Genomic DNA, 230,686 nt, shown 5'->3' with positions numbered 1-230,686 from the left:
GACTGAAAGAGATCGGCGAGGTCGATATCGGCAACATCGACGTGCGTGCCGTTGATGGTGTTGTCACGCTGGAAGGCCGCGTCGAGACAATGTCGCAGCTACGCCACCTGGAAGCTATCGTTTTGTCGGTACCCGACGTCGTCGGCGTGCGAAACAATCTCGAGACGATCGCCATCGATTCTCATATTCCCGATGAGGATTAAATTGAAACGGCTCAATCTAAGCGAGACTGAAGCTGGATACGACCGCATGAAAACACTGCCCCGTACCTCTTCGATACTTTGATCATTGCATCGCTCCCGAGAACAAGGCAGCATATTCTTCCCTGGCGCAGCATTTCTCCGAATTGCTCCTATTGCCTGGGGATGCGGGCAAAGGAACCGACACCGCAATGGTGACGCGTGCGCAGCAAATTGGCGTCGTTATCGGCCTGGCGATCGTCACAGCGCTGACGACCCTTAGGGCAAGCGATCCCCAGTTGCTGAGGCTCGCCCGCGATTTGACATTCGACCAGTATCAGCGCCTGGTGCCCCGGACTTTCGAGAACCAGCCCGTCCGGGTGATCGACATAGACGAAACGTCGCTGCGCGAATTCGGTCAATGGCCATGGCCGCGAAACCGGATTGCCGCCCTTGTGGACAGGCTTTCCGATATGGGCGCGTCCGCCATCGCCTTCGATGTCCTCTTTGCCGAGCCCGACCGACTGTCGCCTCGCAATGTGGTTCGCGATGTCACCGGCATCGATCCCGCACTATTGGGCAAGCTGCCGGACAATGATGAGATTTTCTCCCAATCGCTATCGGGAAGACCGGTCGTTCTGGGCTTCGGTCTCTCTAACGAGGGAAACTATCTGCCGCCGGTCAAGGCGGGGTTTGCCTATACCGGCGAAACTCCTTTCGGTGCACCGCCGGCGATCAAGGCCGCGACGCCGCTGCAGCCGCAATTGCAAGCCAATGCCGCGGGCCTCGGCCATATCAGCCTCAATCCGGGCGCATCATCGGCGGTGGTGCGCGCGGTTCCACTTTTCCTCAGCGACGGCAAGCAGCTTTACCCCAATCTCGCGCTCGAAGCGCTTCGCGTCGCACAGGGAGCCTCCACCTACGTGCTCGACGCAGCGCCGAACACGCCGAATACACTGACCCGGGTGAAAATCGGGAATTTCGTCGTGCCGGTAACGGCGGCAGGAGAGCTCTGGCTCTATGTCAGTCCCGACACCGCGGAGCGATATATTTCGGCAGCGAAGGTACTTTCGCCAGGAGACGCCTCCGCCGATATAAGAACCGCCATCGAAGGCAGTATCGTTTTCGTCGGAACATCCGCTTCCGGCCTCCAGGATGTCCGCACGACGGCGCTTGGTGAAAACGTGCCGGGTGTCTCCATCCATGCACAGATCGTCGAACAGATCCTTTCGGGCCGTTTCCTGTCCCGGCCGGATTGGGCGGACGGGCTGGAAATCCTGTTCATCGCCGTCTTGGGCAGCCTTCTGGTAATCCTCACCACCTTCGTCAATCCGGCCGTAGCCCTTGCCTGCGGCCTGCAGATTACCTTACTTGCCCTTGTGGCCTCCTGGTTTGCCTTCCTTTATGGGGGTTTCCTCTTCGATCCGCTGGCACCGATCGTCGCCGGATCGATCACGCATTTCGCCGCGACTGCATTCCGTTTTCTCGTAACCGATCGGGAACATCGCGACGTACGGCGGGCTTTCGGCCACTATCTCTCGCCATCGCTGCTCCATCGCATCGAGCATACGCGCAATGCCCTGCGCCTCGGAGGCGATGAGCGCGAGCTGACGGTCATGTTCGTCGATGTGCGAAACTTCACGCAGATCAGCGAGGAGATGACCCCAAGCGCCGTCGTCGCGTTTCTGAACACGCTGCTCGATGCGCTGAGCTATCATGTCATCGCCAATGACGGCACGCTCGACAAGTTCATCGGCGACTCTATCATGGCATTCTGGAACGCTCCCGTCGATGTTTCCGACCATGCCGGCAAGGCGATCCGTGCGGCTCTCGGCATGCGGGAAACGCTCGCCCGCCTCAACAAAGGCGATGCTTTCGGTTTCGGAGACGAGCGGCGGGTCGGGATAGGGATCGGCATACATACCGGGCTTGCCTGCGTCGGCAATATGGGCGCCGAGACACGTTTCAATTACTCCGCGGTCGGCGACGCCGTAAATATTGCCGCGCGCATCGAATCCGCCTGCAAGGACGTCAATTTCGACATTCTGGTATCCGAGCCGACAGCGAGCCTGCTGCCCGATTGCGCTCTGCTCGAAGCCGGAGCGCTGACGCTGAAGGGTAAGAGTATGCGAACCAAACTCTTTGCGGTGGTCGGCGACGCGCGCCTGGCAAGATCCACCGAATTTGCCGAACTTCAGTCCATGCACACGCAGCTTATAGCCGCTCTCCGAACACGGTCGACGAGCAGCCGCAAACTCGTCAGCGCGGCGAAACTCAAGGCGCAAGCCGTAGCAACAGGACTATTGCAGGGTTTTTACAGCCAGATTTCGCGCCGGGCCGGACACTTCGCCGACGAAACCGCAGACAAGGCGGCCGACGTCTAGCTGATTTGACAGCCAGTGCCCCCAACCCTTGTGCTATCGATGGTGATGCCCGCCGCCGTGATTGCCATGATTGCCGTCGTCGCCTTGGCCGTCCTGGTCGCCCTCGTCATGATCACCCCATCCGTGGTCACCTCTGCCATGATGGTCGCGATGCTCGTGGTGATCGTGATGCTTGCCTTCGTCGTCATCGTGCTTATCCGGTTTGCCCGGTATGTCGGGCGTACTTGGCGGATTTGAAACATCCGGCGTGCTGGGCGTTTCGTGCGGTGTGGCAGGCGTCTCGGCACGTGGCGTCGCCTGGGGGCTGGGGGCGCTCGGCGTATCGTGCGGCGCCGGAGCAGGAGCAGGACTATTCGCCGGAGCGCTGCGCGGAGAGACCCCGTTGGGCCGATCTTTCATCGCCGTCGACATGCCGCATCCGCCGCCGCCGGCAAAACCCATTCGTCCCGAAAGCTGCTGATCCCCGGATAGAAACGGCAGAGCTCGCTGGTTGCCGAGGGTTTTGAGGATATCGCGGTTGACCCGGCGCGGATCGCTGACCTGGCCGTTGCGTTTTGCAACGATGCAGTCGCATTGCTGCTTCAACTGCTTGCAGCCGCCGGCACCGCAGAATTGCGCGGCGCCACTCAACAGAACGACCGCCGTGGTGCCATTGGCCCCGACATAGAAATCAAATACCGTCCCGCGCACGCCGATCGTTCCGGCCGGCGTGACGATCTGATAGGCGGAGTGGTTCGAATTTCCGCTCATCCAACGAAAAGTGCCCTTTGCCGCATTTACGGTAAGCTTTTTGACGGAGCCCGAGTCGTCGAAGACGAATTTATCGATGACAACAGAGGAGCCGGCTCCGACAGCCAGCTTCGTGCCATCTCGAAAGGTGAACTGCCCAAGACCCGAAAGGGAGGTACGAATTCGCTCGTCCCGATGTACGGGATCATCGACCGTAAGCGGACCGCCTTCGCCCGTAACTTCGGTTTTGATCAGCACTGCCTGACCGACCTTCTCGGCGGCTCTCGAAGACAATGGCGCGAGCAGCATGACGCTCAGCGCAATGGTTGCGGCGTGACGTAGATACGACATCCCACCCTCCAGCGTATCTATGTTTTACCATAGAATACCCGCGGATGTCGCATCATCCTTTCTGAGTATAAACGGCGTAGACTGATTTATTGTCCGGATTTTATCCAGACGAACCGGATGCATTCTGCCATTAGTAACATCACGGAAACTTCAATGCCGGTTGCATCTTCCATCTTGCTTGACAGCAAGCTTACCTCGGGACCACGCAGATATTTCGGCGAAGTTACCGCGCTCGAAAACTGACGGCAATGGAACAATTTCGGACGCGTTACGTTTGAGGCAAATGAAAACGCTGCACGTCATCGCCCGCACCGGTAAAATTCTTCAATTCAACTCCGCTCAAGTCCACATCTTGGAAAGTGGCAATGTCACGGGGCGTCCCGTCGTCGTTTTGCATGGATGTGGCAGTCTCGCCCAGGAAGTTCTTCTCCCTTTCGAGAACAGTGCGCACCCGCTGATTGCGGTCGACCGCCCTGGTTATGGCCATAGCACCCCCTTACCAGAGGGCCAGCGCGGAGGTTTCGGGCAATCGGTCTGGCTTGAGCGTCTCTTCGAGTTCCTCGACCTTAGAAACGTCATCATAGTGGCGCATTCGATAGGATGCGCACCTGCTCTCCATCTTGCCGCGCGAAGGCCGGACCTATTGAGCGGCCTGCTGCTGCTCTCTCCCTGCTGCCGGCCGGTACCGTTTAAGCCGCTCATCATGCTCAGAGCCGCCGCAGCTCCGATGATTGGCACTGTATTTTACCAGCAGGTGATCAGTCGCTGGCCCGGATACTTTGTCGAGCGCGGACTTCGAGCCTCGTCGTATCCGAACCCCGTCCCGGCCACGCTTGCAAATTTGCCCGCGCATCATCTGCTCAACCCAACTTCGATCCAGTCCATGGCGGACGAGCTTCGAGCATTCAATACCGATATGCAGGGTCTGACGACACTCCCCGCGGACCTGCCGATATCGGTCCTGTTCGGGCTCGCCGATAAGATTATCGATCCCTCCTGGCATCTGGAATGGATCCGGGGAAAGCATCCCGCTCCGACTATCAAGCTGCTGAATGATGTTGGCCACATGCCGCATCACATTGCGCCCGACTTCGCGCGGACAATGTTGAGCGACTTGGCCGGTATTGCAGACACAGGTTCTGGCATTGGGTCGCTCGACATCGTCTCAATCGGCAGGAAGCGCGCTCATGCCGGCTTCCGTCAGCAGCTCACGGCTGGTTGAACCTTGCTGCATCCGGCACATCTGCCCGATGAGCCGGCAGGTCTCGCCGTATTGGCGAATGCCCTTTCGTGGCTCCGGTCCCCCCAACGATGTGGGATTGCGACGGCCGCAAAGGATCATGGAAAATTCGGCTGCCGCCCAAGCCGGCGAAAGGCGAAAGCATAAGAGAAAATGGACAACATCAAACCTCCTCGTTCGACCCGCTTGATCTGGCGCCGACTGACCGCTAGGTTGCCGTCGCAATCAAACTGTATAGATACGGGGGACTGGCATGCCGACTGGTAAAGTTAAGTTTTTCAACAGCGACAAGGGCTTCGGCTTCATCGAGCCGGAATCGGGAGGAGCCGACGTGTTCGTGCATGTCTCCGCCTTGCAATATGGCGATGTGCTCAAAGAAGGGCAGTCCGTTTCCTATGATCTCGGTCAGGATCGAAAGACCGGCAAGTCGAAGGCGGAAAACGTCAGACCGCTCTGACGAAGACAGATACGGCTTCGCCGCAACGCATTGAGATCGTGTTGCGGCGATGCCGGCTGGCTATGTCAATCGGACGTGAATTGCGCGTGCGTGGCGTATGACCGAGCAGAAGCGTATGGAACGCTGCTGCCCTTCGGAAATCCCACGCGGATTTATGAGGTCATTGGCGATGATCTCCGAACGCATCGTGGCATTCTCACCATGTTCGAAATTGACGACAATTGCCGCAGTTTCCGAGCCTCCCTTATAGGCTTATATCCTGATCCATCTTGCGCGTTTGTTGGATGCTCGCTTTATGCGGCTCCCTCGCCGATTTCCATGTAGCGCGCCAATGCCAGGGCGGCATTCAGCATGTGCTCGCGCATGATCAAAGCCGCTTGCGTTGCATCGCCGCGCATCATTGCGCGCAAGATCGCCTCGTGTTCACGAAATGAAGCCGCCAATCGCTGCGGTTGACGCAGCTGAGTTCTGCGGAACGGCAGGAGCCTTGCGCGAAGCCGCATCAATTCATCGAACAGAAACTCATTGTGCGCGCTGCGATACAAAGCTTCGTGGAAGGACAAATTGAGCTTGTCATACTGTTCGAAGTCGTCCGCTTTCGCCGCGAGTTCGGAACGTTCGTGAATTTCAGCCAGAACCGCGCGTTCCATGCCCGTTATGCGATGAGTGGCCAGACGGACGCACATGCATTCCATCTCTGCAGTCACTTCGAACATCTCCATAAGCCGCGGCAATGTCAGCGGCAGGACGGTTGCTCCGCGTCGCGGGCGAATTTCAACTAGACCGATCGCCTCCAGCTGACGCAGAGCCTCCCTCACCGGGGTGCGCGAAGCACCAAAGCGGCTGCTCAGCGTTGCTTCGTCCAAACTCGTGCCAGGCCTTATGGCACCGGAGGAAATCTCATCCATCAGCACCAGTTTAATGCGCTGGCCGATCGATCCAGCTTCGTCAAATTCCGTCATTTCAAACCTTGCTTCCGATCTGGCGGCAACCATTCAATTTTACAGCATCCAATTCGATAGATAGCAATCGATATGAACCCCCGGGGCTGATTTGCCTGTTGGCGACGAGATCGTCGACGACGATTGGGTCAGTAAGCACAGGGAAATTGCCAACGGCGATCAACATCTCCCGCGCCGATTCGACCGGCATAATCAACTCCCGGCAATCCCTCGTACGGCAAAGTAAAGGATCGAAGGTGCAACAAGGCAGCCCAGCCCCGTATGAAACGTCGCCGTAAGTGCGCCATAAGGGACGAGACGACGATCGGTCGCCGCCAAGCCGCCCGATACGCCGCTGACGGTTCCCATCAGGCCGCCGAACACCATGGCGCTACGGGGATTGTCGAGACCGATCGCCTTGGCCACGATCGGTGTTCCGACCATGACAAGGACGGCCTTGAAAACACCGGTCGCGATGGACAGTGCGATCACAGCCGAGTTTGCGCCCAAAGCCGCGCCCGTCACAGGTCCTACGATGTAAGTTATGGCACCGGCGCCGATCGTGGTGATGGATATGGCATCCGTATAGCCGAAGGCAACGGCTAGCAAGGAGCCGACGATGAACGGGAGAACCGTGCCGAGGCCCAGGGCAAGCGCGCCGACCGCACCAGCCTTGCGCGCCTGGGCGACATCAACTTCAAAGGCCGTGGCGACGATGGCGAAATCGCGCAGCATGGCTCCGCCCATCAGGCCGATGCCACTAAGGATTGGAATATCCACCACCCCTTTTTCGCCTCCGGTCCACAGACCGGCAGCAAAGGCGGCGGCGAGCCCCAGGACGATTGCGATAGCCGAGCCGTGGATGCGGCCGAACAGGACATATTTCGAAATCGCGTTCGACAGCCACATGACCAAGCCGACGATCGCAAACGCGGTGAGCAGGCTGTTGGCGGTCAAGCCGTGTTTCAAGATCTCCATGAAAGCCTCCTCAAACCGCGTTGCCGGAGGCAGCAAGCTCGCCTCTGGCCTTCGCTTCGATTTCATCCATCGTTTCGCCTCTCTTGCCGACGCGGCTCATCAGTGCGACGGTCGCGAAGCAAACGAAAACAGTCAGGATCCCAGCAATCAGCACCAGCGGGCCGCTGCGTGCTGCCACCAGCACGTTCTGCTGAGCCGCCATGGCGACGACGATCGGAATGTAGAGAGCTCCCCAGAACTCGACGCCGAGTTTGAGCGGAAGCGTCAATAAGCCCCGCTTGCTCAGCCATAGCCGCGTGGCGATGAGCAGGATCATGGCAATGCCGACGCCGCCGACATTCGCCTTCACGCCAAGCGCCACTCCCAAGAGATCGCCGAGGACGCTCCCCAGGAGAGTGCAAATGGCAAGCATTGCGACACCGGAGATCATCATGGACGATCCTCCCCGCATGCGCGCCCGAAGAAATACAAGATCGACATTTGTTCTCCTCCCATGAATACAAAGATGCCTTGTAGCGCATTTAAAATACACATTATTGCGTTTCTGGCAATTGTATATATAGTGAACCCTCGAAAGCGCTCTCTTGCGCATACAAAGGGCAATTGAAATGCGAGATTGGAACACAAAGGGTCGCGACAGGCTGGCTCGTCTCGAAGCCGGCCAGCGTTTCTCCGCCGGCAAGCTTGTCGACCCGCAGCACCTCGTCGCTTTCCTGGAAGCGATCCTGAAGCCTGGCGATCGAGTTTGCCTTGAGGGCGACAACCAGAAGCAGGCCGACCTGCTGGCCAAGGCGCTATCCAAAGTCGATGTCGCCAGGATACACGACCTGCATATGGTGCAGTCGGGCGTGGTCCTGCCGGAGCATCTCGATATTTTCGAAAGCGGCGTCGCCCGGCGGCTCGATTTTTCCTATTCCGGCCCGCAGTCGGCCCGCATCGCGCGCATGATGTTCGGCGGCCAGATCGAACTGGGCGCCGTTCACACCTATCTGGAACTCTTCGCCCGTTACTTTATCGACCTGACGCCGCAAGTGGCGCTCATCGCGGCGGTCAGCGCGGACAAGGCGGGAAACCTCTACACCGGACCGAACACGGAAGACACGCCAACGGTCGTCGAGGCGACGAGTTTCGGCAAGGGACTGGTCGTCGCCCAGGTGGGCGAGATCGTCGATCGCGTGCCCCGCGTCGACATTCCCGCCGATCAGGTTCATTTCGTGGTGGACGCCAAGCGCCCCTTCTATGTGGAGCCGCTGTTCACGCGCGACCCCGCGGCCATTACCGAAACGCAAATCCTGACGGCAATGCTGGCTATCAAGGGACTGTACGTACCCTACGGTGTGCGGCGCCTGAACAATGGTATCGGCTTCAATACAGCAGCCATCGAACTGCTGCTGCCGACCTACGGCGAACGACTGGGATTGAAGGGCAAGGTCTGCACGCATTGGGCGCTGAACCCTCATCCCACCCTGATCCCCGCCATCGAAGCCGGATGGGTGGAGCAAATCCATTGCTTCGGGTCCGAAGTGGGCATGGAAAACTATATGCAGGCCCGCCCCGACATTTTTTTCACCGGGCCTGACGGCTCGCTGCGCTCCAATCGCGCCTTTTGCCAGACCGCGGGACTTTATGCCTGCGACATGTTCATCGGCTCGACCTTGCAGATCGACCTTTCCGGCAACAGTTCGACCGTGACCGGCAGCAGGGTTGCCGGTTTCGGCGGCGCCCCCAATATGGGATCGGACGCGCGAGGCCGGCGCCATCCGAGCGAACCCTGGCTGCGTGCCGGCAGGGAAGCCGATCCCACCGGAGCCCCTGCCCTGCGCCGCGGACGCAAACTGGTCGTCCAGATCGGCGAAACCTTTGGCGATGGCATGGTGCCGATGTTCGTCGAGCGCCTGGCCGCCTTGGATCTCGCCGACAAGCTGCAGCTCGATCTGGCTCCTGTCATGATTTACGGTGATGACGTGACCCATATCGTGACGGAAGAGGGGATCGCCAACCTGCTGCTGTGCCGTGACATGCACGAGCGGGAGCAGGCGATCCGGGGGGTCGCCGGCTACACCGAGGTCGGTCGCGCCCGGGACCGCAAGATGGTGGAGCATCTACGTCAGCGCAAAGTCATCCAGCGTCCCGAAGACCTTGGAATAGATCCATTGGATGCCGATCGCAGCCTGCTGGCTGCGCATTCCATCAAGGATCTGATGCTTGCCTCCGGCGGCTTGTACAGGCCGCCTTCCCGGTTCCGCAATTGGTAAGGCCGACGCCATGGAAAATCTACTCTATGAACTGAAATCGACGCAGACCGGCGGAACCCGCGCCGTCGCTCTGGTGGGCGTCGTCGCTTCGGGTAACCTCGAAATATTGCTTGAACGGCGGGAGGCGCCCGACCGTTGCGTCATCGAGATTGCAACGCCAGCCCATGGTTTCAGCGAGCTGTGGGCGGCGGTTACCGAGGATTTTGCGGCGCGCTCCGCCGCCGGCGGTCTGCGCATCACGATCAATGACGGCGGCGCACGGCCGGATATGGTGGCGCTGCGCCTGGCCCAGGGCGTGCGGCTGATGGAGAAGCCAGAATGAACAGTTCTCACACGCTGCGCCGAAGCTGGTATGAAGAGTCGGCCCGCGGCCGGTTGCTGCATCTGCTCGACGCTGACAGCTTCACCGAATTCCTCGGCCCGGAGCGGCGGGAGACGAGCCCTCATCTTGCGCTTTTCGATCTGCCTCGGCAGTTCGACGATGGGATCATCGTCGGCTCCGGCAGCATCGACGGCCGCCCGCTATTGGTGGCTGCCCAGGAGGGGCGCTTCATGGGCGGCGCCATCGGCGAGGTGCACGGCGCCAAGCTGACAGGCCTGCTGCATGCCGCAGCTAAGATGCAGCGGGATATCGTCATTCTCTTCGATACGGGCGGCGTGCGCCTGCAGGAGGCCAATGCCGGTGAGCTGGCGATCTCAGAGATCATCCGCGCCGTGCTGGAGGCGCGATCCGAGGGCGTGCGCGTCATCGGCCTTCTTGGCGGCCGGGCGGGCTGCTATGGCGGCGGCAGCCTGATTGCCGGCTGCTGTTCGACGCTCGTCATCTCCGAGCAGGGGCGCCTGTCCGTGTCCGGGCCAGAGGTTATCGAGACGAACAAAGGCGTCGAAGAATTCGACTCCCGCGACCGGGCACTGGTCTGGCGAACCATGGGCGGCAAGCATCGCTACCTGATTGGCGGGACTGATGTCTTCGTCGAAGACGATATCGCCGCTTTCCGAACCGGCGCGATTGCCGCGCTGCAACGGCCGGCCACTTTGGACCAGTCGGTGCTGGAAGCGGAACAGACGCGGCTCGAACATCGCTTGCGCCATTTTGGCGATGCGCATGATGCTACCGAAATATGGGCGCGACTGCGCATCGAGGACCCCGGGCAAATACCGGAGCGGGACATCGAGACTTTCCTCGCCACAGCCAATATCCATCGGGAGAACGCCGATGCAGCTCGCTGATATCCTATCCTCCCTCTTTCCCGCCGGCCATGAGATAACCCAAGCGGACGGGCTTGTTACCGGCTGGGGCCGGTTGGACCAGCAAAACCGGATCGATGTGATCGGCATTGCCGACAAGACCTATCCCGGCATCGATGAGGCGGTGGCGCTGGCCGCGCATATCCTTTCGGTCGCGCGGCGCCCGGATAGCTCTCCCCTGTTGTTCCTGGTCGACTCCGGGAGCCAAAGGATGAGCCGGCGTGACGAACTCCTCGGTCTCAGCGAGGCGTTGGCGCATCTAGCGAAAGCCCTATGGCAAGCGGAGCGTGCGGGGCACCGGACGGTCGGCCTTCTCTATGGGGGTAGCGCCGCCGGTGCCTTCATTGCCACCGCACTGGCATGCGGGTCGCTGGTAGCCCTGCCCACCGCCTGGCCCGAAGTCATGGACCTGCCATCCATGGCCCGAGTGACCAAGCTGCCGCTCGCGACGCTGAAGGAAAAGGCCGGGACAACGCCCGTCTTCGCGCCCGGCCTCGATAATCTTCTTGCCACCGGCGCCATAGCGGAAGTTTGGGACCCAGTTGCCTCTTTGAACACTCAACTCGTAGCACTACTTGCCAAGCCTGTATCGAGTGATCTGCGTGCAAGATTGGGAGCCGATCGGGGCGGCCGGCCGAAGGCTGCCACGATTGCGGCCGAAGTAGAACGGCTGGCTTTGCTCCATGGTTGATGTCGCTGCCCTCCGCCGCCACGATCTCGCCTATGTGTGTTCGGAAGCATGGCCGGGTCTGCTGCACAGCCAAATCGAAGCGCAAATAGAACCCGATCTGCTGGCATGGGCGGCATTGGGGCGACCGGCAATTTTTCGCCGTCGGACCTGCAGCGATCCAAAAGACACCCTACCGTTGGGGCTGCCCCTTCCGCCGGACATGGGACGCAAACGGCTTGCTCTCGCCTGCCCGCCAGCCGCCGTAATACGGGCGGCGCCTCCTCCCCTGCTGAGGGATGTACTGTTTGCGGCACCGGCACGATGGCGTCCGACCATTGGCGCGCTTTTGGAGGCAGATGCCTCCTGTCGTTGTTTCGGAAGTCTGGCTTGGCAATACCTGACCGGCCTTTCCTATCTGACCGGCACGTCCGACCTTGATCTTTTGGTCGCTTGTCGCTCGAGCATGGATGCGACGCGGATGACGGCTTTACTGAACGATATCGCCGTACACGCGCCGATGCGGATCGACGCAGAATTGATCACGCCCTCAGGCACTGCCGTGCAGTGGCGGGAATGGCTGTCGGGAAATCCGGAAATCTTGATCAAATCCCATACCGGATCGGCCTTGATTGCGCGGGAGGCGCTGTTCGCATGACGTTTCCGTTGCTGGCCGAACCACGCTCCCTCGCCATCAGGCATCGCAATCCCGCGCTGATCGGGCAGCATGCCGCACGAGCGCTCATTCTGGAGGTGGAAACCTGGCCCAAGCCCGGCTTGGTCAGCCACATCGACAACGGCGCTCACGCCGACATGGATGCCGATCTCCTGCGCCTCAGTGCCCGGACGCTGGAGCCGTTCTTCATCGCGCTTGCCGAGGCAGGCGCCATGGACGCCGGCATGGATCGCCTGCGCCAAATCGGCATGGAAGCGGAAAAAGCAATGCGGGATGCGACTGGCGGGGTGAACACCCATCGCGGCGCCATCTTCGGCATGGGCCTTTTGGCGGCGGCGGCCGGCCTGGCGGCGGCGTGCGATTGGCGGGTACCGCTCGGCACCCTTGTCGCATGGCGTTGGGGACGTGACATCATCAACACGGCGCCGGAGCATGACAGTCACGGCAGCGTGGTGGCGCGACGCTATAGTGTCGGAGGCGCTCGGGCCGAGGCTGCCGCCGGCATGCCGTCCGTCTACGATATCGCCCGCCCAGCGCTTGACGAAGGGCGGCGCCTGGCCATGGGTGACGAGGAAGCCGCAAGGGTCCATGCCTGCATGGCGCTGATCGCGGTGGTCGACGACAGCAATCTGCTTTATCGTGCCGGCCCCGAAGGGTTGAACTTCGCGCGTGACAAGGCCCGCGCCTTCCTGGTGGACGGTGGGGTCGGACGGGCGAATTGGCGGTGGGATGCCAAAGCCATTCACGAGGCATTCGTCGCGCGTAACCTCAGCCCAGGCGGTTGCGCCGATCTGCTTGCCATGGCGCTGTTTACAGAGGTGATGGAATTGTGACCCTCGCGCTGCTCTGTTCGGGCCAAGGTCATCAGAATCGGGAGATGTTCGGGCTCCTGGCGGCCGAACCCGCTGCGCATCCCGTTTTCGAGGCCGCGACTGCCGTGCTTGGGACCCACCCGACGGACTTCTGCCGGACTGCATCCGAAACCGCCTTGCATGCGAACCGCGAGGGCCAGATCCTGTGCGTGACGCGTGCGCTTGCCATTGCCCGCGCCCTTTTCCCGGTGGGCGCGCCCAGCGAGACGATGGTGGCCGGCTACAGCGTCGGGGAAATGGCAGCTTGGGGGGTGGCCGGCGTCTGGTCGCCCATGGATACTCTGAGGCTGGTCGATCAACGGGCACGGGCAATGGACGCCGTGGGCGGGCCGGATGACGGGCTCGGCTATGTGCGCGGTTTGCCACGGGCGACCGTGGAACAGCTCGCCGGCCGGTTCGGTTGCGCAATTGCCATTGTGAACCCGGATCTTCTGTTCATCGTCGGCGGTGATAGACGATCGATCGATGCGCTCTGCACGGCTGCGTTGGAAGAAGGTGCGGCGCGTGCCGCCCCGATGATGGTGCACGTCGCCTCCCATACGCCGCGGCTGGCGGGTGCGGTGGCGCCGTTTGACAATGCCCTCGCCTCGGCGGTCATGAGCCGCCCGACCCTGCGTCTCATGACCGCCAGTGGCGCCACTCTCGTTGCCGATCCGCATCGCGCTCGGAAGGGTCTGGCGCGGCAAGTGGCCGAGAGGATCGATTGGGCAGACGTGATCGAGGCCTTGGGCGAACGTGGCATGACCGCGATCCTCGAACTCGGGCCTGGCCGTGCGCTGGCGGAAATGGCGGCCGCCGCCCTGCCTTCAGTCAAGGTACGCGCAGTCGATGATTTCCACAGCCTCGCGGGCGTCAAGGTCTGGCTGGCTGCCCTCTGAAATCACAGTCTTATCACAGCCGGCGGTACGAGTTTCATCGGTCCCGGATGGCCACGCGCGGCACTTGGTTGCCGATCCCAGGCTTCAAGAGGATTTTCCGTGCCTTCAACGAGTGAGCGCGTTCGCGAACCAGTTTGCCGCATGCTCGGCCGCAGGCTTGCGGCGTGTTCTGACTGGGAGCAGAACGTGATACCGGTCCTCGGTGGGCATCTCGGCCATTTCCAAGGCGACGAGCGTGCCGTCGTCCAGAAAGGTCTGGACGAGAAGACGCCAGCCCAGCGCGATCCCCTGCCCGGCGCGCGCGGCCGCGATCGCCTCGGTATAGTGGTTGAAGCGAAGATGCGGCTTTATCCGCAAGGCACGACCCATCTTCTCAGCCCATTGTGGCCAGGACAGCCATGATCTGTCATGCACGTCTGTCTCGATGAATTCGTCGGTTTCGCTGAGATCGCCGGACAGACGCCGCCGGAAATAGTCGGGCGAACATACGGGCACGACAAAGTCCTCCTGGGAGGCAACAACCGTCGCATCGGCGAACGGCGGTCTTCCATAGCGAATGGCGATGTCGATACCGCCTGCGTCGAGATCGATCCTGGCATCCTGCGAGACGACCCTGATCTGCACGCCCGAATTCTCGCGCCGGAACTCCGCCAGGCGGGGAAGAAGCCAGAACGAGGAGAAGGCGACCGTCGCGCCGATCGTCACGACGTCCTGCTGCGAAGATCTGACCGCGTCGACGGTGTCCGCGATATTCGCGAAGCTCTGAGCAAGCGTCGTTCCCAGGGTGAGGCATTCCGCGGTCGGTTCGATGGTGCGGTGTCTGCGCACGAACATCGGCAATCCCAGTTCTTCCTCCAATGCCGCGATCTGGCGGCTGACTGCTGCCTGCGTGACGCCCAGCTCGATTGCGGCTGCGGTGAAGCTTCGGTGCCGCAGAACGGCTTCAAGCGTCATCAATGCCGTCAGGGATGGGATACGACGCCGAAAGTTCATCAAGCATCCTTCGCATTACATAAAGTTATGGATCGCTGAAAATTAATGCCGTTGAAGCCTATGAGATGCAAGAGCAAACTGCCTCTCATCGAACCATGAGAGGTTATCATGCTAAACAGGCTTCCCTCTGACATCTCAGCACTTCTTGAAGCCCGCGCCGATGGTCATTCCCTGCCGGCCGGCCTTTACACGCGCGAGGACGTCTTCGAGGCCGACATCGATGTCTTCTTCCATAAGCACTGGATCTGCGTCGGCCTTGACTGCGACGTTCCGGAGCCGGGCGATGCGACCGTCGCCGACATCGGCAAGACCAGCCTGATCCTCCTTCGCGACGACGACGGCGAGCTCCGCGTGCTTCACAACGTCTGTCGCCACCGCGGGTCGCGCCTGCTCGACGCCGGAAAGACCATCGTCTCGAAACTCGTCTGTCCCTATCATACCTGGACCTACGAGCTGACAGGCGAACTGGCCTACGCGCCCCACATGGGCAAGGACTTCGACAAGCAGTGTCACAGCCTGAAACCGGTGAATTTCAAGTCGATCGCCGGCCTCATCTATGTCTGCCTTTCCGACAATCCTCCGGAGGACATTGCAAACCTCGAGCAGACCATGATCGAGCGCCTCGCGCCATATGACATACGCAACGCCAAGGTGGCGCATCAGACCGATGTCATCGAGGACGGCAACTGGAAGCTCACGATGGAGAACAATCGCGAGTGCTATCACTGTTCCGCCAACCATCCGGAGCTCTGTGTTTCTTTCGTCGATCTCGACTTCGGTTTCGACCCGGAGACGCTGAACCCGGAGGATCGCGAACAGGCAGCGGAGCACTTTCGGCTCTACGACGAGCGCACGAAGGCCTGGGAAGCCGATGGCTTTCCGTCAGCCGCGGTCGAGCAGCTCGTCGACTGCGCGACGAACTTCCGGACCCAGCGCCTGATCATCGCCGGTGCCGGCGAATCCCAGACGCATGATGCGACGGCGGCATCGTCGAAGCTCCTCGGTCAAATGACCCGCAAGGACCTCGGCGATACGCATCTTTGGGGTCACAACAGCTGGAACCACTTCATGGGCGACCATGCCGTCGTCGCGATCGTCATTCCGCTCTCGGCAGGAAAAACGCTGGTCAGAACCAAGTGGCTCGTCCACAAGGACGCCGTCGAAGGCAAGGACTACGATTTCGACAAGCTGACCGACGTCTGGATCGCAACGACCGACCAGGACGCGGATCTCGTCGCCCGCTCGCACGCCGGTGCACTCGACCCGGCCTATCAGCCAGGTCCCTATTCCCGGTTCTCGGAAACCAACCTGGACAAGTTCGCGGCCTGGTACATCGATCGGATGCGCGCTCATGGGTATTGAGTTCACACAGATGCAGCGGGCTCACGCCGACATTTGGGATCCGGAACGGGACGAGACCCTCGTTTGTGTCGACGTGCATCAGGAAACGCATGACGTGAGGAGCTTCACGTTTGCATCTCCCGAAGGCAAGCGTTTCAACTTCGATGCCGGACAGTATTTCCTGTTCGATTTCCCCACAGGCTCGGACGGCGAGGCTCGCTGTTACAGCATCTCGTCGTCGCCCTATCGCGGTAATGCGTTCACCGTAACGGTCAAGCGCGTGCCGGGTGGTAAGGTCTCGAACTGGCTGCATGACAACATGGTTCCCGGCATGACGGTCAAGGGTCAGGGGCCGCTCGGGCACTTCATCCGCCCGAAAGTGGCGGGAACGAAGCTCCTGCTGCTTTCAGGCGGTTCGGGCATCACCCCCGTCATGTCGATCACCCGTGACCTGGCGGATAGCTGCGAGCCGGCGGACATCGTGTTCCTTCATGCAGCCCGTACGCCACTCGACCTCATCTTCCGCAGCGAACTGTCCTGTCTTGCAGCCCGCATGAAAGGCCTGCGACTGCAGTTCCTGCCGGAAACGGTCATTGGCGAGCGCGCCTGGCCGGGTTTAACGGGTCGAATCTCGTCCGAGTTCCTGAAGCTTGCCGTTCCTGACATCGCCGAGCGGATCGTCATGTGTTGCGGTCCGGCGCCGTTCATGGCGGCGGCCCGCTCGATCACAGCAGCGCTTGGCGTCCCTGCGTCCCATTACATCGAAGAGAGCTTCGATGCAGCTGTCATCGACGAGCCGGGCCTCGATGTCGAGGCACAGCCGGCAGGGAAGATCTACCGGGTCGAGTTCTCGAAGCAGAAGCGGACGCTCGAAGTCTCCGTCGATCAGACCGTGCTGGCAGCGGCGAAGAAGGGCAGCATCCGGCTCCCATCATCCTGCTCCAACGGCATGTGCGGAACCTGCAAGTCCAAGCTCGTCTCGGGTTCGGTGGAGATGAACCATAATGGTGGCATCAGGCAGCGAGAAATCGACGCCGGTATGTTCCTGCCCTGCTGTTCGAAACCTCTGAGCGATCTGGTCATCGATCGCTGACCAGCAAGTACCAAACCGACGGGACCGCCGAGAATCAATCGAATGTCGCGCAGCGAAGAGAATTCGGCGCCGTCCGCTTACTCGCCCCAATATCGTGCTAATCACCTGGCCGTCCGGGGAGATCCCCTATGGTGTCGATCCAGGGCAGCCGAGACGAGCACCAGCTCTGCGATCGGGGCCGAAGCTTTTGTCGCTGGTTTATCGTCCCTAGACGAATGCCCACCTCGTCAGCATCTTCAAGCTCCCCGGTCGTGTAGATCGGCGACCCGCAATTCGGGCAGAAGTACTGCAACCGGCGGCGGCCGTTATCGCCGAATTTTGCGTAGAGTTTCGGCTCTCCTCCTGTGATCTCAAATGCCTTGCGTAGCGCGCTCACGGTGACCCTATAAGCCGTCCCCGTCAGCCGCTGGCAGTCTGTGCAGTGGCAGATCGACACCTGCTCGGGGTCGATATCCGCCTTGTATGAAACAAACCCACAATGACATCTTCCGTCTATGTGCATCTGCCCCACCCCATTTTCTCGCTACATACAGCCCATGGAACTAGGGCAGCGTCAGAGCGGTTTCCACCGAAATGGCGCCGGCTTCGACTTTTTACGCAGGCAGGGCGCCGCTCTCTTCGCAACCCAGGTCGCGACGTAAAGGCTCGTCCTTCTGGAAGATCGGCCGAGACGTCAAAGATCCTTCGCGATCCTAAGGCCGTCGTAGATCGCGGCGTGCGTGTTTCGCGCGGCGACCGCGTCGCCGATCCGGAAGAGCTGGAACTGGCCTTCCTCATTGCGGACGACGGATTGCGGCTCACCTGCAAGAAGCTGGTCGTACGAGGTCTCGCCCAGGTTTCGGGAGTGCGGCTTGAGTTCGAAATACAGTTCGTCGAGCGGGATCGTGCCATGATTGACCACGATCTGGTCAACAACCCTTTCCTTGGCGACGCCGCCATAATCGCTCCCGACCTTCGCGATGATCTGGTTGCCGCTCTTTTCCGCCGCTTCCAGCCGGAACGTCACCGTGAACGTGACATCCAATGTCTGTAGCGAGCGCATGTAAGGAACAAGGTTCATCGCCATGACCTCCGGAGCGAAGGACCGGTCCGGCGTCATGATCTCGACCTTTGCACCCGCTTTCGCGAGGAATTCGGCTGCCTGCAGACCGGCATGATCGCCGGCGTCGTCGAATACGAGTACGTTGGTGCCCGGCTTTACATCGCCTGAGATGATATCCCAGGACGAAACCACGAGTTCGTTGCCCTTCGACAGCACATCGGTATGCGGCAAACCGCCGGTCGCGATGATGACGACATCGGGTTTTTCGGCGGTAATAGCCTCGGCTTCCGCCCAGGTATTGAAATGGAAGATGACGCCAAGCTTCTCGCATTGGCTCATCCGCCAGTCGATGATGCTGATCATCTCGCGGCGGCGCTCGCTCTGCGCCGTCAGACGGATCTGGCCGCCGGCATTATTCGCGGCCTCGAAGACAACGACGTCGTGACCGCGCTCGGCGGACACGCGCGCCGCCTCGAGCCCCGCCGGTCCCGCGCCCACGATGACGACCTTCTTGCGGACTTCGGCCTTCTGCACGATGTGCGGCATCGTCTGCTCGCGCCCGGTCGCGGCGTTGTGAATACAGAAGGCAAGGCCGCCCTGATAGATGCGGTCGAGGCAGTAGTTGGCGCCGACGCAGGGGCGGATATCGTCCTCGCGCTTCTCGATGATCTTGCGGACGATATGCGGGTCCGTCATGTGGGCGCGCGTCATACCGACCATGTCGACCTTGCCTGCCGCGATGGCGTGGCGGGCGGTCGCCACGTCCGGGATCTTGGCTGCGTGGAACGTCGGAAAGTTCGTCGCGGCCCGGATATCGCCGGCAAAGTCGAGATGCGGAGAGTTCGCCATGCCCTGGATGGGAATGACATCGGTGAGACCAGGATCGGTGTCGATATGGCCGCGGATGACGTTGAGATAGTCGATCAGACCGCTGTCGCGCAGCCGTTTCGAAATCTCTATACCCTCCTCTTTGCCGGTACCGCCGGGAAGACGTTCGTCCGCGGTGTATCGAACGCCGAGAATAAAATCGTCTCCAACCCGCGTCCGTATCGCCTTGAAGACGTCAAGACAGAAGCGCAGGCGGTTCTCAAGCGAGCCGCCATACGGCCCATCGAGTTCGTTGGTCAGCGGCGAGACGAACTGGTCGATCAGATGTCCGTAGGCCTCCAGTTCGATACCGTCCATACCGCCGGCCTTCATGCGCTCGGCGGCGTCGGCAAAGTCTTTGATGATGCGCTCGATATCCCAGTCTTCGATCTTCTTTGGAAACGCCCTGTGCGCGGCTTCGCGGTGGTGGGAAGGCGACACGATGGGCAGCCAATCACCCTTGTCCCAGCGCGTGCGGCGACCGAGATGCGTCAGCTGGATCATGATGGCGGAACCGTGTTCGTGAACCGCGTCGGTCATCTCGCGGATCCACGGAACGATCTCGTCCTTATAGGCGAGCAGGTTGTTGAAAACCGGAGGACTGTCCCGCGAGACGGCAGCCGACCCGGCCGTCATCGTCAGCGCAACACCGCCCTTGGCCCGTTCCACCGTATAGGCGCGATAGCGCTCCTTCGGCATGCCATCTTCGGGATACGCCGGTTCGTGAGACGTCACGATGATGCGGTTGCGCAGCGTCAGGTGCTTTAGTTTAAAGGGCTGAAGAAGAGGATCGCTCGACATGCCTCGTGCTCCGGATTGGAAACATCGCATGACGCTAAATGGAAATGTACACATATGTCAATCTAGAAAACATATACGTCTTCTGTTTAGACACTAATGTACATTTTACTTGTTGAGACCGTCGCAATTTGATAGGAAATGGCTCATGGACCAGGGTGGAAACGACAACGGATGGCGGGGGTCTCAGGAAGGTTGGCTGGAAGCAGCCTACTCCTCCCTGATCGATTCCGGAGTGGAGTCCGTAAAGATCCAGCCGCTGGCGAAGAAACTCAAGCTCTCGCGCACGAGCTTCTATTGGTTTTTCAAGGATCGCGAAGAACTTCTAGGCGCCTTGGTCAGCAAGTGGCGGGACAAGAATACCGGGAATTTGGTCAAGCAGTCCGAGGCATATGCGGAATCGCTCGTAGAGGCGATGTTCAATGTCTTCGACTGCTGGCTCAACAAGGACTTGTTCGATTCTCAGTTCGAGTTCGCCGTGCGCAGCTGGGCCTTGCAGTCGACGGACATTCTCGAAGAGGTTCGCCGCGCTGACCAGACACGCATGGAAGCGCTGTCGCGAATGTTCACCCGCTTCGGCTATGACGCCGTTTCCGCCGACGTCCGCGCGCGGACGACCTACCTCGTCCAGATCGGCTACATCTCGATGCAGTCCAGGGAAGACATTACCGTGCGCATGAAGCGAATTCCGGAATATATCGCGATCTATACCGGACAGAATCCGCAGCAGCGGGAGCTTGACCGCTTCTTTTCGCGTCATGGCTACAAGCCAAGCTAGGAACGACAAGAGGAGCGGATGATTTCTCAGCTGGTCGCGAGTAATTTTTCATTGCTATGAGGTTTCTCGAAACAATCGAGCTCATGAAGAGGAATCGGCTTGGAGAACAGATAGCCTTGGAGGTCGGTGCAGCCCAAGGCCGCCAAGAAGTCGCGCTGATATTCTGTTTCGACCCCTTCCGCCGTTGTCGAAATACCGAGACTGTTGCTCAGCGAGATAATGGCACCGACAATGGCTGCCCCATTGGCTTTTGTGCCGAGGAGCGAGACGAACGAGCGATCGATTTTGATCCGATCGATGTCAAAGCGCGTCAAATGGCTGAGACAGGAATAGCCGGTTCCGAAGTCATCGAGGGAAATTTGAACGCCTTGGCTGCGAAGGGATTTCAGCACCGCATAGATATCCGCGTAATCCTCGATGAGTGAGGTCTCGGTGAGCTCGAGCTCAAGCCGGGATGGGGATAGCCCGGTCTCCTGAAGAACAGCGCTTACTTCTTCGACAAAATTGGGTCTCCTTAGCTGAGAAGGAGACACGTTGACGGCAACAAACGTGTTTTCGGGCCAGCTGCAGGCGGCTTTGCAGGCCTCGCGCAATACCCAGAATCCAAGTGCGTCGATAAGGCCGCCTTCTTCCGCCGCAGGGATGAAACTGGCCGGCGTCAGCAGCCCACGCTGGCTGTGGCTCCACCGCACGAGGGCCTCGGCGCCCGACACGGAGTATCCCTTGCCCGCCCGGTACACCGGTTGGTAATAAACTTCCAGCGACCCGAAGTCCGGTCGGTCGGAAAACAGCTCGCCCGGTTCACTGCCGCCAGATGAGACGCGGAGTTTGGCCAAAACCTCACGCAATTCGTTTTTAAGAATGTCGCGCGCATTTCTGCCTCCGTCCATGGAGGGCGAATAAACCAGCCATCGTCCCCTGCCGCTTACCTTTGCTTCGTACAGCGCGGCATCGGCATAACGCATGATATCATCCGCATTGCGTCCGGCATCGGGCACGATCGCCACGCCGATCGAGCAGCCAACCCGGGCAACGGCCTCGCCCTTCAACAGGGGGAACGGCTTACTAAGCTCCGCAACGATCGCTTCGCAAATTCGCGGCAGCGTTTGATCGTGATCTTTGATGTCACGCAGAAGCAGGGCGAATTCATCCCCTCCGAGCCGGGCGAGAGTATCTCGTGAACGAAGGAGCGAACGGATCCGACCCGCAGCCATCCTGATGAGTTCGTCGCCGGCGGCGTGACCGAATGTGTCGTTCACGGTTTTGAACCGGTCGAGGTCAAGAAGTGCGATTGCCGATCGCTCGGAAGAGTTTTCCAATTCAGCCAGGCACTCGTCGAACCTGATCGCAAACATGGCGCGATTGGGGAGATCCGTCAGCACATCGTGGAGGGCAAGTTGCCTTGCGTGGAACTCGCTTTTCTTCAATTCACCTAGGCTGCTTCGCAGGCGGAGAAGCAGGATCGTGAAAAGAAGCGCCATCATCAAGGCAGCAATCGAAAGTGCAGGCATCAGCCTGCCGATCACCCTTGATCCCGGAAGGTCGGGTCGCCAGACGATAAAGCCGATCGGCTCGCCGTTTGTCGTATCGTCAATCTGAAATGCAACTTCGTCACCGTCTGCGTCGGCGGTTCGTGCAAAGCGCGCGCCATTCAGTCCTTGTTCCCGGCTCAATTCGTCCAGGGCAGCTCCATCGAGGAACCGCACGACGATCAGGAATTGCCACAACGACTGCCCTTGTCTCTCGTGTGGTTCCTTGACGGCCGCGATGCCGACGATCGTCGGTCGACCTTCCAGGCGCAACAAACTGGCCAACCCGCGATGAACGGGCACCGTGCTTCCGGCGGGATTGCCCGGTGATCCCGGTAGGTGTGCGGTGAACGTCGTGTCTTGGCGTAGGGCAGCGCCAGCTTCTCGAAGCAGCGGCAAAAGAAGAGGTTTCATCCACCGATAGCGTTTTTCCGTTTCGCCATCCGCCATCATGACCAGCTCGCCATGCTCGTCCACGACGAAAGCCTGGTCGTAGCCGAAGACGGATGTCGCAGTCTGGCTGACCGCACTTCCCGCTGCCGTCGTCAAAACAGTATTGAAGGCAGGTGAAGCCGACGAGGAGCCGGAGGCCGGGTAAGCGCGGTTTGCGGCAATATAACCATTCCCGACTTGCCCGATGACGCGTGCTACCTGATCGACCTGTTCTCGCAGGCGCGCATTGACGAGCAGCCGTTGTCGATCAAGAGCAGCGGCATCGCTTTCAGTTCCCGCCCACAGCGCCGAAAGCACGACAAGTCCAATCGCTCCCAGGCCACTGGCAGCGATCAGAAACAGAATTCTCCCAGAAGCTATCCAGGACTGTTGAAACGACTTCGGGTTGGAGGAACGGATAATGTGCAAGCGCAGATCCCCGAACACCACTAGACTAGGGCGTCATCATCAAATCAAAACTACGGCTGGATCAGTTCTAACAAAGAAGCGTTCACGTAGAATTAAAAGCAACTACGTACTATGTGCGCGATCAACCACTTATTGAGGATCCTCTACTATGTCGCGCCCATCGGTTCAGACTATATTGCGTAGAACGTTAGTAGCAGGCGGCATAGGTCTCCTTTTGACCGCAACACTGCCTTTTCAAGTGGCTGCACAAGAGCGCACGCCGATGCGAATTGCCGTCGAAGGCGCGTTTCCACCTTTTAATTACCTCGATGCAAATAATAAGCTTCAAGGCTTCGACATCGATATTGCCAACGCCGTCTGCGAGATTGGTAAGTTCGAATGCCAATTTATCATCGAGAAGTGGGATGACATGATTCCCGATCTTGTTGCCGGGAAATACGACGCGATCATCTCATCCATGTCGATGAGCGCCGAGCGGCGCCAAAAGGTTGCCTTCACCGAAAGATACTACAACAGCCCGACGGTGTTCATCGTGCGAAAAGATTCGCCGATCAAAGAGGTGAGCCCCGCCGCCCTTGGTGACAAGAACCTTGGGGTAACATCGTCAACCGCCCAGGAATCCTTTGCCAACCATCTCTATCCGCAAACGCGCAAGACGGTCTTTCGGTCTTCACCCGAATTGTACAAAGGACTGGCGGATGGAAGTGTCGACGTTATCTTGGAAGATAAACTTGCCATCTACGACTGGATTGCGAACACAAAGGCGGGAAGCTGCTGCGAGTTCAGGGGACCTGATCTGGTTGACGTCACATTCTTTGGTGACGGTTCTGGAATCGCGGTGCGGTTGGATGATCGTGAGCGGCTGGCACGCTTGAACGCGGCGCTGAAGTCCATCAAGGCTGATGGAACCTATGACATGATCAACGCCAAATATTTTCCCTTCAGCATTCAGTAGCATCGCCAGTGAATTGCGCTGTTGGCCTCGAACACCGTCGAGGGCGGTGCCTCACGTGCGCGGTTTATGCCGCCTGATTCACCGCGTTAATTAATAAATTTCCGCGTGCCATTTTTATTGTGACACGAAGGCGGAAAGAATTTGCCCGGAATTTGCGTCCCCAGTTGTACTTCTTTCCATGGAGACGCATAACGATCACTAGAGCAATTCCAGGAAAAGTGCGCAGCGGTTTTCCGTCCGGAATTGCGAGACAAAAAAGGAGCGGTTCAGAGGTTCCGTGAAAGGCCGACCCGCTCTGCTAGATCGAGATGATTGAAAAATGATCGGCTTTTGATGGAAAAATTGACGCACAAGACGATGGAGGACTTCGCGAAGTCCTGCGGCGTCTCCCGGCCGACCCTTTCCAAGTACTTTGACGATCCGACCAGTGTGAAACCGACGACACGGGCGCTGATCGAGGCGGCACTTCGCTCGTCGGATTACCAGCCGAATCTTTATGCGCGGAACCTCAATCGCAAAAGGACACGCAATATCGGCATCCTGGTTCCTGCCCTCACCGACCCCTTTTATGCCGAAATGGTCAATCGTCTGGAATTGCGGCTGCGCAACGAGGGCTATTGGCCGATCGTGTTCTCGTCGCATGGATTGCCGGAACTGGAAGCCGAAGCAGTCAACACAATGTTGTCGTTGAAGGTTGCCGGGGCGCTTGTCGCACCATTGGGGCAGAAATCCGATCCGCGTACCTTTGAAAAGCTCGCGCAGAACCTGCCTATCGTTTACTTCGATACTTATATCGAAGGGAACACGCCGTTCATCGGCAACAACAATTACCAGAGCGTGGCAACGATCGTGGAATATCTCTGCCGATCCGGAGAAACGCCTGCCTATTTCGACATTCCGCATGTCAATCATAACTCACCGGAGAGGCTGGCAAGCTATATCGCCACGATGGAAGCCGCAGGCTACGAGCCAATGGTGATCGAGACCAACGCCGCCTACACATGGGAGTTCGAACGCATCGGATATGAGCAGATGGACAGCCTGCTCCAGGCAAAGGCTCTTCCCCGCAAAACCATCCTGTGCGCAAATGATCGTCTCGCCTTCGGGGTTATGTCGGCAGCCTTCGCGCATCGGCTGAGAGTTGGGCGAAAAAAGGGAGACGATCTGCGTGTCGCTGCCCATGACGACCATCCCTTGAGCCGCTATACCTGCCCGCCATTGACGACGATGGCACAGGATTTCGCCGCGATGACCGCAAGCAGTGTCGAAGCGTTGCTGACGCTGCTGGGGGACATGGATGCGCCGGTGCGGTCGATTACACACAGGATCACCCTGGATGGGACATTGGTCATGCGACAATCCGCTTGAAGCGGAGCCACTGATCCCGTCTAGTTCGAGCGTTCCTCGAAGGAACGCCAGGTCGCCACGGCTTCTTCTATTGTCTGCCGAGCCTCGGCCACATATTTTCCCATCGAGACGAAGCCGTGGATCTGTCCTTGCCGGTGACGATGCACAGAGCGCACCCTATCTTGCCGCAGCCGCTCGGCATAGGCGATGCCTTCGTCGGCCAGAATGTCGTGTCCGGCGGTCACCACGAAGGCTGGAGCTACCCCCGCGACGGTCTCGGCCCGTAACGGAGAGACCCTCCAGTCGGCAATATCGGCTGCGGTGCGGACATAGTGATCGCGAAACCATCTCATCGTCGAGGCGGTCAAGCCGAAGCCCTCGGCATAGCGGCGATAGCTGTCGGCCATCTGCGCGGCGTCGGTGTTGGGATAGATGAGCAGCTGCGCCGCAATTGGCGGGGCGTCGCCCGCACGCGACATCAACGCCAGCACGGCGGCAAGATTGCCGCCGGCGCTGTCGCCGGCGACAGCAATTCGACCCGGATCGATGCCGAGATCTGCAGCCGTTTCGGCCACGAATGCCAATGTCGCGGCGCAATCGGTCACTCCGGCGGGAAACTTATGTTCCGGCGCCAGCCGGTAGTCCGGGCAAATCACGGTGCATTCGGCGAGATTGGCGAACCATCGGCAGATTTCGTCGTGAGATTCGAGGTTGCCGATCACCCAGCCACCGCCATGCAGATAAACAAGACCGGGACCATTCCTCAAAGGCGCGCCGATGCCGCGATAGACGCGCAACGTGATCGGACCATTCGGACCGACGATCTGGCGATCCTCCACCATGGCGACCGCCTCCCTTGCACCCTGGAGCGTCGGGCAATTCGCATCGTAGTCAATGCGGGCCCGCTGAACCGTACCGGTTTCAAATGGTCGGCCATTCGATCGATCGGTCATGGCGAGAACGTGCCGGGCACTCTCATCCAGCTGTTCCATGAGATTAACTCCCCTCTGCGGCAATCAGGCCAAAAGACTGCGTGCTTCGTCCTCGCCAAGACGCGGCGGCGGTATCAGCTCCGCGCCGATGCCGACAGACTGCCTGTTTTCGCCGGATTGGAGAATAGCCTCCATGATTTCGAGGACATGAAGCGCCAACTCCCCCGAGGCTCGGGGCTGCCTGCCCTCATTAAGCGCGCGCGCCAGGTCTGCGACGCCGAGCATGCGGTAATTGGCCCGGTCCGGTGCATTGAATGGCCAGTTCCTCGCGCCGTAAAGTTCGTCGTCGCTTTCGAAATCACGCCAGTCGGCGCCACGCTCGGACAGCGACACGGTTCCGCCGAACGTGTCCGGGTCGGGCAGCCGCAACGAGCCTTCGGTACCGTGCAGCTCGATAGGGCGATTGGAATGGCGAAAGACATCCCAGGACGCGCCGAAATTCACGGTCGCACCGGATGCAAATTCCAGAAGCGACAGAACGTTGGTCGGCGTGCCGACCTTGAAGCTGGTATTTTTGAACGGGCCGTCGGCGGTGATCAGGCGATCTTCCTGGCCCTTCGTCGCCATTGCCATGACCCGCACGACCGGGCCGAGCAGGTTTACCATCATCGTCAGATAATAGGGACCCATGTCGAGGACCGGGCCGCCGCCCGGCTGGTAATAGAATTGCGGGTTGGGGTGCCAATGCTCCATGCCACGCCCCATCATGAAGGCCGAACCGCTGACCGGCCGGCCGATCGCGCCCTCCTCCATCAGACGCCGCGCCCGACGGCCTGCCGCGCCGAGGAATGTATCGGGCGCAGAACCCAGCAGCAGCCCGTGGCGCTTGGCTTCCGCCACAAGAATGCGGCCGTCCGCCGCCGATGTTGCGAGCGGCTTCTCCGTGAAGACATGCTTGCCGGCCGATAGGGCCGACATGGTGACATCGAAATGGACGGCTGGAACCGTGAGGTTGAGCACGAGGTCGACTTCTGGATCGGCAAGCAATTGGTCGACACTCAGGGCGCGAATGCCATATTCACGGGCACGCAGCGCGGCCGCGTCAGGAGATATATCGGCGCAGGCGCGCAGTTCGAGACCGGCAAACAGCGCCGCATTGCGCAGATACGTCATCGAGATATTCCCGCAGCCGACTACGCCGATGCCAAGTTTAGCTTTTGAATTATCAGACATATTTCCCAATCCTCCCTGATGCTCCTCATTCGCCCGCCGCGCTTCGACGCGTCCGAGCGATGCCTCCTGGATCGAGTTAAAGCATCTTATTTCTTGACGCGCGACAATTTTTTATGAAACATGTGCGAATACTGGCGCGGAGGTATGGAGGTCGCCAGTCTTCCTGGGAGGGAAACATGACAGATTTCAAGAAGACGCCGGCTGTCTCCAAGATTGCTGGACAATCGATAATGCTTGATCGTCGTCAACTGCTTTTGGGCGCGGCCGGCGCCGCCATCGGTACGGCAACGCTCGGCGTTGCTTCAGGTCTCGGCATCCGCCCGGCACGTGCCGCCGATCGGACGGAAATCAGCTTTGCCAGCGCCAGCTTCTTCGGCAAGGAAGGGCTTGGCGATCTCGTCAAGGCTTTCAACGAGTCGCAGAGCCGTATCACCGTCAAGTTCATCGAGCTGCCGCCGCCCAGTTCGTCGACGGAGGTCTATCAGGGCCTCGTCCAGCAGCTCGCCCGCCGCAACGGAACACCCGACGTTTTCAGCCAGGATGTGATCTGGATTGCAGGTTTTGCCTCTGCCGGCTGGGCCTTGCCGCTTGACGAATATTTCCCGAAGGACAAGCGCGCCGATTATTTCCCCGGCACGGTGGCGGCCTGCACCTATGGCGACAAGCTGACCGCGCTGCCGTGGTTCGTCGATTCCGGCATGTTCTATTATCGCAAGGACCTGGTGGAAAAGCACGGCGGCAAGGTGCCGGAAACCTGGGCCGACATGGCGACGATGGCGGCAGAGGCGCAGAAAGCCGGCGATGCCAAGTTCGGCTATCTCTGGCAAGGCAAGCAGGCCGAGGTTCTGGTCTGTGATGCCGTGGAAATCATTGCCTCCAACGGTGGTTCCATCCTTTCCGCCGACGGAAAATCATCCGTCATCGGCGACGATGCCGCCGTTGCCGCAATCCAATTCCTGTACGATACCATCAACAAGACGAAGATCAGCCCTCAGAACGTGCTCTCCTGGGACGAGGAGCCCTCTCGCCAGCCGTTTACGTCCGGTGAGGCCATGTTCATGCGCAACTGGTCTTATGTCTACCCGATCGCGCAGGACCCGAAGGCCTCGCATGTCGTCGACAAGGTCGCCGTCGCGCCGTTGCCGCATTTTGCCGGCGGCAAGAGCGCCGCGTGCCTTGGCGGCTACCAGCTGGGCGTCAACGCCAACTCCAAGAAGCGGGAAGCGGCGATCGAGTTCCTGACCTGGATGTCCTCGCCGGAAACCCAGACCCGGCTTGCGCTCAATTTCGGTCTCGCGCCTTCGCGTCCCGCCATCTTCCAGGATGCGAAGCTGAAGGCGGAGCAGCCGTTCATGGCGAGCCTTCAGAGCGTCTTCACCGGGGCCACGCCGCGGCCGATTACGCCGCAATATGCCAAGGTGACACTGGCATTGCAGTCCAGCATCTCGAAGGCGCTGGTCAGCGGCAACGTCAAGGCGGAGCTGCAGGCAGCAGCGGCCCAGATCAACAAGATCGTTGGCTGAAATGGCCGTAACGATGACGGTTGCCGCTTCCGAGCAAACCCCAGGCAAGTCGAGGGCGCTATCAAGCGCCCTCTGGCCCTGGCTGCTGCTGTTGCCTGCGTTCCTCTCGCTCGCATCGGTTTCCTTCTACCCGATCGTCAACGGCGTCTATCTGTCTTTCACCAACCGCTCGCTGATCACCCAGGACAATGATTTCATCGGCATCGCCAACTATGTGCAGCTGCTGGCCGATCCGCCGTTCTGGAATGCCTGGTGGCACACGATCTGGTTTACCCTGATCTCGACTTTGCTCGAGACGTTCATCGGCCTTGCGATGGCGCTGATCCTTTGCGAAACCTTCGCCGGCCGGGGCATGATCCGCGCCGCCATGCTAGTGCCCTGGGCCATGCCGACCGTCGTGACGTCGAAAATGTTCGGCTGGCTCTTCGACGGCCAGCACGGCATCATCAATTTCATCCTTCTGCATGCAGGGCTGATCGATCAGAACGTCAACTGGTACGGCTCGCCCGATACGGCGCTGACGACGATCATCCTTGCCGATGTGTGGAAGACGACGCCATTCATGGCGCTTCTGTTGCTGACGGGGCTGCAGACCGTTCCGAAATCGCTGATCGAGGCCGCCCGCATGGATGGGGCAAGAGCCTGGACGATCTTCTGGCATATCCGCCTGCCGCTCCTGATGCCGACGCTGCTGATCGCAGGCCTCTTCCGAGCGCTCGATGCATTCCGCGTCTTCGACCTGGTCTATGTGCTGACGGGCGGCGGGCCGGCCGATTCCACCGAGACGCTTTCGACGCTGTCCTACAAGGTGCTCTTTTCGACGCTTCAGTTCGGCTACGGCTCGGCTGTAACGACCGCCATGTTCATCACGGAAGGGCTGATTGCCATCGGCTTCTGTGTCTTCCTCGTGCGCCAGATCAGGAGGACGACATGAACGAAGGCCGCTCAATCTTCCAAAATCTCCTCATCTACCTCGGCGCCCTGTTTATCCTCATCTGGTCCGCCGGCCCGTTCATCTGGCAGTTTTCGACATCGCTTCAGCTCGACAAGGCGCTGACAGAGGGAACGCCCTCGCTCATACCGAACCCGTTCACGCTGGAGCATTACTATAACGCCTTCGTCGAAAAGGGCCTGCATCACTATGTGCTGAATTCACTCGTCGTTTCGCTGGCGACCACCGCGCTTTGCCTGATCGTCGGCTCACTGGCCGCCTTTTCGCTGTCGCGCCTCGATGTGAAAGGGCGCTTCGGCATCCTGACGGTCATCCTTTCGGTATCGATGTTTCCGCAGATCGCGCTCGTCGGGCCGCTCTATCTCATCGCCTCCGATCTCGGACTGCTCGATACCTATACGGCGCTGATCATCACGTATCTTGCGCTGGGACTGCCGCTGGTGACCTGGGTGTTGTTCGGCTATTTCGAGACGCTGCCGCGCGAAATCGACGAGGCGGCCCGCATGGACGGCGTCGGCCCGGTCGGCCTGCTCTGGCATATCATCCTGCCAATGTCATTGCCGAGCCTGGTCACGACAGGCCTGCTTGCCTTCATCACCGCCTGGAACGAATTCCTGTTCGCGCTCGCATTCACATCGGATAGCGGCACCCAGACCATCCCGGTCGGCATCGCCAATTTCACCAACCAATATTATGTGCCCTGGGGGGACATCGCCGCCGCATCGGCTGTGGTCACCGTGCCGCTCATCATTTTGGTGCTCTTCTTCCAACGACACATCATCGAAGGCCTGACCCAAGGCGGAATCAAGGAATAGCGGGAATGCGCAAGGACATAAAAGTCGGCTGCCAGACATTTACATGGGAAATGCTCGGCAATGCTTGGACGGGAACGGCAGACGACCTGCTGTCGGCAATTTCCGCCGGCGGCTATTCCGGCATCGAAATCACCGACACCATGATCGGCCGCTATGCTGCAGACCCGCATGCCTTCGCAAATGCATTAAGGGATTGCGGCCTGACGCTCGTCTCCTTCGCCTTCGGTTCGAAGAGCGGCTTCACGGTGGCCGACGCGATGAAGGACGACCTGACGACGGCAAAGCGCTGGATCGATTACGCCGCGCATTTTCCGGGCGCACTTGTTTCCATCGGCTCGGCAACCGTCGTTTCCGACGGCCCGCGAGACGACAAGTTCGCTATTGCCGGCGAGTTCTACAATCGCGCCGGCGAGCTGGGCAAGGTCGCCGGCGTCGAGATCGCCGTGCATCCAAGCTCGCATCACAATACGCTGCTGTTCGACCGAGCCGACTACGACCGCATCTTCGCCTTGCTCGACCCGAGCCTGGTCGGCTGGGTGCCGGATACCGGCCATATCCTGCGAGGGCATGCCGACATGCTTGACACGATGCGTACCTATCAGGACCGTATCCGCTACCTGCATCTGAAGGACGTCGACGCGCATGACCGATGGGCGATGCTCGGCAAGGGTATTCTCGATACGCCGGCCGTGATCGACCTCATCTCCGCGGCCCCACGCTTCAATGGCTGGCTGGTGCTGGAGGAAGAATCCGAGACGGCCGGCGCCGATCCTGCCGGTGCGGTCAAAGCCAATCGCCAAACCATGCGCGGCTACGGCGCATAAGGAAGAGAACCATGATCGAAAAGGAAAGTCGCCGTCTTCGCGTCGGAGTACTCGGCTGCGGGCCGATCGCGCAATTCGCGCATCTGGAATCCTGCGTCAAGGCGCGGAATGCCGATCTCTACGCGATCTGCGATGCGGCACCCGATCTTCTCGCCCGCATGGGCGCGACCTATGAGCCGCAGAAGATGTTTGACAATTATGATGCCATGCTTGCCGATCCCGATCTGGAAGCCGTGATCGTTGCGACGTCCGATGCCTATCATGTGCCGATGTCCATAAAGGCGCTCGAAGCCGGAAAGCACGTACTGTGCGAAAAGCCGATCGGCGTTTCGGTCGAAGAAGGGCAGCAGCTCGCCGAGGCGGTGCACCGATCCGGAAAAATCCTGCAGGTCGGGCACATGAAGCGCTTCGATCCGGCGCTCGAGGCGGCGCGCGATTTCGTGCGCGACGACATAGGCCAGATTTTTGCGATGAAGGCGTGGTATTGCGATTCCACACACCGCTATACCAATACGGATGCGGTGCAGCCCCTGCCCGTCACCAGCAAGCTTGCGCGCAAACCATCAGGCAATCCCAAGGCCGATCTCAGGCAATATTTCATGCTGGCACACGGCTCGCATCTCGTCGACACCGCGCGTTTCTTCTGCGGTGAGATCGTCGCGGTTCGCGCCCGGCTTCTCGAACGTGCCGGTGCCTATTGCTGGTTCGTCGAGACCGAATTTGCCAATGGTGCCCTCGGCCATCTGGACCTGACGGTTGCCGTACGCATGGATTGGCATGAAGGGTTCCAGCTTTACGGCGAGAACGGCTCGGTTCTCGCAAAGACCTTCAATCCCTGGTACTTCCGCTCGAGCGAAGTGGAGATCTTCCACGAGAAGGATGCGACGAGCCGAAAGCCACTCGGCGCGGACGGCCATTTCTTCCGCAGGCAGCTCGAGGGACTTGCCGATACGGCACTGAACGGCGCGCCGATGCGCGGCGCCAATGTCGAGGACGGCCTGGCGTCCATCCGCGCGATGGTGGCGATCGCCCGATCGGTGGAACGGGGCGAACGCGTCGAACTCGCATCGGTCTCGGGAGTGGTCTGATGCAGATCGGGATCTTCGCCAAGACCTTTCCCGGAACAGAGCCGCTCGGCGTTCTCTCGGCGGTGCGCGATAGCGGTTATGCATGCGCACAGTTCAATCTCGCCTGCTGCGGTCTCCCGTCCATGCCCGATGCCGTTTCGGAAACGACGATCGCAGCGGTTCGCTCGGCCGTCGAGGCGACCGGTATCTCGCTTGCCGCCCTGTCGGGCACCTACAATATGGCTCACCCCGATATTGCCATTCGCCGGACGGGCCTCGCCCAGCTCGCAGTCGTCATCGAAACGGCGGCGGCACTCTCTATTCCGTTGGTGACGCTTTGCACCGGAACGCGTGATCCGAACGACCAATGGGCCGATCACCCCGACAATGGCGATCCGTCCGCCTGGGCCGACATGGCGGCTGAAATGTCGAAGGCTCTGGAGCTCGCCGAACGCCATGGCGTCGATCTCGGCATCGAGCCGGAACAGGCCAACATCGTCACCTCGGCAAGCGATGCCCGGCGGCTGATCGGCGAGATGGGATCGCAGCGGTTGCGCATCGTGCTTGATCCGGCCAATCTTTTCGAACAGGCGACACCGGCAGAGGCGCGGGCGATCGTCGAAGAGGCGATCGAAATCTCGGCCAGTCACATCGCCCTGGCGCATGCCAAGGATCGTCACGCCGACGGCCGCTTCGCAACCGCCGGGCAAGGCGTGGTGGATTTTGCCCACTTCATCGCGCGGCTGCGCTTCGTGAATTTCGACGGACCGCTCGTCACGCATGGCCTTTCGGCTGCCGAAGCATCCGGGGTTGCCGACTTCCTCAAGGCGTTGATTTGATGGGAAAAAAAACGTTCAAACGTGGCGATACGGAACTTGCCGTCTATGAGGACGGTCAGGGGCTTGCCGTCGTCTTCCAGCATGGTCTTGGCGGCGATGAGGCGCAGGTGGCACAGAATGTTTCCGCCGCGAATATTCGCCGGCTGACGCTGGAGTGCCGTGGACATGGCGCATCCTCGCTCGGCAATACGCGGCCATTTTCGATTCCTATGTTTGCCGAGGACGTTCTGGCCGCGGCCACCGCATACGGATTTGACCGCTTCATCGTCGGCGGCATTTCAATGGGCGCGGCCATCGCACTATATCTTGCCCATCATCACCCCCGCCGGATCGCCGGGCTCGTACTCGTACGCCCCGCGTGGACCTTCGCGGCATCGCCGGACAATCTCGCGCCGATCCGCGCCGTTGCCGCCCTGATCCGCTCGCACCCGATTGAGGAGGCCAAACGGCGTTTTATCGTCTCTGACACCGGACAACGGATTGCCTCGGAGGCGCCGGACAACTTCTCTTCCCTGCTCGGCTATTTCGACCGGCCGGATGCTCTCACCTTCGCCTCGGTTCTGGCTGACATCGCCGCAGACGGGCCGGATGTACCGCGGTCATCCGCCGACGCCCTTGCCGTACCCACGCTCATTATCGGCAACCAGCAGGACGCGATCCATCCGCTCTCCTGCGCGCGGACGCTCGCCGATGTCATTCCGGGCGCAAGCTTTGTCGAAGTCACCGCCAAGGCCATCGACAAAAACAGGCATTTTGCCGAAGTCCAAGACGCCATCACGCATTTTCTTGCATCCAAAACAATCCGGAGCTTCGTTCCATCATGACGTCCCGCCCCCTTTCCGGCCCGCAGGCCATCGCAGCGCTTCCCCGCAACCGGCTTCTGGGCGAATTCTCGCTCTGGTCGGCCGATCTTGCCAATATGGAGACGGATCTCAAGCGCATCGAAGCCTACGTCGACCTGCATCACATCGATGTCGCCGATGCGCGCTTTACGCCGGGCTTCCTGTTCTTTCCGGATTTTGTCGCGCGCATCGCCAAGTCGACCGCCAAGCCGATCCATGTCCATCTCATGGTCGAGGCTGAAATCGTCGAGGAGCAGACGCGCCAATTCATAGAGGCGGGCGCGGATTTGATAAGCGTCCATGCCGAAAACGGCGATGCCGGCTTGCGTGCAATTGCGCTTACCAAAGAGCTGGGTGCCGAAGCCGGCGTGGTATTGCGGCTGGAAACGCCCGTTTCGGCGATCGAGCCTTTCATCGATCATGTAGCCTTCGTGACGTTGCTGGGAACCTCGATCGGCGTCAAAGGACAAAGCCTTTCCGAAAAGGCATGCGACCGGCTGATCGAGGCGCGCTCCCTCCTGAAGAAGGCCGGCCGCGAGGATCGGGTCATACTCGCCGCCGATGGCGGCATTCGCGAACAAACCGTGCCGTTGCTGCGCCAAGCCGGAGCGCAGACGGTCGTTCTCGGATCGCTGGCATTCAGCGACAAGAACCTCGGCGACCGGATCGCCTGGCTGCATGGGCTGGAGAGCCGCGTTTCGTGAAAAAGGTCGCTCTCGCATTCGATCTTGGTGGAACGGAGCTTCGCGCCGCGCTTGTCGATGACAAGGGATGTCTTCTGGCGTTTTCGTCTCTGTCGACGGATGCGACCGGCGGGCCTGCCGCGGTCATCCGACAGATCGAACTGCTGGCCGAAACGGTGCTGGCGGAAACGCCCGGTCTTTCTCCGATCGGGATCGGGATCGGCGCGCCTGGTCCGCTCGATCCGGACGCCGGCGTCGTCATTGCCGCGCCGACCTTGGCCGGATGGCACGAAGTTCCGCTGGCGGACATTCTCCAAAACCACTTTCAGCTACCCGTACGGCTTGAAAACGATGCGAACGCGGCAGCGCTTGGTGAATGGCAATACGGCGCCGGTCATGGTGCGAGATCGATGGTCTTTGTCACGGTATCGACCGGTATCGGCGGCGGCGTGATCGCCGATGGCCGTATCCTGCATGGCAGACGCGGTCTGGCTGCGGAGATCGGCCACATGACGATCACGAGTGAAGGCGAGCGTTGTTTTTGTGGCGCAGTCGGCTGCTTCGAAGCCGTCGCCTCGGGAACAGCGCTCGGCAGGCGGGCCACCGCGCGCACCCGTCCGTCCGACGGGTCGATGCTGCGGAAGCTGTCGAACGACGCCGAGGTCACCGGGCGACATGTTGTCGAAGCCGGGCGAAAAGGCGACGCGGCGGCCCTGGAACTGCTCAATGCCGAGGCACGATGGCTGGGGATCGGCTTTACCAACCTGCTTCACCTCTATTCCCCCGACGTGCTCGTCATGGGCGGTGGAATTTCGCATGGCTTCGATCTTCTCCACGATCAAATGGTGGCGACGGTTCGCGAGCGTGCCATGCCCGCCTATCGCGACGTGCCGATTGTCGCCGCGCAGCTCGGACGCCATGCCGGTCTGATCGGCGCTGCCAGCCTTATCTTCGGCAGCGAAGGAAGGATCGATCCTGTGTCTGCGGGCGTGGAAAGCACGAATATACCCACCGGTAAAAAGGAGGCCAGCGATGGCTAATCTCGAGCTCCGCGACGTTCGCAAATCCTATGGCGCCATCGAGGTGATCAAGGGCATTGATCTCGAAGTGGACGACCGTGAATTCGTCGTCTTCGTCGGCCCTTCCGGCTGCGGAAAATCCACGCTTCTGCGCATGATCGCCGGTCTGGAAAAAATAACTGCCGGCGAACTGATGATCGATGGCGCCCGTTCCAACGATATCGATCCGTCGCGACGCGGTCTGGCTATGGTGTTCCAATCCTATGCGCTCTACCCGCACATGACTGTCGCCGACAATATGGGCTTTGCGCTGAGGATTGCCGGGGCCTCGGTAAGCGAGCGTGATCGGAAGGTCGGGGAGGCAGCACAAATACTGGAATTGACCCATCTGCTCGACCGTCGGCCGAAGGATCTGTCCGGTGGTCAACGCCAACGCGTGGCCATCGGCCGCGCGATCGTGCGTAACCCGAAGATCTTTCTGTTCGACGAGCCGCTTTCCAACCTCGACGCTGCGCTTCGGGTCAATATGCGGCTGGAATTGATGCGCCTGCACGACGAACTGGCCGCAACGATGATCTACGTCACCCACGATCAGATCGAGGCGATGACGATGGCCGACAAGATCGTGGTGCTGAATAGTGGCCGCGTCGAACAAGTCGGCTCGCCACTTGCGCTCTACAATCATCCCGCGAACATCTTCGTGGCCGGCTTCATCGGCTCGCCGAAGATGAATTTTCTGCCGGTAGCGGCCGAGATTATCGGTCCGGACGGCATATCCGTCGCGCTACCCGGCGGAGGCACCATGACCGTTCCGGTCTCTTCCGGCCCGGTAGAGGTGGGTTCGAAACTGACACTCGGAATCCGCCCCGAACATATCCGTATCGGCCAAGAGGGCCAGTTTGCGGGGCAGATCGTCCTTGCAGAGCGGCTGGGGGGTCTGACGATCCTTCATGTCGATACCGCCTCGGGCCAGCCCCTCGTGGTGCAGGCGGAAGGTGCCGACACCACCCCGCCTCACACGCCGATATCGCTCCAGATCGACCCGGGCACCTGTCATCTCTTCGATGAGAACGGAAAATCGCTCGCCAGGCTGAATTGACGGCCAGGCGACCTTCTCGCCGCAATCAGCCAATCAGATCTGTCTTAGGCCGGCGGAACAACTTGCACAGATGATGATTTTCAAGACATGATCAATACGTTGCGCTGTCTTACGATCTCTATCGCTTTTATATTCTCAGGCCCGGCTATTGCCACTCCAATAGCTGCTGCGGATGTAAATAGCGCCTCCATGGCGTCTATACAGATCGAAGCGCCGAGCGAGAAGCCAAAGAAGCCTGATGCAGCGGTCGTCAAGCTTCAGGTCCTGCTGGATCGAGCCGGTTCTTCTCCTGGCGCTATCGACGGTTACATCGGAGAGAACCTCAGCAAAGCAATTGCGGGATTTGAAGCTTTGCAGCGGCTTCCCGTCGATGGAAAACTCGATCCAGAGATACTTGGGCGGCTTGAGGATCAGGTTCCCGTCATCCAGGCGTATGCCATAACGGCCGATGACGGGAAGGATCTGGTGAAGAGCATTCCCAGGGACTATGCCGAGCAGGCCAAGATGGATCATCTCGGTTATACCAGCATCGCCGAGAAGTTAGCCGAACGTTTCCACATGAGCATCGCTCTTCTGAAAGCGCTCAATCCGACCGCGTCTTTCGTCCCCGGTGAAACAATCATGGTTGCGATCCCTGGCGAGGCAAAGACCGGCATAGTGAAGCGGATCGAGGTTCACAGAAAGTTGGGCCAGATATTCGCTTTTGCGGAAGACGGGGCGTTGCTGTCGGTCTACCCAGCCACTATCGGCAGCGAGGAAACGCCCTCCCCCTCAGGCACGCACAAGGTCAAGGGCGTCGCTCGATTGCCGCCATACACCTACAATCCGAAGATCAATTTTCAGCAGGGTCACAACAAGAGGATCCTGAAGCTGCCAAGCGGGCCGAACAATCCTGTCGGCACGGTCTGGATTGATTTGACCGAGCCCACTTATGGCATCCACGGAACGCCGGAACCAGAACTTATCGGCAAAGTCGGCTCTCATGGATGCGTCCGCCTGACAAACTGGGATGTGGAAGAGCTGGCAAGGATGGTAAAGCCGGGCGTGGTCGTTGAATTTGTCGATTGACCACCGGCCAGAAGCCGCATCGGGCAATTGCCGGCGGATGTCGTTACTCGCGAGGCAGAAAAATCGGATCGTTCGTCGGCCGGAACTGACCCTCGGGCGACAGGCCAAAGCCTACGTCAGCATCAGCCATCGTGCGCTCGATTTCAGAGAGGTACCCAATCTCGTACCCAGGATTTTCAATGCAAGCCGTCCGATACAACTCGGCCATATTTGCGCCGCGATCGGTGAAGAATGCTGACGCAAAGCGGATGAGGAAATTAAGGGCGGGCAAATAATCTTTCTGCTACCGCCGAGATTTCCGGTTTCCGTTAGGTCGTCGTTCAGCAAAGCAGCGCACAATTACGATTTCTGGATCCGAGCGCATGGCAGGCAGGCTTGTGGGGCGGACGGACCGCCGAAATCGCCGTTGCCGATAGCGGCACATGCGGATCCGGTATATTTTTACAGGAGATTTAATTTCGTGCGGTTGAGATATGCCCTTCGAAGCGTCGCCCAGATGCTCAGCCTTTGCTCTCTTACCATCATCATCCCTTCAACATCGCAATCTCTTGCCGCCGAGCGCCAGTCAGATCTTCCGGCGTGGCTGAACGCCTATGTCGGCGAAGGCGACGGTCAGATTGCCCGACCGATTTTGCAAAGGGCGCGCGCGCTCTACATGCAGAAGACAAGCGAAGGCAAGGTCAGCAACCCTTGCTATTTCGCGATGGATGCAACCCGCCCGAACAATCCGGCTGACGGCAAGTCGGCGGGCCGTTTCTACATCGTCTGCGAAGCGACCCAAGCGTTCCGCGTGGTTTCATCGGGCCACGGCAGCGGCCGCGATCTCAAGGGCGTCGTCGACTTCGGCAATGGCCGGATGTGCGCCAAGAACTTCGGCAACGCGATGGATTCGAACCTGACGGCAGGCGGCTCCTATATGACGGAAGAAACGAAAACGACCTTCAAGGGTTACTATCGGGTTTCCCAGACCAAGGATGCCGCTTTCCTTCGCACCTTCGTGCAGTTCGACGGCGTTGGCGAAACCGCCAATGCACGCGCCCGGGCGATCGGCGGCCATGCCGCTGCAAAGGTTGCCGGCATCTGCATGAAGAAGGATCCGCAAAGCCCCTATGCCAATCGCGACGGATACGTTCCGCTCGGAAAGCTGGTGGAATATGCCGGCGGCCGCAGCGACGGCTGCACGAGCTGGTCGGCATCGGATGCCAATCAGATCATCTCCATGGTGAAGGACAATCCGACGACGCTCTACATCTATCCGGAATCCTCGGACATCAAGGCAGTCGCCAAGGCCGTTGCAGCCGGCCGCTCTCCCGCGCAGTCCGGATTGTATTGGAACGAGTCCTGCCTGAAGGAAATCGGTACTCCGAAATTTTGGCCGAAGGAAACCCTGGAGCCGATCATCGTCCAATACAAGAACGATCATCCGGCACCGCCGTCCCGGCCGATCCCGATTTGCGATCAGCAATGAACCCGGCATAGGCGCAGGCGCGGAAATACAGAGCTCGGGATCGGTAACCACAGGCATGGCCCGGTCCCGTCCTCCTGTTTGGAGGCTATTGGGCTTGTCGACGAACAGCATATGTCCATTATGCGGCTTTGCACGGCTACATGCGTAGCGGCACAAAAGGCTGATATAGCTTCCGGCAACGAATTTATTTCAATGAAATCAATCTTCTAGCGAGCGGGGAAATTCAGTCAAAACGATCGAATTCGTGAAGGGACATACCCTTAGTGCCAGCAGACTTCTGTATTTTTATGCCCTTTTTGCCGACAAATGTCCACCCTTTCCGACTCCATAGTTATAGCTCCGGTATGCTCTCCTTCAGAGATCCCATTCGGGACAATTTATCGTTCGCTGCGGAGGCGGGAGCTGTCCGGAGCCATACGTAACGTCAGGGTTAATTTGCCGCGATACAAACGAGAACAAGCTAAGCGATCTTCCGCATGGTTGGGGCCATATTCGCCCGTAGAAGGCTCATGAGCATGGGACCGATGGCAAACTCTCCTTTCTCCGTTCGCCGCGTCAGATCACGAAGATAGCCGCCGGCGGAGTTGATGTGGGAGCCACGTTGGAGAATGCAGGCGATGACGGTCGCGGCGTTTTCTGCACCCATCGCCAGGCAGGCCTCCCCGTAGGCTCCCGGACTGATATCGAGCATCGATTTGACGACGAGCGAAGCCGTAAGCAGATCGCGCCAGCTCTTGATCTGTCCGGTTGGGCCATAGGCGGCAATTTCCGGGCATGCTCGCAGAACGAGGTCAAGCGGGAAGGACTTCAATTCTATTCCTGTGCCAGTTTCGGAGCGGCTGTTGTCGGGTATGCAGGACACTGGCTTCCGGGCTTTAGCGGCTACGGAGACGTTTACGGTAGCCGGAGTTGTCCTCGGAATGGAGACATGTGGGGTGGCGTTTCCCGTTGATGCGGCTTCAGATTCAATTTGGGATTCGGAGTCTGAATTCTGTATGTGCCGCTCATTTTGATAGGGATTGGCGCTTAGTTTCGCAGTTTCTGCATGTGTTTCTAATCGGTTGACGATTTCGCCACGCAGACGTCCGAGCTTCTCCAGCAGCGTTTCCAGCTGTACGGTGTTTGGCGAACGCGGAAGGTCATCGATGAGCGCGCGGAAGCCTGCATGGACCGCTTCCCAGGGAGCCTCTATGTTCTCTGCGATGGCGGTTTCGATGAGCTTGGCGATGTCACGCCGGTGGAGGCTGATGCGTTCCCGCAGACCCTGCATGTGCAATCGCTCGGCTACGACCTGGGCCGCAAGATGCTCGATCTCCTCGGCGCGGGAGAGGAGAGGCACCAAGGAGAAGCCATAGACGTCATTGAGGTCCCCTGCCCTGCTCCGCCGAGCATAGCGCTTGCCGTTGGGGCTATCCTTGCGGATAAGCAGCCCGGCGGCGATCAGCACGGCGAGGTGACGGCGGATTGTCTGTTCCGCCATGCCATGCGCGCGCAGCGACAATTGCGCGTTTGAGGGAAACACGATCAGGTTGGCGTCATCCGAGAGTTCGTTCTTCGGATAGAAGCTCAAGAGTGCATTCAGTACGGCCAGCGCTCGATCCGTCACGCCCAACAGGGGCTTGGCTTCGCAGAGCGCACGATAAATCTTCCATTTGTCGACGGACCTGACGGACTTTCCATGTTCGGCTCTTCTTTGAGCTATCAACATGGCAAGCGTCATTGGCCGCCGCCCAAAAGGCGTCGTCACATGTTCGGCTTCCATTTTCTTTCACCTACGTTGTGGCAAAAGAAATCTGCTCACCAAAACGATGCCAAAGACTCTTGACTGTGATTCGGGGAAATGCGATTCTCGATTTGCTTAAGATCAGAGAAGGGCTTCCACGACGGCGTCGTTTGGGGGCCTTTTTCTTTTGCGGGTTACGTATCCTTTCCTTCCTGGAACTCGTTGAAGAGAGATTGCAGCCTCTCCTGTACGAATTGATCGAAACCGGGTGCGACCTTGCTATCGAAAACAAAGGTTGCACGTGCCGGCGTTCGCTTAAATGTTACCGGAACCCCGGCTATTGATGATGGCGCAACCGCCGCCTTGCTGGATGCGGGCTTGCCGATTGCAAGAGCCATTGCCTGCTGGAAACGCTCGTCACTGGAGAGCCGACGATAGTTGTCCGCGGACAACTCCGTGACGATCGATTCCGCGGCAGCGCTTTCGAGACGGTCTCCCAGCTCCAGCCAGCGCCTGCGGCCGATCTCTGGAGCAGGGCCGATCGCGCTGATGAGAGCGAGAGGCACTTGTCTGGTAACGATGAGCATCTTCGAGAGAGCAGCCTTGTCCACGCCGAGCGCCGCCATGATGACATCGCGACCGAAACCCCGCTGCTCGAGGCGCAACGCGAACAGCGCTCGCTCGATATAGGACAGGTTCGTGCGGGCACTGTTTTCCTGACCCTGGCTGACCACCAGCTGATCGTCGGTGAGCTCACGCACGACGGCGCGCACCTTGATGCCGAGCTCTTTTGTCGCCGCCAGTCGACGATGGCCGTAGGCGACCTGAAAACGCCCGCGGGATTCGGGATGCGGACGCACGAGGATCGGTACTTGCTGACCATGTTCGCGTATCTGCTCGACAAGCTGAGCAAGCTCGACCGGATCTATTTCGAGACGATCGGTAACGAACGACCCATCGATAAGCTCGGGATCGATATCGACGACCGTCTGACCTTCCGCCAGCTGCCGTTCGAGATCGCTGGCTCGCTCCATCTTCTCCGTGATATTTCCGAGCGTCCTGGTGATGCCGCCCACTGGAGCCGAGCCTCTTGCCTGTGGCAGAAAGCCGGCGATCGGACGATGGTCCTTCGCGGCCGGCGCCTCCGGACGGCTTGTGTTCGGCGCTGAGATTTCAAGAAGGTTTTTGCGCGCCATCTATTTATTTCCTTCCCCAGGTTAGGCGGACATGCGTCTCGATCTCGCCGTTGACGAGATTGAGCGAATCCAGAGCGCGGTCGTAGGTGCCCCTGGTGAACTGGGCACGCTCGACCTCGTAGAGGGTCTGCTTGGTGACGCCGGCATCGGCAACGGCCGTCGACTTGACCATCGCGTTGTGGAGCATGCGGTTGCCGAAGATCGCCTTCATGAAACCGGTCATCTGGCTTTGCGGTCCGTCGTTTGGCTCGAAGCGTGTGACGAGGTAGCGCATCCAGTCATAACTGGTGCGTCCCCCTGCTTTCTCGACAACGGACATGAGCTCGCTGGTCATCGTCAGAAACTGCGACATGGACATAACGTCGAGCATCTGCGGATGCACCGTGATGAGGATCGATGTCGCGGCGCAGAGCGCCGACATGGTCAGAAAGCCGAGTTGCGGCGGGCAATCGATGACCACCACATCGTAGAAACTTTCGATCTCGGTCAGGACTTCGCCGATGCGGGCAAAGAACATCGTCTCGGCCCTGCCCGCCGCCATTGCGCGCGGCGTCTCGTGCTCGAATTCCATGAGCTCGAGATTTCCGGGGATCAGATGCAGATTTGGCGTATAGGTCGAACGAACGATATCGGTAATCGGGCGAGGGCCTTCATAACGGATGGCGCCGTAGAGCGTTTCGTTTTCACCGACGTCGATCTCGGGCTGGTGCCCGAACAATGCGGATAGGGATGCCTGCGGATCGAGGTCGATGGCAAGTACGCGGTAGCCTCTCAGCGCCAGATATTGCGCGAGGTGGGCCGCGGTGGTCGTCTTGCCGGAACCGCCCTTGAAATTCATCACCGAGATGATCTGCAGCTTTTCGGTCCCTCGGCGCCAGGGCACATATTTCGGCGTTCCGTTTCGTTCGTCGAGAACCCTGCGGATCCGATCCATGTCTTCGGCCGTGTAAAGCCGCCGCCCGTTGGCAAGCGGATCCGGCCCATGGCCTTCGGCTGCTATCTGGCGGAGATAACCTTCCCCAATGCCGATAAATGCTGCGGCCTCAGCCGGCGAAAACATCCGCATCGTTTTCTGTGACTGAGGCGGAAAGAGCTTTGCCTGATGTTGCTGGAGCTGGTAAGACAGCTCTTGCGCATCTGTTGCCAGAAGCGTTGGTAGATGCTCTTGATCGTCTTGGAGCACGAGACTCGGCTGCATAGTTGTTTTCCCAATTAACTGCGCAATTGTGACGGAATGCCGCTGAACTACGCAGTTATAATATGCTCCGATTCGTGTCCGTTTTACAAATGCTTAAACAAAAGGCAGGTTTTGGCGGCTTTTTGCGCATCGACAGGGCGCCGTTCAGTTTGAGCGCCGAGGTTTGCTCCCTTAATATTCTTGCCGTTTGCGCTCTTGTTGGAATGGGCGGGGCTTTTACGCAGCCTTCGGCGAAGGTGTAGTCCGCGGACTACTGACGCCATACGGTCTATTGCGCCAGCATGGCAATTGGGACTGAGGAGAGGGGAGGGTCTCTTGAAAGATCGGTAGTCCGCGGACTACATCGATCGACCCTCGCGGTGAACAACTATTCGACGCTCATCCAGGCTGATGGCATTCGAAGCGGCAGCGCGCGGTAGGTTCACAGGGACGTAAATGGGACTGCCGGGATGTGGCGCACCACTCGGCGCCTCAACGGGCGACGCGATCCGAGCGCTTGCTGCCGCCGAGAAGGGATGCCCTAATTAGCTCTGCCTTGCTCAAGGCTGGCGGTGACGACGGATTTGGTTCGTCATGATGGGGGCTCGTCTTGGCCTGTGTCTGGCGAAGCGCGATCAGGCGCTGCTGTGCGGCAAGCCTGTCTTCGGCCGAAAGTGGCTCAGCCGGATTGCCGGCGAGATCGTGTCGCATTGACTCCGGCTGCGCGCAGGCCTGGTAATATCGCTTCGAATGGAGAAATGCGCTGGTGGCGCGACGAAGCGACATGACCGGCACGTCGGGCTTCAGCAGAGGGCGGATTTCATTCCAAAGGCCGAGCGCGAAAGGACGGATCGTGTCGCCGGCTTTGATGGGCAGGATATCGATGGGGCGAAGCAAGAGCGCATTGATTGCGGCCGCCTTTTTAACATCGAGGTCGGTCGCAATGATCGGCTCGCGATCGGTCGTCCAGGGTTCTTCCATGAAATCGTTCCTCTGCGTGCAAATCCATTACGGATTGATTGTGAAGCGATTTTGACGAGACGGCAAAGAAATCCGCCTGCGTCTTCTCGCCTCATGCCAACCTGCCGACCATATATGAGGTGGTGTCTCTCACAGCAAGTTTTGGTTAACGGGATTTTTATGATTGAGAGGATAGCTTGCGTCGAGCCGCGAGAAGTACCGGGTACGCGGCGCACCTTTCTCTTGAAATCGGCAGTCCATAAGAACCGAGCTTCGCTTGCGCGGGTGCGCGTCAGTCCTTGTCTTTCGCTCCTTTTTAATATGACGGCTGGCCTGCGACAGGAATACGGAAGATCCGATACCGCGGTTGGCGGTCACGATTGATCGACTGCTGGAGGCTTCTTCGCCGCTTCACCCGATCTTGATGCGAAGTGCATCTTCGACCAGCTCCATCGACTTTCAGGCATGCTATCTCTCGGAAACGGCATCGGCCAATGCGCAGACTATCACGCTGTTTCCGCCGTCACCCTTGCTGCAGAGGCTCGTCCTTGAGGAATGCCGACGATCCGTGCTCGAAGGCGTTCTGATAGGTCTTCCATGGACCTGAGTTGGGAAGGAATATCCGGTGGCGGCCACTATTTGGGCTGGATCTATCATGGAGCAGCAATGCACCGATCGGTAGGGTAGGGGCGCTAATGGCTTCTCCGGCTACAGCAGTGTCGAGGCTCCGAAGGCAAGCAAGGATGAAGTCACGCGGGACGCGCGTGCAGGATCAAGCTGCTTTATGCCAAGGCGCCGTCGCTGCGCAGGGGCAATGTCGAAAAATCTGAAGATAGCGACAATAGCCGACTTGGCGGCGGGTCATCGTCGCGATACACATAGCAGCGCAGTCGCGAGAAATATCCGTCCGCGATATCCATGGGAGCTGCAGTCAAGCGCGCAGTAATGGCGGAAGCGAAGTGCGAGATAGCTTCAATTAAATGAAGCATTAACCATGATCTCAAGCTATTGCTCAGCTCGATATTTGGCTGCTTAGGGTCAACTACGCGCGTGCGCGGCGCAAGAGGCGATAGAGCCTGTCTTCACGGCCCATGGAGCGGGCGGCCTCCGGCTCATCCCCCGGTTGGAATGCTGAGGCCGACCTTGATCCTATCCCTGGCGACAAAGGTTCGGAAGCGCTTGACGTTGTTGTTGCCGAAGAAGAGGCGCCGTGGCAGCGCTTCGTAATCGGCCATCGACGGCACGACGATGACGAGAATGAAATCCGCTTCTCCGGTCACATAATAGCATTGCTGTATTTCAGGCGCCGCGGAGAATGCCTTCTTGGCCTCTTCGATTTGCTCCGCCGTCTCGCTGATGACCTCGACCTCGACGAAGATGGTGATCGCCTGGCCGGCCGCTGCGGGATCGATGACCGCGACATTCGCGCGGATGCTTCTTCCGTCATGCGCTTGATGCGCCTTTGCACGGCCGGTGCCGACAGATTGACCATCTCGCCACGTTCCGGGATGTTTCGTTTTCCTCGGCAACGGGAAGGATTCGGCGCCGTTGCACAATCCGAATTACGATTTCGACGACGAGGGCCTGATCCATGGCGCGGGCTTCCACGCGGCCATCGTCCGCAGGCAGCTTGCGGAAATGACCAGGGCGGTCCCGACGGTTCGCGGAAAGGATAGCGCCGGCTTGACTTCAGGCTGGCAAAGCGCCGTTGATTTACCTGGCAGGCCCCTTTATTTCTCACGCTGAAAGAAGAGGTCAGCTAGCCATGGATAATGAAACAAGCCTCCGAAACGAGCGCAAGCGCGGCTCCGGCGTGAAGGTGGTCTATGATATCCTGCGGGACGAGATTCTGGATCTTGAATTACCGCCTGGCAGCCCCATCGACGAAGTGCAACTTTCCGAACGTTTCGGCATGTCGCGCACGCCAATCCGTGAAGCGCTGGTGCGGCTTGCGGGCGAGGGGCTGATCGATACGCTGCCCAATCGTTCGACCATGGTGTCCCAGATCGATTTTCTCAACATGCACAGCTATTTCGATGCGCTGGTGCTCATGTATCGGGTCACGACGCAACTTGCGGCGAAGTATCATCGGCCGGAGGATCTGGAAATAGTGCGCGCGCTCCAGACTGATTTCGCCGATGCCGTCGAGGCGCAGGATGCGCTCGCTATGATCTCCACCAACGCCGCGCTGCATCTTGCGATTGCCGAGTCCGGCCGCAATTCCTATTTCACCAGCCTTTTCTCGCGTCTGTTGAACGAGGGCCGGCGCATCCTTCGCCTCTACTATCAATCCTACAATGACCGCCTGCCGCGCCGCTTCGTCGAGGAGCACGATGAAATCATTGACGCCGTCGCAGCGCGCGATATCGAGCTTGCCGAGCGGCTGGCGCGCGAACACGCGGAACAGATCGTCGCCCAGATCCAGAAATTGCTGGTGCGCGGAGATCGCCTCGACGTACGGCTCTAGTTGCATATTTCTTGTCGACAAAATAAATACAAAGATATATCAATGCTGCAAAGACGGTAAGGCGCGGCGGCGGATGCGGCTGGGCTGGTTGCCGATCCACCCTAAAGCCAAAAGGATAGACAGATGAAATCCAGCGTTTTCTCCGGCGTGATCCCGGCGCTCATGACCCCGTGCAAGCCCGATCGCAGCCCTGATTTCGATGCGCTCGTGCGCAAGGGCAAGCAGCTCATCGCCGAAGGCATGTCGGCGGTCGTCTATTGCGGCTCGATGGGCGATTGGCCGCTTCTGACGGACGCGCTACGCATGGAGGGCGTCGAGCGGCTGGTCAAGGCGGGCGTGCCAGTCATCGTCGGCACCGGCGCCGTCAATACGGCATCGGCCGTGGCCCACGCCGCCCATGCCCAGAAGGTCGGCGCAAAGGGGTTGATGGTCATCCCCCGCGTGCTGTCGCGCGGCTCGGTGATCGCTGCCCAGAAGGCGCATTTCAAGGCCATCCTGTCGGCCGCCCCCGATCTTCCGGCCGTCATCTACAACAGCCCCTATTATGGCTTTGCCACGCGCGCCGACCTGTTCTTCGCACTGCGCGCCGAACATGCCAATCTCGTCGGCTTCAAGGAGTTCGGCGGTCCGGCCGACATGCGCTATGCCGCCGAGAATATCACCAGCCGCGACGATGACGTGTCGCTGATGATCGGTGTCGACACGGCCGTGTTCCACGGCTTCGTCAACTGCGGCGCGACGGGCGCCATCACCGGCATCGGCAATGTTCTGCCCAGGCAAGTCATTCATCTCTGCAATCTCGCCCAGGCGGCGGCTGCCGGCGATGCCGATGCACGTCAGCGCGCGCTTGAGCTCGAGCAGGCGCTCGCCGTCCTGTCGTCCTTCGATGAAGGTCCGGATCTCGTTCTCTTCTTCAAGCACATGATGGTGCTGAAGGGAGACAAGGAATACGAGCTGCATTTCAACGAAACCGACGTCTTGAACGACAGCCAGCGCGGATATGTCGAGGCGCAGTTCACGCTGTTCAACACCTGGTACGCGGAGTGGAGCAAGCTTCCGGGCGCCGTGGAAAAGTACAAGGCCTGAGGCCGCCGCCACAGCTTAGGCTTGAAATGCGAGAGGCCCTTTGCGGGCCTCTTTTTGTTATCTTATGCGGGATTTCATCCGCGTCTCGACGTGTCACTCAACCCACGGCATCGAGGCCGAGTTCCTGCAGGTGGTCGAGCTGGCGGATTTCCTCGGTGGTCAGCGGGATGCCATCCTTTTCCGCACGGGCGCGGGCGGCGAAGCGACGCTGCGAGGGTAGACGCGCACCCTGGCCGGCGATCGCCTCGAACAGCATTTCGGCGCGGACGAGCGGATTTCCAGGCCGGCCTGCCGCGAAAGCCTCCGGCGAGAAGGCGACAATAAGTTCGCCGTGCCGCGGGGCAAAGGCCGTCGAACCGAGATAGTCGAGCGCTTCGCGGCTGGTGAAATCGCCGATCATGACACCGGCCAGAAGCTCGATCATGGTGCCGATCGCCGAACCCTTGTGACCTCCGAACGGCAGCATTGCGCCGGCCAGCGCCGCTTCCGGATCCGTGGTCGGTTGGCCATCAGCATCGATCGCCCAGCCCTCCGGAAGAGACTTGCCAGCGCGCCGATGCAGTTCAATCTCGCCGCGCGCGGCAACCGAAGTCGCAAAGTCGAAGACATAAGGCGGATTGTCGATGCGTGGCCAGCCGAAGGCGAAGGGGTTGGTTCCGAGGAGCGGCGCGGTGCCGCCGGCCGGCGCCACCGTGGAATAGCTCGGGCACATGGCGAAGGCGGCAAGGCCTCGATCCGTCAGCGCCTCCACCTCCGGCCATAGGGCGGCGAAGTGCGTGCAGTCGTTGATGGCGAGCGCGGCAATACCGAAGCGGCGAGCCTGATCGGCAAGCACCGACATGCCGAGCTCGAAGGCCGCGTTGGAAAAGCCGCTCTTGGCGTCCACCCGTACGATGGCGGAGTGATCGTGTTGTTCCAGCACCGGCACCGCATCCGGCCGCGCCTTGCCGGCTTTCACCGCGCGCAACACGCCTTCAATGCGGTAGATGCCGTGGGATTTGCAGGCATCGCGCTCGCCGGCGACGATGACCCGCGCGATCGCGCCGGCCTGCTGCGCATTGAAGCCGGCCTTCGAAAGGATTGCCACGACGCGGCTTTGCAGCGCATCAGGCGTCAGGGTGGTGACGTCGGTCAATTTCGGTTCTCCCATGTTATGCTCGCTTGCATCATAGACTTGGAAAGTATAAATACAAAAAGAATACAAAAAATCGACATACAAGCCATGTCGAGCCGTCGGGCATGTTGGTGCTATCTGCGCTTGATCCATACCGGGAGGAGGGATGACCGTGAACTGCGTGACGCATGAAATGGCGTTTGCCCGCGATATCTTGGATCGCGCCGCCTATTTCCATCAAGGCGTCATGGCCGAGATCGGCAAGCCGGAGCAGATTTTTGGCGCACCGCAGCATTTCGGAGCGCAGAAATTTCTCGCGAGCGTCCATTGATGACGAGACCGGATGTTATCGTCATCGGGGCCGGGGTGGTCGGCCTTTCCGCCGCGATTGCGGCCCAGTCACGTGGCCTTTCCGTCGTCGTGGTGGACCGTGAGGGACCAGCCGCAGGCGCCTCCGCCGGGAATGCCGGCGCCTTCGCCTTCACGGATATCCTGCCGTTGGCGTCACCCGGCATTTTGAGGAAGGCGCCGAAATGGCTCCTCGATCCCCTTGGGCCGCTGTCGGTGCCGCCTGCCTATGCGCTGCAGATTGCGCCCTGGATGTTCCGGTTCTGGCGTGCATGCCAGCCGTCGCGCGTTGCCCATTCCACGGCAGCGCAGACAAGCCTGATGGATCTTTCCAAGGCGGAGCTCGAGCCTTTCCTTGCCGCGACCGATACACTCTCGATGCTACGCAAGGAGGGCAATCTCCAAGTCTATGAAAGCGAGGCGGAATTCCGCGCTTCCTTGCCCGGTTGGGAGGTGCGTCGCAATCACGGTATCGAATTCCAGCATCTGAAAGCCGACGGGATAGGGGCGATCCAGCCGGGGCTTGCGTCACGCTTCATCCTCGGGACATTCACGCCCGGTTGGTATTCCATTGCGGATCCCAAGCTCTACACATTGGCGCTGGCCGGACATTTTCGCAGCCGCGGCGGCGTTATCGACACGGCGGAGATTGCGGCGCTCCGTGCAATCCCGAGCGGTGTCGACGTGGTGGCGACGGATGGAAGGCTGCGCCAGGCCGGCAAGGTCGTTCTGGCCGCCGGCGCCTTCTCACATCGCATAGCCAAAACGCTCGGCGAGCATATCCCGCTCGAAACCGAACGCGGTTACAATACCACGCTTCCCGCCGATGCCTTCGATCTGCGCACGCAAATAACCTTTGGCGGCCATGGCTTCGTCGTCAGCAAGCTCTCGACCGGTATCCGTGTCGGGGGTGCGGTGGAGCTCGGCGGGCTGGCGCTGCCGCCGAATTTTCGCCGGTCCGAAGCCATGCTGCAGAAGGCCCGCACCTTCCTTTCCGGTCTCAAGCCGGAGGGTGGCATGCAATGGATGGGTTTCCGGCCGTCACTGCCCGACAGCCTGCCCGCCATCGGCCGTGCCAAGGCGACACGGGATGTGATCTATGCCTTCGGCCATGGCCATCTCGGCTTGACACAGTCGGCAGGCACGGCACGCCTCGTCGCCGACCTCCTGACGGAGCGGACCACGGCGATCGATCTCACGCCATTCTCGCCGCAGCGCTTCTGACGCAAACAGGCACTCCGACGCGGATTTTCGCATCGGCGTCCATGTCCCATTCGCGTGCAGGCATGCGATACCGCCGCTTCACCGCCTCCTCGCCAAGCAAAGCCTCTGGCCGAATTTCCTGCGCCGATATTAGTCGGCTCGCGGGGTTGGCTGCAGGAAAAAGCGCTCATAGCTGGTAAACGGCGGGCTAGACGACGGTTTCGCCGCCGTCGACGACAAGAATCTGTCCTGTCATATAGGATGATCGGTCCGAGACGAGGAAAAGGATCGGCTCGGCAATTTCCGAAACATCGGCCCAGCGTCCGAGCGGTACCTTTTCGGCAATATAGTCTTCGATGGCACCGCGTCCGCCCATCTGCGCAATGAACGGTGCGTTGAACGGCGTGTCGACCCAGCCGGGGCAAAGCGCGTTGACTCGGATGCCGAACCGCGCATAATCGCCAGCCATCTGCCTGGTCATGGCAATGACCGCGTGCTTGGAGGTGGTATAGGCGATCATCTCGCGGTCATAGAGCACGCCCGAAGACGACGAGGTGTTGAGGATGACGCCCTTGCCCGCTTTCTTCATGACCGGCATGACGAAACGCGAAGCCATAAAGTGCGCCCGGACGTTCAGGCTCCAGGACGTGTCGAAACCGGAAACTGCGACCTCCTCCAGATTGCCTGCGACCTGCGCGCCTGCATGATTGTGCAGGATATCGATGCGGCCATGCCGTGCTGCGATTGCGGCGATGCCGGCCCCGAGCGCCTGGTCGTCCATGACGTCGACGACGAGGCTTTCGGCGCTGTTGCCCGCTTCTACAATCCGGCTCACGGTCTCCTCGGCATTCGCCAAATCGATATCTGCGACGATCACATGCGCGCCTTCGCGCGCCATGATCTGCGCGCCGGCGCGGCCGATGCCGGAGCCGGCTCCGGTGACGATTGCGACCCGATCCTTGAGTATCATAATTTTTCCCTGGTCAGTTTGTCGTTGTCTTTTCGCGCATCAGGAAACGCGCGATGAGAATGAGGCAGAGCGATGCGATCAGCACCATGGTCGCAATCGCATTGATTTCCGGCGTGACGCCGCGGCGGATCGAGGCAAACACATAGATCGGCAGCGTCGTATTCGATCCCGCGACGAAGAAAGCGATGATGAAATCGTCGAAGGAAAAGGTGAAGGCGAGCAAAAAGCCGGCCAGGATCGATGGCATGATCTGCGGCAGCACGATCTGCCGGAAGGTGGTCAGAGGCGTGGCATAGAGATCGCTTGATGCCTCGACGATATCGCGGCCGAGGCTGGCAATGCGCGCCTTTACGATCATCGTCACCAGCGCCATGGTGAAAAGGCCGTGCGCCGCGATGATCGAGCCGTAGCCGAGCGCGAATTTCGGCGGCTGATCGCCTGGCCAGACGGCGGCGATCAGCGGGTTGATGACACCGAAGACCTCGACCAGCGCCACCAGCGTTGCAATGCCGATGACGACACCCGGCACGACGATCGCGGCGGCAAAGAGCCCGTCGAAAACGGCGCGGACGCGAGGACCGAGCCGCTCCAGGCCGATCGCCGCCATCGTGCCGAAGATTGCGGCGAGCGCTGCACTGGTAAAGGCGATGATAAGGCTGTTCTGCAACGCTTCCATCAGGAATGTGTTGGACAGCGCCCGCCCATACCACTGCGTCGAAAAGCCGGTGAACTCGCTCGCATTGCGGCCGGCATTGAAGGAGAACAAGACGACGAGCGCGATCGGTGCATACAGGAACACGTAGACGAAAGTGACGAGCGCGCGCATCAGACGAGATCCACCTGGCGGGTGCCGGCAACGCGCCAGGCGATGCGCATGGCAACTAGCAACACGATAACGACGACGGCAACGAGCGTCACGGCAATTGCCGATCCGAACGGCCAGTTGCGTGACTGCAGGAAGAGATCGACCAGCGCATTGCCGATGAAGAAGACCTTGCCGCCGCCAAGCAGCTGCGGGATCAGATATTCCCCGAGCAGCAGGATCGTCACCAGGGCCACGCCGGTCATAACGCCGGGCAAGGACAATGGCAGCGTAATGCCGAAGAAGGTCGAGACGGGTTTGGCGCCGAGATCGGCGGATGCCTCCAGCAGACGCCTGTCGAGCTTTTCGAGGCTGACATAGATCGGCATGATCATCAGCGGCAGGTAACCATAGACGATGCCGAGCAGCACGGCACCGGGTGTGTTGATGAACCTGACGTTCTCAATGCCGAGGAATTCGAGCAGATGCGGAATGCCGCGTGCGCCAAGCAGATACATCCAGGCATAGGTACGCACGAGCAGGCTGGTCCAGAAGGGAACGACAACGAGCGAAACCAGTAGCAGCCGGCGCTGCGGGCTTGCCTTGACCGCCAGATAGTAGGCGACCGGATAGGCAGCGAGCAAGCAGGCGGCCGCGCCGATCGGTGCAAGGATCAGCGTATTGATGAATGCAGCCGAGCGCGAGCCGAGATTGGCGAACTGCGCAAAAGTGAAGGCCGCCTGATAGCCGCCCTCCGGCGCGCGTTCGCCAAAGGCAAAGACGATGATGGCGATGAAGGGCAGCACCAGGAAGACGAACAGCCAGACGCTTGCCGGGCCGACAAGGGCAGCGGTGACGAGGCGCCGTTTGGTGGCAGGGGTAAGGGGCATCGAGAGGTTTTTATCCGCCGGTTCTAAACGCGAGGCCGGCCCCTCGCCGCCGAAGCGGCGGGGACCGGAGTGAGGCGAGGGCGATCAGGCCGACTTGAAACGTGCCATCAGTTCGGCGCGGCTCGGATCGGTAAGCGTGACGGCGGCGCCGAATTCCAGCGGCGTCAGTGCAGCCTCGTCCGGATAGACGATCTTGTTCGAGGTGATCTCCTTCGGCAGCAGCGCGATAACGCGGCTGTCGGTGGTCGGCGCGCCGTTGGCGATATGTTCCTTCACCGCGTTCTTCGGATCCATGAGATAGTTGAGAAGCGCGTAGCCGGCCGCCTTGTTCGGCGCATCCTTCGGGATGGCATAATAGTCGGTCCAGATCTCGCCGCCGTCCTTGCCGAGCACATAGTCAAGCTCGGGCATGTCGCGATTGAGCTGTGCGCCGTCATTGGTCCAGCACATCGTCAGCCAGGCGTCTGTCGAGCGCATGGACGGCTGGTAGTCGGAATTGATGGCGAAGAGATGCGGCTTGACCTTGATCAGCAATTCCTCGGCTTTGGCGAGCTCTTCCGGCTTGATCGAATTGAAGTCGTAGCCGAGGGAAACGAGCGCGCTGCCGATGGTCGTCAGCTGATAGTCATGGACCATGGCGCGGCCGTCGGCCTCCGTCTGCGCGATCTCGAAGAAATCCTTCCAGCTTGAAAGCTTGGTCTTGATCTTCTTCGTGTTGACGGAAAAGCCGGTCGTGCCCCAGTTTTTCGGCACGGCATAGGTTTTCCCGTCGATCTGGCCTTCTTTGGTAAAGCGTGGGCTTTCCGTCGTCTGGCGGAAGTTCGGGAGCTTCGAAAGGTCGAGTTCCTCGATGAGACCAAGCTTGTGATGGGTCGAAATCGTGTAATTCGTCGGCACGAAGAGCGACCAGCCGGAGGCACCTGCCTGCAGCTTCGCCAGCATTTCCTCGTTCGAGCCGAAGACGTTGACTTCGACGGCGACGCCGGTTGCCGCCTTGAAGTTCTCGAAGGTCGCGGGGTCGTGATAATTCGGCCAGGTTGCGATCGACATCTGCGTGCCGAGTTCGCCCGCGGCATAGGCCGGCGTCGACAGCGCGCCCGGGAAGCGCGACAGGACCACCGTCGCAAGACCGAGGCCGGTAATGTTGAGGAAATGACGACGGCTGACGGAGCCGCGCTTCAGGCGCATGAACTCGTCCATGAAGCCTTCGGCTGAAATCGGGAGATTGTCCTTATAATCCTTGCTCATGATGCTGTTCCCTTGTTTTGGCTTATGCATTCGATGCTGGAAAGACATGTAAGGCGGTGGGGTCGAAGCCGAGGAAGACCTCTTCGCCCGGACCGACGAGATCGCTTTCGTTCATACCGCGGCGATCCGAAGTGATCAGGAAATCGCCGAGCCCGGGGACGGTGACCGCGTATTCCGCGGAGGAGCCCAGGAAGATGCGGTGGGTCACCGTGCCCTTGAAGGACATGCCCGCTACGGCCATGTCGCGGCTCAGACGGATCGCTTCAGGGCGCAACGCTGCGATCGCAGCCCCAGGCATCAGCCGCTTGCCGGCCGAAAGTGCTGAACCATCCGCAAGGCGAAGCGTTTCGCCATCGGCTTCCATCGTCGCCTCTATGCGGTTCGTCTTACCGACGAAATCGGCGACGAAGAGATCGGCGGGCCGGTCATAGACCTCCTGAGGCGTGCCGAGCTGGCGGATGCGGCCGGCGCTCATGACGCAGACGACATCCGCCATCGACAGCGCTTCCTCCTGGTCATGGGTGACGAGAACGAAGGTGATGCCGAGCTCACGTTGCAGCGTCTGAAGCTCGATCTGCATGGCCGAACGCAGCTTCTTGTCGAGCGCGGCGAGTGGCTCGTCGAGCAGAAGCACGGAAGGGCGGTTGACGATGGCGCGCGCCAGCGCGACGCGCTGCTGCTGCCCGCCAGACATTTCATGGATGCGGCGTGTGGCAAAGCCGCCGAGGCGAACCATTTCGAGCGCTTCGGCGACGCGCCGGTCGATTTCGGCAGACTTGATCCTCGGGCGCATCTGCTTCAGCCCGTAGGCGACATTCTGCGCGACGTTGAAATGCGGAAACAGCGCATAATGCTGAAACACCATGTTGACGGGGCGCCGATAGGCCGGAACGCCGTTCATCTCGCGCCCGTCGATCAGCACTGTGCCTTCGCTCGGCTGCTCGAAGCCGCCGATCATGCGCAGGCATGTCGTCTTGCCGCAGCCGGAAGGGCCGAGAAGCGCCAGGAATGCACCCTTGGGCACATTAAGATTGATGTCCGTTACGGCGGTCACGGCGCCATAGTTCTTCGTGACCGAACGGAATTCGATATCGTTCGTTGAAGCGGATGCCACGTCTGTTCCCTGCGGTTGGTCGGCAGTCTTTGATCTGCCTTATTGCCACCGTCGTTAAGGAAAGAGTAAGCCCGGGCTTCCTGCGAGGTATATACCCCGAAAGAGGTATTTTCGTACGGAATGCTTCGTGGAAGGTGTATATAGGGGCTGCGCTCAGTTGCGCAGGGCGGCAGAGGGGATCCGTCACATGAGCACCGACCTTGAAGGGCTTTTTGCCGCCTTCAACGCCACGATCGGCCGATCGGCGATGACGGATGCCGAATTCGGAGAGACCTTCCGTCAAATGATGGCGGCGCTGGTGCGGTTCGACTACGTGGTCGTTTTCGCCTATCGCGGCAAGGAGCGGCCGATCGATCTCTACAGCACCTTCGACCGCGAGGAGCATGTCGTCTTCGTCACGCTCTATCAGGCCGGCCCCTATATGCTCGACCCCTTCTATCACACGGCGCGCGAACGCCGCGAAGGCGTGCTCAGGATGCGGGAGCTGGCGCCGGATCGCTTCTTTTCCAGCGAATATTACCGGACCTATTATGTCCAGACCGGGCTTGCCGAGGAGATCGGCTTTTTCGTCAATGCCGACGAGGACATCACCATCGTCCTGTCACTGATGCGGCGCGAGAAGACCGGGGTTTTTCCGCCCGCCGAGTTCATGACGTTGAAGAAGGTCGAGCCGCTCGTCGCAAGCATGGTGAGACACTATTGGTCCGGTCTGGCTTCCCGTTTCGATGCGCAATTGGCGGCCGGCGGCCGGAGCCGGCGCAAGCAGGGCCAGAACGGGAATGTCCCGCCAGCCGAAACCGTCTGGCGGGATCTCAATCTGACGAGCCGTGAAACCGCCATCGTCGAACTCGTTTTGCAGGGGCATTCGTCGGAATCGATCGGCCTGAAGCTCAATATCTCGACAGGCACGGTGAAGGTCCATCGGCGCAACGTCTACCGCAAGCTCGGCATTTCCTCGCAGACCCAGCTGCTTTCACTCTATCTCAAGAACCTGGTCTAGCATCGCCGAGATCTAGCCCGGCACATGAGCGCCATTTCCTTCTCTTGCAAGCAACTTCAGCCAGGGGCGGCAGTGGAAGACGGTCATGAGCAGATACATCGGCACCATCCCACTGAGCATCGCGCTGCCCTGTGTGGAACAGATCATGTCGCCGCTTGCCCCATAGGCTGATAGCCCTGTCATCAGGGCAAAGCTCGGCGCGGCGGCCAAAGCCAGCAGGCGGCTGGCAATGACGGGCAGAGCAGGGGCGGCGGTACGGCCGCCGACCCTTCGATTGCTTTCGGATGAGCGGAACATCAGTTTGCTCCGTAACGATCGTGATGTCTCCACCACACGCCGGACTCGTTGCGGCCGAGCGGCGCGCGATCGAGCCATTGATACATACCCCAAAGGCCGTCGAGTCCGCGAGCATAGGACGAGTAGGTGTGATAGATCTCGCCGTCCTGTATCGCGAAGGCGCTGACGCCAGGCCGGTCGCGCGTGTAAGTCGCGACATTCGTCCCCGTCATTGACGCCATCAGATCGACCGGGCCTTCGCTGCCGCGCTGCTCCCATCGCTGCATCGTCTTGCCCACCTGAGCGTCGGGCATCGGCGGCTCGCGGCGGTAGTTGTATTCGATGCGGCCGTCGCGCTGTTCCTCGGGCGTGAACCAGACGTTGAAATCATGGTTGAAATCGCTGTTGGCCGAAGAGGCCCAATCGAAGGTCCAGCCCATCCGTCGCTTGAACTCCTGCAGCTTGGCAAGCGGCGCCCTGGATATTGCGGAAAAAGCGACGTCATGATTTTCAAGATGCACCGCGATGCCATTGAAGCCGTCGGCGATCGACGAGCAGGATGGGCAGCCGGCCGCGTAGTCCGGTCCGAACATGAAGTGATAGACGAGAAGCTGCGAGCGGCCCTTGAAGAGGCCCGAGAGCGGAACGACGCCCTTCTCGGTCTCGAGCCGATAGTCTTTCTCCACCTTCACCCAGGGCAACTCCTGACGGTGGCCAGCAATCTCGTCGCTGCGCCGCGTCAACTCCTTTTCCTGCTCCAGCAGCGAGAGCCGTGCCGAAAGCCACTCTTGGCGCGTTCCTGTTTTATGCATCGTCATGGTTCATCTCCTCTTGTCTGTCGGGTCGTTCTTGTCGGCGCTGCATCTTGCTTGCCGACATGCGATAACTTACCCCTGGAGGCCGAAGGGGTGGGAGTTACAAGTGTGACGGGATTTAAATGGACTCGCTGATCGTCGCGGCAGCTCAGGCGCTCGCTGCCGGCGATGTGCTGGGGGCGCTGAAACGTGTGGCGCTGCGCGAGGATGCGCCGGCGCTGGCGCTGCGCGGCATTGCCATGGCGCAGCTTGGAGACCTTGTCCGCGCCAAGACGCTCTTGAAGAGTGCCGCGCGCGCTTTTGGTCCGCGCGAGGCTGTCGCCCGGGCGCGGTGCACGGTGGCCGAAGCCGAAATTGCCCTCGTGTCGCGTGATCTGGGCTGGCCGGACAAAGCGCTGGAGACGGCGCGGGCCGCCCTCGAAAAACACGGCGACCACGTCAATGCCGCCCATGCCCGCAACCTGCAGATACGCCGTCTGCTGCTTGTCGGCCATCTGGACGAGGCCGAACGCCTGTTGGCCAAGCTCGATCCGTCGCCGCTGCCGCCGGCAGCAAGGGCAAGCCATGAACTGGCGGTCGCCGGCATCGCCATCCGCCGCCTGCGGATCGAGCCGGCCCGCGCCGCCCTCGCGCGCGCCGCAGAAGCAGCCGGCAAGGCCGCGATCCCCGCCCTTGTGATCGAGGTGCGCGACGCGGCAGGTGCTCTCGATGCACCGGCTGCGCGTCTTCTAGCCCAGGGCGAGGAGAAATTGCTGTCGCTCGACGAGGTCGAGGCCCTGCTGGCGTCCGGAACATTGGTCGTCGATGCCTGCCGCAATGTCGTGCGCGGCGGCGGCGAGATCGTGCCGCTTGCGCGCCGGCCGGTGCTCTTTGCCCTGGCGCGCGCGCTTGCCGAGGCCGCCCCCGCCGATGTGCCGCGCGCTGCCCTGCTTACCCGCGCGTTCCGCGCTCGCCATGCTGACGAATCCCATAGGGCGCGGCTCAGGGTCGAGATCGGGAGGCTTCGCGCTGCCTTGGAGCCGCTTGCCGATATCAGCGCGACGCCGCGCGGCTTTGCGCTGACGCCGCGCGGGGACCGCGATGTCGTGGTGCTGGCGCCGCCTGTCGAGGTCGAGAACGGCTCGCTGCTTGCCCTGTTGTCGGATGGGGAATCCTGGTCGAGCTCGGCATTGTCGATTGCACTGGCGACAAGCCCGCGCACGGTGCAGCGGTCGCTCGACGCGCTTGCAGCGGCTGGAATGGTGCAAGGCGTCGGCAATGGCAGGGCGCGCCGCTGGATGATGCCGCCGGTGATCGGCTTCCCGACAACATTGTTACTCCCTGGGCCGCTGCCGAGCGACTAAGCTCTCTCTTATCGACACTCAACCGATCCCGACCGGAGGATGGAAACATGAAAAAGTCCCAAGCGGAAATCATTCGCGAATATGGCCCCTTCGAGAACGCACCCCGCGTGAATGGGGTTACTTTCGACGGCCGGTACGTCTGGTTCGCCTCTGGCGAAAAGCTGCATGCTCTGAACCCGGAGAGCGGCGAAGAGGTGCGCACGATCGATGTCGCGTCTCATGCCGGCACCGCTTTCGACGGGCGCTATCTCTATCAGATCGCCGAGGATCGGATTCACAAGGTCGATCCCGAGACGGGGACTATAGTTTCCACCATTCCCGCGCCCGGCAACGGCGGTGATTCAGGTCTTGCCTGGAGTGACGGCAGCCTGTGGGTCGGGCAACATCGCGGCCGCAAGATTTACGAAATCGACCCCGAGACCGGTGCAATCAAGCGCACCATCGAATCCAACCGCATCGTCACCGGCGTCACTTGGGTCGACGGAGAGCTGTGGCATGGCACCTGGGAGGGCGACGAAAGCGATGTGCGTCGCGTCGATCCTGCGACGGGCGAGGTGCTGGAGCGGCTCGAAATGCCCGAAGGGACCGGCGTTTCCGGCCTCGAATCCGACGGCAAGGACCGGTTCTATGCCGGTGGTGGCGGCAGCGGCAAACTGCGGGCGATCCGCCGTCCGCGCTGAGCGGCATTCATAGAGATATCCCGCATCGGAGACCGATCGGTCTCCGATGCGTTCCGGCAGGAAGTTTATCGTCTTTCGGTCAGGCTATAAGATGACATCGACCGCGCCCGTTCATTTCGGCTTTGGAAAGAGTTGGCTTACGGGTGCGACTTGAAAAGCTCCATCCGGATCACGACCGGATAGAACGGTTTTGGAGTGTCCCAAGGACACGAGGTAAATCCCGTGAGCGGCCGCTACCGCCACATCGTGAATGGTGAGCCAGCCGCAGTGCCATGCGCCCTTAGCATGGAAGCCATGTCTTGCCGCTTGGCGCCTTCATCGCCATATCTGGCTTACCAATCGCATTTCTATCATGTCCAGTTACAAACCGCGCCGATCCGGCTGATGTCGGAAATATTCGCGCGCGGAGGAGACGTCATGAATGGCATCACCAAAAGCCTTGACGAAATGAACCTGCAGGAGCGCGCCGCGCTTATGGCGGCTGTTGCCGATGTGCTGCAAGCCGCCGCCGAAGAGGCGGAGGAGGATGGCGATACGCTCGCCGCCACCAATTCCCTCTTTCTCGCATGCAATCTTCGCGGCTGTTCGTCCGATCTCGGCCCGAACGACCTGAAGGCCGCCGAGCTTCTGCTGGAGCAGGGCATCACCTTCATTCATCTGTTGAATGGACGCAGGAAGAGCGGCACTTCGCTTCACTAGCGGCTGAGATCTCGTATTCGGCCCGCACCGGCGAGTTCATCATCGATGTTCCCGCCGGCTCATATTCTCTTAGTCCTGCGATCAGGATCCTTCTTTCCATTGGCAGGACGGATCAATCCTCGCGAATGGCGCTGTTTTTGGCCGTATCCCGCATGAAGAGATAGATGACGAGCGAGATGCCGATCATCGCGGTCACATACCAGTAGAAGCCCTGCTCCCAGCCGCTGCTCTTGAACTTCAGCGCCACGAATTCGGCTGTGCCACCGAATAGCGTGTTGGCCAGAGCATAGGGCAATGCCACGCCGAGCGCGCGGATATGCGCCGGAAACAGCTCCGCCTTCACCACTGCGTTGATCGAGGTATAGCCGGTGACGATGATCAGCGCGCCCATGACGAGCAGCCCTGCGATCAGCGGGTCCTTCGTGGTTTCGAGGGTCGAGAAAATCGGATAGGTGAACAGCACGCCGCAGAGGCCGAAGCCGATCATCAGCGGCTTGCGGCCGATCTTGTCGGAGAGCCCACCTGCAATCGGCTGCAGCAGCATGAAGATGAACAGCGTGATTGCGTTGATCTCGCTCGACGTTTCCCGGCTGAATCCAGAGGTGTTGACCAGGAATTTCTGCATGTAGATCGAATAGGCGTAGAAGGCGAGCGTGCCGCCGGCCGTCAGCAGCATCACTATCGCAGTCTCCTTCGGATGCCGGGTGATGAGCATCCAGAAGCCGGATTTCTGTGCATCGCCTGCACGCAGGTTCTTGAAGCTCTCGGTTTCGGCAAGCCCGCGGCGCAGCCAGAAGACGACGACCGCAAGCGCCGCTCCGACGAAGAAGGGAATGCGCCATCCCCAGGCATTGAGCGTCTCCGGCGTCATGAACGCCTGCAATATGATGAGGACGGCGATGGCGAGGAGCTGACCGGAGATCAGCGTGACGTACTGGAACGACGAGAAGAAACCGCGGCGCTGCCGCCCGGCCATCTCGGAAAGATAGGTCGCCGAGGCGCCGTACTCGCCGCCTACCGACAGGCCCTGCATCAGGCGGGCAAGGACCAGAAGCGCCGGTGCTGCCACGCCGATTGCCTCATATCCCGGTGTCAGCGCGATGATCAGCGAACCGGCGCACATCAGCGTCACCGAAAGCGCAAGGCCAGCCTTTCGGCCCTTGCGGTCGGCGTAAAGCCCCATGATCCAGGCGCCGATCGGCCGCATGACGAAGCCCACCGCAAAGACCGCCGCCGAATTCAGCAGCTGCGCCGTCTGATCGCCGGCGGGGAAAAAGTGCGGAGCGAAATAGAGCGCGAATGCGGCGTAGACATACCAGTCGAACCATTCGACCAGATTGCCCGTCGAGCCGCCGATAATCGATTTGAGACGGTTGCGTTTCCCGGCGGCATCCATCGCTGCCGTCGTTTCGATGGGGTCTTGCAATGTATCAAGCATTGAGCCTCTCCTCCCTTGGTCGCTTCGGCCGTCGCCATCGCGATTGATCGCTGTGGACGACGGGTTTTGAGAGAGGCCGCATGCGCGCTTGCCCGCCGGCGCATCCTCGCGAGACGGGACGCGGCAATGCCGATTGCCCGAACAGAACCGGTTTCTCAAGCCTATCGAGGATCACTCTCCCAACGCCATTGTTGCGTGTGGAAGTGTAGGATACGAGGTTCATCGGGCATTCATGATACCATATTGAAATATTTCATATTTCTTCGATTTCGCCTTGGTTCTCGCCATTGTTTGCGCAAGATTCTGCGTGGTAAATTCGAGGCTTGTGCAATATCCTGCACAAATGATCGAGCTGGGATTGAGACGGATTCTGCTTCTGGCGGTGGCTGTTGTGGCCGCTGCGGCCGGCATTTGGTTTACGGCGCTCTCACTATCGCGTCACGAGGCGCTGGCGCGGCTGGAAGCGGAGGCTTCCGGACTTGCCGTGCAGCATAGCCGTTTGGTCGACAGCGAGTTGGCGCGTTTTCGGCTCCTGCCGATCGTGCTTGGCGAATATCGCGACCTTGGCGAGGCTCTTGCTAGCCCTACCGCCGATGCCGCCCGTCGGCTCGACGAAAAGCTCGGCTTTCTCGCTCATCAGACGGGTGCCTATATCATATATCTCGTCGACCATACCGGGCTTGTCATTTCGGCATCGAATGCAGGGACCGAGGATAGCTTCGTCGGCAAGAATTTCAGTTTCCGTCCGTATTTTTCCGAGGCGATGAAAGATGGCATGGCGGAATATTATGGCGCGGGCGCAATCAGCGGCCGGCCCGGCCTGTTTATCGCGCGCAGGGTTGGCGATGCCGCCGCACCGGCCGGCGTCGTGGTCGTCAAATTCGAATTCGAGCCGGTGTCGCGGATCTGGGCGAACGATCCGGGGAAAACGCTTGTCGTCGACGAACACCAAATCATTCTTGCGGCATCCGACCCGTCACAGGTACTGACGGCGCTCGCGCCGCTTTCGCCGGAAGACCGTGCCCGCATCGTCGCGAGCGGCCAATATCGGGACGCGGCACTGGGGCCGGGGAACTACCGGGTGGAAGATGCCGGTCGCATACGCGGACCGCGAGATCAGATCATGGTCGCAGCCGAGCAGCCCGTCGCCGGCACGCGTCTGCGCCTTTTGCATCTTCTCGATACGCGCATGGCATTGCAGGAGGCCCGTGCCGAGGCCTGGCTGCTGGCCTTGCCCGCCATCCTCGGGCTGGCCGTCATCGGAACTGCGGTCTGGTGGCGAATGACCCGCGTCGCGCGGGCGGCGGCCGATCGGCGGGCGCTGGAGGCGGCCGTCGCCACCCGCACGGCCGAGCTGCGCGACGAGATGACCGAACGTGCCCGCGCCGAGGACCGCTATCGCGATGCCCGCGAGGAGCTTGCCCAGGCCAATCGGCTCGCCTCCGTCGGCTCGATCACGGCGGGGCTGATGCATGAAATCAACCAGCCGGTTGCCACCATTCGCACCCTGGCGGAGAACGCCCGCCACCATCTCGCCGCCAATCGCCTCGATCGTGTCAGGGCCAATTTGGATGCCGCGGTCGACGTGACGGCGCGCATAGGAACGATCACGCAGGAGATGCGGCGTTTCTCGCGCCGGGGACGGCATGCGGCCGGGCCGGAACCGCTCGATGCCATCATTGCCGGCGCCCTGCTGCTGGTCGGGAACCGGTTCCGCAAAGCGGGTGTAAGGCTGGATCTGCCGCCACAGGGCCAGCCGCAGGTGCTGGCCGAACGGGTGCGGCTGGAACAGGTTCTCGTCAATCTGCTGCAGAACGCCATCGATGCGGTGTCGGACGTCGCCGATCCGCATGTCGCCTTGCTCGTCGACGCGGTCGAGAAGGACACGGTGAGGCTGACCGTTGCCGACAATGGTCCGGGCATCGACCCGGCCCTGGCGAAGGAGATATTCCGTCCCTTCATGACAGGTAAGCCCGACGGGCTGGGCCTTGGGCTTGGGATCGCGCAGGACATCATGAACGATCTTGGCGGATCATTGACAATCGGCCCGTCGCCGCTCGGTGGCGCGGCCTTCATAATTACGATGAGGCGGGCATGACCTTGCAAACGCCACAGAAAGTGCTGCTGGTGGAGGATGACGGCCCCTTCAATGCCGCTCTCAGCGATTCCTTCGCCATAGCGGGCTTCGAGGTGGAGACGCATGCTGACGGGCAGTCGGCACTCGCAAGCCTTGCCGTGACGCTGCCCGGCGTGGTCGTCACCGACATCCGCCTGCCCCGCGTCGACGGGCACGACCTTCTCGAGGCGGTGCAGGCGCGCGATCCTGACCTCCCCGTCATCCTGATGACCGGTCACGGCGACGTCGCCATGGCGGTCGGTGCCTTGAAGCAGGGCGCCTATGATTTCATCGCCAAGCCTTTTGCCACGGATCATATGATCGCCTCAGTGCGCCGCGCACTGGAGACGCGGCGTCTGGTGCTGGAAAACCGGCGCCTGCGGCAGGCCGCGGCGGAAGCGGAAGATACGTCGCCGCTGCTTGGCCAGACGCCGGTCATGGCGCGATTGCGTGAAACGATACGCCAGGTCGCCGTCGCCGATGTGGACGTTCTGGTCGAAGGTGAAACGGGCACGGGCAAGGAACTCGTGGCGCGCCTCATCCACCGCTGGAGCAGGCGGCATGCACGCAGCTTCGTCGCGGTCGATTGCGCCGCCTTGCCGGATGCGATCGCCGACGAAACTCTGTTCGGAAATCGCACGCGGCGCGGACGCATCGCCGAGGCGGATCGCGGCACGCTCTTCATCGATGAAATCGACAGCATGTCGCCCATGCTCCAGGGGCGGCTTCTGCGGGTGGTCGAAGAGCGCGAACTGCCCTCGTCGACCGGCGAGCCGGCTCCCGTCAATCTCCGGCTCGTCGCGGCGACCAAGACCGACCTGCATGGTTCGGTCGCCGAGGGCCGTTTCCGCGCCGATCTGCTCTACCGGTTGGAGACTGTGCGGATCCGCATCCCGCCTCTGCGGGAGCGCCGGGCCGACATCGGCCTGTTGTTCAGTGCCTTTCTTGAGGATGCTGCGCGCCTGCATGGCGTTGCGCGTCCGCAAATCGACGTTGCGATGGAGACGCGTTTCCTGACGGACGATTGGCCGGGCAATGTCCGCCAATTGCGCAATTACGCAACCCAGGTGGTTCTGGGCCTGACGTCGGCCCCGAGCACACCTGCTTCGGAACTTGGTCTATCTGATCAAATGGATCAGTTCGAGGCCAGCGTTCTGCGGGCAGCGCTTGACCGGTTCGAAGGCGATATCGCCGAAGTCGCGCAGGCGCTGCAACTGCCGCGCCGCAGCCTCTATGCTCGCCTGCAACGCCATGGCATCAACCCCTCGACCTACCGAAAGCGAGACAGTGCACCTGGTGACGGCGGCAGGAGCTGAGCGAATGTCACTTCGTTTCGCTGGGTGGTCGAGGACATGAACAGGTAGGTGCCTCGGGCACCTAAAGGTCTCGCCACCGCGACGATTTGCTTCTTCAGCTTGCCGTTACTTTCCGCGAATCCCAGCGCGTGCACGCCAGGGCCGGGAATGAACACGTGCGTCCGAGAATGCGCCTGCGCATCGAAGCATATCTGATCGATCATCATGGTGTAGCCGCACGCCGTTCCTGCGGGTTCGCGCCGTGGCACATCACATCCGTGCCTCTGTAGGCGCGAACCCGCATGGCTCAGTGAGCGCCGCCACCACTGCCGGCCTGTGGCCGCTTGGTAAACAGCATCGTGATTGCCGCGATGGCGAGGACCACGCCGATGACTGCGAAGGTGTCGCTGAACCCCATGATCAGCGCCTGCCTTTTGATGACCTGGCCGAGCGCGATAACCGCCTTCTGCTGGGCCACTTGATGATCGGAGACGCCGTGTGACAGGAAGTAGCCGGTCATCTGGTCAATCCGCTGGCGAACCTCATCGCGAGCAAGGGTTACGGATTGGCCGATGATGTTGGAGTGAAACTGTTCGCGCTTCGTCAGGATGGTGCCGAGGGACGCCGTCCCCACCGCGCCGCCGAGATTTCTCAGCATGTTCGTCAGGCCGGACGCGGCGGCCGCATCCGCCGACGCAATGCCAGCGGTCGTGATTGCGGTCACCGGGGTGATGACGAAGGCCTGGCCGATCGCGCGGACGATGTTCGGAATGAAGAACTGATCTCCGGCATTATCGGCCGAAAGCGTGACGTTCATGAAGCAGCTGAAGGAAAAGACTGCGATGCCGAAGAAGGCAAGCCAACGCACATCCACCCGCTTCATCATCAGCGGCACCAGAGGGATCAGCAGCAGCTGCGGCAATCCCGTCCAGGCAAGGACGTTGCCGATCTGCTCGGCATTGTACCTCTGCACCTGGCCGAGATATTGCGGCAGGATGTAGACCGTTCCGAACAAAGCGACGCCGACGAGAATATTCGCGAGCACGCCAAGACCGAAATTCCTTTGTTTCAACAGGCGCAGTTTCACCAGCGGCTTCGAAACCTTGAGCTCGATGATGATGAAGAGGCTGAGGAACACAGCCGCGACAATGCTGAGTCGCACGATGAAGGGCGACGAGAACCAGTCGTCCTTGTTGCCTTCCTCAAGCACGGTTTGCAGTGCCGACAGTCCGATCGCCATCGTCACGATGCCGAGCCAGTCGCCCTCGCGCAGCAGTTTCAGCTGCATCGGCTGCTTGTCCAGCGTCAGGGCAAGCGCCGCCACCATGATGGCGCTCGGGCCGGCATTGATGAAGAAGATCGTCTGCCAGCCGTAATTCTCGGTCAGGTAGCCGCCGATGGTCGGGCCGATGGCCGGCGCAAAGGTGACGGACAATGCAAAGATCGCCAGCCCCAAGGGCTGCTGCGGCTTCGGAAGCTTCGTCAGCACCATGGTGAAGGCCATCGGGATCAGTACGCCGCCGGCAAATCCTTGCAGGCCGCGCAGGACGATCATCGTTCCAAGATCGTGCGCGAAGGCGCAGGACAGGGAAAACAGCGGAAACAGCACCGAGTTCACCAGAATGTATCGGCGAAATGAGAAGACGCTGCTGAGATAGGCTGTGAGCGGAATGACGACGATCTCGCCGATCAGATAGGAGGTCGAGATCCAAGCGCCATTATCCACACCGGTGCCGATGCCACCCTCGATGTCGAGAAGTGAGGCATTGGTGATCTGGATGTTCAGGATCGCCATGAACGCGCCGATCATGGCGGCCAGAACCGCGATCCACTCTCTTGTCGATGCACGCGGCTGTGCCGTTGCGGCCGGCATCGGACGGCCATCCATTGTAATCGTAGACATTGTGGGGCTCCCGCCGTCAATTCCGCTGTGCGGCGTCTGCTTTGGTGTTGATGCTCGGCTCGACGGACATTCCAGGGCGCAGCTCACCGCTCGTCATGGTCTGCGTGTCAAGCGCTATCCTGACTGGAATTCGCTGCACGACCTTGGTGAAGTTGCCGGTCGCATTGTCAGGCGGCAGCAGGGCAAATTCTTGTCCGCTCGCCGGCGCAAGGCTGTCGACATGGCCGTGGAATGTCTTGCCGGGGAACATGTCGACTTCGATATCGACGGGCTGACCGGCATGGACATTCGTCAGCTGCGTTTCCTTATAGTTGGCGACGACGTAGGCCTGGTCGGTCGGCACGAGCGACATCAGCTGTGTTCCCGCCTGGACATATTGGCCGATGCGCAGCGTGCGGTTGCCGATCGTGCCGTCGACGGGCGCCACGATGGTCGTATAGGAGAGATTAAGCTCGGCCTGATGCTGGACCGCCTCGCTTTTCTGCAGGGCAGCCGTCGCCTGCGCGATCTGGGCCTTCAGAAGTTCGACCTGCTTGATCGCACCTTCCAAGGTCGCGGTGTCCCTGACGATGGCAGCCTGCGCCGCGGCGATCTGCGATGCGGCCTGCTGCGCCGTTTGCACGGCCGCATAGCCGTTGGAGGCGAGGCTGGCATAGCGCTTGTTGTTCTGTTCGGCGAAGGTTTCGTTGGCCTTGTCCACATCGAGCGTCGCCCGCGCTGCGGCGATGGTCGATTGCTGGATGTCCAGCGAGGCCTGCTCGGCCTGTATGGTTGCCTGCGCTGCGGCGACATCGGCCTTCGCCTGGTCGAGCGCTGCGCGGAAATCGCGGTCGTCGATGTGGGCGAGCGGCTGGCCGGCCTTTACGGTCTCGTTGTCCTTGACCAGGACTTCCGCCAGATAGCCTGAAATCTTCGGGGCGATCGAGCTGTTGTCGGCCTGGACATAGGCGTCGTCGGTCGATACCTCGAAACGGCCGTTTTGCCAGTAGTCGTGTCCGTAATAGCCCGCGGCGGCGATAATGACGATCGCACCCACGCCATACACCAGGCGGCGCGGCATCTTGCTGCGCTTTGCTGTGGTGTTGCCGCCTGTAGGTCCCTGTGGCGCCTCCGGATGGGGTTCGGTTGTCACCCCTTCCTTGGCCTTCGCCTCCACGATCTCCTGCGCTTCGCCGGAAGCGCCCTCGGATGTCACGATATGCAGATTGTTTGCCATGTACTTGCTCCTGGCAGGGGTCGCTGCCGGGCAGGGGTAGCGGCCAAGTTCAATTTGGAAACTTGATGTTTTCCAAAATAAGCGCTATAAAATCTAAGTCAACAGTATTTTGGAAAATATCTATGATCCTAAATCCAAAAGTCACGAAACGACCGCGAGGACGACCGCAGGTTCGTTGTGATGACGATACCCGGGCAATCGTGCTCTCGTCCGCGCGAAAGCGCTTTCTGGAAGCGGGCTATGCCTCGGCATGCATCAACGACATCGCGCAGGACGCGGGTGTTTCGACGAAGACCGTCTATCGGCTGTTTGACAGCAAGGGAGAAATCTTCAATGCGGTGGTTACCGATCGCATCGCCCGTTTCAACGTCGAGGTGGACCAGGGGCTGTTGAAGCACCCGGACCTGCATCATCAACTCGAGCAGATCCTGATCGCCTACGGCCGTCTGGCGCTGGATCCGGAAACCATCGCAATCAATCGTCTGGCCGTCGCCGAGGCCGATCGCTTTCCCGAGATCGCGGCGTCCTTCTATGAGCGGGCGATCAAGGCTTCGGCCGTAGTCTTCGAGGCCTGGCTGCGCAGCCAGCGCGACAAGGGAGCGATTAGAATCTCCGATATCTCTCTTGCGGCCGGCTTCCTGCGGGGAATGATGACCATGGAGCCGCAAAGGGCCGTCATGCTGGGCCAGCGGCGAGCACCGGATGACGAAGAGATCCAGGTCCGCGCGGCGGGGTGCGCGGCGATCTTCCTGCAGGGTTGCGTTGAAAGCCCGTCGTGAGCCTTTGCAGGACGCCGAAAGATCAGACGGAACGATATCCCATTTGCCGAAAGTGAGGCCGCCCGCATGGTCGCGGACGGCTTCCGCATGCGTTATGGCGCAACGGTAAAACTATAGGTGCCGTTGGTCTTGTGCCCATCCGTGGAGAGTACATGCCATTCGACCGTGTACTTTCCGGGCGCAAGCTTGTCGGTGACCGGTACCATCAATGTCGTGTCTTTGTTCATCAGTGTGCCGTCGCCGGTCTTGACGGCTGCCTTGTCGGGGCCGGTCACCTTGATGCCGCTGAATTTCAGGTTGAGACCTTCGGAAAAGGTGAGGTCGAGTTCCGACGGCGCCGCCTTGACTATGCCGTCGGCCGCCGGAACGGCTGATTTCAGATGGGCGTGGGCCATGGCTTGGCCGGCGAGCGCGATGCTGATTGCGGCAGCGGCGAGGAGCAATTTCTTCATCGAAGGCATATCTGGTTTCCTTATCATGTTCATGGCCCGCAGGCCTGCCGGACGGAATCGTTGTTTTTCAGTGGTGATCGGGTGCCATGGAACTATTCCTGCAGCAGCAGATTTCGGATCTTTTGCAGCGCGACGTCGGTATTTTCCTGATAGGCGATCGTGCCCCTCAGATTGCCGCCGGCATCGACGAGCAATACGGATGCGGTGTGATCCATGGTATATCCGCCATCCGGACTGGGGACTTTCTTGGCATAGATGCGCCAGCCCTGGATGGCCTTCTGCATCTCATTGGGATCGCCCGTGATGCCGGTGATCCGGTCGGTGAAATTGCCGGTGTAGCTGCGCATGATCTCGGGCGTATCGCGCTCCGGATCGACGGAGAAGAAATAGGCCTTCAGTTTGTCGGCTTGCGGCCCAAGCGTCTTGAACCAGCCCGACATATCATAGAGGGTTGTCGGGCAGACATCGGGGCAATGCGTATAGCCGAAATAGACGAGCGAAGGATGACCCGACGGGGCCTTTTCGGTAATGGGCTGTCCGCGATCGCCCGTGAGCGTGAAGGCTGCACCAAAGCTGCCGGCTGCCCGGACCTGCGGCGTCATAGGGAACGTTGCGTAGCCGATAGCGCCGGCGCCGACGATAAGCGTCAGAGCGACGACCATTGCGGCGAAGCGTTGTCTATTTGACATGGGATGTCTCCTTGTTCGCCGCGATCGATCCGACCGGGAAATCCACCTCGACCGAGCCGGCCTTTTCGAAGGTGAGCCTTGTCTTTACCGTCTGGCCCTGAAGAAAGGGCTCTGCGACCTTCATGAACATCACATGATAGCCGCCGGGCTTGAGCTCGACGGTCTTGCCGGCCGGTATGGGCAGGCCATCGGCAAGCTCGCGCATCACCATAATGTCCTTGTCCATCCTCATCTCGTGGATCTGGACCGTTCCGGCACGCGGCGAGCTTGCCGCGATCAGCCGGTCGTCGGTATCGCCCGTATTGGTGATGGTCACATAGCCGCCGCCGACAGGCGCACCCGGCACCATAGCGCGAATATAGGGAGTGGAGATTGTGAGATCGCCGATCTTGATTTCGTCGGCAAAGGCCATGGAGGAAAGCAGGAATGCCAGCCCGAAGGCGGCGGGAGCAAAAGCGCGTTTCAACACGATCGATATCCTTGATGCAAAAAGGGAGCGGGCAGACGAAGCCGACGGCTCCGCCCGATCTCGTCAGGAAAGGAAGCGCCGGAGCGGCGGCACGAAACGAACCACGAGCTGGTCGATCAGCAGCATTACGGCGATAGCGGCTCCCGTCAGCGGGAAGGCTGCGCCGAAAACAATGGTGATGAACCAGAGCCTGACATAGACGGACTTTTGTGGCGGCATCGGCGGCACGCCGAGGCGGCCTGCCGGCCTGCGCTTCCACCACATGGTCGCGGCGGTCGCGCAGCACAGGATAATGGCCAGGCAAGCGGACAGCATCAGAAGCTGGTTGAAGAGGCCCCATTCCTGCCCTTGATGGACATTGTTGCTCCATTCGATCGCCTTACCGAGCGCCGGATATTGATCATAGGAGATGTCGACGAGCGCCTTTCCGGAATACTGGTCGACATGAACAGTCCTCTCCTTGCCGAGATCGCCGAAATAATGGCTGGCGGTATAGACGCCGGTTTCATCCGTCGGGATCGCAAGGTCGGAGCCGGCGACCATGCCGAGGCCGTGCATGATGGCGACGGCCTTGTTCAGGCCGATCGGCTTTGCCGACTGCGCCGCCGCGATGTCGGACAATGGAACGGGGGCATTTTCGACCACCCAGCCGGCCTGGCTGACGATGTCCTGCATGACCTTCGTCGATTTCGGAACTTCGTCCCAGACTGCTGCCGGTGTTCCGAAATTGTGAGCGGTCAGCCAAGCATTGAGATTGGCGCCCCAGTAGCCGGACCAGGACATGCCGCTGAAGGCCAGGAAGAAGATGAGAGTGCCGGCAAGCGCGCCCGTCACGGCATGCAGGTCGCGCCAGAAGACGCGCCGCGACGGGTTGCCGCGAACGGTGAGCACGCCGCCGGTCTGCTGTCGCGGCCACCACAGATAGATGCCGGTGACCACGAGAACGAGGGCGAAGCCGGCGACGATCTCGATGAGGCGATTGCTCCATTTGCCGAAATATTCGAGGCTGTGGATGCGCTTGACGACCCAGCCGAACTCCTGTTTCGAGCCGACCGACCCCAAGATGCCGCCGTCATAGGGATTGACATAGACGATGGTCGATTGGCCGTCTTTTGACAGCGTAACCCAGGCCGAGCGGTTCGGGGCCGACGCTTCGTGATAGGAGGTTGCGTGGGCGCCCGGGAAGGCTGCAAGCGCCGCATCTGCGATCTGCTGCGGCTGCAGCAGCGTGCCGGTCTCGGCGACGAGATAGCGATGCGCGTAGAAGGTATCGGCAATCTGATCCTTGAATAGGTAGAGCGATCCGGTGATCGCCAGATTGAGCATGAATGGAATGACGAGAAGACCGGCGAAAAAATGCCAGCGCCAGATCGCGCGATAGAGCGAGATATTGTGGGTTGCTGTGGCTGCAGGCTCTGCAGCGGTAAAGGCAGACATGAAATCCTCCGAAGATCGGCAGGCTGCCGCGCGCGGTCGATCCGAGGAGGAGGGCGATGGTTCGCCATTTGGAGTGAGCTTGCTTTCCGTGACCAGCCGGACCGATCGAGCCGCCTCGTTAGGCAAAGTACAGCTAGGGACACCAATCCTCGGATTTCACGACTTGACGTCGCGCATGACGGCAGCCGTTGACGGCAGGCGTCACGGTGAAAGCCGCAACGCCGGTTCAGCCAACGATGTCGAGGATGGGTGGTGCTCTTGGACCTGTGTTCGGCGGATAAAGCTGGCGGTGGAAAGCCTCAGATCTTGCGACGACCGTCTCTCCACGCGGAGAGGCAAGGCGCTCGCAAACCTCGGTGGGAGGCGCCGGCAGAAGGGCAGCCGAGGCGATCCGGCATGCCTCGCATCCCGGCGCATAGGCTTTCCCATGAACCTTGCCGTCGGCATCCTTATAGGTGACGCAGAGGATGGGCAGTGATCCATCCGGCAGCCGGTATTGGGCAAGCTCCAGCGGGGAAATCTCATCCGCCGTGGCGACGACCGGCTGATGGGCGAAGCCGACAAACAACAGCGCCACGGCGCAAAGGATGCGCGCGCTCCACTGAAATGTTCGCGAAATCGTCTTCCGCATTCCTGTCCCCACCACAGCATTTCGCGGATGAGGTTGCAGTCATAGGGCAGGCCCATCGCAAGCGCAATGCGTCAATTCGTGCCGTGCCCTCAGCTTCGCAGACTGTACGTTTGGACCGAGAGTTCATCGGCGAGGATCGTATTGTCAGCTCAGCATTCGTACGATCGGCGAGCGCCGGCTCGATGGCAAGGATTTCATTCCGCCAGTGGCAGACGATTGAAGTACGGCTATATGTGTGACCATGACTGAAAGCGGAGGAGACATCATGCCATCCATGCGCCCAGGATCGGAATCCCGGCATCTGCTGCCGGGCCAGATCAGCGAGCTCGTCGTCTTTGATTTCGCCTCATCGACTGCTCGCGTGATTTACGAAACCGGCGAACTCATCGAGGCTCCCAACTGGTCGCCGGATGGCAAATGGCTGATCTATAACGGCGACGGTCGCCTGTTCCGCATCTCTCCCGATGGACGGGACGGGCCGCACCGCATCAATACAGCCCCGATGGAAAACCTGAACAACGACCATGTCGTATCACCCGATGGTCGCTCCTTCTTCGTCAGCGCCAATGACGGTCATCTCTATCAGGTGCCGTTCGAAGGTGGCGCGCCTCAGCGTGTTTCCAACGAGCACGATCCGTCCCGAGATTTCAAATACTACCTGCATGGCATCTCCCCCGACGGCAGGACGCTCGCCTATGTCGGATTGGAGCGCCGCGTTGGCGGCGGCATTTTCACCCGCATCTGCACCATCCCCGCCGCCGGCGGCGGCGAGGATGTGTTTCTGACCGATGGTGCTTGCCCCGTCGATGGGCCTGAATTCTCGCCCGACGGGCATTGGATCTATTTCAATTCCGAGGCTGCGGCGATGCAGCCGGGGCATGCTCAGGTGTTCCGCCTGCGCCCGGACGGTTCCAAGCTGGAGCAGCTCACGCATGATGATCGGGTGAACTGGTTCCCGCATCCGGCGCCCAACGGCCGCGATCTCGTCTATCTGAGCTATCCAAAGGGAACGATCGGCCATCCCGCGGACAAGCAGGTGATCCTCCGTCTCATGCCGGCGGACGGAGGCACGGCACGAGATCTCGACGCTTTCAACGGCGGCCAGGGAACGATCAATGTGAGCTCCTGGTCACCGGATTCCAGCGCCTTTGCCTATGTTCGCTATCCGTTGGCCGCGCAGCCGCCGGCCTGAAGGAAAGCCGTCGCCACGATGGCCGAAGGGCTTCCGAAAGCAATGCCCGCAGATTGCGATCTAGCCTCGCGCAAGGTCTGGTTGCGATAGTCGGCTTTGGGGCGAATGCTGGTGAATTGCGCTGTGGGGGCGATCGATGATTTCAACGTATCTCGGCTATGTGACCGCGACAAAGGATATGGCGTCGACGCTTGCGCGCATCGCCAAGCAGACAACGGTCAAAAGCGACCAGCAATATTATGATGCGCACATCGGCAAGATCAAGAATGTCGATGAGTTCGTCAGCGACCATAAGCTCTACAGCTATGCAATGAAGGCCTATGGCCTAGAAGACATGACCTATGCCAAGGCCTTCATGAAGAAGGTTTTGACAAGCGACCTCAGCGATCCGAATAGTTTCGCAAACAAATTGACCGATAGCCGCTACCGGCAATTTGCCGCGGCTTTCAACTTCGGTGGCAAGTCAAAGAATCAGGCAGCTCAGACCGATGCCCAGAAGAGCGATACGATCGGGCTCTATGAGCAATCCTTCGCCAATGAAACAACTTTGGCAGCGAAGGAGAGCAAATTCTACGACAGCTGGATCGACAAGGTGTCGAATGTCGACGATATCGTCAACAGCAGCAGGATGAGAGACTACATCCTGCGGGCGCATGGCATCAATCCGGACAATATATCGAAGTCGTTTCTCACGTCGGTTCTGACCAGTGATGTCAGCGATCCGAACAGCTTCGTCAATCAGGCAGGCAACTTCTCTTCGGCATCGGCTCAGGCAACCTATAAGCTGATCGCATCGCAGTTCAATTTCAATGATGATGGAACGCTTTCCGCCGCGTCGGCGCAAACGACGCAGCAGAAGGAAGCGATGATCTCTCGCTATAACAATACTGTCCCGAGCCTGCTGACCCCGACCATGGCCGTCAGCAACGACGACTATTATCGCCAGGCAATCACGAAGGTGACGTCGCTGAGTGACATCACCGGCGACAACAGGCTTTTCTCCTATATCAAGGAGGCTTTCGGTCTCAGCGCCAAACTCACGCCGGCCCAATTCAATCTCGCTTTCGCCAACCCCACCTATGCCGATGTCTCCGGCATGAAGGATATGGTCGCTCATTTCAATTTCGCGTCCGACGGAACGCTGCCGGCGGGGCAATCAGCGCAATCGGCGCAAGCCATAGACGATATCTCCATCAAATATTTGACGCAGGCCAAGGGTGCCAAGCAGGCCTTGTTCAAGGATGCGGAGGACCACTACAAGTCGGCGGTCGGCAAAATCAAGACGATCGAGGATTTCTTCGCCGCCAATGACACGAAGAGCAAGGATCTGCCGACGATCGAGGACATGGCGCTCCGTGCCTTCGGGATCGGCAAGAATGAGGTCTCGCGGGACCAATTGCGCAAGATCCTGGAAAGCAATCCTTATGACAGCAAGAGCTATGTCAGCTCCCTGAAGGACGAGAGGTATGTCGAGCTTGCCAAGGCATTCAACTTCGACAGTAAGGGTAATCTCCGGGATCCGGTCACGGCCTTGTCGAAGGGCTCGATCAACAGCTTCATTTCCGCCTATTCGAAAGCGAAGACGTTCGGGCTGACGGGTGAGATGCGGGACAAGGCGATCAAGGATGCGAAGGACGCGGCGACTGAATTCAGCAAGTCGATTGCCAAGGTCGACACCGTCGATGAGCTCCTGGCGGATAAGAAGGTGACGGAATTCATTCTCGTCGCCAATAATATCGACCCCAAGACGGTCGACAAGGCGACCTTGAAGAAGGCCCTCACCGCCGATCCCGAAGATGCCAAGGGATTCCTGAACACGCCGGCAGGCCAGAAGTTCAAGGCCATGGTGAACGTCTTCAATTTCGACGCCAAGGGCAACCTGACGACCGCCAAGATCGAACCAGGGCAAAACAAGGGCGCGCGCCTCGCCACGGACGATCTCTTTCTCCATCAGACCCTGGAAACCCAGCAGGGTGCCTCCAACGATGGTGTCCGCCTTGCGCTTTATTTTCAGCGAAAGGCGCCGCAAATCAATTCCGTCTACGACATCATGTCCGATCCGGCGCTCTACAATGTGATCAAGACGACCTACTCGCTACCGGCGTCGATGTCGAACATGGATGTGAGCCGCCAGGCGAAGATGCTGGAGAAGCTTTTTCCGGTCAAGGATTTGCATGATGCCGGCAAGGTGAGCAACCTGCTGAAGCGCTTCGCCGCCGTATATGACGCGGCAAACGGCGCAAATACCGCCTCGCCTGCATCCGCCATCCTAAACCGTGGCTCCGGAGTTGGCATGAGCGCGGATCTTATGCTGTCGATCGCCCAGCTCACGTCGCGATAGCATATTGCGTGTTTGCCGTATTGGGCCGGGTCGGCGTCGGCAACGCGGGGCCAACATCATTGATGCTGCAGCACGCTCAGGCCGCCGTCCACGGTCAGGCATGTGGCATTCATGAAGGGGCATTCATCCGAGATCATGAAGACGGCGGCCAGCGCTATTTCCCGCGGCGCGGCGATACGCCCGCCTGGATGCAGCCTCAGCGTCTCCGCCTTTGCCGCCTCCGGATCGGGAAAGCCGTTCCAATAATCGATGACTTTTTGTGTCGCAACGTAGCCGGGCGCCAGGGCATTCACGCGTACATTCTTCGACGCGTATTCGATCCCCAGTGACTTGGTCATGCCGAGGAGCGCATGCTTGGCGAGCGGGTAGGGGAAGGTGTGCGGAATGATGGTGAAGGCATGGGTCGAGGCGATATTGAGGATGACGCCACCGCCCGAGGCGATCATCCCTGGCAGAACGGAGCGGCAGCAATTCCAGGCGCCCTTGAGGTTAATGTCGAAGCAGCGCTCCCAATCCTCGTCCGTCAGCTGCAGCGGTTCGGCAAAGACGTTGACGCCGGCATTGTTGACCAGCGCATTGATGCTGCCGATCTCCGCCGCTGCCTTGGCGACGGCCGCACCCATGGCGGCGGCATCGGTAATGTCGGCCGCCTGATAGCCGACGATGCCTCCTTGTTCCTTCAGCTTGGCAGCGGCCTGTTCGAGAAGGGCTTCATCGCGGTCAATGAGAAAGATATGCGCGCCTTCGGCTACAAAAGCTTCGGCGATTGCCAGACCGATCCCCTGTGCGGCTCCGGTAATGAAGACCCTTTTTCCGGAAAGGCGATTTGGCATTCGGTGTTCCTCTTTTGGCGTGGTCCGGAAATTTGAGCGATGAGCGGTCGTCGGCTATTCCGGATATTTTTGTGGCTGCAGATGGACCGACCCCGAAAGGCTTTCTCCAGGCTGCAGGATTTTCAGATCTCCCAGATCCGGAAGGTTATGACCGTTTGCAAGGTGGGACATCGGCTCGAAGCAGAAATAGTCGTGGCGAAAGGCCGGGTTGAAAATTGTGTCGGGGACGAAGATGAAGGCGTGCCTGATCGATGCGTCGGCAGTCAGACGCAGGCTTACGCCCTTTTCTGGCCAGTCAATCCGCGCTTCGCCACTCCATCCCTCGAAGCCGTTGTTGACCCAGCGGCGAGGAAGCGGCGACGGCCGGGAAAAGTCGAGATCCGCCGGAATAGCGGTACGTTCTCCCGGCAAAAAGCCCTCGGTCTCCGTCCAAAATCGCTGCGCCGGCGCGAAAAGCGTCGTTTGCGGCGTCATCGGGAAATAGGGATGCCAGCCAAGCCCGAATGGCAGCGCGACCGTGCCGGTGTTCTCCACGCTCATCTGCAGCGTCAGCCCTTCGGACGACAGCGCAATGGTCTGCTTCGCATCGTAACTATAGGGCGTATTTTCCCCTCGATGGCGAAAGCCGATCTTCAATTCGTTGCCGCTGCGAGAGAGAATGGACCATTCCCCCTGCCAGCCGTCACCGTGCAGATAATGAGGGTCCGACGCCGTGTTCGGCCGAAGCTGGTAGTCGCGTCCTTCGAATGTGAAACGGTTGTTCCGGATGCGGTTGCCGAAGGGGGCCAGCGGATAGCAGGCGGAAGAGGGTGCACTGGCATTATCCGGCGCCGGTCTGAGAAGCGCAATTTCGTCGCCATCCGCGGCCCAGGTATAGTCGAGCAATATGCCGCCCAAAGTCGATGCGCGAACCGAAAACAAGCCGTCCTGCAAATCGATGATGCTCATTGAACGGCTGCCATCCCCTCGCCATCAGGCCGATCCCGAATGGTCGGGCACCCTATATTCGCGCCTTTTAATGTCAACAGATATATAGGATTTATTTTTTCCATGTTGCCGGTTTCTCATGTGTAACCATCTTGTTTTCATCGGAAACGTGCCGTTTTCCTGGATAAGGCTCAGCCCATGTCAGCAAGACAGAATAAATAATCATACATAAATATTGACCGGTATGATGTTTTTTCCTATTCACACTTTGCTGCCGACAAGTGGCAGAGCGAGATTTTAGGGAGAGAGACCATGCGCTTTTTCAAAGCAGCCATCCTTGCGGGCGCGTTTGCCGTTCTGGCCGCCGGCTCGGCGCTTGCTAAAGACGTCAAGATCGGGTTCATCGTCAAGCAGCCGGAGGAGCCCTGGTTCCAGGATGAGTGGAAATTTGCCGATCAGGCCGCCAAGGAGAAGGGCTTCACGCTCGTCAAGATCGGCGCCGAGGATGGCGAGAAGGTTCAGTCGGCGATCGACAATCTCGGGGCGCAGGGCGCGCAGGGCTTCATCGTCTGCACGCCCGACGTCAAGCTCGGCCCCGGCATCGTCGCCAAGGCCGCCGCCAACCAGCTGAAGCTGATGACCGTCGACGACCGCCTCGTCAATGCCGAAGGCAAGCCGCTCGAGGATGTACCGCATATGGGCATCTCCGCCACCAAGATCGGCGAGACCGTGGGGCAGGCGATAATCGATGAAGTCAAGAAGCGCGGCTGGGACATGAAGAATGTCGGCGCGATCCGCGTCTCCTACGATCAGCTGCCGACGGCCGTCGACCGCGTCGAAGGCGCGATCTCTATCATGAAGGCCGCGGGCTTCCCGGCCGCGAATATCTATGACGCGCCGCAGGCAAAGACCGACACGGAAGCAGCACTCAACGCCGCGACCACGGTTCTCAACAAGCATGCCAATATTAAGTACTGGGTCGCCTTCGGCCTTAACGACGAAGCCGTGCTCGGCGCCGTCCGCGCCTCGGAATCGGTGGGCATACCGGCCACCAACATGATCGGCGTCGGGATCGGTGGTGCGGATTCGGCGATCAACGAGTTCAAGAAGCCCGCCGCGACAGGCTTCTTCGGCACGGTCATCATCTCGCCGAAGCGCCACGGCTACGAGACCGCGCTCGATATGTATGACTGGATTGCCAACGGCAAGGAGCCGCCGAAGCTGACGCTGACCTCCGGTTCCCTGGCGCTGCGCGGTGACTACGAAAAGGTTCGCAAGGATCTCGGCATCGAATGATCATCCCTCAAGGGTGATTTCCGTCCGGCGGCCCATTGCCGCCGCCGGACCTTCTCTCGATGGAGCAAGTATGGCTTTCCTTGAATTCAAGGGCATTTCCAAGGGCTATCCGGGCGTTCAGGCGCTGTCCGACGTCTCTTTCGATGTGAAAAGGGGCGCGGTGCATGGGCTGATGGGCGAAAACGGCGCCGGCAAATCGACGCTGATCCGGGTCCTTTCCGGCGATCAGGCGGCACATGCGGGCAGTATCGTCATCGATGGGGTGGAGCAGCATTACAGCTCCGTCCGCGATGCCTTTCATGCCGGCGTCGTCGTCATCCACCAGGAGCTGCAGCTGGTACCGGAGCTGACCGTCGCCGAGAACCTCTGGCTCGGTCGTTTTCCCGGCAAGGCCGGTGTGATCGACGGCAAGACGCTGGTCGAGACCGTCCGCGCCAAGCTCAAGGAAATCGGCATCGACGTCGATCCCGCAGCCAAAATTTCCTCGCTGTCGATCGGCGCCCGCCAGATGGTGGAGATTGCCAAGGCCGTCATGGTCGAGGCGCGGGTGATCGCGCTCGACGAGCCGACCTCGTCGCTATCGTCACGCGAAAGCGAAATCCTGTTTTCGCTGATCGACCGTCTAAGAGCTAACGGCACCGTCATTCTTTATGTCTCGCATCGCCTGGATGAAATCTTCCGGCTCTGCGACAGCCTCACCGTGCTGCGAGACGGTAAGCTCGCGGCGCATCATCCCAGCATCGCCGATACGACGCGGGATCAGATCATCGCGCAAATGGTCGGCCGCGAGATCAGCAATATCTGGAACTGGCGCGAACGGCCGCTCGGCGAGGTGCGCCTGGAGGCCAAGCAATTGTCCGGTTCGAAGCTGCGCAATCCTGTCAGCTTCTCGGTCCGCAAAGGAGAAATCCTGGGCTTCTTCGGCCTTATCGGCGCCGGCAGAAGCGAGATGGCCCGCCTTCTCTATGGCGCCGATCACCGTCACCAGGGCAGCGTTTCGATAGACGGAGTTGCCGTCGCGCCGAACAATCCGAAGGCTGCGATCAGTGCCGGCATGGTTCTCTGCCCCGAGGACCGCAAGTTCGACGGCATCATTCAGGGACGGTCGATCGAGGAGAACATCGCCATCTCCTCGAGGCGGCATTTCTCGCCGTTCGGCATCCTCAATCCGAAGAAGGAAGCCGCGGTCGCCGATCGGTTCATCGCCAAGCTCCGGGTGCGCACGCCCTCGCGCCGGCAGGATATCGTCAATCTGTCGGGCGGCAATCAGCAGAAGGTCATCCTTGGCCGCTGGCTTTCCGAACAAGGGGTCAAGGTGCTCGTCATCGACGAGCCGACGCGCGGCATCGATGTCGGCGCCAAGTCGGAAATCTATGAAATCCTCTATGAGCTGGCCGCCGACGGCATGGCGATCATAGTCATCTCCAGCGAGCTTCCCGAGGTCATGGGTATTTCCGATCGCATCATGGTCATGTGCCAGGGCCGCGTCGCCGCCAACGTCGCCCGCGCCGATTTCGACGAACGCGCCATTCTGACCGCGGCTCTGCCCGACAAGAATGCCGCCGGCACAATCTAATTCAGGAATGGTAACGATGAACTCGTTGAAAAAACTTCTTCTCGGCGAACAGGGCCTGGTGGTGATCTTCGCGATCGCCTTCGTGATCGTGTCGCTCTTCGTTCCGAGCTTTCTGACGGAGCGCAATATGCTCGGTCTGCTGCAGTCGGTGGTGACGATCGGTATCGTCGCCTGCACTATGATGTTCTGCCTTGCCTCGCGCGACTTCGACCTGTCGGTCGGCTCGACCGTCGCCTTCTCGGGCATGATCGCCGTCATGGTGTCGAACTCGACCGGCTCGATCCCGCTTGGCCTGCTGGCGGCGCTGATCAGCGGCGGCCTCGTCGGTGTCGTCAATGGCGTCGTCATCGCCAGGTTCCGCATCAATGCCCTGATCACGACGCTCGCCACGATGCAGATCGTTCGTGGTCTCGCATTGATCGCTTCTGACGGCCGCGCCGTCGGCATCAACGATCCCGCCTTCTATCAGCTGGCGCTGTCGCGCTTCCTGACCGTGCCGACGCCGATCTGGATCATGGTGCTGTTGTTCCTCATCTTCGGCTTCATGCTCAATCGCACCGTTTTTGGCAAGAATACCCTTGCGATCGGCGGCAATCCCGAGGCGTCGAGACTTGCCGGCGTCAATGTCGTCAACATGCGGATCTGGATCTTCGCCTTGCAGGGTCTCGTCTGCGCCATCGCCGGCATTCTGCTCGCCTCCCGTATCACGTCGGGCCAGCCGAATGCGGCAACCGGGCTCGAACTATCCGTCATCTCCGCCTGCGTGCTCGGCGGCGTGTCGCTGGCAGGTGGCCGCGCGGCGATGACGGGCGTGATCGTCGGCGTCCTCATCATGGGCATCGCCGAGAACGTGATGAATCTGCTGAATATCCAGGCCTTCTATCAATATCTCGTGCGCGGCTGCATTCTGCTGATCGCCGTTCTGCTTGACAATCTGCGCTCATCGGCGGCAGGGCATCGCGCCCGCTTGTGACGATCAAATTCCTTGGGAGAAGATTGCCGAGCTCGCAGTTGCGCATTGATGCCAGGGCGTGGCGCCGCTCATGATTGCCACCGGGCCAGCGGAAGGGAGTGCAAGTGATGAGTACGCGTTTGGGGTCTTTACGGACACGGGGTGGGGCTGCGCCTGAACAGGGAAGGCGCACCGTTCGCGAGGAACTGTTGAAGAAACTCATCGAGCAGATCGTGTCGGGCGTTCTCGCGGAAAGCTCGATCCTGCCGAACGAAGCCGAGCTTTCCGAGGCCTATGGCGTCAGCCGCACCAGCCTGCGCGAGGCCATGCAATATTTGTCGGCGCTCGGAATGGTCCGCTCGCGCACGCGAGCCGGCACGACAGTCCTTTCGCGCGAGAACTGGAACTATCTGGATCCGCTGGTTCTCGACGCCACCCTGGCGCTCAGCAATGACCGCAGCTTCTACGATTCCCTGCTCGATGCGCGGCAGGTGCTGGAGCCTGCCGCCGCCGCGCAGGCTGCCGCCAATGCCACGGCAAAGCAGCTCGCGCAGATCGCCGAGGCTTTCGAGGATATGGTCGCCGCCAATGCTCGTGACAACGAGGCATGGAGTCAGGCGGACCTGGAGTTTCACACCGCCATCATCAATGCCAGCGGCAATTGGGTCTTCCGCCAATTCGCCACCGCCATCCGGGCAGCCCTGCTTGCAAGTTTCCGCCTGACCAATAGGGCGAGCCAATCGCACGAATATGCGATCGCCCGGCATCAGGATGTTCTGGATGCGATCCGCATGCGCCGTCCCGATGCCGCCCGTTTTGCCATGGAGCAGCTGATCGGAACGGCCAGAATGGAGCTTAGCGATGCCCTGCGCGCCGCCAAGCCCAAGGATGAGCCGGAATAGATCGGTTCGTCTGGGGCGAAGAAGGCTCGCTATCTGCTATGTTCGGCGTGACGGAGCGCACTATATCGTTAATCCGGATATTGAAACCTGGCCGGATGATTGAGCATAGGCAATGCCGACTTTCTCCGTCCAATGGTTCTCGCCTCATGAATTGAAACGCAGCCGCCGCTGCAATGCGGCGCTGCCTATGGAGGAGATTTCGGAATGACGGAGGATGAAAAGGCAATCCGGAAAGTCGTGGAAACCTGGATTGCCGCGAGCAAGGCGGGCGATACGGCAACCGTTTTAGGGCTGATGACGGACGATGTCGTCTTCATGGTGCCGGGCCGAGAGCCGTTTGGCAAGCAAGCCTTCTCGGCAGCCTCCAAGGGCAAGGACGGCGTAAAGATGGAGGGCGCCAGCGAGATCGTCGAATTGCGGGTGCTCGGCGACTGGGCCTTCATTCGCAACCACATCGACATCACGACGACACCGCCAGGCGGCGATGCCATCAATCAGTCGGGCTACACACTCACGCTTCTGCGCAAGGAGGCCGATGGCGAGTGGCGCCTCGCACGGGATGCGAACCTTCTGACCGGGCATAGCTGACCGTTGCAGCGTTCATCCGCGTCGTAAATCGAAGGATCTCCATCATGCGACTTCGAGCGCGGACGCCAGATCGGCGATCAGATCGTCTGGATGCTCGATCCCGATCGACAACCGGATCGTCGATTCCAGCACGCCGATGCGGTGGCGCACATCCACCGGAACGCCGGAATGCGTTGTTGTCGCCGGATGGGAGGCAAGCGATTCCGTGCCGCCAAGGCTGACCGCGAGCTTGAAGATCTGCAGCGCATTCAGGAATTTAAACGATGCCGGCTGGCCGCCCTTGATATCGAAGGAAAAGGTCGAGCCTGCACCGCTGCACTGGGTGGCAAAGGTGCGGCCCGTGGCCGAGGACGGATCGGTATAGGGCAGGTAATGTATCTGCTCGATCTTCGGATGATCCCGCAGGAAATCGGCCACGGCCCGGGCGTTGCTGTCGGCCCGTTCCATGCGGATTTGCAGCGTTTCCAGCGAGCGGCCGAGCATCCAGCAGGAATGCGGATCGAGCTGGGTGCCGATTGCGCCGCGCAGCGCCTTGACCTGCTTGATGACGGCTTTCGACCCAAGGGCGGCGCCGGCGATCAGGTCGGAATGACCGCCGACATATTTGGTCAGGGAATAAAGGGAAATATCGGCGCCATGCTCGATCGGCCGCTGGAAGACCGGGCCTAGCAAGGTATTGTCGCAGGCGATGATCGGCGTATGGCCCTGTTTCTTGCCGATCGTGTAGGCCACGCGGCGGATCATGGCGATATCGACCAGGCTATTGGTCGGATTGGCGGGTGTCTCCACCAGAATGACAGACACTCGGCCCTTGGCCATTGCTTCCTCCGCGCGCGCCGTCACTGAAGTTTCGCTGACGCCGTCTGCGAACCCCACTGCCGAAACGCCGAGATTGAGGAATGTCTTGGCGATAAGCGTTTCCGTTCCGCCATAGAGCGGCTGGGAATGTAGGATCGCATCGCCGGGGCGGACGAAGGCCAGCAGCGTGGTGGCGATCGCCGACATGCCGGAGGAAAATAGCGCGCCGCTTTCCGTTCGCTCATAGACGGCAAGCCGATCCTCGACGATTTCGCTGTTGGGGTGGTTGAAGCGCGAATAGACAAGCCCGACGCCGGTGCCTGCCGGCGGTTCGGTGCGGCCGGATATGTAGTTGAAGAAATCGCGCCCGTCCTCGGCCGATTTGAAGACGAAGGTGGAGGTCAGGAAAACAGGTGGCTTGACCGCGCCCTCGGACAGCTCCGGGTCGTAGCCATAATTCAGCATCTGGGTTTCGGGATGCAGCGCGTGGTTGCCGATATGCGTTTTCGAGGGATGCGGCGCAGTCATAACGGTCTCCTCGGCCGATGATGTGAATTTTAGACTCACATTATACATCACTTAATGTGCCGGCTCGCTATTCGCCATTGTCTGCGACGCGGTTTCGATATTGGGGGCCGATATAGGCTGGAACTATCCAACCCGCGCATCACTATCCGAAATACGACAGAAAGGTCGTCATATTAGTTTGCGGCGCTCGTCTTGACACAGTCCCACCCCAGTTTTCGGGAGCTTGCGGCTTCGCTGTGCGCGGTCCTTGCAGAAACGGTGCATTTTTCGACCGACTGGTCCCCCTTGATGAGGGCGCTCGGCGGCGAGATGCACGAAGAAAACCAGTGAGGTTTACATTTGAAATCGGGCGTTCGAAAATTTGTGTTTCGCGATCTTCAGAAAATCGATGGTTATATCGACCCGCCGGATGCGCTTGTCTTCCTGTCGCTGATCGAAAAGCAAAGGCAGGAAAAACTACACGGCGGCCTCGCCGAAATCGGGGTCTATTATGGGCGGTCCTATTTCTTGCTGCGCAAAATCAGCGCCCCCGATGACAATGTGCTTGCGATCGACCTTTTCGACGTAGAAGCGGATGGTGCGCAATATCAACGCTTCCTCGACAACGGAAGATCACTGGGCATTCCCGTCGATGAAGACCTCGTCATAACCGGCGATAGCACCAGGCTCGATCCGCAGGAAATCATCGACAAAGTTGGGCAGGTTCGTTTTTTCAGCGTCGATGGAGGACATCTGCTTCGCCACATCGTTGCCGACAGCCGGCTGGCGAAGAGCGTGCTGGCCGATCATGGCATCATCGCTTTCGACGATACATTCAATCCAGCCTGGCCGGAGGTGACGATCGGCGTCTCGGATTTTTTGCGCAGGAACAGCGATACCTTTGCCGCCTTTTGCATGACCAAGTACAAGACCTATGTCTGCCGGCGGGATTTTCATGAAATCTATCGAGCCGCACTTGGCAGGGCACGACATCTCATGCCTTTCGAGCATGCCGAGATGGATTTTCTCGGCTCGAAAGTCCTCAGGCTGCACAATCCCATCAACCGAAGAGTTGCCTATGAGCTCCTGCGGCGGCTGGGCTTGGGCGCCATATCCGGATGGGCCTACCGCCCAGTCTGACCTTGAGCCGGCCTTGCTCGCCGGTGGCGGAGTTAGAGCGCTTTAGTTTTTCACAGAACCCCTAAACCGCTCTAACTCTTTGTTATCTAGCAATTCCGGACGGAAAACCGCTCAGCACTTTTCCTGGAATTGCTCTAGTCAGTAGACTTCGGGCACGTACATTTCCGGCGGAACCGGTGTGCGATGATAATCGACATGACGCAGGCGCTCCGGCAGGACGATTTCCGGCTTTGGTACGTTTTCGTAGGGAATCTGGTTCAGGAGATGCGCGATACAGTTGAGGCGCGCCCTCTTCTTGTCGACGGCATGGACGACCCACCATGGCGCCTCGGGAATATGCGTGCGCTCGAGCATCTCTTCCTTCGCCTTGGTGTATTCTTCCCAGTGTACGCGGCTTTGCAGGTCCATCGGCGAAAGCTTCCACTGCTTCAGCGGATCCTGAATGCGCATGTTGAAGCGGAATTCCTGTTCTTCGTCGGTGATCGAGAACCAGTATTTCAGGAGAATGATGCCGGAGCGAACCAGCATGCGCTCGAAATCCGGTACGGAACGGAAGAATTCTTCCAGCTCATCGGGCGAGCAGAAGCCCATGACGCGCTCGACGCCGGCCCGATTGTACCAGCTGCGATCGAACAACACCATTTCGCCGGCTGTCGGCAGATGCGCGGTATAGCGCTGGAAATACCACTGATGCCGCTCACGCTCGGTCGGAGCCGGCAATGCGACGACGCGGCAGACGCGCGGATTGAGGCGCTGAGTGACACGCTTGATGGCGCCGCCCTTGCCGGCGGAATCGCGGCCCTCGAACAGTACGACGACCTTGAACTTCTTGTACTGCACCCAGTCCTGCAGGCGCACGAGCTCGTGCTGAAGGCGGAAGAGTTCGCGGAAATAGATGCGGCGATCGAGCGCCTCTTCGCCTTCGCCGATAAGGCCCTCTGCGACCAACTCGTCCAGCCGGTCCTCTTCGAGCTGCATCTCCAGCTCCTCGTCAAAGCTATCGACGATCTCATCCTTGATGCGGCTGAGCGGATCGTGTGTTTCATCGGTCATTATGCGCCTCCTGCTCTGTTTTCATGTAACTGCTGCAGCCTTCGACTGCAGCAAGCCGATCCGTTCTTCGAACATGCGCCGGCTACGATCTGGGGTATTATTCGGCAGTCCAGCCGCCGTCGACGGAAAGCGTCGTACCGGTAATCTGCTTTGCGGCCTCGCTGCACATGAAGACCGCAATGGCAGCAACTTCGTCAACGGTGACGAATTCCTTCGTCGGCTGGGCGGCCAGCAGCACATCGTGCTTGACCTGCTCTTCCGTCATGTTGCGTGCCTTCATCGTCTCGGGGATCTGCTTCTCGACGAGTGGCGTCCAGACATAGCCGGGCGCGATGGAATTGACGGTAACGCCGTCCCGCGCGGCTTCGAGCGCGATGGTCTTGGTGAGGCCGGTAATGCCGTGCTTTGCCGAGACGTAGGCCGATTTGAACGGAGAGGCGACCAGCGCGTGCGCCGAAGACGTATTGATGATGCGACCCCATTTGCGGGCTTTCATGCCGGGAATGGCGGCCTTGATGGCGTAGAAGGCGGCAAGGAGATTGATGCGGATGATGGCTTCCCACTTATCGTCCGGGAATTCCTCGATCGGGGCCACGAACTGGATACCGGCATTGTTGACGAGAACATCCAGGCTGCCGAAAGCTTCTTCGGCTTCGCGTACCATTGATGTCACTTCCTCGCCATTCATCATGTTGGCGCCGGAGTAGCGGCACTTCACGCCGAAATCGGCTTCGATGGCAGCCCGTTCCTTTTCGATCGCATCGGCATCGCCAAGGCCGTTGATCGTCACATTCGCGCCTTCCGCGGCAAAGGCGCGCGCGATCGCAAGGCCGATACCGCTGGTCGAACCGGTGACCAGCGCATTCTTCGAAGTCAACGAACCCATTATGCTACTCCCGCAATCGCTATGACATGGTTGGGTAAAGGGAAATGCTCAAGATGAGCGCACACTGCCAGCCGGATATGTCGCTTTGATAACAGTGGCAGGTCCGCTCCTGCGCAACCATTCTGCGGCTGACACTTCACTGTCATGCAACCGTGCAAGTTTTCGCTCCGGCGCCCGGCGATTTCCTCCAACGACGGACAATAAGATGAAGGTCGAAGACATTCTGAAGCATGCCTATGCGATGCCGCTGACCAATCCTTCCTATCCACCTGGACCCTACCGGTTCTTCGACCGCGAATACATCATCATCACCTACCGCACCACGCGCGAAGCCTTGGAGGCGGTCGTGCCCGCGCCGCTCGAGATCTACGAGCCGCTGGTGAAATACGAATTCATCCGCATGCCCGATTCCACCGGCTTCGGCGACTATACCGAGACCGGGCAGGTCATTCCGGTTACCTATCGCGGACAAAAGGGCGGCTATGTCCATTCCATGTATCTGGATGACGATGCGCCGATCACCGGCGGCCGCGAGATCTGGGGCTTTCCCAAGAAGCTGGCCAATCCGAAAATCGTCAACGAAGGCGAGGTCATCGTCGGAACCCTGCATTACGGCAGCGTCCTCTGCGCCACGGGAACGATGGGCTACAAGCACAAGCCGGTGGATCAGGGACCGCTTCTGGCCGCTCTGTCGGAGCCCAACTTCCTGATCAAGATCGTGCCGCATGTCGACGCCACCCCGCGCATCTGCGAGCTCGTACGCTATTACCTCACCGATATCACCATCAAGGAAGCCTGGACTTCCCCCGCCGCCCTCGATCTCAGGCCGCATGTCATGGCCGATGTCGCGCGGCTGCCGGTTCTCGAAGTGGTCTCGGCCGTTCATTTCACCGCCGATCTGACGCTTGGGCTTGGCGAAGTCGTTCACGACTATCTCGCCGAGCGCAGATAACTGAAAGCTTTGTTGTTAAGACCATAGTGGAGACGGACCGTGCTCGAACGAAATACCAAGGCGGCAGCGCCGACCATCCCGGAAATAGCCGCGCAATATGACCGTGTTGCCCTGGTCTTCCAAGGCGGCGGCGCGCTCGGTGCCTATCAGGCCGGTGTCTATCAGGCGCTTGCCGAGGCGGGATGCGAGCCTACCTGGCTTTCGGGTGTCTCGATCGGCGCGGTCAATGCTGCAATCATCGCCGGCAACGAACCGAGCCGGCGCCTGCAGCGCCTCGAACAGTTCTGGCAGATCATCTCCGGCCGCAAGATCTGGGCCTATACGCCGGAAGGCGATTTCTTCCGCGATATCCGCAACCGCACCAGCTCGTGGATGACGATGACCATGGGCCAGCCCGGCTTTTTCAAGCCGCGCTTTCCCAATCCCTGGCTTGAATTGCCGGGAGCCGAAGGTGCCACCAGCTTCTACGACTCGGCGGAGCTGAAGAAGACGCTCGAAATGCTGATCGATTTCGACCTGCTGAACGATGGCAAGAAGCGCTTCAGCGTCGGCGCGGTGAATGTCCGCACCGGCAATTTCGTCTATTTCGACACCGACAAAGTCCGCATCGGTCCCGAGCATATCATGGCAAGCGGCGCCCTGCCGCCGGCCTTGCCGTCCGTCCGCATCGAAGGCGAATATTATTGGGACGGCGGCATCGTCTCCAACACGCCGCTGCAATATCTGCTCGATCAGGAAGAAGATCGCAGCTCGCTCGTGTTCCAGGTGGATCTGTTCAGCGCCCGCGGCGTGCTGCCGCGCAGCATGCCGGACGTGCTGTCGCGTCACAAGGACATCATGTATTCCAGCCGCACGCGGCAGAACACCGACAATTTCAAGCGCATTCACGGGCTGAAGATGAAGCTCCTGGGTGCGTTGAAACGTGTTCCGAGGGATCAGTTGAGCCCGGAAGAGGAAGAATTGATCGCCGATTATTCCGATGCCGGCGTCGTCAACATCGTGCATCTGATCTATCAGCACAAGAACTACGAGGGCCATGCCAAGGATTACGAGTTCTCCGGCACCTCGATGCGCGAGCATTGGGACATGGGGCTGGAGGATACCAAGCGCACGCTACGCCATAGTGAATGGCTGCTGCCGCCCTTCAGCGACGATGCCGTCGCCATCCATGATCTGCACAGGGAAGATCCGGTCTGAGCCGACAGATAGCTGTCGGCGCGATTCAGCGGTGGCTGAGCCGGAGCGAGTTATATTCAGCTCCGGCTCATCGTCGCACAAAGCCTTCAATTTTTTCGCGCGGCGGGCATCAGCTCTGTTTGAGCCGGTGCCGATGGGCTGCCTGCTTGGCGCGATTGCCGCACATCGCCATGCTGCACCAGCGTCTGCGGTGGCCGCGCGTATGGTCGACGAAAAGCAAGGTGCATGCGTGGCCCTCGCAGGCCTTCACGTCGGAGAAATCCTCCGTGCAGACAAAGCGCCCCAGCGCTTCGCCAATCGGCAATAGCAGCGCTTCGGGCGAGCGCCATTTCCGCATCGGCAGAAAACTGAATTCGCCATTTTCGTCCGCCGGATTTGCGACGATCCGGGCGTAGCCTTCGTCGCGTTCCAGCAGACGGTTCAGCGGCTCCAGTTCGTTCAAGACATCCGATGTCAGCGGCTTTCCCTTGCGGGCTAGCACGAAGGCCCTGAACCATTCACGCAGACTTCTTGCCTGATCGGCGACCTTGTCGAGTTCGCCGGGTAAGGCCTGTTCGCGCATGGCAGCGAGCGTCTCTCGCGAGACGAGGTCGGCCTGTTCCAGCCAGCGCAGCAGGCCCTCTCCGTCATCGATCCAGTCGATCGGCACATCCACAGGCGTTGCGACCGAATTGAGGAAATCCAGTCCCAGCGTGTCGCCAACGAAGATGGCGGGCGAGTGGTTGCCCATCGGCTACTCCTTTTTCCGGCCGGCAGGGATACTGAGCGGCCGCTCGAAAACATCGTGTCTATATAACCTGTCAAAAGCCTCTTGACAAGTTACGCATATCAAGCGTAACCCTATTATCTTCATTTGAGAGGTTACTATTTCCACATAAGGAGAAGCCGATGTCCTCGGAAGGGGCAGATATTGCTCTTGTCTATAATGCTCAAGCGGATGAATATGGCCGGGAAAGGCGATCGCCGTCTTAGTCGGCGGAGTCTTCGGCTATCGCCATCGTTCGCATTCGGAAGGTTGCCATCACCATCTGAATTCTGGATTGGTAACTCCAAAAATTCGAATAGGAAGGTTATGAAAGGACTTTGTCATGACTAACATCCATTATCGCACCGTCAACGTCGAAGGTGTCAAGGTCTTCTATCGCGAGGCAGGTTCGTCCGGCGCGCCCAAGCTCCTGCTGCTGCATGGCTTCCCGAGCTCCAGCCATATGTATCGCGACCTCATCCCGCTTTTGGCCGATCGCTACCATATCATTGCGCCGGACCTTCCAGGCTTCGGACAATCCGACGCGCCGAAAGGCAGCAACAGCTTCGACAGCATCGCCGAGACGATCGATCGCTTCACCGAAATCGTCGGTTTCGATCGCTATGCCGTCTATGTCTTCGACTATGGTGCGCCGACCGGATTCCGGCTGGCGGTGAAGCATCCGGAACGGATCACGGCGATCATCTCCCAGAACGGCAACGCCTATGAGGAAGGCCTCAGCGATGGCTGGAACCCGATCGAGGCCTATTGGCGCGAGGCTTCGGAGGAAAACCGCAATGCGCTGAAGGCTTTCCTGGAGCCGGAAGCGACGATGTGGCAGTACACCCACGGGGTTCCGGATGCTGCCAGGGTTTCTCCGGATGGCTATTCGCTTGACAGTTTCTATCTGGCACGCCCGGGCGCGGAGAAAGTGCAGCTCGATCTCTTCGGGGATTACAAGAGCAACGTTGCGCTCTATCCGACCTTTCAGGACTATTTCCGTACCTACAAGCCGCGTTTGCTGGCTATCTGGGGCAAGCACGATCCGTTCTTCCTGCCGCCAGGTGCCGAGGCCTACCGTCGGGACATTCCTGACGCGATCGTCAAATTCCTCGACACCGGCCATTTCGCCCTCGAAACGCATGCAGCCGAGATCGCGGCCGAGATCCGCGCTTTCCTCAGTTGACATCAGCCTTGCCGCGCCGGTCATGGATCGGCGCGGTGGGCCATTTGTGCTTTTCGGGAACCATTCGCTTGAGAGCAGCAAGAAGAAGCCGGCTCCCTCAGGCCGCGGCGCTGTCGCGCAAGTGCCGCTGTTTCGTCCTCGGCGTTAACTCCGTATTTTTCTGTTCGGCTTAGTTTTCCGGGATGGTCCTAGGCGGAGTCCCAGACAGTATGGCGTATGCAGCGACAAGCCGACAATTTACCCCTTCGACGGATAGCTTCGTCGATCGGCTGGAAAGCGCCCGATTACAGATCGAGCAACGCTTCCTGGATGGTGGCGCAGTCCTCATCACCGCCACGGAAGCTCTCGCCAAGCTGGTCAGCCTGCTGGAACACATCGGCAGTTCCCTGAAGGAGGAGACTGCGACCGAAGCGACGGCTCGCCTTCTCCAGACGGTGGATCTCCTGAACAAGCTGCCACCGGCCGAAGCGCGGCGACATGCGTGCGTGGCCTCGATCAGCCAGACCGGGCAATCGCTTGCAGAGCACGTGCTCTCGATGGAAGAAACGCTGCGCTATCTGAGAACCTTTGCCGCGACCGCCAAAATAGCAGGTGCGCGCATTCCGGATTTTTCGAGCTTCGCCAGCGAAATCGTCGAGCGCATCGAATTCGCCACCAAGGAAGTCAAGGCGCTGTCGCTGCAGATCCGCTCGCTGGAGGCGCAGATCGAAACCGCCGCCGCCAGTGAGGATGGTTCGCTGGCCCAGGATCTGAACGGCATACCGTCCATTGCACAGCGTCTCGTGTCGAATGCCGAGGAGATCCAGGTTCAGCGCCGCAATCTTTCGGAGCTGGCGGATACGGTTGCCGGACTGGCGCGCAAGATCCAGAGCAAGGTTGCCCACACGCTTTCGGCCATGCAGATCGGCGATATTACGCGGCAGAGGGTCGAGCATTGCCAGGCTGCCCATATGATGACCGAAGCCTATCTCGCTTCCGAAGCTCCGGCTGGTCTCTCCGCCTCCGACCGCCAGCGCCTCTCGCAATTGACGATGACGCTGATCTTTGAACTGCTCGGCGAGACGACGAAGGGGTTCGACCGCGAGACCACCAAGATTGTCGACAGTATCCGCAGCTTCAGCGGCGATATCGGCACGCTGCTCGACCTCTACCGGACGATGATGTCGCAGAGCGGCCAGGATGGAAAGAGCCCGCTGCGCGGCGATCTTTCCGCAGCCCGGGCGGTTGTCGATCGCATTGACGTTGCCGCGGCCGGAGCAAACCGGCTTAGCGAAAAGACGTCCGAAATGGTCAAGGAGCTGACGGCAAGCATTCAGACCATTCAGCTGGTACGGCGCGATATTCAATATATGGCGCTCAACACCAATCTGCGCTGCGGCAAACTTGGAGAGGAAGGGCGGGCAATCAACGTCGTCGCCGGCGAATTGCGGTCGTTCGCATCGCTGCTCGACGAGGATGCCGAGAAGATACTGGTCAGTCTCGGCAAGCTTGAAACGCAGGCCGCCGGCCTCAAGGACTGGCGGCAGGCCGGCGAGTCGGAAAATGCTTCCGGTCTCGGCAGCCACATCGATGCAGCTCTCGTCCATATCGGCGAAGCCGGGGCGGCGATGGATCTGAACGTACGGGAACTGCGCCAATGCGGCGAGGCCATGACGTCGCAAGTGGCCGAAATTGCCACCAGTCTGGATTTCCGCTCCGGAATCGGGGAAATCCTGGCTTCCTGCGCCGGCGAGGCGGGGCTGGCGCGCCGTGCATTTGCCGGTACGGCCGGATTGGAAGCGCCTGTGGCGGCCATTTCCGGGCGCATTTTCAGGACCTATACCATGGCCGCCGAGCGCGAGATCCACGCGCGCATCTTCGGCGTGGTAAACCCGGTGGCCGAAAGCGGGCCGGCCCCGGTCCGCGATGAGAATCTGTTCGTGGGCGCCCTTTTCTGATTGCTATGCAGCGCGCGGCGTGGTCGGCGTGACGGACGCCTGTCGCGGCCCTTCTCACCGCCTTCATAAGGCTGCCGACGTCTCGCGTCCTGCCCCGCGAAAGGCTGACGCCGCCTTGACGCTACCTTGACAATTCCGACGCAGATGGTTCGGCGAAACCAAATCTGTCGGACTTTTGCATGAATCGCGAAACATTGGTCGCCGTGACGCCCGACGGCGTCATTTCCAGAATTTCTCCTCGCATAACAGTGCCGCAGGGCGCCGATGGAGCGCGTTCACCACGATATGTCGTGCTGAGCAGGATATTGACCTTCGGGTTGCGGGTGCGCTGGAAGCGGGCGCTTCTTTTCTGGGGCCGCTTCGCGGCCAATCCGCTCCTCACCATTCGCTGGTGGCGCTTTGCCGCGACCTTCGCCGCTGAGCGGGGATTGCCGCCTCCGCATGACGAGCTGCTGCAGAAGCCGCTGTCGAAATTTCTGGTCCATGGAATGCTGGGCTCCCGGCGGCTTTCGCTCCTCATCGATCATTTTTCGATCGCGGAAAGGATTCTTTCGGCGGAGAGCATGACACGCCTCTGGTGCGGCGAGTGGCTGGAAATGGGCTTCGTCCAGGGCCGCAGCGAAACCTATGCATGTTTTATCGCACTTGCCGACCGCAGCGGCGGACGTCATGAAGGCGCCTTCGCGGTCAAACTCATGCGCATCGAGGACAAGGCCGTTCTCTGTACCGTCAGATTCACTTTTGTCAGCCAGGGGTCGCAGGATCGGTATACTTTCGTCGTCGGGAGCATGCAGGGACCGCGCAATGCGAAGCAACGGATCGTCGAGGTTACCCGCGATCTTTCCGGCCTGCGTCCGAAGGAGGCGATCCTGATCGTCCTGCAAGGCCTGGTGACGGAGGGCGGCATACAGCACTTCCTCGCCGTCTCGCAGGTCAAGCATCCGATCCAGTATCGCCGTCGCATGCGGCAGTCGATGATGCGGTCGAATGTCGATGCCTTCTGGGCCGAACGGTCCGCCCAACCAGAGGGCACCTACGGTTTCAGCGTTCCCTTTTCGAAAATCTGCGGAGCCGATAGACGCAGCCAGAGCAAAATGTGGTTCCACGGCATCGGCGAGCTCTTCCTTTGATCATCGGGGCATGCGGCGGTGCCGCCGCGCAGCCGGAAGATTCAACCGTTCCATCTCTTGGCTTTTGCGTAAATCCGGACGAAACCGCACTTTCCCGGAAGTGTTCTATTGCGAAGGTTCGTGCGCTCTTTCCTGCCCGACGCCGTCAGTCAGATGGATTGCGACCATGGCGCCGCCTTCCGGCCGGTTTGAAAATTCCAGATGTCCGCCATGGGCAACTGCTATTGCCTGCACGACGGATAGCCCCAGTCCCGTGCCGCCGCTTGCACGCGAACGCGAAGGATCGCCCCGCCAGAACGGGTTGACGGCGACGGCGTCCATATCCTGCGGAAATCCCGGGCCGCGATCGAGGACGCGGATGAGGACGCTTTCATCCGGCAAACGCTCGGTTTCGCATCGCAGCCAGCCGCCGTCGGCGGCATAGCGGCAGGCATTTTCGACAAGCGCCAGAATGGCCTGTCGTATACGGGGAGAATCCGCCGAGATCCAGGCGGGCTGCAAATCTGTTTCAATCCGCAGCTTGCTTGCGTCCAGCATCGGCATTGCGGAGGCGACAACCGTCTCGACCAATTGCGAGGCATCGATGCGCCGACGCTCGACCACGAGCTTCTGGCCGATGGCCAGGGACAAGGTGCGCAGGTCTTCGACAATCCTGCCCAGACCCTCGACCTGAAGGAGAAGGTCGGAGATGATCTTGCGGTCCATCGGGAAAATGCCGTCGATCATGCTCTGCAGCGATCCTTGCAGGATTGTCAGCGGGGTTCGCAGTTCATGCGCGATCGCCATGTTGTTGAAGCGCAGCCTCTCTTCCATCGTCTCCAGGCTTGTCGCCAGCGCATTGAAGGTTTCAACGAGGCTCGCAACCTCACGGGTGCTGCGGTAAGAGGCGGCAACGCGAACCGAGAAATCGCCCGATTTCAAGCCTTCCGCAGCCGCGGTGAGCTCTTCAAGCGGGCTTGCGAGGCGTCGGGCCAGATAGATACCGATGAGGGCGCAGATCAAGGCGGAAAGCAGGCCACCTATCAGCACGGAAAGCTGCACCTTGAAATCCGTCGGTTCGGTCAGCAAATTGAGGTGCTCGAACAAGAGCCTGAGGGAATCCCCGTCCGGAACCTTGTTTTCGCTCAGCATTTTGTAGGCCGCTGCGGCCCTTGGCGGCAGACCGTCGGTGATGGTCTTTTCAAGATAGGAGGTATACCAGTTGACCTCCAGGTATGTCAGGCCGACGCTGAGGAGCAACATGACGGCGGTAACGATGGCCGTGAGCGTGGCCAGCGGCATGCAAGGAAACCTTAGTATCTTCATCTTGGATCCGAAAAACGATAGCCAATGCCGCGCACCGCGGGAAAAAAGCCGTTCTGTCCCATGTCCTCCAGCTTCCGCCGAAGGTTGGAAATGTGCGTGTCGACAGTGCGGGTCAAGGCCTCGCTTTCGGGCAGACAGGCATCGAGAATATCGGCGCGTGAGAAAGCCTGCGTGGGGTGGCGGATCATATAGGCGAGAATCCGGAATTCGCTGAGCGTCAGAAGCAATGGAATGCGGCGCCCGTCCTTGACGACGACGACGGAATAGCTGCCGAAATCGACCTCGATGACGCCGAAGCGCCGGATGGTTTCCGCCCGGTCGCCTTGCGTCCGCCGCAGAACCGCCCTGACGCGGGCAACGACTTCCTGGGGGTTGAAGGGTTTGACGACATAGTCGTCGGCGCCGAGGCGCAGTCCGCTCAGGCGGTCTATGTCGTCCGCAACGGCTGTCACCATGATGACGGGCGTTGAGCCGGCCTGTCGCAGGCGACCAAGCACCCCGAAGCCGTCCAGTTTCGGCAGGCGTACGTCCAGGAGCACGATGTCGGGCTTCAGAAGCGCATGATGCTGGAGCGCGGTTTCGCCGTCGCCGGCGCGGACCGTGCGAAAGCCGTCCCGCGTCAGATAGCCTTCCAATATCTGTGCAATAGCCGGTTCATCCTCCACGATGAGAACGAGACTGTTGTCCACCTTAGCGCCCCATTTTATTTCGTTTCTTTTGCGGCTTTGCCGCCTCATTCGCACTATCGCGGACAAAACACGCTTCCGCAATTTCCAAACAGTCTTCCGGCCGCCTGACGATCGATTCTGAACACAGCGTTGATGCGATCTCCGTCAATTCTTGACAATCGCGATTCAGGTTGCCGCCGTTCCGCCTCAGGAGATATGGCATGTGGAAATTTGCGTTGCATTCTTGGAACTTTGCGTCCGGGCGCCCGAGCACATCGAAGACCGGCGCAGCCACGGATGGAGAGTTTGCGGTCATCGGCATGATGGTCGTCTGGACCAGTTTTGTCTTCGTGGTCTTTCCCAAACTCGATCTGGCCGTCGCGCGCCTGTTCACCCATGAGCGGCTATTCTGGCTCGCGGAAGACCCATTCCTGAAGGCGGTACGGGACATCAGTCGCCGGAGCCAGCCTTACCTTCTCGGCACCATGGCGGTGATTGTCGTTCTCCATGTCTTTCTGCCGAGGCGGCTTCGGTTCTGCCCTCCGCACAAGCCCTTGTTCGTGCTTCTGAGCTTCGTCGCCGGGCCGCTCCTGATCGTGCAGACGTTGAAAGTCGCAATCGGACGCGTGCGTCCCCGCGATCTCATCGAGTTCGGTGGCACTGCGGATTTCACCCCGGTATGGCAGTTCTCGGCCGCCTGTTCGCGCAATTGTTCTTTCCCTTCCGGCGAGGCTGCGGCCGCCGCCGCCGGGCTCTCACTGCTGGTTTTCGTGCCTCCAGGAGGCAGATGGATTGCCGCGCTGCTTCTGACGCCGTGCCTACTGTTCGTGGCGTTCAACCGCGTCATTTTCGGTGCCCATTTCCTGTCGGATGTGATGCTCGGCTGGCTTCTGACCATGTTAAGCATGGCGCTGATCTGGCGTTGGCTGGAAGCGAATTCACGGGCGATCGATCGCTTCGTAACGCGGTTCATGTTCGGGTAGGCCGCTATTTATCGCCCCTTTTGCCGTCCGGCAGGGATGGGGGGCGTTAGTGTCGCCGGAATGAGACGATACTGACCGAACGCATGTTACAAACCTTAATACAACGTTTGTTCACCTTTCCATCGATCAGGGTTTACTTATTTAGTGGTGGCCATGTCGCCGAATGCGACGGAGGTCGAGCGTCTGATGGTTCAGGGGTCCCGGCAGGGTGAGAGTGATGGGATGGGGTTGGTAGATTGGGCATTGCGTGGAATGCTCGACATGGATAGCCGAAGAAAGGCGGGCGCTCGCAGCAGCCACTTGGAGCCATGGGTCGTGCTTGCCGTGGAAAGTTTCGAGCGGGAAATGCTGGTTTTCTACAGGCGTTCGCAGTTCAAGGTCGTTTATACGGCGACATGACGGCCGCGATGCAAACGCAAATACACGGTGTGAAAGCCGTCACCCGTATCCGGCAGCGAATGCGGGACGGATGTTGCAAGCGCGCCATGGGCGCGCTTGCGCTGTGAACGGCGTCAGCCGAGCCGCATGGACAATTCGATGTCTTCCGCGAAAGCTACGGACATGTATCCGCTCGCCGGCGAGCGCACCCAGGTCAGATAATCGGGACAGAAGTCCGCATTGTCGGCAACCACGAGGGCACCCGGCCTCAGACGGCTCTCCACCAGCTTCAGAATGTCTGGATAGAGCGCCTTGGCGCCGTCGAGAAGCAACAGGTCGATGGTATCGGGCAGATCGGAACTCAACGTCTGCAGGGCATCGCCTTCCCGGATCTCGACGAGATCGATAAGGCCGGCTGCCTCTAGATTTTCCCGTGCCCGCGCCACCTTGGAGGGCTCGAATTCGGTGGTGATCAGGTGCCCGCCGCCATTGTCCCGCAGCGCGGCGGCAAGGTGGAGGGTGGAGATACCGAAGGAGGTTCCGAATTCGACGATGATGCGGGCGCCGGTGCTTCGCGCCAGCATATAGAGCAAGGTTCCGGCCTCCCGCGAGATGGCGAGCGGTATGTCCTTCAGCCGGGCGTAGAAATCGAGATAGTCGGTTTTGCTGCGCACCAGACGCGCGCGCTCCTCGCTGGAAAGGCCGCTCCAGTAAGCGGCAACCGATGGTGTTGTTGCCGGCGACGCTGCATCCGCTTCCTTAAACAGGCGATCGAGCAATGGAGCGAGTGGGGTATTCGTCAATGTGGTCATGTTTTCTCCGTTCAGGGCCAAGGTCTTTTGCCGGCGACGAAAATACGAATAATTCATCGCATTTTCTAATCGCATTGACGGAGGTTGCGTGCGAAATGCGCCTATGTTCTTGAAAATATGCTGGAAAAATAGCGCCTTGGATCATTCCCGAGCAATCCCTTCGGCGCAGCCATTCGCATTTTCAACGGTCGCACGAGATGCCGAAGCCGACGATATCGACCGGATGGTCGAAGCCCTTCAGGGCGTGGCTGCCGAAAGACTTGCATTGGACGCCGGCCGCCTTGGCGGTATCAGATGTCATCAGCATGATTGCGTCTAGCTCCTTGGCGAGGGCCTGTAATCTGGCCGAGCGGTTTACCGGCGTGCCGATGATCGTAAACGAAAACCTGCCAGGCGAACCGATATTGCCGTGAACGACTTCGCCGATGTCGATACCGATCCGCGCCCGCAACGGCGGTGCCATCTTTCGCGACGGCATCGTGTTGATAAGCTCCAGTGCCCGCAGCCCTTCCAGCGCGGCTTTCACTGCGGCGGCACAGAGCGGCCCTTCGCTTCCGGCCTGCGGAACGGGGAAGAACATGACCACGGCGTCGCCGACATGACCGGAGACCTGGCCGCCGGCGCGGGACACAGGCCGGGTGATCGTCTCGAAGAACAGATTGAGATGATCGATGAGAGACCGGGGATCCAGCCGCTCGGTCAGTGAGGTGAACTGGAACAGGTCGCAATAGATCACGATCGCTCGAATTTGCTCAACCTCGCCAAGGCCCACACGGCCATCGAGCAAGGCGGTTGCGGCATTGCGGCCGAGATAGGTCTGCAGCAGGACGCGGGCGGCAGCTGCATTCAATCGGGCTCCGAGGGCAAGGGCGAACACCGGCATCACGCGATGCAGCAGCTCTATCTCCAACCCAGAAAATCCGCCGGGGCGTTCGGTAATGAGCAGGCTCATCACGTCGTCGAAGAAACCGAGCGTGACATCGGGGGCAAGATGGTTGGCAAAGGCTATGGCGTCCGTTGCTCCGTCCTGCGGAATGGATGCGAGGCGGCCGGCATCGAGACGAAGAACCGTTGCATCCTCCTCCAGCATGTCAACGAAGATCTCGCCGGCGAGGATATTGTCTTCGGTGCCTTTGCCGTCTCGCCGCCAGCGAATGAAATGCTGGGCTCTCTCCGGATCGACGGCATCACAGGCAACCTCGATCGTCGAAACGGCGAGACCGACGGCATTCAGCGTGCGGCCGAGGAGAATAACGAGCCCGGCGTCGCTCGCGCCGGCAAGTGCTGCTTCCACCAGGGCCTGGCTCACATGCGAGAACATCTTTGCCAGGGCGTCGGCCTCGATCGGCATGGCTGCCAGTCCGCTGCTTTCATCGCCATGTTCTTTGGTTTGCATGGGGCGTAAAATACGATTAATTCGTCAGCTTTCCCATTCGCATTGGCAGGCATCGATATGACGGATCGTCCAAGAGCCCGGATTTCCTCGCGAAAGCAGCCGAAGCAGGCTCGCTCGAACGAGCTCGTTTCCGCGATCCTGGGTGCCGCGGCTCAGGTTTTGGCAAGGGAAGGCGCCCAGCGCTTCACCACGGCACGCGTCGCTGAAAAGGCCGGCGTCAGCGTCGGATCCTTGTATCAATATTTCCCCAACAAGGCGGCGATCCTCTTCCGCCTGCAGAGCGACGAATGGCGGCAGACGTCGGACCTGCTGCGCCGCATCCTTGAAGATACCGCGACACCGCCGCTGGACCGATTGCGCTGCCTCGTCCACGCCTTCATCCGCTCCGAATGCGAGGAGGCCGCCATGCGTGTTGCGCTCAACGACGCCGCGCCGCTTTATCGCGATGCACCGGAGGCGCATGAGGCGAGGTCATCCGGAGACCGTATCCTGCAGCAGTTCATGCGCGAAGCCTTGCCGGAGGTCGATGACGCGGCCCGCATCCTGGCGGCCGACCTGATCGCCACGACGCTCAGCGCGACGGGAAAGCAGCTTTCGGAAAGCCCGCAAACAGCGCAGGAGATCGAAGCCTATGGCGACGCCATGGCGGATATGTTCGGCGCCTATCTCGAAAGCCTCAAGCTTCGATGAGGGGTGGGGCAGCATGGCCTCCCGCTCCGGCGACGCTGTGTTGACACCCTTACGACAAGCGCATATTGGAAAAGCCAGCCGGTTCCGCTGGCCGTAAGCGTTTGACGTCAAGCAACGCACTCAACGATCCTCGATGGTCGGAGTGCGTTTTTTTGTGCCTTCGCCGATCGAGGAAAGCCTGGAGACCATCATGGCTTTTCAATCGACATCCGATCCGGCGCGCGGTCGCCTTCTGCTGCTGAGCGCCATTCTCTTCATCTCCTATCTTTGCGTCGGCATGACATTTCCGATCGTGCCGATCTACGTGACCGAGCAGCTGAAGCTCGGCAATGTCTGGGCCGGGCTCGGCGTCGGCATCGCCTTTCTTGCGACCATTCTGACGCGCGGCTATGCCGGTGGTCTTTCGGACCATCGAGGCGCCAAGGTTGCGGTCGTCCGCGGGCTGGCTCTCTACATGGCCGGTGCGGTGATATCGCTGGCCGCCGGTCTTGTCGTCGGTGCGGCGATACCGTCATTTCTGCTTCTTCTCGCCGGCCGTCTGCTTCTTGGCCTGGGCGAAAGCCTGGTCGCCGTCGGCGTGATTGCCTGGGGCATCGGCTTCGTCGGGCCTGCGCGTTCGGGCAGGGTACTCGCCCTGGTCGGTGCCGCGATCTACGGCGCGCTTGCCGTCGGCGGTCCCATTGGGCTGGTATTGCTCGATCGGTTCGGCTTTGCCGGCGCAATGGGGATCAGTGCTGCTCTTCCCTTCCTGGGCCTGCTGGCGATCTCCCGTATTCCCGGCGTTGCGCCACATCCCGGGGCGAAGCGAACGCCGCTTTGGAGCGTCATCAATCGGATATGGCTGCATGGATCCATCGTGTGCCTGCAGGGCATAGGCTTTGCGGCGATCGGTGCTTTTTTCACGCTCTATTTCCATGATCGCGGCTGGAGCTATGCCGGGCTGGGTCTGACTGCCTTCGGCGGCGGCTTCGTGCTGGTGCGCCTGCTCTTTGGGCATCTGCCAGATCGTCTCGGCGGCCTGCCGGTCGCGGCCATGTCGCTTGCCGTCGAAGCGATCGGCCAATTTCTGATCTGGAATGCAAACAATCCCGTTCTTGCGCTGGTTGGCGCATTCCTGACCGGGCTCGGATGTTCGATGATCTTTCCGGCCATGGGGCGGGAGGTGGTTCGGCTGGTGGAGCCGCATCTGCGTGGCACTGCCCTCGGCGGTTTCTCGGCCTTCCAGGATCTCGCTTATGGGCTGACCGGGCCGCTGGCCGGTCTGCTGGCCGACAGAGCCGGCTATGGCAGCGTCTTTTTGGCAGGGACTGTCACCGCTATCGCTGGCCTGTTGATCGCACTCGCGCTTCGCAGGACATATGCCTCCGTGTTCAACTAAGCCGCATCACGGTCCCCACCTTCCGGTGGGGACCAGCCGTTGCCGTGTAGGGCGGTTCGTCAGATTGAGGATCAGCTACAGGGCGCGGAAAACGGAGCCATAGTGATAGGGCGGCAGCTCGATCGTGGCTTGCGATATGAAGCCGCCGGCTTCGACGACGGCGGCAAGCCTTGCAGGCGGCATGCGCATCTCGCTCCTCGGCCCGCGTGGCTGCCCAAGCACCATTGTTTCCTCGCGCGGCAATGTTTTCCAGTTGACGATGCCGAACAACCCCTTTGGAGCGAGAACGGAACGGACGGCGCGAACAAGGGTCGGCTGATCGGGAACGCCGTGGAATGTGTTTGCCATGAGGACATAATCGACCTTTTCGGGAAGATGCTCCGCCATGTCCAGCGCGTCGGCGTGAATCCATTTTTGCACGGATACCCCTTGTCGCGCGGTTTCCCCTCTCGCCATCTCGATCATGTCTTCATCCAGATCGAGCGCATAGACCTTTCCCTTGACGAGTTTCGCCAGCGGCGCGGTAAAATATCCATCGCCGCAGCAGAGATCGAGGACAGTCATGCCCGGCTTGATGCCGAGCGCTTTAAGCATGGCCTGCGGATCGGGCCAGAGTGCCGACCACCAGTCGCGGTCCGGCATTGATGTCGCGGGAAATACTTCACCCATGACAGGCCTCCGCAAGGGGTTGAGTTGGCCGCAACCGGATGGCATGCAAGGCGAACTACCGCATCTGCAATATGATGGGGCTGCTGCTTGCCGGATCGGTATGCTCGCGCAAGGCTTTCACGTCAACAGGCGCGACCGCCCCGCCGTGATTTCCCCAGGATGAGCGCACGAATGTCAGGACATCGGCGATCTGCTTGTCCGAAAGCTGCTGCCTGAATGGCGGCATGCGATAGGCGTCCGGAATGCCGTTCGCCACGACACGGCTGGAGCCGTTCAGCGTCACATTGATTTGAGACGCGTTTTCCTTTGCGAGCGATGCGGCGGAGCCGGCCAGCGGCGGAATCCATTGTTCCTTTCCGCGGCCATCGATGCCATGACAGAAGCTGCATTTCGCGACGAATGTCTGCGCGCCGGGTATCTGCTGACGGGCGGGCAGGGCGACGTTCTTGGCCGTAGCTTCGTCATACTGCCAGGGGGTGCCGTCGCGGGTGGGATCGCCGGGCAGGGACTTCAGATAATGGCTGATGGCTTTGAGATCGTCATCGCTCATGAACTGGGTCGAATTGTTAAACGCATCCGCCATCGAGCCGAAGACGACGGCATGGCCGTTCCTGCCGCTCTTGAGGAAGGTGTATATGTCCTCTTCGGTCCATCGGCCGAGGCCCGTATTCGGGTCGCCACGCAGGCTCGGAGCATACCATCCGTCGAGAAGAGCGCCGGAAAGATAGAGCGGACTGTTTTCATCGAGCGCTTTTTCCGCCATGGTGATTGCACGCGGCGTGTGACAGCTGCCGCAATGGCCCAGCCCCTGGACGAGATAGGCACCCCGGTTCCACTGATCATCGCCAGCGGTTTTGGGCTGATAGGTTCCGCCTTCGGTATAGACCGCGTTCCACAGCGCAAGCGGCCAGCGCATGTTCATCGGCCATTTGATGTCGGAGGGCTTGTTTGCCTGCTGAACGGGCTCGACCCTGTTCATGAAATAGGCGTAGAGCGCGCGGATATCGTCGTCGCTCATTTTCACATAGGAGGGGTAGGGCATTGCCGGATAAAGGCGACGTCCATCGGGTGCAACGCCTTGGCGGACGGCACGGTCGAAATCGGCGAGCGTGTAGTTGCCGATGCCGTTTTCCTTGTCCGGCGTTATGTTGGTTGTGAAGATGGCGCCGAGCGGCGTCCCCATTTCCAGTCCTCCGGCAAAAGGGGCACTCTTCGGTGTGCTGTGACAGGCGACGCAGTCCCCCAGACGCGCAACATATTCGCCACGTTGGAGCAACTCCTCGGAAGGTGTTTGTGCCGCGGCGACGCTGTCGAAGGGAGATGCCGGCTTGCGGGTTACGAACCACGCGACAGCGCCGGCCACAAGCACGACAATCAAAAGAAGAACCAGAAGAAATCTCTTCAAGAATGTGCCCTCATGTCTTTGCTTCGGGATTTCGGACTCGGCGATTGAAGAAGGCAACCACGCCGGCTCTCGATCCAGAATGGACCGAGAGCCGGAATTGTGCCTGGCGCGGCTTGCCGCGCCTCAGCTTTCAAAGGTGTAGTTGGAAAGAGGCATGCTGCGTATCCGCTTGCCGGTCAGCGTCGAAACCGCATTGGCGACCGCCGGCGGGATGGCCGGCAGCCCCGGCTCGCCGATGCCGCCCATCTCGGCTCCGCTTTCGACGATACGGACATGGACCCGGGCCATGCGATCCGGCGGCAGGATCGGATAGAGGTCGTAGTTGCGCGCCACCGGCTCGCCGTTCTTGTAGACGGCTTCCTCCATCAGTACCTGCGACATTCCGAGCGCCGTCGCCGAATTGATCTGCGCTTCGATGATCGCCGGGTTGACGATGCTGCCGGGATCGATGGCTTCCCAGACATCGTGCACGACGACCTGCCCGCTGCGGATGGAGACCTCGGTGATCGCCGCCGTATGGCTGCCGAAGGGAGAGGCCATGGCCACGCCTCGCGCCCGCCGCGAGCCATCTTCCGCCGTGAAAGGCCCTCGCTTCCAGCCGCCGGAGAGATCGCCGGCGGCCTTCAGCAGATTGCTCAGCCGCTCGTTCTTCTGCAGCAGTTTGAGGCGCATCTCATAGGGATCCTGCCCGCCCTTGTCGGCCAGCTCGTCCAGGAATGTCTCATAGAAGAAGTCGTTCATGGAATTGCCGACCGATCGCCAGTAGGCGAGCATCGTCGGGTTTTTCACATAGATCTGGGCTATGCGGTAGTTCGGGATGGCGTAGGATTTTCCGGTCAGGCCTTCGAGGGCTGTCGGGTCCAGCGAGTCCTCCTTATGACCGAAGACGCCTTCCGTCGGCCCTTCGCAGGCGCTGATGGCCTCGAGTGCGACCGGCATGCCGTTGGCGTCGAGTGCGCCGCGGAAGCGCACGGCTGCCATCGGGCGCATCGGATCGCGCAGAAACTCCTCCTCGCGGCTCCAGATGAGCTTCACCGGCCGCCCGACCTCTTTTGCAAGCTGGATGGCCTGCGGATAGGGATTGGCGGACGGATACAGGAAGTGCCGTCCGAAGAAGCCGCCGAGGATGGGGCTGTGAACCGTCACCTTCGATGGTTCGAGCCCCGTCAGCTTGGCGATATCGGCCTGGAACTGTTCGGGTGCCTGATTGGGCATCCAGACTTCGAGACTGCCATCCGGATTGAATCGCGCCAGGGTGGATGGTGGCTCCAGCTGCGCATGATGCAGATACTGGCTCTTGTAGGTGGCGGAAACGACGGTCTTGGCACCGTCGAACGCTTTGGCGATATCGCCGACATTCTCCGCCTCTTTGCCGTTGCCGGGCTCGCTGGCGAGCCTATCGTTGAAGGCCGCGGTCGAAAAATCGGCGGGCATGTAACGGAAGGCGGGATTGGCGTCCGGGCCGGGTTCGCGCCAATCGACCTGGGCTGCCTCGGCCGCGCGCTTGGCATTCCACCAGCGTTCGGCGACGACGGCGACGGCGCCGGGCAGGCTGTGGACGGAATGAACGCCCGGCATCGCGTTGAGCTGGTCTTCGTTGCGGATCTTGCCGATGGCCAGGCCGAGGCGCGGGGCATGCTGGACGGCGGCATGCAGCATGCCGTCGACCTTGCAGTCTATTGCGTAAATTGCCTTGCCGGTCGACTTGTCGTGCATATCCAGCCGCTCGACCGGTTTGCCGATCCAGCGGAATTTGCTCGGATCCCTGAGCGCCACGCTCTCGGGGGCGGGAACCGGCAGGTCCAGTGCCTCGGCAGCGACGTCGCCATAGGCAAGGCTGCGTCCCGATGCGGCATGGATCACGCGGCCCGGCTCCGTCGTCAGCTCGGCAATCGGTGCATCCAGACGCTTGGCGGCGGCCTGCAGGATCATGTTGCGCGCCAGGGCGCCAAGCTTGCGCATGGTCTCATAGCTCGTGCGCACCGACATGCTGCCGCCGGTGATGCGCATCTTGCCGTATACAACAAGATAGTCGCTGCCCGTCGGCGCATTTTCGACGACGAAGGTTTTCGGATCGGCATCGAGTTCCTCGCCGACGATCTGTGCCATCGCGGTGAAGACGCCTTGTCCGCCTTCGACGAAGGGGCTCATGAACCGGATGGTGCTATCTGGGCGGATTTCAAGAAATGCGGGAACGCGCGTGCCGGGCGGCACGGCGGTTGCGGCCTGCTGGGCGCGTGCGCGGCCGACCGGAACGCCGAAGCCGAGCACGAAGGCACCCGCTGCGGCGCCGGCGGAGGTCAGGAGAAAGTGCCGGCGCGAGATGTTGACCGGAGATCCGGTCGGGAACGCATCTTCCGGGACGAGATTGCGACTGGTTTCGGTCATAGCGTTTCTCCTTCTTTGGAGGAGAGGTCTTTGACCGCCGTCTTGATCGCGTTGTAGGTTCCGCATCGACAGAGGTTGATCATCGCCGCGGCGATCTCGTCATCGGAAGGATTGGGTGTCTGTTTAAGGAGCGCGGTCGCCGCGACGACCTGCCCCGATTGACAGTAGCCACATTGCGGAACCTGATGCTTGACCCAGGCTGCGACCACTCGCTTGCCGATCGGATCTGCCTCGAGCGCCTCGATCGTCGTGATCTGGCGGCCGGCGACGCTATCGAGCGGCGTCACGCACGAGCGAACCACCTCTCCATCGACAAGGACCGAACAGGCGCCGCATTGCGCCAGCCCGCAGCCATATTTGGTGCCGGTCATGCCCAACTCGTCACGGAGGATCCAAAGGAGCGGCGTGTCTCCGTCCGAATTGACCTGGTAGGACTGGCTATTGATCTGAAGATTCATGAGGCGCCTCCTGAGGCTTTTGATCGCGAGCCTTCAATGCCAGGCGCCGTGCGACGATCTGAATGCACAACAGGCGGATAACGCATGACTCAGGCTCACAACCCGGGACTATAACACTGAATTCATTTCCCCTAAAAGATTAGTATGTGAATCGTGATAGCTGTTAGAGGCTGGGTTCATAAATCAGCCGTCGGCTCCCCGATCGCCAATAGAACGGTATCCGAACGGCGAGTCCAAATCTGCGGCATCTCTTTGTTTTTAATACATGATCGCGCAGCTATGATCCTGCACGTCTTCCCCCCCCCATGCCGGGCAAAGCCACATCCGTCAACACGATGAAGCCGGGGCCATCGGCGAAATTGGCGCCGGTCACCACGAGATTGTGATCGCCCATTTCCTTTGCCGGGTCCTTCAATGTTTTGGCGAGAGCCAGGAACGGATTGAAATCGCCCAGTGTCTCGCCCTTGACGCGGACAGCCGCGAATTTGTGGCCGGCAATGGTATCGGGAAGGGGTGCCCAGTCCGCTCCGATCTTGTCGGCATCAGTCTTCAGGGCGGCCCGCGCATCGGCGCTCAAGCAGTCGACATGGATATGCAGCTGGTTTTGCGTGCGGGCCTGCTGCGCGTTGACGGCGAGGCTCATGCCGTCGCGCGGGACGGGGCGCGGCAGACGAGAATCGACATCGCCGTGTTCGGCCCAGGCATCGGCAAAGAAGTTATGCGTCGCCGGATCGAGAAGTGCCGCACTTTCGATTCCGGTGATCTTGTCGGTCGGGATCAGGAGAAATTGCGCAACGCCCCGCAGATCCTTCAGCATCGCATAATGCTCGGCCGTGTTCACCGAAAGGCAGGGCGCGGTCTGCGCGACGCATTTGTCATGCACGATTTTCCACAGCACGTCGGAGTCCGCAAAGGCCGGGGCGGCAAGGAAGGGAAGAAAGGACACGGCAAGAGCCGTAACGCAGTGAGAGAATATCATGGCGCGAAATTTTCCTGGTTCAATCAATTCGGCATTCCTCCAGATTTCGGAGGGCTTAGCATAGGCCTATTAGGCGGATGTGACGGCTTGACGGCTGTCGTGCGTCAGATCCGGGCGGGATCGTCGCAGCGGAGGTCGCAATATCAGTTTCGCTTCATCCTCGCCTAATGCCGCCTTCGGTTTGGTCGCCTACATGGCAAGAGCCGGGGAAAACCGTGCCTCGCGTTCGTCGCAAAAACTTGCCACAGTCCCGCAGCTGCCTCATCTGACTGCGGACAGGCTGCCTGTCGGTTCGAAGTCGTGCAGGCCAAGCACATTCAGGCCCGATCTCCCGAAGGCCGATCCCGCCTCTCATTCTCATTTCAGCGTCAGGGCTTGACGAAAACAAACGAGGCAGTAATTTAAACGGAGGCGCCTCCGTTTATCGGTGTGTGTCTCACTTCCAATTCCGATGAGCCGGCTACTGTGAGGAAATGCGGGCGGTTCGTCTTCCTAATAAAATCATCCAGCAACCGATGGACCGACGAATAGACTCTACTAGATTTCGTAGGTCTCATTTTCGTGACGATAGCAGGAGCTTATCATGACACGAACCATCCATATCGCACTCGACGTCAATGGCCAGCGCCGCGAACTCGATCTCGAGCCGCGCGTGACCCTGCTCGATGCGCTGCGCGAGCATCTTTCCCTGACGGGCACCAAAAAGGGCTGCGATCAGGGCCAGTGCGGCGCCTGCACCTGTCACGTCGACGGCAAGCGCGTGCTCTCCTGCCTGACGCTGGCAGCGCAGGTCGAGGGCCGCGAGATTACGACGATCGAAGGCATCACCAGCGAAGCCGGCGATCTGCATCCCGTGCAGGCCGCCTTCATCGAACATGACGCCTTCCAATGCGGCTATTGCACGCCTGGCCAGATCATGTCGGCAGTCGCCTGTATTCGCGAGGGCCATGCCGGCTCCGATGCGGAGATCCGCGAATATATGTCCGGCAATCTCTGTCGGTGCGGGGCCTATAACAGCATCGTCGCGGCGGTGCGCCAGGCAGCGGAGGTGGCATGATGCGAAACTTTTCCTATCTGCGCGCCACATCCGCAGCCGAAGCCGGTCAGGCGGCGCAACAGGCCGGCGTGATGATCCTTGCCGGCGGCACGACGCTGCTCGATCTCGCCAAATGCGGGGTGAGCGAACCTGAGACGGTCATCGATATCACCCATCTTTCCGGCATGAGCGGCATCGCGGTCGATGCGGCCGGTGCCAGGGTCGGCGCGCTCGCCAGGATGAGCGAGGTGGCCGATCATAAGGATATCCGTGCAGCCTTCCCGGCGGTTTCGGAATCGCTGGCATTGGCCGCTTCCGCCCAGCTTCGCAACATGGCGACGATCGGCGGCAATCTCCTGCAACGGACGCGCTGTCCCTACTTCCGCGATCCCGGTGCCTTTTCGGCCTGCAACAAGCGCAATCCCGGTTCCGGCTGCGCGGCAATCGGCGGCGTCACGCGCAACCACGCCGTGCTTGGAACGAGCGGATCGTGCATCGCCTCCTATCCCGGCGACCTGGCGGTCGCTTTGGTCGCGTTCGATGCCGTGGTGGAGACGGATGGCCGGAAGGTCTCCGTCGACGATTTCTTCCTAGCGCCCAGCGATACGCCGGACAAGGAAACGGTCCTGCAGCGCGGCGAAATGATTACAGCGATCACCGTTCCTGCTTCCGCCGCGGCTCGCAACTCAACCTACATCAAGGTCCGCGATCGGCAGTCCTATGAATTCGCCGCCGCAAGCGGCGCCGTTGGCCTGGAGCTTGAAGCCGATGGCAGGACTGTGCGCGATATTCGCGTCGCAATCGGCGGCGTCGCCACCAGGCCTTGGCGGGCACGGGCTGTCGAGCAGGCGCTTGTCGGCAAGGCACTCGACGCCGAACTGGTGGATAAAGCCAGTCGGCTCGCCATGGAAGGCGCCGTCGCGCATGGCGGCAACCACTACAAGATCGAACTTGCGCCGCGCGTCGTCGCCCGCGCCATTCTGAAAATGGGAGGCCTTGCATGACCATGATGGAACCCCGCAAGCACGGCGATGCTTCCGACGGTACGGTCGGCGGCCGTCAGTCGCGCTTCGAAGGCAATATGAAGGTGACGGGCACGGCGACCTATGCGCTGGAATACCCGGTCGAAAACCTTGCCTACGCCGTCCTCGTCCAGAGCACGATCCCTGCCGGACGTGTCGTCAATGTCGACATATCGGCAGCGGTCGCCATGCCGGGCGTGCTTCTGGTGCTGACGCCGGAGGACGATCTCGGTCTCAAGCTCGGTGCCGACTGGGGCGGCAACAAGCCCGCCGAGGGACCCTACTATCCCCTGCCGCGCGAGGTGCAGTTCAACGGCCAGTCGATTGCCGCTGTCGTGGCCGAAAGCCGCGAACAGGCGACGGAAGCGGCCAGGCTGGTGCGCGTCACCTATGAAGCGAGCAAGCATGTCGCCGATCTCAACGACCCGAATGCCGGCGAAGGCAAGCTCATGGAGCCGCTCTCGGTTGCCTGGGGCGACGCCGAGGCGGCGCTTGCCGCATCCCCCGTCCGTATCGAGGCCGAATATTCGACGCCGCGCGAATATCATGTGGCGATGGAGCCGCATGGACTGACGGCGAAATGGGACGGCGACCAGCTGACGATCTGGGAGCCGAGCCAGTGGTCGCACGGCATGGCGCGCATGTATTCCGAATGGTTCGACATGCCCTACGACAATGTCCGGATCATCTCGCCCTTTATCGGTGGCGGTTTCGGATCGAAGGGCCAGCCGCTCGCCTATGGCGCCGTCGCGATCGCCGCCGCAAGAAAGCTCGGTCGGCCGGTAAAGCTCGCGGTTACCCGGCCGCAGAATTTCACCAGTTATGGCGGCCGCGCCGGGACCAGACAGAAGATCGCGCTCGGCGCAACCGAGGATGGGATTCTGCAGGCGATCGTTCATCGTGGCGCCAGCGAGACCTCGATCTATGCCGATTGGCCGGAACAGACCGGGGCGGCAACGTCGATCCTCTACAAGGTCGAGAATTTCTCCTCGCGGCATCGCGTCGTGCCGGTCAACAGCGTGACGCCCGGTGCCCTGCGTGGCCCAGGCAAGAACCCGAGCGCCTACGGCATCGAATGCGCGATCGAGGAGCTTGCCTATAAGCTTGGTATGGATCCGCTCGAACTCAGGCTGAAGAACTATGCCGATCACGACTATCAGTCCGGCAAGCCATGGTCGACGCGCCGGCTGCGCGAAGCGCTGACCGAGGGTGCGGAAGCGTTCGGCTGGTCGCGGCGCAGCCACGCGCCGCGCTCGATGCGGGACGGCAAGACCCTGATCGGCTGGGGCATCGGCTGCGGCACTTTCCCCGTCATCCGGGCGCCAAGCGAGGCGATGATCCGTATTCTCGGGAACGGCCGGGTCGAGGTCGTTAGCGGCGCCATCGACATGGGGCAGGGGACCTATACGATCCTTGCCCAGAGTGCCGCTGAGGTCTTCGGCATTCCGGTGGATCAGGTCGAAGTGCATCTCGGCGACTCTCGTCTGCCGGGTTCGGCGATCGCCGGCGGCTCGATGCTGGCCGGATCGATCATGGGTGCTGTCCACAAGGCTGCGGTCGCCGCGCGCGACGAGCTCATCGGCCTTGCGCTCAGCGATGCCAATTCGCCGTTCCGCGATACGGGGGCGAATACGCTGAATTTTGCTGGGGGTCGCATCGCGGCACCCCGCGGTGAAACACCCTCGCTGACGCTGGCGGAGCTGATGTCCGCGCTCAAGCGCGAGGAGATCGAAGTCCGGCGCAATACCTTGCCCGACGGCGCGAATGCCCAGGAGCAGCTCCAGGCCTGGACGACGATGGCTAGAGTCCAGGGGCCGACCATGGGCGATTATTCCATGCACAGCTGGTGCGCCCATTTCGCCGAAGTGCGGGTCGACGAGGACTTCGGCACGGTGCGGGTCTCCCGCATGGTTTCCGCCTTCGATTGCGGCCGCCTCTACAATCCCAGGCTGGTCGAAAGCCAGTGGCGCGGCGGCATCATCATGGGTATCGGCCAGGCGCTTCTCGAAGAAGGGCTGGTTGATGTGCGCAACGGGCGCACCGTCAACAACAATGCCGGCGACTATCTCGTGCCGACGAATTCCGACATTCCGGATATCCAGGTGATCTCCGTCGGTGTGCCGGATTTCAATGCTTCGGCGCTCGGCGGCAAGGGCGTCGGCGAAGTCGGCATCGTCGGCGTAGCGCCGGCGATTGCCAATGCCGTATTCCATGCCACGGGCAAGCGCGTTCGCGACCTGCCGATCACCTTGGAAAAGCTGCTGTAGAGCGGTTTGGTTCGAGCCGTATCGACGTGCCTCGATCTTCACTGAGCCGGCGACCGGCCGGCTCAGCGTTCTACCGGATATTCGAGCTGAAGCTTGACGATGCCCGAGGTGCAACCGCCGTAACGGGCGACCATTTAGGCGAGCGGCCGATCGAGTGCCCGGGCAGGAGCCGTCGTGTAAATCACGACTTGCCGCGGCTGATCCCATAGGTAAGTGCAAGCGCACCGACGAGAACGGCACCCTTGATGAAGTCCTGCGTGTAATAAGGTGCGTTCAACATCGTCAGCCCGTTCAGAAGCACGCCGACGAAGACGGCACCGATCGTCGTGCCGAGAACGTTGGGACGGCGCAGTCCAAGCACGGCAAAACCGATGAGCGAGGCGGCCACGGAATCCATCAGCAGCGAGGCGCCGGAGGAGACGTCGCCACGGCCGACACGCGCAGCGACGATGATGCCGCCAAGCGAGGCGAGAACGCCTGATAGCACATAGGCAAAGGTCTTCAGGCGGGCGATGTTGGCACCGGCAAGCCTGGTCGCGGCTTCATTGCCGCCGGTCGCATAGAGAAGGCGGCCCAGACGCGTGCGCTCGGTGAGGACGTAAAGCACGAAGGCGACGATCAGCATGAGAATGACGGGGAAGGGGATGGTGCCGAACAGGCTCGATCGTCCGATCGTCAGGAAGGCTGGATCGACCTTGCCCGTTGCTGTCGTGCCATCGGAGAGGATGAGGCCCACCGAGATCGAGCGCCCCGCCGTCGGGATCAGCTGCAGCCCCGTCAAAAGAAACATGGTCGCGAGCGTGGCGAGCAGATCCGGCACTTTCAGCCGGACGATCAGCAGGGCATTGACGAGCCCGACGATCGTGCCGAAGCCGAGCACCAGCGGCACGGTCTCATAAGCGTCGAGATTGAGGACGATCATGGCATAGCTCGCCACCATGACGCTCGAGGTGGCGACCGCGCCGACGGAAAGATCGAAGCCGCCGATGGCAAGCGTCACGGTAACGCCCGCGCCGATGATGGCGACGACCGAAACCGCCTGCAGGATGCTCATCAGATTGTTGATGTTGATGAAGGCCGGCTGGGCGACGCTGAAGATGATGACGAGGGCAAGGAGGAGGAAAAATACCGCCCCCCGCCGCACGAACTCCTGCGGCGACATCGTGCTGCTTGCTGCCTTCTGCTCGGGGATTTGGACGGTTCCTTCACTCATCAGGCATATTCCTCGTTCTGCCGGTCGCCGGCGGTCGCATGAGCGATTTCCTTCAGGGTATGGTGCTCCATCAGCAGCACCCGGTCGGCGACTTCGAGCGCCTCTTCCGGATCGGATGTCGCGATCAGCGTGGCGCGATCCGCATGGGCGCGTATGGCGGCGATAATATCCTGGCGAGCGCCGACATCGACACCCTGGAAGGGCTCGTCGAGCAGCAGCAGGCGGCTCGGCTCCGCCTCCCAGCGCGCGAGCACGACCTTTTGCTGGTTGCCGCCCGACAGCGACCAGACGGACGCCTCCGGGCCAGGCGCCTTGATGCCAAGGCGGCGAATGGCTTTTTCGCCTTCGCGGGTCTCTCGTCCGGAAAACAGGAAGCCCGACGGATACCATTGCTTCAGGTGCGGCAGGCTGATCGTGGCGGCGATGCTTTCGCCCGGCCAGTCCAGCGGCATGAGCGAGGAGCGATGCCGGTCGGCGGCGGCCATGACGACGCCGTGCGCGATTGCATCCGCCGGCGAGGCGGGCCGAAATGCGGTGCCGTCGAGAAGAGCGCTGCCCACGGCGAAGCGTTCGAGGCCGAAAAGGGCCGAGAGAAGCCGGCTCTTGCCTGCGCCGAGAACGCCGGTAATCGCCACGACTTCGCCGGCATGGAGCTTGAGATCGATCGGCGGGCTGTCGGCAAGCAGCTGCACGCGCTGAAGTTCCAGCACCGTCCGGTCGAACTGTTCACGGCGATGCGGGCGGGCCGCCGTCATCGATCGTCCGATCATGGTTTCGATGGCGGCGTCAAAATCGATGGGGCGTGTAAGGGCACCGACATTGCGGCCGCCCCGCAGGATATCGACACGGTCGGCGAGTGCGTCGAGATCCGCGGTTCGATGCGAAATATAGAGGATACCCAGCCCGCGCGCTTTCAGCTGACGGACGATGTCGTAGAGACGGCCTGTCTCGCGTGCGGAAAGGCTTGCCGTCGGCTCGTCTAGGATCAGCAGCTGCGCCTTGTTCGACAGGGCGCGGGCGATGGCAACCATCTGCCGGTCCGCCGTGCCGAGGTCGCCGAAATCCCGATCGAGCCGTAGGTTGAAACCGGCTTCCGAGAGGATGGCCTCAGCTTTTCGCCGCACCGAGCGCTTCGACAGGAAGAAGGGCTGGCGCCCATCGACGAATCGATTGAGCAGAAGGGCATCCGCCACCGAAAGGCCCGCCACGCCGACAACGTCAGTGGATTGGTGCACAGTGACGATACCCTGGGCTACGGCCTCGGCGGGGCTATCGGCGTGATAATCATCGCCGTTCCACAGGATCCTGCCTGAATCGGCACGGTGAATGCCCGACAGGATCTTCACCAAAGTCGATTTTCCCGCGCCGTTGGCTCCCATCAGCGCGACGACTTCGCCGCGGTCGATGGTCAGCGACGCACCTGCCAAGGCCTGTGTCGAGCCGAAGGCAAGCGAGAGATTTTGGATATCCAGCAAAGTCATGCGTGCAGGCTCGATGATTGTCTGCGACAGACCTAATCCATCGCCGCTCAATCACAAGGATCGGCCTTGCTTTGTCGATTTATTCTATAGAATAAATTTTCATTCGGTTTTTGTTTAGCTCTACTGGTGATCTCCGTTGGCTGGCATGAGGTCGATCAAACAATATGTCGCCCTGCAGCGCGTGAGTTTAATTTTGTCCGAAATGCCAAGCGTGCTGAAAAACCCTTTCTTTAGTCTACTAATTTTATAGACAATATAAAAGCTACGATATCGCGGATTTCCGTAATCGTGACGACATTCGTTTCGCCTGTTCGGTTATATGCGCCAGGAGCCTTTATGGACACAGTACTTTACCTTGCATCCCTTGCAACCCGACCGAGCCTCGCTGCAAGCCGACGCATCTGGCCGATGCTGCAACACGTCCTGGCCGCCCTCATGGTGCTCTTTTCCTTCTTATTATTATTGCACGCTCTTTGCGGTGCCTGAAGACAGGCGAAGAAAGGCCCGCCATGCGAGGTCGCAGGACGGGCCTCTCATGCGGTTACTTGATGGCGTTGAGATCGACACCCTTGGTTTCGCGAACGAAGATAAGGCCGATGACCAGCGTCATCGCAGCGATCGCGATCGGGTACCAGAGTCCATAATAGATATCGCCTGTGGCGGCACTCATCGCAAAGACCGTTGCCGGCAGCAGGCCGCCGAACCAGCCGTTGCCGATATGATAGGGCAGCGACATGCCGGTATAGCGGATGCGGGTCGGGAACATCTCCACCAGGATCGCGGCAATCGGGCCATAGACCATCGTCACATAGATGACGAGGATCGTCAGGATCAGGATGGTTAAAGGCCAATTGATTGCCGAGGGATCGGCAACCATCTTGAAGGCGCCGCCATTGGCGATGGTATAGACCGGCATCTCGGTTGCGCCGCCGGCCTGATCCGCCGTCAGCAGTTTTGCCTTCACGAGATCGGCAACGGGCGTCACCGTCTTGTCGCCAGCGCGCACGGTTGCAGCATTCAGCCCAAGCTCCGGGTTGGCGGCGACGAAGGCATCCAGCTTGGCGTCCGGAACCTTGGCAGGATCGCGGGCGAGCGGGAAGCCTGCCTTTTGCAAGGCGAGGCTCATGTCATGCGTGAAGGCGGCGCTCTTGGCCGCAGCGCCCGCACCGGCGGCCGTGGCCTCATAGGACGTCACGGTTGCGTCACCGACCTTGATGGTTGCCGGCTGCCCGGCAGGACCTTCGGCGATCGTATAGGGTACGGATGATTTCGACAGGAACGACGTCGCGATATCGCAGGAATTGTTGAACTTCGCCGTTCCCACAGGGTTGAACTGGAACGTGCAGTCGCCGGGAGCTGCCGTGACAGTGGCGCGGATGCTCTGCTCCGCCTGGGCAAGCGCCGGATTTGCCGCGTGGGTCAACGCCTTGAACAGAGGGAAATAGGTGAGGATCGCCAGAGCGAGACCCGCCATGATGATCGGCTTGCGGCCGATCTTGTCGGAAAGCCAGCCGAAGAACACGAAGAAGCCACTGCCGATCAACAGCGCGATGGCGATCATGATGTTGACCGATTGGCCGTCGACCTTCAGCACGTTTTGCAGGAAGAACAGCGAGTAGAACTGGCCGGCGTACCAGACGACCGCCTGACCGGCGGTAAGGCCGAGCAGGGCGATAAGGGCGATCTTTGCATTCTTCCATTGGCCGAAGGCTTCGGAGAGCGGCGCCTTGGAGCCCTTGCCTTCTTCCTTCATCTTCTTGAAGGCCGGCGATTCACTGAGCGACAGCCGGATCCAGACGGAGATGGCGAGCAGCAGGCAGGACAGCAGGAAGGGAATGCGCCAGCCCCAGGCGGCAAAGGCCTCCTTGCCGAGGGCGTTCTGCACGATCAGGATGACGATCAACGACAGGAACAGGCCGAGTGTCGCCGTCGTCTGAATCCAGGACGTATAGTAACCACGCCTGTTGTCGGGCGCATGCTCGGCGACATAGGTAGCGGCACCGCCATATTCACCGCCAAGCGCCAGGCCCTGCAACAGGCGCAGGATGATCAGGGTAACGGGTGCGGCGATACCCCAGCTTGCCGCGCCGGGCAGAACGCCGACCAGGAAGGTCGAAAGGCCCATGATCAGGATCGTGACGAGGAAGGTATATTTGCGCCCCACGAGGTCGCCGATGCGTCCGAAGACCAGGGCGCCGAATGGCCGGACGAGAAAGCCCGCGGCGAAGGCCAGCAAGGCGAAGATATTACGGGTCGCTTCCGGATAGTCGCTGAAGAACGCCGCGCCGATGAAAGCGGCCAGCGACCCATAGAGATAGAAGTCGTACCATTCGAACACTGTGCCGAGCGAAGAGGCGAAGATGACCTTCTTCTCTTCCCTGGTCATGCCTCGACCGTTCGTCTCGGCCGCGGACGTGGTTGCCATGAATCAATCCTCCCAATTGCACCAGGGACATGGTCAAAAGACCGGTGTCATGTCCCCCATGATGACATTACGCAGGACTTTCCTGCCGATGGGCGCGGAAAGTCGCGCCAGTGGGTGCTCTCCCGATTTCCTCCTCCGGGAGATCACGCACCTGATGCATTTGCGAGTGTTGGCTAAAAATTGAAAATTGCAATGCCTGCAACCGCTGTCGCTTATGGAAAACTGTGCGTAAAGCATCAAGAAATACGAATATGTCGCTGGCCGTCGCCATCGTGGCGGACCCATGTCAGGAGGCTGGCGCCAGGAAGATTGGCGTCAGCCTATTTGAAATGCGCCGCGCGTGCCGGAGATCGCAGCCCCATGTCTGCGCTGCTCTAGGCCTATCTCATGCCGGCTGCAGTCGCCGGCGCCGCATCGGCGGAAAGGCGAGGGCGATGCCGGCAGCCCCCAGCCCGACCATGGAAGAGCCAATGAACAGCCACGAGTAATTGGCGAAACTATCGAAGATCCAGCCGCCGATCAGCGGCCCGGCCGCCATGCCGATGCTCGACAGCATCGATACCGCGCCGAAGACGGTGCCGATGACGCGCGGCCCGAAATATTCTCGCGCAAGCACCGCATAAAGCGGCATGACGCCGCCATAGGCGCTGCCGAAGACGACCGCCAGCGCGTAGAACTCGCTGAGTTTGCTGACCAGCAGGTAGGTGGCAAGTGCTGCCGCCTGTACCAGCAGCCCGGCGATCAGCACGGGTTTGACGCCGAGCCTGTCGGCAAGCGTGCCGTAGAGCAGGCGGCCGCCGAGGCCGGCAAGTCCCTCGACGCTGTAGATGCTGACCGCAGCCATCGGGCCTACGCCGCAGATCGTGGCGTAGCTGACCATATGGAAGATCGGCCCGGAATGGGCCGCGCAGCAGGCAAAGAAGGTGGCGCCAAGGACGATGAATTGCGGCGAGCGGAAGATATGGCCGAGCGGCAGGCTCGTCTCGTCCGCCTGCCCACCCCAGCTGGAGGTCTCTGCCGGAACGGGCGCGCGCCGCACCAGCAGTGCCGCCGGGATTAGAAGGACCCACGCCATGATACCGATGAGAAGCATGGCGAAGCGCCAGTCATAGGCGGAAATAAGGTAACGGGCGAAAGGCGATACCGTCATCGGCGCGACGCCCATGCCGGCCGACACCAGCGACACCGCCGAGCCTCTTCCCTTGTCGAACCATGCGGTTGTCGCCGCGATCATCGGCGCGAAAAAGGCGCTGGCGGCAAGGCCGACGAGAATGCCGTAGGTCAGCTGGAATTGCAGAAGCGAGCCGGCTCGGCTCGCCAGGACCAGCGCAAGCCCGAGCAGCAGCGCCCCGATCATCACCACGATGCGGATGCCGAAACGGTCGCTTGCGGCACCCCAGGCAAAGGCGCCCAAGCCCATCGTCAGGAAGTTCAGCGTCATGGCGGCGGCGATACCGGCATGCGACCAGCCCGTCTCTGTGGCAATGGGCACCTGAAAGATCGCCAAGGAAAACATCGCGCCGAGTGCGACGCAAGTCATCAGCGCACCGGCACCGACGATCACCCAACGGTAGGACGAAATCATTTCGCAGCTCCTTTCAGCCAGCTCGATCAGCGCGGAGAAAGACCAGGAATTCATCTCACACGACGCGCCTGCAATAAAGACGATCGTCTGGCGTTGATTTCGACATCGCCCTCGGAAAAAATTTCCGGTACTTTGGTGGCACAGGGAAGATGCGGGAGTCCAACCTCCCGCCGACGGGCCGGGCGAAATTTAATCCTGAGCTCATATACGGCTGCTAAGACAGCGGCCTCGATGCCAAGACCGGCCTCGCCCCCGAAGGGCGGGCGCAGGCAGATGCGAATGAAATACAAGCTCAGCGCAATACCGAACCAGATCTTCAAAGTCGTGGAGCGGCATATTCAATGGCTCATATCGTCATCATCAATCCGCGCTTCGAAACCTCCTACTGGGGCATGGAGCATGCGCTGCCGCTGTTCGATGTGAAGGCCAATCTTCCGGTCGCCTGTCTGCCGCTGCTTGCGGCGCTGACGCCCGCGGAGCACACCGTTACCCTCGTGGACGAAAATATCCAACCGATAGACTACGACCTTTGCGAGAGGGCCGACATCGTCGCGCTGACGGGCATGATCGTCCAGCGCTTCCGGATGACGGAGATTCTGACCGAGCTCAAACGACGCAATTGTTTCACCGTCGTCGGCGGACCCTGGGTTACGGTCAAGGAGGATTATTTCGGCAATCTCGTCGATGTCTCCTTCATCGGCGAGGCGGAAGAAACCTGGCCGAAATTCTTGGCTGAATGGCAGCAGGGCAACCATGTGCGGCGCTACGAACAGTCAGACAAGACGGATATGAGCAAGGTGCCGGTGCCGCGCTTCGACCTCCTGAAGATGGATGAATATGCGGTCGGCAGCATCCAGTTCTCGCGCGGCTGTCCCTTCACCTGCGATTTCTGCGATATCATCGTGGTCTTCGGCCGCAAGCCGCGCATCAAGGCCAGCGCGCAGGTCATCGCCGAGATGGAGGCGCTGCTGGCCGCGGGAATGGATACGGCCTTCATCGTCGACGACAATCTGATCGGCAATAAAAAGGCGATCAAGGAGGTCTTGCGCGATGTCGTCGCTTGGCAGGAAAGACGTCATTATCCGATGACGTTTCTGACCGAGGCGTCGATCGACCTGGCTGACGATGCGGAGCTGATGCAGCTGATGGTCGACGCCAATATCCGTGTCGTCTTCATCGGCATCGAAACGCCGAACGAGGAGGCGCTGCGCGAAACCAAGAAGCTGCAGAACCTGCGCAAGGGCGGCACGATGCTGGAAAAGATCCACACGATCCAGCAGACGGGGATGGAAGTCTGGTGCGGCATGATCCTCGGCTTCGACAGCGACGATGCGACCATCTTCGATGCGCAGCGTGTCTTCATCAAGGATGCGCGCATCGTCAACGCGATGATCGGCATGCTCGCGGCTATTCCGAAGACACCGCTCTATACGCGTCTCGCCAAGGAAGGGCGGCTCGATCATGATGATCCGCCCGCCTTCGGCACCAACGTCATTCCGCTCAAGCTCTCGCGGGAAACGCTGCGGGACGGATATCTCTCCGTCCTCAGCGATCTGCATCAGCCGACGGCCTATTTCGACCGGCTGGATGCGCTCTATATCGATGCACGCATCGAACCGGAAAGCACCCGCTTACGGCATCTTCGCCGCCATCCCTTACGTTTACTGGCACTCAACGCGACATGGGCGATGGAGGCGGCCGGAATTTTCGTTCGCTTGATGCGACGCGTGAAGGAGGAGGATCTGCGCGCCGTCTATCGCCGACGGCTTCTAAATCTCCTGCGGCATCGCCGCTCCCCGATCATCTTGCAAATCTACGCGATCAAGTGTGCCATGCACTATCACGCCCACATTATGGTCCAGCAGATGCACAGCGGCGGCGGCATCGTCAACTCGTTCTAGCGACGCTACGGCGAAGAGCTTCGTTGCAAATGAGCCTGTTTTGTTGTTGCGCCGGCGCAACACCAGAATCGAGATTCCTGCAATTCGAAATTGTGGGGTTGCCGATTCTCCGATCTTGCGTATTATACGCTCATCCGCAAATCAAACAGAGGAGGCGTGACATGCATCATACACAAATGTTTACATACGTCTCCGGCGGAGTGCTCGTTACTGGATTGGTATGCACCATGCCAACCACACGACGAGCTTTTATTTAAAGCTGATAAAAGCTTTATCTACCGCCGTTTAGGCACTTTTCCCATAACCATACTATGACTTGCCGAGGGAATGAATGCGCGCATGTTTTGCGCGCTTGCTCCTGAAGCCGGTCAAGCTTCAAGAGGACCTGGCTGCGTAATCGCGCCAGGAAGGACAATGACGCATTCACAATTTTTAGTTGCCGATAGTTTGACGGCGACGATCAATGAACTGTACCAGAAATTCGGTGCTTGGAGGACCGCACGCGCCCTGCTGCTTGTCATCTGGAGGCAGCGGCAAACGCGTAAGCAGGTATGCGAACTGTCGAACTACCAGCTTCGCGATATCGGTCTGCCGGAGCGGGAGGAAATTCTGGGTCATCCCAATTTCCTGGCGCTGCAGCTGCGCCGCTTCGGTTAGGTTGGAACGATGGGCATGACGCTTCATCGTATTTCGCCGATCGAAACTGGTTCGGAAATATCCTTTGGCCGCTGGCGCCAAAGAATGGAGAGCGTGATCGGCGCACGGAATCGAGCGATTCCGTGCGCCGCCGGTTACCAATGAAACTGTTTCCGTCGCGTTCCGTGCAGGGAAGGGCAATCGATGCTCTCCCTTGCCGTGTCGCGAATGATGATCGTCGGCCATATCGATCCGCTCGACGGCTGTCGGAGTGCGACTTCTGCAGCCGCGATGCTGTCGTGCAAGATTGGGTCGCAATGTTCTCGCAATCCGCCTATGCCATGTAATTGTCTGATGACAGGGGTTGGCCATTGCGGATTTTATTGCTTGAGGACGAGCCGGAAATGGCGTCGGCACTGAGTGCTGCCTTGCAAGCCCGCGACGCCATCGTCGATCATGTATCGATGCTGGCCGATGCCGAGGAGGCCGCGAGAAGTATCCCCTATGATGTCATTCTTCTCGACCGCCAGGTTCCGGACGGCGACGGTCTCTCGATCGTTCCGAGGCTGCGTGCTGCCGGTGTCGGGACGCCGGTGATCGTGCTGACGGCGCGAGGCGACCTCGAAGACCGCATCGGTGGTCTCGATACCGGCGCCGACGACTATCTCGTCAAACCTTTTGCTGTGGAGGAGCTGCTGGCGCGATTGCGTGCCATCATGCGCCGTCCGGGTGACGTGCGAAGCGAGGTGGTGAGTTTCGGCAGGCTATCTTATGATTTCGATTGCCATGATGTGCTGATCGACGGCGAACGGCTCGAATTGCCCCGCCGGGAATTGCTTGTCTTCGAAGCGCTTGCGCGTCGCATGGGGCGCACCGTGCCGCGCCACGCATTGGAGGAGGCCGTCTATGGCTTCGCGGATGATATCCAGTCCAACACGCTGGACGCCCATGTCTCCCGGTTGCGCCGCAAGCTCGCCTCCCTGGAATCCGGCCTGGAAATTCATCCGGTTCGCGGCGTCGGCTATCTCATGAGAAAGACGTCATGAGCGCCAGCCAGCCTTCCTTGCGATGGCGCCTCGTCTTGCGCCTGTCCGTCTTGCAGGCGATTTTTCTGACTGTTCTCGCGCTCCTCATCATTGCCGCTCTCTGGATGACCGGCAGCTTCATCTCGCTTCAGCCGGAAGACGAAACCATCGACGCCATTGCGCAGTCGATCGCCCGGGATCAAGACGGCACACTGATGCTGAAGAATACGCCGGCCCTTGCAGCGCGCCGCGTCGATTTGCCGGGGCTCTGGTTCGTCGTGCGGGATCGCGGTGGCGCCTCGATAACAGATGGGAGCGTACCGCTGGCCTATGCGAATGTCGGCGGGGCGCTTGATGGCATCGGGCAGGCCCGTTTCGGCAGCAATCTCGGCGAAAGTATCGCGCCTGCCGCACGTCTGCAATGGGTAGGATCCCCGGCAGGCGAGGTGCAGGTGCTCACGGGCGTCGACGGCAGCGTATCGACGGTTCGTGTGCTTACGGCCGTTAGCATCGTGTTCTTCAGCGCTCTCCTGCCGCTTCTCATCGTAACGGCGATCGCAACGATGGTCGCTGCGCCGTTGGTCGTTCGCCGCGCCTTTTCCTCGCTCGACTCTGCCGTTTCCCGCGCCGGGCAGATCGACATCAATCGTCAGGGCACGCGGCTGCCGGTGGACGATGTCCCGCGAGAGATCCTGCCGCTTGTCGAAGCCGTCAACGATGCTCTCGGCCGGTTGGATGAAGGCTATGAACGGCAGAAGCGCCTTTTCGCTCATCTCGCGCATGAATGGCGGACCCCTGTCGCGATCCTGCAGACGCGCCTTGATGGGTTGCCGTCCGGCCCGCTAAAGGAACGGATCTTCGAAGATACGGTGCGCCTTGCGACCTTGGCCGAACAGTTCCTCGATCTTCAGCGCCTCAATCACCGCTTCGAGCCGGCTGCGATCAATCTCGTCGAAGTCGCGCAGCACGTGGTTTCCGAGCTGGCGCCGCTCGCCATTGCCGCCAACTACGAGCCATGTTTCATCAAGGATGAGGACGTGGTTGAAATTCTCGGCGATCGGGCGGCGCTTGAGCGCGCGGTTGCCAACCTCGTGCAGAATGCGATCCAGTATGGCGGCCGCAACGGCCGGATAACAGTCCATGTCGGTCGTTCTACCGGCATTACGGTTGCCGATGAAGGTCGCGGCATTCCGCCGGAGGAACGAAACCGCATCTTCGAGCCGTTTTATCGTCTTCAGGGACACGGCAAGGGGTTCGGTCTCGGGCTCAACCTCGTCCAGGAAATTGCCAGACTTCACGGTGGGCGGGTTGTCGTCCTGGAGGGACCGACTGGCGGCGCGGCTTTCCGGCTGAGCTTCCCCGTGGCGGATCGATGATGTCGCGCCATTCCGGTGCAATGTTCCCGCAATTGGCTTCTCGTAGGAAAAGCCTGCCGCGCAGGCGAATCTCTCGGGCTTTAGGTGGGAATGCATGTCGAACATGTCTTTATTTCTGCGAACTCTGCTGACAAATCCGCGGATGGTTGGTGCGATAGCGCCCTCCGGCACCATGCTCGCCGAGCTGATGACCAGCGAAGTTGATCCTTCGGCTGGACCCGTTCTGGAGCTCGGTCCGGGAACGGGCGCCTTTACGGAAGCTCTGCTTGCGCGTGGCGTATGCGAAAAGGATCTGACGCTGGTCGAGTACGCCGACAGCTTTGCCAGCATGCTTCGACGGCGGTTTCCCACCGCTCGCGTCGTCTGCGCTGATGCGGCCAGGCTCAGGGCTCACGGCCTGCCGGAAGAGGCGCCGTTCGGCTGTGCGATCAGCGGGTTGCCGTTATTGAACATGTCGCCGAAGACGGTCATTGCCATTCTGACCGGTGTCTCGTCGAGGCTACGCGAAGGCGGCGCACTTTACCAGTTCACCTATGGCATGCGCTGTCCCGTGCCGTATCGGCTGCTCGACCGGTTCGGTTTCAAGGCAACGCTGCATGGCCGAGTGCTGCGCAATTTCCCGCCCGCCAGGGTCTACAAGATTGTCCGGCGCAAGCCGCTTCATTGCGCGGTGATCGGCAGATGAGTGATTTGTCCGATCTGTTGGGTATCATGCCGGACCTGGCCTCATGGGGGTTGCTTGGCCTTGCGCTGTGTTCGACGATCGAGAAACTTCTACCCATCATACCATCCGTCGGCATGTTCATCATGCTTGGCATGCTGAGCATTACCAGCCCCGGCGATCTGCCCTTCGCAATCATCATCACGGCTGCAGGTTCAACGGCAGGCTCGTTGGTCTGGTATGGAATGGGCCGATGGTTGGGGGCTGAACGTGGAGATGCCTTCGTGATGAGGATGGGCAGGCGGCTGGATATCAGCGATGAGTGGTATTGGCGACTGAAGAGCCATTGTCATCGCCATCGGACATCGGTGGCGTTTGTCGGTCAGCTTATTCCGGTGATCAGAGCCTATATGGCATTTCCTGTGGGCGTGCTTGCCATACCTGTACCTGGATTTGCCATCGCGACATTCGTCGGTGCAGCTGTTTGGAACGCGCCGTTTCTGGCGTCGGGTTATATGCTGCGCAAGCAGGTCTTCGCGCAGGATACAGCGACGTCTGCCGCTTTCGCCGCCATCCTGGTCTATCTTCTGCTCTTTGCTTTGTTCCGTCTTCGCCGGCTAAGCCGCAACGCGGCTTAGCCGATCGCACTGCTTTCGCGGGCTACACGGTCAGGACCGCATAGATGACGCCGCCGTTTTCACCACGCGTGACCGAAACATCCGTGACCGGATGCTTGACCTTGTCGATGATCGACTGGACATCTTCGTCCGTTCGCCAGATCAACGGCCAATTCATGAAAGTTTCCATGTAGCCTTCGACGCCGATATCCTTCGCAAAATTCGCGAGAAGGAACTTGCCGCCTGGCTTCAGCATCTGCAGGCAGCGCTCCGTCAAGCGAACGGCGACGCTTTCGGCAAGATAGTCGTAAAGACCGGCTGCGTAGATGAAATCGAACGTGCCGAGCTTTTGCGCACGCCCCAGGATGGTGCGAACGGAGCCGTTGATGGCTTCGATGCAACTGCCATGGAAGGCCGAACTTACGGTGCCGACGCTGACGGGATCCTGATCGAGCGCGATCCAGCGTTTGAGCCTGCCGCTTTGCAGAGCCTGGGAACGCTCAGCTTCGCGAAGGTGCCCAGCCGCAATCGCCAGGATTTCAGCCCCGTCGTTCTTCTCGGCCACCGCATCGACATGCGCCGCCAGAAGATCGCGCCTTTCCCGCACGGCAACGGCGGAGGCGGCTTGCCGGGTGAAATCGTAAACTTCGGCGCCGAGCGCCGAGGCCTCTTCCACCTGTGCGGCAACAGATGGGTGTTCATAAATGAAGTCGAGCAGATAGGCATCGCCGCTATAGCCGCGCGGCTTTTCGAAGGACCATCGGGTCAGAGGGTCCTGAAGCAGGAAGGATGAAACTGGATGCGTCTGCGCAATCGCGGCGAGATGCGCCCAAGTCAGCGGCGCCGTCTTGTTCTTCAACGCCTGCAAGCGCTCCGTCAAGGCTTTCATGATGCCCTGAACCGGCGCATTCGCTTCAAATCCCTGCTGTGTCAATGACAGAATAAGGGCGAGTTCAGCCTCGCCCTCTTTAATTTGTTCGGTTGTAAGATCGTTACCCGATGATCTCGTATGTTCCGAGATAGATTGCGCGGTAACAAGGCTATAGCCATCAAGAGCAGTTTGAAATTGTTTCAATTTTAAACGAGTCCGTGAACACTCCGCAAACCATATCTCAGATAAAAATTGAGCGCTATGGTTTTGTTAATGTCGCTGCGGCAACGCTGTCGTTATCAAACGGATCAAATTAGCCGCCTTGGTGAAGCGAGTGATTGGTTCAGTCGAGCGACGCAAAGGTAAAAGCGGTGGACATGAAGTCTCGGCTAACTCGGGTGATGATGAGTATGCGTCGATTGTGGGGAGAAAGCGGTTTTGGCTGGGGAGAGGCTCGCTTGATGAGCAATCCTGGCGAGCTTCGTGCGCTCTACAAGGACTACGGCAACGAGGCGCGTCGTGCTCTGGCTCGCAGCGGCCTGTGGCTTGCGGTGCCCGTTTATCTTCTTTTCCTGGTAACCGACCTGATATTCACTCCCGACGTCTCCCACGTGACGATTCCGGCGCGTTTTTTCATCGGCGGCACTTCGCTCCTTATTCTGGAGATCCAGTTTGCGCGCCAGCGTCGCGCGGGAGAGCTTGAGGCTACATGTGCCGGCGCCGTGGTCTTCGGATATGTCGTGTGGCTCGTGCCGACGCTGCAGACCGCCAATGCCGAGGCCTTTTCCTATTATGCTGCCTTCGGCGCCATTTTCATGATGGGCGTCAACCTCTTCTTCAGCCTCGAATTCGCTCTGGCGCTGGCATCGTCGGGGCTGATCTTCGTCATCTTTCTGCTGTCGCTTGCGGAGTTTCACTACAGCCCGGCCTATTGCCTGGCTTTTACGACCTTTTATCTCTGCTGTTTCGTTTTCACCTCCTATGTGAACTGGAAATTGAACAAGGAGCGTTTCAACGTCTTCCTCAATGCCAGAGAAGCCGAACTGCAGCAGCGCCAGGCGACGGAACGCGGGGAGGCGCTGCTGCGCCTGTCCATTACGGACTCCCTGACCGGAATGGAAAACCGGCGGGCGGCCGATATAAGGCTGAAACAGTTCTGGGAGCGCTGGCGCGAGGATGGCGTGGCATTTGCTGTCCTGTTGGTCGACGTCGATTTCTTCAAGAAGTTCAATGACTATTATGGCCACCAGGAAGGCGACCATTGCCTCGTCACCGTGGCCAATGCCCTGTCGGATATTGTGGCCCCCTTGGGAGCGACCGTCGGACGATACGGCGGCGAAGAGTTCATCGTCATACTCGATCTGGAGCGCGGATCAGACGCACTGGCCCTGGCGGAAGCCATTTGCCAGGGGATCGAGGCGCTCGATATCGTTCATGCCCAGCGGCTCGATGGCTTCAGGCACGTCACTGTCAGCGTAGGGGCGACGGTGACGCGGGACGCGGCCGGCACGAAGCTGGAAAACGTCATCAATGAAGCCGACCGCGCCCTCTATTCCGCAAAGGCGAGCGGCCGCAACTGCGCCAGGATATTCGATCCGAACGAGCTTCCGGGTGGGGACGCGAGCGAGACCATCGCGGCCATATTGAAGATCGCCATCCAGCAGAACCTTGTCTCTTTGGTCTATCAGCCGATCCAGTATCTCGATACGGGAGAAATAGGCGCCTATGAGGCCTTGATGCGCCTGCAATTGCTCGATGGTTCGAGCTCTTCCCCCGCGATCTTTATTCCGATAGCGGAGCGAACGGGAGCCATCATCGAATTGGGCTACTGGGCGATCAGGCGGGCGTGCTGCGAACTGCTATCCCGCGACATCGTCGAAACGGTCAGCGTCAACGTCTCTCCGATCCAATTGCGCGCTCCCGGCTTTGCGGCGCAGGTGGCCGCCATACTGGCCGAAACCGGCGTTTCCGGGCACAGGATCGCGTTCGAGATCACCGAGGGCGTCGACATGGAAATACGCCCCGACGTGCTCGACAGCGTTCAGGATCTCAAGAGGCTCGGCATCAAATTCTGGCTGGACGATTTCGGCACGGGCTTTGCCGGTCTGTCCTGGCTTCGCCTGATGGATTTTGAAACCGTGAAGATCGACAAATCATTTCTTCACGACGCCGCGAATAACGAGGGTGCCAAGATCCTTCTTGAAGATATCATCGGCCTCGTGCGCAATCGCGGGCATCGCATTCTTGTCGAAGGGATCGAGAATGAAGAGCAGCTCGATCTGGTCAAATCCTTTGGAATCGATGCCGTTCAAGGATACCATATCGGCCGGCCCGCGCCGCCGCTCAAGCATCCGATTGCGGTCAGGCATGCGGGACATCGACGCTGGCAGGCATCGGCCTGAGCGCCGGTGCCGGTCTCAGCGTCACCGCAAAGGCAGCAGCGCGATGAGCGTCAACCTCTCCGACATCCACCGAAACTATATCGCCTGCCTGAACCGGCAGGACTGGCCGAACCTTGGCAGCTTCGTCGATAAGGACGTTCACTACAATGGCGCCCCCGTCGGATTATCCGGCTATCGCAACATGCTCGAGGGCAATTTTCTGGCAATCCCCGACCTTCATTTCGACATCCGCCTGCTGATTTGCGCGCCGCCACATGTCGCCAGCCGCCTGCTGTTCGATTGTACGCCAAAGGGGCTGCTGTTCGGCATGCCGGTGAACGGCAGGAGGGTTCAGTTTTCGGAAAACGTCTTCTATGAGTTCCTGGACGGCCGAATCCGGACCGTCTGGTCGATCATCGACAAGGCTGCCATTGCAGCCCAGCTATGATGCAGAACCCAGGCGCAGTCGCCTGACCCGAAAAAGCGGTTGGCGTGGAAATCGGTTTTTCCTAATTCGTCCCGATCGGGGCATTTGCGAGATCGGTTTCGATGAAAATGCATGACCTATCGGCCGTTTGCAGCAATGTGTCGGCGACACCGCCGTAGGAAAGGCTGCCGCTCGCCCGCTTGCTCACGCCGAGCACGATCAGATTGTATTTTCCGCTGCGGGCATGGCGCAGGATCGAAAGTTCGGGTGAAGGTCCCTGTTGAACGACTTTTTCGATTTTGACGCCATAGTAATCGGCAATCGCGCCAACCGTCTTTATAACGTCCCAATTATCGGGGCCGCGGTCGCTGATGCGCGGAATGGCTTTGGCTTGCCGCGGCTCTACGATCAGCAGCAGGGCACAGTGGGCGTTCGTCGCCTTGGCAACGGCAAGCCCGAATTCCGCGGCCCTGACGGAGCGCTCCGTGCCGCTGACGGGGAGTAGGATTCGCAGGTCCCGAGGCCGCTCCGGCAGCGCGCCCCGTGCCGTAACGATGACGGAGGCTCCCTTGAAGGCCGACGTCATGACCTGCAGGGCTTCACTGAAGCGACCGTCCTCTCCCATCGACGGTTCGATGCCGGTGAAGAGAAGGTCGTGGCCGGTGCTCGAGATGTCGCCGAGCATGGTTTCGAGCTTGCCGTCCCTTTCGCGAACCGTGACGTGGATGTCGCTTTCGGCGGCCATGTTCTTGTCAGGCGGCGCCGACGACAACAGATCGGTTGCGCATTGGCGCAGATCCTCGGCGACGGCTCGGGCTTGCGACGGTGATCCTGCGGCCGTCGCCATTTCCGCCTCTCTCTCGGCGTCCTTCGGCTCGCGCACGTCGAGGACGGTGACCGGCATCTTGCGCGTCACCGCGAAGAAGGCGGCGATCCAGGTTGCAAGGCGGCTGCTTTGCGAGCCGTCGACGGTGAGAAGGATGCGTTCGAAATTGGCCACGAAGCTTTCGCTCTCGAACTGTTCGCGCTCGAGCCGGTTGCGCTCCTCTTCGCGCAGCGGCAGGCGCGCCAGTGCCCAACGAAGCGTGGGCGGCATAGCCATCGTCGTGATGACGGCCATGGCGACGATGACGGAGAACAGCTTCTCGTCCAGAACGCCGACGGACAGGCCTATGGTCGCGACGATCACCTCCGTCGATCCCCTGGCATTCATGCCGCAGCCGAGCGCAAGGGCTTCCGAAACCGAATATCCACTGGTCTTGGCGGCTGCGAAGGCTCCGCCGAACTTGCCGATGCTGGCGATGACGACGACGGCGGCGGTCAGCAACAGGATGGAGGGATCGGCGAGGACGGTGAGGTCTGTCTGCAGGCCGGTCAGCCCGAAGAAGACGGGCATGAAAAGCGCCGTCGTCAATGCGCGAAGCTGCACGTCGATCTGACGGGTAAGGATTGGCGATTCACCGACGAGGACACCCGCGACGAAGGCGCCAAGCACGGTATGGACGCCGATAAGATTGGTGATGATCGCCATCGTGCCCATGATCGCGACGATGGCGCTGAGCACGGGCAGGTCACTGCGAAAATTGTCGTTGGTCCAGCGGATGATTTCGAAGACGATCCGTCTGCCGATGGTGAAGCTGACGGCCATGAAGGCCAATGTGCCGATCGCGCTGGTTGCCAGGGTCGTAAGATCGACCGTACCCTTTTCGGCAAGGCCGAATGTGATGGCGATGATTACCCAGCCGATCGTATCGTCGATGATGGCGGAGGCGACGATCAATTGACCGATATTCCGGCGCATGAAGTCCATCTCGCGCACCACGGAAGCGACGATCTTCACCGAAGAAATGGAAAGCGCGGTGCCCAGAAAGAGAGATGTGACCAGCCGCTTTTCGGGATCGGGAACCAAGGCGTCCGGAATGAACTCGCCAAGCGCGAAACCGGCAACGAAGGGAATAACGATACCCGCCAGCGAGACACCGGCGGCGGATTTGCGCAGGCGCTTTGCCAAGCCGAGATCGGTTTCCATGCCAGCTAGCAGCAGAAGGAAGAGAATGCCGAGCTGACCGATCGCGTCGGTCATGCTTTTCTGGCCTGCGTCCGAAGGAAAGAGGCTTGCCTGCACATGTGGAAAAGCCAGGCCGAAAAGGGAGGGGCCAAGGATGATGCCGGCGATGATCTGGCCCATGATCGACGGCTGGCCGATGCGCACCATCCATTCGCCGAGCAACCTGCCCGAGACGACAAGCAGAACGATCTGCACCAGAAACAGCCCTTCGGAGGCGTGGCTGGCCTTTTGCCCTTCGGCTGCGAAGGCGATTTGCGCAACCGACAGCGACAGGATGAGGGCAATGGGAAGGGTCAGGGCGCTTGAAGGAAATAATTTTGAGAATTTCTGGCGTGACGGCATGGATCGATCCCACTGAGCAGCAGGAAAACGCATCAGAGCCTTCGCCGTTCCAGATGGCATCGGTAATTGCCATCTTGGTTTGCACAGCATTTGCGGTTGTAAGCCGGTCCGCCGCCTTTGGAGCGACGGACCAAAACCGATTGGAAATCAGACGCGTTCCAGCGCGATGGCAATTCCCTGGCCGACGCCGATGCACATGGTTGACAGCGAATAGCGCCGGCCCGTTTCCTTCAGTTCCAGGGCAGCCGTGCCGGTGATGCGCGCACCCGACATGCCAAGTGGATGACCGAGCGCGATGGCGCCGCCATTGCGATTGACGCGCGCGTCGCCATCGGCAATGCTGAGTTCGCGCAATACCGCAAGTCCCTGCGAGGCGAACGCTTCGTTGAGTTCGATGACGTCGAACTGCTCTTGGCGCATGCCGAGGCGGGCCATGAGCTTACGCGAAGCCGGTACGGGGCCGATGCCCATGATACGCGGAGGGACACCGGCGGCCGCCCCGCCAAGGATGCGGGCAATCGGTGTAAGGCCATATTTTTTAGCTGCTGCTTCAGACGCAATGATGAGCGCGGCCGCGCCGTCATTGACGCCCGAGGCGTTGCCGGCCGTCACGGTGCCGCCTTCCTTCTTGAAGGGCGTGCCAAGCTTGGAAACCGCTTCGATCGAGGTTGCGCGCGGATGCTCGTCCTTGCCGACAACAACCGGATCGCCCTTGCGCTGCGGGATCGTGACTGCGGTGATTTCCTTGGCAAGCCGGCCGTTCTCCTGCGCTGCCGCAGCCTTCGCCTGCGAGCGAACGGCAAAGGCGTCCTGATCCTCGCGGCTGACCCTGTAGTCCTCAGCGACGTTCTCGCCGGTCTCTGGCATGGAGTCGACGCCATATTGCTTCTTCATGACAGGATTGATGAAGCGCCAGCCGATTGTCGTGTCGTAGATTTCGGCGTTGCGCGAAAAGGCGCTTTCGGCCTTGGGAATGACGAAGGGCGCGCGCGACATGCTTTCGACGCCGCCAGCGATCATCATATCGGCTTCGCCGGCGCGGATGGCGCGGGCGGCTGCGATGATGGCGTCCATGCCCGAGCCGCAAAGCCGGTTGATCGTCGTGCCGGGCACTGTAACAGGCAGGCCGGCCAGCAGGCTTGCCATGCGCGCGACGTTGCGATTGTCTTCGCCGGCCTGGTTGGCGCAGCCGTAGATCACATCGTCGATGGCTTCCCAGTCGACCGAGCCGTTGCGCTCGATCAGCGCCTTCAGCGGCACGGCGCCGAGATCGTCGGCGCGGACGGAAGAAAGCGACCCACCGAAACGCCCGATCGGGGTGCGGATATAGTCACAGATAAATGCGTCGATCATGGTCTTCTCCCTACGGCATGTCGCGCAAAAAAGTGCGGCGGTTTTGCGATAACGACATGCGAAATATTATAAGCTTAAAGCGTATCGCGCGAATCTGAAAGATCGCAACGTGCTTTAGAGCGTCGGCACGACGAGGTCGGCAACGGGACGGTCGGCATGGAGTGGAGCGCCGGTCATCGCCTGCAGCTCGTCCATCGTCATGGCGGCAAGCTTTTCACGCACGACGAAGCCTTCTTTGGCAATGTCGATGACCGCATGGCTCGTATAGATGCGGGTAATGCAGCCGACGCCGGTCAGAGGGAAGGTGCAGGCCTCCACCAGTTTCGGCTTGCCGTCCTTCGTTACATGTTCGGTGATGACGAAAACCTGCTTGGCGCCATGCACCAGGTCCATGGCCCCGCCAACCGCAGGCACGCCCTTGGAGCCAACGCGCCAGTTGGCGAGGTCGCCATTCTGCGCCACCTGATAGGCGCCGAGGATTGCGACATCCAGATGGCCGCCGCGCACCATGGCGAAGCTATCGGCGTGATGGAAGAAGGACGCGCCCGGCTTCAGCGTGACTGCTTTCTTACCTGCGTTGATCAGATCCCAATCTTCCTGTCCTTCCGCCGGCGGCTCGCCGAAATTCAGAATGCCGTTTTCGGTGTGGAAGATCGCCTGACGGCCCGGAGGTTGGTACCGGGCGACCATTTCCGGAAAGCCGATACCGAGATTCACATAGGCGCCATCCTGGATGTCCTGAGCCGCGCGCCAGGCGATCTGGGCGTTGGAGAGTTTGATGTCTTCGCGTGTGTCGACGGTCATGCGTATTCCACTCCGGCTCGAATGAGATTTTCTTCCTGTTGTGGATCGGCGACTTCCACCACGGCGTTGACGAAGATTCCGGGGGTGACGATGTGCTCGGGATCGAGCTCGCCGGCGGCGACGATTTTAGAGACCTGCGCGATCGTCCTGGTCGCGGCCATGCACATCAGTGGATTAAAGTTGCGGCCGGCTTTGTTGTAAATGAGATTGCCCTGCACGTCGCCGACTTCAGCTTTGACAATAGCGAAATCGGCCTTGAGCCAACGCTCCTGAACATAGTGGCGCCCATCGAATTCTGCGATGACTTTGCCGTTGGCGAGTTCGGTGCCATAGGCGGTTGGGGTGTAGAAAGCCGGAATGCCGGCACCGCCGGCACGGATGCGTTCCGCGAGAGTCCCCTGAGGCACCAATTCCAGCTCGATTTCGCCGGCCAGATAGCGGTCCGTGAAAGCGCGTGGATCGGATGAGCGCGGGAAAGAACAGATCATCTTCCTGACCATGCCGGCATCGATCATCGCAGCGATGCCGATACGTCCATTGCCGGCATTATTGTTGATGACGGTCAGGTTCTTTGGGCCTTTGTCGATCAGCGCATGGATGAGTTCGATCGGCGCGCCGGAGCCACCAAAACCGCCGATCATGACGGTTGCACCATCGCCGATGTCCGAGACGGCGGCTGCCGTACTCGCAATTGTCTTATCCATGCGGATTCTCCCATTTGCCATTGCCGGCGGATTAAGACGATCCGTCCTTCTCGTTCGAATAGATCAGCATGGGTTGGACGGCAATTGTTTTGTGCGTTATTTGATTTTTGTTCATATATCGCACAAACTATAGGAAGTTTGGAGGGCACTATGCGCGAAACGGATTTCGTCAGCGGCTTTGCCAAGGGATTGAAAGTCATCGAAGCCTTCGGCGAGACGCGGCAGCGCCTGACGATTGCCGAAGCGTCGAAGCTGACCGGGCTTGATCGTGCCACCGTGCGCCGTTCGTTGCTGACGCTCTCCGAGCTTGGCTATGCCGTCTATGACGGAAAATTCTTCACGCTGACGCCGAAGATCCTCAGGCTCGGCCACGCCTATCTGGCCGCGACACCGCTGCCGATCATCATCCAGCCGCATCTCGATCAGCTTGCCGAGCGCGCCGGGCAGAATGCGTCGGCTTCGGTGCTGGATGGAACCGAGGTCGTCTATATCGCCCGCGCCTCGCAGCGTCGGGTGATGTCGATCAACCTGACACCAGGCAGCCGCCTTCCGGCCTTCTGTGCCTCGATGGGCCGCGTTTTGCTCGCCGCTTTGCCGGAAGGCGAAGCACGTTCTGTACTCGGGCGAACCGACCTCAAGGCGAACACGCCGAATACCAAGACTGATCCGGAGGAGCTGATGGCGGAATTCCGCCGCGTAAGAGACCAGGGCTATGCCGTCATCGACCAAGAGCTGGAAATAGGCCTCTGCTCGATCGCCGTGCCGGTCGAAAACGATCGCGGCCAGACCGTGGCGGCGATCAATATCGGCGCACCGGCCGCCTATGTCGCAGCTTCCGATATGGCGGAGCGTTTTCTGCCATTGCTGAAGGAGACGCAGAAGGCGCTGAGGCTGGTGCTGCCGTAACCGTAACCGTCACATCCCAAGCCTCTCCCGCTCCTCGATCCGCCAGGCGCGCGGTGTTTGGCTCGTCTGCTTGACGAAGAAGCGGGAGAAATAGGCGGGGTCGGCAAAGCCGAGGCGATAGCTGATTTCCTGCACCGTCGCGAAGGTGAAGACCAGTTCGCGCTTGGCCTCGTCCAACAGCTTGCGCGTGATCAATTCGTGCGTGCCGTGCCCTGTCCGGCTGCGCACGATGCGGCTGAGATGCGCCGGCGAGATGCCGAGGCTTTCGGCATAGAAGGCGGCTGGCTTGTGCGAGCGGAAGTGTCGCTGGATCAGGCCCTGGAGCATCTCCATCCGGCGCTCGCCCTCATCGCCCGCACTTGATCCTTCATCGGCTTTATGGGCGATCCGCGCCGTCAGCAGCAGGGCCGAGGTCAGATACGCATCGAGCAGATCGTTGCGGCCGTTTCGGTGGCTTGCGAACTCCTCGCCCAGGCGTTTCAGTGTGCTGGCAATATGGGCGGCATCTTCATTACGGGTATCCAGCAAGGTCAAATGCGGATCGGCAAGCCATGCACCCAGCCGGCTGCGATCGCCCGGCGCCGCCTTGAGGTGCGAGATCAGCACGGTGATAACGAAGCCGTCAATATCGCGCGAAAACCGGAAGCCGTGTTTGATTTTTGGCGGCACGGTAATGACGGCGGGCGGCGTAATGGCGTGGGGAATTTCGCCAAAGATTGCGTCGCCGGATCCGGCATCTATGTACAAGATCTGAAAAAAGTTCTCATGCCGGTGCGGGCGGATCTCCCAATGATGAAGGCTGCTGCGGGAGGGAATTGTCTCGCAATGCAGCCAGAAATCCGGCTTTCGGCCGGTATTTTCGCCATAGAGCTCATAGGTCGGCACAGTCTTCGTCACGGCTCTCCTCCCTTGCCATGTTTGATTTGTGCAATTTCATGACCGAAATGTCCATTGCGGATCGGCCATGCGCCGAAGAGACTTGAAGCAAGAAATACGCATGGGAGGAGACGATGCGCACTCAAGTCGCCATTATCGGTTCGGGGCCGTCGGGGCTGCTGCTCGGCCAGCTGCTGACGGAGGCCGGCATCGACAACGTCATTCTCGATCGCGTCGGCAAGGATTACATTCTCGGCCGCGTGCGCGCCGGCGTTCTGGAGGAAGGCACCGTCCGCTTGCTGGACGAGGCGAAATCCAGTACGCGCCTGCATGCCGAGGGCTTGCCGCATGACGGCTTCTCGCTCGCCTTTGACGGCCGCGATCATCGTATCGATCTTCATGGTCTGACAGGCGGCAAGCGGGTCGTGATCTACGGCCAGACGGAGATGACACGCGACCTGATGGAACGCCGCGAGGAATGCGGTGCTCCGACCATATATGGCGCGAACAATGTGCAGCCTCACGGTTTCAATAGCGATACGCCTTATTTGACCTATGAGAAAGACGGCATTTCGCATCGCATCGATTGCGATTTCATCGCCGGTTGTGACGGCTTTCATGGCGTCAGCCGCAAGTCGGTTCCGAAAAAGGCGGTTCGCAGCTTCGAGAAGGTCTATCCCTTCGGCTGGCTTGGGGTTCTGGCCGAGGTGGTGCCGGTCAATCACGAGCTGATCTATGCCAACCATCCCCGCGGTTTCGCTCTATGCTCCATGCGATCGATGACGCGCAGCCGCTATTACATCCAGTGTCCGCTCGACGAGAAGGTCGAGGATTGGAGCGACGATCGGTTCTGGGATGAGCTGCGGCGCCGGTTGCCGGCTCATCATGCAGAGGCCCTGGTCACGGCATCGTCCTTCGAGAAATCGATCGCGCCGCTGCGCTCCTTCGTGGCCGAACCCATGCGTTTCGGCCGTCTCTTCCTCGTCGGCGATGCCGCGCATATCGTGCCGCCAACCGGTGCCAAGGGGCTCAATCTGGCGGCGAGCGACGTGCATTACCTGTTTTCGGGGCTTGCCGAGCATTATCAGGATCGCTCGAACGCCGGACTGGAAGTCTACTCCGCCCGCGCACTCGCACGGGTCTGGAAGGCGGTGCGCTTCTCCTGGTGGATGACGACGATGATGCATCGCTTTCCCGATACCAGCGATTTCGACCAGAAGATCCAGGAAGCCGAGCTCGATTATCTCATCCATTCGCGTGCAGCCTCGACGGCGCTCGCTGAGAATTATGTGGGCCTGCCGTTCTGAAGCGGGGCAATCGCCTATGGATAGGTAAGCCCCTCATCCGTCCTCTCACAGTTCGCTTCGCTCAACTGTTCGAGTCCACCTTCTCCCCGCACGCGGGGCGAAGGGGTTTGGCACTGTCGCCCCCTCTGCCCGTCAAAACGGGGAGAGGGCTGGGGTGAGGGGCATTTTCAGTTTTCTAAGCCGCCTAAAAACTTCTTGGTGACCTCGCTTGCTGACTCCCGGATCGTCTGCATCAGGATCGACAAGGGGAGGGTGGGAATGGCGTCGGTGCGAACGGTCAATCCCACCGGTCCCTTCGTCTCGCTGGTGTCGATCGGTAGCAGGGCTAACAGCCCGTCATCGACATCGCCGGCAACGACGCCGGCCGAGATAATCCAGATGGCGTCGCTCGATCGCACGAAGGCGCGGCCGAAGGAATCGGAAACGGTTTCGATCTGGTTGGGCAGTCCGCCGGCGCCGTTAGCGATCAGGAAGCTCTCGACGAAGGGGCGAATGATCGAACCGCGAGTCGGCATCAGGATTGTGTAGCGGCTGAGATCGGCAAACAGTGATTGCCTGTCGGACAGCAACGGATGGCCGGCTCGGACGGCGAAGACGACCTGTTCGGAATAGAGATGCTCGAAGGAAAAGCCGGTCATCTTGTCGGGGCTTGCCAATCGGCCGACGACGAGATCGAGATCGCCGATGCGCAATTGCTCCAGAAGCACGGCGTTTTCGCCGGTCACGATCTTGATGCGGCTCCAGGTCTCTTCCTTGAGAAATAAGTCCATCGCCCGCGGCATGATCCGTGTGGAAACCGTCGGCAGCGCGCCGACACGGATCGGTGGCGCCTCCCCGGAACGCTCCTGCGAGACGGAATCCAGCCCCTGCCTGAGGGCTGTGAGTGCCGCGCCGGCATGGCGGAGAAAGACTTCGCCGTAGCGGGTGATGCGGATGCCGCGCCCATCGCGCTCGAAGACGGCGACCCCAAGCGCCTCTTCCAGCTCGCGGATGGTTTTCGTCACCGCCGGCTGGCTGATATTCAGCAGTCCGGCCGCCTTGATCACGCTTTTCTGGCGTGCAACCTCGACAAAGGTCTGCAGATGGCGGAACTTGATGCCTGCGTCGAGCATGCTCATTCATAACCCCGGAGTTATCGTAGAGCAAAGAAATATCATTTTACCTAACCAGATTATACATCCAATCTCGCGGCCGAGGAGATTTCCAGTGCAGTTTGCCCGCATCAACGACGTTACGATCCACTATCAGATCATCGGCGGCCCCGCCGACAAGCCGGTGCTTGTCTTTGCCAATTCGCTCGGCACCGATTTCCGGATCTGGCGTGATGTGATCGTGCGGCTGGCCGGCGATTTCGGCATCGTACTTTACGACAAGCGGGGCCATGGTCTCTCCGATCTTGGCCAGATGCCCTATTCCATTGAGGATCATGCGACCGATCTAGCCGGCCTGCTCGATTTCCTTTCGGTCAAGAATGCCATTATCTGCGGCCTGTCGGTCGGCGGGCTGGTCGCGCAGTCGCTCTATCAGCGTCGCCCGGATCTGGTGCGGGCGCTGGTCCTCTGCGACACCGCCCACAAGATCGGCACGGCCGAGAGCTGGAATACCCGCATCGCGCAGGTCGAGGCTGACGGCATCGAATCCATCGTCGATGCCATCATGGAACGCTGGTTCACGCCCGCCTTCCGCCGTCCGGAAAACATCGCGTTTGCCGGCTATTGCAACATGCTGATCCGCCAGCCGGTCGCAGGATATGTTGCCACCTGTGCCGCGCTTCGCGATGCCGACCTGACCGAAGCTGCGGCCAAGATCGCCGTGCCCACCATCTGCATCGTCGGCGATCAGGATGGCTCCACTCCGCCGGAGCTGGTGCTTTCGACGGCAAAGCTCATTCCGAATGCGCGCTATGAAGTGATCAAGGACGCCGGCCATATCCCCTGCGTCGAACAACCCGAGGCGTTGACCGAAGTCATCCGTGCCTTCATCGACGTCGTCCTGCGTGGAGAACAAGCCTGATGAATGACCTGACCGCGCCGTCCGAGCGCTATCTGCAGGGCATGGCGACACGCCGCGCCGTGCTCGGCGATAGCCATGTCGATCGCGCCCAGCAGGGGTCGACCGAGTTCGATCAACCCTTCCAGGAGCTGATCACCGAAGCGGCCTGGGGACATGTCTGGTCGCGCCCGACGCTGAGCCTGCGCGAACGGTCCATCGTGACCATTGCCCTGCTCGCCGCGCTCGGTCAGGATGACGAGGTGGCCATGCATGTGCGCGCCACGCGCAACACAGGCGCGACGCGCGATGACATTTGCGAGGCGCTTTTGCATGTGGCGATCTATGCCGGCGTGCCGGCCGCCAACCACGCGATCAAGATCGCCAAGCAGGTTTTCGAACAGATGGACGCCGAGCAGGCGGCATGAAGCGAGGCAGACATGTCCGATAGAAGCAACAGCAAGCCCGAGACGGGCGCCTTTTTCGCAAGAGACCGCGCCTGGCATCCGCCGGCCTTTGCGCCGGGATACAAGACCTCCGTGCTGCGGTCGCCGCAGCGCGCATTGCTTTCGCTCGATGGCACGATCTCCGAGATCACCGGGCCGGTCTTTGGCCACTCCATATTGAACGAGCTGGACAACGATCTCATCCATAATTTCGCCAGGCCGGGCGAGAGCGCTATCGGCGAGCGGATCATTGTCCATGGCCGCGTGCTCGATGAGCGCGGCCGGCCGGTACCGAGCGTGCTGCTCGAATTCTGGCAGGCCAATGCCGGCGGGCGTTATCGCCACAAGAAGGAAACCTATCTCGCCGCCATCGACCCGAATTTCGGCGGCTGCGGCCGCGCGATCACGGATGATGAAGGACACTACGCTTTCCGGACTATTCGTCCCGGCGCCTATCCCTGGCCGAACGGCGTCAACGACTGGCGTCCGGCGCATATTCACTTTTCCGTCTTTGGCCACGGCTTTGCGCAGCGGCTGATCACGCAAATGTATTTCGAGGGCGACCCGATGATCTGGAAATGTCCGATCGTCGGCACGATCCCCGACAAACAGGCGATCGAACAGCTGATTGCGCCGCTCGACTGGGGCAACACGATCCCGATGGATGCCCGCGCCTATAAATTCGATATCGTGCTGCGCGGTCGCCGTTCGACTCTGTTCGAAAACCGGCCGGAGGGCAATTGATGGTACAGGATCTCGGCTACCTGAAGGAAACGCCGTCGCAGACGGCAGGCCCTTACGTGCATATCGGCCTGACGCCGAACTACAGCGAGATCGGCGGCGTCTATGAAACAGATCTCGGCTCCGTGATGATCAACGACAAGACGCTCGGCGAGCGCATCACGCTGACGGGCAGGGTTCTCGATGGGGCAGGAGCGCCGGTCAAGGATGCGGTGCTCGAGATCTGGCAGGCCGATAGCGCTGGGCTTTACAACAGCCCGTCGGAACTGCGCGGTGCGGCCGATCCGAATTTCACCGGCTGGGGGCGTTGCCCGACCAGCTCGACCGACGGTGTTTTCCGTTTCGGGACGATCAAGCCGGGCCGCGTTCCCTTCAAGGACGGCCGCAAGATGGCGCCGCACGTTACTTTCTGGATCGTGGCGCGGGGCATCAATATCGGCCTGCACACGCGTATGTATTTTCCGGAAGAGACCGAGGCCAACGCCGAGGACCCCTTGCTTGCGCGTATCGAGCACAGGGATCGCCTCGCAACGCTGATTGCCGCAAAGGAGGGCTCCGTCTACACCTTCGATATCCATTTGCAGGGCGACAAAGAAACGGTTTTCCTCGATATATAGGCCATGAGCGTTTCTCCCTTCGATCATCCCTTTCTGTCAGGCCTTCTCGGTGACGAGGAGATCGCGGCTTATTTCTCGGCCAAGGCCGATATCCGCGCCATGCTCTCTTTCGAAGCGGCGCTTGCCAAGGTCGAGGCGCAGCATGGGCTGATCCCGCAGGATGCGGCCGGGCATATCGCCGAGGTCTGCGCAGGGTTCGAGCCCGATCTGCAGAGCCTGAAGACGGCAACTGCATCGGATGGCGTCGTCGTGCCGGATCTTGTTCGCCAGCTGCGCAAGGCAGTCGGCGAGGACGCGGGCAAACATGTCCATTTCGGTGCCACCAGTCAGGACGTCATCGACACCAGCCTAATGCTGCGGCTGAAGGCCGTAGCCTTTATCCTTGGCGGACGTCTCTTCGCGGTTTCAGCCGCTCTCTCCAAGCTCGATGAGCGTTTCGGCTCGAACCGGCTCATGGGCCGCACCCGGATGCAGGCTGCGATCGCGATTATCCTGTCCGACCGGCTACGGGCATGGCGTCACCCACTCGATCAGTATGGTGACCGGCTGACGCAGGAGAGCTTCCCATTACAGTTTGGCGGTGCCGCCGGCACGCTGGAAAAGTTCGGGCCGAAGGCGGCCGAAATCAGAAGTTCGCTGGCACAGGCGCTTGGTCTGACGGATGAGCCGCAGTGGCAAAGCCAGCGGGGGCGTATTGCCGAGCTGGCTGGATTGCTGTCCATGATTTCGGGCAGCCTCGGCAAGTTCGGCCAGGATGTCGCGCTTCTGGCACAGGCGGGCGACGAGATCGAGCTTGCCGGCGGCGGCGGCTCCTCAGCGATGCCGCACAAGCAGAATCCGGTGTCGGCCGAAACGCTGGTCACGCTCGCCCGGTTCAATGCAGTGCAGCTTTCGGGCATTCATCAGTCCCTCGTGCACGAGCAGGAGCGCTCCGGTGCCGCCTGGACATTGGAATGGCTGCTGCTGCCGCCCATGGTGGTGGCGACGGCAGCATCGCTGCGCCATGCCCTGCAATTGATCGGTATGATCAAGCGTCTGGGAGCTGCAGGAGAGTAGGATATTTACCGCTAATCATAACCATATAAATATGGATGGAAGGTTTTATTTCATTTTACATCACCTTTTCCTATGAGAAATTGGCGATGATCAGAATTTAAACGATCAAGGACGGCCCAAAAAAGCGGCTGTCGGGAGGAGAAAAAATGAAACGGTTTGTCTTGGCCGCCATCGCGGCCGTTGCTCTTGGCGGCGCTGCCTATGCCGACACCATCAAGGTCGGGGTCATCGGTCCGTTTTCCGGCCCGTTCGCGCTGCAGGGAAAGAATTTCAAGGCCGGCATCGACGCCTATATGGCTGTCAATGGCAAGAAGGTCGGCAATGACGAGGTGGAGGTGATCTACCGCGATCTGCCTGCGGCCGATCCGGCCCAGTCGAAGTCGCTCGCTCAGGAACTTGTCGTCAAGGAGAAGGTCCAGTATCTCGCCGGCTTCTACTTCACGCCGGACGCGATGGCGGTGACGCCGATCCTCAAGCAGGCCAATGTGCCGATGGTGATCTTCAACGCCGCCACTTCGGCGATCGTCACCAAGAGCCCGCTCGTCGTGCGCACCTCCTTCACCACCTGGCAGACCTCGACGCCGATCGCCAAGGTCGCCTTTGACGCCGGCGTGAAGAAGGTTATCTCCGTCGTCAGCGATTACGGTCCGGGCGTCGATGCCGAAAACGCCTTCAAGGCCGGTTTCGAGAAGCAGGGTGGCGAAGTGGTCCAGGCGATCCGCATGCCGCTTTCGACCAATGATTTCAGCCCGATCATGCAACGTATCAAGGATTCCGGCGCGCAGGGCGTCTTCGCCTTCCTGCCGTCCGGCCCGACGACGCTCGGTTTCGTCAAGGCCTATAATGAGAATGGCCTAAAAACAGCCGGCATCAAGCTCTTTGCACCCGGCGACCTGACGCAGGAGTCCGATCTGCCGGCGCTCGGCGACGCGGCACTCGGCATGCAAACGACCTTCCATTATGCGATTTCGCATGACTCGCCCGAAAACAAGGCCTTCGTCGCAGCTGCCGGCAAGGCGATCGGCAATCCAGCTGAACTGACCTTCCCGGCCGTCGGCGCTTTCGACGGCATGCATGTCATCTACAAGATGATCGAGGCGACCGGCGGCAAGCAGGATGCGCAGAAGGCCGTCGATGCCGTGAAGGGCTTGTCTTGGGTCAGCCCACGCGGCCCGGTCACCATCGATGCGGAAAGCCGGCACATCACGCAGAACATCTATTTGCGCGAAGTCGCCAAGGGCGATGACGGCAAGTACTACAACAAGGAAATCCAGACCTTCGAGAAGCAGGGCGATCCAGGCCTTGCTGCCGCGAAGTAAGCGCTCCTGAAGCTCCAACCCTTGATCGGAAGCCTCCGGTCAGGGGTGTGACGACAGCGGCCGCGCAACAACAACCGGACCAGCAATTTCAATGCAAACCGTGCTCAGCATAGCAGTCGATGCCCTCGCTTACGGCATGGTGCTGTTCGTCATCTCCATCGGTCTCTCGGTCACGATGGGGCTGATGCGCGTCGTCAATCTGGCCCATGGCGCCTTTGCGATGATCGGCGGCTATATCGCCTCCTACGCCGCGCACGATCTTGGTCTAGGCTATGCTGCCGCCGTATTGCTGGCGGTGGTGGGCACCGTCATCATCTCCATCCCGATCGAACGGCTGCTCTATCGGCGCATTTATGGTGCGCCCGAGTTGACGCAGGTGCTGATGACGATCGGCATCACTTTCTGCATCATCGGCATTGCCAACTACGTCTTCGGCCCGACCTTGAAAACCATTCCCTTACCGGGCGGTCTGCAGGGCTCCGTCGATCTTGGTTTCCGCACCATAGGCACCCATCGCATCTTCGCGATCGTCTGCGGCCTCATCGTCGCTCTCGTCTTATGGTACACGATCGAGAAGACCTCCTTCGGGGTCAAGCTGCGGGCCTCCGTCGACAATGCCGCGATGGCCGCCGCGCTCGGGGTCCGCACGGAAATCGTCTATGCGGTCAGCTTCGCCATTGCCGTCGGGCTTGCCGCCTTCGGCGGTGTCGTCGGTGCTGAACTTCTGCCCGTCGAGCCCTATTATGCCCTGCGCTATATGGTGACCTTCCTGGTCGTCGTTTCCGTCGGCGGCGCCGGTTCGATCTCGGGCGCGTTGCTTGCCTGTCTCATTCTTGGCTGCGTCGATACGACTGGCCGCTATCTCATGCCGGAATACGGGGAATTCTTCTTCTATCTGGCCGTCATTGCCATCGTCTGCGTCTTCCCGCGCGGCTTTGCCGGGAGAATGAAGTAACATGGCTTTGACCCTTGAAAGAGAGGCCGCACCGATCGTGACCAGACATCGTACATTCGGGCAGGATCTGATCGCGGTAGCGGCCATCGTCGTCGTGGCCGCCGCCGGCTACCTGCTGTTTCCGGATAATCTCGCTCTTCTCACCCGGCTGATCGCGATCGCGCTCCTCGTCCTGTCGCTCGATCTCGTCACCGGCTATTGCGGCGTGGCGACCCTCGGCCACGCGGCGCTGTTCGGCGCCGGTGCCTATGCCGCCGGCATCGCATCCGCCCATTACGGCATCAACGATCCCTTGCTGATGACGCTTGCCGGCATTATCGGCGGCGCTGTCGCCGGCCTGATCTGTGGCGTCGTCATATTGCGAGCGCATGGACTGCCGCAGCTCGTGCTGTCGATCGCGCTGGTCTATCTCTTTCACGAATTCGCCAACAAGGCATCCAGCTGGACGGGCGGCAGCGACGGCTTGTCGGGCATATCAGCCGATCCGCTGTTCGGCGCTTTCGAGTTCGATCTCTACGGGCATACGGCTTACTTCTATGGCGTGGCACTGCTGCTGATCGCGCTGGTGCTTTTGCGCTTTCTCGTCCGGTCCCCCTTCGGCATGCTCTGCCGCGGTATCCGTCAGGACCCGTTGCGCATCCGTGCCATGGGCGCCTCGCCGAAAGTGGCGTTGATCAGGATGTATATGATTTCCGGCGCTGTTGCCGGCATCGGCGGCGCGTTGAATGCGATCTCGACGCAGGTCGTCGGCCTTGACAGCCTGTCCTTCACGCAATCGGCCGAGGCGCTTGTCATGCTTGTCCTCGGCGGCACCGGATCGCTGTTTGGCGCGCTCGTCGGCACGCTGATCTTCATGCTGTTCGAGGACTACGTCTCCGCCGCCAATCCCTTCCATTGGCTGACGATCGTCGGCGCTTTGCTGATCCTCGTTGTTCTCTTCGCGCCCAAGGGCATTTACGGCACGGCCGCTGCCTATGTCGCCCGCCGCAGAGAGGAGATGCGGACATGAGCGCGATTTTTGAGGTCGTCAATCTGAAGAAGGCGTTCGGCGGCCTGACGGTGACCAACAATGTCAGCCTGTCGATGGCGCCGGGAGATCGCGTCGCGCTGATCGGCCCGAACGGCGCCGGCAAGACCAGCTTCGTCAACCTCGTGACAGGCAATCTGCCTGCCGATTCCGGCGAGGTCCGTATCGCCGGCCAAAACGTCAACAAGGTCGACGCCATCGGCCGGGTTCGACGCGGCTTGGTGCGCTCGTTCCAGGTGACTAGGCTATTTCAGGACATGACGCCGGCCGAGCACATCGGCATGGCGGTGCTGCAGCGGGCAGGCCGCTCCGGCCGCATGTTCGGCAACTTTCTCGCCATGCGCGACGTCATGGCCGAGATCGAGGAACTGCTCGGCACGCTCGGCCTTGCCAATCTCATGCATCGCAAGGTCAGCGAGATCGCCTATGGCCAGCAGCGCCTTTTGGAGATCGCTGTCGCCATGGCCCTGAAGCCGAAAGTGCTTCTGCTCGACGAGCCCGCCGCCGGCGTGCCGCAGAGCGATACCGGCCGCATCGAACAGGCGCTGGCCGATCTGCCCGCCGATCTCGCCGTGCTGATGATCGAGCACGACATGGATCTCGTCTTCCGCTTCGCCAAGCGCGTGGTGGTGCTGGCGGCCGGCACGATCATATTCGACGGGTCGCCGAAAGACGTGACACAGGATGCGCGTGTGCGCGAAGCCTATCTTGGGAGCTACGCCAATGCCGGCCACGCCGCTTGAAGTCGAAAATCTGTCGGCCGGCTACGGGCCGACGCGGGTATTGGAAGGTGTTTCCTTTTCCGTGCCGGCCGGCGGTCGGCTTGCCGTGCTCGGTCGCAACGGCATGGGCAAGAGTACGCTGCTTGCCACCCTTGCCGGCCAGACCCGGCGCTATGATGGCCACATCCGGCTGGGCTCGGCCGATATTGCCGGCCTGCCGAGCGCCCGGCGCGCCCATCAGGGCCTCGGCTACGTGCCGCAAACGCGCGATGTCTTCCCGACGCTGACGGTGGAGGAAAATCTCTCTGTCGGGCTGAAGGGACGGCCGAAAAGCGCCTTGCAGGAGGCCTATGATATGTTTCCGCGTCTGAAGGAGCGGCGCAAAAACCTCGGCAGTCAGCTTTCCGGCGGCGAGCAGCAGATGCTGTCGACCGCCCGAACGATCCTCGGCCGTCCCTCTGTCCTTCTTCTCGACGAGCCGTTGGAAGGGCTCGCACCCGTCATCTGCGAGGAGTTGATGGCGGCCTTCGCCAAGCTTGCCAAGTCAGGCGATATGACGATCCTGCTCGTGGAACAGCGCATCCAGAGCGCGCTGGATTTCGCAAGCGATGTCATTATTCTGGAGCGCGGCCGGCTTGCCTGGAAGGGGACGCCCAAGGCGCTTGCTCGGGATCATCATGCGGTCGAACGTTTGCTTGGTGTCGGTGGCCTGCACTAGCGATCTTGCTTCAGGCCGTGCCCAATAGCGGTGCGGCTTTGCATCGAACGGCTCGCCATGGTCCCGATCAGGCAATTGCGATGACTGCTTCATTTGGCGTAAACTTTCCGCCTGCTTGATTTTTGAGGAGGTGTGAGATGGACCGTTTCACCGGCGGCTGCTTGTGCGGCAAGGTGCGGATTGTCGCGGCGGGGCGCCCCTATCGGGTCGGCATTTGTCATTGTCTCGACTGCCGCAAGCACCATGGCGCGCTTTTCCATGCCTCCGCGATCTTTCCCGAGGATGCGGTGACGATCGAAGGCGAAACACGCGACTACGCCGGCCGGTTTTTCTGCCCGTACTGCGGCTCGCCCGTTTTCTCGCGAAGCGCGGACGAGATCGAAGTGAACCTGGGGTCTCTGGATGCCCCCGATCAATTGACGCCGACCTACGAGCTCTGGACCGTCCGCCGCGAATCCTGGCTGCCGCCGTTTCCGCTCGCGAGACGATATGATCACGATCGCGAGGGAACGAGCCGCTTCGAGGATTAGGTCGTGCTCGCCGCAAGCTTTATGATGACAAAAATTGAGGACGACAGCCGGTTTCGGTGAATCTTGTTGACGACAAAACGTTGACGATTTATCGATATATTATCATCGTTATTCTGCTGGAGGCGGATTTGTCGGAGAACACTTCGGGTCGTTGGGATTTCTGGATCGATCGCGGCGGCACCTTCACCGACGTCATCGGGCGCGATCCGGCAGGTATTCTCCATGCCCGCAAAGTGCTCTCGGAAAATCCTGAGGCCTATCGCGATGCGGCCGTTCATGGCATCCGCCTGCATCTCGGCCTCGGCAAGGGCGAGCCGGTTCCTGAAGGAACGATCGGCGAGGTGCGCATGGGCACGACGGTCGCCACCAATGCGCTGCTTGAGCGTAAGGGCGAGCGCCTTGCGCTGGTGACGACGAAGGGTTTCCGCGATGCGCTACGCATCGGCTATCAGGAACGCAAGAAGATCTTCGCGACCGAGATCGTCAAGCCGGAAGCGCTTTATGAGGATGTCGTCGAAATCGAGGAGCGGGTGTTGGCCGACGGCACTGTCGAGCTCGCTCTGGATGAAAAGGCGGCCGAAACGGCGCTACGTGACCTTCTCGCCAAGGGCTACCGCTCTGTCGCCATCGTTTTCATGCATGCCTATAAATTCCCGGCGCACGAGGCTGCCGTTGCCAGGATCGCGCGCTCCCTGGGCTTCGAGCAGGTTTCCGTTAGCCATGAGGTCTCGCCGCTGATCAAGCTCGTTGGCCGTGGCGATACGGCTGTCATCGACGCCTATCTCTCGCCGGTGCTCGGCCGTTATATCGGCCAGGTCTGCGATGAGCTCGATGTCGAGCGCACCAGTGCGCGCGTCATGTTCATGATGTCGTCGGGCGGATTGACGGCCGCCGATATGTTCCAGGGCAAGGACGCGATCCTCTCCGGCCCGGCCGGTGGCGTGGTCGGTCTTGCAAAGACCGGCGAACAGGCGGGCTTTGCCAATGTCATCGGCTTCGACATGGGCGGCACCTCGACGGATGTGGCGCATTTCGACGGCGAATATGAGCGCGCCTTTGAGACGGAAGTGGCCGGTGTCCGCGTGCGCGCGCCAATGATGCTGATCCATACCGTGGCCGCCGGCGGCGGCTCGATCCTGCATTTCGACGGCGACCGCTTCCGTGTCGGGCCGGATTCTGCCGGCGCCTTTCCAGGGCCGGCCTGCTACCGGAATGGCGGTCCGCTAGCCGTCACCGACGCCAACGTCATGGCCGGTAAGCTGCCGCCGGAATTCTTCCCCTCCATCTTCGGCCCGAACCAGGATCAGCCGCTCGATGTCGAGACGGTGCGGGCCAAGTTCGCGGCACTCGCAGTCGAAATCGGCGACGGCCGCAGCCCGGAAGACGTCGCCGATGGCTTCATCCGCATCGCGGTTGCCAATATGGTCGAGGCGATCAAGAAGATCTCCGTTCAGCGCGGCTATGACGTGACGCGTTATGCGCTCAACTGCTTCGGCGGCGCCGGCGGACAGCACGCCTGCCTGGTCGCCGACGCGCTCGGGATGAAGAGCATCCTTTTGCATCCGATGTCCGGCCTTCTCTCCGCCTATGGCATGGGGCTCGCCGATATCAGGGCAACGCGCCAGAAGGCGCTCGGCGTTTCACTTGATGACGCCGCACCCGCCGCCATCGCGGCACTTGGCAGCGAATTGCGCGGCGAATGCGTGCCCGAACTGGAAGCGCAAGGCGTCGCAACAGCTGAGATCAAGACGGTCCAGCGCGCCCATATCCGCTATGCCGGCACCGATACTTTGTTGGCGGTCGAGACGACTTTCCCCGAGATCGACGATCCGGCGCGTCTGCGCGGCCAGTTCGAGACGCTGCACAAGCGCCGCTTCGGCTTCGTTGCAGAGGACAAGCCTCTCGTCGTGGAGGCCGTCGAGATCGAAACGATCGGCGGCGCGGCTGCCGATATTGCGGTCGAGCTCGAAGCCGCAGCCGAAGGTGAGGCACAGGCCGCAAGGCGTATTGCCTTCTACTCAAGCGGTGCAAACCACGATGCGGCCGTCGTCCTGCGCCAGGCGATCAAGCCCGGCCAGACCGTTACCGGCCCGGCCATCATCATCGAGCCGAACCAGACGATCGTCATCGAGGACGGCTGGCAGGCGCAGCTGACGATCAAGGATCATATCGTCCTCAAGCGCATCAAGGCGCTGCCCGAACGCAATGCCATCGGTACCAAGGCTGATCCCGTCATGCTGGAGATCTTCAACAATCTCTTCATGTCGATTGCCGAGCAGATGGGCATGACGCTGCAGAACACGGCCTATTCGGTCAACATCAAGGAGCGGCTGGATTTCTCCTGCGCCGTCTTCGATGCGGAAGGCAATCTGGTCGCCAACGCACCGCATATGCCGGTGCATCTCGGCTCGATGGATGCGTCCGTCGCAACCGCGATCCGCGAAAACGCCGTCATCCAGCCGGGCGATGTCTTCCTGATCAATGCGCCCTATAATGGCGGCACGCACCTGCCTGATCTGACCGTCTGCACCCCGGTCTTCGACGATGCCGGCAAGAATATCCGTTTCTGGGTCGCCAGCCGCGGCCATCATGCCGATATCGGCGGCATTTCGCCGGGATCGATGTCGCCACTCGCCACCCACATCGAGGAGGAAGGCGTCTATATCGACAATTTCAAGCTGCTCGATTGCGGTCGCTTCTGTGAAGCCGAGCTTACCAAGCTGCTGACGGGTGCGCGCTATCCGGTGCGCACGCTCGCCCAGAATATCAACGACCTCAAGGCCCAGGTCGCGGCCAATGAAAAGGGCGTGGCCGAGCTGAAGAAGATGATCGTCCACTTCGGCGAAGATGTCGTTGATGCCTATATGGGGCACGTTCAGGATAATGCCGCCGAGAGCGTGCGCCGCGTTCTCGACCGCCTGTCGGATGGCGAATTCAGCTATGAAATGGATCAAGGCTGCAAGATCGTCGTCCGGATTTCGATCGACAAGGACAAGCGCGAGGCAACGGTCGATTTCACCGGCACCTCGGCGCAGCGCCCGGATAATTTCAATGCACCGCAGCCGGTGACGCGCGCTGCCGTGCTCTATGTCTTCCGCGTTCTCGTCGAAGCCGATATTCCGATGAATGCCGGCTGCCTGAGGCCAATCCGCATCATCATCCCCGAAGGCACGATGCTGACGCCGGAATATCCGGCCGCCGTCGTTGCCGGCAATGTCGAGGTCAGCCAGGCCGTGACCAACTGCCTGTTCGGTGCGGTCGAAGCGCTTGCCGCCGCGCAAGGCACGATGAACAATCTGACCTTCGGCAATGATGCCTATCAATATTACGAGACGATCTGCTCGGGTGCGCCGGCGGGGCCGGGCTTCAACGGCGCCGATGCGGTGCACACGCATATGACCAACTCGCGGCTGACGGATCCCGAAATCCTCGAGACGCGGTTCCCGGTCGTGCTGGAGGATTTCCACATTCGTCCGAATTCCGGCGGCCGCGGCAAATGGAATGCCGGCAACGGCACGCAGCGCACCATCCGCACGCGCGAAAAGCTGGAATTCGCGATCCTGTCGGGACATCGGCGCGTAGCGCCCTTCGGCGTCAAGGGCGGTGAAGCCGGGCAGACGGGCCGCAACTATGTCCGTCGCAACGACGGCAGGATCGAAGAGCTGATCGGCTCGGCCCATACGGTGCTCGATGCGGGCGAGGCCTTCACGGTCGTCACCCCCACCGGCGGCGGCTACGGAAAGCGGGACAAATAGGAATGTAATGCTGGAGCCGAGCGGCGTTCGACCGCTCGGCCTGTTGATCTGCAGGGGCTTGATCCGGTTCGAAGGAGTTTTCAGGTGACGTCCGAGGAAAAGAGTGAACGACGCGAATTGATCGTCTCGTCAGCCCATCTTGCTGGCGGCAGCTCGCCGGCCCTGTCGGAGCTGGAATACGGGTCGATCCTCTTTTCCCATGCCTTCAATCGATGGCTGGTTCGCTGCATGGCGGCAGCCGGCGTGCCCGGCCTTTCGCCGGTCGAGATCCTGATTATTCATTCGGTGCGGCATCGCGACCGGCCAAAGACGCTCGCTGATCTCTGCCTCGTCCTCGATATCGAAGACACGCATGTCGCCAATTATGCCGTCAAGAAGCTCGAGGCGGCGGGGCTCGTCAAAAGCGGCAAGGCCGGCAAGGAAAAGACGATCCGGGTCACCGACAAGGGCCTGGACGCATTGAAGCGCTATACTGAAATTCGCGAGCGACTATTGGTGGAGGCGACGAAGGTCTCCGGCCTGTCGCAGGACGGCCTTTCCGACATTGCTTCGCATCTCAGGGCATTGTCCGGCTATTACGAACAGGCCGCGCGCTCGGCCGCGACGCTGTAAGCAGCGAAGAGAGCAAGCGACCGCCGCCGATTCTCGGCTGCCTGAAGGGCCTCTTTCCGTCAAGATCACGATCTCGTGCCTGACCCTCGAACCGGAGCGTCAACCCCAGCCCCTTATCTATTCTGCCGCGCCATACCTATATTAGGCTTGTGTGATCCGTTGGCGGCGTTCGTTCGTCCAACGATCTGTATTGGCCGAACGATGGGATCCAGTTTTTACCACCGTGCGACTTTTGGAAATTGCTGGCTTCGCACGATAGCAAAAGTGTGCTTTTTTTGACCGAAAGGGGAATGGTGTAAAAAATTCCATGAACAACGATAGTTTCGAGCTGAAATTTTGGGGCGTGCGGGGAAGCATCCCTGTATCGGGACCGGAATTTGAGCGGTACGGCGGCAATACGTCATGCATTGAGTTACGGCATGACGGCAGGCATATCTTATTCGACGCCGGGACGGGGTTGCGTGAAGCGGCGGCGTCTCTGGCCAAGGAGGGGGTCCGCGACATCGATCTCTTCTTCACGCACTCGCATTACGACCACATCATCGGCCTGCCCTTCTTCAACGCCATCTATGATCCGAGGGTCAGCGTCGATCTCTGGTCCGGCCATCTTGCCGGCAAGACGACGACCCGGCAGTTGATCGGCCAGTTCATGCGGCCGCCATGGTTCCCCGTCGAACCCGATATCTGTCGTGCCGAGATGAGTTTTCGCGATTTCGCCGCCGGCGATACGCTGAAGCCGCATCCCGGCATCGTCATGCATACGGCCAGGTTGAACCATCCGGGCGGCTGCATCGGCTATCGCGTCGAATGGTCGGGCCGGGTCATCGCCATGGTCTACGACACCGAGCATATAACCGGTAAGCTGGATGAGGCCGCGCTGGCCCTGATGGCCGATGCCGACCTCGTAATCTATGACGCGACCTATCTCGAAGCCGAGATGCCCAAATATATGGGCTTCGGCCATTCCACCTGGCAGGAGGGCGTCAAGCTCGCCAAGAAGGCCGGCGCCAAGCAGCTGGCCTTGTTTCATCACGCTCCCGGCCGCACCGACCGCGAGCTGGACGACATGCAGCGCGATGCGCAGCAGAGCTTCCCCGGTGCATTCGTCGCCTTTGACGGGCAATCGCTGCAGCTCTGAAGCCTGCCGCGCGAGGCGAGTTCCATGGCACTGCGCTAATTGATAAAATTGCCGACCGGCCGCCATTCGATGGCGGCATGGCCGGCTGTTTCCTCAAACAGGGCCTCGACGAAACCCCAGGCAAGATCATCGTGGACGAGATGGTGCGTCATCACGCCGATCGGCTCGTCATTGCCGTTAAAGCGGTTCTGAAGCTCTTCCACGAGGCGCCCGATCACTTCGGCATGCGGCAGGCCTCCACGCATGCCATGCCATCGCATGATGTCGATATGCGTGTTGACCAAGCCGATGGGTGCCTGCTTGGCCAGCCCGAAGATGGAAACGGCGCGATAGCCAAAAGGTTCGAGATGCGGCAACAGCGCATCGTCGATCCGGTTCCACGGCGGCACCAGCAACGGGACGAACTGCGCGGGATAAAGGGTTTGCAGCTTGTCGAAGCCGCGATGAAGTTCATCGAGCACGACCGTCTTTGGCCGGTGCGGGCCGAGCTCCTGCTTCTTGGTATCGTCAGGAGCATAGTTCCGATGCGTCCAGCCATGCACCGTCGCTGTGATATGGCTTTCACCCGCCAGTCGTTCGGCCAGCGGCTTGCCTGTCGGCCCCGGAATGATCGCGAGTGCCATCGGCACGTCGAACCGATTGGAAAGCGATAGTAGCTGGTCGAGGGCAGGGGTCGGCTCGATGGCGTCGTCGTCTCGAAACCAGAACTTCGCCGTTCGCCCCGTCGCGCTCCAGCGCCGCAACTCGTCGCGCAAGGGCTGCCACTCGGCTCTATCGCTCATAACGGGTGTCTCCCAGATAGTTTCGAAGAATGGTTTCAAGCCGCTTCGAGGCGGCAATCAGGGAACGCTCCTGGTGAACGAAGCTATAGGCAGCGTCCGCCATGGCCTGTCGCTGCTGCTGATCGCCGAGAAGCCGCGAAATCGCATTGGCATAGGCCCCCACATCGCCCTCCGGCGTCAGCAATCCCGTTTTGCCCGCCATCACCACCTCCGGTACGCCAGCCGTCGCCTGTGCGATCACGGGAAGGCCTGCCGCCTGTGCCTCGAGATAGGCGAGGCCATAAGCCTCGTTGCAACCGGGCCAGACATAGAGGCCAGCGGTCGCAAGCTCCTTTGCGATCTCCGCGGTGGAGCGCTCCCCGCGCCAGCCTATCCGTCTCTCGTCGAAAGTGGAAAAAAGCGACCTTACTTCGGCCCGCATTGGTCCATCGCCGATGATGGTCAGGGTCCAATCCTGGTCGCGGATGAGATCGAGTGCTTCGGCCAGTATGGTGTAGCTGTCGAACTTGTCGCCCTTGCGCAGCATCGCCACGGTGATCAGCCGCCGCGGATCGGAGGACGAGCGAGCAAAGGGCGCGGCATCGATGAAGGGCAGGAAACGCTCGTAGCGCCCATCCGGGATTGCCTCCTTGAGGCCGGTCCGGTCCCTTTCGGTAAAGCACAGATTGACGGCGGCAAGCCGTACGGCGTCGGCGATGAGGCGCTGGTTTTCACCCCAGCCGTTTTCGTCATGGCGGCGGGAATAGGATGCCTCCGCCGTGACATAGGGAATGCCGAGCCCTCTCGCGATGGATAGACCGATAAGATCGGGGGTCTTGTAATAGGGGTGGTAGGTGAACCATAGGTCGGGTGCCATCTCGTCCTGCCAGCGCTCAAGCAGGCGACCTACTTCGCCTTCCGCCCGCCGGGCGATTTCCATGCGCGGACCGGCTTCCGGCGTTGGCGTGAAGCTTCGCAATTGCGAAGCGACGTCGACCTGATGTCCGGCCATTTCCAACGCCGCGATGATCTGGCGCGCCATCAGCCGATCGCCCGAGGGGACTGGGTGGCCAGGGGACTTCAACGGGGCGTAAAAGGCGATCTTCATACTGTCGGCACGTGGTTGACGATTAAGTGATGGTACGAGCGCGAATTGTGAGACGTTTGCCCGAATTCCGACCGGTTGCGTGACAATAAGGTCCCTGCTTCAAAAAGCCGCATCCTCGACAGTGTGCGGCGTTGCGGCTAGATGAATAGGCGATAGCCGTTTTCCCACCGGTTGTGAACGGGCAATATACATTGGGTTTGATGACCATCGAGGCAAGAAAGCCAATCATGTCCGATCGCCTCGTGCGAAAGCTGCGCCTTGGCTCCGGTTTGATCGTGTTCGCCTTCGTGATCATGCATCTGGCCAATCATGCCCTCGGGCTGATTTCGCTCGGCGTGGCCGAACATGCGCAACGATGGTTCATGGCGGTCTGGCGCAATCCCGTGGGAACCGTGCTTCTTTATGGAGCCCTGATCGTTCACATTCTGCTCGTGCTGCGGATGCTTTACCGGCGCCGCACGCTCGTCATGCCCGCCGGCGAGGCCTTCCAGATCGTCACGGGCCTGCTGGTGCCGTTGCTCCTGATCGATCACATCGTTGCGACCCGCATCGTGCATGAGATTTATGGCTATCACGACACCTACCGGGCGATCGTGCACAGCCTTTGGGTGACATCGCCGGTCAACGGTGCGCGTCAGTCGCTGGTGCTTCTGATTGTCTGGCTTCATGGCTGCATCGGCGTTCACTTCTGGCTGCGCTATCGCCCGTGGTATATGGCGATCGCACCCGTGATGCTGTCGCTCGCTATCGTTCTGCCGGTTCTTGCGCTGCTCGGCTTTGCCGCAATGGGCAAGACCGTGACGCACGAGGCTGCCCAGGAAGATGAACGCGGCTACAGTGGCGGCTATTATAGCGACCTGCGAAGCTATGGCGACAAGGGGTCGGTGCCGGGCGGTCAGATAGCCGAGACCCTATGGCCTTATCGCGCCGGGTTCTATGGGGCCTTCAGCCTGTCGATCGTCGCTCTCTTCGGCTTTCGCGCGCATCGGAGATTGCGTGAGCGGCAATATCAGGTCGCCATCCGTTATGCGGGCGGCGAGGTCGTGCATGCGCCGCGCGGCTTCAGCGTGCTCGAGGCAAGCCGCCTTGGCGGCATTCCGCATTATTCGGTCTGCGGCGGCAAGGGACAGTGCTCTACCTGCCGTGTCCAGATCATCGAGGGCGTAGAAAACCTGCCGCCGCCGGAGCCGCTGGAGCAGAAGACGTTGACCCGGATCGGCGCCACGCCGGACGTGAGGCTCGCGTGCCAGCTGCGCCCGACCGGCAATGTCAGCGTCCTCCCGCTTCTGACGCCGATGGCCGAGGCGACGATCCCAGTCTACAGCCAGACCGCCAGCCCCGGCCGCGAGCGCGAGATTGTCGTGTTCTTCTGCGATCTGCGCCATTTCACCTCGCTGACGGAATCGCGCCTGCCCTTCGACATTGTCTTCCTGCTCAACCGCTATTTCGCCATCGTCGGCCGCATCATCGAGGAGAACGGCGGCCGCATGGACAAGTTCATCGGCGATGGCGCCATGGCGCTCTTCGGCCTGCGCACCACACCGAAGGAGGCAAACCGGCAGGCATTGAAAGCTGCGGCCGCGATCGTCCAAGAGATCGACAAGCTCAGCGCGGAACTGGCCGACGAACTGGCCGCGCCGCTTGAAATCGCCATCGGCCTTCACAGCGGTTCGGCCGTGGTCGGTTCGATGGGGTATGGCAGCGTCAAGAACGTGACGGCGATCGGCGACACGGTCAATGTCGCCAGCCGACTGGAAAGCGTTGCCAAGGAGTTCAACAGCGCACTCGTCTTTTCCGAACCGGTGGCCCAGCTTTCCGAGGTCGATACGCAGGGCGTTGAAAGCCGCGAGATTGCCGTTCGCGGCCGCGGCGAGCCGCTGCGGGTCTATATCGTTTCGAAGGAAACGAGCAGCCGCTTTGCCTGATGCCCCAGGCAGGACACGGGCAGCGCATCAGCCGATGTTCTCCGTTTGCAACGGCAAGACCCTAGTGTAGGGATGCTCGGCATGTTCGACCGCAAGATGCTCACAAGAAAATACTGGCGACGCGCCTTTCGCAGAAAACGGGATGCGATCGCCACCCGCCTCTTCGATACGCGCCTGGGCCGGGACATCCTCGTCAGCGCGCTCGGCCCGCGCGTCAAGATGATGATGGTGGATTGCGGCGACCATGTCCTGAGCTTCTCACCGGCCGATTACATCGGCCGCAAGGTGTTTCGTAAAGGCCATTTCGAGCGTGATCATGTCGACCGGCTGCTGAGCGTGCTGCGCGAGCGTTGCCTGCTGCGCAAGGGCTCCGTTCTTCTGGAACTCGGCGGCAATATCGGCACGCAAACCTGCTATTTTGCCCTCAGCGGCGCCTATGACCGCATTGTCAGCGTCGAGCCGGACCCGCGCAATTTCCGGCTTCTGACGATCAACATTGCCGACAACGGCCTGCAGCAGATGGTGACGGCGGTCAATTGCGCCGCCGGCGATCGCGGCGGGCAGCTCGACTTTTACCTTAATCACAAGAATCACGGCAAAAGCAGCGCGTTGCGCCAAAGCGCAACCGACGAGAAAATCTCCGTTCCCGTCCTGCCCGTTCCCGATATTCTGCTACAGGCCGGCACCGAGCCTGCCGATATCGGCCTGATCTGGATGGATATCGAAGGCTATGAACCGGTTGCCTGCCGTTCGATGCATGCGTTGATGGAACGCAAGGTGCCGCTCTATATGGAATTTACCCCTGCCTTCTACGGCAAGGATCATGCCAGGGGTTTCATTGCCGATCTCGGCAAGTACTACGGCGAATGTCTCGCATTTTTCGAAGACGGTGAGCGGATCATGAAAGTCGTTGAGCTGCCCAGCGAAGGCGAGCAGTTCGATGTTCTGTTTCTGCGCTGAAACCAGAGCGGTCCGCTTTTCCTGGAAATGCCTTAGCGCCGCCGATAGATGAAATAGCGCCCTTCCTTGACGGCTTCGGGCAGGGGCAGCGCCTGAAGATCCGGATGCTCGAGGGGAAGGCCGCTGACGGCGATCCCGCCTGAAGCGAGCACGCCGGCCATGATCCCGGGCAGCCAGGTCAACGTCACCGCGTCCTTGTCCTCGTAGCCGGTGCCGATATCCGCATGGGCAAGCGAGGCCCTCGCACCGACGAAGCTCTTGGCAGTATCCTTGATTTCACCAAGGATGAGATTGTCAGCCGACGGCATGGACGGGCCATAGGCATTGGCTGCCCGATCGAATGCGACGATGCGGCGATCAGGGAAAAGTTCGCGCAGGTGGTCGAAGGTGCGGCCATTGCCGAGCCCCAGTTCCAGCACGGGACCGTCAAGCGTTCTGACCTCGTCGGCAACGGCATTGAGGATGTCGCGCTGCGCGCTCAGGCGGCGAATGAAACTATCCAGGCGGCTCATCGTATTAGAAATATCCTTGGCGTTTTGGTGCCTTCATTCGCGGCAGTAGCACGGCTGGCATATGACGTCGACCGCCCGCTGGTTTTTCGGCGTATTTGCTGTAGGGATAGATTGTCGCGGCGCTCACTGAAGGGGAATATCATGGTCGAGCCATCCAAGGATGATTTCTTCCATAGACTCACGGGCTTCACCCGCTTCGAGGGCGTGACTGACAGCGCCAATTATCAACCGCTGCCGGACGACTGGCTGATTGCGATCGCCGATATCGTCAGCTCGACGAAGGCGATTGCCGCCGGCCATTACAAATCTGTCAATATGGCAGGCGCCAGCGTGATTTCCGCCGTGCTCAACGCATTGGAGAGAGGCGATTATCCCTTCGCCTTCGGAGGGGACGGCGCATTGGTGGCGATCCCCCCGTCGGGCGAGGAGCGGGTACGGCATGCGCTGGCGGCTGTCCGGGCCTGGGTGATGGAGGAATTGCAGCTCGACCTGCGCACGGCCCTGGTACCGATGACGGTGATCCGCGGCGAGGGCCTGGACGTGCGGGTCGCACGCTTCAGCCCGAGCGACTACGTTTCCTATGCCATGTTTTCCGGCGGCGGGACGAGCTGGGCCGAAAGGCAGATGAAGGCGGGGCAATTCATCGTCGAGGCGCTGCCGACAAAGGCGGAGCCGGATCTGACCGGTCTTTCCTGCCGTTGGAACCCGATCAAGGCGCAAAACGGCGAGATCGTCTCCATCATCGCCATTCCCGGCGAGGCCGGCAACGACGCAAGCTTTCAGCGGCTGGTTGCCGATATCATTGCCATTTCCGCCGAGCAGAACCGCGACGGCCATCCGGTCCCGGTCGAAGGCCCAACGCCTGTATTGAGCTTCGGCGGGGCGGATATCGAAGCGCGCGCCGTGGCCGCTCCGGCCGATCGCTGGTGGCGGAAGCTGGCCATCGATGCGCAGATCGTCCTCGTGTGGATTCTCGACAGGTTCGGCGTCAGGGCCGCGACCTTCGATGCCAAGATCTATCGGCGGGACCTTGCGGCGAATTCCGATTTCCGCAAATTCGACGATGGGCTGAAAATGACCATCGACGTCGATGCCGCGCACCTCAAGCGCATCGAGGCGCGTCTGCTGCAGGCCGAGGCCGAAGGTGTCTGCCGCTTCGGGCTGCACCGGCAGGACAGCGCCCTGATGACCTGCTTCGTGCCGACCCCGCTCATGCGCGACCATATGCATTTCATCGATGGTGCGAGTGGAGGATATGCGATGGCGGCAATGGCCCTGCGGGAAAAGAAGCCGCCGGTGCTTGCCGCAGGCGAGTGATTTTCGCGTAATGGAGCGGTGACGCGACGGGAAGGCCATGGGTCGCGGTTGCGATTTTTATCGACCTGCCGCGTTTTTACCCATTGTTTCAGCGTCATATGCGCCTTATCTCAAAGAGAACAAAATGAGAGTCGTCGCTTGCGGCGATTGTGTTTTGCTGCATTTCATATGCGGGGGCGTGGGAGAAATGCAGCCGAATTTTCTGGCGTCGACATGACCTGGTGAAGGAAAGCATCGACGCTGTCGCATGATAACTTTGTCCGACCTCAAGCCGATGGGCAGGGTTACGGAGATGGCGGCTTTCCATGGCCGGGACGAAACATCAGGCATTTCAAGATAGGCCGCGGGGATAATGACTATTCATTCGAGTGTTTCCGATCTTCTTCTCGATAAGGTGGCGGAATGGCTGACGCAGGCGGCGTTGACCGGCGAAAACCTGGAGACCATCGTGCGGGGCTTCTGCGAGCGCATGGCGGCGACGGGAATGCCGCTCATTCGCGTGCATCTGACCTTTTCCATGCTGCATCCGCTCTATGACGCTCTTGGGTTTACCTGGCGACGGGCCGGCGGTCTGACGATCGAAGGCTATCGCCATGTGAACGATAAGCCCGAACGCTTCATGCAGAGCCCCTATTACTATCTCCTGTCCAACAATCTTCTGCATCTGCGTCGGCGGATCGATGTGGATGGAGCCGCGGAGTTTCCGATTTTCGAGGATCTGCGCAAGGAGAAGGTGACCGACTACATGGCCTTCGTGCAGACCTTCGGAGCCGGCTCGGTCCAGGGCATGATGGGCTCCTGGTCCACCGACAGCATCGGCGGCTTCAGCGAGGAGATGATTGGAGCGCTGATGCGCATGCAGAACCATCTCGCCATGGCGGCCAAGATGGCGGTTCTGGGTAAGCTCGCCAACAATATGCTGACCACCTATCTCGGTGGCGATGCCGGCAAGCGCGTGCTGAACGGGCAGGTCCGCCGCGGCGACGGCGAGACGATCCGTGCGGCCCTGGTCATGGGCGATATGCGGCAATCCACCGTCTATGCCGAGAAGGAAGGGCGACAGGCCTATATCGACACGCTGAACGAGTTCTTCGATGCGATCGCAGCGCCCTTCAACCGCAATGGCGGCGAAATCATGAGCTTTCTCGGCGATGGTTTTCTGGCGGTCTATCCCTGCGGCCGGCACAAGGATCCGTCCAAGGTGGCCTGTGAAGCCGCGCTATCGGCCGTCTTCGAGGCACAGCGCCGCGTTGCTGCTCTGAACAAGGATCGCCGGTCGCGCAATTTGAGCGAGGTGCGTTACGGAATAGGCCTGCATGTCGGCAACGTCATGTTCGGCAATGTCGGATTGAAGGATCGGTTGACCTTCTCGGCCTTCGGCGCCGCCGTCAACGAGGTGGAGCGGCTGCAGTCCCTGACCAAGAAATATGGAACGGAGGTTGTCGCGAGCCAGGCCTTTTCCGGCTACACCGACTGCGAGTGGGGAACGCTCGGCGAAGAAAAGCTGCGCGGCGTGCGCCAGCGCTTTACCGTGGTCTCTCCGATGGCAGCCGCCATTGCCAACGGCACGGTGGAATTTTTCCACGACACCGCGGCTGACGGGCTCTCCGAAGCCGAGCAGGTCATCCTCTTGCACAGGGATGCCAAGAAGTTCGAAGGCCGTGTTCAAGTCGAAAACCTGACCCAGTGACCTCCGCCGCCGCCTGGTTCAGCATAGGCCGATATATCACTGGAAAGACGACAGATTTTTTACAGTCTTTGCACCGCTTTGACCAGCTAGACACCCGTTATGCCCTACGTTAGTGTGCCGCCTAAGGCCACAAAGGTCATGTGAGCGGGAAGTAATATGTATGGCGTCAGGGACTGATCTACTGCGTGTTGAGAACCTCGACGTCTCGTTTTCCCTTTACGGGGACAATCTGCGTGTCGTCAAAAACGCCGGTTTGCGGGTGCTTCCCGGCAAGGTCACGGCGCTCGTCGGCGAGTCGGGCTCCGGTAAGTCCATTATCAGCCAGTCGATCATGGGCATCCTGCCGGCGCCGGCGACGGCGACGGGGCGAATCCTTTTTACCGACCCGCTCGACGGCAAGACCACAGATCTGCTCCAACTGCCGCGTGACGGAGCCGCCATGCGCAGGCTGCGCGGTGCGCGCATGGCCAAGATCTTCCAGGAGCCGATGACGTCGCTGTCGCCGCTGCACACGGTGGGCAACCAGATCAGCGAAGTGCTCCGCATTCACAGCCCCGGCATCAGCAGGGCGGAACAGCGCGAGAAGACGGAGGAAATGCTGAGCCTTGTCGGCTTTCAGGATCCTTACCATACCTTCGACATGTATCCCTTCCAGCTCTCCGGCGGCATGCGCCAGCGTGCGATGATCGCCATGGCGCTGATTTGCAATCCGGCGCTTCTGATTGCCGATGAACCGACGACCGCGCTTGACGTCACCATCCAGGCGCAAATTCTCGGGCTGCTGCGCAATCTCCAGCAGACCTTCAACATGGCGATGCTCCTGATCACCCATGATCTCGGCGTCGTCGCCAATATGGCCGACGAGGTCGTCGTCATCTACCATGGCGAGATCATGGAGGCCGGGCCGGTTGAAACGATTTTCCGCCAGCCGCAGCATCGCTATTTGAAAGCCCTGATGTCGGCGGTGCCGCATTTCGACATGAAACCGGGGGAGCGGCTGAAATCCTTGCGGGATGTTCCCGTCAATCTCGGCACTTTCTCCGGCAAGAAGAAACTGATCGGCCACGTCGCGCCCGCTGCCGGCACGACGCCCGATGTCCTGCTCAGCGTGCGCAACCTGACCAAGACCTATACATCGAAGGCCGGCGGCCTGTTCGGCAGGCGGGACGGCACGAAGTTCCGCGCGGTCGATAATGTCAGCTTCGATATCCGCCGCGGCGAATGTCTTGGCTTGGTCGGCGAAAGCGGCTGCGGCAAGACGACGGTGAGCAAGATCCTCATGCGCGGTATCACGGCCGACAGCGGTTCCGTCAGCTTCGACGACGGCAGCGGCAAGATCGACGTGCTTTCCGTCAAGAGCGACGAATTGATGGATCTTCGCACGAAGATACAGATGGTCTTCCAGGATCCGGTTTCATCCCTTTCTCCGCGGATGACGATCCGCAATATTCTGAGCGAGCCCCTGGAGATCCATGGGCATGGCGACAGCGCCGAGCGCAAGGAGAAGGTCGAGGCGCTGATGCAGGCGATCGGCCTCGACAAGCATTTTCTCAGCCGCTACCCGCACAGCTTTTCGGGCGGCCAGCGCCAGCGCATCGGCATTGCCCGTGCCCTGGCGCTTGGGCCGAAGCTTCTCATCCTGGATGAACCGGTCTCGGCGCTCGATGTGTCTGTGCAGGCGCAAATCCTGAACCTCCTCAAGGACTTGCAAAAGGAACTCGGCCTGACCTACCTGTTCATCTCGCACAATCTCGCCGTGGTCGACTATATGGCCGACAGGATCGCCGTGATGGCGCGGGGACGCATCGTCGAAATCGCGCCGCGCGAAATCATCCTGCGCGATCCCGTTCATCCCTATACGCGCTCGTTGCTCGCCGCAGTCCCGTTCCCCGATCTCGACCGCCCTTTGGATTTCTCCGCACTGAACAGCGAGGGGCCGGCCGCCAAACAGAAATGGGGGCCGCAATTCTCTGAAGAAGCGGACGGAGAGCTTGCCTATGCGGATCTGGGGGGCGGACATTTCGTTCGCGCCCGCCGGGGCGTCGAAGCCCAGGAGCTGCGTAAATGGTAACGCGGCGGACCTTTCTCGGCCTGCTGGCCTCCACCATATTGCCGTCGCCTCTCGCCGCCGCGGAGGTCGACAACGAGCCGGAATATCTCGCCGATTGGCTGCGCGCCGGTCAGATGCCGCATCTTGCGAAGCGGCTGCCGAAATTTCCGCGCGTCGTCGACGTGGCTGCCATGGGGCGCGTGCCCGGCCGCTACGGCGGCTCCGTTCGCATGATCATCGGCAGTCAGAACGATATCCGTCTCATGACGATCTACGGTTATGCGCGCCTCGTGGGTTATGATCGCACGCTGACGCTGCAGCCGGATATTCTGGAATCCTATTCCGCCGTCAACGATACGGTCTTCACCTTCAAGCTGCGTGACGGACACAAATGGTCCGATGGACATCCGTTTACCGCCAACGACTTCCGCTACTGGTGGGAGGATGTCATCCTCAACAAGGAACTGACACCGGGCGGCGGAGCGCTCGAATTGCGTCCGCACGGAAGCCTGCCGAATTTCGAGATGCTCGACGAGCTGACGGTGCGTTACACCTGGGATGACCCCAATCCGAATTTCCTGCCGATCCTCGCCGCTCCGCAGCCGCTCGTCATTGCCGGGCCTGCCCACTATCTCAAGCAGTTCCATAAGAAATACCAGGACAAGATTCGTCTCTCCTCGCTGATGCAGGAAAACAGGGCGAAGAAATGGCAGGACCTGCATATCAAGATGGGCCGCTCGTACCGCCCTGAAAATCCCAATCTGCCGGTGCTCGATCCCTGGAAAAACACGACGGCGCCGCCGGCCGAGCAATTCGTGTTCGAACGCAACCCCTATTTCCACCGCGTCGACGAGAACGGCCGGCAGCTGCCCTATATCGATCGCCTTATCCTGAACATCAGCTCGTCGTCGATCATTCCGGCCAAGACAGGTGCTGGAGAAAGCGACCTGCAGGCAACCGGCATAGACTTCAACGACTATACCTTCCTGAAGGAGGCCGAGAAGCGCGATTCGAGCAAGATCAAGGTCAATCTCTGGAAGGCGGCGCGTGGGTCGCGGGTTGCCCTGTATCCCAATCTGAACAGCGCCGACAACGTCTGGCGCGACCTCTTGCGCGATGTTCGGGTGCGCAGGGCGCTGTCGCTTGCGATCGATCGTCACGAGATCAATATGGCTGTCTTCTACGGTCTCGGAACAGCAAGCGCCAACACGGTATTGCCCGACAGCCCGCTTTTCAAACCTGAGTATGCCTCTGCCTGGATCGAGCACGATCCGGATCAGGCCAATGCTCTTCTGGACGCTGTCGGCCTTGGCAAGCGGGATAAAGACGGCGTCCGCCTGCTGCCAGACGGTCGGCGAATGGAAATCACCGTTGAGACACCGGGCGAAAGCACGCTCGATTCCGACGTGCTGGAGCTGGTCACCGATCACTGGCGCAAGGTTGGCATCGCACTTTTTATTCGCGTGTCCCAGCGTGATATTTTCCGCAGCCGCGCCATGGGCGGCCGCATTCTGATGTCGCTGTGGTATGGCCTCGACAATGGTGTGGCAACGGCCGACATGAATCCAGGCGAATTGGCACCGACGACTAATGACCAGATGCAATGGCCGCTTTGGGGCATGTACTATCTGTCGCGCCAGACGCAAGGGGTGGCTCCGGACGTGCCGGAGGCGGCAGAGCTGATCAAGCTGCTGGGCGAATGGGAAGAGGCTGCCTCCTCCTTCGAGCGCGCCGAGGTCTGGCACAAGATGCTGAAGATCTATGCGGACCAGGTTTTCTCCATCGGTCTGATCAACAGCACTTTACAGCCGGTCGTGCATTCGGCCCATATGCAGAACGTGCCGGAAAAGGCGCTTTACGGCTTCGATCCGACCTGCCTGCTCGGCGTCTACATGCCGGACACCTTCTGGATGAAGGAGGATCGTCCGAATGCTTAGATATATCCTCTGGCGCATCGCGGTCATGCTCCCGACGCTGGTCGTCATCTCGATGCTGGTCTTTACGATCATCCAGCTGCCGCCTGGCGACTTCTTCGATAGCCAGATCGCCGAATTGCGCGCCCAGGGCGACACCGCGAATCTTCAGGACATGGAGAATCTTCGCCACGAATACGGGCTCGACAAGCCCTTGCCGCTTCAATATCTGCACTGGGCTGGAGGTATGCTGCACGGCGATTTCGGCTATTCCTTCGAATATCAGCTGCCGGTCTCGGAGGTCGTCGGCGATCGGCTCTGGCTGACCATCCTCGTATCGATGACGACGATCCTTTTGACCTGGTTGATCGCCTTCCCGATCGGCATCTATTCCGCCACCCATCAATATAGCTGGGGCGATTACGGGCTGACCTTCCTGGGGCTGCTCGGCATCGCCATTCCGAACTTCATGCTGGCGCTGATCCTGATGTATTTCGCCAATGTCTGGTTCGGCGTATCGATCGGTCATTTGATGGATCAAAAATATCTGTCGCAGCCGATGAGCTGGGAAAAGGCGCGCTCGATCCTGTCGCACCTGTGGATTCCGGTCATCATCGTCGGCACCGCCGGCACGGCGGGCATGATCCGCCGTCTGCGCGCCAATCTGCTTGACGAGATGCAGAAGCAATATGTCGTCACCGCGCGCGCCAAGGGGCTGCACCCATTGAGGGTGCTGGTGAAATATCCGTTGCGCATGGCGCTGAATTTCTTCGTCGCCGATATCGGATCGATCCTGCCCTCGATCATTTCCGGCGCCGAGATCACCGCCATCGTGCTGTCTCTGGAAACGACCGGCCCGATGCTGATCCGGGCCTTGCAGAGCCAGGACATGTATCTTGCAGGCTCCTTCCTGATGTTCCTGGCCTTTCTCAACGTCATCGGCGTGCTGATCTCCGATATCGCCCTTGGCTTTCTCGATCCCCGCATCCGCTTGCAAGGCAGGAGCACAAAGTGAGCGTATCCCTGCCAAAGCCCGGTGCCCCCCTGGAGCACTACGTCTCGAATGCGGATTTCGATCCGGATCAGTTCGAGACCATGTCCGCCGGCCAGCAACGCTACTACATGGCTTCGCAAAAGAAGCTGATGTGGTGGAAGTTCAAGAAGCACAAACTTGCGCTTGCATCAGGCATTTTCCTGCTACTGGCCTATGGCATGATCGTGATTGCCGAGTTCCTGGCGCCTTACGGGCTGCATACCCGCAATGTCGACTATATTCACTCGCCGCCGCAGATGATTCATCTCTTCGACAAGGGCAATTTCGTCGGGCCGTTCGTCTACGGCCGCAAGATGACGCTCGATATCGAGACGCTGCGCCGGATCTATACCGACAACCCCTCCGACGTGCAGCCGATCCGCTTCTTTTGCCGCGGCGACGCCTATCGCTTCTGGGGGCTGGTGGATTCGAACGTTCATGTGGTTTGCCCGGCTGTCGGCGGCCAGATGTATCTGCTCGGAACGGACAGGCTCGGTCGTGACGTCCTGTCGCGCGTCATTTATGGCGCGCGCATATCCCTGACGATCGGCCTGATCGGCATTTCAATCAGCTTCCTGCTCGGCATCGTCATCGGGGGGCTGGCCGGCTATCATGGCGGTCTTTTCGATCTTCTCGTGCAACGCGTGATCGAGGTGTTGCAGTCGCTGCCGAGCCTGCCCCTGTGGATGGCGCTTGCAGCGATCATGCCGGTGAGCTGGAGCCCGATCATCGTTTACTTCGGCATCACCATCATTCTCGGCATACTGGACTGGACCGGGCTTGCGCGCGCCGTGCGCTCCAAGCTTTTATCCTTGCGCGAGGAGGACTATGTGCTTGCCGCGCAACTGATGGGGGCAAGCACGCCGCGCGTCATCGGCCGTCACCTCATCCCCGGCTTCATGTCGCACCTGATCGCTACCGCGACGATTTCGGTTCCGAGCATGATTCTCGGCGAAACTGCCCTAAGTTTCCTCGGATTGGGCCTTCGGCCGCCGATCACCAGTTGGGGCATCCTGCTAACCGAGGCCAAGAACGTTAGCGTGATCGCCTTCTATCCATGGCTTCTTTTTCCGATGGTCCCCGTGATATTGGTTATTCTGGCGTTCAACTTTTTAGGAGACGGGTTGCGCGATGCCGCCGATCCCTACAAATAGCAGGGTGAATGGCGAAGACAGGATTGCAATTCGACGAGCGGTCGTGGATGTCGTTTGCCGACAAACCGCGTTGTGACTTTTACCCCCAGAGGTTTTACCAATGAAGCGGCGTTTAGAAGATGCTCGAATCCTCATGTATAGCCACGACACGTTTGGTCTCGGCCATCTGCGGCGATGCCGGACGATCGCACATGCGCTTGTGGAGGATTATCGCGGGCTGAACGTGCTGATCATCTCCGGCGCGACGATTGCCGGGGCGTTCGATTATCGATCCCGCGTGGACTTCGTCAAAGTACCAAGCGTCATCAAGCTGCGTGACGGCGAATATACGTCGATGGCGAGCCATGTCGCCCTGCAGGAAACGCTGAAGATGCGGCAATCGATCATCCGCCATACGGCGGAAACCTTTCAGCCGGATATTTTCATCGTCGACAAGGAGCCGTTGGGTCTCAAGGGCGAGGTCGAAGAGACGCTGACCTATCTCAAGGCGCGCGGCACGACGCTCGTTCTGGGCATGCGCGATGTCATGGACGCGCCGCACCTGCTGGAAGCGGAGTGGAAGAAAACCAACGCGCTGCAGAAGATCGACCAATTCTATGATCGTGTGTGGGTCTACGGCCCGCCGGATTTCCATGACCCGCTTATCGGGCTCGACGTGCCCGCGGGCGTGCGCCGGAAGATGGAGTTCGTCGGCTTCCTGCAGCGCAGCGTTTCCACTTTGGGCACGAAATCCGAGCATGTGCCCGACGAGGACTATATTCTGGTGACAACAGGCGGCGGCGGCGACGGCGCCGATTTGGTCAGCGATGTCGTCGGCGCTTTCGAGCAGGACAGCTCCCTGACGCAGAAGACGCTGATCGTCCTCGGCCCGTACATGCCGGCCAAGGAGCGCGGTCAGCTCCTGGAGCGCGCCAGCAAGATCGACTGTCTGCAGGTGATCGAGTTTGACAACAAGATGGAAGAGTTGATCGCCGGCGCCAAAGCCGTCGTTGCTATGGGCGGTTACAACACCTATTGCGAGATCCTGTCTTTCGACAAGCCGGCGCTGATCATTCCGCGCACCCGCCCGCGTGAGGAGCAGCTGATCCGCGCTCAGCGCGCCAGCGAGCTCGGCCTTGTCGATATGCTGCTGCCGGAGGAATCCGCCGATCCGAAGCAGCTTGCCACCGCCCTGAAGCGCCTGCCGAACCGCGCGCCGCCTTCGGCGAGCAGCAGCAATATGCGCCTTGAAGGACTGGTGCATATTTCGCGCACCGTCGGCGAGTGGTTCGATGATCGCGAGCGCTACACGCCGCTGTCGATCGTTGCTGAATAGGTCATCGGAAGCCGTCGATGCGGAAGAAAATACTGGTGGTCCTCAAGGGCTATCCTCGCCTGTCGGAAACCTTCATTGCGCAGGAACTGCTTGGCCTGGAAAAGGCCGGCTTCGACCTGACGCTGATTTCGATGCGCAAGCCGACGGACAAGAAGCGCCATCCCGTCCATGACGAGATCAAGGCGCGTGTCGTCTATCTGCCGGAATATCTGCACAACGAACCGTTAAGGGTGCTGCGAGCCTTGTGGGCAGGCATCGGCAAGCCCGGCTTCAAACCGCTCCTGAAGCAATTCTGCGCCGACCTGAAGCGGGATATCACCCCAAACCGCGTGCGGCGCTTCGGCCAGGCATTGGTTCTGGCGCATGAATGGCCCGATGGCGGCGAATGGCTACATGCGCATTTCATCCATACGCCGGCTTCCGTGACCTCCTATGCCAGCATCATGACGGGCATTCCCTGGACCTGTTCGGCGCACGCCAAGGATATCTGGACTTCGCCGGACTGGGAGCTCTCGGAAAAGCTCGGCCGAGCCCGCTGGACGGTGACCTGCACGCGCACCGGCTTCGAGCACATGCGAGATCTGATCCAGGCGGATGACAAGGTGTATCTGAGCTATCATGGCCTCGACCTCGATCGCTTCGCCCCCTTTTCCGGCGAACATTCCGATCGGGATGGCACGGATGCTTCGGACCCCGCCCTCATTCTCAGCGTCGGGCGCGCGGTGGAGAAGAAGGGATACGACGTGTTGCTGAAGGCGCTGGCGCTGTTGCCTGGCGATCTCGGCTGGCGCTTTACCCACATCGGCGGGGGCGATGGGCTGGCAAAGCTGAAGGCATTGGCCGACACGCTCGGCATTGCCGACCGCCTCACCTGGAAGGGGGCGTTGGCACAGGAGGAGGTGCTTGCCCATTACCGCCAGGCCGATATCTTCGCGCTCGCCTGCCGCGTGGCGGCTGACGGCGATCGCGATGGCCTGCCCAATGTGCTCGTGGAAGCGTCGAGCCAGCGTCTCGTCTGCGTTTCCACCAATGTCTCCGGTGTTCCCGAATTGCTCGAGGACGGCGAAAACGGCCTTGTCGTCCCATCCGAGGATCCGCAGGCGCTCGCCGCCGCGCTGGAATCTGCCATTCGCAACCCGGTGCTGCGTCACAAGCTCGGTGAGGCGGCCGAAAGGCGGGTGCGCGAGCATTTCGACTATCATGCCAGCATCCGGCAGTTGACGCGGCTGTTCGAGGAGCAGTGGCAGAGGGAAGACCAATGGCGGAAATCCGCATGACGGCTTCGCATTCCCAGCCGTTACGCGTTTTCTTCTACGTTCAGCATCTGCTCGGTATCGGCCATCTGGCGCGGGCCAGCCGCATTGCCAGCGCACTGGCGAAGGACGGCTGCCAGGTGACTGTCGTCACCGGTGGCGTGCCGGTAAATGGATTCCCCGGGGCGGATGTCACCTCGGTCACATTGCCCGCTGTCGTTGCCAGCAGCGCCGGGTTTTCCGGCCTGGCCGATCAGGCCGGCAATCCCGTCGGCGAGGATTTTCTATCGCGCCGCCGCGATCTGCTGCTGGATGCGTTTCGGCAGGCCGCGCCCGATGTCGTCGTCATCGAAGCATTTCCCTTCGGCCGCAGGCAGATGCGTTTCGAGCTTCTGCCGCTGCTCGATGCCGTTGCGAAGGCCGATCCGAAACCGAGGCTTTACACCTCGGTGCGCGATATCCTGCAGCAACAGAAGAAGCCGGGGCGGGATGAGGAGACCGTAGGGCTGCTTCGCGATCACTTCGATGGCGTGCTCGTTCATGGCGACCCGCATTTTGTCCGGCTGGAGGAAACCTTTCCCTTGACCGAGGCGATCGCCGACAAGATTGCCTATACGGGCCTTGTCGCGCCTGCGTTGCCGCCGGAACCCGTCGAAACCTTTGATATCATCGTATCGGCCGGCGGCGGCGCCGTCGGGCGCGACCTGATCCGTGCATCGCTGGAGGCAGCAAGCCGCGTGGCGACGGATCGCCGCTGGCTGTTGGTCGCCGGGCCGAATTTGCCCGAACAGGACTATGCCGATCTTGCCAGACACGCGCCTGGCAATGTCGAGCTCGTTCGCTTCCGCAAGGATTTTCCATCTCTCCTGCGGGGTGCAGAGCTGTCGGTCTCGCAAGCCGGCTACAATACGGTCGGCGATCTTCTTGTCGCCGGTTGTCGCGCTATTCTGGTTCCCTTCACGGCTGGCGGCGAAACGGAGCAGTCCGTCAGGGCCGAGCGGCTGGAAAAGCTGGGCTTGGCATTGGCCCTGCCGGAGGCGGGATTGACGACCGAATTGCTGGTCGGGGCCGTGAAGACCGCGCTGTCGCGGCCCAAGCCGCGCAACCCGGACATCGATCTCGGCGGTGCCGCCAGAACCTCGGCTATTCTGCGCCAAATCATATAGAGAAAGGCGCGGCGGCTATCGGAGCCATCCTGTCGTTTTATCCTCCTGGATTCCTGCAATCTTGTGATATAAATCGAAAAATCGATGAATCGGGAGGAGCGTGGACGAAGGACCGGGCGGTTCCCCTTTTCACAATGGGGCCACGTATCCGCAACGAAATCTTCCCGCATCTCTGCAACATCGGTGCCGGCATCAGGCCGGCGCTGGGCGTTGAATCTGAAAGCCTGCAGTAAGCAATGGAAAAAAGCCTAGCGCGTTACATTTGGTCGAACACCCGGCTGGAGCAGATCTGGATACTGCTGGTCGTCGCGGCGTCGATGATCCCTTACTTTCTGTCCTTCGACCTGCCCAAGCAGATCGTCAACGGGCCGATCCAGGGTAAGGGTTTCGAGCATCCCGGCCAAACACAGACCTTTATGCACATCGCCTTCGATGTGCCGCTGATCGGTCATATCGAAGTCTTCCAGGGTGTCCAGCTGACCCGCATGTGGATGCTCGTCGCGCTGAGCATGGTGTTCCTGGCCCTTGTCGTGCTCAACGGCCTCTTCAAGCTGTATATCAATACCTACAAGGGGCGGCTCGGCGAGCGTATGCTGCGACGCATCCGCTTCGAGCTGATCGATCGGGTGCTGCGGTTTCCTCCGATCCTTTTCAAGCGCGTGAAGCCCGCGGAAATCGCCACCATGATCAAGGACGAGGTGGAGCCGATGGGCGGCTTCACCGGCGATGCCTTCGTGCAGCCGGCCCTTCTCGGCGGCCAGGCAGTGACGGCGCTCGTCTTCATCATCATGCAGAATTTCTGGCTCGGCATGATCGCCGCCGGCATCGTCGCCGTGCAGGCGATCGTCATTCCCCGCATGCGCAAGCGGCTTCTGGAGCTCGGCCGCCAGCGCCAGCTGACTGCGCGCGAGCTTTCCGGCCGTGTCGGTGAGATCGTTGACGGCATCGGCACCATTCACGCCAACGACACCACGAATTTGGAGCGTGCCGATATCGCCCATCGGCTCGGATTGATCTTTTCGATCCGCTACGATCTCTATCAGTGGAAGTTTTTGGTGAAATTCATCAATAATTTCCTCGCGCAGGTCACGCCCTTCCTGTTCTATCTGATCGGCGGTTTCCTTGCCTTGCAGGGCCGATTGGACATCGGCCAGCTCGTCGCAGTCATCAATGCCTATAAGGATTTGCCCGGACCGCTGAAAGAGCTGATCGATTGGGACCAGTCGCGTCAGGACGTGCAGGTCAAATACAATCAGGTGGTCGAGCAGTTCAGCGTCGATAAATTGATCGATCCGAAAATCCAGATCCTCTCGCATGCGCCGGCCGGACGCATCACCCATGCCCTGGTTGCGACCAATGTGACCGTCGTCGACGATAGCGGCGCCCGCGTGCTCGATCACGTCTCGGTCGAGATCCATCCCGGGGAAAGGGTGGCAATCGTGGGCGACAGCGGTGCGGGCGGTGAATATCTTGCGGAAGCATTCGGGCGCCTGATCTGGCCGGATAGCGGCCGTGTCTCGATCGATGGCCGCGATATCCTGGAATTGCCGGAATCGATAACCGGACGACGCATCGCCTATGCTTCTTCCGAAACCTTTTTCTTCCATGGTACCTTGCGCAGCAATCTGCTCTATGGCCTCAAGCATGCGCCGCTCATTGCTCCCGTCTATACCGACGACGAGGCCACCAAGGCCAAATGGCGCGTGATGGAAGCGCGGCGCGCGGCCAATCCGGAATTCGATCTCAACGGTGACTGGGTCGATTATGCGGCTGCGGGCGCCACGGGGCCGGATGATATCTATTCGGTGATCCGTCCGGTTCTCGATGCCGTTGCCATGTCCCAGGATATTTTCGACATGGCGCTGCGCTCGAATGTTGACGCGGCAGCACATGAGGATCTGACGTCGCGTATCGTCGAACTGCGGCAGGCATTGCGGTTGCGGCTTGAGGAAGAGAAGCTCGAGGACCTCGTCGTTCCCTTCCAGTTCGACGCGTACAATCCGCAGGCGACGGTCGGCGAAAATTTGCTGTTCGGCACGCTGAAGCGGCCGCAGATGACCAATCGCAAGCTCGCCGCGCATCCTTATTTCCAGCAGATATTCGCCGAGACCGGGCTCGTGTCAGACCTCTACGACATGGGCTTGGAGATCGCCGAAAACGCGGTCGAGCTTTTCACCGACCTGCCGCCGGACCATCCGTTCTTCCAGCAGCTGACCTTCATGACGGCGGAGGATATTCCGACCTATGAGGCGCTGCTGCAGAAGCTGAACGGCAAGGGATATGAGGCGGCGACCGACGATGAACGCGCGGCCATCATCCGCCTCAGCTTCTCCTATATCGAACCACGTCACCGCTTCGGTCTTCTGACCCAGGTGCTGATGGAAAAGATCGTCCAGGCGCGGGCGAAATTCTACGAGAACATACCAGCCGATCTGACCAAGGTCATCGAGCGCTATGATCCGGAACGTTTTACCGCGTCGGCGACCCTGATGGACAACGTGCTGTTCGGCCGCATCGCCCATCAGCAGGCCAACGCGCCGGAGCGCATTCACCAGATCATGTATGATGTCTTCGGCCGCCTCGGCATGCATGACAGCGTCCTGTCGATCGGCCTGGATTTTGATGTTGGTTCGGGCGGCAAGCGCCTGACGAACGTGCAGCGCCAGAAGCTCAATCTCGGCCGTGCACTATTGAAGCGTGCGGATTATATCATCTGCAACCGTCCGCTGCCGGCGCTCGATCATCGCGTTCAGGATCAGATTGCGAGAGCCGTTCTGGGCAAATTTGACAGCGACGGATATGCGCCGGCAATCATCTGGGTATTGTCCAATCCGAGCTTTGCCGAATTGTTCGATCGTGTTTTGGTCTTCGACCATGGGAGTCTTGTCGAAAGCGGGTCAAGTACCGATCTTTTGGAGAAAAACGGTATGTTCAAAGAACTGTTATCGTAATATCCTATCTCGACAGTGCGTCTGGGGCCGAACACTGGGGGTATCGAAGCTCATGCTTCTGAAAGACGAAGTTGAAATGCTGAAGCGAGTGCCGATTTTTTCGCGCATCGCACCCGCGAAATTGAAACTTTTGGCGTTTACGTCCGATCGCGTCAGCTATAATGCTGGCCAAACCCTGTTTCATCAGGGGGATCACGGAGATGCCGCCTACGTTGTTCTTTCGGGAACTGCTGATATTCTCGTCGATAGCCCGGCCGGCGAGATCAAGGTTGCTGAAGTTGACGTGAATTCCATCGTCGGCGAAATCGCAATCCTCTGTGACGTCTCCCGCACCGCCACGGTAAAGGCCACATCCAGGCTCGAGGCATTGAAGATCAGCAAGGAGCATTTCCTGAAGCTGCTCAGCGATTTTCCGGAAATGGCCGTCGAGATCATGCGCGTGCTTGCCGACCGCCTCAACCATACGACCTCGGAACTGACAGCCGTCCGCAGCCGCCTCAACCAGCCGCAGTCGATGTCCACGCATTGAGATCGAGATGTCGAGTGTCTGTGCTTTCACGCAGGCGCCGAGCAAATCAATGACATCTGGACGATGTGTTCGCCGTCGAGCTTCTGGAGTCATTCCGGAAAGTGCGCGGCGGTTTTCCGGCCGGAATTGCGAGACAATAAAGAGATCGAGCGGTTTAGAGTTTCCGTGAAAAGCTGAACGCTCTAGCTTTTCAAAATAGCGATCGGAAACTTCTTAATACAGTGCAAAGTTGACTTTGGGTGCCGTGTTGGAAGATTGTGAATTCGAGGGAAACCTGCGAACATGAAAGCAGTTTTTCTTCTGGCGGTTTCCTCATGGCCAAAAAATACGATGCGATCGACGTAGAAGTTGGATCACGCATCCGACTACGCCGGGAAGAATTGTCAATTACGCAGGATATATTAGCCGAGAAGCTTTGCATAAGCCCTCAACAGCTCGAGAAATACGAATGCGGCGTCGAAAAAATCGGCGCTGGTCGCCTTCTAAGCATTTCTGAAATCCTTGGTGTGCCGGTCATGTTTTTCTTTAGAAGCGCATCGGACGACGCCCTTCCTTCCATGGAGGCAATGTCCGGTTTTCGACTTGCCAAGCATCACAGGGCCGCGCTGCAGACAGCCTTATCGGGGATTGAGGACAAGCGATTGCGGGCGAGGATTGTCGCCTTTGTGCAATCAAGCGAACCAGACAACGAGCGCTGACACAGCAAGATGACATTTCATTTAACGACACTCGGTAGTTGCGCCCTCCATGATGAGAAGGGTGATCGTATGAATGTACCAAGACAGGCGCTGCTCATGCTGGCCTATCTCTACAATTGTCGACAGCCGATGCCGCAGAAGGATCTGGCGGCTTTTCTCTGGCCTGGCGATCTTCAGGCCGCCGGCGCCAATTTGAGGTCGGCCCTTTTGCGTTTGGCGAGCGCGACGCCCAAATCATCCAGGCTGCTGATCAGCGGTGTTGCGACGAGCCTCGCATTGAACTTCGACGCATTGCGGTGCGATCTGGATGCTGTCGAAAATGCGTCCGGCGTTGCCAGGCTTGGCGCGCTTGCCGATGCCCTCGCGGAGGTTGCAACCGCGCTGGAACTCAATCCGCTTGCTCCGGACTACTATTATTGGACCGCAGCAGGAGCCAGCTATTTCCTTGGGGAATATACTGAAGCATTGGCTTATCTGGACAGGATGAGAGACCCGGGGCCAGCAAGCAGGCTTGCGGCGGCAAGCTGGGCAATGCAGGGGGATCTTGCCAAGGCTGCATCCTGGCGGGCCAAAGGGGTCAGAGTTGCTCCGCGGCCTCAGGCCTTTATGAGCGTTAGGCGCTCGTTCATCCGTGTCGAACAATTTTAGGGCGTGCCCACCTGGCGAAACACTTTTTAGGGTTTCGCCCTACTTGGAACGGCTTGGCATAACCCGTGTTGGCCGCCAGACCGAGCTCGATCGCATAGGCATTCCCGTTTGGTGTGCCTACGCCCCGAATTCCAAGGCGATCGTGATCGCTCAGGGAAAAGGTCTGGACGACGTCTCCGCGAAAACATCCGCGGTGATGGAAGCGATCGAGCGATCGGTCGCGACCCAACCTTTCTGTTCAGCGTTGATGGCAAGTCAGGATGATCTTGCCGCAAGCGGTCATGCGATCGATTGTTTGGACGATCTGCTGGCGATCGGCGCGCAACCGGTAGAGACCAACGAACAAATCAGATGGTCCCAAGCCCACGATCTGGTGAAGAACACCTCAATGTTCGTACCCTTCGAGGCCATTCATCTTGACCGAACGCATGTCAGCCCGCGATTTTGGGTGTCATCGGACGGATTGGCGTCGGGAAATACCTGGCACGAGGCAGTCCTGCACGGGTTGCTGGAGCGGGTAGAGCGGGATGCTTGCGCCCTCTGGAATGTTGGCGAGCCGGCGTGCCGGTATGCACGCCGGATAGATCCGCATAGCATCGAAGATGAAGGTATTCGCGAGATGCTGGAGAAGATTTTCTCCGCGGACTTCGATCTCGCCCTTTTCGATGTGACGTGCGATCTAGGCGTTGCCTCCGTCGTCGCATTGCTGCGGCCGAGAGGCGACGACGGCTCGCTGAGATATGTCGACTTGACCATGGGGGCGGGAGCATCCTTGTCCCCCGATGTGGCCGCGGCCCGGGCGATTTCCGAGGCCGTGCAGTCGCGGATGACGTTCATTGCCGGTGCCAGAGATGATCTTGTCCCGGAGCTGTTCTCACGCCGCGCCGATCCCGCTCACCTGCAGTCGTTCCAGGCGCGATACACGACGAACCTCAACGAATTGCCGACGATGATGGCCAAGTCCACGCGGGATGCGCTCGACCGCCTAGTCGAAACTCTGTCGGGATGCGGTATCGACCAGCTTTATGCAATCGAACTCGCACCGGAATGGCTGCCGGCATCGGTCACAAAGGTTTTCGCGCCGCAACTCGAACATCCGGACGGGGGTCGCCGAATTCGTTTCGGCAGCCGCGCGCTGTCAAGAGGTTTCCTATGAAAGTGATCTTCGTAGGCCCGAGCCTGCCCGATGCCAAAGCGCTTGCCGACCGCACGATGGTCATACGACCGCCAGCATGCCAAGGCGACGTCGTGAAAGCTCTTGAGGATGGGGCTGTCGCCATCGGCCTTATCGACGGTCAGTTCGAATTCGTCGCGCCGGTCTGGCACAAGGAGTTACTCTTTGCCCTATCCCGAGGGGTCCCCGTGTTTGGGGCCGCCAGCATGGGAGCGCTGCGTGCGGTGGAGTGCCAGACTTACGGCATGGTCGGCGTCGGCCGGATCTTCGGCGACTATGCTTCCGGCTGCCGCGAGGAGGATGCGGACGTCGCTCTTCTTCATGGCCCGGCGGAATTGGGCTATCCCGCTTTGTCGGTGCCACTGGTCAATGTCGATGCGACAATCGAGGCTGCGATTGGCCAAGGTATTATCGGCAGGCAAGAGGCTCTGCGGCTCTCCCAGGCAGCCCGGCGTGTATTTTTCAAGGATCGGACCTGGAGGCGTGTTGCCGAAGCCGCCGATATGGATGCGGCGCAGGTGAGGGCACTCGTCGCAAAAGCCTGGACCGACCAGAAGCGTCAAGATGCGATCGAGCTTATGCGCGCAATTGCTGGGGCGCCGTTGCACGCGCGCGTAGCGGACTGGTCTTTCAATGCGACACCGCTCTGGCGCGAGCTCTTTCCGCAACTTTACCGCATGTAGTTGATTCTCAATGCAGTCATTACGTGTGCAACGCTTTTGCAACGCACCTCATCAATCGAAATATGCCAATCTCCCCTCACGAAATCATTTTATGGGGCCTTAAGAGTGGTTGATTTTGAAGGACAGGAACGTCAGAGCGAGATCTTGGCGCTCGCAAAAATGATGCAGTATGCCGGTCAAATTGCCGGCGAGCTCGATGCACCGCAGGCGGTGTTTCTGATAAAGGCAGCGCAAGCCGCTCTTTTTTCGATTTTAGAAACCGAGTTCCCGATGCTCCCTCGCGTGCATCTGAAAGGGCTTGTTAGTGACACGCATGGTAACTGCTAGCAACGAGCTTTGGTTCTTCTAACGTCATCGATTGATACATTTATTTGATACCGCGCTGACACACAGAAACTTCGAGAGATCCAGCTTGATCAGAAGAATAGGAAGCAGGGTGGGCTGGCCCGCAAGAAAGGTAAGCTCCGCCGATACGGCAGGCATCGTTGCGGATTTCAAAGGGCCTCAAGCAAATATGAGGGGCGCGGTCATGATGCTTGCAGTGATTATTGTTGCGTGGCTCACCATTGCCTGCGGCATCTGCCGTTCGTTGAACTGGCTCTGATCTCCGGCTGCCAACACTGATCGCGACATGACCCCGGTCATGCCTCAAGGACAATTGTTTATCACGCCCATCGGCGTCGAAATCTTATGCTGCTTCACACTGCCGAGTACACTGGCCATTCCGCAAATTCTATGGGCAACAGTCACCGGCGGAAAAAGCCTAGAGCAATTCCAGGAAAAGTGCATAGCGGTTCTCCGTCCGGAATTGCGTAGAAAAGGAAACTTAGCTGGCATATGGCAGTCTCTGCTCATGCCAAGCTCACGTGGGGTTGCAAGCAATCTCGCGGTGGAGAGGATCATGGAAAGGTTGAAACGTCTCGCACAAGGCGATCTGTCGCAAAACGAACTCGAAGTTCTAAAGCGAGTGTTCGATCTCGTTACCAGGCAGAGCTGGTTCGACGATACTCAATATAGCCGGGAGGGTTTTGCCGCCGCGCTGGTCGGGCTGTTTCGGTGTGGAATGACTAATCCGACTCAGCTAGAAAGAATCGCGATGTTTTGGGCATTGAGCGACTTTTCCCAAAGCATGTCGAATGGCCAACGGGCCAAACTGAGATCGCTCTACAGCCGAGGCGAGGCAGAGCGGCAAGTTTGCTATTGAAAGGATACGAACTTTCGATCGGGCTGATTTCGACTTGCCCATGGCCGTAGAAATCAAACAGACAGAGCGTGTGAGGCGCGTGCGATTTAATCCGCCAGGGCTTTGGTCGCCATCTCTGACAGTCCCTGCTAGACGGTTATTCCGGAAACTTTGAGATCGTGGGCGACAGCGGCCTTGCTGGAACCCGCCACGATGCGATCACGGATCTTAATGTTAGCGCTATGTGCCCACCTTCGATGCGCCAGATTGGCAGCCGAATGCGGACAGGTATCGTGAAAAGACCCCAGTCAAGTCTGCAAACAATCGCTTATTGCGCCCGCGGGATCTAGGGTTCAGATCCCGTCGAGAGCATGAGATTGGTTTTAGCCTGTTTCCGTTTTCAACAATGAATCAGGCTAAATCCTCACTAGATCATGCGATCAGAGTACGCTGACGTTTTCGGCCTTTGACTTTCCAGTCTTGCGATCCTGGCCCAACTCGTAGCTGACCTTTTCGCCTTCTCTGAGCGAGCCGCCGCGCTGCAAGGCAGACACGTGAACGAACACATCGGTTCCTCCATTCTCGGGGGTAATGAAGCCAAAACCTTTGTCCTCATTGAAAAATTTCACTGTACCTGTAGGCATGGTAGTTCCTCTTCAATTGTGTGGCGAGCTTGACTCGCCCACCGAACTTATAGTTCGCATGCTTCACGAATAACAGCCGGGAATTTTTCTTTATTTTCACAATCGCCGATGCCCCTCCAGGAGTCACAAGCCAAGATGCTGCAAAATCTCCGCGCAATTGCCAGCGGGCAAGCCGCTCGGCGAAATCATATTGCTTCACGGCAACGGCAACGGCTTCGACGCCAAGCTCAGTAGGGGCTGCCGGCTGAGAGGTAAAGCAACAGCCAAGCCGAGGCACAAAAGTAGAGATTGAAGCCGCGCTGGGGGCAATCGACAGTATCAATCGGAAATATCCGCCCAGTTGAAGTTGAAGGGCAATATTACGCCATGCCGGGCAGGTCAGCCATGATGGATAACTTAACCATCCATAGCGGCTGAAATCTCAAACACGCAATGGAAGCATCGCTCGCGCTTTATCTTGAAATAGGAATTATAGTAATTACTTATATAGTTAGGCGAGAATTTCGCGCTGGATGTAGCCATCTTGGGCTTCTTATTGGGAGGAGGTTGTTATGGCAATCACTCTGATGGAAAGAAAAAAGACGCTAAATTGGATAAATCTGCTTCTGGGAGCGTGTTTATTTGTCTCCCCGTGGATCTTCGGCTTTACAGCCGAGATGATACCCAGCTGGAACGCATGGATAGTTGCCGTCCTTTTGGGCGTGTTTGCGATCGCGGCGCTTTCAGTATTTGCTGAATGGGAGGAATGGGTCAATCTGGCACTCGGTCTGTGGCTGATTGCATCTCCCTGGCTGCTCGGTTTTGTTACCAATGCAAACGCCATGTGGACGGATATCGTTCTTGGCGTGCTCGCTGCCGCTGCATCACTATGGGTAGTCTGGGATGTTCATCATCCCCACGCCCACGCTTAGGTACGGACACGAGCCAGATATCGATTATACCCACCGTGCAAGCGGCGGTATCTGGCGAGTGTTCAATTGGCGTCAGTCTAAGCTTTGGAACAGGCTCCGCCCTGATCTTGGGTGAGAGTGCGGATCGAGGATGGATCCTGAGCACCGATAGCATCGTCCCCATAACCGACATCAGCTTCCAAGCACTCCAGAGACTGCTTGGACGCCCAATTTAGTGTTCCAAAGCCAAAAGCCGGCTACGCGACGGTCGATGGGCAAGACTTCACCGCCATAGGCGGGCATCCTCTTCAAGAGGTTCGCGTCGGAAATTGTCAATCGTTCCGGCGCCGAGAAGCGGCAAGTGATTGGTTTTCCAATTTCTAATTTAAGGAATAGGCGACAAGGACAGCAGAATTTGATAGGTTCATGACCACCGGTTGCGGTTTGACGTGTCGGTAACATTTGCTGAGCGTCTTTGCATCACCGGATTGCAGCGGAGGAGGGGTGCTATGGCCGCATTTCATGTCATGGCCGATGCGAGCGGTGAATTCGCGCGCCCGGAAGTCATGAAGATAACCGTCGCGGATCTTATGGATGCGCTGAGATCGGGACTTGATGACTTCAAAGACAAACCGTCCCATTACGTTTTTCTCTGTCTTATGTATCCCATCGCGGGCTTCTTCCTGGTCATGTGGAGCTCCAACGCCGATCTGCTGCCACTGCTTTATCCCTTGATATCGGGCTTTGCGCTGGTTGGTCCGATCGCGGCCCTTGGCCTTTATGAAATCAGTCGACGTCGTGAGCAGGGAGTGGATAGCTCGTGGCATCACGCGCTGGAGGTCCGTCATTCTCCAGCACTGCCATCGATCATTGCGGTCGGCCTCATGCTGTTGGCGTATTTCGTCGCCTGGCTGATTGTTGCGCAGCTCATTTACACCATGACCGTCGGCGAGGGCGGCCTGACCTCGATCTCCACTCTGTTGTCGGAGGTGCTGACGACCTCACGAGGTTTCTCGCTCATGCTTTGGGGCAACCTGGCCGGGTTCGTTTTCGCAATCTTTGCGCTGGCGACAACGGTGGTGACCTTCCCGCTGCTGCTCGACCGGGATGTCGATGCAGTCGCAGCAGTGAACACGAGCATCCGCGCCACACTCTGCAATCCGGGGCCGGTTGCGCTTTGGGGATTGATCGTTGCGGCGCTGCTCGCCATCGGCACGATCCCGATTTTTGTCGGCCTTGCGGTCGTCATGCCTATCCTCGGACATTCGACCTGGCACCTGTATCGCAAATTGGTTGTTCCAATCTATCCCAACCGTACGTCTTGAGTTTGCAAGGAATCCGCTTCGGCAACACCTTGGCGCCGCTGGTCCTATCTGATGAATTTGCTGGCCTTGGAATAGCGATGGAAAGAATGAGGATTGCCATGTCTTACCGTTTTCTTCCGATCTGTCTGCTTCCTGCCGTTGCTTTACCGCTTGCCGCCTTTGCACAGGAAGGTGACGCGACGGCAGGAGCCACCGTTTTCAAGAAATGCGCCATCTGCCATATAGCCGAAACGGACCAGAACAAGATCGGTCCCTCGTTGAATGGCCTGTTCGGCAGAACGGCCGGAACACACCCGAATTTCGCCTATTCGCCGGCCATGCAGGAGGCGGGCAAGGGCGGTCTCGTGTGGAACGAGACGTCGCTCCGCGACTATTTGCACGATCCCAAGGCGAAGGTGAAGGGCACCAAAATGACCTTCGTCGGGCTGAAGGACGATACCGAGATTACCAATCTGATTGCCTATCTGAAGCAATACTCCAAATAGCGCGATGGCTGATATGGACGAACTGTTTTCCGTGTCGCCGATCGGATCGGCGGGGATAAACCACTACCTTTGCTGCAATTGCCCGGGTGAATTGTTCATGAGATAATACTAAAACGTTTCGCGATGAAATTGTGGAAACGTTCGCGGCCGGGTCAGGGAGGAGACGATGGCTGTCGTATTGATTCTCGTTCTGCTGGTGGTGGGATCGATCGGGTTCCATCTGCTGAGCCCTTGGTGGTGGACGCCGATCGCGTCCAATTGGAGCTATATCGACAATACGATCGTCATCACGTTCTGGATCACCGGCGTGGTTTTCACGGTCGTCGTGTTGTTCATAGCCTATTGCGTTTTCCGCTTCAGACACCGCGCCGGAAACCGCGCGGCATACCAGCCTGAAAACAAGCGGTTGGAATGGTGGCTCGCCGGCGGAACGGCAATCGGCGTGGCGGCAATGCTCGCACCTGGCCTGTTCGTATGGAAACAGTTCGTCACGGTCCCGCCCGATGCCAGCGAGGTCGAAGTCGTCAGCCAGCAATGGCAATGGAGTTTCCGGCTGCCGGGCGCGGACGGACGGCTCGGGAGAGCGAACACGCGCGATGTTACTCCGGACAACCCGCTCGGTTTGAACAAGAGCGATCCCGCCGGGTTGGACGACGTCATCGTCGAAGGCGGCGAGCTGCATATACCTGCCGGCAAACCGGTCAAGATGCTTCTGCGCTCGATCGACGTCTTGCACGATTTCTACGTACCGGAATTCCGGGCAAAGATGGACATGATTCCCGGCACGGTGACCTATTTTTGGTTCACGCCGACACGGACGGGAACCTTCGAAGTTCTCTGCGCGGAACTATGCGGGGTCGGTCATCCGCAGATGCGCGGCACGGTCATCGTCGATACCGATACCGCCTATCAAGCCTGGCTGCAGCAACAGCCGACTTTTGCGAAATCGCTGGCGTCCGTGGAAAAGTCGGCGGCGAGGTAAGTGCCTCGGCACTCGAGGAGGAAGGCCGCATCGGAGGGAACAGGGAGGAAGGAATATGGTCGACATTGGGTCCGGCACCGAGCAGGTCATCCAACCCGCTGAAGTCGAGGATGTGGAGCTTTACCATCCGAAAAGCTGGTGGACGAGATATGTCTTCAGCCAGGATGCGAAGACCATCGCCATCCAGTATTCCCTAACCGCCATTTCGATCGGCATGGTGGCGCTGGTATTGTCGTGGCTGATGCGGCTGCAGCTCGGCTTTCCCGGCTACTTCTCCTTCATCGACGCGGAGCACTATTATCAGTTCATCACCATGCACGGCATGATCATGGTGATCTACCTGTTGACAGCGCTGTTCCTCGGCGGCTTCGGCAACTACTTGATCCCCCTGATGCTCGGCGCGCGCGACATGGTGTTTCCCTATGCGAACATGTTGAGCTACTGGCTCTATCTGCTCGCGGTTATCGTGCTGGTCGTCGGCTTTTTCGCACCCGGCGGACCGACCGGCGCCGGCTGGACACTGTACCCGCCGCAGGCTCTTCTGTCGGGTACGCCGGGAGGGCGTGATTGGGGCATCATCCTGATGCTGTCTTCGCTGATCCTGTTCATCATCGGCTTTACCATGGGCGGGCTGAATTATGTCGTCACCGTGCTGCAGGGACGTGCTCGCGGCATGACGCTGATGCGGATGCCCTTGACGGTATGGGGCATATTCACCGCCACCGTCATGGCGCTGCTCGCCTTCCCGGCACTTTTCGTCGCCGCCGTCATGATGCTGTTCGACCGCTTGCTCGGCACAAGCTTCTTCATGCCCGCCATCGTCGAGATGGGCCAGCAGTTGCAGCAAGGGGGCGGCAGCCCCATCCTGTTCCAGCATCTGTTCTGGTTCTTCGGCCATCCGGAGGTCTATATCGTCGCACTTCCGGCCTTCGGCATCGTCTCGGATCTGATCAGCACGCATGCGCGCAAGAACATCTTCGGCTACCGGATGATGGTCTGGGCGATCCTCATCATCGCGGCGCTGAGCTTTGTCGTATGGGCGCATCACATGTATGTCAGCGGCATGAATCCGAACTTCGGGTTCTTTTTCGCGACCACGACCTTGATCATCGCCATCCCGACGGCCATCAAGGTCTATAATTGGGTGCTGACGCTCTGGCGCGGCGATATCCATCTGACATTGCCGATGCTGTTTGCACTGGCCTTCATCGTCACCTTCATCAATGGCGGACTGACCGGCCTTTTTCTCGGCAACGTCGTCGTCGACGTGCCGCTGTCCGACACGATGTTCGTCGTTGCCCATTTCCACATGGTGATGGGGGTCGCGCCGATCCTGGTGATCTTCGGCGCGATCCACCATTGGTATCCGAAAGTCACGGGGCGCATGCTGAACGTGACCATGGGCCATATCCATTTCTGGATCACCTTTCTCGGCGCCTATGCGATTTTCTTCCCGATGCACTACCTCGGGCTGCTGGGTATTCCGCGTCGCTATTACGAGCTGGGCGAAACTGCCTTCATACCGCCGTCGGCGCATACGCTGAACATGTTCATCACGGTCGCCGCGCTGATCGTCGGTGCTGCTCAGCTTCTATTCCTGTTTAATCTCGCCTGGAGCCTTCGCTGGGGCAGGCAAGCCGGCGGCAATCCATGGCGGGCAACGACATTGGAATGGCAGACACCACAAACGCCGCCGGCTCACGGAAATTGGGGCAAGGAGCTGCCGATCGTCTATCGCTGGCCGTATGATTACAGCGTTCCCGGAGCGGATCAGGACTTCCTGCCGCAAAACCAGCCGGCCTCGTCCGGGCCGTCCGAAAGGGCGTTGTCATGAGCGCAATTCTCATCTTCATGGCAGGCATCGCCGGCATCATCGCCTGGTGGATGGCGAGGCAGCGGTTGACCTCGAAACCCTGGCTGGAAGCGGGCATTGCAGGCGATGCGCCTGACATGCGGGGATCGTCGGCCACCACGGCGAAGGTCGGTCTCGGCATCTTTCTCGCCGTGGTCGGCGCCCTGTTCACGCTCCTCATCAGCGCCTATCTGACCCGCCTCGGCGGCTCCGACTGGTGGAGCATTCCGATCCCGCGATTGCTTTGGGTGAATACGGCCGCCCTTGCTGCCAGCAGCGTTGCGTTGCAGTGGGCCAAAACCGAAGCTCGTTCTGACCAAAGCGAGATGTTGAACACAGCTCTTGCCGTGGCGTTTATGTTGGCGGTTCTCTTCCTTGCCGGGCAGGTTTTGGCGTGGCGGCAACTGGTTGCGGCAGGCTATGTGCTCGCCGACAATCCATCGAATAGCTTCTTCTACATGATCACCGGACTGCACGGCCTGCACATTTTGGGCGGACTTTTCGTACTCGGACGGACGACGATCCGTGCCCGGACCAGCCCTGCGCCGGCGAGAGTCCGCCTGAGCGTCGATCTCTGCGCCATCTATTGGCATTTTATGCTTGTTGTCTGGCTGATCCTTTTTGCGCTCTTCGCCGGCTGGGCAAATAGTTTCGTCGATCTCTGCCGTCAATTGGTCAGCTGAGGAGCTTCGATGATGACCGAATCCATAGAAAGACCGGTACACGATCCACTTCTGCACCCGGCGGGACTGCGCGGCGTCGCGGCCGATCTGTCATCGGACCAGCGGGCGTTCAAGAACGTCTCCTGGGGCAAGGCGATGATGTGGATCTTCCTTTTGAGCGATACCTTCATTTTCGGCTGTTTCCTGCTGGCCTATATGACGGCGCGCATGTCGACCACCGTCGCCTGGCCCAATCCCAGCGAGGTTTTCGCCCTGACGATCGGGGGCAAGGAAATCCCGCTGATCCTGATCGCCATCATGACCTTCGTCCTTATCAGCAGCAGCGGCACGATGGCCATGGCCGTCAACTTCGGATACCGCCACGATCGCCGCAAGACCGCGGCACTGATGTTGGCGACAGCGGCCCTCGGCGCGACATTCGTCGGAATGCAGGCATTCGAATGGACCAAGCTGATCAGGGAAGGAGTCCGCCCCTGGGAAAATCCATGGGGAGCGGCGCAGTTCGGTTCGTCCTTCTTCATGATCACCGGCTTTCACGGTACCCACGTCTCGATCGGGGTGCTTTTTCTTCTGATCATGGCACGCAAGGTGTGGCGGGGAGATTTCGACCAGGAAAGGCGAGGTTTTTTCACCAGCCGCAAGGGCAGTTATGAGATCGTCGAGATCACGGGGCTATACTGGCACTTCGTCGATCTGGTCTGGGTATTCATCTTTGCATTCTTCTATCTGTGGTGAGGATGGCATCATGGCGCAGGTACAGGCACATTCGGGACAGCAGCATCCGATAAAACTCTACATGGTGGTTTGGGGGCTGCTTTTCGTCCTCAGCACCTTCTCCTACCTCGTCGATTATCTCGGCATTCAGGGCTATCTCAGATGGTCTCTGATCCTGCTGTTCATGATCCTGAAAGCGGGGCTGATCGTTGCCATTTTCATGCACATGGCCTGGGAACGGCTGGCGTTGATCTATGCCATTCTGGTTCCGCCAGTCCTGGTGCTCGTTTTCGTCGCTCTGATGGTGTCGGAATCGCACTACACGGTCCTCACTCGACTGACCTTTTTCGGCGCGAGCCCTTAAGATTCGGCACCATCTGGCCGCCTGTCATCCTTGAATCAGGGCGCTGAATGCGCTCTGCAAGGCTCGGCAGATTCCCATTCCGGGGCCACACGGCTCCGGCCATCGATGCCGCCGCCAGCCAGGTCGTCCCTCCACTTTGGTGATGAGCGGTTGAGAAGACAGCCAAAACTGGTTATTGCCGGTTCGTCCAATTCGCGAACAGCAAGGTTATGGCGGTATGGCTCCAAATTTCCTCGTTACGCATTCCGGCGGCTTTCATGCCGACGAGGTGTTGTCCAGCGTCATCCTCACGCGGCTTTTCCCTGACGTACGGCTGGTTCGCAGCAGGGCGCCGGAATGGATCACGCCCGGCGCCGATCGCATCGTCTACGATGTCGGCGGCGCTTATGATGCGGCTGCCGGTATTTTCGATCATCACCAGCGCGGCGCACCGCAGCGCGACGATGGTCAGCCCTTCAGTTCCTTCGGGTTGATATGGAAACATTTCGGCCGCGACTATCTGGCCGCCATGTCCGTCCCGGCCGCTTTCGTCGAAACCGTGCGTGCTGCTTTCGATGCGGGCTTCGTATTGCCGGTCGACTTGGTCGACAATGGTGCACTCAGCCCGGACAGCGCCGGTCTGCTGGCCGGACTGACCCTGCCGTCCCTGCTGGAAACGTTGAAACCCGCTTTCGATGAACGGGATCCGCAGGCGACCGACCGGGCATTCCATGCGGCTGTGGCAATCGCCCGCAGTTTTGTCGAAGCCAAGATCAGCGGGATCCACGCGAAGCTGCGCGCCGAAGCGCTGGTGCTGCAGGAGATCGCGTCTTCAGGGCAGGACCGCGTTCTCGAACTGCCGATGGGGATGCCGTTTCGACCAGCCATCGTCAAGGCAGGTGCCGATCATCTCCTGTTCGTGGTGCATCCGCGCGAGGCGGATTGGTGCCTGACCGGAATCCGCCGCGCGGAGGAGGGGTTTGAACTGCGTGCCAACCTTCCGGCTGCTTGGGCGGGGTTGAGCGGCCGCGACCTTGAAGTGGCCACCGGAATTGAGGGCGCCAGCTTCTGCCATAATGGCCGTTTTATCGCAGCCGCGAGAACGCGGGAGGCGGCCCTCGCTCTGGCCGGTCTGGCGGTAGAAGACGCCGAGAAGCGAGCCGGTTGAGGATTGGCTCGAGGAGCAGCTTGCCCGGCTGCATCGTCAGGGGGCGACGCCGGGCCGGAACGGTGTAGGATCGATTGGGGTAGGCGTGTCTGGCCGATCCCCGTTCCGCCTATGCCGCGTCCCGTGCCCGGTGCCGGATTTTTTGCCGCCGGCCCATCACTTGTCGCAACCTTGCTGAAAGCTGGATGCGAAAGCCTGTTCATCGCCATTCTTTTGGCGGCTTGCCGGCCGTGAATTCCGGGTCGCATGGAACACAGCCGTTACTTTTGGTCGAACAGATCGCCGCACGCCTGACAGGCGAAGTACATTTCCTGCTTGTTACATTGAACATGGCCCGTGGCACCCGCCCGGATATTCCAGTCACAGATTTTCCCGCCCCACTTTAACGTGCCCTCTATGTAGCAGGGGGCAAGATCATAATCGTCGTGGAGGACCCTGGCATCAATCTGTTTTGCACGCTTGAAGAATTCCCGAGCCTTTGCAGGTGACAAGGCGACATCCGACTCGCGACACCGATCAGGTTCCTCGGAACGAAAGGCAATGATCTTCAGATCGGCGATCTGTTCGCAATGCGCTGCGGCAGACGTACACAGCAACGCGGCCGCAGTCAGGATGATAATTCGACTAGCCATTTGCGTAGTCCTGCAATCGCGTCACCCGATTTTTTACCAATGTGTCTGGCCAATTCAGCTGGGTCTTGGCCATCCAGCGTCAACCTATGCGTTGAGCGATTTTGACATCGCCTCACCCTGTCTTTGCATTATGTGTGGCAGCACACAATCATATGCCATTTCCGGCGCAATTGTTTGAGATTGGCGGCGGTATCGAACACACCAATTGAGAGGGATCGTTCCAGGCACGATCCGAGGGCGTGATGCTCGACGACGCGATGTTATGGAGCCCTCTCCGGTCGAGATCTCGCACTTCGTCTCCCATGCAGGCAACCGCTGCCATCGCTCAAGGCGGTCCAAAGCTTGAGATCGCAATTGCAATTGGAGGCTCATTTTAGGATGCCGAAATTTCCCGCTGCTGCGATCACTGCGACAGATGCATGGTCTGCGATTTTTCAAGGTTGGTGAGCGGGGGCGAAACGGCCCTGCCTGCATGGGCGATCAGACTATCGGGTGAGCAACAAGCCGAAATATTCTCGGATGGCCCGATGAACACGACGTCCGCATAGATATGCAAGCGTGGCAGCAGACGCTCCAGCAGCCTTTTGCAAGCCGAGGCATTCACATCTTCTTCGCCGGTCAATCTGCCGACCATGCGCATGAACCAGTCATCATAGGCCTCGACGTAGAGGAACCACCCGGGCGCATCCGGTCTGTCGGCCGGCTTGTCGCGGCAAAGCCAAACGGAGCGCGCATGGGCAAAGAGCGGTTGCAATACGCCTTGCAGCAGTGCGACTTCGGATGCGTCCATCCCATGCGGAAAATGCTCGTTGAGCACAAACTGCCCCGCATCTTGGCCGGTCCATAATTTGTCGGCGACATGCCGATGGTGCTCTGCCGTCACCCTGTCTCCCGTCCGCAAGCAGAGTTCGCAAAGACGGCGATGAACGTCATATACGGAGGTCGACGAGTTCTGGCCGATGCGATGCCATAGGGCTATCGCTGCGCCAAAGTCACCATTTTGCTCCAGATCCTCGGCTTCAAACTGAAGAAGCGTGGGATCATCGGGTGAATGTCGCAATCCTTGCGCGATTGCCTCCCGACGAAGGGGACCTGCCGGATCAAATTTTTCCGCCAATTGCGCCAGAAGCAGCCAGTCCCCTTCATCAAACGTCTGCTGCTTGCGGCGGTGCAGCAGCTTTGCGAATTCCTCATGTTGGCGCGCATGCCAGCTCTCTGCGTCCCGCCAGGCTTGGGCGACATTCTCGCACCAGTTGGCGTCGAGCTGCGCGGCTATGCCGGATGCCTCGTTTCCCAGCCAATCCGTGGCTGCGGCCGTTTTCTCAAGGCGCCAGGGCAGGTGACCTGGAAGCGGATCCGTCGGATCAAATCCTGTCGATGCTACGCGCTCGAAAAAGGCAGGATGCGTGCTGCGGGGATCCGGACCCTGACATAGAGCTTCGTGCAGCCAGGCTGCCGCCTGTGCGCCATCGTGCGGACGGCTCTCCGCCGGTTCCGCCAGAAGCTGTGTGAACGGCTGCACCTGAGCCGGTTCATCCACACCGGCTCGCGCGAATAGGCCGGGCCAGAACCGGTCGGACATGGCTTTTTGCCTTAGAGCCAGTGCGAATTCAGCTTCCAGCGCCAGATCGGCACCGCACACTTGAACGGCTTGCGCATCGGCGAACATCTCGCAACGGCGCGAAAATTCCAGCGTTTCTCGCATCATGCGCGGCACGTACCAGGACAGAAACAGTCGAAGCGGCGCGGTGATCAGACGATGATTGCGCTCATGCAGATCAGCCAGCGCTGCCCAGCGCTGGCGCGCCATATAGGCCCAGCGGGCGAAATGGCCATGCTGGCGGGAGATATGCGCGTATTCGTGGGCAATGACCACAGCTGCCTGGTCCCTGGTCAGGAGAGCGAGAAGCGGCAGGCCGAGCACGAGGATATGCTTCGACGGACCGGACCGCGCCGCGGTCTGGTATATGGATGCGTTGAGGTCGTCGTTGACATAGATCGCCGTGAAGGCCGGCGCCTCGCAGGCAAGGCGCAACCGTTCAATGTCGGCGGCAAGAGCCGGAACCTTGCCGGGATCCAGCAATATCCCATTCGAAACCGGCGGTGGCAGCGGTACGGCGCGGGCGCGCAGGACCATCAGCCCATAAAAGAACCATGACAGCGACGGCAAGGCGAGAAGCGCCAGCAGCAGCGGCGAGGACAGAGAAAAAACCAGCAAAAGAGGCGAGAGAACCAGCAGGACACCGGAAAAGAGCAAAAGCGCATCGCCGAAGGCAAGCCAGATCAGGGCTCGCCATCTGCCTTCCTGCGGTGGCGGGAGGAGATTGTTCATCGCGGCGCTTACTTCGGAGGCAGATGCTCTTTTGAAAGCTTCTTTCCAAGGAAGAAGGCCCGCAATGCCCGGCCGGCCATTTTCCATCCCGTCGATCCATAGACCTGCGTTTCCATCCAATCCATTGATGAATGAGTGGGGAAAAGTTCCTTGTAGCGATCGAACCATTGCATGGCGATAAACTCGCTTTTTGGAACGCCATCGCCATGTTTATACGCCAGAACCACCTCGCTATAAGCCTCGCCAGCAAGATGGTCGTCCTCGTGGGTAACGAAGGATTTCATATTGGCGACGGCCTCTTGTTTCTCCTCCTCGGTTCCGTGCCGCCGTCCAACGCTTGCAAGCCTGATGACAGATGCGCCAATTCCGCCCTCCATCGCCTTCACATAGTGGTCGCGGACCCGCTCGAAATTTTGACGGATCGTCAAATCGATCTTGTGAACGTTTTCGAGGCGCCAGGCGTAATTGTAAAAGGCCACCGCTTCCCCTTCCTCGACAGCTCGCTCAAGCCAGCGATCCGCTTCCTTGTCGTCCAGCAATTCCGGTTGGGTATCCGGTCGAATTCCCCTTGTAATATCATACATGCTCGCCGCGCTGGAATAGACACGCCTCTCGGCAAATGCGCGGGTGAGGTGGGTGGCCTCCTTTTGAAAGCCTCCGTCCCATATCATCCTGCAAGCGTGCACCGGCGTAAAAGCGTCCGGCTCATAGAATGGCGCCAACTCGGCCGCCCGGTCGATCAGTCGCGTGGCGATGGCCGGATCGGCCTCGATCCCCCACATGCCGTACTGCCAGGCGAAGGCCGCCATGGTGAGCATTGTCGGCTCGTCGAAACGGCGGGCGGCGGTTTGCAGCACGCGCGCATAAGCGCCTTCCACATCCTCGAAATGCTGGATCAGCATTAGGTTGGTGAAATCCCGGAACGCACCGTCCACTCCGGGATAGGTCCGTGGCGGCTTGCAATAGCGGATGGATTCGACATGGCGCTGATGCGCCAGCTTCGTGTCGGCAAGCGAGTAATGGGTAAAATTGGCGTATTTTCCGAGAGAAATGAAACGCAGGGCATCGGAGAGATCCCGCGCGAGCCAGTTCTTAAAAATCTTCTCTCGGGCGGCGATTTCGCGCACGTCGCCTGGTTGCGGATATTCAGGCAGCGTCAATGCGTCATTAATGCCCGGCCAGCGGATGGAATTGCGCTCTTGCTCGTTCAATTGTGAACACAAAGGGCCGGTGGCGAATTTTTCGACCTCCCCCTCAGAGCCACCCCATCTGGGGCTCAAATACTGCGCGTAGTCCGCCAGGATATCCGGCCATCGCGGTCTGAGCGAAAGGCAATAGCGCAGCCAGTAATAGCCCGGATTTTCGATGTCGCCCTCTTGCGCGGGCGGAAGAGAACCCGGAAGTGCTGCGGTGAGGATGCCCGGCGGCTTCAATCCATACTTGGCGAGCTGAGCACATGCCGCTTCATAAAGGTCGGGGTCGAACTCGTCGCGCTGCATGGTTTTTTCAAGCGGCGTTCCGCGAAACAGTGCGTCGACGAAATCCGGCTGGCCAAGATATTGGCAGATCTGCATCATGGTTTCAGCGGCAAGCGCCGGACGCTCGGAGAGCGTCATTGCCTTCAACAGATGTTCGGCCGCGGTTACACAAGCCATATGGGCGGCAACCCATTGATCTTCGCCAACTTCCGATGCCCAGGCCGCCGTGCGGATATCAGCAGCCCGACGAAAATAATGGTGACCGAGAATATACCACGCATGGTAGGAATCCGGATAGGCCCGGGTCCAGTCATCCAGTAACTCAAGCCGCCGCGCGACATTCACGCTTGCATGGTCAAACAGGCCGGAACTGGTTGCAAGATACACATAGCGATCATCGGGGACATCGCCGGGTTGCCACCATACCGCTTCAAGCGATGCCACTATGCGCTCCACCTCGTCGAAGCGCCGCTCAAGCATTGCCTTTCGCAGTTCTTCCTGCTGACGGAACCGCACCCATTGCGGGCCATCGAGCGGCAAGGGAGACGAGCTTGTGGTCATCTGCATCGGCGGCTCCTTTGCGTCCAGCGCGGGTCGATTGCAATTCGGCCCAACGGAGACCCCGTCGGAAACCATAGGCATGGCCCGAACCGAATCCGGGATCATGCGCGTTTGATGTGTAACGCGAATGCATCACACATTTCAACCATCGGCCGTACTCAGCTCTGCCTGATTTATTCAGGGCCTCAGATCAATCCTCGCTTGGCGAGGTTGCGCATCAGATGCGAAGTTCCGAATGTCCAGGGTAGGCATTCGGTCGACAGCAGCACGCGGTTGCGCAGTGATCCGAGCTTGTCGTTGGAAATAGTGACGATGTCGCCGACCTTGTGGGTGAAGCCTTGCCCTGGCGTATCGCGGTCCTCGACGGGAGCGAAAAGCGTTCCCATGAACAGCACGAAACCGTCCGGATATTGATGATGGCGGCCGATGGTCTGGGAGACGAGGTCGAGCGGATCGCGGCTAATTTCCTTCATCGATGAGCGCCCATGCAGCACATAACCGTCCTCGCCTTCGACCTTCAGGTCGAGATCGGCGTTGCGCACGTCGTCCAGGCCGTAAGTCTCGTCGAACAGGCGGATGAAAGGGCCGATCGAGCAGGAAGCGTTGTTGTCCTTCGCCTTGCCGAGCAACAGGGCCGACCGGCCCTCGACATCGCGCAGGTTGACATCGTTGCCGAGCGTCGCGCCCTTCACACGGCCCTGGCTATCAACGGCAAGCACGATTTCCGGCTCGGGATTGTTCCATTTGGAGATCGGATGCAGGCCGACATCTGCGCCCAACCCGACCGAGGACATGACCTGCGACTTGGAAAAGACCTCGGCATCCGGGCCGATGCCGACTTCGAGATATTGCGACCATACGCCTTCTTCGATCAGGGCAGCCTTGACCTTGGCGGCTTCGGGAGAGCCGGCCTTGAGATTGCGCAGGCTGTCGCCGATCAGCGCGGTCACCTTGCCGCGGATCGCTTCGGCAAGGTCCGGATTGCCGGCGGCGCGTTCCTCGATGACGCGCTCCAGCATCGAACGGGCGAAGGTGACGCCGCAGGCCTTGATCGCCTGCAAATCGATGGGCGCGAGAAGGTGGATGGACGAGAGATCGGCCTTGGCGGTCAGCAAGTCACCGAGCTTGGCGACGGCTTCGCCTTTCTGGGCGCGAACGAACGCAACCGGATCGTCCTTTTCCAGCAGGTCGCGTATGGTCGGCGCTTCCTTCGAAGTGATGTCGTAAAGCGTGCCATCTCGAACGGTGACGAGTGCAGGGCCTTCCACATCCGGGCGCCAGAGGCGACCGACGAATGTTCCGGTGGTGAATGTATCTGAGCTCGCCATGTCGTTCGTCTCCTCCAAACTGCGAGTGTTTTCTAACCCAGGCGAATGTGCTTTGCCACCGGTTATCGATACGATATTCGCCCATGTTTTGGATTTTCACTTTCTCCAACACGGCCAAAGACATAAGGCCCCGCGGCAGCGCCGCGAGGCCTTTTGGGCCGCAAGCCAGGGAGAGAAGGCTTCAGGCGGCCTGAACCTTACGATTGCCGCGCGCCCATTCCGGCAGCCAATCGCCATGAGCGACGAGCAGTTCATCGACCAGCGCCCAGATCTGGTCGAGATCGAGCTCGGCTGCCGTGTGCGGATCCATCATCGCGGCGTGGTAGATGTGTTCGCGATTTTCGGTTATCAGGGCTTTGACCGTCAGTTCCTGCACGTTGATGTTCGTGCGGATGAGGGCCGTCAGCTGCGGCGGCAGGTCGCCGACATAGGTCGGCTGGATGCCGGAGGCATCGACGAGGCAGGCGACTTCCGCCGCGCAATTAAAGGGCAGCGATGTAATGCAGCCATTGTTGCGGACATTGCCGTAGATGACGGAGGGTTCACCGGTCCAGACCGAATTGATGATCGAGGAGGCGTATTCCTTCGATTGCTTGACCTCGATCTTCTCGGCCGTGCGATATTCCTCGGCCTGGCTCTTCCAGCGCGCCACCTGCTCGATGCAGCGCTTCGGATATTCGTCGAGCGGAATGCCGAACTTCTCAATCAGGTCCTCTCGGCCTTCCTTGATGAAGTAGGGTGTGTATTCGGCGAAATGTTCGGAGCTTTCAGTGACGAAATAGCCGAGCCGGGTCAGCATCTCATAGCGCACCTTGTTCGGGCAGCGCGGGTTCCAGCCGGGCTTCGGCGCACGTCCCTCGTGATAGGCGCGCACGAGATCGGGGTAGAGGTTGCGATAGGAACCATCAGCCTGGCGATGCTCGAATTCGAGATAGAAGGCCATGTGGTTGATGCCAGCCGAGCGGTAGCGGATCTCCTCATAGGGAATGTCGAGATCATGCGCCAGTTCCATCGCCGTCCCCTGTACGGAATGGCAAAGACCGACCTGCTTGATCGTGGGGTACTTGTCGCCGATCGCCCATGTGTTGATGGCCATGGGGTTCACATATTGCAGCATGATCGCATCCGGGCAGACAGCGAGCATGTCCTCGCAGATCTTCCAGAGATGCGGAACCGTGCGCAGGCCGCGCATGATGCCGCCGACGCCAAGCGTGTCGGCGATCGTTTGGCGTAGCCCATACTTCTTCGGCACTTCGAAATCGGTGACGGTGCAGGGCTCGTAGCCGCCGATCTGGAAGGCGACGACGACAAAATGCGCGCCGTCGAGCGCCTTGCGCTGGTCGGTAAAGATTTCGACCGTGGCGGGTGCGCCCAGCGTCGAAGCAAGCTTGCGGGCGACGATGGCGCTTTCGTCCAGCCGCTGCGGATTGATGTCCATCAGCGCAATCCTGGCGCCTGCCAGGGCAGGACGCTGCAAGACGTCGCCGATGATATTCTTCATGAAGACGGTCGAACCGGCTCCGATGAATGTGATCTTGGGAGTGCCTGTCATTTCAAAATCTCCTGAATGCTATGAAGCCACCTCGAACGCCGCTCTGACAAGGCGTTCGGTGTAAGCGGTCTTGGGATGCGAGAGAACCTCTTCGACCGGCCCTTCCTCCATGATCTTGCCGTGCTGCATGACAATGACGCGGTGGCAAAGGGCGCGGACGACCTTGAGGTCGTGGGAAATGAATAGGTAGCTCAGGCCTTTCTCGTCCTGCAGCTTGCGCAGGAGGTCGATGATCTGGGCCTGGACGGAAAGATCGAGCGCGGAGGTCGGCTCGTCGAGAAGGATGAATTCCGGCTCGAGTGCGATGGCGCGGGCAATCGCGATGCGCTGGCGCTGGCCGCCGGAAAATTCATGCGGAAAGCGCGAGAGAATGTTGGCCGGCATGCCGGCACTGACGAGCGCCTCCTTGACGCGTTCCAGGCGTTCAGCCTTGTTGGCGCCGAGGTTGTTGACCACCAGCCCCTCGGAAATGATCTGGCCGATGGTCATGCGCGGATTGAGCGACGAGAACGGGTCCTGAAAGACGACCTGCATGCGCGAGCGCAACGGCCGCATTTCGGCGCGCGAGTGGTCATGGATTGCCTGCCCGTCGAAGAAAATCTCGCCGCTATCGGCATCGATCAGGCGCAGCAGCGCCTGGCCGAATGTGGTTTTGCCGGAGCCGGATTCACCCACCAGGCCGAGCGTTTCGTGGCGGCGCAGCTCAAGGTTCAGGCTGTCGACGGCGACGAGCTCGCGCATGTCGGGCTTGAAGAAGCTGCCGTGACGCAGCATGAACGCCACCTTGACGGACTTGCCTTCGAGAACCGTGTCGCAGTTCGGCGGCAGCGGCTTTGCCTGTCCACGCGGCTCCGAGGTCAGCAGATGCTGCGTATAGGGATGCTGCGGATTTGCGAAGAGCGCTTCGGTCGTGTTGTGCTCGCGCATTTCGCCATTCTGCATCACATAGACATAGTCGGAGAACTGGCGCACGACCGTCAGATCATGGGTGATCAGGATCACCGCCATGCCGAGCTGCTTCTGCAGATTGCGGATGAGGTTGAGGATCTGCGCCTGCACGGTGACGTCGAGCGCCGTCGTCGGTTCGTCGGCGATCAGGACGTCCGGATCGTTGGCAAGCGCCATGGCAATCATCACGCGCTGGCGCTGGCCGCCGGAGAGCTGATGGGGGTATTGTTTCAGCCGCGCTTCCGGATCGGGAATCTGCACCTGTTTCAAGAGGTCGAGCGCCCGCTTCTCGGCGTCGCGGCGGCTGACCTTGCGATGAACCCTTATCGCTTCGACGATCTGGCTGCCGATGGTGTAGATCGGATTGAGTGAACTCATCGGCTCCTGGAAGATCATCGAGATGCGGTCGCCGCGCAGCTGCCGGCGCGCGCGCTCGGAGAATTTCAGCACGTTCTTGCCGTCGTAATGCACGGCGGACTTGTCGGAGACGACGGCGCGTTTGGTCAGCAGGCCCATCACGGTGCGGGCCGTTACCGATTTTCCAGAGCCGGATTCGCCGACGATGGCGATGGTCTCGCCGCGATAAAGCTGGAAGGTGATGTCCTTGACGGCATCGACCATGCCGTCCTCGACCTTGAATTTGACGGCAATATTGCGGGCATCGATTACCGGCGAGGCTGTCTTGTTCGCGGCGTCGAACCGCACCTCGGGGGCGAAGGAATTGACGAGTGCAAGAGCCATGTCCGGGTCTCTTCTCAATAGGGGTCGATCGCGTCGCGCAGACCGTCGCCAAGGGCGTTGAAGGCGAAGACGGTGACGAGAACGAAGGCGACGGGGGTGAGGATCCAGGGATAGGAGCCGATGACGGAATAGGTCGACGTATCCTGCAGCATCAGCCCCCAGGAGATCAGCGGCGGCTTGACGGCAAAGCCTAAGAAGCCGAGGAAGGATTCCAGCAGCACCACGCTCGGGATCGCGAGCGTCACCGTCACGATCACGTGGCTCATGACGTTCGGGAAAATATGCTGCAGGATGATGCGCCGGTCGGTCGCGCCGACCGCCATGGCCGCGCGGACGTAATCGATCCGTGCGAGGGCCAGCGTTTTGCCGCGCACCTCGCGTGACATCTGCGCCCAGCCGAGCGCCGACATGACGATGATGACGAAGGCGAGGAAGACGTTGGTCGGTGCCGTCACGGGGATCAGCGAGGTCAGCGCCAGGTAGAGCGGCAATTGCGGGAAGGCCAATACCACTTCGACAAAACGCTGGATCCAGGCATCGAGCGTGCCGCCGAAATAGCCCGATATCATGCCGACCGCAGTGCCGACGACGGTGACGATGGCAACGACCGTCAAGGCGATCATCAAAGAGATGCGTGAACCGTAGATGGCGCGCGACAGCACGTCCCGGCCGAACTTGTCCGTGCCGAGGAAATGGACGGGACCGCCGTCGGTGGCGCCGAAGAGATGCCGGTCGCCGGGGATCAGGCCGAAGAGATGGTAGGGGTCGCCCTTGACGAAGAGGCCAAGCAGACGGGGGTGATCGTAATCCGGGCCGACGATCGGCTGGAAGGTTACGGGATCGAGATCGCTCGTCTCGGCGAGGGCATAGACCCGCGGCTGCAAGACGAAATTGCCGTCCTTGTCGTGAAAGCTGATGACCTGCGGCGGCGCGAAGCCGGTGTCGGTCGCCTTCGGATCGAGCGGTGCGACGAATTCGGCGAAGATCGCCATCAGCAGCAGCAGAACGACGAGGGTAAGGCCGCCCATGCCGGTCCAGGAACGCTTCAGGCGACGCCAGACCAGCGCGATGTAGCTCTCGTTGCCGCTCTTCTGCTTGATCTTTTCTTCCGGCGGCGGCGGGGAGTTGCTGAAGGCTAGCATCAGTGGATCCCTCCCTGTTGACGCACACGCGGATCGAGCAGGGCAAGCAACACGTCAGCGATGATGTTACCAATGATGAGGGTTGCCGACAGCACCATCATGAAGGTTGCGGTCACGTAGACGTCGCCGACCGCCATCGAGCCGACGATCGCCGGCCCGACGGTCGGCAGCGTGAAGATGATCGCGGTCTCGATTTCGCCGGTCAGCATATAGGGCAGGACGACGCCCTGATACATGATCAGGGGGTGCAGCGCATTCGGCACGGCATGGCGCATGACGACGGCGCCGCCGGAAAGGCCCTTGGCGCGCGCCGTCTCCACATATTGGGCATTCAGCGTGTCGAGCAGGTTGCCGCGCATGATGCGCATATTGTAGGCGAGGCCGCCGAACGTGGCGATCGCGACGACCGGCCAGACATGCTTGACGAGATCGGCGAATTTGGCCCAGGACCATGGCGCTCCGCCATATTGCGGCGAGAAGAAACTGCCGATCTCCGAGACGTTGAGCTGGAAGACGAGGATATAGACGATGATCAGCGCCATCAGAAAGCGCGGCACGGTCATGCCGAGGAAGGAGATGCCGGCAAGCAGATTATCGATCCAGCTATATTGCCGCGTTGCGGCCCATATGCCGAAACCGATGCCGAGAATGGATGCGAGGATGTGGCATACCAGCGCCAATGCCAGGGTGCGCGGCAGGCGTTCGCCGACGACATCGGCCACCGGCTTGTTGTAGACCATGCTGTAGCCGAAATCGCCTTTGGTGACGATGCCGCCGATCCAGTTGAAATATTGGACGATCATCGGCTTATCGAGGCCATGTTCCTTGCGGTAGGCCTGCGCCTGCGCATCGGCCTGTTCGAAGGATGCGCCGCCCTGGTTTATCAGCTGCGAGCGGATGTAATCGGCATAATCACCCGGCGGCGCCTGTATGATGGCGAAGGTCACCACGCTCAGGATCAGGAGCACGGGAATGGCGGAGGCTATGCGAACGAGCAGGAATCGTAACATCGGACGGTTCGCTTCTCTTGATGCTGTCGACGATCTCGATCCGGTGAGGACGATATGCGCCAGCGGTTCATGTTTGCCCGGCGATGGCTGATCGCTGGAATGCTTCGAGTTTCCATGGCAGCCGGCGTCATGCCTGCTGCCATGGGGTCGGTTGGAACCTTATTTGATCGGGCCGGCGCTGCCCGGGGCGCCGGGCAGTTCCTGGGGGAACAGCTCGTACTTGCCCTGCTTGTCAGCCGCTACCCAAAGCCGCTCGCGGATGATGGAATCTTCGGCCCAGTTGAACAGGAAGATCGGCGTACCCGGCGGAACGTTGGAGAAGCGCTTGTTGATGATGAGCGCACCCGGATATTCGGTCAGGCCGATATTGTAGAGATGCTCCGTCGAAAGCTTCTGGAACTTTTTCATCAGGGCCACGCGCTCGTCATTGTCCTTCGAGGCGGTGAACTTGTTGACGACATCGACCATGTCCTTTTCGAAGGGCATCAGATCCAGCTGTCCGCTTTCCGGCGCGCGGTGATTCCAGCTCGTGCGCGGGCCGACGGGTGCCAGCTGCTCGGTGTTCTGCACCACTGAGGCAAGCTCCGTGGTGTTGCGTCGCACCATCCAGTCGAAGCGGCCGCTGTAGTTGGCATCGTCGCGTTTGGGGCCGACCAGCGCATTGATGATGACGCGCAGCCCGAGCTTTTCCATCTGGCTGACGACACCCTCGGCAAGGCTCTTGTCGGTGGTGTAATCGCTGCTGACCAGGAGGGTGATCTCGACATCCTTGCCGCCATTGACGCCGGCCGGGAAGTTGACGATGCCGTTGCCGTCGGTGTCCTTCAGTCCGGCTTTTGCCAGTTCGGCCTTCGCCGCAGTGAGATCGAAAGGATAATAGACGGTGGAGTTGCGATCGTAGAAGCTGCTGCCGGAAGACAGGCCGCCGGGATAGATCGCCGTGAACGGTCCCTTGACCAGCGATTCGCCGAGCGCCTTGCGATCGAGCGCCGTGGTCACGGCCTTGCGGAAATCCTCGTTGCGGTTCAAGTCACGGACCGCTTGGGCACGCTCGTCCGGGTTGCCCCAGCCATTGGCGGAGAAGTTCATCTGCAGGTTATAGCCGATGAGCCGCGGACCGAAGGCAAGACGGGCCGGTGCATCCGGCTGTGCGGCGCGTTTCAGCGAGGCGACGAAGTTTTCCGGCTGCTCGAGGTTCGACAGGTCGCCGGAGCCGGCAACCGCCTGCACGTCGCGGTCCGCCCAGGTCGAGAGCTTGTAATGCAGCTCGTTGAGATAAGGCAGCTGATTGCCCTTCTCGTCAACCTTCCAATAATAGGGGTTGCGGCGCATGACGATGATGTCGTCGGAACGATATTCGACCGGCACCCAGCCGCCCATGACCGGTATGTTCATATATTCCGGCGGGAAAGCGTTCTTGAACTGGTCGTAGGTGTTCTTGGAGTATTTCGGATGCTGCGGCTTCAGGATATGCGACGGACCCGGGCAGAAACTGGGATAGGCCATCGTATAGAGATATTGTTTCGGGAAGGCGTCCTTGAAGGTCCACTCGATCGTATAATCGTCGATCTTCTTCAGCGTCGTTCCCTCGCCGAAAGCTTCCGGCGATGCGCCGCCGCCAAGCGGCGAGACGTTCGGGTCGATAACCTCGTCTTCCCAATAAAACATGATATCGTCGGCATTGAAGGGAACGCCGTCGGACCATTTCGCGCCTTCGATCAGATGCATGGTGAGCTTATGACCATCCGGTGACCATTCCCAGCCTTTAGCGAGGTTCGGCAGCGGTTCGGTGTCCTTCGCCTCGACCTGGAACAGCGGCGCGGTGCGCGTCAAGCACTCGGACAAGGCGATATCGATGCCGCCCCAGCCCTGGGTCTGACCGGCGCCATAGTTCCAGCCTTCGGGCCGGCCGCCGATGACATGGCGCAGCGTATCGCCATAGACGCCGATGCCGTCGGGCATGTTGCCGGTCTTGAAGACCAGCGGCTCCTTCGGCAGGCGATCCTTGACGGGTGGCAGCTTGCCGGTCTTGACGAACTTCTCCGTCATCCAGGCGGGCTCGTGGTATTCCGGCAGCGCCTTGAATTCCAGAATGGAGTTGCGCTCGACATATTTGATCTTTCCTTCCGCCGGAAAGACTGGCGGAACGGGCGGTACTGTCGGTTCGGCCGCGTAGGCGCTGATGGCGATCGCCGATGTGGCGATCGTCAATGCGGCTAGAAGGCCGATCGGTCGAAAATGTCTCATCTTGTTCTCTCTCCCAATATCGCGACCGTTCCGTTCGAGGCGTCGCGCTCCTCCAGTAAAACGGAAGAGGATCGACATGCGGCGGAAAATCTCCCCTGAAATCCCCGCCGCGGTGCCTATCTTCCGATCTGCATATTCGTTAGCCGGCCTGCTTCAGCGCGGCTTTCTCCGCCCGCAATTCCTCGATCGAGCGGACATTGCGGCTTGCGGCACCCTTCCAATCGCGCGTCTTGACCTTTCCGCGCGACAGGCGCTCCGTCGCCCCATCAACGGCATGCGCGTATTGCGGCAGCCAGCGTGCCTCGGCGACGACCATTTCGTCGACCATCTGCCAGACCTCCTCCGGTGTGGCGATGGCACCGACCAGCGGGTCGTGCAGAACGGCAAGCTTCAAGAGGTCGATATCACCGCTGATGGCGGCATGGACCGACATGCGCTGGACGTTGATGGAGGAAATGCAGGTCGCGGCACACGCCTCCGGCAGCGTGATACCCGCCACCATGTTGATGCCGAAGCGATCGACGAAGCCGGGCGACTCGATGATCGCGTCGCTTGGCAGATTGGTGATGACGCCATTGTTCTTGACGTTGAAATGGCCGCGATAGACGCGGTTAGTTTCCAGCGCTTCGAGAATATGGCTGGCATGCTCATTGGAGCGGCGCGCGGGATCAATCGGCTGCGAGGCGCTGTCGAGGATCTGCGGGAATTCCGTCTCGAACCAGTTGCGGGTCTCGGTGGAGTGGCGCAGATAGCCGCCGGTCTCGCCATGGATCCAGTCCGACATGTCGATCCATTTGTTGATCTCGCCCGGGCGCTTGCGATACCAGGGCAGGTATTCGGACAGGTGCCCATTGCTCTCGGTCGAATAGACGCCGAAACGCTTGAGCACGTCGATGCGCAGCTTTTCCTGCTGCGAATAGACCGGATGCGCCTCGAAGGCAGCGATCAGCTCGTCCTTGCCGATCTTGCGGCCGTTGAGACGCAGGTCGACGAACCAGGTCTGGTGGTTGATGCCCGAGCAAATATAATCGAGTTCGCGCTTGTCCTTAGCACCGAGCACCTCGGCGATCTGTTCAGCGCCGTGCTGGACGCCATGGCACAGGCCGATCGTATCGACCTTGCCGTATTCGATCGCCGCCCAGGTGTTCATCGCCATCGGGTTGGCATAGTTCAGGAACTTGGCACCGCTCTCGGCAACCTCGCGGATATCCTTGCAGAAATCGAGAATGACCGGAATGTTGCGTTGGCCATAGAGAATACCGCCGGCGCAGATGGTATCGCCGACGCACTGATCGATGCCGTATTTCAGCGGGATGCGGATATCCTCGGCATAGGCCTCCAGTCCGCCGACACGCACGCAGCTGATGATATAACGCGCGCCCTCCAGCGCCTTGCGGCGATCCGTCGTTGCGGTGACACGTGTCGGCAGCTTGTTGGCCTCGACGATCCGATCGAGGATCGCCTTGATCATCGTCAGATTGTGCTCACTCATGTCAGTCAGCGCGAATTCGACGTCGCGGAATTCCGGCACACAGAGAATGTCGGTAAACAGCTTTTTCGTGAAGCCGACGCTGCCGGCGCCGATAATAGCGATTTTGAAACTCATGATCCTCACCTTCAAGTCGATCGAACGAGCAGCGGCAGGGGAGACAACGGCATTTTCGCCCTATGATCGCAACGGTTGCGAAACAGGCCGAAATCGTGGTTTTCCCTCCAATCGCCGATCCTCAACGGCGATCAAGCGCTGTCTTCTGGCGGGGATTATGCCTATAATCACCCAGCCGAACAGAGAACTATTATGCTTTCAAGGGTAATTTTGTGCTGCAGGAATTGATCGATAACGCACAGGCCATGCGGACGGTTTCATTGCCGCGTGGACGCCACCGGCTGCATGCCATGCCGACCAGTGCCGGATACGAAATCCGGCACGACGAAGCCTATGATTGGGACGGGCGCCGGCGCGGCCAGACGCCGTTTACCGTGCTCCAGCACACGATTAGCGGCACCGGCCGATTGCGCTACGAAAGCCGCAACTATCGTGTGAATTCAGGCGATACGCTGCTGGTGCTCGTGCCGCACAATCATCGCTACTGGCTGGAGAAGGGGGAGCGCTGGGAGTATTTCTGGATCTCCATGAATGGCGAGGAGGCGTTGCGCATCCATCGCCTGATCCTGGCCGCGGCCGGCCCCGTCTTGAAGCTGCAGCCGACAACCATCGATCATCTTGCCGATTGCAGCCTCAGGCTCGTCAAGGGCGCCAAAACACCCGCCTCGGCTTCGGCCATCGCCTATGAGGCGGCTATGGCTCTCTATGATGACGTCTTCGGTTCGCATGCCTTTGCCGCCGATCGCTCCGCCATGCAGATCGTCATCGACCATATCGATGCCAATCTCGACAAGCCGCTTCCCGTCGACGAGCTTGCGCAGGTGAGTGGCCTCAGCCGCGCGCATTTCTCGCGGGTCTTTGCCGAAAGCGAGGGCCTGCCGCCGGCGGAATTCGTACTGCAGCAACGCATGCAGCGTGCGGCGAAACTGCTGACGAAGGCTGCGTTCATTCCCGTCAAGGAGGTGGCGATCATGACGGGCTTCGATGATGCCAATTATTTCTCCAAGGTGTTTCGCCGCATCTACGGCATCAATCCGACGGAGTTCCGCACAACAGGCATGTATGCCGCAGTGCGCAGCCCGGTCGAGGAGGCGAAGAACGGGCGAAGCAGATAGGTCGCGCGCTGGCTGGGATCGCCGCCGTTTGCCTGCCCGGGAACGTCGAACTCAGGAAAATGGAAATCCGCCAACCGGTCGCATTGCGCCTCCGTGGCGAGCCTGTATACATATCGCCCCGCGGCGCTTGCGCCTCCCTTGCCGCGCGCCTGATTTCCAAGCAACATTTGTTCGTCCCCCGATGCGACGGGCTTAATCGATAGGATTGAATATGCGTTCTGTTGTCGCCTTCAACGAATCCTGGACGTTTCATGAAGGATTTTCGCCCGCAGATGTCGGCCGCCCGCAGGAAGGGCAGAGCGTCACGTTGCCGCATACGGCCGTCGAACTGCCCTTCAACTATTTCGATGAGAAATCCTATCAGCGCGCCTTCACTTATCAGAAGATCGTGAACTGGGACGAGACGTTCGCCGGGCGCGAGATATCGCTGATCTTCGATGCGGCCATGGCCGACGCCGTCGTCTATCTGAACGGCGAGGAGATTATTGCCCACAAGGACGGCTATACGCCCTTCGAGGCGCGCCTGACCGGCCGCCTGCGCCAAGGCGAGAACCTGATCACGGTCAAGATCGACGGCAGCGAGAACCTGGAGATCCCGCCTTTCGGCGGCCGGATCGATTATCTCACCTATGCGGGCATCTATCGCGATGTCTGGTTGAAGGTTGCCGCTCCCGTCTCGGTCGCCAACATCAAGGTCGAGACCGCCGATGTCCTTTCCGATCGCAAATCCGCGACGGTGCGTTGCGACATCTCCAATCCGCAAGATCTTGCTTTCAAGGGCAACGTGAAAGTGACGCTGCGGTCCGCCGATAGTGCGGTGATCGCTTCGGGTCAGGCCGACACGTCAGGTGAAAGCATGAAGCTCAACTTCGCCGGCCTTTCCGGCCTTTCGCTTTGGGAGCTCGACAATCCCGTCCTCTATTCGGCGGAAGTGGAGCTTACGAGCGATTACGGGTCGGACCGTCACGCCACGACGTTCGGCTTTCGCACCGCGAGCTTCACCGCGGAAGGCTTCCTGTTGAACGGCAAGAAGCTGAAGCTGCGTGGGCTCAACCGGCATCAGGCCTTTCCCTATGTCGGTTACGCCATGGGTCGTTCCGCCCAGGAGCGTGACGCGGAGATTATGAAGAGCACGCTGAAATGCAACATCGTGCGCACCTCGCATTATCCCCAGTCGAAGTGGCTCCTCGAGCATTGCGATCGTATCGGGCTTTTGGTTTTCGAGGAAATCCCCGGCTGGCAGCATATCGGCGATAAGGAATGGCAGCAGGAATCGATCCGCAACGTGCGCCGCATGATCGAGCGTGACTGGAACCATCCCTCGATCGTCATCTGGGGCGTGCGCATCAACGAATCCCAGGATTCTCACGATTTCTACGTTGAGACGAACCGGCTTGCGCGCGAGCTCGATCCGACGCGCCAGACCGGCGGCGTTCGTTACATTACCGAAAGCGAGATGCTCGAAGACGTCTATACGATGAATGATTTCATCCTCGGCAACGAGGAGCTGCCGGGTGCCAACCGGCCGCGCACGCCGCTCAGGCCGCAGCAGGAAAATACCGGCCTTCCCAAGGACGTGCCCTATCTCATCACCGAATTCGGCGGCCATATGTATCCGACGAAAATCTACGATCAGGAGCAGCGTCAGGCCGAACATGTGCGCCGGCATCTGGAGGTCCTGAATGCCGCCTATGGTGATCCGTCGATATCGGGCGCCATCGGATGGTGCATGTTCGACTATAACACGCATAGCGATTTCGGCTCGGGTGACCGGATCTGCTACCATGGCGTCATGGACATGTTCCGCGAGCCGAAATTCGCCGCTTATGTCTATGCCAGCCAGTGCGAGCCCGCCGAAGAGATCGTCATGAAGCCAGTGACGATCTGGGCGCGCGGCGAACGCAATATCGGCGGCGCCCTGCCGCTGATCGTGCTCACCAATTGCGATGAGATCGAACTGCGTTACGGCTCGCTCACCAAGCGCCTCGGCCCGGACCGGGAGACTTTCCCGCATCTGCCGCATCCTCCCGTCGTCTTCGATCACCGTTCCTTCACGCCGGACGAGCTCGGCGTATGGGGGATGGAGTGGGAGGACGCGCATTTCACCGGCTATATCGATGGCAAACCGGTGACGGAGCAGCATATGGTCGCCAATCCGCTGCCGACGTCGCTTCAGGTCGAAGCCGACGCCGATACCTTGCGCGCAGGCGAGCGCGATACGGTGCGCGTCATCGTGCGTGCGCTCGATCAGGCCGGCTCGCGTTTGCCCTTCCTCAATGAGGCCGTCACGATCAAGGTCGACGGTCCGGCGAAGGTTATCGGGCCGGAAACGGTGGTATTCCAGGGCGGGACCACGGGCTTTTGGCTGCAGGCGACGGGCAGGGCAGGCACCATCAAGCTTGATGTTGCCTCACCGCGCTTTGCCAGCCAAAGCCTGAGCTTCACCGTGAAATAAGCGAACGGCCGGCTCCCGTCGTCAGGCGGCGGAGCCGGCAATTTCTCCCGGGATTTGCGGGATCGACTGCAGCAGCGTCTGTCGTGCCGAGGCGAGATGCCGGCGGCAGGCGGCGTCGATTCTTTGCTGGTCGCGCGATTGCAGCGCTTCGATATAGTCGAGATGTTCTACTACGGCGCGGGCATTGCGCTCGCGTGCGAAAGCCTTGTTCCACTGATAGTGATAGTGAAAAATGATGGCGATGACGTCGTAGAACTCGGTGATGAAGCGGTTCTTCGAGGCGCGATGGATGAGAAGGTGAAATTTTTCGTCGAGGCGCGAGAAGTCGCGGTAATGCGCGTCGAAATCTTTGAGCAGCTCGCGGTGTTCCTGCTCGATCGTCTTGAGATCCTCCCAGGCGCGATGATTGGCAGGCAGGCGGCCGAACTCGGCTGCGGAATGCAGCTCGAACATTTCCCGCACGTCAGCAAGTTCGAGCGCGAATTCGCTGGTGAAGCCTTTGAGAATCCAATGGCTGTTCGGCCGCTTCTCGATCAGGCCGAAACGGCTGAAACGGATAAGAAATTCACGAACGACGGAGGTGCCGGTGCCGATTTCGCGCGCCAGTTCCAGCTCGTTGATCTGCATGCCCGGTTGGGCTTCGTCGGACATGATGCGCACCATGAAGCTGCGCTCGATGATATCGTGCAGTGAATCGGTTTCTTCCTTGGGGAAGAAATCGTCCTCCGTCGGCAGGCGCAGCACCGTCTTCTGCCGCTTGTTCCAGAGAATGATGCCGGCGTCGCTGAGACGCATCAGGATCGCCCGCGCCGTGCTGCGACTAACGCCGAGTTCGGCTGCGATTTCAGGCTCGCTCGGCAGCTCGGTATCTAGCTTCAGGCGGGCCGCATAGCGATTGTAGGCCTCCTTGAACAGCGTGTTTTGCCTTGCCATTTCCCCCTCGCGTATCGTCGCCGCTCTTTGCCGGCGGCGCTGTCTGGACCATGTCCCGATGGCAGTCAATTGCAGGAGTTATGTCGAAACCACTGTTTCCGCCGTCTCCCGTGACGGTCCCCCATGATTTCCTCGTTGACACCAAAATGTTTATTGTAGATAAAAAACAAAATCAATGGCGATGGATGTCGAGAGCTTCCGTTAACGCCACCGAAATTGAAATGACCGTCATCACAAGGGAGAGGTGATGAAGACAAGAACAATCGGCAGGACGGGCCTTGAGGTCACGGAGATCAGCTTTGGCGCGGCGGCGCTGGGTGGCCTCTATCGTGCCTGCCCTCGCGATCAGGCGATGAAGACCTTGCAGGCAGCCTGGGATAGCGGCATCCGCTATTTCGACGCGGCACCCTGGTATGGCTTCGGCCTTGGCGAGCGCCATGTCGGTGATTTCCTGCGCGACCAGCCTGCAGACAGTTACGTGCTGTCGACCAAGGTCGGTCGCCTCATGCGACCGGTGCCGAGCGACAAGGTGCCGAATTACGGCTATGTCGACCCGCTGCCCTTCGATGCCGACTATGATTATTCCTATGACGGCATCATGCGCTCAGTCGAGTTCAGCTATGCTCGCCTTGGGCTCAACCGCATCGATATTCTCTACGTCCACGACATCGGCGGCTATACCCATGGCAAGGCTCTCAACGAGCGCTACCTAGGGCAGTTCCTCGGATCCGGGTTGAGGGCTCTGGAGGAGTTGAAATCGTCCGGCGCGATCAAGGCCTATGGTCTTGGGGTCAACGAGGTGCCGGTCTGCCTGGACGTGATGCATGCGGCCGATATCGACTGCATTCTGCTGGCCGGCCGTTATACACTGCTAGACCGCTCGGCCGTTGCCGAGCTGTTGCCGCTTTGCGAGAAGAAAGGGACATCGCTGGTCGTCGGTGGTGTCTTCAATTCCGGCATTCTGGCGACCGGCCCCGTGCCCGGCGCGCATTTCGACTATCTGCCGGCAACGCCGGACATCCTTGCCAAGGTTGGGGCGATGGAAGAGATCGCCCGCAAGCACGGTGTACCGCTTGCCCAGCCGGCGCTTCAGTTCCCGCTGCGCAGTCCTTGCGTGGCCTCGGTGCTGATCGGGACGGCAAAGCCGGAAAGTCTTGTCCGCAACATGCAGCTCGTGGAGCCAAGGCTTCCCGACAGCCTTTATGCGGAGTTCGAAGGATTGACAGTGGTTGCGCCTCCGTTGGGAGACGAGGCGGTCCGGGTCTAGCAGATTGGGAGCTATCGAGCCGTCGGGAGAGGGCTCGAGCAGGAGGAAAGCCTGTTTTGGCGTTGGTGGCTTTTCCGCCGCGCGATGCGTGACGCCCAAGGCGTCGCGATACCAGCCGTAAGCGTTCAGCGGCAGGTGTGCAGGAAAGAGAGCGCGTTGAGAGGAGAAGCAGATGAAAATTGCCAAGTCACTTTTGTCCCGCCGCAGCTTTGCCGGACTTGCCGGTGCTGCCGTCATCGCCATGGCGATGCCCATGCAGTCCTTCGCGGCCGACGTGACCATCCCGATCATCGTCAAGGATACGACATCCTTCTACTGGCAGATCGTTCTTGCCGGCGCTCGCCAGGCAGGCAAGGATCTCGGCGTGAAGGTGCCGGAGCTGGGCGCTCAATCGGAATCCGACATTAACGGTCAGATCAGCATTCTCGAAAACGCAGTGGCCGGCAAGCCGGCCGCCGTGGTTATCTCGCCGACCGAGTTCAAGGCGCTCGGCAAGCCCGTGGATGAAGCCGCCAAGTCCGTGCCGGTCGTCGGCATCGACTCCGGCGCCGATTCCAAGTCCTTCGTCTCGTTCCTGACCACCGACAACGTCCAGGGCGGCCGCATCGCCGCTGATGGCCTTGCCGCCGCAATCAAGGGCATGACCGGCAAGGAAGAGGGTGAGATCGCCATCATCACCAGCTTGCCCGGCGTCGGCTCTCTCGATCAGCGTCGTCAGGGCTTCCTGGAAGAGGTCAAGAGCAAGTATCCTGGCCTCAAGGTCGTTGCCGACAAGTATGCCGATGGTCAGGCAACCACCGGCCTCAACATCATGACCGACTTGATCACCGCCAATCCGAAGCTCGTCGGCGTCTTCGCCTCCAACCTGATCATGGCACAGGGTGTGGGCCAGGCGATCGCCGAAAACAAGCTCGGCGACAAGATCAAGGTCATCGGCTTCGACAATGACGACAAGACCGTCGGCTTCCTGAAGTCAGGCGTTCTTGCCGGTCTCGTGGTGCAGGACCCCTATCGTATGGGCTATGACGGCATCAAGACGGCGCTCGCCGCTTCCAAGAAGGAAAAGGTCGCGGCCAATGTCGATACCGGCGCCAACCTCGTCACCAAGGCGAACATGAGCGATCCGAAGATCGACGCCCTGTTGAACCCGAAGGTCAAGTAAGCTTTGAGGCCGCGCCCGAGGGATCGGGCGCGGCCTTTTCGTCTGGCCGCGCGGAGGCGGCCGCGATGCGAGAGGGAGGAGACGTTATGACGAGCCTTGAAGAAATCAGCCATCGGCACGATGACACCGTCAAAACGGAAGCAAACCGCATTCCGGCCGGCTCGCCCATCCTTGAACTTAAAGGGCTGCAGAAACGCTACGGCTTCGTCGAGGCGCTGAAGCCCGCGACCGTCACGTTTCTGGCCGGCGAAATTCATGCCATCGTCGGCGAAAACGGTGCCGGCAAATCGACGCTCATCAAGCTCCTGACCGGAGTGATCACGAGAACGTCTGGCGAAATCTTCTGGTGCGGCCATCCCGTCGCGCTCGCAACGCCCAATGAGGCGATCGCCCGCGGCATCAATGCCGTGCATCAGGAAGTGGTGCTTTGCCCGCACTTGACGGTCGCGGCCAATCTGTTCCTGGGCGATGAAGTCAATCGCTTCGGCCTCATGCGCAAGAAGCAGATGGTGGCCATGGCGCAGACCGTGCTCGACGATCTCGGCTTCGGATTGCCGGCCGGCGAACTCTTGAGCTCGCTCACGATCGGCCAGCAGCAGCTGGTCGCGACCGCAAGGGCTGCGATGCGCGGCACGCAGTTCCTGATTTTCGACGAGCCGACCGCCTATCTCACCCGCCAGGAATCGGCGCAATTGTTCAAGCTGATCCGCCGCTTGCAGGGCGAGGGCGTGACGATCGTCTATATCAGCCATCGCATGGAAGAGGTGTTCGAGCTGGCCGATCGCGTTTCCGTCCTGCGCGACGGCACGCATGTCGGCACCCGCACGATTGCCGAAACCAACGACGACGAATTGATCAAGCTGATGATCAATCGTTCCATCGAGCAGATCTACCACAAGGAAGACATCCCGATCGGCGAAACCATCCTGGAAACGCGGGGTCTTTCCGGTCCGGGTTTCGAGGATGTCTCGCTGACTGTCCGCGCCGGCGAGATCGTCGGGCTCTACGGGCTGATCGGTGCCGGGCGCAGCGAGTTTGCCCTCGGGCTCTATGGCCGCCAGCCCGTCTCGGCGGGGGAAATCCATTGGCAGGGGCGCAAAGTCAATATCCGCAGCGAACGCGACGCAATGGAACTCGGTATCGCTCTTGCGCCGGAAAGCCGCCGCGATCAGGGGCTCTGCCTCAACCTGCCGATTGGCCTCAATATCAATCTGCCGGTGTTTAGGCGGTTGAGCCACGGGCCGATCATCAACAACAAGAGCGAAGCTGCGAACGCCGACAAGCAGATCCGCGATCTCAGCATCAAGACACCGAGCAGGCGGGTTCTGGTCTCCGCCATGTCGGGCGGCAACCAGCAGAAGGTCGTCATCGGCAAATGGCTAAGCTACGGCGCCAAGCTGTTTATCTTCGACGAGCCCACGGTCGGCGTCGATGTCGGGACCAAGGCGGAGATCTACCGGCTGTTCGCCAAGCTGCTTCGCGATGGCGCGGGTATCATCGTCATCTCATCCTATCTGCCGGAGGTCTACGAGCTCGCCGATCGCCTGCACGTCTTCCGCCACGGCCAGCTGGTCGCCAGCCATGATTTCCATGCGGCAACGCATGAGGAAGTCCTCGGCGAGGCGATCGGCGTCTGAACAACAAGCAAGTCGAAAGAGGGAGAACAACAAAATGGCCGCGAATACGACAGAAGGCCCCACGGTTGCGCCGCGGCGCAAGATGAACATCCTCTTCAGCCTGACGCTGATCCTGCTCCTGCTGGCGCTCTGGGTTCTCCTGGGCTTCTGGACAGACAAGTTCTGGACGCCGCTCAACATCACCAACCTGGCGCGTCAGGGGTCGATGACGGCCATTCTTGCCCTGGGGCAGACCTTCGTCATTATCACTGCGGGCATCGACCTATCCGTCGGCGCGATCGTCGGCTTTTGCACCGTCATCATCGCCTGGCTGCTGCAGGCCGGGTTTCCGGTCTGGGCCGCCATCCTCATTACCCTGCTGTTCGGGGTCCTGATCGGGGCATTCCACGGCTTCGGTATCGTGCGGATGGGCTTGCCGCCATTCATCATCACGCTGGCGACACTGACGTCGCTGCGCGGCATCGGCCTGCTCATTACCAACGGTGCGACCATCAATATCGTCAATGACGATTTCACCAATTTCGCCGTTTCGGACTTCCTGGGGATTCCCAGTCTATTCTGGATGGTGATCCTGGTGGCGATTCCAGCCGTGATTTTCCTGCATCTGAGCCGCTGGGGCCGCTACCTTTTCGCCGTCGGCTCCAATCGCGAAGCAGCCCGGCTTTCCGGTGTCAACGTCAACGGCATGATCTACCTCGCCTATATCCTGTCGGGTACCTGCGCCGCCTTCGTCGGCGTTCTGCTTGCCTCGCGCATCGCGATCGGCAATGCCACCCAGGCCGATGGCTGGGAACTGCAGGCGATCGCTTCGTCGGTCATCGGCGGAACCAGCCTGTTCGGCGCGGTCGGCTCCGTCTATGGCCCGCTGATCGGCGCCTTCATCCTGGCGACCATCAACAACGGCGCCAACCTCCTGAACCTGAATTCCTTCTGGCAGCGCATCATCACCGGTGCCCTGATCATCGTTATCGTCTATTTCGATCAGTTACGCCGCCGGCGACTTTAATTTGTTGCCGCCGGTCCGGAGGCTAGAGCCGGATGATTTTAGGTCTGTTCGACCTAAAATCTGAATCCGCTCTAGAATCAAAGAAGGAGAGCGTGATGTCGTCCGAAAACCGCCTACACTTTTCAGCATCACATCTAGGCCGCTATCAGGCTGGCGAGGGGCGGACCCTTCGCCAGCTGAAGTTCCTCAACAGATTGCGCAGGGGCTTTTCGACCAGCTCGTAGGCACATATGCCGAGCACGGTGCCCGCAATAGCGCCCACGAAAGCGACCACATCGGAAGGGATCGGTGTCGATGTCGCGAGCTTTACCACGACAGAGATTGCCAGCGTATGCCACAGATAGATGGAGTAGGAGCCGTTGCCGAGATAGGTGAGCGGCGCAATCTGCGGCAGCCTGCCGCCGCGCTCGACCGAAACCATGCCAAGTACCAGCGCCACGGCAAGCGGACCGCAGGTTATCTCGTTGAATTCGAGGCTGAGAATTTCAATGGCTGCAAAACCGCCAATCGCGGCGACCATGAGCGCAAGGCCGAGGCGGAATCCGGGGATATTTCCCTTCAGCCAGAGCTGTCCGAGAACCGCACCGGCTACGAATTCGAGAATGATCGGCCTCGTATAGGTAACGAGCAACGGTGATTGCGGGTGGATGACCGCGCCGACGATGACGAAGGCGAGAAAGACGCCGATCAGGCTGCCGAGACGCAGGCGCCGCGGCAGGAACAGGCAGGCCGCGAAGATGACATAAAAGAACATCTCGAAGTTCAAGGTCCATCCCTGAACCAGGACCGGCCAGATCTCGTTGCTATCGTTTGGCGAGCGGACCGGAATGAACAGCAGCGAGCCGAGAATATGGCTTGCCGTCAGCTTCAGGTTCGGAAACAGGCCGACGGCTGCCCCGCCGATCATGATGGCCGTGACGATCCAGTAGGACGGCGCGATGCGCTGCAGGCGATCCAGCACGAAGCGCAGTGGCGTGACCGGACGGCGTTCGCTCATGGTCCACATGATGAAGCCGCTGATGACGAAGAAGACGTCGACGCCGGCGGCTCCGATGCGAAAATGGCCGCCGCTGCGCTCGGCGGCGTGAAAGAACACCACGGCGAGCGCGGCAAAGGCACGGAGATACTGGATACCGTAGAGTGTCTTCATGGGCCCGTGCGCGGCTCCCAGTTTACAGGCGTCGCGAACTGCATCGGGTCATCACTGGCAGGCAGTGGTGCGTTTACACGCGCTCGCATGGAGAGCTTCCCTGCCGTGAAATAGAACAGGAAGGAGCCGACATGGTACGGATTGAGAATATCGATCTCCACGAAAGAGCGGATCAGCAACAGGGTAGCGACACCCAGGAGGATGTAGGATTCATCGTTTCTGATATCGCTGAGGAAGCGGCTGATATGGCCGATGAAGGCGGTCAGCAGGATCGAGGCGAGCAGGAACACGCCGATGAGCCCAGTTTCCACCGCGGTTTCGATATAGGTATTGTGGAAATGGAAGCCTGCGCGTGAGGCGATGAAAAACTCATCCCAAAGCCGCTCGGGCTCGGAGAAGCCCTGGACCCAATAGGCCTGATAGCCCACCCCGAAGAAGAGGTTCTGCTGTGCGGCGGCGATGCCCTGCTGCCAAAGATAGGTGCGTCCTGTGAGCGTGGAATCCTTGCCGAAGGCGCCGAGTACAAGGTCGACCGCGCCGAGATAGACGCCGGCGACTGCGAGGACGACGCCGGAGATGGCCACGGTCACAAACAGCCTTTTGCGTTGCTTGGGCGACAGGAACAGGATGGCGCGCAGGCTCATGCACAAGGCCACGACCAGCCCGGTCGTCAGCACCGAAGTCGCCGATTGCGAGGCAAGCAGGCAATAGGCGGATAGTAGGCCGGCAATTCCCGCGCCCAGCAGCCAGATTCGCCGTTCGCCAAGAACGAAGACGGCGGTAAAGGCGAAATAGATGCCGATCGAGGCATAAAAGCCGAGCTGGTTCTTGGAGTCGAAGGCGCCGACGAAGCTGTAGGTTCCGTCGATCGGATCATAAGCGTAATAGCCGAACAGGATCGAATAGATGAGCACGATGCCGGTGCCGGCGATCGCGCCGCGCGCCAGCGTGCGGATATCGAGCGTGCGCATGGCGACCAGGGCGCAGAAGATATGCGTCATATACTGGATCGCCGCGCGCGCCGTCACGGAGGGCACGACCGACCAGAAGATCGACAGGCAGGTGAAGATGCCGAAGGCGAAAAGCCAGAGCTGCCTCTGGTAGCTGCCGAGCACGTTGCGATAGTCGATCATGACCAGCGGGAACCAGAGCAGGTAATAGAGCAGGATCGAAGGCTGGCCGAAACGCGAGGAGTAGGCGAAGACGAAGAAGGACAGAGCAATCGCCACCGTGCCATAGGTGACGTTGCTGCCTGGACGGACGAAGATCGATTTGGCTATCCGCATCGATTTCCCTTATCGCATGGCAAGACCGGTGCTGACCTTGATGAGGTCACCGGGCAATACCTGCGTATTTTCCTGGGCCTGGATTTCCTTCGACTGCCCGTTCTCGTCGCGAATGATCGTGTAGGTGATGCTCACACTCTGGCCGCTGGGATCGAGGTTGCTTGCATCCGAGGATTGGGCAAGCGCTTCCTGCATCAGCGACTGGCTGGTCGAGAGCTTCAGCTGCAGGGTTTCCAGCTGTGTATCGGTATCCTGCATATCTTTCGCCAGCGAGCTCTGCCAGTCGTTATGCACCGTATTCTCGTCCTGGGTGGCCTTGTTGATGTCCTGCTTGGCTTTCAGCGACGCCGTTTCCGTATCGAGAAGGGTGGCCTCCAGATCGGATGCGCGCTGTTCCGCGGAGATCCGGCGGGAGGCAAGTTCAAGCCCCCGTTCGGCCAGGCTTTCGACCTTGTCGCGGTCGGCCTTTGCCAATTCCAGCTGACGGCTCTGCGTATCGTTCTTTTTCGAAAGCGCTTCGACCTCGTTCTGCAGAAGGGTTTTCAGATCTTCCAGGGTCTGCAGCTGGTTCCTCATGCGCTCGCTGCGGGTCTGCATCAGCGCCCGCTCGCTTGCAAGCACACTTTCCGCTTGCGGCGTTTGCTTGAGTTCCGGAGGAACCTCGATTTCGTCCTTGCCAGCCAATTCGGCCAGCAGGCGCGCCTTGCGCATCAGAAGGCGGCCGCGCTCGGCCATGTAGACGACGGCGTCGCCCTTTGCATTGATGAAATCCCGTGCGAAACGCTGCCCGGCATCGGCGCGACGCATGCCGCCGCCAAGGCTGACGGCCTTGAGTACGGTGAGATTGGGCGCAAAGGGATATTCGCCAGGATTCTGCACCTCGCCTGAAAGATAGATCGGGCGGAACTGGGAGAGTTCGACGGAGGCCGAGGGGCGATCACGCAGGCCGAACTGCTTCTGCAATCCGAGGCCGATGGCTTCGGCGATCTGATCCGTGGTCTTGCCCATCGCAGGCATGTCGCCGATGAAAGGAACGGAGATCGAACCCGAGGGGCCAACTGTGTAGTCGCCTGAAATCGAGGACCAGTCGCGAACGGCGCCTTCTGCGGTCTGCCATTCGGCAACGCGCACATGCAGCTTGTCCATGACGCCCAGATGATATCCGGGGAGATTGTCGGCTGAAGCCGAAACTGACGCTGCGCAAAGGCTGAGCGCGACGAAAGCTGCGCATCGAAGAGATGTATTCACGCGAACAAGCCTCTTGAAAGGCCGAAATTCAATCATGCAGGATCTTCCCTGTTAGTGGTTGGCAGCCCGCCGAGCGCGGGAAAAACCGCAGGAAACGCCCCGCGGTATCTGCCGGTCATCATCAATAGCTGCCGCGCGAGAGGCAGACCGCAGGAATGGTTTTGGCGATGATCATCATGTCGCTGCTGAGCGACCAGTTCTTCACATAATGCGTGTCGAAGGCGACACGGCTGGCATAGGAGACGTCGTTGCGGCCGCTGACCTGCCATAGACCGGTCAGGCCGGGGCGGGACTGCAGATAATAGATCGCGGCGGTCTCATAGAGCTCGAGCTCGTCCTCCACGACCGGCCGCGGGCCGACGATGCTCATTTCGCCGCGGATGATGTTGATCAACTGCGGCAGTTCGTCGAGGCTGAGCTTGCGCAGCACTGCGCCGACGACGGTGACGCGCGGGTCGTCCTGCAGCTTGCGCGTTGCACGCCACTCTTCCATCGCCTTCGGATTGGCTTGCAGATGGGCCTGCAGAACCTTGTCGCCGTTGACGACCATGGTGCGGAACTTCAGGCAGCGGAAGCTCTTGCCATTATGGCCGATGCGGCGATGGCCGTAGAAGGCAGGCCCCTGATCTGTAAGTTTCACCAGCAGCATCAGCATCAGGAAGAGCGGGCTGATGAGAACTAGAGCGGTCATTGCGGCGGAGACGTCGAAAATGCGTTTCAGTACTCCACCAGTTGGCGGAAAGACGTCGCTTCCCGCGGCGCTGAAAAAAGCCGATGTGGCCGATCTCGTCGCAGACTTCATAGAGAAAACTCCATTCATGTTGACGATTGGTCGGAAATTCTCGGACGCGTAATTAGTGCCGGGACGAACGGAGTGTAGGTTGGGAATTGGACTTTTTAAGCCAAATTTTTGTAGCGATATGGCATAGCGGTATATATTTACCGCATTGATGGTGACTTGGTATAAATCAGTGATCGGGAATGGATGGGTTGTACTGTATCAAACCTCGTATAATGGCAGGGTTGATAGCTCTGCCCCCTCTTAGTCGACAGTTTCTAAGGATATTATAGGCGGTGTACAGTAAGTTGTTCATTATCATTGGTTTCAAAAGCTTCTGATCGCTCTTCCTTCAGCTACATGCTATCTTGGTGCCATCCTGACTTCTTCACAGGATATATTGCAGTGCAGCAATATTTTGCGGTGCACATACTGATGGCGGCTTTTCCAGGACTTTGTAATAAAAGTTGATTGAATTGATGAGGAAGCCAGAGGTCCGTCGCTGGCCGAACATGTAGCGATAGTTGTATGTTGTCATCATGTATCCGTATAATTGCAAAGAGAAAGATGAACAAATTCAATTGTAATTATAATCGAGGCGTAGTTTTAACGGGCGCGGCATTAGGATCGTCTCAAATCGCAACGGATTACTGTGACTTGGTTGAATCTCAATGAATCATAAAATATATTTGACTTTCAGGTCTGATAAGGGAGGAAAGACCTTGATCGCTTTTTACATGACAGCTCAGCGGGCGAGGTAAGATTATGTACGCGCCGCGCGTTTTTATCAGTATGTTGGGCACGCTGATCGTATTTGCTGTCGCAACATACTTTTTGACCGATTCTCTTTGGACCACATTCATCGAGACGATCATCTGTGCCGTCCTCCTGCAGACCGGTTATTTTCTGGGCGTGCTCTATCTCGTCTGGAAGGAGCGCAAGTCGCGCCATGCACTCCTGAGCGAAGACAGCGTGCTGACGTCGGGCCAGGAGGATACGAAGATCGGCGGTCTCTCAACATCCAATTTCAAGCGCTCCGAGCCCTTCAACCCTTAAGCCGGCCTCAAGTCGGATTGTCAGGCAGATCTTTTGCCGGTCGGGCGGTTGCCGGATCGGAGCCATGTCCTAAGTCTCCGGCAGAACCATTGGAGACTAACGTGACCGACAGTGCAGAAAAAGGCGTCTGCGTCATCATCGCGGCAAAAAATGCCAGTGACACCATCGGGCTGGCTGTTGCCTCGGCTCTTCGGGAGCCGGAAGTGGCGGAAGTCGTCGTCATAGACGATGGTTCGAGGGATGGAACCGCCGCAGCCGCCGCCAGCGCCGACGATGGCAGCGGCAGGCTAACGATCCGGGAGTTCGAGAAGAACCGCGGTCCCGCCGCAGCGCGCAATCACGCGATCGAGATATCCAAGGCCCCGTTGATCGGCATCCTCGATGCCGATGATTTCTTCTTCCCGGGTCGTTTCGCCGCGTTGCTTGCCGCCGACGATTGGGATTTCGTCGCCGATAATATCGCTTTTGTCAGCGCCGATACGGTTCCGGATGCCCATGCACGGCTCGATCACTTCGATGCGAGGCCGCGCTTTCTCGATCTCGTTGCCTTCGTCGAGGGCAATATTTCCAAGCGGGGCGTGCGCCGTGGCGAGATCGGTTTTCTCAAGCCTTTGATGCGGCGGTCTTTTCTGGATGCCCATGGCCTGCGCTATAACGAAACGTTGCGCCTCGGCGAGGACTACGATCTCTATGTGCGTGCGCTGGCCAAAGCCGCGCGCTACAAGATTATCCATAGCTGCGGTTATGGCGCGGTCGTGCGCAGCGATTCCCTGAGCGGCCGGCACAGGACCGAGGATCTACGGCGGCTCTATGAGGCCGACCGGGCCATCCTTGCAAAGGGCGGACTTTCTTCGGCGGACGCAGCCGTGATCCGCCGCCACGAGCAGCATATTCGCGACCGCTACGAGCTGCGGCATTTTCTCGATATCAAGTCGCAGTCCGGCCTGCTCTCGGCTGCGGCCTATGCGCTGTCGCATCCCTTCGCCGCTCCGGCGATCGCCGGCGGCGTCCTGGCGGACAAGACGGAGCGCTTCCGCAAGCGCGGCGGTGCGCCCATCGCCCATTCCGGCGCGAACGGCCTGCGCTATCTTCTGCAGGCCGCTCCAAAATAGGGATCTCTCGGAAACTTAGGTTCCGCGTTACACGGAATCGCCAAACCGCTCTAATTCTTGGTCGTCTCGCAATTCCGGACGGAAAACCGCTCAGTACTTTTCCTGGAATTGCTTCAGAGATAATCGCGCCGCACGCCTTCGATTACGCCCAGAAGGCGTTCCTTGCAGGCCGCGAGCGTGCTGTCTTTGCTCAGCTGCGGCTTTGCCTTGCTGGCCTGCCACAGAGCCAGAGCCGAAGGCACGGCAAGCGCCTGCTTTGCCATGACCCGGAACGTGGTCTGCTCGGGATCGGCAAGCATGACATTTTCCCCGTAGCGCTGCTTTTCGAGTTCGGCGGCAGCTTCCTTGCTGCGTTCGAAGCCAACGCCCCAGAACTTGGCACCCTTGGCGATCGCTTCGGCGCGGGTGGAAACCGGGATGTGTTTCGGCGCGTAAGTCACGCCGAGTGAACGCGCCCAGTCGTTCCATTTGAAGCTGTTGATGGAACGCGAGGAGCTGACCGCGATCCACGGAACGCGGAAGGCATCGGCAAGGATCGCGCCATGCATCGATTCCGCCACGATCAGTTCGGAGGCTGCGATTTCTCGGATTACGGCCTTCGCCTCGCCACGGGGATCGAGATAGGAAAGGCCGACGGTCTTGCAGATCTCGGGCCAGAGGCCGGCGGCAGCCGATTCCCAATGCGGTATGAAGGTGCGCCTGCCATTCTTGGAAATGTTCTGGAATTCCGGCATTTCCGTCACCAGCACGGCAGGATCGACGATACCCATTTCGACCGGTAAGCCGACCTTCTCAGCCGTCAGGGGGCCGCGAACGCTTCGGACATCCCATTGCGACCTGTCGCGCATGTCGGGAAGGGAACCGTAGCCGAAGCCGCTGCCGATGACGAGCTTGTGTCCCTCGGCTGGCAGGATTTCCGTGTTGAGGACCGTTCCGACGCCGACCAGCATCGTTTCGTCATGAACGTTGCGAAGGCCGGGAAGCAGGAAGTCCCAGAGCCAGAGATTGAGATCATCACCGAAATTGCCATGGGTGGATTCCCAGTGGAACGGCTTCATGCAGGACTCCTTGCTGATCCAAATGATAACGGGGCACGCCGGTGGCTCTTGGATGCGGCATGCACAGCTTATGCTGCGGTGCAAAATCTAGGGCGCAAGCTTGCCGACGGCAAGCTGCATCGCACTTTGCAAAATCGCGGGATCGCGCAAGGCCCATTTTGCCAGCAATCCGAATTGCGGCAGGCGCCGTTGCTTTAGCTGCCGCGCCTGGCTCCAAAGTGCCTGGCGACGGGCGCGGTTTTTATAGAGGCGGATGGCGGCGACATCCTGAGGCCGGCGCGAGAATCTCTGTTCCAGCGTGTCGAGCGCCGTCCAGGTGTTGAACTGCTGACGCAGGAATTGCGGAGAATCGTTGTCGATACTGTGAAAGATGTTCACGCCCTCGCCACGCAGCGCGCCGGCGTTTTCGCATAACAGCACACGCTTGGCCGCCAGGATGCAGTCGCAGAAATAGAGGACATCCTCCGCGGCCAGCCGTAATGTCGGTTCAAAGCGCACCTTTTCGAAGAGAGATCTGCCGATCACCATGCAGGACATGTGCAGGAAGCTCCAGTCCTGCAGCATGACGCTGGCGACATTGGGGATCTCGACGACGGCCGGGTTGTCCGACAGCCGTACGATGTCGGCTGATTTCGCGAGTTCCGCGATGCTGAAGTGATAGTAGAACTCCTCACCTCCCTCGATGGAGTCCCAAAAGCAATCGGCGTCGTAACGTGTCAGCGTCTCGAATGCATTGCTCAGATGCTCGGGCGCCCATTCGTCGTCGGAATCGAGAAATGCGACAAAGCGGCTGGCGGCCGGCACATTGTCGAGACCGGTGTTGCGCGCCCCACCCGGTCCGGCATTGGTCTGGCGAATGACGCGGATGCGCGCGCGCTCATCGGCGCTCAGCGATTGCAGCTCTTTTTCCGCCGGAAGCGGCGATGCGTCATCGATGATGAGAATATCGAAATCCTGAAACGTCTGCCGGGATATCGATCTCAAGGCGCGCTGCAGAACGCCCGGTTGCTTCTGGTAGAACGGAATCACAATCGTGAGAGACGCCATTTTCCCGCCTTTACGGTTTCAATCCAAGAATTTGCGGCCTCATCCCCGGGGACGTAACCATCGGCTTCGCGGTCGCATCCATCGCCAATCTTCGGCTGTTTGCCCTATGTTGGATGCTGCCGCGACGCCAACAGGTAGCGTCCATTCGGTAGGGAGCAATGTCAAAGGCGGAGATTTCTCAAACTTTATCCCTGCCAGATGCGCGATGCGAACTGCCTCTCCGGTGATCTATTGTGACACATCGGTTCTCACGATTGGGCGGCATTGCACCCATGGGAGGAGCGGTGCGGATCGATATTCCCATATCGATTGCAATAGTGTCGTATTTTGGTCATGCTTCGCACCCTGAAGTCTGCTGCGCTGCAAAAAATCTTCACCCTCCGGTAAAAATCTAGCCACGCTGAAAACCTTTCGTGAAGTCGGCATGAAAAAATGGCCTGTTTCCCTTAAGCTCTTTTCCCCGCACGATTTTTCTCCCGCACAAAGCAATTGTTTCAGCTTTCGAGCGGTACGGAAGGACTGCTCGGACGCGGTGTGAAATAGCAATTTTCGGCCATTTTTGCTGCGCCGCCATATTCCCTTTCCTAAGATTGCCCTAGGTTACGTTTGCGAGCTCTGCTCTGCTCTGAACGCAATAGCTGCACGGGGGGATGCGGCACGAAGAAAGGGTGACAGACATCGTGAATGTGACTGCCAACGTGTCTTCGCGGATAAACCTCATGCGTATCGTCCTCATCTCGGGCATCATCTTTGTCCATATACCGTTCGATACGCGTACCAGCCCGTTCAACGGCGCATATGGACTTTTCGACTGGCTTCGGGTGTTCCTTCGTGACAGCCTGTTTCGCGTCGGCGTACCCTGCCTGAGCGCGATTTCCGGTTACCTGTTGTTTCGTCAGGGGACGACATCGCTGAACTATGGAAAGATTATTCGTCGAAAGACAAAGACAGTTATTCTGCCGTTCATCCTGTGGAACAGTGCGTTCTTTGCCTCCGTCCTGGTCCTCCAGTATTACGGAGTTAGCGATGGATATCTGCCTGATCTCTCGGAATCTACTCCGCATACGCTATCGACTCTTCTGTTCGCGATCGACGGAGCGCCGATCAATCTGCCGCTTTACTTCCTGCGCGATCTTTTCGTCTGCATCCTGCTGTCGCCAATTCTTGCGCTTCTCATCAGCCGTGCGCCATTGCTGACACTGGTTTTCCTGCTTCTACTCGCGGCCTGGCCGGTATCGATCGGCATCGTGCTGCGGAACTCGATCCTCTTCAGCTTCAGCTTCGGGATTTATCTCAGCCTCTACCGCGTCGACGTGACGGTCATGGATCGCTATGTCGCGCTGATCGGCCCTGGCTTTATTGCGCTTGCAGCGCTTTTGGCAACCGCCGCCTTTATGGTAGGACCCGGCTTGCCCTTGTGGCTCGAGGTTTGCCGCAATCTGATGGTGATCGTCGGCATTCCAGGGTTCTGGGCGCTATCGTCGATCTTCATCCGCAGCCGCATCGGGCAGAGACTGGCGGAAACTGGCAGCCTCAGCTTCTGGATCTTCTGTGCCCATTATCCGCTGCTTTTCTGTCTCTGGGTTCTTTGGAAGCGTGGCGGCAGCGAACTCTATCCGATTTTCTATCTTGTGGCGGCGGCGCTTGCCTTGCTGCTGCTGCCCCTGACGAACGGCGTGGCGCGTTCCGCCCTGCCAAGTCTCTACAACCTGCTGACCGGCAGCCGGACGCGCCCGCTGGCCGAAGCCCGTGCCGGCCAGATCCGCGCCGCCGAAGATCGGCGTGCGCGTTCCGAGCAAAGGTGATGCCATGACGACATCGAAGAGCTACATGCAAAGACTTGGTCTTGTCTCAATCGCCCTTATGGAGGCCTGCTTCCTGCCCCAGGCTGCGTCCGCGCAGGATGATCAGCCAACGGCGGGATCCTTCGTCGACAATTTCGAGCGGCTGGACACCAGTCGCTGGTACATCTCGGACGGCTGGAACAATGGGCCGTTTCAGAATTGCACCTGGTCGCGCAAGCAGGTGACTATCACGGACGGAATGCTGCAACTGCAGTTCATCCAGTCCAAGACCGGTCAGCGAAACTACGCCTGCGGTGAGATTCAGACCACCAAGCGCTATGGATACGGCACCTACGAGGCGCGTTATCGTACCGCCACTGGGTCTGGCCTCAACTCCGCCTTCTTCACCTATATCGGCCCGACCGACAAAAAGCCGCATGACGAGATCGATTTCGAAGTGCTCGGCAAGAATCCCGGTCAAGTCCAGGTCAACCAATATATCTCGGCCAAGGGCGGCAACGAGAAACTGGTACCGGTTGCCGGCGGTGCCGATCAGGGTTTCAACGATTATGCCTTCGTCTGGGAAAAGGATCGCCTGCGTTACTATGTGAACGGCAAGCTGGTTCAGGAGGTCACCGATCCTTCGAAGATCCCGACCAATGCCCAGAAGATTTTCTTCAGCCTGTGGGGCACGGATACGCTGGGCGCCTGGATGGGCAAGTTTGCCTATGCCGGCCAGCCGGCAGCCATGCAGATCAAGCGCGTTGCCTTTACCGCAGCGGGCGAGAAGTGCCTCTTCCCGGAATCGATCACTTGCAAGATCGACTGAACCTGACCGGTCGCGCAGTGCCTTGCGCGGTCGGTTGCGATGCCAGGATGCAACACCAACCACACCAGGCGCCCGGTCTCGGCCGGGCGCAAAAGCGGAAACTTTGATGCTGCATATTCTTTATTTCGTTCACGATCTTGCCGATCCGGCTGTGCGCAGGCGGGTGCTGATGCTGCAGGCCGGCGGGGCACTCGTGACGCTGGCGGGCTTCCGGCGCGACGACAACGCGCTTGCCGCCATCCACGGCGTCGAACCGATCGAGCTTGGCAAGACGCAGGACGCCCAGTTTGCGCAACGTGTCGCCGCGGTAGCCAGATCGGCGGCGAAACTGCGCAGCGCATTGCGCTTCGTTGCGAGGCCGGATGTCATCATCGGCCGCAATCTCGAGATGCTGACGCTGGCCAATCGCGCCAAATCCGTGTTCGGCGGCGATATGCCGATCGTCTATGAATGCCTCGATATTCATCGGTTGCTGCTGCGCAATGATGTGGTGGGCGGCGCGCTTCGCAGTGCCGAGCGCCACTTCGGTTCGCAGGCGGCATTGCTCATCACCAGTTCCCCCGCCTTCGTCGAGCGCTACTTCCGGCCGCGCTCCGGCCTGCATCTGCCGGTCATGCTGCTTGAAAACAAGGTGCTCACACTTGAACCCGTGGCAAGCGCCGTCGTGCCGATTGTCCGTCCGCCGGCTGCGGGCAAGCCGTGGAAGATCGGTTGGTTCGGCGCGCTTCGCTGCCGGAAGTCGCTGACCTTGCTCGATGAATTTTCCCGCCGGATGGAGGGGCGTTTCGAGGTCGTGCTGCGCGGCCGGCCCGCTTACTCGGAATTCGACGATTTCGATGGCTTCGTGCGCAAGGCGCCATTCATGCACTTTGCCGGCGCCTACAAGAACCCCGAGGACCTCCAGGCGATCTACAACGATGTCCAGTTTTCCTGGGCGATCGACTTCTTCGAAGAAGGTCTGAATTCGAGCTGGCTGCTGCCGAACCGGCTTTACGAAGGCGGCCTGTACGGTGCCGTGCCCATCGCCATGGAGGGCACCGAGACGGCACGGTTTCTGGCAAGCCGAAAGATCGGGCTCACGCTCGATGCGGCCGACGCTACGCGGCTGACGGCGCTCTTGGGCGAGATGGACGAGCAGCGCTACGTTGCCGCCTTCGATGCCGTGGCGTCGCAGGATCGCACGCAATGGATGATCGATCGCGCCGACTGTCATGGTCTGGTGCAGCGGCTGGCGTCGCTGACGCGTGCCAACGAGATCGCCGAATTGAAGGCCCTCCCACAACTGCATCGCAATAGAGGTGGATTGCAATGACGAACGGAAGTTCAGCGGACATGCGTTGCATAATCGTTATTCCCTGCCTCAACGAGGAAAAACACATCGAGCCGCTGATCGGCAAGCTCGGGCAGGCTCTGGACGAACTCGATGCCAGGATCGTGGTGGCCGATGGCGGCAGCACCGATCGCACGCGCGAAATCGTCAGGGAGATTGCCGCGAGGGATCCGCGCATCCTGCTGCTTGACAATCCCAAGCGGCTGCAGAGCGCTGCCATCAATCTCGCCATGGAAACCTTCGGCGAGGACTATGATTATTTCATCCGTATCGACGCTCATGGCGACTATCCGGACGATTACTGCCAGACGCTGGTTCAGGAAGCCGGCGCCACGGGCGCGGATTCCGTCGTCGTCGCGATGCGCACGATGGGCTTCAGTGCCTTCCAGAAGGCGACGGCCGTGGCGCAGAATTCCAAGCTCGGCAATGGCGGCTCGAAGCATCGCGAAGGCGCCAAGGGCCATTGGGCCGAGCATGGGCACCACGCGTTGATGCGTGTTGCGGCCTTTCGCGCCGTCGGCGGCTACGACGAGACCTTCAGCCACAACGAGGATGCCGAACTGGACTACCGGCTGCACAAGGCAGGGTTCCGGATCTGGCTCACGGACAAGACGGCCATGACCTATTATCCGCGCGCCAGCGTGCCGACGCTCTTCAAGCAATATCTCGGCTACGGCCGCGGCCGCGCGCGCAACATCCTCAAGCATCGCAGCATGCCGAGCCCGCGCCAGATGCTGCCGCTGGCGGTCGTGCCGATCTTCATCGGCGCCTTCCTGGCCGTGCTCAACTGGATTGCCGTTATTCCCGTCGGCCTATGGGCCGTGGCCTGCATCGCTTACGGCTTCTGGATCGCTCTCGGTCAGAAGAATCCTTATGGCCCGCTTGCCGCCATATCCGCCATGGTCATGCATTTCGCCTGGTCGATGGGGTTCTGGATGGAAGTCCTCAGCTTCCGCAATCGCAGGGTAGCGTCATGACACAAGTCCATCGGCGCCCGATAAAGATCGATATCGCGGTCTGCACCTACCGCCGGGCAGAGCTTGACCAGACGTTGCTGTCGCTCGCCGTGCTTGCCATTCCTGCCGGCGCGATTGTCCGCATCATCGTCGCCGACAATGATGTTACGCCGAGCGCGCGCGGTCGTGTCGATGCCATGCGTTCAGCCGTGCCCTTCGAGATCGTCTATGTCCATTGCCCGGCGTCCAACATCTCGATCGCACGCAATGCCTGCCTGGATCATGCGAGCGGCGATTTCCTCGCTTTCATCGATGACGACGAGACGGCATCGGAAGATTGGCTGGCGGAACTGCTCATCATGGCCGACACGACCGGCGCCGATGCCGTTCTCGGTCCCGTCCAGGCGGTCTATGCGAATGCCGCGCCCGCCTGGATGCAGCGCGGCGATTTCCATTCGACCTTGCCTGTCTGGGTCGCGGGAGAGATCCTCACCGGTTACACCTGCAATGTGTTGCTGCGCCGCGGCGCGCCTTCGCTTGCCGGCCGGCGTTTCAATATCGCGCTCGGCCGCAGCGGCGGTGAGGACACTGAATTTTTCATCCATATGCACAAGGCGGGCGGCAGGATCGCCTATGCCGAGGACGCGCTGATCTACGAACCCGTTCCCGACAAGCGCGCCACCGTTTCCTGGCTGTCGAAGCGCCGGTATCGCATGGGCCAGACACACGGACGCATGTTGCTGGAGGCTGCGAGCGGCTTCGGACGCTGGCGCGCGATTGCGCTCGCCGGCTCGAAATCCGCCTATTGCTTTGCCGCCGCCGCCCTGCTCGCCGCCTCTCCTGTCAAGCGGCATCGCTACGGCCTGCGCGGCATCATGCATGCCGGTGTCGTCAGCGGCCTCTTCGGGGTCCGCGAAATCGAGCAATATGGAAATCTGGAGAAGGCACCGCAATGACGGATTTCATCCCCGATGTCAGTTTCGTCATCGCTGCCTACAATGCCGCGGAAACCCTTGAGCGCGCCATCGACAGCGCGCTGGCGCAAGGTGCCGTCAGCATGGAAGTCATCGTCGTCGACGATTGCTCGACGGATGGAACGCGCGAAATCGCCGGCAACCATCCCGATCCGCGCGTTCGTCTCGTTGCCATGGCACGCAACGGCGGGCCGGGCGCTGCCCGCAACGCCGGCCTGGATGCAGCTCGCGGCCGCTGGGTGGCCGTGCTCGATTCCGATGACGCCCTGCGGCCGGATCGCATGGCACGCCTGATCGCTCGGGCGGAAAAAGCAGAGGCGCAGATCGCGGTCGACAATCTCGACGTCATTCGCGAGGACGCCGGAACGACCCTTCCCATGTTTCCGGAGGCGATGCTGGCGCGCATTCCGGTGCTGCCGCTGGCGACGTTCATCGCTTCGAACATGCTTTTCCGTTCGGAGCACAATTTCGGCTATATGAAGCCGGTCTTCGAGCGTGCCTTCATCGAGAAGCATCGCCTGCGCTTCGATGAAACCCTGCGGATCGGCGAGGACTATATTTTCCTTGCTTCCGCCCTTGCCCGGGGCGGGATCTGTGTCGTCGAGCCGATGATCGGCTACCTCTACTACATTCGCGACGGTTCGATCTCGCGTGTTCTTAAAAAGGAACATGTAGAGGCCATGCTTGCCGCCGATACAAGGTTCTTCGCCGAACATCCCTTCGGTGCGGCCGCCCTTGCCGCGCAGCGGCGGCGCACGCGCAATCTGAAGGATGTCATCGCATTCCTGAAACTGGTCGACAGCATCAAGGAGCGCGAACTGCAAACCATGCTGAAGATCGCCTGCCTCAATCCGCGCGCCGTGCGTCATCTCAGCATGCCGATTGCCGCCCGTTTTCGTCGGCTGGCTGCCTCTCTGCGGAGCGGCGGCCAGGCGGCGCCTACCTCCCAACTTACCTCGCCCCTGCCCAGTATGGGCACAGGCCCTCACTCTAACAAAGGATAGAGCCATGGACCCCAAGCATCGTGTGAGAAAAGCAGTCATTCCGGTTGCCGGCAACGGAACACGTTTCCTGCCCGCCACCAAGGCAATGCCGAAGGAAATGCTGACGATCGTCGATCGTCCGGTCGTGCAATATGCCGTCGATGAAGCCATCGAAGCCGGCATCGAGCACATCGTCTTCGTCACCAGCCGCAACAAGTCGGCGATCGAAGATCATTTCGACGACACGCCGGAGCTGATTTCCTCGCTGCAGCGTGCTGGCAAGAGCCATCAGGTTACCGAACTTGAACGCCTCCTGCCGCGTCCGGGTGCCGTCAGCTTCACCCGCCAGCAGGCTCCGCTCGGCCTCGGACACGCCGTCTGGTGCGCCCGCGACCTGATCGGCAACGAGCCCTTCGCGCTGCTTTTGCCCGACATGCTGTGCTACGGCATGCGCGGCTGCATGGCCGGCCTGATGGAACTCTATAACGAGGTTGGCGGCAACATCGTCGCCGTCGAGGAATGCGCTCCGGAAGAGACGTCGAAATACGGCATCATCGGCAAGGGCACGGCGGTGCGGCATGGCTTTGCCGTGACCAAAATGGTCGAGAAGCCGCATCCGTCCGAGGCGCCTTCAAACTTTTACCTCAATGGCCGTTATATTCTCCAGCCTGAGATTTTCGACATCCTGGCCCGTCAGGAGCGCGGCGCCGGCAATGAGATCCAGCTGACCGACGGCATGCTGCGCCTCTCCGAGACGCAGTCCTTCCATGCCCAAGTCTATAACGGACGCACATTCGACTGCGGGTCCAAGCACGGCTTCATCGAAGCGAACGTCGCCTTTGCGCTCGCTCGCGCCGATATCGGCGGCTTGGTCTATGACTCGATCCGCAACCTGGTCATCTCGCACGAAGCGCAGATG

General features: G+C 60.1%; 206 protein-coding genes and 2 pseudogenes (2 of these 208 running past the window's edge). 127 read left to right on the top strand and 81 right to left on the bottom strand.

Going from position 1 to position 230,686, the window contains the following annotated elements; translation table 11 throughout:
- A protein-coding gene (locus HGP12_RS09000) for a BON domain-containing protein (RefSeq protein ID WP_168839259.1) crosses the window boundary here: on the top strand, positions 1 to 203 show its 3' portion. The gene continues 295 nt to the left of window position 1, outside the view; 203 of the gene's 498 nt are visible here — the last part of the coding sequence; the start codon falls outside the window, past its left edge; its stop codon occupies positions 201 to 203.
- Positions 204 to 391: 188 nt separating this feature from the next.
- Positions 392 to 2,563, top strand: coding sequence for a CHASE2 domain-containing protein (locus HGP12_RS08995; protein ID WP_168839260.1), 2,172 nt, complete (start codon positions 392 to 394; stop codon positions 2,561 to 2,563).
- A gap of 33 nt (positions 2,564 to 2,596) precedes the next feature.
- Here HGP12_RS08995 and HGP12_RS08990 read toward each other — a convergent pair whose 3' ends face one another.
- Positions 2,597 to 3,643 carry a FecR domain-containing protein gene (locus HGP12_RS08990; RefSeq protein ID WP_168839261.1) on the bottom strand — a complete coding sequence of 349 codons (1,047 nt, stop codon included), beginning with the start codon at positions 3,641 to 3,643 and terminating at the stop codon, positions 2,597 to 2,599.
- A 283-nt stretch (positions 3,644 to 3,926) separates the two neighbouring features.
- Between HGP12_RS08990 and HGP12_RS08985 the strand changes: the two genes are divergently transcribed.
- On the top strand, positions 3,927 to 4,865 hold the full coding sequence (locus HGP12_RS08985) for an alpha/beta fold hydrolase (protein WP_168839262.1): 939 nt from the start codon (positions 3,927 to 3,929) through the stop codon (positions 4,863 to 4,865).
- A 271-nt stretch (positions 4,866 to 5,136) separates the two neighbouring features.
- The gene (locus HGP12_RS08980) at positions 5,137 to 5,340 is read left to right on the top strand and encodes a cold-shock protein (protein ID WP_168839263.1); all 204 of its coding nucleotides are present in this window, start codon (positions 5,137 to 5,139) and stop codon (positions 5,338 to 5,340) included.
- Between the two features lie 293 nt (positions 5,341 to 5,633).
- Here HGP12_RS08980 and HGP12_RS08975 read toward each other — a convergent pair whose 3' ends face one another.
- From HGP12_RS08975 to madL, 4 genes are read right to left on the bottom strand one after another with little or no spacing between them, the layout of a single operon-like run.
- The gene (locus HGP12_RS08975; RefSeq protein ID WP_168839640.1) at positions 5,634 to 6,302 is read right to left on the bottom strand and encodes a GntR family transcriptional regulator; all 669 of its coding nucleotides are present in this window, start codon (positions 6,300 to 6,302) and stop codon (positions 5,634 to 5,636) included.
- Position 6,303: 1 nt separating this feature from the next.
- Positions 6,304 to 6,492 carry a hypothetical protein gene (locus tag HGP12_RS08970; RefSeq protein WP_168878704.1) on the bottom strand — a complete coding sequence of 63 codons (189 nt, stop codon included), beginning with the start codon at positions 6,490 to 6,492 and terminating at the stop codon, positions 6,304 to 6,306.
- A gap of 2 nt (positions 6,493 to 6,494) precedes the next feature.
- On the bottom strand, positions 6,495 to 7,259 hold the full coding sequence (gene madM, locus HGP12_RS08965) for a malonate transporter subunit MadM (RefSeq protein ID WP_168839264.1): 765 nt from the start codon (positions 7,257 to 7,259) through the stop codon (positions 6,495 to 6,497).
- A 10-nt stretch (positions 7,260 to 7,269) separates the two neighbouring features.
- A complete protein-coding gene (gene madL / locus HGP12_RS08960; RefSeq protein WP_168839265.1) occupies positions 7,270 to 7,692 on the bottom strand; it encodes a malonate transporter subunit MadL in 423 nt (140 codons plus the stop codon).
- Positions 7,693 to 7,867: 175 nt separating this feature from the next.
- Here madL and mdcA point away from each other — a divergent pair, with 175 nt between their 5' ends.
- Genes mdcA through HGP12_RS08925 form a run of 7 tightly spaced genes read left to right on the top strand, consistent with a single transcriptional unit; the run spans position 7,868 to position 13,855 of the window.
- Positions 7,868 to 9,514 carry a malonate decarboxylase subunit alpha gene (gene mdcA / locus HGP12_RS08955; protein WP_168839266.1) on the top strand — a complete coding sequence of 549 codons (1,647 nt, stop codon included), beginning with the start codon at positions 7,868 to 7,870 and terminating at the stop codon, positions 9,512 to 9,514.
- 10 nt (positions 9,515 to 9,524) lie between these two features.
- On the top strand, positions 9,525 to 9,836 hold the full coding sequence (mdcC, locus tag HGP12_RS08950; protein ID WP_120668747.1) for a malonate decarboxylase acyl carrier protein: 312 nt from the start codon (positions 9,525 to 9,527) through the stop codon (positions 9,834 to 9,836).
- Positions 9,833 to 10,744, top strand: coding sequence for a biotin-independent malonate decarboxylase subunit beta (locus HGP12_RS08945; protein ID WP_168839267.1), 912 nt, complete (start codon positions 9,833 to 9,835; stop codon positions 10,742 to 10,744). The genes mdcC and HGP12_RS08945 overlap by 4 nt, the downstream gene beginning before the upstream one ends.
- Positions 10,731 to 11,453: a biotin-independent malonate decarboxylase subunit gamma gene (locus HGP12_RS08940; RefSeq protein WP_168839268.1), complete on the top strand. Its 723-nt coding sequence runs from the start codon at positions 10,731 to 10,733 to the stop codon at positions 11,451 to 11,453. The genes HGP12_RS08945 and HGP12_RS08940 overlap by 14 nt, the downstream gene beginning before the upstream one ends.
- Positions 11,446 to 12,087 carry a malonate decarboxylase holo-[acyl-carrier-protein] synthase gene (gene mdcG, locus HGP12_RS08935; protein ID WP_168839269.1) on the top strand — a complete coding sequence of 214 codons (642 nt, stop codon included), beginning with the start codon at positions 11,446 to 11,448 and terminating at the stop codon, positions 12,085 to 12,087. Before HGP12_RS08940 ends, mdcG begins: the two co-directional genes overlap by 8 nt.
- Entirely contained in the window at positions 12,084 to 12,938 is an 855-nt protein-coding gene (gene mdcB / locus HGP12_RS08930) for a triphosphoribosyl-dephospho-CoA synthase MdcB (RefSeq protein WP_205926380.1), read from the top strand. Before mdcG ends, mdcB begins: the two co-directional genes overlap by 4 nt.
- Positions 12,935 to 13,855 carry an acyltransferase domain-containing protein gene (locus tag HGP12_RS08925; protein WP_168839271.1) on the top strand — a complete coding sequence of 307 codons (921 nt, stop codon included), beginning with the start codon at positions 12,935 to 12,937 and terminating at the stop codon, positions 13,853 to 13,855. Before mdcB ends, HGP12_RS08925 begins: the two co-directional genes overlap by 4 nt.
- A gap of 105 nt (positions 13,856 to 13,960) precedes the next feature.
- Here the strand turns inward: HGP12_RS08925 and HGP12_RS08920 are convergent, their stop codons facing one another.
- The gene (locus HGP12_RS08920; protein ID WP_168839272.1) at positions 13,961 to 14,848 is read right to left on the bottom strand and encodes a LysR substrate-binding domain-containing protein; all 888 of its coding nucleotides are present in this window, start codon (positions 14,846 to 14,848) and stop codon (positions 13,961 to 13,963) included.
- 108 nt (positions 14,849 to 14,956) lie between these two features.
- Here HGP12_RS08920 and HGP12_RS08915 point away from each other — a divergent pair, with 108 nt between their 5' ends.
- Both HGP12_RS08915 and HGP12_RS08910 read left to right on the top strand, forming a co-directional pair.
- Positions 14,957 to 16,210 carry an aromatic ring-hydroxylating oxygenase subunit alpha gene (locus tag HGP12_RS08915; protein WP_168839273.1) on the top strand — a complete coding sequence of 418 codons (1,254 nt, stop codon included), beginning with the start codon at positions 14,957 to 14,959 and terminating at the stop codon, positions 16,208 to 16,210.
- Positions 16,200 to 17,282 carry an FAD-binding oxidoreductase gene (locus tag HGP12_RS08910; protein ID WP_168839274.1) on the top strand — a complete coding sequence of 361 codons (1,083 nt, stop codon included), beginning with the start codon at positions 16,200 to 16,202 and terminating at the stop codon, positions 17,280 to 17,282. The genes HGP12_RS08915 and HGP12_RS08910 overlap by 11 nt, the downstream gene beginning before the upstream one ends.
- Before the next feature lie 97 nt (positions 17,283 to 17,379).
- On the opposite strand, the gene HGP12_RS08905 is transcribed toward HGP12_RS08910, so the two are convergent.
- Positions 17,380 to 17,784, bottom strand: coding sequence for a GFA family protein (locus HGP12_RS08905; protein WP_168839275.1), 405 nt, complete (start codon positions 17,782 to 17,784; stop codon positions 17,380 to 17,382).
- A 171-nt stretch (positions 17,785 to 17,955) separates the two neighbouring features.
- Entirely contained in the window at positions 17,956 to 19,992 is a 2,037-nt protein-coding gene (locus HGP12_RS08900; RefSeq protein WP_168839276.1) for an NADH:flavin oxidoreductase, read from the bottom strand.
- 145 nt (positions 19,993 to 20,137) lie between these two features.
- Between HGP12_RS08900 and HGP12_RS08895 the strand changes: the two genes are divergently transcribed.
- The gene (locus HGP12_RS08895) at positions 20,138 to 20,767 is read left to right on the top strand and encodes a TetR/AcrR family transcriptional regulator (protein ID WP_168839277.1); all 630 of its coding nucleotides are present in this window, start codon (positions 20,138 to 20,140) and stop codon (positions 20,765 to 20,767) included.
- 26 nt (positions 20,768 to 20,793) lie between these two features.
- On the opposite strand, the gene HGP12_RS08890 is transcribed toward HGP12_RS08895, so the two are convergent.
- Positions 20,794 to 23,178 carry a putative bifunctional diguanylate cyclase/phosphodiesterase gene (locus tag HGP12_RS08890; RefSeq protein ID WP_168839278.1) on the bottom strand — a complete coding sequence of 795 codons (2,385 nt, stop codon included), beginning with the start codon at positions 23,176 to 23,178 and terminating at the stop codon, positions 20,794 to 20,796.
- Positions 23,179 to 23,305: 127 nt separating this feature from the next.
- Between HGP12_RS08890 and HGP12_RS08885 the strand changes: the two genes are divergently transcribed.
- Both HGP12_RS08885 and HGP12_RS08880 read left to right on the top strand, forming a co-directional pair.
- Positions 23,306 to 24,112: a transporter substrate-binding domain-containing protein gene (locus HGP12_RS08885; protein ID WP_168839279.1), complete on the top strand. Its 807-nt coding sequence runs from the start codon at positions 23,306 to 23,308 to the stop codon at positions 24,110 to 24,112.
- 333 nt (positions 24,113 to 24,445) lie between these two features.
- Positions 24,446 to 25,480 (top strand): LacI family DNA-binding transcriptional regulator, encoded by a 1,035-nt coding sequence (locus tag HGP12_RS08880; protein ID WP_168839280.1) that lies wholly within the window; start codon positions 24,446 to 24,448, stop codon positions 25,478 to 25,480.
- Between the two features lie 20 nt (positions 25,481 to 25,500).
- Here the strand turns inward: HGP12_RS08880 and HGP12_RS08875 are convergent, their stop codons facing one another.
- Together HGP12_RS08875 and HGP12_RS08870 are read right to left on the bottom strand one after the other, a co-directional pair.
- A complete protein-coding gene (locus tag HGP12_RS08875) occupies positions 25,501 to 26,451 on the bottom strand; it encodes an alpha/beta hydrolase (protein ID WP_168839281.1) in 951 nt (316 codons plus the stop codon).
- A 24-nt stretch (positions 26,452 to 26,475) separates the two neighbouring features.
- Entirely contained in the window at positions 26,476 to 27,624 is a 1,149-nt protein-coding gene (locus HGP12_RS08870; protein ID WP_168839282.1) for a Gfo/Idh/MocA family protein, read from the bottom strand.
- 176 nt (positions 27,625 to 27,800) lie between these two features.
- Here HGP12_RS08870 and HGP12_RS08865 point away from each other — a divergent pair, with 176 nt between their 5' ends.
- From HGP12_RS08865 to HGP12_RS08815, 11 genes are all read left to right on the top strand, one after another.
- Positions 27,801 to 29,147, top strand: coding sequence for an ABC transporter substrate-binding protein (locus HGP12_RS08865; RefSeq protein ID WP_168839283.1), 1,347 nt, complete (start codon positions 27,801 to 27,803; stop codon positions 29,145 to 29,147).
- Between the two features lies 1 nt (position 29,148).
- Positions 29,149 to 30,081, top strand: a complete 933-nt coding sequence (locus tag HGP12_RS08860) for a carbohydrate ABC transporter permease (protein ID WP_168839284.1) — start codon at positions 29,149 to 29,151, stop codon at positions 30,079 to 30,081.
- Positions 30,078 to 30,914 carry a carbohydrate ABC transporter permease gene (locus HGP12_RS08855; RefSeq protein ID WP_168839285.1) on the top strand — a complete coding sequence of 279 codons (837 nt, stop codon included), beginning with the start codon at positions 30,078 to 30,080 and terminating at the stop codon, positions 30,912 to 30,914. Before HGP12_RS08860 ends, HGP12_RS08855 begins: the two co-directional genes overlap by 4 nt.
- Before the next feature lie 5 nt (positions 30,915 to 30,919).
- Positions 30,920 to 31,738, top strand: a complete 819-nt coding sequence (locus HGP12_RS08850; RefSeq protein WP_168839286.1) for a sugar phosphate isomerase/epimerase family protein — start codon at positions 30,920 to 30,922, stop codon at positions 31,736 to 31,738.
- Positions 31,739 to 31,749: 11 nt separating this feature from the next.
- Positions 31,750 to 32,826 carry a Gfo/Idh/MocA family protein gene (locus tag HGP12_RS08845; RefSeq protein WP_168839287.1) on the top strand — a complete coding sequence of 359 codons (1,077 nt, stop codon included), beginning with the start codon at positions 31,750 to 31,752 and terminating at the stop codon, positions 32,824 to 32,826.
- Positions 32,826 to 33,644: a sugar phosphate isomerase/epimerase gene (locus tag HGP12_RS08840; protein WP_168839288.1), complete on the top strand. Its 819-nt coding sequence runs from the start codon at positions 32,826 to 32,828 to the stop codon at positions 33,642 to 33,644. The genes HGP12_RS08845 and HGP12_RS08840 overlap by 1 nt, the downstream gene beginning before the upstream one ends.
- Positions 33,644 to 34,468 carry an alpha/beta fold hydrolase gene (locus tag HGP12_RS08835; protein WP_168839289.1) on the top strand — a complete coding sequence of 275 codons (825 nt, stop codon included), beginning with the start codon at positions 33,644 to 33,646 and terminating at the stop codon, positions 34,466 to 34,468. Before HGP12_RS08840 ends, HGP12_RS08835 begins: the two co-directional genes overlap by 1 nt.
- Entirely contained in the window at positions 34,465 to 35,190 is a 726-nt protein-coding gene (locus tag HGP12_RS08830) for a ribulose-phosphate 3-epimerase (RefSeq protein WP_168839290.1), read from the top strand. Before HGP12_RS08835 ends, HGP12_RS08830 begins: the two co-directional genes overlap by 4 nt.
- Positions 35,187 to 36,209, top strand: coding sequence for an ROK family protein (locus HGP12_RS08825; RefSeq protein ID WP_168839291.1), 1,023 nt, complete (start codon positions 35,187 to 35,189; stop codon positions 36,207 to 36,209). Before HGP12_RS08830 ends, HGP12_RS08825 begins: the two co-directional genes overlap by 4 nt.
- Positions 36,202 to 37,287 (top strand): ABC transporter ATP-binding protein, encoded by a 1,086-nt coding sequence (locus tag HGP12_RS08820; RefSeq protein WP_168839292.1) that lies wholly within the window; start codon positions 36,202 to 36,204, stop codon positions 37,285 to 37,287. The genes HGP12_RS08825 and HGP12_RS08820 overlap by 8 nt, the downstream gene beginning before the upstream one ends.
- Positions 37,288 to 37,374: 87 nt before the next feature.
- A complete protein-coding gene (locus HGP12_RS08815) occupies positions 37,375 to 38,355 on the top strand; it encodes a L,D-transpeptidase (RefSeq protein ID WP_168839293.1) in 981 nt (326 codons plus the stop codon).
- A 43-nt stretch (positions 38,356 to 38,398) separates the two neighbouring features.
- Here HGP12_RS08815 and HGP12_RS08810 read toward each other — a convergent pair whose 3' ends face one another.
- Positions 38,399 to 38,626, bottom strand: coding sequence for a hypothetical protein (locus HGP12_RS08810; protein WP_168839294.1), 228 nt, complete (start codon positions 38,624 to 38,626; stop codon positions 38,399 to 38,401).
- A 189-nt stretch (positions 38,627 to 38,815) separates the two neighbouring features.
- Here HGP12_RS08810 and HGP12_RS08805 point away from each other — a divergent pair, with 189 nt between their 5' ends.
- Complete coding sequence (locus tag HGP12_RS08805) at positions 38,816 to 39,823, top strand: hypothetical protein (RefSeq protein ID WP_168839295.1); 1,008 nt, start codon at positions 38,816 to 38,818, stop codon at positions 39,821 to 39,823.
- Between the two features lie 460 nt (positions 39,824 to 40,283).
- On the opposite strand, the gene repC is transcribed toward HGP12_RS08805, so the two are convergent.
- From repC to HGP12_RS08780, 5 genes are all read right to left on the bottom strand, one after another.
- Entirely contained in the window at positions 40,284 to 41,585 is a 1,302-nt protein-coding gene (gene repC / locus HGP12_RS08800; protein ID WP_168839296.1) for a plasmid replication protein RepC, read from the bottom strand.
- A gap of 155 nt (positions 41,586 to 41,740) precedes the next feature.
- Positions 41,741 to 42,742 carry a plasmid partitioning protein RepB gene (gene repB / locus HGP12_RS08795; protein ID WP_168839297.1) on the bottom strand — a complete coding sequence of 334 codons (1,002 nt, stop codon included), beginning with the start codon at positions 42,740 to 42,742 and terminating at the stop codon, positions 41,741 to 41,743.
- Between the two features lie 4 nt (positions 42,743 to 42,746).
- Positions 42,747 to 43,940, bottom strand: a complete 1,194-nt coding sequence (repA, locus tag HGP12_RS08790) for a plasmid partitioning protein RepA (protein ID WP_168839298.1) — start codon at positions 43,938 to 43,940, stop codon at positions 42,747 to 42,749.
- Between the two features lie 471 nt (positions 43,941 to 44,411).
- Positions 44,412 to 44,900 (bottom strand): ProQ/FINO family protein, encoded by a 489-nt coding sequence (locus HGP12_RS08785; protein ID WP_168839299.1) that lies wholly within the window; start codon positions 44,898 to 44,900, stop codon positions 44,412 to 44,414.
- A 1,091-nt stretch (positions 44,901 to 45,991) separates the two neighbouring features.
- Entirely contained in the window at positions 45,992 to 46,408 is a 417-nt protein-coding gene (locus tag HGP12_RS08780) for an Lrp/AsnC family transcriptional regulator (protein WP_409527204.1), read from the bottom strand.
- Between HGP12_RS08780 and HGP12_RS33950 the strand changes: the two are divergent.
- The 3 genes and pseudogenes from HGP12_RS33950 to HGP12_RS08770 form a co-directional block, all read left to right on the top strand.
- Positions 46,377 to 46,511 (top strand): annotated as a pseudogene (locus tag HGP12_RS33950) (amidohydrolase); the annotation flags it as partial. The gene HGP12_RS08780 and the pseudogene HGP12_RS33950 sit on opposite strands and share 32 nt — an antisense overlap.
- A 133-nt stretch (positions 46,512 to 46,644) precedes the next feature.
- A complete protein-coding gene (locus HGP12_RS08775) occupies positions 46,645 to 47,346 on the top strand; it encodes a GntR family transcriptional regulator (protein ID WP_168839300.1) in 702 nt (233 codons plus the stop codon).
- Between the two features lie 123 nt (positions 47,347 to 47,469).
- Positions 47,470 to 48,432: a dihydrodipicolinate synthase family protein gene (locus HGP12_RS08770; protein ID WP_168839301.1), complete on the top strand. Its 963-nt coding sequence runs from the start codon at positions 47,470 to 47,472 to the stop codon at positions 48,430 to 48,432.
- A gap of 97 nt (positions 48,433 to 48,529) precedes the next feature.
- On the opposite strand, the gene HGP12_RS08765 is transcribed toward HGP12_RS08770, so the two are convergent.
- Positions 48,530 to 49,567, bottom strand: a complete 1,038-nt coding sequence (locus HGP12_RS08765; RefSeq protein ID WP_168839302.1) for an Ldh family oxidoreductase — start codon at positions 49,565 to 49,567, stop codon at positions 48,530 to 48,532.
- A gap of 142 nt (positions 49,568 to 49,709) precedes the next feature.
- Between HGP12_RS08765 and glnQ the strand changes: the two are divergent.
- Both glnQ and HGP12_RS08755 read left to right on the top strand, forming a co-directional pair.
- Positions 49,710 to 49,877: pseudogene (gene glnQ, locus HGP12_RS08760) on the top strand (glutamine ABC transporter ATP-binding protein GlnQ); the annotation flags it as partial.
- Positions 49,877 to 51,118, top strand: a complete 1,242-nt coding sequence (locus HGP12_RS08755) for an FAD-binding oxidoreductase (protein ID WP_168839303.1) — start codon at positions 49,877 to 49,879, stop codon at positions 51,116 to 51,118. The pseudogene glnQ and the gene HGP12_RS08755, both read left to right, overlap by 1 nt.
- A gap of 187 nt (positions 51,119 to 51,305) precedes the next feature.
- Here HGP12_RS08755 and HGP12_RS08750 read toward each other — a convergent pair whose 3' ends face one another.
- The 5 genes from HGP12_RS08750 to HGP12_RS08730 form a co-directional block, all read right to left on the bottom strand.
- Positions 51,306 to 52,067, bottom strand: coding sequence for an SDR family NAD(P)-dependent oxidoreductase (locus tag HGP12_RS08750; RefSeq protein WP_168839304.1), 762 nt, complete (start codon positions 52,065 to 52,067; stop codon positions 51,306 to 51,308).
- Positions 52,068 to 52,080: 13 nt separating this feature from the next.
- The gene (locus HGP12_RS08745) at positions 52,081 to 52,893 is read right to left on the bottom strand and encodes an ABC transporter permease (protein WP_168839305.1); all 813 of its coding nucleotides are present in this window, start codon (positions 52,891 to 52,893) and stop codon (positions 52,081 to 52,083) included.
- On the bottom strand, positions 52,893 to 53,759 hold the full coding sequence (locus HGP12_RS08740; RefSeq protein ID WP_168839306.1) for an ABC transporter permease: 867 nt from the start codon (positions 53,757 to 53,759) through the stop codon (positions 52,893 to 52,895). Before HGP12_RS08740 ends, HGP12_RS08745 begins: the two co-directional genes overlap by 1 nt.
- A gap of 84 nt (positions 53,760 to 53,843) precedes the next feature.
- On the bottom strand, positions 53,844 to 55,007 hold the full coding sequence (locus HGP12_RS08735; RefSeq protein WP_168839307.1) for a spermidine/putrescine ABC transporter substrate-binding protein: 1,164 nt from the start codon (positions 55,005 to 55,007) through the stop codon (positions 53,844 to 53,846).
- A gap of 22 nt (positions 55,008 to 55,029) precedes the next feature.
- Positions 55,030 to 56,121 (bottom strand): ABC transporter ATP-binding protein, encoded by a 1,092-nt coding sequence (locus HGP12_RS08730; RefSeq protein WP_168839308.1) that lies wholly within the window; start codon positions 56,119 to 56,121, stop codon positions 55,030 to 55,032.
- A gap of 187 nt (positions 56,122 to 56,308) precedes the next feature.
- Between HGP12_RS08730 and HGP12_RS08725 the strand changes: the two genes are divergently transcribed.
- The gene (locus tag HGP12_RS08725) at positions 56,309 to 57,121 is read left to right on the top strand and encodes a helix-turn-helix transcriptional regulator (protein ID WP_168839309.1); all 813 of its coding nucleotides are present in this window, start codon (positions 56,309 to 56,311) and stop codon (positions 57,119 to 57,121) included.
- 12 nt (positions 57,122 to 57,133) lie between these two features.
- On the opposite strand, the gene HGP12_RS08720 is transcribed toward HGP12_RS08725, so the two are convergent.
- Both HGP12_RS08720 and HGP12_RS08715 read right to left on the bottom strand, forming a co-directional pair.
- Positions 57,134 to 57,418, bottom strand: a complete 285-nt coding sequence (locus HGP12_RS08720; protein ID WP_168839310.1) for a hypothetical protein — start codon at positions 57,416 to 57,418, stop codon at positions 57,134 to 57,136.
- On the bottom strand, positions 57,418 to 58,215 hold the full coding sequence (locus tag HGP12_RS08715; protein ID WP_168839311.1) for a thioredoxin family protein: 798 nt from the start codon (positions 58,213 to 58,215) through the stop codon (positions 57,418 to 57,420). The genes HGP12_RS08720 and HGP12_RS08715 overlap by 1 nt, the downstream gene beginning before the upstream one ends.
- Positions 58,216 to 58,334: 119 nt before the next feature.
- On the opposite strand from HGP12_RS08715, the gene HGP12_RS08710 reads away from it, so the two are divergent.
- The 3 genes from HGP12_RS08710 to HGP12_RS08700 all read left to right on the top strand — a co-directional run bounded on the left by HGP12_RS08710 (position 58,335) and on the right by HGP12_RS08700 (position 60,934).
- Positions 58,335 to 59,555, top strand: a complete 1,221-nt coding sequence (locus tag HGP12_RS08710; protein ID WP_168839312.1) for a M48 family metallopeptidase — start codon at positions 58,335 to 58,337, stop codon at positions 59,553 to 59,555.
- A 47-nt stretch (positions 59,556 to 59,602) separates the two neighbouring features.
- A complete protein-coding gene (locus tag HGP12_RS08705; RefSeq protein WP_168839313.1) occupies positions 59,603 to 60,235 on the top strand; it encodes a PQQ-binding-like beta-propeller repeat protein in 633 nt (210 codons plus the stop codon).
- Positions 60,236 to 60,652: 417 nt separating this feature from the next.
- Positions 60,653 to 60,934 carry a hypothetical protein gene (locus HGP12_RS08700; RefSeq protein ID WP_168839314.1) on the top strand — a complete coding sequence of 94 codons (282 nt, stop codon included), beginning with the start codon at positions 60,653 to 60,655 and terminating at the stop codon, positions 60,932 to 60,934.
- Between the two features lie 112 nt (positions 60,935 to 61,046).
- On the opposite strand, the gene HGP12_RS08695 is transcribed toward HGP12_RS08700, so the two are convergent.
- Positions 61,047 to 62,330 (bottom strand): MFS transporter, encoded by a 1,284-nt coding sequence (locus HGP12_RS08695; protein WP_168839641.1) that lies wholly within the window; start codon positions 62,328 to 62,330, stop codon positions 61,047 to 61,049.
- A 400-nt stretch (positions 62,331 to 62,730) separates the two neighbouring features.
- Between HGP12_RS08695 and HGP12_RS08690 the strand changes: the two genes are divergently transcribed.
- Together HGP12_RS08690 and HGP12_RS08685 are read left to right on the top strand one after the other, a co-directional pair.
- A complete protein-coding gene (locus HGP12_RS08690) occupies positions 62,731 to 64,470 on the top strand; it encodes an ATP-binding protein (RefSeq protein ID WP_312862864.1) in 1,740 nt (579 codons plus the stop codon).
- On the top strand, positions 64,467 to 65,804 hold the full coding sequence (locus HGP12_RS08685; protein WP_168839315.1) for a sigma-54-dependent transcriptional regulator: 1,338 nt from the start codon (positions 64,467 to 64,469) through the stop codon (positions 65,802 to 65,804). Before HGP12_RS08690 ends, HGP12_RS08685 begins: the two co-directional genes overlap by 4 nt.
- Positions 65,805 to 66,090: 286 nt before the next feature.
- On the opposite strand, the gene HGP12_RS08680 is transcribed toward HGP12_RS08685, so the two are convergent.
- Positions 66,091 to 67,686, bottom strand: a complete 1,596-nt coding sequence (locus HGP12_RS08680; protein WP_409526818.1) for a DHA2 family efflux MFS transporter permease subunit — start codon at positions 67,684 to 67,686, stop codon at positions 66,091 to 66,093.
- Between the two features lie 16 nt (positions 67,687 to 67,702).
- Complete coding sequence (locus HGP12_RS08675) at positions 67,703 to 68,902, bottom strand: HlyD family secretion protein (RefSeq protein WP_246703293.1); 1,200 nt, start codon at positions 68,900 to 68,902, stop codon at positions 67,703 to 67,705.
- A gap of 122 nt (positions 68,903 to 69,024) precedes the next feature.
- Here HGP12_RS08675 and HGP12_RS08670 point away from each other — a divergent pair, with 122 nt between their 5' ends.
- Positions 69,025 to 69,681, top strand: a complete 657-nt coding sequence (locus HGP12_RS08670) for a TetR/AcrR family transcriptional regulator (RefSeq protein ID WP_168839316.1) — start codon at positions 69,025 to 69,027, stop codon at positions 69,679 to 69,681.
- 92 nt (positions 69,682 to 69,773) lie between these two features.
- Here the strand turns inward: HGP12_RS08670 and copC are convergent, their stop codons facing one another.
- From copC to HGP12_RS08645, 5 genes are all read right to left on the bottom strand, one after another.
- Positions 69,774 to 70,142: a copper homeostasis periplasmic binding protein CopC gene (gene copC, locus HGP12_RS08665; RefSeq protein ID WP_168839317.1), complete on the bottom strand. Its 369-nt coding sequence runs from the start codon at positions 70,140 to 70,142 to the stop codon at positions 69,774 to 69,776.
- 83 nt (positions 70,143 to 70,225) lie between these two features.
- Complete coding sequence (locus HGP12_RS08660) at positions 70,226 to 70,822, bottom strand: SCO family protein (protein WP_168839318.1); 597 nt, start codon at positions 70,820 to 70,822, stop codon at positions 70,226 to 70,228.
- Positions 70,812 to 71,291 (bottom strand): copper chaperone PCu(A)C, encoded by a 480-nt coding sequence (locus HGP12_RS08655; protein ID WP_168839319.1) that lies wholly within the window; start codon positions 71,289 to 71,291, stop codon positions 70,812 to 70,814. Before HGP12_RS08655 ends, HGP12_RS08660 begins: the two co-directional genes overlap by 11 nt.
- A gap of 63 nt (positions 71,292 to 71,354) precedes the next feature.
- Positions 71,355 to 72,728 carry a PepSY-associated TM helix domain-containing protein gene (locus HGP12_RS08650; RefSeq protein WP_168839320.1) on the bottom strand — a complete coding sequence of 458 codons (1,374 nt, stop codon included), beginning with the start codon at positions 72,726 to 72,728 and terminating at the stop codon, positions 71,355 to 71,357.
- Positions 72,729 to 72,954: 226 nt separating this feature from the next.
- Positions 72,955 to 73,359, bottom strand: a complete 405-nt coding sequence (locus HGP12_RS08645; RefSeq protein ID WP_168839321.1) for a hypothetical protein — start codon at positions 73,357 to 73,359, stop codon at positions 72,955 to 72,957.
- A gap of 265 nt (positions 73,360 to 73,624) precedes the next feature.
- On the opposite strand from HGP12_RS08645, the gene HGP12_RS08640 reads away from it, so the two are divergent.
- Positions 73,625 to 74,551, top strand: a complete 927-nt coding sequence (locus HGP12_RS08640) for a TolB family protein (RefSeq protein ID WP_246703292.1) — start codon at positions 73,625 to 73,627, stop codon at positions 74,549 to 74,551.
- Positions 74,552 to 74,687: 136 nt separating this feature from the next.
- Entirely contained in the window at positions 74,688 to 76,892 is a 2,205-nt protein-coding gene (locus HGP12_RS08635; RefSeq protein WP_168839322.1) for a DUF1217 domain-containing protein, read from the top strand.
- Between the two features lie 56 nt (positions 76,893 to 76,948).
- Here HGP12_RS08635 and HGP12_RS08630 read toward each other — a convergent pair whose 3' ends face one another.
- Both HGP12_RS08630 and HGP12_RS08625 read right to left on the bottom strand, forming a co-directional pair.
- Entirely contained in the window at positions 76,949 to 77,725 is a 777-nt protein-coding gene (locus tag HGP12_RS08630) for an SDR family oxidoreductase (protein ID WP_168839323.1), read from the bottom strand.
- A 54-nt stretch (positions 77,726 to 77,779) separates the two neighbouring features.
- Entirely contained in the window at positions 77,780 to 78,673 is an 894-nt protein-coding gene (locus HGP12_RS08625) for an aldose 1-epimerase (protein WP_168839324.1), read from the bottom strand.
- A 291-nt stretch (positions 78,674 to 78,964) separates the two neighbouring features.
- Here HGP12_RS08625 and HGP12_RS08620 point away from each other — a divergent pair, with 291 nt between their 5' ends.
- From HGP12_RS08620 to HGP12_RS08600, 5 genes are all read left to right on the top strand, one after another.
- The gene (locus tag HGP12_RS08620; protein ID WP_168839325.1) at positions 78,965 to 79,948 is read left to right on the top strand and encodes an arabinose ABC transporter substrate-binding protein; all 984 of its coding nucleotides are present in this window, start codon (positions 78,965 to 78,967) and stop codon (positions 79,946 to 79,948) included.
- 70 nt (positions 79,949 to 80,018) lie between these two features.
- Positions 80,019 to 81,524: an L-arabinose ABC transporter ATP-binding protein AraG gene (gene araG / locus HGP12_RS08615; protein WP_168839326.1), complete on the top strand. Its 1,506-nt coding sequence runs from the start codon at positions 80,019 to 80,021 to the stop codon at positions 81,522 to 81,524.
- A 16-nt stretch (positions 81,525 to 81,540) separates the two neighbouring features.
- Positions 81,541 to 82,497, top strand: coding sequence for an L-arabinose ABC transporter permease AraH (araH, locus tag HGP12_RS08610; protein WP_168839327.1), 957 nt, complete (start codon positions 81,541 to 81,543; stop codon positions 82,495 to 82,497).
- Positions 82,498 to 82,604: 107 nt separating this feature from the next.
- Complete coding sequence (locus HGP12_RS08605) at positions 82,605 to 83,378, top strand: FadR/GntR family transcriptional regulator (protein WP_168839328.1); 774 nt, start codon at positions 82,605 to 82,607, stop codon at positions 83,376 to 83,378.
- A gap of 204 nt (positions 83,379 to 83,582) precedes the next feature.
- Complete coding sequence (locus HGP12_RS08600) at positions 83,583 to 83,966, top strand: SgcJ/EcaC family oxidoreductase (protein WP_168839329.1); 384 nt, start codon at positions 83,583 to 83,585, stop codon at positions 83,964 to 83,966.
- 42 nt (positions 83,967 to 84,008) lie between these two features.
- Here the strand turns inward: HGP12_RS08600 and HGP12_RS08595 are convergent, their stop codons facing one another.
- Positions 84,009 to 85,292, bottom strand: coding sequence for a cystathionine gamma-synthase family protein (locus HGP12_RS08595; protein ID WP_168839330.1), 1,284 nt, complete (start codon positions 85,290 to 85,292; stop codon positions 84,009 to 84,011).
- 339 nt (positions 85,293 to 85,631) lie between these two features.
- Here HGP12_RS08595 and HGP12_RS08590 point away from each other — a divergent pair, with 339 nt between their 5' ends.
- The gene (locus tag HGP12_RS08590) at positions 85,632 to 86,411 is read left to right on the top strand and encodes a class I SAM-dependent methyltransferase (RefSeq protein ID WP_168839331.1); all 780 of its coding nucleotides are present in this window, start codon (positions 85,632 to 85,634) and stop codon (positions 86,409 to 86,411) included.
- A 138-nt stretch (positions 86,412 to 86,549) separates the two neighbouring features.
- Here the strand turns inward: HGP12_RS08590 and ppk2 are convergent, their stop codons facing one another.
- Both ppk2 and HGP12_RS08580 read right to left on the bottom strand, forming a co-directional pair.
- Positions 86,550 to 87,464, bottom strand: coding sequence for a polyphosphate kinase 2 (ppk2, locus tag HGP12_RS08585; RefSeq protein ID WP_168839332.1), 915 nt, complete (start codon positions 87,462 to 87,464; stop codon positions 86,550 to 86,552).
- Positions 87,465 to 87,561: 97 nt separating this feature from the next.
- Positions 87,562 to 88,350 (bottom strand): 3-hydroxybutyrate dehydrogenase, encoded by a 789-nt coding sequence (locus HGP12_RS08580; RefSeq protein WP_168839333.1) that lies wholly within the window; start codon positions 88,348 to 88,350, stop codon positions 87,562 to 87,564.
- Between the two features lie 205 nt (positions 88,351 to 88,555).
- On the opposite strand from HGP12_RS08580, the gene HGP12_RS08575 reads away from it, so the two are divergent.
- Positions 88,556 to 89,302: an acetoacetate decarboxylase gene (locus HGP12_RS08575; protein WP_168839334.1), complete on the top strand. Its 747-nt coding sequence runs from the start codon at positions 88,556 to 88,558 to the stop codon at positions 89,300 to 89,302.
- A 39-nt stretch (positions 89,303 to 89,341) separates the two neighbouring features.
- Complete coding sequence (locus HGP12_RS08570; protein WP_168839335.1) at positions 89,342 to 90,499, top strand: patatin-like phospholipase family protein; 1,158 nt, start codon at positions 89,342 to 89,344, stop codon at positions 90,497 to 90,499.
- Between the two features lie 109 nt (positions 90,500 to 90,608).
- Here the strand turns inward: HGP12_RS08570 and HGP12_RS08565 are convergent, their stop codons facing one another.
- Positions 90,609 to 91,229, bottom strand: a complete 621-nt coding sequence (locus tag HGP12_RS08565) for an ABATE domain-containing protein (RefSeq protein ID WP_168839336.1) — start codon at positions 91,227 to 91,229, stop codon at positions 90,609 to 90,611.
- Positions 91,230 to 91,587: 358 nt separating this feature from the next.
- Between HGP12_RS08565 and HGP12_RS08560 the strand changes: the two genes are divergently transcribed.
- From HGP12_RS08560 to HGP12_RS08550, 3 genes are all read left to right on the top strand, one after another.
- Positions 91,588 to 92,430 (top strand): alpha/beta fold hydrolase, encoded by an 843-nt coding sequence (locus tag HGP12_RS08560; RefSeq protein ID WP_168839337.1) that lies wholly within the window; start codon positions 91,588 to 91,590, stop codon positions 92,428 to 92,430.
- A 209-nt stretch (positions 92,431 to 92,639) separates the two neighbouring features.
- Complete coding sequence (locus tag HGP12_RS08555; RefSeq protein WP_168839338.1) at positions 92,640 to 94,367, top strand: hypothetical protein; 1,728 nt, start codon at positions 92,640 to 92,642, stop codon at positions 94,365 to 94,367.
- Between the two features lie 179 nt (positions 94,368 to 94,546).
- The gene (locus HGP12_RS08550) at positions 94,547 to 95,497 is read left to right on the top strand and encodes a DUF535 family protein (RefSeq protein WP_168839339.1); all 951 of its coding nucleotides are present in this window, start codon (positions 94,547 to 94,549) and stop codon (positions 95,495 to 95,497) included.
- Between the two features lie 105 nt (positions 95,498 to 95,602).
- Here the strand turns inward: HGP12_RS08550 and HGP12_RS08545 are convergent, their stop codons facing one another.
- Together HGP12_RS08545 and HGP12_RS08540 are read right to left on the bottom strand one after the other, a co-directional pair.
- Positions 95,603 to 96,778: an ATP-binding protein gene (locus HGP12_RS08545; RefSeq protein ID WP_246703291.1), complete on the bottom strand. Its 1,176-nt coding sequence runs from the start codon at positions 96,776 to 96,778 to the stop codon at positions 95,603 to 95,605.
- 20 nt (positions 96,779 to 96,798) lie between these two features.
- Positions 96,799 to 97,491, bottom strand: coding sequence for a response regulator (locus HGP12_RS08540; RefSeq protein WP_168839341.1), 693 nt, complete (start codon positions 97,489 to 97,491; stop codon positions 96,799 to 96,801).
- A 200-nt stretch (positions 97,492 to 97,691) separates the two neighbouring features.
- On the opposite strand from HGP12_RS08540, the gene HGP12_RS08535 reads away from it, so the two are divergent.
- Together HGP12_RS08535 and HGP12_RS08530 are read left to right on the top strand one after the other, a co-directional pair.
- The gene (locus tag HGP12_RS08535) at positions 97,692 to 98,453 is read left to right on the top strand and encodes a phosphatase PAP2 family protein (protein WP_168839342.1); all 762 of its coding nucleotides are present in this window, start codon (positions 97,692 to 97,694) and stop codon (positions 98,451 to 98,453) included.
- Positions 98,454 to 98,714: 261 nt separating this feature from the next.
- Positions 98,715 to 98,852 carry a hypothetical protein gene (locus HGP12_RS08530; protein ID WP_168839343.1) on the top strand — a complete coding sequence of 46 codons (138 nt, stop codon included), beginning with the start codon at positions 98,715 to 98,717 and terminating at the stop codon, positions 98,850 to 98,852.
- Between the two features lie 113 nt (positions 98,853 to 98,965).
- On the opposite strand, the gene HGP12_RS08525 is transcribed toward HGP12_RS08530, so the two are convergent.
- Both HGP12_RS08525 and HGP12_RS08520 read right to left on the bottom strand, forming a co-directional pair.
- Complete coding sequence (locus HGP12_RS08525) at positions 98,966 to 99,643, bottom strand: O-methyltransferase (protein ID WP_168839344.1); 678 nt, start codon at positions 99,641 to 99,643, stop codon at positions 98,966 to 98,968.
- Positions 99,644 to 99,824: 181 nt separating this feature from the next.
- The gene (locus tag HGP12_RS08520; RefSeq protein ID WP_168839345.1) at positions 99,825 to 101,039 is read right to left on the bottom strand and encodes an adenylate/guanylate cyclase domain-containing protein; all 1,215 of its coding nucleotides are present in this window, start codon (positions 101,037 to 101,039) and stop codon (positions 99,825 to 99,827) included.
- Positions 101,040 to 101,096: 57 nt separating this feature from the next.
- Here HGP12_RS08520 and HGP12_RS08515 point away from each other — a divergent pair, with 57 nt between their 5' ends.
- Together HGP12_RS08515 and HGP12_RS08510 are read left to right on the top strand one after the other, a co-directional pair.
- Complete coding sequence (locus HGP12_RS08515; RefSeq protein ID WP_168839346.1) at positions 101,097 to 101,729, top strand: TetR family transcriptional regulator; 633 nt, start codon at positions 101,097 to 101,099, stop codon at positions 101,727 to 101,729.
- A gap of 190 nt (positions 101,730 to 101,919) precedes the next feature.
- Positions 101,920 to 103,107 (top strand): arabinose transporter, encoded by a 1,188-nt coding sequence (locus HGP12_RS08510; protein WP_168839347.1) that lies wholly within the window; start codon positions 101,920 to 101,922, stop codon positions 103,105 to 103,107.
- A 75-nt stretch (positions 103,108 to 103,182) separates the two neighbouring features.
- Here the strand turns inward: HGP12_RS08510 and HGP12_RS08505 are convergent, their stop codons facing one another.
- From HGP12_RS08505 to HGP12_RS08485, 5 genes are all read right to left on the bottom strand, one after another.
- Positions 103,183 to 103,776 carry a class I SAM-dependent methyltransferase gene (locus HGP12_RS08505; RefSeq protein ID WP_168839348.1) on the bottom strand — a complete coding sequence of 198 codons (594 nt, stop codon included), beginning with the start codon at positions 103,774 to 103,776 and terminating at the stop codon, positions 103,183 to 103,185.
- 55 nt (positions 103,777 to 103,831) lie between these two features.
- A complete protein-coding gene (locus tag HGP12_RS08500; protein WP_168839349.1) occupies positions 103,832 to 105,181 on the bottom strand; it encodes a c-type cytochrome in 1,350 nt (449 codons plus the stop codon).
- 123 nt (positions 105,182 to 105,304) lie between these two features.
- Positions 105,305 to 107,569 carry a xanthine dehydrogenase family protein molybdopterin-binding subunit gene (locus tag HGP12_RS08495; RefSeq protein WP_168839350.1) on the bottom strand — a complete coding sequence of 755 codons (2,265 nt, stop codon included), beginning with the start codon at positions 107,567 to 107,569 and terminating at the stop codon, positions 105,305 to 105,307.
- A complete protein-coding gene (locus HGP12_RS08490) occupies positions 107,566 to 108,027 on the bottom strand; it encodes a (2Fe-2S)-binding protein (RefSeq protein WP_168839351.1) in 462 nt (153 codons plus the stop codon). Before HGP12_RS08490 ends, HGP12_RS08495 begins: the two co-directional genes overlap by 4 nt.
- A 277-nt stretch (positions 108,028 to 108,304) precedes the next feature.
- A complete protein-coding gene (locus tag HGP12_RS08485; protein ID WP_246703290.1) occupies positions 108,305 to 109,006 on the bottom strand; it encodes a CDP-diacylglycerol diphosphatase in 702 nt (233 codons plus the stop codon).
- A gap of 583 nt (positions 109,007 to 109,589) precedes the next feature.
- On the opposite strand from HGP12_RS08485, the gene HGP12_RS08480 reads away from it, so the two are divergent.
- The 3 genes from HGP12_RS08480 to HGP12_RS08470 are packed head-to-tail and all read left to right on the top strand — an operon-like array spanning position 109,590 to position 113,331.
- Complete coding sequence (locus HGP12_RS08480) at positions 109,590 to 110,063, top strand: (2Fe-2S)-binding protein (protein ID WP_168839352.1); 474 nt, start codon at positions 109,590 to 109,592, stop codon at positions 110,061 to 110,063.
- Positions 110,063 to 111,046 (top strand): xanthine dehydrogenase family protein subunit M, encoded by a 984-nt coding sequence (locus HGP12_RS08475; RefSeq protein WP_168839646.1) that lies wholly within the window; start codon positions 110,063 to 110,065, stop codon positions 111,044 to 111,046. The genes HGP12_RS08480 and HGP12_RS08475 overlap by 1 nt, the downstream gene beginning before the upstream one ends.
- Positions 111,043 to 113,331: a xanthine dehydrogenase family protein molybdopterin-binding subunit gene (locus tag HGP12_RS08470; RefSeq protein WP_168839353.1), complete on the top strand. Its 2,289-nt coding sequence runs from the start codon at positions 111,043 to 111,045 to the stop codon at positions 113,329 to 113,331. The genes HGP12_RS08475 and HGP12_RS08470 overlap by 4 nt, the downstream gene beginning before the upstream one ends.
- A 181-nt stretch (positions 113,332 to 113,512) precedes the next feature.
- Here the strand turns inward: HGP12_RS08470 and HGP12_RS08465 are convergent, their stop codons facing one another.
- The 4 genes from HGP12_RS08465 to HGP12_RS08450 all read right to left on the bottom strand — a co-directional run bounded on the left by HGP12_RS08465 (position 113,513) and on the right by HGP12_RS08450 (position 120,035).
- Positions 113,513 to 114,493 (bottom strand): ABC transporter permease, encoded by a 981-nt coding sequence (locus tag HGP12_RS08465; protein ID WP_409526823.1) that lies wholly within the window; start codon positions 114,491 to 114,493, stop codon positions 113,513 to 113,515.
- 50 nt (positions 114,494 to 114,543) lie between these two features.
- Positions 114,544 to 116,025, bottom strand: a complete 1,482-nt coding sequence (locus HGP12_RS08460) for a sugar ABC transporter ATP-binding protein (protein ID WP_168839355.1) — start codon at positions 116,023 to 116,025, stop codon at positions 114,544 to 114,546.
- Positions 116,026 to 116,566: 541 nt separating this feature from the next.
- Positions 116,567 to 118,450 carry an MFS transporter gene (locus tag HGP12_RS08455; RefSeq protein ID WP_168839356.1) on the bottom strand — a complete coding sequence of 628 codons (1,884 nt, stop codon included), beginning with the start codon at positions 118,448 to 118,450 and terminating at the stop codon, positions 116,567 to 116,569.
- Positions 118,451 to 118,835: 385 nt separating this feature from the next.
- Positions 118,836 to 120,035 carry an MFS transporter gene (locus HGP12_RS08450; protein WP_168839357.1) on the bottom strand — a complete coding sequence of 400 codons (1,200 nt, stop codon included), beginning with the start codon at positions 120,033 to 120,035 and terminating at the stop codon, positions 118,836 to 118,838.
- Between the two features lie 341 nt (positions 120,036 to 120,376).
- Between HGP12_RS08450 and HGP12_RS08445 the strand changes: the two genes are divergently transcribed.
- The 6 genes from HGP12_RS08445 to HGP12_RS08420 all read left to right on the top strand — a co-directional run bounded on the left by HGP12_RS08445 (position 120,377) and on the right by HGP12_RS08420 (position 126,272).
- Positions 120,377 to 121,936 carry a radical SAM protein gene (locus HGP12_RS08445; RefSeq protein ID WP_168839358.1) on the top strand — a complete coding sequence of 520 codons (1,560 nt, stop codon included), beginning with the start codon at positions 120,377 to 120,379 and terminating at the stop codon, positions 121,934 to 121,936.
- A 414-nt stretch (positions 121,937 to 122,350) separates the two neighbouring features.
- A complete protein-coding gene (locus HGP12_RS08440; RefSeq protein ID WP_168839359.1) occupies positions 122,351 to 122,593 on the top strand; it encodes a DUF1127 domain-containing protein in 243 nt (80 codons plus the stop codon).
- 350 nt (positions 122,594 to 122,943) lie between these two features.
- Positions 122,944 to 123,618, top strand: coding sequence for a response regulator transcription factor (locus HGP12_RS08435; RefSeq protein ID WP_168839360.1), 675 nt, complete (start codon positions 122,944 to 122,946; stop codon positions 123,616 to 123,618).
- Complete coding sequence (locus HGP12_RS08430) at positions 123,615 to 124,973, top strand: sensor histidine kinase (protein WP_168839361.1); 1,359 nt, start codon at positions 123,615 to 123,617, stop codon at positions 124,971 to 124,973. Before HGP12_RS08435 ends, HGP12_RS08430 begins: the two co-directional genes overlap by 4 nt.
- Positions 124,974 to 125,076: 103 nt before the next feature.
- The gene (locus HGP12_RS08425) at positions 125,077 to 125,658 is read left to right on the top strand and encodes a class I SAM-dependent methyltransferase (protein ID WP_246703289.1); all 582 of its coding nucleotides are present in this window, start codon (positions 125,077 to 125,079) and stop codon (positions 125,656 to 125,658) included.
- Positions 125,637 to 126,272 (top strand): DedA family protein, encoded by a 636-nt coding sequence (locus HGP12_RS08420; protein ID WP_246703288.1) that lies wholly within the window; start codon positions 125,637 to 125,639, stop codon positions 126,270 to 126,272. The genes HGP12_RS08425 and HGP12_RS08420 overlap by 22 nt, the downstream gene beginning before the upstream one ends.
- A gap of 22 nt (positions 126,273 to 126,294) precedes the next feature.
- Here the strand turns inward: HGP12_RS08420 and HGP12_RS08415 are convergent, their stop codons facing one another.
- Entirely contained in the window at positions 126,295 to 127,326 is a 1,032-nt protein-coding gene (locus tag HGP12_RS08415) for a class I SAM-dependent methyltransferase (RefSeq protein WP_168839364.1), read from the bottom strand.
- A 257-nt stretch (positions 127,327 to 127,583) separates the two neighbouring features.
- Between HGP12_RS08415 and HGP12_RS08410 the strand changes: the two genes are divergently transcribed.
- Together HGP12_RS08410 and HGP12_RS08405 are read left to right on the top strand one after the other, a co-directional pair.
- Entirely contained in the window at positions 127,584 to 129,524 is a 1,941-nt protein-coding gene (locus tag HGP12_RS08410; RefSeq protein WP_246703286.1) for a putative bifunctional diguanylate cyclase/phosphodiesterase, read from the top strand.
- 43 nt (positions 129,525 to 129,567) lie between these two features.
- Positions 129,568 to 129,951, top strand: a complete 384-nt coding sequence (locus HGP12_RS08405; protein WP_168839366.1) for an ester cyclase — start codon at positions 129,568 to 129,570, stop codon at positions 129,949 to 129,951.
- Positions 129,952 to 130,012: 61 nt separating this feature from the next.
- On the opposite strand, the gene HGP12_RS08400 is transcribed toward HGP12_RS08405, so the two are convergent.
- From HGP12_RS08400 to HGP12_RS08385, 4 genes are all read right to left on the bottom strand, one after another.
- The gene (locus tag HGP12_RS08400; RefSeq protein WP_246703285.1) at positions 130,013 to 132,373 is read right to left on the bottom strand and encodes a cation:proton antiporter; all 2,361 of its coding nucleotides are present in this window, start codon (positions 132,371 to 132,373) and stop codon (positions 130,013 to 130,015) included.
- A gap of 114 nt (positions 132,374 to 132,487) precedes the next feature.
- Positions 132,488 to 133,693: a 3-oxoadipyl-CoA thiolase gene (gene pcaF / locus HGP12_RS08395; protein WP_168878703.1), complete on the bottom strand. Its 1,206-nt coding sequence runs from the start codon at positions 133,691 to 133,693 to the stop codon at positions 132,488 to 132,490.
- Between the two features lie 114 nt (positions 133,694 to 133,807).
- Positions 133,808 to 134,497: a CoA transferase subunit B gene (locus HGP12_RS08390; protein ID WP_168839368.1), complete on the bottom strand. Its 690-nt coding sequence runs from the start codon at positions 134,495 to 134,497 to the stop codon at positions 133,808 to 133,810.
- A complete protein-coding gene (locus HGP12_RS08385) occupies positions 134,494 to 135,201 on the bottom strand; it encodes a 3-oxoacid CoA-transferase subunit A (protein WP_168839369.1) in 708 nt (235 codons plus the stop codon). The genes HGP12_RS08390 and HGP12_RS08385 overlap by 4 nt, the downstream gene beginning before the upstream one ends.
- A 150-nt stretch (positions 135,202 to 135,351) precedes the next feature.
- On the opposite strand from HGP12_RS08385, the gene HGP12_RS08380 reads away from it, so the two are divergent.
- On the top strand, positions 135,352 to 136,107 hold the full coding sequence (locus HGP12_RS08380) for an IclR family transcriptional regulator (protein WP_168839370.1): 756 nt from the start codon (positions 135,352 to 135,354) through the stop codon (positions 136,105 to 136,107).
- A 9-nt stretch (positions 136,108 to 136,116) separates the two neighbouring features.
- On the opposite strand, the gene HGP12_RS08375 is transcribed toward HGP12_RS08380, so the two are convergent.
- On the bottom strand, positions 136,117 to 137,004 hold the full coding sequence (locus tag HGP12_RS08375; protein WP_168839371.1) for a helix-turn-helix domain-containing protein: 888 nt from the start codon (positions 137,002 to 137,004) through the stop codon (positions 136,117 to 136,119).
- 113 nt (positions 137,005 to 137,117) lie between these two features.
- Between HGP12_RS08375 and pobA the strand changes: the two genes are divergently transcribed.
- Entirely contained in the window at positions 137,118 to 138,290 is a 1,173-nt protein-coding gene (gene pobA / locus HGP12_RS08370) for a 4-hydroxybenzoate 3-monooxygenase (RefSeq protein WP_168839372.1), read from the top strand.
- Between the two features lie 167 nt (positions 138,291 to 138,457).
- Here the strand turns inward: pobA and pcaQ are convergent, their stop codons facing one another.
- Positions 138,458 to 139,402, bottom strand: coding sequence for a pca operon transcription factor PcaQ (gene pcaQ / locus HGP12_RS08365; RefSeq protein WP_168839648.1), 945 nt, complete (start codon positions 139,400 to 139,402; stop codon positions 138,458 to 138,460).
- Between the two features lie 94 nt (positions 139,403 to 139,496).
- Between pcaQ and pcaD the strand changes: the two genes are divergently transcribed.
- From pcaD to HGP12_RS08295, 14 genes are all read left to right on the top strand, one after another.
- Positions 139,497 to 140,303: a 3-oxoadipate enol-lactonase gene (gene pcaD, locus HGP12_RS08360; protein WP_168839373.1), complete on the top strand. Its 807-nt coding sequence runs from the start codon at positions 139,497 to 139,499 to the stop codon at positions 140,301 to 140,303.
- Positions 140,303 to 140,707: a 4-carboxymuconolactone decarboxylase gene (gene pcaC / locus HGP12_RS08355; protein ID WP_168839374.1), complete on the top strand. Its 405-nt coding sequence runs from the start codon at positions 140,303 to 140,305 to the stop codon at positions 140,705 to 140,707. The genes pcaD and pcaC overlap by 1 nt, the downstream gene beginning before the upstream one ends.
- Positions 140,708 to 140,719: 12 nt before the next feature.
- The gene (gene pcaH, locus HGP12_RS08350; RefSeq protein ID WP_168839375.1) at positions 140,720 to 141,469 is read left to right on the top strand and encodes a protocatechuate 3,4-dioxygenase subunit beta; all 750 of its coding nucleotides are present in this window, start codon (positions 140,720 to 140,722) and stop codon (positions 141,467 to 141,469) included.
- Positions 141,469 to 142,083, top strand: coding sequence for a protocatechuate 3,4-dioxygenase subunit alpha (gene pcaG / locus HGP12_RS08345; RefSeq protein WP_168839376.1), 615 nt, complete (start codon positions 141,469 to 141,471; stop codon positions 142,081 to 142,083). Before pcaH ends, pcaG begins: the two co-directional genes overlap by 1 nt.
- A 3-nt stretch (positions 142,084 to 142,086) precedes the next feature.
- On the top strand, positions 142,087 to 143,139 hold the full coding sequence (locus HGP12_RS08340) for a 3-carboxy-cis,cis-muconate cycloisomerase (protein ID WP_168839377.1): 1,053 nt from the start codon (positions 142,087 to 142,089) through the stop codon (positions 143,137 to 143,139).
- 146 nt (positions 143,140 to 143,285) lie between these two features.
- On the top strand, positions 143,286 to 144,458 hold the full coding sequence (locus HGP12_RS08335; RefSeq protein WP_168839378.1) for an ABC transporter substrate-binding protein: 1,173 nt from the start codon (positions 143,286 to 143,288) through the stop codon (positions 144,456 to 144,458).
- Positions 144,459 to 144,549: 91 nt separating this feature from the next.
- On the top strand, positions 144,550 to 145,413 hold the full coding sequence (locus tag HGP12_RS08330) for a branched-chain amino acid ABC transporter permease (RefSeq protein ID WP_168839379.1): 864 nt from the start codon (positions 144,550 to 144,552) through the stop codon (positions 145,411 to 145,413).
- A 1-nt stretch (position 145,414) separates the two neighbouring features.
- Entirely contained in the window at positions 145,415 to 146,422 is a 1,008-nt protein-coding gene (locus tag HGP12_RS08325) for a branched-chain amino acid ABC transporter permease (protein WP_168878702.1), read from the top strand.
- Positions 146,419 to 147,183 (top strand): ABC transporter ATP-binding protein, encoded by a 765-nt coding sequence (locus HGP12_RS08320; protein ID WP_168839381.1) that lies wholly within the window; start codon positions 146,419 to 146,421, stop codon positions 147,181 to 147,183. Before HGP12_RS08325 ends, HGP12_RS08320 begins: the two co-directional genes overlap by 4 nt.
- The gene (locus tag HGP12_RS08315; protein ID WP_168839382.1) at positions 147,164 to 147,880 is read left to right on the top strand and encodes an ABC transporter ATP-binding protein; all 717 of its coding nucleotides are present in this window, start codon (positions 147,164 to 147,166) and stop codon (positions 147,878 to 147,880) included. The genes HGP12_RS08320 and HGP12_RS08315 overlap by 20 nt, the downstream gene beginning before the upstream one ends.
- Positions 147,881 to 148,017: 137 nt before the next feature.
- Entirely contained in the window at positions 148,018 to 148,410 is a 393-nt protein-coding gene (locus tag HGP12_RS08310) for a GFA family protein (RefSeq protein WP_168839383.1), read from the top strand.
- Positions 148,411 to 148,538: 128 nt separating this feature from the next.
- On the top strand, positions 148,539 to 152,165 hold the full coding sequence (locus HGP12_RS08305) for a hydantoinase B/oxoprolinase family protein (RefSeq protein WP_168839384.1): 3,627 nt from the start codon (positions 148,539 to 148,541) through the stop codon (positions 152,163 to 152,165).
- An 84-nt stretch (positions 152,166 to 152,249) separates the two neighbouring features.
- Positions 152,250 to 152,777, top strand: a complete 528-nt coding sequence (locus HGP12_RS08300; RefSeq protein WP_168839385.1) for a winged helix DNA-binding protein — start codon at positions 152,250 to 152,252, stop codon at positions 152,775 to 152,777.
- Positions 152,778 to 153,084: 307 nt separating this feature from the next.
- Positions 153,085 to 153,915 (top strand): MBL fold metallo-hydrolase, encoded by an 831-nt coding sequence (locus HGP12_RS08295; RefSeq protein ID WP_168839386.1) that lies wholly within the window; start codon positions 153,085 to 153,087, stop codon positions 153,913 to 153,915.
- A 35-nt stretch (positions 153,916 to 153,950) separates the two neighbouring features.
- Here HGP12_RS08295 and HGP12_RS08290 read toward each other — a convergent pair whose 3' ends face one another.
- Both HGP12_RS08290 and HGP12_RS08285 read right to left on the bottom strand, forming a co-directional pair.
- The gene (locus tag HGP12_RS08290) at positions 153,951 to 154,697 is read right to left on the bottom strand and encodes a polysaccharide deacetylase family protein (protein ID WP_168839387.1); all 747 of its coding nucleotides are present in this window, start codon (positions 154,695 to 154,697) and stop codon (positions 153,951 to 153,953) included.
- Positions 154,687 to 155,784, bottom strand: a complete 1,098-nt coding sequence (locus tag HGP12_RS08285; RefSeq protein WP_168839388.1) for a glycosyltransferase family 4 protein — start codon at positions 155,782 to 155,784, stop codon at positions 154,687 to 154,689. Before HGP12_RS08285 ends, HGP12_RS08290 begins: the two co-directional genes overlap by 11 nt.
- Positions 155,785 to 155,984: 200 nt before the next feature.
- On the opposite strand from HGP12_RS08285, the gene HGP12_RS08280 reads away from it, so the two are divergent.
- Positions 155,985 to 157,709, top strand: coding sequence for an adenylate/guanylate cyclase domain-containing protein (locus tag HGP12_RS08280; protein ID WP_168839649.1), 1,725 nt, complete (start codon positions 155,985 to 155,987; stop codon positions 157,707 to 157,709).
- Positions 157,710 to 157,790: 81 nt separating this feature from the next.
- Complete coding sequence (locus tag HGP12_RS08275; RefSeq protein WP_168839389.1) at positions 157,791 to 158,669, top strand: FkbM family methyltransferase; 879 nt, start codon at positions 157,791 to 157,793, stop codon at positions 158,667 to 158,669.
- A 32-nt stretch (positions 158,670 to 158,701) separates the two neighbouring features.
- Here the strand turns inward: HGP12_RS08275 and HGP12_RS08270 are convergent, their stop codons facing one another.
- Entirely contained in the window at positions 158,702 to 159,181 is a 480-nt protein-coding gene (locus HGP12_RS08270) for a class I SAM-dependent methyltransferase (RefSeq protein WP_168839390.1), read from the bottom strand.
- A gap of 141 nt (positions 159,182 to 159,322) precedes the next feature.
- Between HGP12_RS08270 and HGP12_RS08265 the strand changes: the two genes are divergently transcribed.
- The 17 genes from HGP12_RS08265 to HGP12_RS08185 all read left to right on the top strand — a co-directional run bounded on the left by HGP12_RS08265 (position 159,323) and on the right by HGP12_RS08185 (position 179,959).
- Complete coding sequence (locus tag HGP12_RS08265) at positions 159,323 to 160,498, top strand: DUF3095 domain-containing protein (RefSeq protein ID WP_168839391.1); 1,176 nt, start codon at positions 159,323 to 159,325, stop codon at positions 160,496 to 160,498.
- Positions 160,499 to 160,850: 352 nt separating this feature from the next.
- Positions 160,851 to 162,188 (top strand): adenylate/guanylate cyclase domain-containing protein, encoded by a 1,338-nt coding sequence (locus HGP12_RS08260; RefSeq protein WP_168839392.1) that lies wholly within the window; start codon positions 160,851 to 160,853, stop codon positions 162,186 to 162,188.
- Between the two features lie 160 nt (positions 162,189 to 162,348).
- The gene (locus HGP12_RS08255; protein WP_168878701.1) at positions 162,349 to 164,259 is read left to right on the top strand and encodes an ABC transporter ATP-binding protein; all 1,911 of its coding nucleotides are present in this window, start codon (positions 162,349 to 162,351) and stop codon (positions 164,257 to 164,259) included.
- The gene (locus HGP12_RS08250; RefSeq protein ID WP_168839394.1) at positions 164,253 to 166,175 is read left to right on the top strand and encodes an ABC transporter substrate-binding protein; all 1,923 of its coding nucleotides are present in this window, start codon (positions 164,253 to 164,255) and stop codon (positions 166,173 to 166,175) included. The genes HGP12_RS08255 and HGP12_RS08250 overlap by 7 nt, the downstream gene beginning before the upstream one ends.
- Positions 166,168 to 167,166 (top strand): ABC transporter permease, encoded by a 999-nt coding sequence (locus tag HGP12_RS08245; RefSeq protein ID WP_168839395.1) that lies wholly within the window; start codon positions 166,168 to 166,170, stop codon positions 167,164 to 167,166. The genes HGP12_RS08250 and HGP12_RS08245 overlap by 8 nt, the downstream gene beginning before the upstream one ends.
- Positions 167,163 to 168,338, top strand: a complete 1,176-nt coding sequence (locus HGP12_RS08240) for an ABC transporter permease (protein ID WP_168839396.1) — start codon at positions 167,163 to 167,165, stop codon at positions 168,336 to 168,338. The genes HGP12_RS08245 and HGP12_RS08240 overlap by 4 nt, the downstream gene beginning before the upstream one ends.
- 100 nt (positions 168,339 to 168,438) lie before the next feature.
- Complete coding sequence (locus tag HGP12_RS08235) at positions 168,439 to 169,653, top strand: glycosyltransferase family protein (RefSeq protein WP_168839397.1); 1,215 nt, start codon at positions 168,439 to 168,441, stop codon at positions 169,651 to 169,653.
- A gap of 17 nt (positions 169,654 to 169,670) precedes the next feature.
- Positions 169,671 to 170,930 (top strand): glycosyltransferase family 4 protein, encoded by a 1,260-nt coding sequence (locus tag HGP12_RS08230; RefSeq protein WP_168839398.1) that lies wholly within the window; start codon positions 169,671 to 169,673, stop codon positions 170,928 to 170,930.
- On the top strand, positions 170,927 to 172,072 hold the full coding sequence (locus HGP12_RS08225; RefSeq protein WP_168839399.1) for a glycosyltransferase family protein: 1,146 nt from the start codon (positions 170,927 to 170,929) through the stop codon (positions 172,070 to 172,072). The genes HGP12_RS08230 and HGP12_RS08225 overlap by 4 nt, the downstream gene beginning before the upstream one ends.
- A 236-nt stretch (positions 172,073 to 172,308) precedes the next feature.
- Positions 172,309 to 175,023, top strand: a complete 2,715-nt coding sequence (locus tag HGP12_RS08220) for an ABC transporter ATP-binding protein (RefSeq protein WP_168839400.1) — start codon at positions 172,309 to 172,311, stop codon at positions 175,021 to 175,023.
- A gap of 52 nt (positions 175,024 to 175,075) precedes the next feature.
- Entirely contained in the window at positions 175,076 to 175,552 is a 477-nt protein-coding gene (locus tag HGP12_RS08215) for a cyclic nucleotide-binding domain-containing protein (RefSeq protein ID WP_168839401.1), read from the top strand.
- Between the two features lie 314 nt (positions 175,553 to 175,866).
- Entirely contained in the window at positions 175,867 to 176,250 is a 384-nt protein-coding gene (locus HGP12_RS08210) for a helix-turn-helix domain-containing protein (protein WP_168839402.1), read from the top strand.
- A 69-nt stretch (positions 176,251 to 176,319) separates the two neighbouring features.
- The gene (locus HGP12_RS33945) at positions 176,320 to 176,898 is read left to right on the top strand and encodes a hypothetical protein (protein ID WP_246703284.1); all 579 of its coding nucleotides are present in this window, start codon (positions 176,320 to 176,322) and stop codon (positions 176,896 to 176,898) included.
- Positions 176,882 to 178,054: a YcaO-like family protein gene (locus tag HGP12_RS08200; RefSeq protein ID WP_168839403.1), complete on the top strand. Its 1,173-nt coding sequence runs from the start codon at positions 176,882 to 176,884 to the stop codon at positions 178,052 to 178,054. The genes HGP12_RS33945 and HGP12_RS08200 overlap by 17 nt, the downstream gene beginning before the upstream one ends.
- Positions 178,051 to 178,755, top strand: a complete 705-nt coding sequence (locus tag HGP12_RS08195) for a TfuA-like protein (RefSeq protein ID WP_168839404.1) — start codon at positions 178,051 to 178,053, stop codon at positions 178,753 to 178,755. The genes HGP12_RS08200 and HGP12_RS08195 overlap by 4 nt, the downstream gene beginning before the upstream one ends.
- A 105-nt stretch (positions 178,756 to 178,860) precedes the next feature.
- Positions 178,861 to 179,082: a hypothetical protein gene (locus HGP12_RS08190; RefSeq protein ID WP_168839405.1), complete on the top strand. Its 222-nt coding sequence runs from the start codon at positions 178,861 to 178,863 to the stop codon at positions 179,080 to 179,082.
- A 304-nt stretch (positions 179,083 to 179,386) separates the two neighbouring features.
- Entirely contained in the window at positions 179,387 to 179,959 is a 573-nt protein-coding gene (locus HGP12_RS08185) for a hypothetical protein (RefSeq protein WP_168839406.1), read from the top strand.
- 419 nt (positions 179,960 to 180,378) lie between these two features.
- Here HGP12_RS08185 and HGP12_RS08180 read toward each other — a convergent pair whose 3' ends face one another.
- Positions 180,379 to 180,582 carry a cold-shock protein gene (locus HGP12_RS08180; RefSeq protein ID WP_007693942.1) on the bottom strand — a complete coding sequence of 68 codons (204 nt, stop codon included), beginning with the start codon at positions 180,580 to 180,582 and terminating at the stop codon, positions 180,379 to 180,381.
- Between the two features lie 551 nt (positions 180,583 to 181,133).
- Here HGP12_RS08180 and HGP12_RS08175 point away from each other — a divergent pair.
- The 9 genes from HGP12_RS08175 to HGP12_RS08135 all read left to right on the top strand — a co-directional run bounded on the left by HGP12_RS08175 (position 181,134) and on the right by HGP12_RS08135 (position 189,024).
- The gene (locus HGP12_RS08175) at positions 181,134 to 181,493 is read left to right on the top strand and encodes an SPW repeat protein (RefSeq protein WP_168839407.1); all 360 of its coding nucleotides are present in this window, start codon (positions 181,134 to 181,136) and stop codon (positions 181,491 to 181,493) included.
- Between the two features lie 488 nt (positions 181,494 to 181,981).
- Positions 181,982 to 182,797: a DUF2189 domain-containing protein gene (locus tag HGP12_RS08170; RefSeq protein WP_168839408.1), complete on the top strand. Its 816-nt coding sequence runs from the start codon at positions 181,982 to 181,984 to the stop codon at positions 182,795 to 182,797.
- 98 nt (positions 182,798 to 182,895) lie between these two features.
- Positions 182,896 to 183,282: a cytochrome c family protein gene (locus HGP12_RS08165; protein ID WP_168839409.1), complete on the top strand. Its 387-nt coding sequence runs from the start codon at positions 182,896 to 182,898 to the stop codon at positions 183,280 to 183,282.
- Between the two features lie 166 nt (positions 183,283 to 183,448).
- Complete coding sequence (locus tag HGP12_RS08160) at positions 183,449 to 184,264, top strand: cytochrome c oxidase subunit II (protein WP_168839410.1); 816 nt, start codon at positions 183,449 to 183,451, stop codon at positions 184,262 to 184,264.
- 55 nt (positions 184,265 to 184,319) lie between these two features.
- Entirely contained in the window at positions 184,320 to 186,098 is a 1,779-nt protein-coding gene (locus HGP12_RS08155) for a cbb3-type cytochrome c oxidase subunit I (RefSeq protein ID WP_168839411.1), read from the top strand.
- Entirely contained in the window at positions 186,095 to 186,799 is a 705-nt protein-coding gene (locus HGP12_RS08150) for a cytochrome c oxidase subunit 3 (protein WP_168839412.1), read from the top strand. Before HGP12_RS08155 ends, HGP12_RS08150 begins: the two co-directional genes overlap by 4 nt.
- Positions 186,800 to 186,811: 12 nt before the next feature.
- Positions 186,812 to 187,534: a heme-copper oxidase subunit III family protein gene (locus HGP12_RS08145; protein WP_168839650.1), complete on the top strand. Its 723-nt coding sequence runs from the start codon at positions 186,812 to 186,814 to the stop codon at positions 187,532 to 187,534.
- Positions 187,535 to 187,544: 10 nt separating this feature from the next.
- Positions 187,545 to 187,877, top strand: a complete 333-nt coding sequence (locus HGP12_RS08140) for a cytochrome C oxidase subunit IV family protein (RefSeq protein ID WP_168839413.1) — start codon at positions 187,545 to 187,547, stop codon at positions 187,875 to 187,877.
- A 217-nt stretch (positions 187,878 to 188,094) separates the two neighbouring features.
- The gene (locus tag HGP12_RS08135; protein WP_168839414.1) at positions 188,095 to 189,024 is read left to right on the top strand and encodes an MYG1 family protein; all 930 of its coding nucleotides are present in this window, start codon (positions 188,095 to 188,097) and stop codon (positions 189,022 to 189,024) included.
- Positions 189,025 to 189,284: 260 nt separating this feature from the next.
- Here the strand turns inward: HGP12_RS08135 and HGP12_RS08130 are convergent, their stop codons facing one another.
- From HGP12_RS08130 to HGP12_RS08085, 10 genes are all read right to left on the bottom strand, one after another.
- Complete coding sequence (locus tag HGP12_RS08130) at positions 189,285 to 189,656, bottom strand: hypothetical protein (RefSeq protein WP_168839415.1); 372 nt, start codon at positions 189,654 to 189,656, stop codon at positions 189,285 to 189,287.
- A 403-nt stretch (positions 189,657 to 190,059) separates the two neighbouring features.
- Positions 190,060 to 191,988: a M48 family metallopeptidase gene (locus HGP12_RS08125; protein ID WP_168839416.1), complete on the bottom strand. Its 1,929-nt coding sequence runs from the start codon at positions 191,986 to 191,988 to the stop codon at positions 190,060 to 190,062.
- A gap of 8 nt (positions 191,989 to 191,996) precedes the next feature.
- A complete protein-coding gene (locus HGP12_RS08120; RefSeq protein WP_168839417.1) occupies positions 191,997 to 194,033 on the bottom strand; it encodes a DUF4034 domain-containing protein in 2,037 nt (678 codons plus the stop codon).
- Between the two features lie 179 nt (positions 194,034 to 194,212).
- Positions 194,213 to 195,355 (bottom strand): fumarylacetoacetate hydrolase family protein, encoded by a 1,143-nt coding sequence (locus HGP12_RS08115; protein WP_168839418.1) that lies wholly within the window; start codon positions 195,353 to 195,355, stop codon positions 194,213 to 194,215.
- A 181-nt stretch (positions 195,356 to 195,536) separates the two neighbouring features.
- A complete protein-coding gene (locus tag HGP12_RS08110; RefSeq protein ID WP_168839419.1) occupies positions 195,537 to 196,907 on the bottom strand; it encodes an alpha-glucosidase/alpha-galactosidase in 1,371 nt (456 codons plus the stop codon).
- Positions 196,908 to 196,925: 18 nt separating this feature from the next.
- Entirely contained in the window at positions 196,926 to 198,596 is a 1,671-nt protein-coding gene (locus HGP12_RS08105; protein WP_168839420.1) for an ABC transporter ATP-binding protein, read from the bottom strand.
- A 14-nt stretch (positions 198,597 to 198,610) separates the two neighbouring features.
- Entirely contained in the window at positions 198,611 to 199,738 is a 1,128-nt protein-coding gene (locus HGP12_RS08100; RefSeq protein ID WP_168839421.1) for an ABC transporter permease, read from the bottom strand.
- Entirely contained in the window at positions 199,738 to 200,748 is a 1,011-nt protein-coding gene (locus tag HGP12_RS08095) for an ABC transporter permease (protein WP_168839422.1), read from the bottom strand. The genes HGP12_RS08100 and HGP12_RS08095 overlap by 1 nt, the downstream gene beginning before the upstream one ends.
- A 159-nt stretch (positions 200,749 to 200,907) precedes the next feature.
- Positions 200,908 to 202,995, bottom strand: a complete 2,088-nt coding sequence (locus HGP12_RS08090; RefSeq protein WP_168878700.1) for an ABC transporter substrate-binding protein — start codon at positions 202,993 to 202,995, stop codon at positions 200,908 to 200,910.
- 139 nt (positions 202,996 to 203,134) lie between these two features.
- A complete protein-coding gene (locus HGP12_RS08085; protein ID WP_168839424.1) occupies positions 203,135 to 204,601 on the bottom strand; it encodes an alpha-glucosidase/alpha-galactosidase in 1,467 nt (488 codons plus the stop codon).
- 245 nt (positions 204,602 to 204,846) lie between these two features.
- Between HGP12_RS08085 and HGP12_RS08080 the strand changes: the two genes are divergently transcribed.
- Positions 204,847 to 205,716 (top strand): AraC family transcriptional regulator, encoded by an 870-nt coding sequence (locus HGP12_RS08080; protein ID WP_205926391.1) that lies wholly within the window; start codon positions 204,847 to 204,849, stop codon positions 205,714 to 205,716.
- Between the two features lie 211 nt (positions 205,717 to 205,927).
- Positions 205,928 to 208,171, top strand: coding sequence for a glycoside hydrolase family 2 protein (locus HGP12_RS08075; protein ID WP_168839426.1), 2,244 nt, complete (start codon positions 205,928 to 205,930; stop codon positions 208,169 to 208,171).
- Positions 208,172 to 208,192: 21 nt separating this feature from the next.
- Here the strand turns inward: HGP12_RS08075 and HGP12_RS08070 are convergent, their stop codons facing one another.
- Entirely contained in the window at positions 208,193 to 209,104 is a 912-nt protein-coding gene (locus HGP12_RS08070; RefSeq protein ID WP_168839427.1) for a GntR family transcriptional regulator, read from the bottom strand.
- A 247-nt stretch (positions 209,105 to 209,351) separates the two neighbouring features.
- On the opposite strand from HGP12_RS08070, the gene HGP12_RS08065 reads away from it, so the two are divergent.
- The 4 genes from HGP12_RS08065 (at position 209,352) to HGP12_RS08050 (ending at position 214,176) form a co-directional block, all read left to right on the top strand.
- A complete protein-coding gene (locus tag HGP12_RS08065) occupies positions 209,352 to 210,371 on the top strand; it encodes an aldo/keto reductase (protein WP_168839428.1) in 1,020 nt (339 codons plus the stop codon).
- A 172-nt stretch (positions 210,372 to 210,543) separates the two neighbouring features.
- Positions 210,544 to 211,533, top strand: coding sequence for an ABC transporter substrate-binding protein (locus HGP12_RS08060; RefSeq protein ID WP_168839429.1), 990 nt, complete (start codon positions 210,544 to 210,546; stop codon positions 211,531 to 211,533).
- Between the two features lie 86 nt (positions 211,534 to 211,619).
- Entirely contained in the window at positions 211,620 to 213,170 is a 1,551-nt protein-coding gene (locus tag HGP12_RS08055) for a sugar ABC transporter ATP-binding protein (protein ID WP_168839430.1), read from the top strand.
- 34 nt (positions 213,171 to 213,204) lie between these two features.
- Complete coding sequence (locus HGP12_RS08050; RefSeq protein WP_168839431.1) at positions 213,205 to 214,176, top strand: ABC transporter permease; 972 nt, start codon at positions 213,205 to 213,207, stop codon at positions 214,174 to 214,176.
- 145 nt (positions 214,177 to 214,321) lie between these two features.
- On the opposite strand, the gene HGP12_RS08045 is transcribed toward HGP12_RS08050, so the two are convergent.
- From HGP12_RS08045 to HGP12_RS08030, 4 genes are all read right to left on the bottom strand, one after another.
- A complete protein-coding gene (locus tag HGP12_RS08045; protein WP_168839432.1) occupies positions 214,322 to 215,326 on the bottom strand; it encodes an acyltransferase family protein in 1,005 nt (334 codons plus the stop codon).
- Positions 215,323 to 216,612 carry an O-antigen ligase family protein gene (locus HGP12_RS08040; RefSeq protein WP_168839433.1) on the bottom strand — a complete coding sequence of 430 codons (1,290 nt, stop codon included), beginning with the start codon at positions 216,610 to 216,612 and terminating at the stop codon, positions 215,323 to 215,325. The genes HGP12_RS08045 and HGP12_RS08040 overlap by 4 nt, the downstream gene beginning before the upstream one ends.
- Positions 216,613 to 216,621: 9 nt before the next feature.
- Positions 216,622 to 217,896: a polysaccharide biosynthesis/export family protein gene (locus tag HGP12_RS08035; protein WP_168839434.1), complete on the bottom strand. Its 1,275-nt coding sequence runs from the start codon at positions 217,894 to 217,896 to the stop codon at positions 216,622 to 216,624.
- A gap of 85 nt (positions 217,897 to 217,981) precedes the next feature.
- A complete protein-coding gene (locus tag HGP12_RS08030; protein ID WP_168839435.1) occupies positions 217,982 to 218,662 on the bottom strand; it encodes a sugar transferase in 681 nt (226 codons plus the stop codon).
- A 741-nt stretch (positions 218,663 to 219,403) separates the two neighbouring features.
- On the opposite strand from HGP12_RS08030, the gene HGP12_RS08025 reads away from it, so the two are divergent.
- Positions 219,404 to 219,694 (top strand): exopolysaccharide production repressor protein, encoded by a 291-nt coding sequence (locus tag HGP12_RS08025; protein ID WP_168839436.1) that lies wholly within the window; start codon positions 219,404 to 219,406, stop codon positions 219,692 to 219,694.
- Between the two features lie 101 nt (positions 219,695 to 219,795).
- Entirely contained in the window at positions 219,796 to 220,806 is a 1,011-nt protein-coding gene (locus tag HGP12_RS08020; protein ID WP_168839437.1) for a glycosyltransferase family 2 protein, read from the top strand.
- A 113-nt stretch (positions 220,807 to 220,919) separates the two neighbouring features.
- Here HGP12_RS08020 and HGP12_RS08015 read toward each other — a convergent pair whose 3' ends face one another.
- The 3 genes from HGP12_RS08015 to HGP12_RS08005 form a co-directional block, all read right to left on the bottom strand.
- Positions 220,920 to 221,864: a polysaccharide pyruvyl transferase family protein gene (locus HGP12_RS08015; protein WP_168839438.1), complete on the bottom strand. Its 945-nt coding sequence runs from the start codon at positions 221,862 to 221,864 to the stop codon at positions 220,920 to 220,922.
- Between the two features lie 87 nt (positions 221,865 to 221,951).
- Positions 221,952 to 222,911, bottom strand: a complete 960-nt coding sequence (locus tag HGP12_RS08010) for a glycosyltransferase family 2 protein (RefSeq protein ID WP_168839439.1) — start codon at positions 222,909 to 222,911, stop codon at positions 221,952 to 221,954.
- 391 nt (positions 222,912 to 223,302) lie between these two features.
- Complete coding sequence (locus HGP12_RS08005; protein ID WP_168839440.1) at positions 223,303 to 223,485, bottom strand: hypothetical protein; 183 nt, start codon at positions 223,483 to 223,485, stop codon at positions 223,303 to 223,305.
- 145 nt (positions 223,486 to 223,630) lie between these two features.
- Between HGP12_RS08005 and HGP12_RS08000 the strand changes: the two genes are divergently transcribed.
- The 7 genes from HGP12_RS08000 to galU form a co-directional block, all read left to right on the top strand.
- A complete protein-coding gene (locus tag HGP12_RS08000) occupies positions 223,631 to 224,716 on the top strand; it encodes an acyltransferase (RefSeq protein ID WP_205926374.1) in 1,086 nt (361 codons plus the stop codon).
- Positions 224,717 to 224,720: 4 nt separating this feature from the next.
- Entirely contained in the window at positions 224,721 to 225,524 is an 804-nt protein-coding gene (locus tag HGP12_RS07995) for a family 16 glycosylhydrolase (RefSeq protein ID WP_168839441.1), read from the top strand.
- 106 nt (positions 225,525 to 225,630) lie between these two features.
- Positions 225,631 to 226,836 carry a glycosyltransferase family 4 protein gene (locus tag HGP12_RS07990; RefSeq protein WP_168839442.1) on the top strand — a complete coding sequence of 402 codons (1,206 nt, stop codon included), beginning with the start codon at positions 225,631 to 225,633 and terminating at the stop codon, positions 226,834 to 226,836.
- Positions 226,833 to 227,831 carry a glycosyltransferase family 2 protein gene (locus HGP12_RS07985; protein WP_168839443.1) on the top strand — a complete coding sequence of 333 codons (999 nt, stop codon included), beginning with the start codon at positions 226,833 to 226,835 and terminating at the stop codon, positions 227,829 to 227,831. Before HGP12_RS07990 ends, HGP12_RS07985 begins: the two co-directional genes overlap by 4 nt.
- Positions 227,828 to 228,766, top strand: coding sequence for a glycosyltransferase family 2 protein (locus HGP12_RS07980; RefSeq protein ID WP_168839444.1), 939 nt, complete (start codon positions 227,828 to 227,830; stop codon positions 228,764 to 228,766). Before HGP12_RS07985 ends, HGP12_RS07980 begins: the two co-directional genes overlap by 4 nt.
- Positions 228,763 to 229,788, top strand: coding sequence for a glycosyltransferase family 2 protein (locus HGP12_RS07975; RefSeq protein WP_168839445.1), 1,026 nt, complete (start codon positions 228,763 to 228,765; stop codon positions 229,786 to 229,788). The genes HGP12_RS07980 and HGP12_RS07975 overlap by 4 nt, the downstream gene beginning before the upstream one ends.
- A gap of 4 nt (positions 229,789 to 229,792) precedes the next feature.
- A protein-coding gene (galU, locus tag HGP12_RS07970; protein ID WP_168839446.1) for a UTP--glucose-1-phosphate uridylyltransferase GalU crosses the window boundary here: on the top strand, positions 229,793 to 230,686 show its 5' portion. It continues 12 nt past the right edge of the window; only the first 894 of its 906 coding nucleotides appear in the window; the start codon lies at positions 229,793 to 229,795; the stop codon falls past the right edge of the window.

The organism is Rhizobium sp. P28RR-XV, from assembly GCF_012641385.1.
Classification (GTDB): domain Bacteria; phylum Pseudomonadota; class Alphaproteobacteria; order Rhizobiales; family Rhizobiaceae; genus Rhizobium.
Note: the sequence above shows the minus strand (reverse complement) of the source record. Positions and strands in the feature narration are given on the sequence as shown.

Bases quoted from the DNA above. Each gene is read 5' to 3' on its own strand.
- HGP12_RS08995 (WP_168839260.1), top strand. From the start codon at position 392: ATGGTGACGCGTGCGCAGCAAATTGGCGTCGTTATCGGCCTGGCGATC.
- HGP12_RS08990 (WP_168839261.1), bottom strand. From the start codon at position 3,643: ATGTCGTATCTACGTCACGCCGCAACCATTGCGCTGAGCGTCATGCTG.
- HGP12_RS08985 (WP_168839262.1), top strand. From the start codon at position 3,927: ATGAAAACGCTGCACGTCATCGCCCGCACCGGTAAAATTCTTCAATTC.
- HGP12_RS08980 (WP_168839263.1), top strand. From the start codon at position 5,137: ATGCCGACTGGTAAAGTTAAGTTTTTCAACAGCGACAAGGGCTTCGGC.
- HGP12_RS08975 (WP_168839640.1), bottom strand. From the start codon at position 6,302: ATGACGGAATTTGACGAAGCTGGATCGATCGGCCAGCGCATTAAACTG.
- HGP12_RS08970 (WP_168878704.1), bottom strand. From the start codon at position 6,492: ATGCCGGTCGAATCGGCGCGGGAGATGTTGATCGCCGTTGGCAATTTC.
- madM (WP_168839264.1), bottom strand. From the start codon at position 7,259: ATGGAGATCTTGAAACACGGCTTGACCGCCAACAGCCTGCTCACCGCG.
- madL (WP_168839265.1), bottom strand. From the start codon at position 7,692: ATGATGATCTCCGGTGTCGCAATGCTTGCCATTTGCACTCTCCTGGGG.
- mdcA (WP_168839266.1), top strand. From the start codon at position 7,868: ATGCGAGATTGGAACACAAAGGGTCGCGACAGGCTGGCTCGTCTCGAA.
- mdcC (WP_120668747.1), top strand. From the start codon at position 9,525: ATGGAAAATCTACTCTATGAACTGAAATCGACGCAGACCGGCGGAACC.
- HGP12_RS08945 (WP_168839267.1), top strand. From the start codon at position 9,833: ATGAACAGTTCTCACACGCTGCGCCGAAGCTGGTATGAAGAGTCGGCC.
- HGP12_RS08940 (WP_168839268.1), top strand. From the start codon at position 10,731: ATGCAGCTCGCTGATATCCTATCCTCCCTCTTTCCCGCCGGCCATGAG.
- mdcG (WP_168839269.1), top strand. From the start codon at position 11,446: ATGGTTGATGTCGCTGCCCTCCGCCGCCACGATCTCGCCTATGTGTGT.
- mdcB (WP_205926380.1), top strand. From the start codon at position 12,084: ATGACGTTTCCGTTGCTGGCCGAACCACGCTCCCTCGCCATCAGGCAT.
- HGP12_RS08920 (WP_168839272.1), bottom strand. From the start codon at position 14,848: ATGAACTTTCGGCGTCGTATCCCATCCCTGACGGCATTGATGACGCTT.
- HGP12_RS08915 (WP_168839273.1), top strand. From the start codon at position 14,957: ATGCTAAACAGGCTTCCCTCTGACATCTCAGCACTTCTTGAAGCCCGC.
- HGP12_RS08910 (WP_168839274.1), top strand. From the start codon at position 16,200: ATGGGTATTGAGTTCACACAGATGCAGCGGGCTCACGCCGACATTTGG.
- HGP12_RS08905 (WP_168839275.1), bottom strand. From the start codon at position 17,784: ATGCACATAGACGGAAGATGTCATTGTGGGTTTGTTTCATACAAGGCG.
- HGP12_RS08900 (WP_168839276.1), bottom strand. From the start codon at position 19,992: ATGTCGAGCGATCCTCTTCTTCAGCCCTTTAAACTAAAGCACCTGACG.
- HGP12_RS08895 (WP_168839277.1), top strand. From the start codon at position 20,138: ATGGACCAGGGTGGAAACGACAACGGATGGCGGGGGTCTCAGGAAGGT.
- HGP12_RS08885 (WP_168839279.1), top strand. From the start codon at position 23,306: ATGTCGCGCCCATCGGTTCAGACTATATTGCGTAGAACGTTAGTAGCA.
- HGP12_RS08880 (WP_168839280.1), top strand. From the start codon at position 24,446: ATGGAAAAATTGACGCACAAGACGATGGAGGACTTCGCGAAGTCCTGC.
- HGP12_RS08875 (WP_168839281.1), bottom strand. From the start codon at position 26,451: ATGGAACAGCTGGATGAGAGTGCCCGGCACGTTCTCGCCATGACCGAT.
- HGP12_RS08870 (WP_168839282.1), bottom strand. From the start codon at position 27,624: ATGTCTGATAATTCAAAAGCTAAACTTGGCATCGGCGTAGTCGGCTGC.
- HGP12_RS08865 (WP_168839283.1), top strand. From the start codon at position 27,801: ATGACAGATTTCAAGAAGACGCCGGCTGTCTCCAAGATTGCTGGACAA.
- HGP12_RS08860 (WP_168839284.1), top strand. From the start codon at position 29,149: ATGGCCGTAACGATGACGGTTGCCGCTTCCGAGCAAACCCCAGGCAAG.
- HGP12_RS08855 (WP_168839285.1), top strand. From the start codon at position 30,078: ATGAACGAAGGCCGCTCAATCTTCCAAAATCTCCTCATCTACCTCGGC.
- HGP12_RS08850 (WP_168839286.1), top strand. From the start codon at position 30,920: ATGCGCAAGGACATAAAAGTCGGCTGCCAGACATTTACATGGGAAATG.
- HGP12_RS08845 (WP_168839287.1), top strand. From the start codon at position 31,750: ATGATCGAAAAGGAAAGTCGCCGTCTTCGCGTCGGAGTACTCGGCTGC.
- HGP12_RS08840 (WP_168839288.1), top strand. From the start codon at position 32,826: ATGCAGATCGGGATCTTCGCCAAGACCTTTCCCGGAACAGAGCCGCTC.
- HGP12_RS08835 (WP_168839289.1), top strand. From the start codon at position 33,644: ATGGGAAAAAAAACGTTCAAACGTGGCGATACGGAACTTGCCGTCTAT.
- HGP12_RS08830 (WP_168839290.1), top strand. From the start codon at position 34,465: ATGACGTCCCGCCCCCTTTCCGGCCCGCAGGCCATCGCAGCGCTTCCC.
- HGP12_RS08820 (WP_168839292.1), top strand. From the start codon at position 36,202: ATGGCTAATCTCGAGCTCCGCGACGTTCGCAAATCCTATGGCGCCATC.
- HGP12_RS08815 (WP_168839293.1), top strand. From the start codon at position 37,375: ATGATCAATACGTTGCGCTGTCTTACGATCTCTATCGCTTTTATATTC.
- repC (WP_168839296.1), bottom strand. From the start codon at position 41,585: ATGGAAGCCGAACATGTGACGACGCCTTTTGGGCGGCGGCCAATGACG.
- repB (WP_168839297.1), bottom strand. From the start codon at position 42,742: ATGGCGCGCAAAAACCTTCTTGAAATCTCAGCGCCGAACACAAGCCGT.
- repA (WP_168839298.1), bottom strand. From the start codon at position 43,940: ATGCAGCCGAGTCTCGTGCTCCAAGACGATCAAGAGCATCTACCAACG.
- HGP12_RS08785 (WP_168839299.1), bottom strand. From the start codon at position 44,900: ATGGAAGAACCCTGGACGACCGATCGCGAGCCGATCATTGCGACCGAC.
- HGP12_RS08775 (WP_168839300.1), top strand. From the start codon at position 46,645: ATGGATAATGAAACAAGCCTCCGAAACGAGCGCAAGCGCGGCTCCGGC.
- HGP12_RS08770 (WP_168839301.1), top strand. From the start codon at position 47,470: ATGAAATCCAGCGTTTTCTCCGGCGTGATCCCGGCGCTCATGACCCCG.
- HGP12_RS08755 (WP_168839303.1), top strand. From the start codon at position 49,877: ATGACGAGACCGGATGTTATCGTCATCGGGGCCGGGGTGGTCGGCCTT.
- HGP12_RS08750 (WP_168839304.1), bottom strand. From the start codon at position 52,067: ATGATACTCAAGGATCGGGTCGCAATCGTCACCGGAGCCGGCTCCGGC.
- HGP12_RS08745 (WP_168839305.1), bottom strand. From the start codon at position 52,893: ATGCGCGCGCTCGTCACTTTCGTCTACGTGTTCCTGTATGCACCGATC.
- HGP12_RS08740 (WP_168839306.1), bottom strand. From the start codon at position 53,759: ATGCCCCTTACCCCTGCCACCAAACGGCGCCTCGTCACCGCTGCCCTT.
- HGP12_RS08735 (WP_168839307.1), bottom strand. From the start codon at position 55,007: ATGAGCAAGGATTATAAGGACAATCTCCCGATTTCAGCCGAAGGCTTC.
- HGP12_RS08725 (WP_168839309.1), top strand. From the start codon at position 56,309: ATGAGCACCGACCTTGAAGGGCTTTTTGCCGCCTTCAACGCCACGATC.
- HGP12_RS08720 (WP_168839310.1), bottom strand. From the start codon at position 57,418: ATGTTCCGCTCATCCGAAAGCAATCGAAGGGTCGGCGGCCGTACCGCC.
- HGP12_RS08715 (WP_168839311.1), bottom strand. From the start codon at position 58,215: ATGACGATGCATAAAACAGGAACGCGCCAAGAGTGGCTTTCGGCACGG.
- HGP12_RS08710 (WP_168839312.1), top strand. From the start codon at position 58,335: ATGGACTCGCTGATCGTCGCGGCAGCTCAGGCGCTCGCTGCCGGCGAT.
- HGP12_RS08705 (WP_168839313.1), top strand. From the start codon at position 59,603: ATGAAAAAGTCCCAAGCGGAAATCATTCGCGAATATGGCCCCTTCGAG.
- HGP12_RS08700 (WP_168839314.1), top strand. From the start codon at position 60,653: ATGAATGGCATCACCAAAAGCCTTGACGAAATGAACCTGCAGGAGCGC.
- HGP12_RS08695 (WP_168839641.1), bottom strand. From the start codon at position 62,330: ATGGATGCCGCCGGGAAACGCAACCGTCTCAAATCGATTATCGGCGGC.
- HGP12_RS08685 (WP_168839315.1), top strand. From the start codon at position 64,467: ATGACCTTGCAAACGCCACAGAAAGTGCTGCTGGTGGAGGATGACGGC.
- HGP12_RS08680 (WP_409526818.1), bottom strand. From the start codon at position 67,686: ATGTCTACGATTACAATGGATGGCCGTCCGATGCCGGCCGCAACGGCA.
- HGP12_RS08675 (WP_246703293.1), bottom strand. From the start codon at position 68,902: ATGGCAAACAATCTGCATATCGTGACATCCGAGGGCGCTTCCGGCGAA.
- HGP12_RS08670 (WP_168839316.1), top strand. From the start codon at position 69,025: ATGATCCTAAATCCAAAAGTCACGAAACGACCGCGAGGACGACCGCAG.
- copC (WP_168839317.1), bottom strand. From the start codon at position 70,142: ATGCCTTCGATGAAGAAATTGCTCCTCGCCGCTGCCGCAATCAGCATC.
- HGP12_RS08660 (WP_168839318.1), bottom strand. From the start codon at position 70,822: ATGTCAAATAGACAACGCTTCGCCGCAATGGTCGTCGCTCTGACGCTT.
- HGP12_RS08650 (WP_168839320.1), bottom strand. From the start codon at position 72,728: ATGTCTGCCTTTACCGCTGCAGAGCCTGCAGCCACAGCAACCCACAAT.
- HGP12_RS08645 (WP_168839321.1), bottom strand. From the start codon at position 73,359: ATGCGGAAGACGATTTCGCGAACATTTCAGTGGAGCGCGCGCATCCTT.
- HGP12_RS08640 (WP_246703292.1), top strand. From the start codon at position 73,625: ATGCCATCCATGCGCCCAGGATCGGAATCCCGGCATCTGCTGCCGGGC.
- HGP12_RS08635 (WP_168839322.1), top strand. From the start codon at position 74,688: ATGATTTCAACGTATCTCGGCTATGTGACCGCGACAAAGGATATGGCG.
- HGP12_RS08630 (WP_168839323.1), bottom strand. From the start codon at position 77,725: ATGCCAAATCGCCTTTCCGGAAAAAGGGTCTTCATTACCGGAGCCGCA.
- HGP12_RS08625 (WP_168839324.1), bottom strand. From the start codon at position 78,673: ATGAGCATCATCGATTTGCAGGACGGCTTGTTTTCGGTTCGCGCATCG.
- HGP12_RS08620 (WP_168839325.1), top strand. From the start codon at position 78,965: ATGCGCTTTTTCAAAGCAGCCATCCTTGCGGGCGCGTTTGCCGTTCTG.
- araG (WP_168839326.1), top strand. From the start codon at position 80,019: ATGGCTTTCCTTGAATTCAAGGGCATTTCCAAGGGCTATCCGGGCGTT.
- araH (WP_168839327.1), top strand. From the start codon at position 81,541: ATGAACTCGTTGAAAAAACTTCTTCTCGGCGAACAGGGCCTGGTGGTG.
- HGP12_RS08605 (WP_168839328.1), top strand. From the start codon at position 82,605: ATGAGTACGCGTTTGGGGTCTTTACGGACACGGGGTGGGGCTGCGCCT.
- HGP12_RS08600 (WP_168839329.1), top strand. From the start codon at position 83,583: ATGACGGAGGATGAAAAGGCAATCCGGAAAGTCGTGGAAACCTGGATT.
- HGP12_RS08595 (WP_168839330.1), bottom strand. From the start codon at position 85,292: ATGACTGCGCCGCATCCCTCGAAAACGCATATCGGCAACCACGCGCTG.
- ppk2 (WP_168839332.1), bottom strand. From the start codon at position 87,464: ATGACCGATGAAACACACGATCCGCTCAGCCGCATCAAGGATGAGATC.
- HGP12_RS08580 (WP_168839333.1), bottom strand. From the start codon at position 88,350: ATGGGTTCGTTGACTTCGAAGAATGCGCTGGTCACCGGTTCGACCAGC.
- HGP12_RS08575 (WP_168839334.1), top strand. From the start codon at position 88,556: ATGAAGGTCGAAGACATTCTGAAGCATGCCTATGCGATGCCGCTGACC.
- HGP12_RS08565 (WP_168839336.1), bottom strand. From the start codon at position 91,229: ATGGGCAACCACTCGCCCGCCATCTTCGTTGGCGACACGCTGGGACTG.
- HGP12_RS08560 (WP_168839337.1), top strand. From the start codon at position 91,588: ATGACTAACATCCATTATCGCACCGTCAACGTCGAAGGTGTCAAGGTC.
- HGP12_RS08555 (WP_168839338.1), top strand. From the start codon at position 92,640: ATGGCGTATGCAGCGACAAGCCGACAATTTACCCCTTCGACGGATAGC.
- HGP12_RS08550 (WP_168839339.1), top strand. From the start codon at position 94,547: ATGAATCGCGAAACATTGGTCGCCGTGACGCCCGACGGCGTCATTTCC.
- HGP12_RS08545 (WP_246703291.1), bottom strand. From the start codon at position 96,778: ATGCCGCTGGCCACGCTCACGGCCATCGTTACCGCCGTCATGTTGCTC.
- HGP12_RS08535 (WP_168839342.1), top strand. From the start codon at position 97,692: ATGTGGAAATTTGCGTTGCATTCTTGGAACTTTGCGTCCGGGCGCCCG.
- HGP12_RS08530 (WP_168839343.1), top strand. From the start codon at position 98,715: ATGGATAGCCGAAGAAAGGCGGGCGCTCGCAGCAGCCACTTGGAGCCA.
- HGP12_RS08525 (WP_168839344.1), bottom strand. From the start codon at position 99,643: ATGACCACATTGACGAATACCCCACTCGCTCCATTGCTCGATCGCCTG.
- HGP12_RS08520 (WP_168839345.1), bottom strand. From the start codon at position 101,039: ATGCAAACCAAAGAACATGGCGATGAAAGCAGCGGACTGGCAGCCATG.
- HGP12_RS08515 (WP_168839346.1), top strand. From the start codon at position 101,097: ATGACGGATCGTCCAAGAGCCCGGATTTCCTCGCGAAAGCAGCCGAAG.
- HGP12_RS08510 (WP_168839347.1), top strand. From the start codon at position 101,920: ATGGCTTTTCAATCGACATCCGATCCGGCGCGCGGTCGCCTTCTGCTG.
- HGP12_RS08505 (WP_168839348.1), bottom strand. From the start codon at position 103,776: ATGGGTGAAGTATTTCCCGCGACATCAATGCCGGACCGCGACTGGTGG.
- HGP12_RS08495 (WP_168839350.1), bottom strand. From the start codon at position 107,569: ATGACCGAAACCAGTCGCAATCTCGTCCCGGAAGATGCGTTCCCGACC.
- HGP12_RS08490 (WP_168839351.1), bottom strand. From the start codon at position 108,027: ATGAATCTTCAGATCAATAGCCAGTCCTACCAGGTCAATTCGGACGGA.
- HGP12_RS08485 (WP_246703290.1), bottom strand. From the start codon at position 109,006: ATGATATTCTCTCACTGCGTTACGGCTCTTGCCGTGTCCTTTCTTCCC.
- HGP12_RS08480 (WP_168839352.1), top strand. From the start codon at position 109,590: ATGACACGAACCATCCATATCGCACTCGACGTCAATGGCCAGCGCCGC.
- HGP12_RS08475 (WP_168839646.1), top strand. From the start codon at position 110,063: ATGCGAAACTTTTCCTATCTGCGCGCCACATCCGCAGCCGAAGCCGGT.
- HGP12_RS08470 (WP_168839353.1), top strand. From the start codon at position 111,043: ATGACCATGATGGAACCCCGCAAGCACGGCGATGCTTCCGACGGTACG.
- HGP12_RS08465 (WP_409526823.1), bottom strand. From the start codon at position 114,493: ATGTCGCCGCAGGAGTTCGTGCGGCGGGGGGCGGTATTTTTCCTCCTC.
- HGP12_RS08460 (WP_168839355.1), bottom strand. From the start codon at position 116,025: ATGACTTTGCTGGATATCCAAAATCTCTCGCTTGCCTTCGGCTCGACA.
- HGP12_RS08455 (WP_168839356.1), bottom strand. From the start codon at position 118,450: ATGGCAACCACGTCCGCGGCCGAGACGAACGGTCGAGGCATGACCAGG.
- HGP12_RS08450 (WP_168839357.1), bottom strand. From the start codon at position 120,035: ATGATTTCGTCCTACCGTTGGGTGATCGTCGGTGCCGGTGCGCTGATG.
- HGP12_RS08445 (WP_168839358.1), top strand. From the start codon at position 120,377: ATGGCTCATATCGTCATCATCAATCCGCGCTTCGAAACCTCCTACTGG.
- HGP12_RS08440 (WP_168839359.1), top strand. From the start codon at position 122,351: ATGACGCATTCACAATTTTTAGTTGCCGATAGTTTGACGGCGACGATC.
- HGP12_RS08430 (WP_168839361.1), top strand. From the start codon at position 123,615: ATGAGCGCCAGCCAGCCTTCCTTGCGATGGCGCCTCGTCTTGCGCCTG.
- HGP12_RS08425 (WP_246703289.1), top strand. From the start codon at position 125,077: ATGTCTTTATTTCTGCGAACTCTGCTGACAAATCCGCGGATGGTTGGT.
- HGP12_RS08410 (WP_246703286.1), top strand. From the start codon at position 127,584: ATGAGCAATCCTGGCGAGCTTCGTGCGCTCTACAAGGACTACGGCAAC.
- HGP12_RS08405 (WP_168839366.1), top strand. From the start codon at position 129,568: ATGAGCGTCAACCTCTCCGACATCCACCGAAACTATATCGCCTGCCTG.
- HGP12_RS08400 (WP_246703285.1), bottom strand. From the start codon at position 132,373: ATGCGTTTTCCTGCTGCTCAGTGGGATCGATCCATGCCGTCACGCCAG.
- pcaF (WP_168878703.1), bottom strand. From the start codon at position 133,693: ATGATCGACGCATTTATCTGTGACTATATCCGCACCCCGATCGGGCGT.
- HGP12_RS08390 (WP_168839368.1), bottom strand. From the start codon at position 134,497: ATGACCGTCGACACACGCGAAGACATCAAACTCTCCAACGCCCAGATC.
- HGP12_RS08385 (WP_168839369.1), bottom strand. From the start codon at position 135,201: ATGGATAAGACAATTGCGAGTACGGCAGCCGCCGTCTCGGACATCGGC.
- HGP12_RS08380 (WP_168839370.1), top strand. From the start codon at position 135,352: ATGCGCGAAACGGATTTCGTCAGCGGCTTTGCCAAGGGATTGAAAGTC.
- pobA (WP_168839372.1), top strand. From the start codon at position 137,118: ATGCGCACTCAAGTCGCCATTATCGGTTCGGGGCCGTCGGGGCTGCTG.
- pcaQ (WP_168839648.1), bottom strand. From the start codon at position 139,402: ATGCTCGACGCAGGCATCAAGTTCCGCCATCTGCAGACCTTTGTCGAG.
- pcaC (WP_168839374.1), top strand. From the start codon at position 140,303: ATGAATGACCTGACCGCGCCGTCCGAGCGCTATCTGCAGGGCATGGCG.
- pcaH (WP_168839375.1), top strand. From the start codon at position 140,720: ATGTCCGATAGAAGCAACAGCAAGCCCGAGACGGGCGCCTTTTTCGCA.
- pcaG (WP_168839376.1), top strand. From the start codon at position 141,469: ATGGTACAGGATCTCGGCTACCTGAAGGAAACGCCGTCGCAGACGGCA.
- HGP12_RS08340 (WP_168839377.1), top strand. From the start codon at position 142,087: ATGAGCGTTTCTCCCTTCGATCATCCCTTTCTGTCAGGCCTTCTCGGT.
- HGP12_RS08335 (WP_168839378.1), top strand. From the start codon at position 143,286: ATGAAACGGTTTGTCTTGGCCGCCATCGCGGCCGTTGCTCTTGGCGGC.
- HGP12_RS08330 (WP_168839379.1), top strand. From the start codon at position 144,550: ATGCAAACCGTGCTCAGCATAGCAGTCGATGCCCTCGCTTACGGCATG.
- HGP12_RS08325 (WP_168878702.1), top strand. From the start codon at position 145,415: ATGGCTTTGACCCTTGAAAGAGAGGCCGCACCGATCGTGACCAGACAT.
- HGP12_RS08320 (WP_168839381.1), top strand. From the start codon at position 146,419: ATGAGCGCGATTTTTGAGGTCGTCAATCTGAAGAAGGCGTTCGGCGGC.
- HGP12_RS08315 (WP_168839382.1), top strand. From the start codon at position 147,164: ATGCCGGCCACGCCGCTTGAAGTCGAAAATCTGTCGGCCGGCTACGGG.
- HGP12_RS08310 (WP_168839383.1), top strand. From the start codon at position 148,018: ATGGACCGTTTCACCGGCGGCTGCTTGTGCGGCAAGGTGCGGATTGTC.
- HGP12_RS08295 (WP_168839386.1), top strand. From the start codon at position 153,085: ATGAACAACGATAGTTTCGAGCTGAAATTTTGGGGCGTGCGGGGAAGC.
- HGP12_RS08290 (WP_168839387.1), bottom strand. From the start codon at position 154,697: ATGAGCGATAGAGCCGAGTGGCAGCCCTTGCGCGACGAGTTGCGGCGC.
- HGP12_RS08285 (WP_168839388.1), bottom strand. From the start codon at position 155,784: ATGAAGATCGCCTTTTACGCCCCGTTGAAGTCCCCTGGCCACCCAGTC.
- HGP12_RS08280 (WP_168839649.1), top strand. From the start codon at position 155,985: ATGACCATCGAGGCAAGAAAGCCAATCATGTCCGATCGCCTCGTGCGA.
- HGP12_RS08275 (WP_168839389.1), top strand. From the start codon at position 157,791: ATGTTCGACCGCAAGATGCTCACAAGAAAATACTGGCGACGCGCCTTT.
- HGP12_RS08270 (WP_168839390.1), bottom strand. From the start codon at position 159,181: ATGAGCCGCCTGGATAGTTTCATTCGCCGCCTGAGCGCGCAGCGCGAC.
- HGP12_RS08265 (WP_168839391.1), top strand. From the start codon at position 159,323: ATGGTCGAGCCATCCAAGGATGATTTCTTCCATAGACTCACGGGCTTC.
- HGP12_RS08260 (WP_168839392.1), top strand. From the start codon at position 160,851: ATGACTATTCATTCGAGTGTTTCCGATCTTCTTCTCGATAAGGTGGCG.
- HGP12_RS08255 (WP_168878701.1), top strand. From the start codon at position 162,349: ATGGCGTCAGGGACTGATCTACTGCGTGTTGAGAACCTCGACGTCTCG.
- HGP12_RS08250 (WP_168839394.1), top strand. From the start codon at position 164,253: ATGGTAACGCGGCGGACCTTTCTCGGCCTGCTGGCCTCCACCATATTG.
- HGP12_RS08245 (WP_168839395.1), top strand. From the start codon at position 166,168: ATGCTTAGATATATCCTCTGGCGCATCGCGGTCATGCTCCCGACGCTG.
- HGP12_RS08235 (WP_168839397.1), top strand. From the start codon at position 168,439: ATGAAGCGGCGTTTAGAAGATGCTCGAATCCTCATGTATAGCCACGAC.
- HGP12_RS08230 (WP_168839398.1), top strand. From the start codon at position 169,671: ATGCGGAAGAAAATACTGGTGGTCCTCAAGGGCTATCCTCGCCTGTCG.
- HGP12_RS08225 (WP_168839399.1), top strand. From the start codon at position 170,927: ATGACGGCTTCGCATTCCCAGCCGTTACGCGTTTTCTTCTACGTTCAG.
- HGP12_RS08220 (WP_168839400.1), top strand. From the start codon at position 172,309: ATGGAAAAAAGCCTAGCGCGTTACATTTGGTCGAACACCCGGCTGGAG.
- HGP12_RS08215 (WP_168839401.1), top strand. From the start codon at position 175,076: ATGCTTCTGAAAGACGAAGTTGAAATGCTGAAGCGAGTGCCGATTTTT.
- HGP12_RS08210 (WP_168839402.1), top strand. From the start codon at position 175,867: ATGGCCAAAAAATACGATGCGATCGACGTAGAAGTTGGATCACGCATC.
- HGP12_RS33945 (WP_246703284.1), top strand. From the start codon at position 176,320: ATGAATGTACCAAGACAGGCGCTGCTCATGCTGGCCTATCTCTACAAT.
- HGP12_RS08195 (WP_168839404.1), top strand. From the start codon at position 178,051: ATGAAAGTGATCTTCGTAGGCCCGAGCCTGCCCGATGCCAAAGCGCTT.
- HGP12_RS08185 (WP_168839406.1), top strand. From the start codon at position 179,387: ATGACCCCGGTCATGCCTCAAGGACAATTGTTTATCACGCCCATCGGC.
- HGP12_RS08180 (WP_007693942.1), bottom strand. From the start codon at position 180,582: ATGCCTACAGGTACAGTGAAATTTTTCAATGAGGACAAAGGTTTTGGC.
- HGP12_RS08175 (WP_168839407.1), top strand. From the start codon at position 181,134: ATGGCAATCACTCTGATGGAAAGAAAAAAGACGCTAAATTGGATAAAT.
- HGP12_RS08170 (WP_168839408.1), top strand. From the start codon at position 181,982: ATGGCCGCATTTCATGTCATGGCCGATGCGAGCGGTGAATTCGCGCGC.
- HGP12_RS08165 (WP_168839409.1), top strand. From the start codon at position 182,896: ATGTCTTACCGTTTTCTTCCGATCTGTCTGCTTCCTGCCGTTGCTTTA.
- HGP12_RS08160 (WP_168839410.1), top strand. From the start codon at position 183,449: ATGGCTGTCGTATTGATTCTCGTTCTGCTGGTGGTGGGATCGATCGGG.
- HGP12_RS08155 (WP_168839411.1), top strand. From the start codon at position 184,320: ATGGTCGACATTGGGTCCGGCACCGAGCAGGTCATCCAACCCGCTGAA.
- HGP12_RS08150 (WP_168839412.1), top strand. From the start codon at position 186,095: ATGAGCGCAATTCTCATCTTCATGGCAGGCATCGCCGGCATCATCGCC.
- HGP12_RS08145 (WP_168839650.1), top strand. From the start codon at position 186,812: ATGACCGAATCCATAGAAAGACCGGTACACGATCCACTTCTGCACCCG.
- HGP12_RS08140 (WP_168839413.1), top strand. From the start codon at position 187,545: ATGGCGCAGGTACAGGCACATTCGGGACAGCAGCATCCGATAAAACTC.
- HGP12_RS08135 (WP_168839414.1), top strand. From the start codon at position 188,095: ATGGCTCCAAATTTCCTCGTTACGCATTCCGGCGGCTTTCATGCCGAC.
- HGP12_RS08130 (WP_168839415.1), bottom strand. From the start codon at position 189,656: ATGGCTAGTCGAATTATCATCCTGACTGCGGCCGCGTTGCTGTGTACG.
- HGP12_RS08125 (WP_168839416.1), bottom strand. From the start codon at position 191,988: ATGAACAATCTCCTCCCGCCACCGCAGGAAGGCAGATGGCGAGCCCTG.
- HGP12_RS08120 (WP_168839417.1), bottom strand. From the start codon at position 194,033: ATGCAGATGACCACAAGCTCGTCTCCCTTGCCGCTCGATGGCCCGCAA.
- HGP12_RS08115 (WP_168839418.1), bottom strand. From the start codon at position 195,355: ATGGCGAGCTCAGATACATTCACCACCGGAACATTCGTCGGTCGCCTC.
- HGP12_RS08110 (WP_168839419.1), bottom strand. From the start codon at position 196,907: ATGACAGGCACTCCCAAGATCACATTCATCGGAGCCGGTTCGACCGTC.
- HGP12_RS08105 (WP_168839420.1), bottom strand. From the start codon at position 198,596: ATGGCTCTTGCACTCGTCAATTCCTTCGCCCCCGAGGTGCGGTTCGAC.
- HGP12_RS08100 (WP_168839421.1), bottom strand. From the start codon at position 199,738: ATGCTAGCCTTCAGCAACTCCCCGCCGCCGCCGGAAGAAAAGATCAAG.
- HGP12_RS08095 (WP_168839422.1), bottom strand. From the start codon at position 200,748: ATGTTACGATTCCTGCTCGTTCGCATAGCCTCCGCCATTCCCGTGCTC.
- HGP12_RS08090 (WP_168878700.1), bottom strand. From the start codon at position 202,995: ATGAGACATTTTCGACCGATCGGCCTTCTAGCCGCATTGACGATCGCC.
- HGP12_RS08085 (WP_168839424.1), bottom strand. From the start codon at position 204,601: ATGAGTTTCAAAATCGCTATTATCGGCGCCGGCAGCGTCGGCTTCACG.
- HGP12_RS08080 (WP_205926391.1), top strand. From the start codon at position 204,847: ATGCGGACGGTTTCATTGCCGCGTGGACGCCACCGGCTGCATGCCATG.
- HGP12_RS08075 (WP_168839426.1), top strand. From the start codon at position 205,928: ATGCGTTCTGTTGTCGCCTTCAACGAATCCTGGACGTTTCATGAAGGA.
- HGP12_RS08070 (WP_168839427.1), bottom strand. From the start codon at position 209,104: ATGGCAAGGCAAAACACGCTGTTCAAGGAGGCCTACAATCGCTATGCG.
- HGP12_RS08065 (WP_168839428.1), top strand. From the start codon at position 209,352: ATGAAGACAAGAACAATCGGCAGGACGGGCCTTGAGGTCACGGAGATC.
- HGP12_RS08060 (WP_168839429.1), top strand. From the start codon at position 210,544: ATGAAAATTGCCAAGTCACTTTTGTCCCGCCGCAGCTTTGCCGGACTT.
- HGP12_RS08055 (WP_168839430.1), top strand. From the start codon at position 211,620: ATGACGAGCCTTGAAGAAATCAGCCATCGGCACGATGACACCGTCAAA.
- HGP12_RS08050 (WP_168839431.1), top strand. From the start codon at position 213,205: ATGGCCGCGAATACGACAGAAGGCCCCACGGTTGCGCCGCGGCGCAAG.
- HGP12_RS08045 (WP_168839432.1), bottom strand. From the start codon at position 215,326: ATGAAGACACTCTACGGTATCCAGTATCTCCGTGCCTTTGCCGCGCTC.
- HGP12_RS08040 (WP_168839433.1), bottom strand. From the start codon at position 216,612: ATGCGGATAGCCAAATCGATCTTCGTCCGTCCAGGCAGCAACGTCACC.
- HGP12_RS08035 (WP_168839434.1), bottom strand. From the start codon at position 217,896: ATGATTGAATTTCGGCCTTTCAAGAGGCTTGTTCGCGTGAATACATCT.
- HGP12_RS08030 (WP_168839435.1), bottom strand. From the start codon at position 218,662: ATGAAGTCTGCGACGAGATCGGCCACATCGGCTTTTTTCAGCGCCGCG.
- HGP12_RS08025 (WP_168839436.1), top strand. From the start codon at position 219,404: ATGTACGCGCCGCGCGTTTTTATCAGTATGTTGGGCACGCTGATCGTA.
- HGP12_RS08015 (WP_168839438.1), bottom strand. From the start codon at position 221,864: ATGAAGCCGTTCCACTGGGAATCCACCCATGGCAATTTCGGTGATGAT.
- HGP12_RS08010 (WP_168839439.1), bottom strand. From the start codon at position 222,911: ATGGCGTCTCTCACGATTGTGATTCCGTTCTACCAGAAGCAACCGGGC.
- HGP12_RS08005 (WP_168839440.1), bottom strand. From the start codon at position 223,485: ATGGCGGCGCAGCAAAAATGGCCGAAAATTGCTATTTCACACCGCGTC.
- HGP12_RS08000 (WP_205926374.1), top strand. From the start codon at position 223,631: ATGCGTATCGTCCTCATCTCGGGCATCATCTTTGTCCATATACCGTTC.
- HGP12_RS07995 (WP_168839441.1), top strand. From the start codon at position 224,721: ATGACGACATCGAAGAGCTACATGCAAAGACTTGGTCTTGTCTCAATC.
- HGP12_RS07990 (WP_168839442.1), top strand. From the start codon at position 225,631: ATGCTGCATATTCTTTATTTCGTTCACGATCTTGCCGATCCGGCTGTG.
- HGP12_RS07985 (WP_168839443.1), top strand. From the start codon at position 226,833: ATGACGAACGGAAGTTCAGCGGACATGCGTTGCATAATCGTTATTCCC.
- HGP12_RS07980 (WP_168839444.1), top strand. From the start codon at position 227,828: ATGACACAAGTCCATCGGCGCCCGATAAAGATCGATATCGCGGTCTGC.
- HGP12_RS07975 (WP_168839445.1), top strand. From the start codon at position 228,763: ATGACGGATTTCATCCCCGATGTCAGTTTCGTCATCGCTGCCTACAAT.